Source organism: Roseburia intestinalis L1-82 (genome assembly GCF_900537995.1).
Classification (GTDB): domain Bacteria; phylum Bacillota; class Clostridia; order Lachnospirales; family Lachnospiraceae; genus Roseburia; species Roseburia intestinalis.
In genome coordinates this window covers 378,015-608,700 of record NZ_LR027880.1, presented here as the reverse complement: position 1 = coordinate 608,700, position 230,686 = coordinate 378,015, and the positions used below count along the sequence as shown (strand labels likewise).

Here is a 230,686-nt window from a genome sequence, read left to right as displayed (position 1 = left end):
TCCCACACTGCTTTTAGCTTATTTTGTAAGTCCAAACGAGAGCCTTTTACAATAGCTGCTATATCAATATCCGACTGATTGTCATAATCTCCTCTGGCATAAGAACCATATAGAAATATTCCTACAATATCTGCTCCATAAATATCATGGTAGCACTGCGCCATCTGATTTGTAACTTGATGCAACTGTGTATATGTGCACATGTAGTCATTCTCCTTTCCTTAAACATTTTTCTTATCTTCAATTATAATATTTTTCATAGTATTCCCCAGACAATTTTTTGAAAATAAATCCTATTTGGGCTTACTTGCATCTTTTTCAAGATATTCCTCTACCAAACGTATAATTTCTTCCGCTGCCTCTATTTGTTCTTCTGTATCGCTTTTTACTGCAATATAAAAAACATCATAATCACTGGCATTCCGTTTCCCCCCTTTCCTTCTACATTCCTATTTAAAATTATAATGGAATCTCTGCAACTATTCAATAGACTTGTTATCAGCTTTCTCCGTCTGATAAAGATCTGATATCTTCATGCTCTGCTTCCTAATATAATCCGGCTGCAATTCCAAATAACGCATTGTCGTCTCAATACTCGTATGTCCGACGTTTGCCTGCACTACCTCTAATGGCACACCTCTTGCCACCGCAATAGATACATACCCATGCCTCATAGCATGAAGCCATATATCCGGACAATCATTCCCATCTGCACGAATCTTTGCAACGATCCGATTGATGCTCTGTCTGACCGAACCGACATTTACGGGTTTTCCCTTAGTATTTACAAATAATAAGTTTTCAAACTCGCCCTTTATATCTTCTTGTATCGGTTCGACAATAATTTTTCGTAACTCCAACTGGCTTTTGAACGCTTCCTCTGCTTCTGGCACTAAATAGATGTCCCGGATACTTTCCCGCGTCTTAGGTGTTTCTATATAAAACATCCCCTGCGTTGTTTTCTGCAAATTCTTGGTAACATGCAAAACATGGTTATCCCAATCAACATCACAAATCATTAAAGCTAAAGCCTCTCCAACCCTCATTCCTGTATAGAGCAGCAGTTTATATAAATTTGCATATAAACTTTTTCCCGCATACTGCAAAAACTGGTCTCTCTGCTCTTCCGTAAAACTTCTTTGCTGCTTTACCGGCAAGTTACTTGGTGCCTTTACCTTCGGGTATGGATTGTCATCTGCTGAAAGCATTCCACGCCTTACAGCCTCATTCAGCAAAGTACGGATCATCTTTCTTACATTATTCACTGTACCCTGCTTCATCTTTTTTTCTACCAGATTATTATAAACTTTTTGTATATGATATGGTAAAAGATTTTTTAGCTTTATCTTTCCAATAAATCCTTTCAGGTAATAGTCATATAAAAATCTATACTGCTGCACTGTTGTCGGTTTTAATTCCGGGTGATACTCTCCTATTTAATACAATTTCATCCAATATAGACCACTATTTGAAAAAAGGAGACAACAAAAAATGTTTAAAAATGAACCCGATTTACTAACACGTAAGCAGTGCCAAGATCTGTTACACATCAGCAAATCAAAAATGTTAGATTTGATTCACAAAGATTTAATTCCCGCACATATCATCGCAGGAAGTTTCCGAATTGAAAAAGCAGATTTAATTGATTTTGTTCAAAATTCCCGTTACTGGAAATAAGAATTATAAAAAACTCCCAGAAAATTCCCAGACACTTCATTTTTTTTAGTTTCATACAAGCGAATTTTTCACACGCAAAAAAATCTCTCAGCCATTGATTTTCCTATATAGACAGCAAAAACCCCGAAGTCACCTTCGGGGTTTTTACTGTTGATGTATATACTAACTAAGGGGATTAGATTTCACCAATCTAATCAAATTAGATTAGTGCATATTAATGTAACTCTCTGGATACGAAATCCGGATAACCTGACTCTAATCCATGCTCAGTGGAATCAAGTCCCTCAATTTCTTCCTGTGCAGTTACACGGAGACCGATCGTTTTCTTTAAGACGGTAAATACGATTCCCATTGTAATGATCGTCCAACCCGCGATGCAGAGGATGCCAAGTAACTGGATCAGCAGATGATGAACACCGCCGCCATAGAACAGTCCATCTTTGTAATCGAAAAGTCCTACTGCGATTGTTCCCCAGATACCGTTACAGCCATGTACTGCAACTGCACCAACCGGGTCATCTACTTTTAATTTATCCTCAACAAAATATACTGCTACGCAGACAAGCACACCTGCGATCGCACCGATAATAAAAGAACCGATCACATCTACATTTGCACAGCCAGCAGTAACTGCTACAAGACCTGCAAGAGAACCATTTAACGACATTGAAACATCCGGTTTACCATTTCTGATCCATGTATAGATCATTGCTGTACAGGTTGCTACTGCAGGAGCAACAGTCGTTGTAGCAAAGATCTGTGATAACTGCATCGTATCGGTTGCTGCTGCACCGTTGAATCCATACCAGCCAAACCAGAGAATGAATACGCCAAGTGCACCGATTAAAATGTTGTGTCCAAGAATTGGTCTTGGTTTTCCATTTTTGTCATATTTACCAATACGAGGTCCTAACATTGCTGCACCGATGAAAGCGGTGATACCACCTACCATATGGATACATGCAGAACCTGCAAAATCTGTAAATCCAAGATCTGTCAGCCAAGGTGTTCCGCCCCATACCCAGTGAGCCTCGATCGGATAAACACATAAACTGATAATAAAACTGTAAATACAATAGGTAATAAATTTGGTACGCTCTGCCATTGCTCCGGAAACGATCGTTGCTGCCGTTGCACAGAATACCAGGTTAAATACAAATCCGGACCAGTCTGTCTCTCCAAAATGAGCAAATGGGTTTAAGCCCCAGCCGACGAATCCGCCATCTCCACATAAGAGATTGTATCCTAACAGATAAAATGCGACTGTACCAATACAAAAATCCATCAGGTTCTTCATTGTAATATTACCTACATTCTTTGATCTGGTAAAACCAGCCTCAACCATAGCAAATCCACATTGCATAAAAAATACTAACGCTGCACCCATAAGGTACCATACACTCATATCCATAATCAAATCCTCCTTGTTTTCCTCGTTGTTTTGCGAAGAAATAAAAAAAGATAATCACAACCCCAGGTTCTCCCTGTGTCACAATTATCTCCTTTGATAATGATTTCTTCCTGATTCAATTTTTCTCATAATGTTATATTCATGATCCTTTTCTTATTTTTCAGATGACTCCTCATTTCATCCAAAAAACTTACAGTGCATCTACACCATGCTCGCCTGTTCGGATACGGATCGCGTCTTCCACCTCATACATGAAAATTTTACCATCACCGATGTGACCGGTATTAATCTGCTCTACGATCTTGTCGATCAGCTTTGGAGCAACTTCATCTGTCACAACTGTTTCTACTTTAATTTTCGGCAATAGATTGACTGCATACTCTGCACCACGGTAATTTTTGATAATACCCTTCTGATTACCATAACCCATACTGTTTACAATGTTAAGACCATTTACTTCTTCACTGTCAAGCAACGCCTTAAGATCTTCTAATTTTTCAGGTTTAATAATAATCTCTAATTTCTTCATACTAATCCTCCTTGTTTTTCGGAGAAAAATGCGAGCCCATTGGCGAGCAGAGGATTTTCCTCCTTGTTTTCCATCCTGTCTGCGGTCATGACAGCAGATTTTCATCTGCTGCCAAACCCGCTGTTAAATCCAGGATTCACACATCTATTATTGTTTTGAGATATGTTTATACCTCAAATAACAGATCGCCATAAGATGGCATTGGCCACATAGATTTGTCAACTAACATTTCAAGTTTATCAATCGGTGCTCTTAACTCATCCATTGCCGTCTTAACTTCATCTCTGTAGTATACAGCCTGATCTCTTCCTTCTTCCATCTCTGCAGCTTTTTCCGTTACTTCCTGTAATTTTGCCAGTGCCTTCTTGGAATCAGCCAGTAAAGAGGAAACCTGTGTCAGGATCTCTGTCTGAGCGCTGACATCCGCACCACATGCTGCTTTTACAGAAGTAATAGACTCAGCAAGTACGGTTGTGTATTTGATAACAGCCGGAATAATCTGTTTAGTTGCGATATCGATTGCAGCTCTTGCCTCGATGTTGATCTCTTTTGAGTATGTCTCATACTCGATCTCAACACGGGAGTCTAACTCTGCCTTTGTAAATACTTTGAATTTTTCAAATAATTTCACAGATTTCTCTGTATTTAATGCAGGGATTGCATCTACCATGGAACGGATATTTGGAAGTCCGCGTCTCTCAGCTTCTGCTACCCACTCATCCGAATAACCGTTTCCGTTGAATACGATTCCCTGATGCTCTGTTGCATATTCTTTGATCAGATCATGTACTGCCATATCAAAGTCATCTGCTTTTTCAAGAACATCACATGCCTCTGCAAATGCCTCTGCAACGATTGTATTTAATACAACGTTCGGCTGAGCGATAGAATCCTGGGAACCTACCATACGGAATTCAAATTTATTACCGGTAAATGCAAACGGTGATGTTCTGTTACGGTCTGTCGCATCTTTCATAAAATCAGGAAGTGTCTTAACACCTGTCTCTAATTTCTGTCCAGCAAGACTGTGTGTAGCTTCGCCTGTGCTGATCAGCTGTGATAATACATCCTGAAGCTGCTCTCCTAAGTATACGGAAACGATTGCTGGCGGTGCCTCGTTTGCTCCTAATCTGTGGTCGTTTCCGACATCTGCTGCGGACTCTCTTAAAAGATCTGCATGTTTGTCAACTGCTTTTAAGATACAGGTAAGTACTAATAAGAACTGTACATTCTCATGAGGTGTCTTGCCTGGCTCTAACAGGTTGATTCCATCATCCGTTGTAATTGACCAGTTGTTATGTTTACCGGAACCATTGACACCTGCAAATGGTTTTTCATGAAGCAGGCACTGTAAGCCATGACGTCCGGCTACTTTCTTTAATGTCTCCATTACCAACTGGTTGTGGTCTACTGCGATGTTAGCCTGTGCGTAGATCGGAGCTAACTCATGCTGTGCAGGTGCAACTTCGTTGTGCTGTGTCTTTGCGCTGACACCTAATTTCCAGAGTTCTTCGTTTACATCCTTCATGAATGCTGCGATTCTCTCACGAATCGCACCGAAGTAATGATCGTCCATCTCCTGACCTTTTGGAGGCATTGCACCGAATAAAGTACGACCGGTAAAGATAAGGTCTTTTCTCTGTAAATATTTCTGTCTGTCTACGATGAAGTACTCCTGCTCCGGTCCAACAGAAGGAGTCACTCTCTTTGATGTCGTATTACCGAATAATCTTACAAGACGTAATGCCTGTTCATTGATAGCTTCCATGGAACGAAGAAGCGGTGTTTTCTGATCGAGTGCTTCTCCTGTGTAAGAACAGAAAGCTGTTGGGATACAAAGTGTTGCGCCTGCTGCATCCTGTCTTACAAATGCCGGTGAGGTACAATCCCAGGCTGTATATCCTCTTGCCTCGAATGTAGCTCTTAAACCACCGGATGGGAAAGAAGATGCATCCGGCTCACCTTTGATCAGTTCTTTACCGGAAAAGCTCATTAGTACCTTGCCATTCTCCATCGGTGCTGTAATGAATGAATCATGTTTCTCTGCTGTTACTCCGGTCAGCGGCTGGAACCAGTGAGTATAATGTGTTGCACCTTTTTCGATTGCCCATTCTTTCATCTCATGCGCAACAACATCTGCTGTTTCAAGGTCTAACTCGCGACCTTCCTGAATTACTTCCTTTAACTTCTTGTAAACCTTCTTTGGCAGACGCTCCTGCATCACTGCATCATTGAATACGTTCTCGCCAAAAATCTCTGCTACATTTAAGTATCCTGTTTCGCTCATGTTCTACATCCTTTCTTCTTCACCGGTCTAATCCCCTGAGACTATTCCCTGCTTTTTTGAACAAATGTAAGAGATCTTAAATTCTCATTTCTTATTGTACCTTGAAAGTGGATGAATGTCAGTAAGAAATTTCTCCTATATGGCTTTTATGAGAAATTGTGTGACAACTTCTTACAAAAAAAGAGCATTCCAAGCTACTTGGAACGCCCTTGTTCATCTCTCACATTTGTTTTGTTGAACTTAAGATAATACTTTTCTCTCCAAAATGCAAGAGAAAAATTTTACTTTTTTATCATTTTGCTATATTGAACAATAAATTCATGTAAAGTCTGAAATCTTTGTTAAATATAACATTATGGAAAGTGGACTTCCGTCTGTGCGACAATATTATTCAGCTTTGCCAACAGAACCGAACAGTTCCATTTTCTCTTTTACAGTAGCTTTGATAGCTTCTGCACCCGGAGCTAATAATTTACGCGGATCAAATCCTTTACCCTCTAAATCTTTACCAGCTTCGATATATTTACGTGTAGCATCTGCGAAAGATAACTGGCACTCTGTGTTAACGTTGATCTTAGCTACTCCAAGGGAGATTGCTTTCTTGATCATGTCTTCCGGAATACCTGTACCTCCGTGAAGTACTAACGGCATCTGGCCTGTTAATTTCTGGATAGAATCAAGAGTCTCGAAGCTTAATCCTTTCCAGTTTGCCGGATATTTACCATGGATGTTACCGATGCCTGCTGCAAGCATGTCCACGCCAAGATCTGCAACTCTCTTGCACTCTTCCGGATCAGCGCACTCGCCCATACCTACAACTCCGTCTTCCTCACCACCGATAGAACCAACTTCTGCCTCGATGGACATTCCCATTGCATGGGCAACGGATACGAGCTCTTTGGTTTTCTCAACGTTCTCATCGATTGGGTAATGAGATCCGTCGAACATGATGGATGTGAATCCTGCTTTGATACATTTATAGCATCCTTCGTAGGTACCATGATCTAAGTGTAATGCAACCGGAACTGTGATGCCTAACTCATCATGCATAGCTTTTACCATAGCTGCTACAGTACCGAAACCTGTCATATATTTTCCAGCGCCTTCAGAAACACCTAAGATAACCGGGGATCTTAACTCCTCTGCTGTAAGCAGAACAGATTTTGTCCACTCCAGGTTGTTAATGTTGAACTGACCAACTGCATAGTGACCAGCTTTTGCTTTGTCTAACATTTCTTTTGCAGATACTAACATATGCTATTCCTCCATAAAATTAATATTTTTACCCTATGGGTATTATATATTACTTCTTTCAAAAAATAAAGTTAAATTTATAACAATCTTTCTCATTTGTTTGCCGGAACCATAATATCGACAGCACGGCAGATATTTTTTACGATAACTTCCTCATGCGCTCCGCCAAATTCCCCGTCCAATGTCCAAGGAACTTCCTCTCTTGCCATGAACTCTACTTCATCTGACTTAAACGAATAGATCATATCCGTATCATCCACCAGATTGATGAGTGATGCAATAATCTCGTTGAGTTCAATCGGATTGCGTGGTTTTTTGATCAGGGTAACCTCAAACACGCCATCGTCTAAAAGCACATCTTTTCCGGTCATTCCCTTAAATCCACCCACCGATGTGGAATTGCTGATCATTCCATAGATAAATTCATCCTGGATCCGCACATTATTGTACTCTACCTGCATAGTGAAAGACGGGATATCATGCAGACTGCGCATTCCCTCAAGGATATATGCCGCATGTCCAAGTACATTTTTCCACTCCTGGCTTGTCTTATAAGACACTTCCGTAAAAAGACCAAACGCTGCCACATAGACAAAATAATCATTGTTAAATGCACCAATATCACAAGGAAATGTTCTTCCATTCACCGCTGCATCGGCTGCTTTGACCATATCTTTCGGGATTCCCAGTGATGTTGCAAAGTCATTCGTGCTGCCCGCCGGAATATATCCCAAAGGCACGGTAAGCCCTTTGTGCATAATACCGCTTACCACTTCATCAAGTGTACCGTCCCCTCCGCTGCATACAACAAGATCATATTTCTCTGCGTCCACTTCCACCTTATGTATCGCATCTTCCGGTGCCTGTGTCGGGTAAATCGTTACCTCATATCCAGCTTTTACCATGGTATCCACAATATCCATCAGCTGATTTTTGATCTGTGCTTTTCCGGAAAACGGATTGAAAATAAATAGTAATGTTTTCTTTTCTTCCATACGCTCCCTACACCTGTTCTGTTATTTTGTCAGGAATTCCTCGATTGCCGCAGCTGCAGCCTCTTCGTCCTCACCCTCAGCATCGATCACAACCTCTTCTCCATTTAAAAGAGCCATACTCATCATGCCCATAATGCTTTTGACATTGACTCTCTTATTATCCCCGGATTCCATATAGATCTGACTGGAAAACTGATTTGCCTTCTGCACTAAAAGCGCAATTGGTCTTGCCTCTAAGTCGTTTTGCATGTTTACCACTACACCCTTTTTCATGATAATCTCCATTCTTGCGCTGTTTTTTGCGCATCTCAAGTTTGTGCGTTAGCACAAATCTTACGTGTGAAAAATCTTATTTTTCACACTACCCTCCATTCCTGTGCTGCTTTTTACACACTTTATGTTTATGCTCCAATACAGCAGCTACGTATCAATAATATATTTCCACATTATTCTTTTTCACGCAGCTCATCTGCAATCTCACTGATCCTGCGCAGCCTGTGGTTCACTCCCGATTTTCCGACCGGAGGATCGAGATATGTTCCCAGTTCCTTAAGCGGTGTATCCGGATACTCTAACCGCAGCAACGCCATTTCTTTTAGGTTTTCAGGCAGACTGTCTAAGCCTGCATTCTGTTTAATATATTCAATATCGCCAAGCTGTTTTACGGCTGCCGCCACAGTCTTGCTGATATTTGCCGTCTCACAATTTACCTTTCGGTTGACAGAATTTCTCATTTCTTTTAAGATACGCACATTTTCAAGATTCATCAGTGCCACATGTGCTTCCATGATATTTAACATATCCACGATCTGGGCACCTTCCTTTAAATATACGACCTGGTGTTTCTTTCGTTCTACGATCTTTGCTTCCATCTCAAAACTGTTGATTGCATCCTGAAGCTGTTTCGCCTGCGCAATTTCCCGGCAGACAATCTCAAAATGATAAGACTTATTCGGATCACTGATCGATCCACCTGCTAAAAATGCTCCCCGGATATATGCCCGCCTGCAACATGTCTGCTGCAGTAAAATACCATTTACCGTCTCTGTGATATCTGCACACCTTAAAGACTGATTCCACATCTTGATTGTCTCAAGAATGCGTTCCGGTGGCAATGTATCTATCTCTTCTATATTAACATGGAACAGCTGTGCCAGTAACAGTCCATATTTTTCCTGCAGAAGCGGATTTTCCGAATCCAGCACATCTCCCGCATCCCCGATCAGCTGCTGACGCTTTCCGTCAAAAGCAACTAACGCCGCAAGTTCAGCGATCTGACAATGTCTGCTCTTTCCACTCTGCTTTGCTAACTCCTGTTTCACTTCACTTGAAAAAGACATCTTTTATTTTCCCCTTAAAGCATCTTTGCCAATATCACGATGCTCGATTTTCAGTCCATAACCCTTTTTCCCTGACAGACGTTTGTATAATTCATTTGCCAGTGTTACAGACCTGTGTTTTCCTCCCGTACATCCTATGGAGATCACAAGCTGATTCTTGCCCTCCGTGATATAATTCGGGATCAGAAACTCTAACATATCTTCAAGTTTGTCCAAAAAAACATTTGCTTCCTGAAACTGCATGACATAATCCTGAATTTCTTTATCATTTCCGGTCTTTGCCCGTAAACCCTCCACATAATACGGGTTTGGTAAAAAACGGACATCAAATACCAGATCAGAATCGACCGGTATTCCATATTTAAATCCAAATGACAAAATCGTAATAAACAGATTCTTGTAGTCCTGATTCTGTATAAATATTTTGTCCAACTCCGCTTTTAACTCTCTCGTCAAAAGCTGGCTTGTATCTATAATATAGTCTGCGCGCTCCTTTAAAAACGCCAGACGCTTTCTTTCCTCTTCAATTCCCTTGTCCACGCGCTCGCCGCCCGCTAAAGGATGATTTCTTCTCGTTTCCTTATATCGTTTTACCAGAACAGAATCTTCGGCATCCAAAAACAGGATCTCGTATTCAACCCCATTATCCTTCATGTGGTCTAATACACCATGCAGCTCATCAAATGACTGTCCGCTTCTGATATCGATGCCGACTGCAACTTTCTGCAGTTCTGCGCTCTGTAATGTTGTAAGTTCCACAAACTTTTCCAGCAATGGGATCGGTAGATTATCCACGCAATAAAACCCAATATCTTCCATCATTTTTATCGCTGTACTTTTTCCTGCTCCCGACATTCCTGTTAAAATTACGAACTTCATCTTTTTTCTCCATTTCAAAACGCTTTGCGCGCATCCAAATCCTGTTTAAAATTCACCGATCATCTTAACTTCCGGCTCTAATCTGACACCAAACTTTTCTTCTACAATATCCGCTACATTCTGCATCAGGGTTCTTACATCTGCCGCTGTTGCATTTCCGCGGTTGATGACAAATCCACAGTGTTTTTCCGACACCTGCGCTTCTCCCACCAGATAACCTCTTAATCCCGCATCCATGATCAGTTTTCCTGCAAAATATCCTTCCGGTCTTTTAAATGTACTTCCCGCACTCGGATATTCAAGCGGCTGTTTTTCCACTCTCTGCTTCTTTAACTCCTCCATGCGGGCACGGATTGCTGTCTCTTCCCCGTGTTTCAGTTTGATCTTAGCTCCCGTTACAATGTAGCCTTTTTTTAAAATACAGCTTGTCCGGTAACCCAGTTCAAGCTCTTCTGCAGAAAGAATCTTCTCATTTCCTTCCTGATCTAAGACGGTCACGGCGGTTAAAATATCTTTCATCTCACCACCGTAAGCGCCCGCATTCATGACAACTGCACCACCGATTCTGCCCGGGATACCGGCAGCGAATTCCATACCGGTCAGTCCGTGCTCCGCAGCACGGTTTGCTGTCTTTGACAGCAGCATTCCCGCACCCACGGTGATACAGTCGTCCTCCACACAAATCTCATCTTCTTTTGACAGCATCTCGATCACAAGTCCCCGGATCCCGCGGTCGCCCACTAAAAGATTGCTCCCGTTTCCGATGACCTGATACGGGACATCATACTTCCTGCACAGACGGATGACCGCCGCAAGCTCTGTTCCCTTTGGCTGCACTAAAATATCTGCCGGGCCGCCCACACGGAATGTCGTATGTTTTTTCATCGGTTCGTCCGTAAAAATTCTGTTTTCTGCTGTGACTGCTTTAAGTTCTGTCAAAAACTGCTGATTCATGCTTTCCTCAATTCTGTGGTCTTACGCTTCTTTTAAGAATGCGACATAACCGTTATATGCTTCATATAAGTCTACTTTGCTGATGAGTTCCCACGGAGCATGCATGTTTAACACTGCAACACCGCTGTCGATAACACTCATTCCATAGTTTGCCAGAATGTATGCGATAGTTCCACCGCCACCCTGATCTACTTTTCCGAGCTCTGCCGTCTGGAATGACACATTGTTGTTATCCATGATATTTCTTAAATATCCGACATACTCTGCATTGGCATCGTTAGAGCCGGATTTCCCTCTCGCTCCGGTGTATTTGTTAAATACAAGTCCTCTTCCAAAATATGCTGCATTGCGTTTTGTCATAACAGACGGATAATTCGGATCAAATGCAGCGGATACATCCGATGAAAGTACTTTGGAGTTTTTCAGGGCACGTCTTAATTTTAATTCCGAATAATCTTCTGCTGCATTCATGACCTCTGCAACGGTATTTTCGAAGAAACGTGACTGCATGCCGCTTGCCCCGACACTGCCGATTTCCTCTTTGTCTACAAGCAGGCAGACACTCGTGATCTCCGGTTTTTCCATTGCAAGCATTGCCATAAAGGAAGGGTATGCACATACTCTGTCATCATGTCCATATCCCATGATGATGCTGCGGTCAAAACCGTAATCTCTTGCCTCTCCTGCCGGAACGACTTCGATCTCTGCAGATAAGAAATCTTCTTCCTCTATATCATATTCTTTTGCAAGGATCTTCATGATATTTGCTTTTACTTTTTCTTTTGCATCCTCTTTGTCATCGCCCGCTTCCTCTGCCGGAATACTTCCGATGATCAGATCAAGGTTCTCTCCCTCGATCACCTTCGCTGCCTTTTTCTCAAGCTGCTCTCCGGATAAATGGATCAAAAGATCGCTGACGCCAAATACCGGATCGCCCGGTTTGTCTCCGACATTGACTTTTACAACGGTACCGTCTTTTTTGGCGATCACACCGTGCAGTGCAAGTGGAAGTGTCACCCACTGGTATTTCTTGATTCCACCATAATAATGGGTGTCTAACATTGCGAAATCGGTATCCTCATATAACGGATCCTGTTTTAAATCCATACGCGGGGAATCGATATGTGCGCCAAGGATGTTCATTCCAGCCTCTAAGTCTTTCTTTCCGATCACGAACATGGCAATTCCTTTTCCCATGTTATTCGCATACACACGGTCGCCTGCTTTTAATTTTGTTCCTTTTTCTAATACTTCATCCAGATTTACAAAACCTGCTTTCTCGGCTCTTTTTGCAAATTCTGTGGTACATTCACGCTCTGTTTTGCACTCAGAAATAAATTTTCTGTAATCCTCTGCAAACTGAAATACCTCTTCTCTTTTTTTGCCTTCCGGGTATTTCTCCCATGCGTTTTTTCTTTCCATGACTGATATTGCCTCCATTTATGCTATTCTTTTGACTCCGGGCTTTTACTCATCATCGTCCGAAGATTTTTTTGTGAGATTTTCCTGCACACGGCGGTAAAGCTCCTGTGCTGCATTGTATCCCATCTTTTTCTGTCTGTGGTTGACAGCCGCCGCCTCACAGATGACGGCAAGGTTACGTCCCGGACGGATCGGGAGTGAGTGACATACTACCTTGTTGCCAAGAAACTCTGTATATTCTTCCTCTAATCCAAGACGGTCGTACTCATTTTCTTTCTTCCAGTCCTCTAACTTGATCACAAGGTCGATCTGCTGTTTTTCCTTGACACATTCTACACCAAACAGTGTTTTCACATCGATGATTCCGATACCGCGAAGTTCGATAAAGTAACGTGTGATATCCGGTGACGTTCCGATGAGTGTATGCTCATTGATCTTGCGGATTTCCACCACATCATCCGTTACAAGACGATGTCCTCGTTTGATCAGTTCGAGTGCAGCCTCACTTTTTCCGATACCACTCTCACCCATGATCAGAAGTCCTTCGCCGTAGACATCTACTAAAACGCCATGGATTGTAATACACGGTGCAAGCTGTTCATTCAGACAATAAATAAGCTCTGCCATGAATTCGGAAGTACTGCGTTTTGTGCCAAGCACCGGAATATTTTTCTCCTCTGCAATTTTCAGGAAAGAATCATCCGGCCGCAGATCCCTGCAGAAAATAACACACGGAATATCATATCCCATAAATTCACTGTAAATCTTTTCACGTTTTTCCTCGTCTAACTGCTGCAGATATGTGTACTCTACCGTACCGATGATCTGAACCCTCGACTGTTCAAAGTGTTTAAAATAACCACTGAGCTGTAACGCCGGTCTGTTTACATCACTGATCATAATGCGATGTCCCTTTAATTCCATATCCGGCAGAAAATTACATAAATCCATGATCTGCGCGATCTTTGCTACTCCAACACCTTCCATATCCTTTGTCCTCTCCTAAACATATTTTTCGTAACGATTCTGACGACATTTTACCATAGATACCGGAATTCTTCAACTTGAATACCCGTGTTTATCTTCCCGGAAAAAAGAATAAACTGCCCGTGCCGCCTGCTCATTCATCGACTCTGTCTTTGCGAGTTCTTCCTCCGAAGCCTCACGGATCGCCTCAAGTGACTGGAACCGGCGCATTAAGGCTTTTCTTCGTGCCGAACCGATGCCCGGAATATCGTCAAGTACGGAATGTACCTGTTCTTTGCTTCTTAAAGATCTGTGATACTCGATGGCAAAACGGTGCGCTTCATCCTGGATCCTCGTGATCAGTTTAAAGCCCTCGCTTGTCCGGTCGATCGGTATCTCTTTATTCTGATAGTATAACCCTCTGGTGCGGTGATTATCATCCTTTACCATACCGCAGACCGGAATATTTATTTTCAGTTCATCAAGCACTTTTAATGCAATGTTTACCTGTCCGCGGCCGCCATCCATCATGATCAGATCCGGAAATCTTGTGAAACTTCCATATTCCTCTGACATTTCCCGTTCTGCAAGTTCTTTTTTTTCGTGCATACCGTGCGTAAAACGTCTGGTCAAAACCTCATGCATGGATGCGTAATCGTCCGGCCCTGTGATGGTTTTTAATTTGAATTTACGATAATCACTGCGTTTTGGTTTTCCCTTTTCGTAGACGATCATGGATCCTACCGTCTCAAAACCGTTGATGTTGGAAATATCAAATGCCTCCACGCGGGAAAGTCCCTCCATCCCCAGAAGATGCTCGATCTCTTTCATCGCGCCGATGGTTCTTCCCTCCTCGCGTTTGATCTTCTCGCGATCCTGGGAAAGTACAAGCTCTGCATTTTTCTGCGCCAGCTCTACCAATTTTTCCTTCATACCTTTTTGCGGAACACGGATATAAACCCTGGCTCCTCTTTTTTCGGTTAACCACTCGGCTAAGACCTCGTGATCCTCGATCTCCTCCGGCAGCATGATCTCCCTTGGAATAAACGGCGTTCCCGAATAAAACTGTTTTAAAAAAGTTGTTAAAATCTGGCTTTTGGTATCCTCTGTCCCGACCCTGACATAAAAATGATCCCTGCCGATCAGCTTTCCGTCACGGATGAAAAATACCTGCACCACGGCATCCCTGTCATCCGATGCAAGCGCGATGATGTCTTTATCCTCACCGTCGGTATGCGTGATCTTCTGTTTCTGCGCGATCTGGCGCACACTGCCTAAAAGCTCCCGGTATTCGATTGCCTTTTCAAATTCCAGATTTTCGGATGCCTCGTTCATTTTTTCTTCTAAGGATTTTAAGATCGGTGCATAGTTTCCATTTAAAAATTCGACGGCAGCATCGATCCTTTCCCGGTATTCTTCCCTGCTGATATAACCCTGACAGGGTGCCTGGCACTGATGGATATGGTAATTTAAACACGGGCGCTCTTTGCCGGTATCTCTCGGCAGTACACGGTTACAGGTACGAAGCTGGTAAAGCTTATTGATCAGCTCGATCGTATCTTTTACTGCCCCCGCACTGGTGTATGGCCCAAAATATCTCGATTTGTCTTTTTTCTGCTGACGTGAAAAGAGTACCCGTGGGAAATCCTCACCGACCGTCACACGGATATAGGGATAAGTCTTGTCATCGCGCAGCATGGTATTGTATTTTGGACAATGTTCCTTGATCAGGTTGCACTCCAACACAAGCGCCTCTAATTCCGAGTCCGTAATAATATACTCGAAACGTGCGATCTGTTTTACCATCTGTGCCTTTTTGATGCCCTCATCATGACTCGGCTGGAAATACTGGTGTACTCTCTTTCGTAAACTGACAGCCTTACCGATATAGATGATCGCATCGTGGCTGTCATGCATAATATAAACTCCCGGCTGATCCGGGAGTTTTTTTAATTCTTCTGCGATGTTAAACATGAAACCTCATTCCTGCTCTGATCGTTCTGTTTATACTTATCCTGCTGATATTTATCTTATTTTTCAGCTTTTATTTCTGATACTTCTGCAGCGAAGCCTCTGCTGCGTTATTTCTGGTGTTCCTCATGTGCTGCTGTCTGATCGTCTACGACCTGATCAATAAAACTGCCCTTTTCCAAAGATACAGTATTCTGATCTTCCGCTGCACGTGAAGTTTCTGCTTCTGCCTGATTTTTTATTTCTGTCTGTCCTTCCGTTTTTGCATGTTCTTCTGTTTTCGCCTGCTCTAACGCATTTTTAGCATCCTCTGCCTGCTCGAAGAATGTTTTTTTCTCCTCTTCTTCCGGCTCCGGGATTCCTTTTAATTCACGGAAAATCTTCATAAATTCTTTTCCGGTGATCGTCTCATGCTCGTAGAGATATCCTGAAATCTTGTCGAGAACCTCCCTGTTTTCTTCAAGCATGCGGTATGCTTCATCGTAGCTGTTGTTGATGATGGAAAGTACTTCCTGATCGATCTGTGCTGCAGTCTCCTCACCACAGATCAGTCCTGCACGGTTGTCTAAGTACTGGTTCTCAACCGTTGCCAGACACATCATACCAAATTTATCGGACATACCGTACTGTGTGACCATCGCTCTCGCGATCGAAGTCGCACTCTCGATATCGTTGGCTGCACCGCTCGTCGCAGAACCAAATACCAGCATCTCTGCCGCACGGCCTGCCATGTAGGTTGTGATCTTTGCAAGCAGTTCATCTTTGGTCTGTAAATATTTTTCTTCTTCCGGTGTCTGTAATGTATATCCAAGTGCGCCCATGGTACGCGGTACGATTGTGATCTTCTGTACCGGCTCGGTATTTTTCTGCAGTGCAGTTACCATTGCATGACCGACTTCGTGATAAGATACGATCTTGCGCTCCTTATCGCTCATGATGCGGTCTTTCTTCTCTTTTCCACCGACCGCAACAAGCTCAAATGCATCAAACAGATCGGACTGGTTTACAAACTTTCTGCCATTTTTTACTGCGTTGATGGCAGCCTCATTGATCATATTGGCAAGATCGGAACCTACAAGTCCTGCCGTTGCAAGCGCAAGTGCATCAAGGTCTACGGTCTCATCCATCATGACATCTTTGGAATGAACCTTTAATGTCTCTAAACGTCCCTTTAAGTCCGGTTTATCGACAATGATACGACGGTCAAAACGTCCCGGACGGAGTAACGCTTTATCAAGTACCTCCGGACGGTTGGTCGCTGCTAAGATCAGAAGTCCCTTGGATGTATCAAATCCATCCATCTCTGCCAGTAACTGGTTTAACGTCTGCTCACGCTCGTCATTACCGCCGTAACGTGTATCACGGCTCTTACCGATCGCATCGATCTCATCGATAAAGATGATACATGGTGCCTGTTTCTGTGCTTCTTTAAACAGGTCACGCACACGGGATGCTCCGACACCGACAAACATCTCCACAAAATCAGAACCTGCCAGTGAGAAGAACGGAACCTTCGCCTCACCTGCAACTGCTTTTGCAAGCAGTGTCTTACCGGTACCAGGAGGTCCGACTAAAAGTGCACCCTTCGGCAGTTTTGCACCGATCTCGGAATATTTCTTCGGGTTATGCAGGAAATCAACAACCTCCTGTAAGGATTCTTTTGCCTCGTCCTGTCCGGCTACATCCTTAAATGTAACACCCGTCTGTTTTTCCACGTAAACTTTCGCATTGCTCTTGCCAACACCCATGGCACCGCCGCCCATACGCTTCATCAAAAATCCGAGCAGTACCCAGATCAGTACTAACGGGATCAGATAACTTAAAATACTGTAAATCCAGGTGGAAGTGTTGTCCGGGATTACTCCGTAAATTTCTACGCCTTTTTCTTTTAAAAGCGGAATCAGATCCTCATCCGCCACGCGTCCGCAGTAATAGGTCGGCTGGTACGGACTCTTGTCCTTTGTCACCGGTGTGATGTCGATCTCATACGATCCGATCTCTACGGATTTGACTTCACCTGCTTCCACTTTTTCCAGAAATTGCGAATAGGAAATCTCCTGGGTGCTCATCTGTGAAAAGCGGTTCGACACCATGCTCATGATAAATAACACGATGAGAGAAACCAGAACAAATGCCATGATAAGCTGTCCGTTATGGTTGTCCTTTCCACCATTGCCGCCGTTATTTCCATTGCCACCGCCGCCATTACCGCCGTTATTATTATAATTATTATTTCCATTATTGTAATTATTTGGTCCCTGGTTATCCATAATCTATCCTTTCCAAACATCTGCAGTATCTGCTGCATCTGGATTTTATCTGATATTCGTCAATATCTTCTTTATTATATTGAAAACAACACGCAAAAGCAATACACAGTTCATGAACTTTTGATGTGTTTTCTAAATTATTTCTAAATTCACTTTTATCTTTTTTAAGTTATGCTGGATTTTGCGTAAACTTAGTTGTATACTATATGGGTTATAAAATACGTGAAATATTTTTTAAATTTACTATAATTATGAGGAGGAAAACCCTATGCCTGTAAAATATGTCTTTGTCACCGGCGGTGTCGTTTCCGGTCTTGGTAAAGGTATCACGGCTGCTTCTCTTGGAAGATTATTAAAAGCCCGTGGATACAAAGTGACCATGCAGAAATTCGATCCGTATATCAATATCGATCCCGGAACCATGAACCCGATCCAGCATGGTGAAGTATTCGTTACCGATGACGGTGCAGAAACAGACCTGGACTTAGGACATTATGAACGTTTTATCGATGAAAGCCTAACAAAAAATTCCAATGTGACCACCGGTAAGGTTTACTGGTCTGTGCTCCAGAAAGAGCGCCGCGGCGATTTCGGCGGAGGTACTGTTCAGGTGATCCCGCATATCACCAATGAGATCAAGAGCCGTTTTTACCGCAATTTCACTTCCGATGAGACACATATCGCGATCATTGAGGTCGGCGGTACTGTCGGAGATATCGAGAGCCAGCCGTTCTTAGAGGCGATCCGCCAGTTCCAGCATGAGGTCGGACACGAAAACGCGATTCTGATCCATGTCACACTGATCCCTTATATCAAGGCTTCCGGTGAGCTTAAGACAAAACCGACACAGGCAAGCGTCAAAGAACTTCAGGGAATGGGTATCCAGCCGGATATCATCGTCTGCCGCTCCGAGCACGAACTTGATCAGAGCTTAAAAGACAAAATTGCCCTGTTCTGTAACGTACCAAACGGCAACGTACTCCAGAACCTTGACGTTGAGTATCTTTACGAGGCACCTCTTGCCATGGAAAAGGAAAATCTTGCCAAGGTTGCATGTAAGGCCCTGCATTTAGATTGCCCGGAACCGAATTTAAAAGACTGGGAAGCCATGGTAGATTCTCTCCGCCACCCGAACAAAGAAGTAAAAATTGCTTTGGTCGGAAAATATATTGCACTGCATGATGCATACATCTCTGTTGTGGAGGCATTAAAACACGGCGGAATTGCTGAGCGCGCTACCGTCGATCTCCACTGGATCGATTCTGAGACATTAAATGATGACAATGCAAAAGAACTGCTCGGCGATATGGCAGGTATCATTGTTCCGGGAGGATTTGGTTCCCGCGGTGTCGAGGGTATGATCTCCGCAGCAAAATACGCAAGAGAAAACAACGTTCCATACCTTGGTCTCTGCCTTGGTATGCAGGTAGCCATCATTGAATTTGCAAGACATGTCTGCGGATTCCATGATGCACACAGTGTGGAGCTTGACCCGAACACCACACATCCTGTCATCGCACTGATGCCGGATCAGAATGGTGTGGAGGATATCGGCGGTACCTTAAGACTTGGCTCTTACCCATGTGTGTTAGATCCAACCTCTAAAGCCCGCGAGCTTTACGGTTCTGAAGAGATCCATGAGAGACACCGTCACCGTTACGAAGTCAACAATGATTTCCGTGCAGCACTTACCGAGGGCGGCATGAAACTCTGCGGTACCTCCCCGGATGGAAGAATCGTTGAGATGATTGAAATTCCGGATCACCCGTGGTTCCTTGCAACACAGGCTCATCCGGAATTCAAATCCAGACCGAACCGTCCACATCCGTTATTCAAAGGTTTTGTGGAAGCTGCTGTAAAGAACAGCATGAAATAAATTTTAAACGATCGAGTAGGAGGGAAATCTGAGTGATTTCCCGACCTCTCACACCACCGTGCGTACCGTTCGGTACACGGCGGTTCAATCAACTTAACAAGTAACACACCTTTCGGTGTAGTAATCTAACATTGAGACTAATCCAAATGAAGTTAGTCTCTTTGTGCTTATAGCCTTTTGTATCCATCCATTGTGACACATGTGTGCATACCGATTGCCAGTATTTGCCACTTTATGTGCCGCCCATCTTGGAACGCCGAGTTTAACCAAATTCTTCTCTTTGTTTTGTGGTGTTTTCCAATGTTTCCAAATACACATGCGTATTCTATATCTAATGTTTCCATCAAGTTCTCTACAGAGAGTTTTCATACTACCTATCTTAAAGTAGTTAATCCATCCTCTGATAAGCTGATTAAGTCTCTCTACTTTATAGCTGTTGCTAACGCCCCAGCTACGACAAGTGAGTTCCCTCATCCTCTTCTTATACTTCATTACTGATTTTGCATGTGGTTTCGCCTTGAATTGCTGTGCACTTGTATCGTAGTAGAATCCAAACCCAAGGTATTTAATTCCTCTTGGTCTATCTACTTTGCTCTTCGTCATATTGACTTTAAGTCCTAGTTTTTCCTCAATGAATCGTGAGATATTTCTCATAACTCTATTCGCAGACATTTCACTTCCGACCATAATGATACAGTCATCCGCATACCGTACAAAGTTAAGTCCTCTCTTTTCCATTTCCTTGTCTAGTTCGTTCAGCATAATATTTGCCAATAATGGCGAGAGATTTCCACCTTGAGGTGTTCCCACGATAGAATCCTCATACTCATCGTCAATCATGATTCCACTGACTAGGTATTTTCTGACAATAGAGATAACATCTCCATCTTTAATAGTTCTACCTATGATAGTCATAAGTTTGTCATGATTTACTGTGTCAAAGAACTTTTCCAAGTCAATGTCTACAATCCAATCATTTCCGTCATTCATCATATCGAGTGCTGTAAGGATTGCTTGCTGTGCACATCTGTTCGGTCTGAATCCATAGCTATGGTCATGGAATTGTTCCTCATAGATTGGTGTTAAAACCTGTGCAATAGCTTGTTGTATGAATCTGTCTGTTACTGTCGGTACTCCCAGGTTTCTGACACCACCATCAGGCTTTGGTATCTCCACTCTTCGTACTGGTTGAGGTTTATATTTTCTTATCCTCAACTGTTCCTTGATAATTTCGCCGTTCTTTGCAAGATATTCCTTGAGTTCTGTGTACTTCATTCCGTCTACTCCCTCGGCACCTTTGTTTCGTACGACTTGCAGATATGCTCTGTTGAGATTATCGTTAGATAGTATCTGCTCCATTAGACTACTTGTGTCCATGCGTTCTTTCCTTTCCGTCCCGCTTGATTTGACCATCTTTTACCCGATTGGTTACGGCAGATGTTATCTCTTCTGCAATACGAGACATACTCAAACTTATTGATTGTTCGCCCCTTTGCTCTATCTCCATTACAGAGACTTCTTCACTACTATGGGCTCGGCTGACTTCTCACAGTTCGTTGTTACTAGGCTAATGAAACCCCTGTGAGACCTCCACGCTTAAGGTGCACGCTCTTTCCTCTCATCTATCCGCCACATCTACTCGTACTTCCAGCAACTTTAGGACTTCATCTCTTTTGGCAGACTTATCCGTATTTCCGAGCCTTATATGTGATTTCTGTCCGTCGGACCAAGAGTTTGCTTACAGCTTCCTTCAGATTCCACCTCACGATGGACACCCTTGCTGTTCTGCTATACACTTCCTCGTTGCCTAGGCGTGTTCGGGACTTTCACCCATTAGAGCGCGCCCATGGCGCGCAAACCAAAAAGCTGACTTGCCGGTTTGCCCGGCAGTCAGCTTTTTTAATAATAATAAAATGTTCGTAGAACGTGCATTCTGTTATTTATTTTCCAAAGTAAGCATCCACTCCATCGGCGATTCCCGATGCGATCTTCTGCTGATAATCGTCAGTCGCCATTTTAAGATCCTCATCCGCATTGGTCATGTACCCCATCTCAACGATCGTGACCGGAATCTGACACCAGTTGATACCGCTCATCGTATCTGTCTCCCAGACACCCTCACTTTTTGCACCGGTTGCCGCACACAGGGAACCTATGATGCAGTCGGAAAGTTTTCTTGAGTTCTGATAAATATTGGAGCAGTACGGGTTTGCTGCGGTCGGACAGATCGTCATCGCTCCGTTTGCCGCAGAGTTGGTACTTCCATTTGCATGAATGCGGATAAATGCTGCCGCATGATTATTATTGGCAACTGCCGCACGCTCGGAATTGCTGATATTGACATCATTGGTCGTCCGGATCATCAACACCTGATAGCCGCGCGCCGTAAGTTCCTGCTGCAGCTTTAAAGATACCTGAAGTGTCAGTTCGTATTCCGCAAGCCCGCTCGCCACACCTGTTGTACCGGAAGCAACTTTCGCTTTTGTCTCAGATGCGCCTGGCCCGATCGGCTCTTTTTCGTTATTTCCTTTTGCCTGATGTCCGGCGTCGATCACAACCAGATTACCGGAAATGTTTGTCTGGGCTGTATCTGTCTGCGTGTTTTCCATCTCAGCAGACTGTTCTGTGCCAGTCTGGGGATTTCCAGCCTCAGCAGACTGCTCTGTGTCCGCAGTCTGTGATGATGCACTCTCCTGCTCCGAATCTGCTTCTCCCTTAATCACCTCTGTTGTAATGATTTCTTCTGTTTCCCGGGTCTCCGTTGGTGCCAGTTCTGCCGGCTCTGTTTCTTCCGTCTGCTCTGTTTCCTGTGTTTTTGTCTGTGCAGTTTCTGTCGCTTCTGTCATGATCTGCTCCGACTCTGCCTCTGTCTGTTCTTGTGTTTCTGTGACATTTTTCTCTTCAGCAGACACCTGGGCAGATCCGTTTTCATCCGCTTTGCTGCCACATCCCGTCATAAAAGACGCCCCCGCCAGTATCGTACATAACAATAACGCCAGTAATCTTTTCTTCTTTTTTATATTGCCCAAACTCATATATTTCTCCATTCTTTTTGCTTATTATCTGTCTTCAATATTACATCTGATGCCTTACCACCGCATACTCATCATCCAGCTGGTAGTACGGACACTCTTTATAATGTCCCTGCATCAGGCGCGCAGCATCATCCTCGTCCATATCCACTTCGCAGTAATATTCCTCATCATCTTCATCGTATACATTGTATACACAACTGTCACAGCTCGTCATAACATCCTCCAATTCTTATTGCCGTATTTTCCATATCCTGTCTGCTGCTTATCTTTCACTTCCGACTCTTCCGCAGAACATTATCTCCATGTTGAGATCACTTCGTCATAAAGCTGTTCTAAAAATTCTTTCAAAAGTGTGCGCTGGGTATCCCAGTATTTCTCAGTGATCTCGTCTCCGTCCGGTGTGTTTTCCGTCACATCCATAACTGCATCTAAGATCTCCGGGTTCAGATCATCCATCGCCTCCTGCACGGCAGCCTCAAAATCACAATACGCCTCACTGGTCAGGTATAGGATGAAATTCTCGCGGTTTAAATTTCTTGCCTCATAACTTCCGGTAAAAATATCATTTCCCACCGATGCGATCTGTTCGAACTCTTCCTTTACCGTTGTATAGTCAACCGGGCAGTAACTCTCCGTAAAAAATTTATCAAACACTTCTTTGTCAATCTTTTGTTCCATGCTGTTATCGTCTCCTTGCATTTTTTGCGTTCCCATGTTATTTTAGCATAGAAACCTTTCACAGAAAAGACCGCATATCTGCGGTAATCATGGGCAACCCACTACACGGGCAAACCGTTTACCATAATATAGAAGAAACGAGGTTTATTATGACTGAATATCAAAATCTTCCAAACGATCCTGCTATGCTTTTAAGTTTCGTCAATACACAGCTCCGCGACAATTATCCGTCTTTTTCTGAGTTTGTTGCCGCATTTCATGTAGATGCCGATGCGATCACTGAAAAATTAAAAATGATCGATTACGAATATGACGAAACCCAAAATCAGTTTGTATAACATTTATTCCGGTACTTCATCATTCAGATATTTTCTGACACGCTTCCAATTCGGATAAAACTGTGTCATATAGCCCCAGAACACGGCATTATGACTCGGTTCTAAAATATGTGTCAGTTCATGCACAACCACATACTCCAGACACTCCGGCGGCTTTTTCGCCAGTGCGAGATTGATATTGATGTGGTGTGTCCTCACATTGCAGGAACCCCAGCGTGTTTTCATCTGGCGTATCGTAACACCGGATGCCTTTACGCCCATGACGGGTTCCCATTTTGCAATCAATTTTTCCACGTCTTTTTTCAAAAGCAGTTTCTGCTGTTTTAATTCCGCTTCGCTTAATTGTCTTACTTCCCTGCGTCCCTCTTTCGCACGCAGATATTTTTCCCTGTAAACCCGGATCCAGTCGATCCGCTCCTTTGCAAAACGGTAAATCCGCTCGTCGCTCATCTGATGCGGCGCCGAAATGCGCACACTGCCATCCTCTTTACTGATACGCAGATACATATTTTTCATGCGTTTTTTCGTCACAATGATCGGGATCTCTTCTATCGTGAAACTGTATGTTTTTTCTCTCATATCCGGCCTTTCTGATAATTTTCTGAATTTTAATATGATGATGTTGGGGGCAAATAGTGCATTCACAACATAACGACTGGCAAATTGCACAAAGCCGAGACTGCTTTTGTGACTTTGGGAGAAAATTAGTAAATCTTAGACTGCCTGGTAATACACAGTGATGTTCTGCCACGGATGGCAGAACAAGGCAGCATCGAGTTATGGAGGACTCGTTGTTGCCGTTCACGTCACTCTGAGAAAACCTGACTCAGGCAGGCTTAGATTTTCTTATTTTCGTACAACGGAACAAAACAGACACGGCTTTGTGCAATTTGTCAATCAAGATGTTTAAATGCACTATCTGACCCCAACATCATATGATTCGATTATCCAAAAATGAAATCCACCTTTTGATAATCTAATCCCATAAATGAAGAAACCCCGGTAACATCACTGTTCCGGGGTTCCTCCGAGGAGTTTAGTTATGAAAATGTTAATCTATATAAAGGAAATTGCGTCGAAAGAATTGTCGGGATGTACAGCCTTTATTCTATACAACCTTGTTTAACAACCCGCCTGGGTAAGCGTTGTTAACTTCTTTCGATGGTTACAGTATACGGAAAAAATATGTCTTAAGTGTGACGATTTTCGAAAAGATTTATAAAAATCCTTATTTTTGTTTTTATATTTTATTTATAAATACAATTCTTTCCACATGATAATTTATGTTATAATAAAATCCTAATGTAACAGACAGGAGGACTTTATATGACCGAAACACCTTTATTTGAAAACCGGAGATACTGCGAAGAATGTCACTGTCTTCTTCCCACATCCTACGAGGGAACATTGTGTCCCCGCTGTTTAGAACAGGAACTTTTTCATCAGGTAAAAGAATATATTCAGACAAACAACGCCACCGCTTATGATGTTGCAACACATTTTCATCTGCCGCTCAGCCGCATTAAAGAATGGATTGATGACGGGATGATCGAATACAAAGACATTCCCGGCCACAAACTTTAAATGACTATTTCAAAAATCCATTGATAATCTGTTCTTCCGCTTCTTTTTCTGTAAGTCCAAGTGTCATCAGCTTGATCAGCTGCTCTCCGGCTATTTTTCCGATAGCAGCTTCATGGATCAGATTTGCGTCAATATTGTTGGCAGTCAGCTGCGGACTTGCAGTCACACAGGCGTTATCCATAATGATGGCATCACATTCACTGTGTCCTGCACAGGCTGCATTACCATTCATAACGGAGAAAAATTCCTGTTTTGATTCCCCTTTTGCAACAGAACGTGACACCAGATTCACACTGGAATTATCCCCGTTAATATCCACATGAAAATCTGTCTTTGCGTACTGTTTTCCGTGTGTCATGATCTTCTCATGGATCTCTAAGGATGCGTTTTCTGCCAGATCTCCTCTCGTCACACGAACCGTGGAATCGATTCCTTTGATCTGTGTCGTCTCCATCTCCATATGTGCGCCCTCTTTTAAGTGGACGATGGTCTGCGGATTCATGATATTCTCTCCGTTGCCGTCTCCCTCGCCGTAATGGCGCTCAATGTAGCGGACTTTTGCATTTTTCTCCAGATAAAACGTATGCACACCGTCATGTTTGGAAGTATCTACACCACAGTTATGGATCCCACATCCTGCCACGATCGTGACATCTGCACCCTCACCGATATAAAAATCATTGTAAACACATTCCTGCATTCCACTTTCACTCAAAAGAACCGGAATGTGTACACTCTCATTGACCGTTCCCGGTTTGATGATAATATCGATTCCGTCCTTATCAGTCTTTGTTACAATATCAATATTTGCAGTTGTATTTCTTCCGAGTTTGGTTCCGTTGGCACGAATGTTATAGGCACCCTCCGGGATCTCGTGCAGTCCTGCCACCTGCTCTAATAAATTTTTCTGTATTAAATCCATTTTTATCCTCACTTCCTCATACTCGTACATTACAGCTTGCTGGTCAGTGTCTCACAGGCCCCTGCTGTATGAAGCAGTTCCGGAAGTACTTCTTCCTTGGTTCCGATTGTCTTAACCTGTCCGTTTGCGATCACCACGATCTTATCTGCAATGTCTAAAATACGCTCCTGATGTGAAATGATAAGAATCGTTCCCTGAATCTCATCACGCATTTTTTCAAATACCCTGATCAGACTGTTAAAACTCCAGAGATCGATTCCCGCTTCAGGCTCATCAAAAATGGAAAGCTTTGTTCCGCGTGCCGTGATCATCGCGATCTCAATACGCTTTAACTCACCGCCGGAAAGACTGCCATTGATCTCACGGTCAATATACTCTCTCGCACACAGACCAACCTCCGATAAGATCTCACAGATCTCATTCACCGTCATCGTTCTTCCTGCTGCGATTGTGATCAGATCTTTGACTGTCAGTCCTTTAAAATGTACCGGCTGCTGAAATGCATAGCTGATGCCATGTTTTGCACGCTCGGTAATATCAAGTTCTGTAATATCCTCTCCATCTAAAATGATCTGACCGGATGTCGGCTTGATGATTCCGGCAATGATCTTTGCAAGTGTGGACTTTCCTCCACCGTTCGGTCCGGTGATCGCCACAAAATGCTCATCGATCGTAAGGCTGACATCTTTTAAGATCTCTTTGTTGTCCTGATTGTCCTCTACCTCATAAGTGATATTTCTTAACTCTAACATTTCTTCCTCCGTCTGCGTTTCGCCGCTTATCTTACCACGGAACGCGGATATTTTACCATAACTTCATTGAGCATCTCATCATCCGGCTCAAACTCATAACGCACAAGTCCTTTTTCGCCCTTTGCGATCAGCTCATACACCTTTGCTTCCGGGTCACCGGAAGTCAGATTTTTATATGCCAGATTCTTGTCATTTTCGTATTTGTATACGCTTCTGTCACCTCTTGGAGCAAATCCAAGTACATCATCCATCTGCACGCTGCCGATGGCTTTACGTCTGCTTTTTGCCTTGATCTGTGCAAAGCGGAACTCTCCATCATAATAGGTATATTCGTACTCTATATCCGAACGAAATGCCTGAAAATACCATACCAGTGCAAATGCAATTCCCGGGATCAGAAAAATAACCGGATTCACAAATGTAGCCAGTAAAAACATCAGGCAGGCAAGGATAAACCATGCTGTAGTTAACATTTTTTTGGAACCTGTTTTCTTTTTCGGAACGATCACTAATTTCTCATGCATATAATCTTCTCCTGTTTTCTTATATTTACCTGTTTTTCGACATACTCTTTTGGGCAGGCTGCCTTTTCCACCATCGTGGAACTGGTTCTATTTCACATACATCAGCATCTCTTTTGCAAGTCTGCCACAGGTCATACTTCTTATATTATCATGTAACAACTTGTCAGGCAAGGGCTGTCCCTCCATTCTCTGCATAAATACAGGAAATTTTATACATTTTTTATTTTTCTGTACATCGCACCTGTTATCGTGTAAAATAAAAGCAAATGATTTTTTCGTAATTTTTCGCAGTTTTGCAACACATTTTTTACAAACAATAACTTTTTATCATGGAGAACAAAAAAATGATCAATTATCAATATGAAAAAGAAGCATTTTCCACATTTAAAAATGGAATCCGCCGTGAATGGGCGCTGACCAACGGCATCGGCGGTTATGCCGGAAGTTCCCTCATCGGTGCTCACAACCGGACGCATCAGGGTTATCTGATCGCGAGTCTCCACCCGCCGATCGAGCGCTATCTTGTTTTTTCCAAGATCAATGAATCTCTGTCCGTATTTGCACCAGAAAGCACTGGCAGTTCTGACGAAAAATTTCATCCCATTACGGACACATTAAAAAAAGGATCTGTTCCAGCTGTATCTGCAGTGTATAACCTTGAGACTTCACAGCATAAGAAAAATGGCGAAACCTGTTACACACAGGGGCAGGAATATCTCGTCTCTTTTTCTTATGACGGAAGTGTTCACTACACATACCAGGCGGGCGATATCACGCTGAAAAAACATATCTGCTTAAAACATGGTGCCAATGTGTGTGCCATTGCCTATGAAATCGAAAATAATGGTCCGGATGCTTCTCTCACGCTGGTTCCGCTTTTTAATTTCCGTGAACACAGCGCATCAAGCCGCCCGGAAGATTTTCATTTTCGTACTTCCCTGATCGACAATTCACTCTGCCTGATCCCGGAAAGCCATCCTGATACTGCCATTTTGTTCCAGACCAGTGAAGGTATTTTCTCCGACCATACGCCTATGTTCGATATTGACATGCAGCTTCAGACCGAGGTCGATCTTGAGACGGACGGACTCGACTGTCATTATTGTCCACATGAAGTCACTGTTTTTCTTCCGGCGAAAAGCCACAAACAGATTTCCGTGCTCTGTTCCATGATCGCTGCCGATGAAACATTTACAGATATCACGGCAGATACCGCTTTTGACATTTTAAAAGAACGGGAAAAGTATACAAAATCACTCTACGAAACGGCAGGTATCCACGATGATTTTGCAGATCGCCTGGTTCTCGCCGCGGATCAGTTTCTCTGTGACCGTGCTTCCACCGGCTATAAAACCGTGCTTGCCGGGCTTCCATGGTTTACGGATTGGGGCCGTGACACGATGATCGCATTTACCGGACTGACGCTCTGCACCGGGCGCAGAAAAGATGCAGAGGAAATCCTTTTAACTTTTTCCAAATACATCCGTCACGGGATCGTGCCAAACATGTTCCCGGATGACAATGCCGCTCCGCTTTATAATACAGCGGACGCTTCCCTGTGGTATTTTTATGCAGTATGGCAGTATCTGCAGTATTATCCGGATACCGCTGCCAATGCGTTTGTACAGGAAAATATTTATCCTCATTTGAAGGAAATCATTTCCGCTTACAAAAACGGCACAGATTTCAGTATTTATATGGAGGAGGACGGTCTCATCCATGCCGGAAGCGGTCTTGACCAGATCACCTGGATGGACGTGCGTGTCGGTGACTGGGTTGCCACCCCGCGCCACGGAAAACCGGTGGAGATCAATGCGCTCTGGTATAATGCGCTGAAGGTCATGGAGGAACTTGCCCGGCGGTATGAGGGAGACGATGTTTTGGTTACTGGCGGTTATGCCACAAGTTCCGGCAGTGAGGTTTCGGGTTCTGGCGGTTCTGCCCAGGGTTTAGGCAGTCATGTTTCGGTTACTGGCGTTTCTGCCACGGGTCTGGGCAGTCATGTTATGACCTCCCACAATTATGCTGCGCTTGCGGAACTTGTGAAAGCATCTTTCTGCCAGAAGTTCTGGTGGGAGGAAAAAGGCTGTCTTTACGATGTCGTAGACGGAGATGAGCCGGATGACCACCTTCGCTCAAATCAGATCTATGCGGTGTCACTGCCTTTTACCATGTTATCGAAGGAGCAGGAAGCAAAAATCGTCGCATTTGTCAAAAAAAATCTTTATATAGGCTGCGGACTTCGCTCTCTCACCAGTGACCATGCGGACTATCACGGCATTTACTGTGGTTCCCTGCCAAAACGTGATGCAGCTTACCACCAGGGTACGGCATGGGGATTTCTGCTCGGCGGTTTTCTGTCCGCTTACGCAAAAGTCCACGACCATTCGCTGGAATGTACCAAAGAGCTGCTTTCCCTGCTCGGACCGGTGCGTCATCATCTGACCGACAATGGCTGTATCGGCTCGATCTCCGAAATTTTCGACGGGGATGCACCTCACAATCCAAGAGGCTGCTATGCGCAGGCATGGAGCGTCGGCGAGACACTGCGTGCTTATATGCAGGATGTGCTGCCGTATATGTAACTTCCGTCCTGCTATCCTGCTATACGCATGATATACAAATGTATTGACATGCGTTACCGTATAATATAATCTCTCGACAGCAAGGTCAAAAAACATATTACTTTACAATTTAACTGATGCACACAATGGGTGAAACCTCGGTGTTTAAATCTGGTTTCACCCATTTTTTCTAACTATTTAATGACTTTCTATTGATTTTTGGCGAAATCTTCCTTTTTCTACTCATTTCGCCCTGGTTTTTCCGATTCTGTGGGTTATTCTGATTGATTTCACCTCTATTTCACCCATTCTACCCCATATTGAAGTATATTCCCGTAAAAACCGGACGAAATCCCTTTGTAATGTGCAGTTTTCGCCCATTCTGTTTCAAACTAAACGAATTGGGTTTACGTTACTTTTATTTTTGTGCGCTGCGCTGGCAATGTGGCATATGCTTGCTCTAAAATGACCCGTCTATGTTTTCCTAATTATTGCGAAAATTCATATTATTAAAAAAATTTGCATTTTCTGCTTGACAGCAAAGCCATTTTCCTTTAAAATAAGTTTTGTTGTGAGACGCCCAGTTAGCTCAGTTGGTAGAGCAGAGGACTGAAAATCCTCGTGTCTCTGGTTCGATTCCGGAACTGGGCATTAGAGCAGAAACAACAGTTTCTGCTCGGCAGTATTCAATTTCATACATCTTATGCGGGTGTAGTTCAATGGTAGAACACCAGCCTTCCAAGCTGGATACGTGGGTTCGATTCCCATCACCCGCTCTCTGTTACAGGTATTAAAACTGAGTTCCTAATGGAGCTCGTTTTTTTTAATATTTGCACCTGCTTTTCCGTTTTTACTTGAACAGCCCAACCAGTTTCTCCCAAAACGTTTCTTTTTTCTCTTCCGTGACAGTCTCTTCCTTTACTTCCTCTTTCTGGATTGCCGGTGTCTTAATGACAAACAGCACTGATTCAATGTTTGTATTTTTTCTGATACGAAGGATACTGTCTCCACATCTTTTCCTGTCATATCATCAATCGTATCCGAAATCTTATCTGAGATCTTTGTATCAAGATCCGCTGTCTCCGACTGGAATTCATCGGTGCCGTCACTCAGCTCTTTTGTGCCATCCTTCATTTCTTTTGTTCCGTCCTTTAATGCTGCCGCTCCCTCTGCTAATGATTTGCTGCCGTTTTGCAATGTAAGCGTGTTGTCTGCAAGCTGTCCGGCTCCGCTCTGCAATGAAAGTGCTCCGTTTAAAAGACTCTCTGTTCCCGCAGAAAGTGTTCCTGCGCCATCTTTTAAACTCTGTGTTCCTTTTACCAGTTCCTGTGTTCCCTGATACAATGTGGCTGTTCCGTCTGCAAGATCTTTTGCGCCGCCTGTGATGCTTGCATAACCGGTTGTGATTTTATTTACAGCACTTGTGTAATCATTGATTCCGGTATTTTCGGTCGCTGCACACTGATACAGTGCGGTGGCTTCCTGATCGCCGTTTGCCGCAAGTTCACCAATCTTTGCCGTTACCGCATCATCTAACCAGGTCACATCTGTCACACCGTCGATTTCTCCTAACTTTTCCTTATAGGAAAGCGCCTCCGGCAGATAAGAGTTCATATCATAGTTGACTGATACGAACTTCTGCGCCATCGCACAAATGACTGCTATTCCAATGAATACTGCAAAAATGATTTTACGATGACGGATCACCAATTCATAAAACTTTTCCACATGCTTTCTCCTTTTTCAAAAAACCTTTCAAACGTTTTCTACTGCTCTCCCTGTATCCTTTTTTCTGATCCCTGCTTTTTCAGTAGATTTTCATTTGTTTTATTTCTGACGGTTGTTTTATAATTGACAACTATTCGTTTTCTGTATCATAATAACAAATCGTTTTTTTCAACGTACAATTGCAATGTATATGATAGTTATTTGACAAAAACAGAATAATTGTCTTTTATTTTTCGAAAGGACGGAATAATTATGGAAGAAAAAACAGATTTAAGAATCCGAAAAACTTACAAGGCACTGTGTGATGCCTTTGTAACTATTTTGGAGAAAAAAAGATTTGACGATCTGACTGTGAATGAGCTTTGTGATGAGGCAACGATCCGGTGCGCCACGTTCTATAAACATTTTGCAGACAAGTATGATTTCTTTTCTTTTTTTATCCGCCAAAAGCAGGATCAGTTCATCTCACAGGCAAAAGAGGAAACTCCCCCCAACGGAATTTATGCTTACACGCTCTACCTTACCCAAAGGTCCATACTCTATTTTAAGGAGCACGAATCACTGATCCAGAATATTTTAAAAAGCGACATGTCCGCCTCACCGCTTGATATTTTTAATGAAGAAATACACTCTAACATCTTAAGTAATCTGAAAGAACACCAACAACGCGGCTGCACCTTTTCCGTATCCCCGGAACTTCTCGCCTCATTTCTTTCCGGCGGCATTTTTTCCACGATCCGTAACTCCGTCTTGCAACCGCAATTATTTAATACCGATACGATCATGGAAAATATGTCAAAAGTGCTGACCTGTTTAGAAACACTGACGGACCAGAGTACAGAAAATTTTTAGTTACTGCTCCCGCATATAGTGTAAACAGTAACATTTTTTAGAAAAACTTCACAAATTGGCACTTTTTTCATTTTTTTATATATGTTATGCTAGTGGAAATATGACAAATATTTAGAATTGGAGAAATACCATGGAAAAAAAGACAGATTTTAAAGCACTTTCGAACAAGGCAAAAGTTCAGTATATCTGGGACTATTACAAACTGCATATTTTATTTGGAGGTGTCATTGCTGCGATCGTGATTGGTCTGGGATATCATTTTATCACTTACCGCAAGCCGGTACTCAGCGTCATCATGATCAATGTCCAGACAACCAGTGAAAATGCCGAGGCTGCGTTTGACGAATTTTCTGATGCTGCCGGTTATGATAAAAAACAGCAGCCAATCGACGTTTCTGCAAATCTGCAGTTTTCCGATGATCCAAATGCAACAACGGACTACAACGACTACATGGTACTTTCCACGATGATCGGTGCCGGCGGCGAGGATCTGTTTTTCGGTACAGGAAGTGTTTACACCGATTATGCCGAAGAAGGTGCGCTGATGGATCTGCGCACCTATGTTTCGGATGATGTGTTAGAAAAATATAAAGATCATCTGATCTACTCCACCGATGATGGCGAGTCAGAGTCCTATCCATGTGCGATCGAACTGACCGATAATCAGTGGATCCAGAAATATGGCATTTATGACAGCTGCTACTTTGGTGTTTTCAGCCGCTCCGAGCAGAAAGATTACTATACGAAATTTGCGGATTTCCTGCTGAACTACTAATTGGATTGGCAGGCACATTACTGCCTGCTCTGTCCATAATCTCTTAAATCTGCCCGGCACAGCCTGACATATTATTTCACTATCACCACCGAATATCCCGGCATTGTCAGTGTTCCATCCTGGAGCACTGCCTCTTCTGTGCCCGTCAGCAGTACACCGCCAACTGCAAGATCACCTCCGCTCTTTTCTCCAACTGTAACTCCGGATAAATCTACATCCGCACTCTCCGGAGCAAAATTGTAAACCAGAAGTATTTCTGAATCACCATATGTTTTCTTTATGACACATACCTTGTCATCTGAAATATTCTCCTCAAACTTTACTGTTCCACGGGCTATTTCCGGGTACTCATTGCGGAGTTTTATCGTCTGTTTTACAAACTGGTAAATAGAGTTTCCATCTTTCTCCTGTGTTTCGAGCGCACCGTATTTCATTTTTATGGCATCCATATCAGCAGGTCCCTTGCACATTCCATCGACTGCGCTATCTTCGCTCCAATACATCGGTGCACGCTTATTTTCATCCTTACCGGAACCCTTCATGCCCAGTTCCTCTCCATAATACAGAAAAGCACTTCCAGACATCAACAGATTCATTGCCTGCGCGATCTTTGTCTGTTTTTCACTGTCATCCCCAGAATAATAACCTGCGCCTCGTGCCATATCATGATTTGTGTAAAATGGTGCATCGATATAGCTGTCACTGTACTGGGAAAGATTATCCTGTAGATTTACCAACGCCTTTCCATAGGAAGATGCCGAACCATTTTTAAGCACGGAAGTGATCGTTCCGGTGCTGTCCGCAAAAGAAAAATCAAAACAGCTGTCAATACCACTCTCATAGTATTTTGCGTAGGTATTCTGATCCGTCCAGACCTCCGCCACGATATAGGCATCCTCTTTTTTCTCTTTTACCATGGAATGAAACCATGACAACACTTCCACATTTTTATCCACACTTCCGCTGTAATACTCTTTTGCCGCATCCAGGCGGAATCCGTCCACCCCCAGATCAAGCCAGAAGTCTACGATCTTGTCAAATTCATCACGGACTGCCTGACTGCCAAGGTTTAAATCCGGCATCTCGCTCCAGAACTGCGCCTCATAATACCAGTCTGTACCATCGAGCTTACTGTAACCGCCCTGCATTTCCTTAGAAAAATTATAGTAATCCACATAAGGACACTCCGACGCATCCGGCTCTGCTCCCTCCGGCAGGTTTTTCAGGTAATCTGCTGCCGTTTTAAACCATTCATGCTGGGAGGAAGTATGGTTCATGACAAGATCGATAATGACATTGATTCCCCTCTCATGGCATGCCGCGATCAGATTTTTAAAATCGTCCATCGTACCGTATTCCGGGTCAATATCACAGTAATCCGTCACATCATATTTATGGTAGGTTGTCGATGGCATGACCGGCATCAGCCAGATTCCGTTACATCCAAGATCCGTATCTGTCGCCGGATCACCGTCATTGATATAATCTAACTTTTCTGTCAGACCATTCAGATCCCCGATGCCGTCCCCGTCGCTGTCAAAAAAGCTGTACACAAACACCTCATACCATGTACGGTAATTATCATCAATGATCTGTTCATCCCCGGTATTGACTTCCTGCATCAGAGAAAGGGCGGTCACTCCCCCCTCCTTCGTGTCAGCATCTGCATTTTCATCCTGCCCGGCAGAAGCTATGGCTTGATCCGCAGAACTTTCCGTCGCCATTCCATTCGAATTATCCACAGCATTCCCTGATGAAGCTGTCCCATTTCCACATCCCCCTGCGGAAACTATCAACATACCGGCTAAAACAGCCGCAATGATTCTCTTTTTCATCTCAGTCCTCATTTCTGCGCATATATGCCTGCGCTTTTTCAATTATGTTAAAGTCACAATAGTGCACCCAAGCTTCCTGATTGCACTATTTGACCTCAGCATCCTTCAACTACTCTATTAGAATAAAGAGTCGCTTGCGACTCTTTCGCGCTCGAGCGGTGCTGTTTACAGCTAACTTCTGCTCCGCAAGATGCGCATCCTGCCCGGAGGGCTTTTAAATTCATAGGACGCAATTTCCTATGAATTTAAAAAGAGAGCAGAAACAAACCGTCCCTGCTCTCCCGGCAGACTTCCCATCTGCCCAATGACACACCAGAATGTGCCTTCATATTCCATTTGTATCCTGTGGATCAGCCCTTGACAGCTCCGGTCATACCTTCCACATAGAACTTCTGTGTCATTAAGAACAGAATTGCAATCGGAATTGATACCACAACTGCACCTGCAGCGAAACAGGTATACCAGCTGTCGATATACTCTTTCTCAAGCATCTTCCAAAGACCAATAGACACCGTATAATACTGTGCATCTGCACGGCAGATAACTTTACCAAAAATAAAGTCAACCCATGGTCCCATAAAGGATGTTAAAATCGTATATACGATGATCGGCTTACTGAGCGGTACAGTAATCTTTGTAAATACATTCCATCTTGTCGCTCCATCGATAATCGCTGCCTCATCCAGCGATTTTGAGATTGTATCAAAAAATCCCTTCGCAACATAAAATCCTGCACCGGAACCGGCGGAGAACACGATGATAAGTGCTACACGGATCATTGCACCATCTGCTAAATTAAGTGCTCTTAAAATATAGTACACAGCGATCATGGACATGAAAGATGGAAACAGACCAATGATCATCGCAATATTCATAAACGGTTTTCTCATCTTAAATCGCATTCTTGACATACTGTATGCCACTGAAAGTACAAAGATGGTAGAAATGATGCAGGTAAAAATTGCGATCACAAAGGTATTCATAAACATCTTCGGAAAGTTTAAAATACTGGTGTCTGTAAATAATTTGATGTAATTATTAAATGTATAGGTTTTCGGGAAAAATGTACTTACATAAGAACCTTTCTCTCCACGGAAACTTGTAAGGATTACCCAGAAAATCGGGAGAACCCAGATAAATGCCAGTATTGCCAGGAAAATGTGAACAATCACATTTATCACTGTTTTACGGATTTTTGCCGTATTGGGTGCACCACTTTTTTTCGCAGCCACTGCTGCTGTACTCGTATGTGTCCAGTTCATTACATGAATCCCTCCTCATCTTTATAGGATGCGGTATTGCGATATGTTACCAATGCTACGATCGCAAGTACAATAAATGTCATAATACCAATAACAGCACCTAAGTTATAATAGTTCTTATCAACCGTCAGCTTATACAGCCAGGTAACAAGAAGGTCTGTCTTTCCTGCCGTGGCATCCACCGGAGTAGGATTTCCACCTGACAGAAGGAAGATGACATTGAAGTTATTGATATTTCCCGTAAACTGTGTGATCAGGTACGGCGTCATAACGAATAACATGTAAGGCAATGTGATCTTAAAGAAAGTCTGTACAGCATTCGCTCCGTCGATCTTTGCTGCCTCATAAAGTTCACCCGGAATATTCTGTAAAATACCAGTTACCTGAAGTAACGTATACGGAATACCTACCCAGAGGTTAATAACAATAACCGTTACTCTTGCCCATGTTGCATTTGAAAAGAACGGTAATGCGGTATCGATCAGACCATATTTTAATAACAGCGTATTGACGATACCGGTCGGTTGTAACATGGTACGCATGATCAGCAGTGATACGAACTGCGGTACTGCGATGGAAAGTACAAAACAGAATCTCCAAAATGCCTTTCCTTTTGTCTCCTTACGGTTGATGATAATTGCTAAGATCATACCGAGGATATAGTTTAATGCGGTTGCTACAATGGCCCAGATCAGTGTCCATCCTAATACGGAATAGAACTGCTTGCCGATGCTGTCACCGAAGTTTAAAATCTTCTTGAAATTTGCCAGTCCCACCCAGTCAAATAATACCAGATGATCGTTGACCTTACTGTAGTTCGTGAACGCCATGGTAATGTTATAGATCAGTGGTAAGATCGTAAAAATTAAAATTCCCATAACCGGCGCTGCCAACAGTAATTTATATAAATTTTGATCTAACAAACTCTTGCAGTCTTCTTTAAAGTTGTTTAAGTGCTTTCCTGATTTTGCCAGCACTTCCGATTTATAAGAGCTCTTTACGGACTCTCTCCAGACAATGATAAACATTGCTGTAATATAAACTGTTGCCACTCCATACAACAGAATCAGTGCTGACTGGTCACCTGCTGTATATTCATAAATACTCTTTTTTTCGTTCCATACTTTTTCCTGCTCTCTCCATCCAAGAGATGGCAGCATAGATAAATTATAAATTCCTGACTGAATCATGTACCAGATATATGCAGCTTCTACTGCAAGAAACATGATTCCCTTTCCAATTTGTTTATGTGCAATATTTCCTAAGCCCATAATTAACAGGGAAAGTTTTGTGATTATATTTCCTTTTGCCACCGCATTTGTAACCGTGTACGGTGTTGAAAATTCTTTATTTTTTCCTTTTTTCATTCCAGCCTTTTTCACGTTATGGGCCTCCTTTAAATCTCAATGTAGAAACATCCAGGATGCCCGTCCGGGCACCCTGGGATTTCTATCAGAAGAAATCTTTTTACTGTGCAATGTCTGTGTTCATTGTTGTATTCATATCTTCTGTTTTCTCTGCTGCGTTATCAGCTGTGATCTCACCAGCGACCAGTGCTTTACCCATGTTCTCAGCCGGTGACCAGTAGTTGCTCATTTCGCTTACTAATGGCTGCATGATAGATGTATCTGTCATAACTTTTGTAACTGCCGTAGCAATTTCATCATCTGAGATTGCAATGTTTGTATTTGTAGGAAGGATATTTCTCATATCATAATGATCTTTCTGGGCATCTTCACCTGCAAGGTAAGCCGCTAAAGCCATGGAAACCTGCATATTCTCTGTATTTGGATTAACGCCGATTGCTTTAGATCCTATGAAAGATTTCATCTGACCCTCTGTTCCTCCGATATTTACAGTAGGAAGAGCTGCAACACCCATGTTATCGCCAAGAGCTTCTTTTACAGATTCTGCATCCCATGTACCTGAGAAAATGGCATTAACGCTGCCATCACGTAAACCGGCAATACCTGCTCCGTCTGCATCATTAATGAAGTTTGGATTCTTGCAAAGGTCTACAAGATACTCAGTAACTGCTGCTGCCTTGTCACCACTAAAATCGACACCTGCTGCTGCATCAGTACCATCACCAAATAATGTACATCCGTTTGCTACATAGAAAGCCTGAATATACCAGGAGTTAGATAATGGGAAAGAAACTTTTCCTTTTTCTAACATGGTATCAAAGCTCTTAATATCATCATCTGAAAATACACTCTTATCATAGTACATGAACCATGTATTTGATGTAAACGGGAATGCCACTACTGCATCATTGTAAGTAACAGATGCTGTAATAGAATCAGAGTTTGTTGTAGTTACATAGTCAAGATAGCTTCCTCCAAGCTCTGCTAATGCATTTGCAGATACCAGATCCGGGATGTTATCGTTTGCTAACATATATACATCTGCGGAGTTTTCAACATCCTGTGTAACCGTTGCTTTTGCATCACCCTCTGCACATACACCATAATTGAAAGTGATATCCCAGTTTGGATGAGCTGCATTAAATGCATCACACTCTTTTGCAAGCCAGCCTGTGTCCTGATCTTCCTGTGGACTCCATACTGTAATTGTACCGGACCATGGCTCATCTTCAGAATCTGCGGCTGCTGCCTCAGTACCTGCTGTCTCCTCTGCTGCTGCATCACTTGTTGTGCTGTTGTCTGCTGCTGCATCACTTGTTGTGCTGTTGTCTGCTGCTGCATCGCTTCCAGCATTGTTTGCGGCTTTGTTTCCGCATCCTGCTGCCATGGTTGTCATCATAGCTGCTACCATTAATAATGACACTGCTTTCTTTTTCATTTTTTTCCTCTCCTTTTCTTTTTCCCAAAAAGTTTTCATGAACTTTGTTTTTATATAAAATGCAATCTGCACTTTATAACATAATTATCTGTGATAAACCGACGCAAGCGTCCGGATCCATGCCCTCCGCTCCTCACTCAGTTCATCGGTTCCAATCCTCCATCTCCAGTTTCTCCCGACGGTGGATGGTGCATTCATCCGCGCTTCATTTCCAAGCTTCATCAGATCCTGCATCTGTATGATCACCACATCTGCAATGCTTGCATAGGCAGCCCGGATCAGCGCATCCGGTATTTCTTCTTTATATTTGATATTCAGATACTCGTACAGATACGCAAGTTCATAATCTGTTTTATCCCTGAAGTAACCAACAATTGTTTCATTGTCATGCGTTCCCGCATAAACGACAAGATTGCAGTCGGTGTAATTATGTGGAAGATGTTCGTTTGCCGTATCATCCCCAAATGCGAACATCAAAATCTTGATGCCCGGCCATCCGGTTCTTGCCATCAGCTTCTTCACACCCGGTATCGGACTCTTTCCTGCGATATCCTCAACGATGATGTGTGTATCTCCGATCACTTTTTCGATTGCATCCGTAAGTTTCTTTCCAGGTCCCCTACTCCACTTTCCACTTCTTCCATCTTCTGCCTTGTTCGGTACGACATAATACTTTACGATCGCTGCAAAATGATCAAGCCGTATTACATCAAACAGCTTTGCATGTTCTAACATACGCGCCTGCCACCAGGCAAATCCATCTTCTTCCATCCGGCTCCAGTTGTATACTGGACTTCCCCACTTTTGTCCATTCTCTGAAAATGCATCCGGCGGAGAACCTGCAACTCCTTTTGGCGTCCCATCCTCTTCCAATAAGAAAAGTTCCCGGTTTGCCCATACATCCACACTGTCTAATGCCACATAAAACGGAAGATCACCAATCAGCTGGATACCTCTGTTATTTGCATATTCTTTTAATTTTTTCCATTGTTTAAAAAATTCAAACTGGCAGAATTCATAGAACAATATGTCTGCATGTAACGTTGTTTCATACTCTTTTAATGCCTCAGGATCCCGGCTTCGAAGCGGTTCGTCCCACTTCTGCCATTCCTCATCACCAAAATGTTTCTTTAATGCAGTATAAAGTGCATAATCAGAAAGCCATCCGGCATTTTCTTCACAGAACCTTACAAAAGCTTCATTTTCGATATCGAATCGTGCGAACGCCATTTTCAAAACTTTAAAGCGGTTCTCATAAATCATCGCATAATCAATATCCGCTTCATCATTTCCCCAATGGAAACTTCGGATCTCTTCCACACTAAGCAGCTTCTCCTGCACAAGATCATCCAGATCGATCAGATATGGATTCCCGGCAAATGCGGAATATGACTGATATGGACTGTCTCCAAAACTGGTTGGACCGATCGGCAGCACCTGCCAGTAACGCTGTTTTAAATCCACCAGCAGATCTATAAACTGGAATGCCGCATCTCCTAATGTACCAATTCCGTATGAAGATGGTAAACTTGTGATCGCTAAGAGGATTCCTGCTCCCCTTGCCATTCTTTTTGCATCCAATGATCTTCCCCGGTCCTTCCTCTCATTTTTTCGCTTTTTTTCGTATCTGTGATAATTTTATTACTGGAAACGTTTTTTGTCAACGAATTTGCAACTTTTAACAGCGTTTTTGCCATATTTGCCGTTTTTGCTATATCGTTTTTGTTTATTTTTACAACGAAAGCGCTCAAAAGTTTCGAAAATTTTAGTATGTCTGCTTGTCAACTTTTTGTTTTCTTTATATAATATAAAAAAATCAACTGTTTTTACTAAGGAGAGGATCTTACCCATGGCAACAATCAAAGATATTGCAACAAGACTCGGTGTTTCCGTCAGTACCGTATCAAAAGGTTTAAATGGCGCGAGTGACATCAGCGAAGAATTACGTCAGATGGTGCTTGACACTGCAGTTGAAATGGGATACGCAACAAAAAAATCAAAGAAAAAAGAAAACCGCAAACTGGCGGTTTTTATCGAAAATATGGAATATGAAACGGAAGATCAGTTTGGCTACGATATCGTACTCGGTTTCAAACAGAATGCTTTCCGCCATAATTGGGATGTCACCGTTATTCCGGTCACACCTGCTTTTCAGCTTACAGAAAAATATGATACATACATGTTAAAGAACGGTTTCTGCGGTGCCTTTTTAGTCGGATTCGCCCTGCATGACGAATGGATGCAACAGCTTTCCCACACCACAATGCCGACTGTTCTCTTTGATAACTATATCGAAAAAAATCCGAACGTCTGCTACGTCGGCACCGATAACTATGAGGGCATCGACGCAGCCGTAGATCATCTTTATACGCTCGGTCACAAAAAAATTGCTTTCTTAAACGGTTCCCTGCACTCCATGGTATCCGAGCAGCGCCAGGAAGCATTTTATAACAGCATGAAAGCTCACGGACTGACTGTTGATGAGAAGCTGACCGCCTACGGCTATTATGTGGCAGACAGCGCAAAGTATCACGTCCCGACGTTTCTCGGCGCAGGTGCGACTGCGATCATCTGCGGCAACGATCTGATTGCTTCCGGTGTGATCGCTGAGTGTAAGCTGCGCGGTTTCCGTGTTCCGGAGGATATCAGCGTTGTCGGTTTTGATGACCTGCCGCTCTCTGCCTCCTTAGAGCCGCCGCTTACCACGGTTCGTCAGGAGCGCAATGAGCTTGGAAAATGCGCTTACGTCGTTTTAAATTCTCTGGTGCACCACATCCCGTTCTGCCGGACGCAGATCCGCGCCAGACTCATCGAGAGAGAGTCGACGGCACGCTGTCCGGCGGTGCCGGAGATTAAACCGCTGGCTTAAAACTGCCAACAGATTTATCAACACTACTCTGCGTTTCGGACCGCCTCGTATACGGGGCGGTTTTCTTTTGCCGGAAGGCAGATCAGCAGAAACATGGCGGTAAGTTCTATCGTCGCGAGCAGCAGAATTGCAAACCGGTAAGACATGATCTGTCCCAGTGCTCCCGCTGCCATCTGGAATGCCACACTTCCGATCGCAAATACCATATTAAAAAATGCGTTGATACGCGCCCGCATATTTTCGGGCAGATAGCTCTGCACTGCTGTCTCACGGATAGTCGCACTTGAGATGCCAAGTGCCCCACAAAGGAAACGGTTACACAGCATCAGCGGATATGGCAGATATAAAAGTAAAATATCCATCAGTCCATAGACCGTATAGACAAATTTGGTAAACGCATAACGTTTTTTTACCGGTATTTCTTTTTTATACTGAAAAATGCCGCCAAGTCCCCGCCCGATCATTTCCGCACTTTTTAAAAATCCAAGCATCGTAACCGTAAGCCACGGCACTGTCTGGTAAAACGCCTGTATCAGTACGGTATTTCCATCTGACACACCGCTTGTGATACTCATATAAGTATAGATGTTACGAATGCCCTTTTCTTTTTTCAGATAATGAAATCCTTCCCTGATATCCTGACAATACTGCTTCCAGGTATAATCGTCCTGTGCTTCTTCCTTTTCCTCATGAATCCGGCTCTCCACGATGACAGATACCATCGTGATACCGGCAACCAGATAAAAAATGTGTGCCATGGATATTTTTTCATACAAAAAGGTTGCCGCCGGGGACATTGCAATAATGACAAGCGGATAGATCGTATTGCTGACCGCATAACCCTTCTGCTCCATCCCATTCGGTATCAGATTTGGATACCATGCATCATATGCAAGACGGTAAAACACTGAGATTGTTCCCACTGCAAGGACAAATATCAGATACAACAGGTAATTGAATGCATGACCACTGATATAGAGTCCCATTACCGCATACAATACCGCCGTTACAATATCCAGTCCGACGATCCATTTTTTCTTTCCGCCTTTATCAATTAATGGAGCAACTAAAACAGAAAGGACAATGTCCGGCAAAACGCCACAGATCAGTACCAATGCTGATAAAAATGTAGATCCGGTCTCATCAAATACCAAAAGGCTGATCGGCAGGTTCATGGCTTCGCCACCTACGGCTGTTAAAATGGTTGCTATGGCGATACTGGTGAAATCTTTTGTCCAGAGTGTTTTTTGCTGGTGTGACATGTTTTTCCCTCATTTCATGTTTTGTAGTATAACGTAATGTTTATGATGTCCGGAGCAAATAGTGGATTCCAGACATCATATATCGATTGCTACAGTTATTATATATTCCACTTTAAACTAGATAAAGCGAATTGATTTGGGAAAATCGGCAATCGAGTAGGAGGGAAATCTGAGTGATTTCCCGACCTCTCACACCACCGTGCGTACCGTTCGGTACACGGCGGTTCAATCAACTTAACAAGTAACACACCTTTCGGTGTAGTAATCTAACATTGAGACTAATCCAAATGAAGTTAGTCTCTTTGTGCTTATAGCCTTTTGTATCCATCCATTGTGACACATGTGTGCATACCGATTGCCAGTATTTGCCACTTTATGTGCCGCCCATCTTGGAACGCCGAGTTTAACCAAATTCTTCTCTTTGTTTTGTGGTGTTTTCCAATGTTTCCAAATACACATGCGTATTCTATATCTAATGTTTCCATCAAGTTCTCTACAGAGAGTTTTCATACTACCTATCTTAAAGTAGTTAATCCATCCTCTGATAAGCTGATTAAGTCTCTCTACTTTATAGCTGTTGCTAACGCCCCAGCTACGACAAGTGAGTTCCCTCATCCTCTTCTTATACTTCATTACTGATTTTGCATGTGGTTTCGCCTTGAATTGCTGTGCACTTGTATCGTAGTAGAATCCAAACCCAAGGTATTTAATTCCTCTTGGTCTATCTACTTTGCTCTTCGTCATATTGACTTTAAGTCCTAGTTTTTCCTCAATGAATCGTGAGATATTTCTCATAACTCTATTCGCAGACATTTCACTTCCGACCATAATGATACAGTCATCCGCATACCGTACAAAGTTAAGTCCTCTCTTTTCCATTTCCTTGTCTAGTTCGTTCAGCATAATATTTGCCAATAATGGCGAGAGATTTCCACCTTGAGGTGTTCCCACGATAGAATCCTCATACTCATCGTCAATCATGATTCCACTGACTAGGTATTTTCTGACAATAGAGATAACATCTCCATCTTTAATAGTTCTACCTATGATAGTCATAAGTTTGTCATGATTTACTGTGTCAAAGAACTTTTCCAAGTCAATGTCTACAATCCAATCATTTCCGTCATTCATCATATCGAGTGCTGTAAGGATTGCTTGCTGTGCACATCTGTTCGGTCTGAATCCATAGCTATGGTCATGGAATTGTTCCTCATAGATTGGTGTTAAAACCTGTGCAATAGCTTGTTGTATGAATCTGTCTGTTACTGTCGGTACTCCCAGGTTTCTGACACCACCATCAGGCTTTGGTATCTCCACTCTTCGTACTGGTTGAGGTTTATATTTTCTTATCCTCAACTGTTCCTTGATAATTTCGCCGTTCTTTGCAAGATATTCCTTGAGTTCTGTGTACTTCATTCCGTCTACTCCCTCGGCACCTTTGTTTCGTACGACTTGCAGATATGCTCTGTTGAGATTATCGTTAGATAGTATCTGCTCCATTAGACTACTTGTGTCCATGCGTTCTTTCCTTTCCGTCCCGCTTGATTTGACCATCTTTTACCCGATTGGTTACGGCAGATGTTATCTCTTCTGCAATACGAGACATACTCAAACTTATTGATTGTTCGCCCCTTTGCTCTATCTCCATTACAGAGACTTCTTCACTACTATGGGCTCGGCTGACTTCTCACAGTTCGTTGTTACTAGGCTAATGAAACCCCTGTGAGACCTCCACGCTTAAGGTGCACGCTCTTTCCTCTCATCTATCCGCCACATCTACTCGTACTTCCAGCAACTTTAGGACTTCATCTCTTTTGGCAGACTTATCCGTATTTCCGAGCCTTATATGTGATTTCTGTCCGTCGGACCAAGAGTTTGCTTACAGCTTCCTTCAGATTCCACCTCACGATGGACACCCTTGCTGTTCTGCTATACACTTCCTCGTTGCCTAGGCGTGTTCGGGACTTTCACCCATTAGAGCGCGCCCATGGCGCGCAAACCAAAAAAGCACGCTAAAACGTACTTTTTCTGGTCTTTGCGGAAATTTGTTCACTAAACTCCAGTGCCTTTTTATATTTTCGCTGCCTCGTATAGGCTTCTAAAATCACATTTTTATACTGATAGAGGAAACCAAACGACTTTTCTTTTATGAGTGCCCTGATCAGTCGTTCGATCAGATCTAAATATGCCGGATCCGCCGTAAAGTCTTGCTTTTGTTCCATGCAAAGTTCCTCATACATCAGACGCTCTGCCATCTTACCCTTCATATCTTTCCGGGAAAGTAACTGTTTCATTATTGCAAGATAATGATCCGCCTCCCTGGTATTTCCAAGGAGAAGATGTAACCATGCCTTTTTATGACAGAGCAGGAAATCTTCTGACCGGACACGGTTTAAACAGTCGAGTGCTTCCTCATATCTTCCAACTGCAAGATAGGTCGCCCCCATATTATAATATAATCCCTGCTCGTATTCTTTCCACCATCCGGTATTCTGTAATAGTCTTCTGGTGCGCTCATAATAGACGGTCATCATCTCATCCATATCGACACATGCATATGCGCTTCCATTCATAAAATAATAATCCGCCAGTGCATATACATTTCCCTCTTCTAATGCCGCCGTCACAAAACGGTTCTCCATCCGGTGAATCGCGTCGTATTCTGCCTGTTCATAATAACCGGAAATCAGACAGCTCATGCCAAGCGTGTTCTGCAGTCCGTGTTGTACTTTCTGATACCATTCCATTTTCTCTGCCGGATCTTTTGTGAGTCTTGAACAGACCAGACTGTAATAGGCATACTGTTTTTCATCCATGCAGTCTTCTAACTGCGCTAAAGTGCTGACATTCTCATTCAAAAAATTTTGTATGTCATTTCCATCCGCTTCTTTTTTCATCAAACTTTCGATAAAGCTCTCATCTACTTCTTTCCATGTGCTCTCACTGTAATAAATTGCGGACACCAGTCTGATATCGATTGTAAGCGGTGACATCAAAAGCCTGTCCCATTTTCCGGCAAGTTTTTTCCATACCGTTTCATTTTCCAGCCCATATTGCAGATTGTAAAAAAATTCATCTATCTGTTTCCTGCTCTCAGTAAGAAACGCAGAATCTGTCTCATAATTGATTCCAAGTCTTGCAAAAAGCTGCTTTAAAATTGCCATATCCGGCTCCGCCGATCCACGCTCGATTTTACTTAAATACGAAACCACACAGATGCCATAGCAGACTTCTTTCTGCCCCTTTCCCTGTCTGATCCGCTCCGCGCGCAAAATCATCCCTGCCGGATTTTTTTCTTTTCTATTCATGCTTATTTTCCAAATTTTTGTCTCTGTGAACTATCTATCGTCTTTATAAAGCCCATTGGATTTTTCTGTTATAAAATTGCCTCTTAAATCGGCGCAAGCAGGTACTCACACAAAATCTGATATAATTTTTGCGGTTCAACCGGTTTTGCAATATGTGCATTCATGCCCGCTTCCTTGCATTTTCTCACATCTTCCAGCGTATCGTCTGCACTCAATGCTATGATCGGAATGATCTGCGCATCCGGCTTTGCAACCTTCCTTATCGCTCTCGCCGCAACAAAACCGTTCATGTTTGGCATCTGGATATCCATCAGTATCGCATCAAAATGATAGGGTTCTTCCGCTTTAAACTGCTCTAATGCCGCTTTTCCATCCTGCGCACTGATCACATTTACCGCCACATGCTCTAAGATACGCCTGCTGATCTCAACATCAAGTGGATGATCCTCCACAAGCAGAACCCTCTTTCCCCGCAGGATGTTCTGTATCTCCTCCGCGGAACGGTGTGCCACTTCGATCTCCGGCTGTATCTCCGCAATCTCAATCTCAAGATGGACTTTTATCTCCGTACCTTTCTGCGGCTCGCTTTTTACCGTGATCGTTCCGCCCATCAGATCAACGATGCTTCTCACGATCGCAAGTCCGAGTCCCGCTCCGTTTCCCGGTTCACCCTGATTCACGCTCTCCTGCGTAAATGGCTGGAAGAGAATCTGCTGAAACTCTTCGCTCATTCCCATTCCGTTGTCGGACACCACATAGTCGGCACAAAATTGATTGTTGTGCGTGGCATAATTACAGATGCGGAATGTGACCTCCCCGCCCTCCGGTGTAAACTTCACCGCGTTGGAGAGCAGATTAAAAAATATCTGGAAAAACCGCACCGGATCAACCATCATATTAATGTTGATCTCCTCATGCGGCATATGAAATCGGATCCATTTGCGCTCACACATCGGCTCCATCATATTTTCCACTTCATTTAAAAATTCCGTAAACGAATACGGCTTGGGATGAAGATGGAACTTTCCGTTTTCGATCTTAGACATATCCACCAGATCATTCAAAAGTCCCATCAGAAATTCACTCGCGCCGCGTATCCGGTTTAAACACTCTTCCATCCGCTCCGGATGTTCCGTCTCTTCAAGTCCTAACGCCGTTGCCCCCACGATCACGTTCATCGGTGTCTTGATCTCGTGACTGATGCGCGACAAAAACTCTGTTTTTACTTCTGCAACTTCCTCTTTCGCTGCATCCCTCTGCACCTGCATGCGCCGCAGACGCACCGTGTCAAACAAAAACAATCCCACAAGTGCCGCGATCAGTACTGCGATCAACATTGTCTGTTCCATAACAAAAACCCCCAGTGGTTTCTACTCTTCATAAATGACTGCCTGTTTTCCGGCAATCTTATAAGGATAATTTTACCATAGGGGTTTGGTGGGGTGCAACTGGATTAGGGGGAGAAATCACTTTAACTTTCTGTTGCAGATACACTTGTCAAATGTTTGAAATATGATTTATTTTCATTCTTTTCCAAGCACTCCCAGCACTTTGTGCAGCAGCCGGTACAACTCATCAGCATCTTCTTTCTCCAGACACACGCAGCAGCCCATTTTTTTTGGCACCAGAACGGCATCCTCTTTCAGCTTTTCGCCGAGTTCTGTGATCGTCACATTTAACACACGCTCATCCTCACTGTCCCTTGCGCGTACAAGATAGCCTTTCTGCTCAAGCTTTTTCAGGACAGGCGTGAGTGTGCCAGAATCCAGATATAAAAGTGCTCCCATATCTTTCACGCTGATCTGTCTGTGTTCCCAGAGCACCATCATCGCGATATACTGCGTGTATGTCAGGTCAAGCTCATCTAAAAAAGGCTTGTACTTGCGCACGATCTCTTTGGAACAGGCGTAAAGTGGAAAACACAACTGGTTTTCCAGTTTTAATGCATCATATTTATCTGGCATGATAATCCTCATTTCTACCGGCACACCATTCTGCAATCCAGGTTGTTCCCAGACGATGTGCCAGTTCACAGTCAGCTCTTTCTAATTCAGATGTTCCTCGATAAAGCTGCGCATTGCGTCTTTCGGCTGGAATCCAACCGTTCTTGCCACTTCCACGCCATCTTTTAACACGATGACTGCCGGAATGCTGACAATGCGGTACTCCTGTGCAAGTCCCATGTTTTCATCGGAATCTGCGTTGTAAAACTCTGCCTTGCCGGAGAGTTCCTCGGATAATTCTTCCATCACCGGTGCTAACATCTGGCACGGTCCGCACCATACTGCGGAAAAATCAACAACTGCTGCACCTTTTTTTGCTTCATTTAAATCGTTATTTGTAATTTTCTTTACCATAATATTTTCCTTTCCTGCGCAGTTCTTTGCGCATGACACACTGTTTTTTGTGATATATTTGTTGTAAAATACGTTCCGGTTTTAGTCCCACACATTTCTGTTCATGCGGGCTGCCTCTTTACTGCTTCCCGGCTTCGCGTTTTTTCGCATCCAGATAAGCCACTGCGGATAATGCCGCAACATTGCCCTGTCCGGCTGCTTTGATATACTGATACGGTGTTCCCGTAATATCTCCACAGGCGAAAAGTCCCGGAATATTTGTCTCCATCGACAGATTGACCTTTACATGATTTCCGTCTAATTCCAGACCCGGCACAAGCTGTTTCGGGGATACGGCATCCCGCAGTACAAAAATGCCATCCACAAGGTACTCCCCCTGCTCTGTGCGAAGTCCCCCGGCTTTCTTTTCACCAAAGATCTCCTTCGGACGTTCTTTGATCACCGTTACCTGCTCTGATACGCCAGGTACATCCTGATACATTGGAAAATAAAGTATCTCTGCTGCCACTTCCGCAAGAAAATCGGCTTCGTGTTCCGCATCTTTTCCGTAACCGATGACGGCAACTTTCTTTCCTTTATAAAAGCATGCATCACAGGTCGCACAGTAGCTGACACCCCGTCCTAACATCTCTTCCTCGCCCGGAAGTGTCTTGCCGGAGACAACGCCGCACGCTAAGATCACACTCTTTGCCTCAAGCACTTCCCCGCCTGCCTGGATTGCAAAATAGTCGCCCATCGCATAGACTGTGCCGATCCGGCTGTCCGTAATATTGATCTCCATCATGGCAAGCTGCTTTTCAAACGCCTTCGCCATATCCGCTCCGGTCACCGCCGGGAGTCCCGGATAGTTCATGATCTGATGCGCCTTGCTGACCTTGTCGCTCATCTGCTTTTTCCCGATCAGCAAAATATTTTTATTTCTTACCTTTGCCGTCAATGCAGCAGAAACGCCGCCAGGTCCGGTTCCGATAATCGCTATGTCTGCTCTCTCCATTTTTCTCTCCATCTCAAAATCATTGTTTTAAATTTAATTGTGTGCAATCTTTACGCTTTTTATCATACAGGAAGATACCATCACTTGTCAAGTAAAAAAGAACCGTGAGATTATTTTCTCACAGTTCTCTTTTCCTATACGTTATTTTATTTTGCTGTAAACTTGTATACTTTCGACCTTGTTACCCATGTATCACGCTCCGTCGGATAATATTTCGAATCCATCAGACAGTATTTGGAGCCTTTTTTCAGTTTCAGATTTTTTTATACGCTCACACTTCTCCCTCTTTCAATATCTTTTTAATGTTGAGGAAAAATAATGTCGCTGCAACTGTCACCGAAATAAAATCCGAAACCGGCTCTGCTAAAAAAACGGCAAATACTTTATCTACAAAGAAATGCGGCAGGATATAAATCAGCGGGATCAGCAGGATAATCTTTCGCAGACACGCAATAAACAATGAGATTTTTGCCTGTCCGAGTGCCATGAATACCTGCTGCACCGCAAGCTGGATCCCGAATACTCCGGTCGCTGCCATATAGATGCGCAGTGCCCATTTTGTCATTTCAAATAATTCCTGTGAACTGCTGTTGAACAGATGCACAAAAAATCCAGGTGCGATTTCCACCGCCAGACAGAAGATCATCGTGTATGTAAAACTGCAGATCATAAGCAGACGATATGCCTTTTTCACACGATCCATCTTTTTTGCTCCATAATTAAAACTCATGATCGGCTGCGCTCCCTGTGCAATTCCCTGCACCGGCATAAACTGAAGCTGCATAATACTGCTTAAGATCGTCATGGCTCCGACCGCCACATCACCGCCGTAGCGTGATAAAGATGCGTTAAATGCAATATTGATTGCGCTCTCCGTCGCATTCATGATAAAAGGCGATACACCAAGTGCACATACCGGCAAAAGTACGGAGGCTTTCGGCTTAAAATACTTTGTCTTTATTTTCAGCTTTGTCTGTTTTCCCGTCAGAAAAAGGATGACCCATACCGCTGAAATTGCCTGTGAGATCACCGTTGCAAGCGCGGCTCCCTGCACACCCATGCCAAATACGAAAATAAAGACCGGATCTAAAATGATATTGCAGACTGCCCCGATCAGAACCGTTTTCATACCGACTTTGGAAAATCCCTGTGTATTGATAAAGGAATTTAATCCCATCGTAAGCATGACAAACAAAGTCCCTTTTCCGTAAATGTTCAGATAAGAAAGTGCATACGGCAGCGTATTGTCACTTGCACCAAACAGCATCAGAAGCGGCTCCGCTGCAAACTGCAGTACCACAACTAAAATCAATGCGATCACGATCAATGCCATGGTACAGTTGCCGAGTATCTCCTCCGCCTCATCATTTTTGCCTTTTCCCATGAAAATAGCAACACGCGGCGCCCCGCCATACCCGATCAGACCGGAAAATGCCGTGACAATCATCAGAATCGGGAAGCAGAGTCCAAGACCGGTCAGTGCCACGCCCCCGTTTTCCGGGATATGACCGATATAAATACGATCCACCAGATTGTAAAGAAGATTGACGAGCTGTGCGATCACAGATGGTACCGCCAAGGTCAGCAAAAGTCTGCCGACGCTTCCCTCGCCGAGATTAATTTCATTTTTTGACTGTTTCATTTATATCCTCTTTTCCTGAACTTATTTTTAACCATGTAGCTATAAAAAACTGCTTCCAGTTTCTCTGTTTATAAATCATGTGTTGCAGCAAATTTTTCCAGAATCTTTTTCTGCTTATAATGATAATAAATGATCATCCCCACCGCGCTGACCAGCCATGTAATTGGGTAACATGCCACGATCTGTGAGAGTGTGCCATCCGGTACGATCCAGGTGACCCATACGACACGCAGCACACAGATACCGATCATCGTCATTGCCGTCGTCACGATCACATGCCCCTGCGCGCGCAGTGCGCCGGAATATACTTCGATAAACACAAACAGAAAATAGGTCGGCGATATGATCTGCATCATGCTAAGACCAATTTCCACTACATTCGCATCTGTGGTAAATATGCCAAATAAAAATCTTCCCGCCGACATTAAGATCACACTCAGAAGAATCGCAGTTACAAGTGCCATGCCAAGACATTCCCTTGTTCCTTTGCGGACGCGGTCCATTTTTCCGGCACCAAAATTCTGACCAACGAACGTGGTCGCAGCGATTCCAAACGCACTGTTGATCATCCAGAAAAGGCTGTCTATTTTGCCAAATGCAGCCCATGCCGCCATTGTGTCAACGCCAAATCCGTTTAACGCAGCCTGCACGATCACGTTTGAAATACTGTACATGCTCGACTCGATACCGGTCGGCAGTCCGATGGCGAGCATATTTTTCAGCACACTTTTATGGATCCTGATTTCGCGTGGAATTAACTTTAAGCCGGCAGTATGATACATTAATGCCACACTGACGAGCACAGCGCTGATCCCCTGCGCGATCAGTGTTGCCACTGCCACGCCAAGGACTCCCATTTTAAATCCAAGCACCAGCACCAGATCCAGAATAATATTGACGATGCAGCAGACGATCAGAAAATAAAGCGGACGTTTCGAATCGCCGATTGCCCGTAAGATTGCCGCTCCCATATTGTAAACAAAAATAAATAAGAGTCCCGCAAAATAAATCCGCACATAAAGTGTCGAGTCAGGCAGCAGATTTTCCGGCGTATTCATCCATTTTAAAACCATACGTGTCATAACAACACCGATCACTCCGGCAATGATACCGCCTGTGATTGCAAATGCATATGCCGTGTGCAGTGCCTTATGCAGCTGTTCCTCATTTTTTGCCCCAAAATGCTGGGAGATCATAACTGTTGCGCCGGCAGATAATCCGGTAAAAAATCCGACCACCAGATTGATGATCTGACCGGACGAACCGCTGACGCAGGATAGTGCCTCTTTTCCGACAAACCGCCCGACGATCACCGCGTCCACCGTATTGTAAAGCTGCTGGAAAAATGTTCCCACCAGTATCGGGAAAAAGAATAATAAAAGCTGTTTCCAGATGACTCCCTCTGTGATTTTATTTTCCATTGTATCTTTTGCTGACATAAAAATCTCCATTCTTGCGCAGCTTTCTGCGCATCTCAAGTTTGTGCGCAAGCACAAATCTTGCGTGTGAAAAATCTTATTTTTCACACTATTGCCTCACTTCTTGATTGTTCTTTACAAATGAATTTATTTTTTTCCGCAGATCAGATCATAACTCTCTGCGATCATCCGTCTGATTTCCTCATCCGGTATGCTTCCATCCAGAATAACAGTATTCCAGTGTTCCTTGTTCTGATGATATCCCGGAATCACCGCTGCATATGCCTCCCGCCAGAAATCGCGCCACTGCGGATCAACTTTTATATTTATGCGCATCTGTCCTTCGTACTCATAAGTCCAGAGAAATGCCTTTTTGTTCTTTTTATACCGCACCAGAATCCAGTTTGGATCATGGAACGGTGTGTCCTGATAGACATCTTTAAATGTCATGCCAAAAGATAATGCTTCCTGTCTGGTTGTCATGGACTTTCTTCCTTTCTTTTATCTTCGGATTTTACGGATAATTGTACTCAAAATACGTTCTAAAAAATGTCCTGCCATAGGTAGTCCAATAAATCCGCTTTTTAATAATAGTAATCCGGCTCCCATAGAAAACAGAAAGGATGCCGCTATCTCTATTGCTATTTTCCGGTCAAATTTTAATTTGCAGATCAGACATTGTATACAGATGCTGATACACCAGGCAAACGCTGTAACCGGTATGGACAAATACAAATCTAATCCCCAGTGCATGAAAAGAACACCGCTAAATGTCTGCATCATCATACGCTGCGGGATTTCCATACAGACACCATCTAACGCATAAAGCAATAATTCTTTTCCGCGTGGGATTTCCGCAACCTGATTTATGGAAATGACAATGGCTGACAATAATACTGTAACAGCCAGAATCATCCAGTTTTTCCAATCAGCAATACTATGATAATTCCAGTCTGTTGTATTCTAAGATGAAAACTAATGGTATCACAGATGCAGCTATTACACTATAGCGTTCCAAAAATTTTACTTTTGACTTTTCCACACATATCTGTATCAGAAAATTAAGCCCAAACCATACTCCTGACAGCAAAATTCCTGAAACTAAAGTTAAAATTATATAAATCATCTTTATTACTGCAGCTCCCTCACTTCTCTCATAACCATCAGCTCCCGCTCCACCCACGGAATATGTTCCACATCAGCTACCCTGTTTTCCTCTCCTGTGCTATATACAATGACGAAACCTTAAGTCCTGTCTGTTGCAGTACATATGCCTTTATCTGCTCATAAGCTGCTTGTCTCCGCTTCGATCCGTGCCAGACAAAGGTCCCCCGGACCTTTAGCGCCCCTTAAATTCAGATAAATCCATATCCTCCAGGGAGAAGTCCACCTTCACTTTTCTTGTATCGACCATTCACTTGGAAAGCAAGACAACTGTCTCAACATGTGTCGATAGGGTAATTGAGATGCACTTTCCAGAGTTTTCACTGTACTCTGGGAGTGAAAAGTGTTGCACTCCTCTCTGATGAGGCTGCAAAAAATTGACATGATGCACTCTCTCCTGCCCCCACATAGAAAAAGATTGCATTGTATTTTAGATGTAAGCCAGATTAGCTTACGATTGACTCTGCTCTTTCTCTATGATCCAATACTTCCAAAATTTCTTTCATATATTGTATCACAGATCATTTTGTTTTGGAAATCACTTTCCTCTCAAATGGGCAGAAGAAAACCTCCAAATCTTCTAGGGACTTGGAGACTTGATTCCAACCATTTTACATTTTTCTAAAACTTAATTTCTCGCTTTTTACATTTCACTTTCCAAACAAGGCATTTCTTTCCAATAATCTTCTAACTCTGGTATTTGCTTTTTTGCTGCATATATCATCTGAATGCCCATGTAATAAATAAGTGTCATTTTATCATTATCTGCATAATTCACAAGTTCAACCACAAGAGAATGCCCTACATCAATATGCGCTCCTCTTTTATCTGATATATGTTTTAAATAATCATATATTGAAAGCTTATTGTAACCAATTTGTTCAAGTATATCATATATCCGTTGATTTTTAATTTCATCCTCTGGATACCTCTTACAATAAACATCCATTACTTCTCCTTTATATTCTACTTGTTCACAGGCATATAAACTTATAAATTCTGATTTTAACTCTTTAAGTTTACCTGTTAACTTATTCAATATATACTCATATGAATATTTTGGAAGCATTTGTGCAATTGATTTAACATCTCTGTCAAACCAAGATACATTCTGTTTAAGCCATTCTTCTACAGGAATCCATGTCTGTATACTCCCTATCCGCAATGGCGTATGCACTATATGTTGTCCATCATCATATCTAACTTCAATTCCATCTAATAGTGGCATTTTGAATGTAGGGCATACATTCAGAAGTACAGATGCTTTCTCACATAATAACTTTCTTAACGGCATTACAATTATTCTATCCAGCACAGACTGATATTGCTCATCCAACTCCTGCGACTCAAATAAACATAACCTTATAATATTAAATTCTTGCTCAATTTCTTTTATCATTCCATTACGAGAAAGATTAAATTCATCAACAAAATTCAATTCTGTTTTATATGTTTCATCAATATTTCTCACTTTACAATTCCTCCATGTATCCATTTATAGGAACCAATCATATCTTCTTTTGGAAATGCATGTGGCACACACCATCAAAAAGATTTTTCTCTCGATCTACATTTCCTTATACCCATTTTATCATCAGATAATTCAACAATATCCATTATTTCCCAAATCTTCATATAATAGGAGCCTCCAAGTTATTTAAACTCAAAGGCTCTCTTTTTCTTACATAACTTTATGCAAGTGCAGGTTCTTTCCCTGCAATAATCGCTTTCACTTCTTCTACGTTTTTATCTGTAGCCATAGCAATCTGCTCTACAGTAAAACCATTGTTATGCATATTAAGAATAATTTTTTCTTCTTTTCTTGCTTCTCCAATCGCAATACCCTTTTCTTCAATTCCCTGACTCAAGTTACACATAACGCTCACATCCTTCCTGAAGTTCTCCTCAATAGGAATATCGTATTCATTTCCAATTATGTTTAGTTTTTCATCTATTGTAAGTTCCTGTGACAGCAGCGCACATAACAGACGGTGCAGTTCATATGTCTCATCATGTTCCGGCAGATTCTTTGCCAGTCCAAGCATGATGATATTCAACAGGTCAAGATTTCCCTTCCATTCATAGGAACCGATCAAATCTTCTTTTGTGAGATGCACATGGCTCATGCTGCTCTCTTCCATGTTCATACATACCCAGATTGAATATACACGCTTAATGTCATCGTAGCTAGAATTCTCAAAATCACGTTCTTTTTGTGATGAGATCAGTCTGCTCACATAAAAGATTGCCCGGTTTAAGATTTCATATCCCGTCGGCTCGTCTTTCTGTGCTTCTACATTGATGATAATCTGTGACAATCCATCTTTCATGCGCACATAAAAAACGATATCAAATCTTACCAGACCTTCATTGATTTCTTCATTTTCTGTGTTGAAACCGACCAGTCTTTCACCATTTTTTTTGCTGGCTGCATTTGTAAGTCCAGGCTCTACCGGTACCGTACTGATATGTGGTGTTCCCTCGATGCAGTCGACCACATCCTTGGGATTCATGCCCTTAAACTCATCAACTGTTTTTACCAGTATATGTGCCAGTATGCTCTTCTGTCCTAACAGACGCTTTGCACTCGTATCATACTGTGCTTTTGAGTCTGTTGCTTTCACTGCATTTTTCAATTCTGTATTCACTGGCCTTCCTCCTTTTTGTAACAGATATAGTCATCCCCAAAAAGGCATCTGACCACACCTATATTATAACTTACCCATTTCTTTTATACAATCAATTTTTACATTTGGAAAAGGAACATAAGAAAAACTCCAAACCTGTCATAGACTTGGAGTCTTGATTCCGTCCATTTTTTACATTGTCTGCACCGGTGCATGCTGTTCCTGCCCCTCCTGCTCGGGAGTTTGACACATTGAAATCCAAAAAAGTACCACAAAGCCTTGAAATAGGCTTATTTTTTTGTCAAATTTTTATTTTTATTATATAGTAATATTTGGTGATATGTGGTATAATAGTGACAGAGGTGATTATTGTGCGTATAACAACATCAAAATCAAAAAATTCTGAGTCCTTTTACATCACTCAGTCCTATACAAATGCCAATGGGAAAAGTACTTCCAAAACCATCCGAAAATTAGGTACGTTAGCTGAATTATCGGCGCAGCTCCACACGGATCGTGACGGAGTTGTTGAATGGGCAAATGAACAGGCTCGTCTTGAAACACTGAAATATAAAAGTGAAAAAGAGGATGCTACTGTCATGATTCCATTTCATTCCAACAGACTCATGGACTATAATAAGCAGAAACTTTTTTCTGGCGGATATCTTTTTCTTCAGTCTATTTACTATGGACTTAAGCTCGATTCTGTCTGCCGAAAAATCAAAAGCCGACATAAATTCGAGTATGATCTTAATGCTATTTTATCTGATTTAATTTATACAAGGGTTCTGGAACCTTCCAGCAAAAGTTCTTCCTTTCGAGCAGCAAAACAGTTCCTTGAGCCTCCAACTTATGAACTTCATGATGTTTACCGAGCTCTTTCTGTTCTTGCTTCTGAAATGGATTTTATTCAATCAGAAGTTTATAAAAACAGCTTTTTTCTTGGTGACAGAATGGATCGGATCCTTTATTATGATTGCACAAACTACTACTTTGAAATCGAACAGGAAGATGGAGATAAAAAATACGGAAAAAGCAAAGAGCACCGTCCGAATCCCATTATTCAAATGGGACTCTTTACAGATGGTGACGGAATACCTTTGGCTTTCTCACTCTTTCCTGGAAACCAAAATGAGCAGAAATCCTTAAAACCTTTAGAAACAAAGATTCTCCAACAATTCGGCTGTGATAAGTTTATCTATTGTAGTGACGCCGGACTTGCTTCTGAGGATAACCGTGTTCTTAATCACATGGGACAGAGGGCATTTATTGTCACTCAGTCCATCAAAAAGCTGCCTGCTGAAGATCGGGCATGGGCTTTAAAGAAAACTGGCTTCAAACGTCTCTCAGATGATAAACCTGTTGATCTCACAAAACTGACAGATGATGACAAGAACCAGCTTTATTATAAAGACGAACCATTGACAACAAAAAAACTGGATCAAAAATTAATCATAACCTACTTGTATGATAATTAGGAAGTTAATTATCACATATTTCCTTTCTTTTAATATCGTGGTTCAATACAATTCAGATACTATGGACTTTTGATTTGTTTTCTGTAGCTTGACTACTCAACTGGAGTGTATTGCCACTACATTTATCTGAATTGTTTATTAGCTGGATGTTGCCGGAGTGTTTTTCACTCAGAGTACTTATTTCTATCAAGTCTACGATGATAATCGTTGGTGGACATCATGGTATCAGACTTTAGGAAAGGGAGGTACAACCTCATGAAAATTTACGTAGGCATTGATATTGCCAAACTTAATCATTTCGCCGCTGCGATTTCTTCCGACGGTGAAATAATCATTGAGCCGTTCAAATTCACAAATGACGCTGATGGCTTCCAACTGCTGGTCTCTAAACTCGAATCATTCGATAAGAACAGCCTCATCATCGGTCTTGAGTCAACGGCACACTACGGTGACAACCTTGTTCGATACCTTGTTACTGAGCTTTACCAAGTGTGTGTGTTGAACCCCATCAAAACCTGTCAAATGCGAAAAAATAACGTTCGCAAAACTAAGACAGATAAGGTCGACACTTACGTGATTGCTAAAACTCTTATGATGCAGGACAACCTCAGATTCGTCAGCTTCTTCGATCTCGATATGATGGATCTTAAGGCATTGGGACGTTTCCGTCAGAAAACCATAAAGCAACGTACCCGATTGAAAATTCAACTGACAACCTATGTTGATCAGGTCTTTCCGGAGATTCAATACTTTTTCAAATCCGGTCTGCATCAACACGCTGTCTATGCTTTATTAAAAGAAACACCTTCTCCAAAAGAGATTGCTTCCATGCATATGACTCATCTGGCAAATCTGCTCAAAGTGAACTCACACGGACACTTTACCAAAGAACAGGCCAAAGAATTAAGAGTTCTCGCACAGAAGTCTGTCGGTGCTAACGACAGCGCTATATCTATTCAGATAACTCAAACCATTCAACAAATCGAGTTACTGGATAGCCAATTAGAAAAGATTGAAGCTGAGATGACGGATATCATGAAATTCAACGATTCTGTCATCATGACCATTCCTGGTATCGGTTATATCAATGGTGGAATGATTCTTGGTGAAATAGGTGATATTCACCGTTTCTCCAATCCTAACAAGCTGCTTGCTTTTGCCGGTTTGGATCCTTCTGTTTATCAGTCTGGTAACTTTCAGGCTAAGACAACAAGGATGTCCAAACGTGGCTCTCGTGTTTTACGATATGCCCTTGTAAATGCAGCTTGGAACGTTGTCAGAAACAACGCAACCTTCAAGGCTTATTATGATGCCAAGAGGGCTGAAGGCCGGTCTCACTACAATGCACTTGGGCACTGTGCCGGCAAGCTTGTCAGAGTCATCTGGAAGATGCTCACTGGCGAAGTAGAATTCAACCTCGAATAAGAGGTCTGTATACCAATATCGATAGATTTTGAAAAAGCACCCTAAGGGAGCTCTATTAAAGTTACCCTTTTTTACCACCGATATGAAAAAGAAATTTTTTGCTAATTTATGGTTGACTTTTCATAGCTGGTCTCCCCTAAATATGCCGCTTATCAGAAAGCCATCCGTGCGGAGCAGATCTGTCGGGCAGAAAAAATGGTTGCAAATGGCTCTCTAAAAAAACAGCGTAAAAATCCAAATGATCCTGCAAGATTTGTAAATAAGGTAGCTGTAACCAACGAAGGAGAAAAAGCTAAGATCCACTATTATCTCGATACGGATAAGATTGCTGAAGAAGAAATGTATGACGGACTTTATGCGGTATGTACAGACCTGCTTGATGATGACGTTGCAGATATCTTAAAAGTCAGTGAAGGAAGATGGCAGATTGAAGACTGTTTCAGAACTATGAAAACAGACTTTGAAGCCAGACCCGTTTACTTAAACCGTGAAGATCGGATTAAAGCTCATTTCCTCACCTGCTTTCTTGCTCTGTTACATTTCCGGTTATTAAACCGCTCCTTGAAAGGGACTTATACCACAGAACAATTACTTCACACTTTAAAAGACATAAAATTTACGGATATAGAAGAACAGGGCTTCATGCCGGTATATGAACGTCAGGAAATCACTGATGATCTCCATGAAACCTGCGGATTCAGAACGGACTATCAATTCATAACAAAACGGAAAATGAAAGGAATTCAGAAAAAAAGTAAGCGGAGATAAAACATTACTATATTTCGTGTATGCAGATAAAAGTGCCACGCCCCTTGTATTTACAGGGATTGTGGCACTTTTTTAACTAATCAACTGTCAAAGATGAGATTATAACTTACCCATTTCTTTTATACAATCAATTTTTACATTTGGAAAAGGAACATAAGAAAAACTCCAAACCTGTCATAGACTTGGAGTCTTGATTCCGTCCATTTTTTACATTGTCTGCACCGGTGCATGCTGTTCCTGCCCCTCCTGCTCCAAAACATCCTGCTCTAAACTTTTTGCTACTTCCTGCCCTTTTCCCATATACCGGATTTTAATGCTGCTGTAATCAACTCCTGCCGGTTCCAGCACTTTTTTCTCTAACATGTTTAACATCGCTTCGGTGTCAAATTTTCCCTCAAAATAAAGTTCCTCATCCACCTTTAGCGGTACATCCATTTCTTCCGGTGAACTGCCAAGGATCGTCCTCCAGCGTCCGGCTACTTTTCCACACATTTCCATAAAACGCTCATGGATATCCGGCTGTTCATTATAGGTCTGCAAAATTCTTTGTGCCACCTTTCTCCATGTAGGTGTCTCTATCCATTCTCCCGGCGCGAACTGGACTGCCAGCGGTCTTTTCCCTTTCAGTTCTGCCGGGGACACTGTAATAAGACTGCTTTCCCGGATTGTATCTTTCATGTCTGTCCTCATTTCTCCACTTCGGTACATCTGGAGCAGTGCATCACATTTCGTGTTTACAAGCTGTAACATTTCCTCCCTCAGTTCTTCTATCAGTTGCTCATAATTCATACGCTTTTCTCCTCCTGTCGCACACTTACTTCATGTGCTTTTTTTATATCCACTTTCTTTTACTCATTTTCCGTTATATGCTTTCTGCTGTCCTTTCCTATTTTATGCCAACAATAAAACGCCCGGATCATCGGGCATTTTATTCTTACCATAAACTGGCAGGAACAACGTTTCCTATTTACTTGCTGCCATTCCTGCCGCAGCCTTACTCATATCGAATCTCCTGTTCCATGACAATGCCTGACTGGAACTGTATCAGCAGCTTCTCGCTGGATTCCACTTTGATGGTGGAGATCAGCCGTCTGACAAGGTCATTGTCGAACTCCGGTATCTGGCAGGTGCTTGTGCTTAAGTAATGGTCGATATCTTGGATTCTCTGTTCATAGCTGTCAGCCATCCATTTCTCGTTTCTGGCTGTTTTCTGTGCCTCTTTTAAGGCATTGATTTCCTCTGCTATGGTGCGATAGCGTTCATCAAACTCCGGTGTGTAGGAGCCGGTCTTTGCATTCTCCGCGATCAGTGCCACCATCTCTTCCTGCTTTTCTTTTATCTTTTCTTCGTATTCCTCAGACTCTTTTGCGGTGCTGTAGTTCCCGATGACATGGATGATGTTCTGCCGGAAGTTTTCCATAAATTCCATATCATCACTTGTGATCCTGTGGATGGCTTCCATCACCGCCCTGTTTAATGCGTTCTCTTCGAGTGTCTCGGATTCCCCGCATTTCTTCACTCCGTTGGTCAGCCGATTGCTGCATCTCCAGACCACTTTCTTTTTCCCGTTTCTCGCCCAGGTGACTCTCCTGTACTCCTGTCCGCATTTTCCGCAGATCAGCATGCCGGTCAGTGCATAGGTGGAGGAATACCTGCTTTTCTGGTTCTTCTTCCGGGTGACAGCCGCCTTGCATAAGGATGCCCTCCGCATCATCTCTTCCTGTACCCTGTAGAACAGCTCTTTCGGAATGATTGCCTCATGGTCATCTTCCACATAATACTGCGGTACGATTCCAGTGTTCTTGACTTTCTTTTTTGTCATGAAATCCACCGTATAGGTTTTCTGCAGTAATGCATCTCCCATGTATTTTTCATTGCGGAGCATTTTGTCTATTACCGTGGAATGCCATTTGTCCTGCCCTGTGGCGGTCTTGATTCCCTGCTCTTCCAGATGCTTTGCGATCTTCCCGGTACTGTAGCCTTCCAGATAAAGGCGGAAGATCAGCTTTACGATCTCTGCCTCTTCGGGTACGATGACCAGGTCACCATCCTCGTTTTTGGTGTATCCCATGAACTTTGTGCAGTTTACGATGACCTTGCCTTTTTCAAATTTCCTCACGACTCCCCAGCGGATGTTCTCACTGATGTTGCGGCTCTCCTCCTGTGCCAGGCTGCTTAAGATGGTGATAAGGATTTCGCCGGTTCCCTCCAGTGTATTGATCCCCTCTTTCTCGAACACCACCGCCACATTCTTTTCCTTCAGTTTTCGGATGGTCACCAGCGAGTCTACCGTGTTCCTCGCAAACCTGCTGACCGACTTTGTAAGGATCATGTCGATTTTTCCGGCAAGGGCATCCTGTATCATGGCATTAAAGTCTGCCCTCTTTTTGGTGTTTGTTCCACTCTTTCCGTCATCTGCATAGATGCCGGCATTTTTCCAGTTTTCGTTTTCAGATATCTTGCTGGTATAATACTCCACCTGTGCCTCATAGCTGCTGTCCTGCTCTTCCAGTTCCGTACTGACACGGCAGTAGGCAGCGACCTTCATTTTCTTCTCTGACAGTTTCACATTCCGGTCATACTGCACCTTGGCAGGTATCATGCTGATCTTTTTTGCTGTTTCTGCCATCTGCTCTCCCTCCTAATCCTTGTACCCGGCTGTGACACGGCTCCCATTGATAAGCTCCACTTCTGCCATGTTTCCGCCATGCACCCAGATGCGTGCGATTATTTTTCTATATAAATTTTCATCAAATGTTTCCAGTTCCTTTTTCCCTGCAAGGATGTTTTTGACCTCCTCTGTCCGGAACTCCCCATCCCTGACCTCCAGTGTCCGGTAGCGTTCCTCTGCCCTTTCATAGAGCAATTTCATCAGGTCTGTTTCTGTGCGTTCCTGTTCTTCTTTCATCCGCTGCAGGTTCCGCTCCAGAACCCGGTACTGAGGGCTGACCTTTTCCTCCTGCCTTTGTACCCGGAGCAGGCCTTTGTTTCGTATCACTGCATTGATGGCTTCCACACACACCTGCTTTGCCTGCCCGTCTGTAATAAAACTGTTCCTGCAGTTTTTTGCTCTGCCAATCACATAACTCTTGCACTTCCACTTGGCAGTGCCGCCACGCTCTTTTTTGTGGCTCGGCTGGATATGGCTGCATACTGCCCCGCATTCTGCACACCAGATGACACCTCCGAAGAGGATTCTCTCATCCCTGCCGGACCGGTGGTCTGCCCTTCCAAGCTCTGCCCTCACCTTTTCCCGTCTGCGCTGGACTCTCTCAAACAGTTCCTCTCCTATGAGCTGCGGATAGTATTCTGTGCCAAGGTAGCTTGGGTTTTCCAGTATCCTGCCAATGAATGCATGGGTCCAGGACACTTTCCCTTTTGCATTGCATATTTTTCTCCCTTTCAGGTTCTGGGCGATCCTGCCTGCCGCCACTCCGCTGTCATAGTCTGTAAATATCTGTTCCACAATCTTTCTCTGCTCTTCGCAGATGGTGATTTTTCCATCCACAACTTTATAGCCGATTGGCATGTGCCACTGCATCCTGTCCACCTCCCCTCTCCGTCAGTTTCAGTCCGTTGTACAGGCAGAAGGTGATGTCGTGTTCTTTGGAGACCACGATCTTCTCCGCTGTCATTTTAAACAGTTGCTCGTCAAACTCCTCCATTAATCCGTCCTGTTCTGCGATCAGTTGGATAAGCTGTTCGGTCCGCACGATTTCTTTTGTCCTTCTCAGCTTTCTGGTCAAAAGTGTCTTTTTTCTCCTGCATTCCGTCAGTTGCCAGCCAAGCTTGCTACTGCTCTCCATAAAAAGAGCAGAGTCCATATATCCTTTCCTCATGACTTGGTTTAGGATTTGGCTCTGCCCGCTTATATCTTTGATTTCCTTATCCAGTTGTCTGATTTCCTCACTGTCCTGCCTTGCTGCCACAAGTTCTGTCAGCTCTTTTAACAGCGGCTCTAATATCGTTCCCTGATTGGTGTACAGCTTGTTCCACATGTCTGTAAAAGCCCGGTGCAGCACATCCTCCCGGATGGCTTTCAGGCAGCAGCGCTCTTTATCCTCCACATGTCCGCTGCACGTCCAGATGATTTTTTCATATGGTTTCCCGATGTAGATTTTCTGCCGCCGGAAGGTTCTTCCGCACTCTCCGCAGATGATTCTGCCGGAAAACAGGTATCTTTTGGTGTAGTCACTCTTGTTCATGTGCAGTACATCCACCCGGTATGCCATCAGGTTGCGTACCGCTTCTGCCTCCTCATGTGTGACGATTGGCGGATGGCTGTCTTTGATGAGATACTGGTTTCTCTGTCCGTTGTTTACCCTGCGGACAAATGGGAACCTTGTTTCTGTATATGTCCTCTGCTGAAGCATATCTCCCTCATAAATGGGATTTTTCAGAATGTCCTGTATCACCCCGTCCTGCCACTTTTCTGCACCCCGGATTGTTGGAATGCCTTTCTGGTTCAGTGCCTTTGCTATCACATACACTCCCATGCCGTTTAAGTAAGACTCATAAATCCACCTTACGGTTTCTGCCTCGGATTCTATGATGACTAAATTTCCATCCTCGTCTTTTCCATAGCCATACGCTGGCGTGGATATGATATAGGTTCCATCCTGAAAGCGTTTCTGTATCGCCCAGCGGTTGTTGCTTGAGATGTTTTCTGATTCCCCCTGCGCCACCGATGCCAGGATGGTAATGAACAGCTCGCTTTTTTCTGACAGCGTGTTGATATTCTCTTTTTCAAAGTAGATTCCAACGCCGATCTCCTTCAGCTTTCGGATGGTCTGGATGCATTCCACCGTATTTCTTGCAAATCTTGTGATGGATTTCGTAAGGATCAGGTCGATGTTCCCATCCTCACAGTCTGAAATCATCATCTGGAACTCATCCCTGTGCTTTACGTTTGTTCCGCTGATTCCTTCATCCGCATACACCCCTGCAAACTCCCACAGGGGGTTGCTCTCGATTTTTTCCGTATAGTACTCGACCTGTGCAGTATAGGAAGTTGCCTGTGCCTGACTGCCGGTACTGACTCTGGCATATCCGCACACTTTCAGCCTGCGTTCTTCCTGTGTATGTTTCTGCGCTTTTGCTGCCTTTATGACAGTCACTTTTTTTGCCATGCTTTTTTCTCCTTTCCCAGTATTTTCAAGGGTTTGCACTCCCTGTCAGCAACATACACTACCACATAGTCCTTTATATATCCAGTGTTATTACAGATATACTTTTGCTAATTCCGGGGAGAAAGTCTTGACATTCAAAACCCGGATTTTTTCCCATTCTTCCTCGGTTAACAGCTTATCTTCATGCATCCTTTTTAAGAGAAATTCGGCAATCTTATACCGCACCTCATTCGCTCCGCCTTCCATCATCTTTTCCCTTTTTCCTCCCGCAATTTAAGAACGTTAAATTCATTCTCCCAAGCCAAACACTTTTGCCCAGAAGAAACACCTTTACATCATCCCGATTTCAGCCATGGTTGCAGCCTCATCTTCTTCCCGGAAATACTGTTCCGATACATCCCTGCTGACTGAAAGCACCTCTCCTGCGTCCTTTTCTCCCATCTGGATTGGGATTAAGAACGGATTGATTTCCTTGCAGAATTCCTGATTCGGACAGCTATTGATAAAATAGCCGCAGGTATCTAATATCAGCCTGTCACACATATCTGTGATGACGATCTTTTCAGCCTCAAACATGTGGCTGCCGATATAATTTGCGATATTTTCTGCCGTAGTCGAGATATAGTCCTCTTTCCGCTCCCCTCCATCACTCGGATAAAGATAGGCATATCCTGCCCTCTCCGTTTCAAAAATCCTTAACATCATTTCGGTATCTTCTTTCTTCATCTCCTGTTTTCCTCCATTCCCCATTTTTCAGCTTTTCTTAACTCCACAAGAATACGGCGGAAGTTCCCCTCCGCCGCATGGTTTCTGTAATTAAGTCTTACTGCCATAATCCTTCACTTCATAAATAAAAAGTGTCTGTCCCTATTCGTCACTACTCCCCGGAACCAAAACGCCGCCAAAACAGAGAAGAAAAAATCCCAAAGCCGGCATTTCATGGGCAGTCAGTCCAGACTGTCTTTGGTCCCTGCCACTCGGACAGGCAGACATCACAGGTAGCTCACCTCCACCACTGCGTGCTGGCTAATCTCAAGGTGTATCATTATAGGCCATTCCCCTCTTCGCGCCTGTCCACCACAGACAGGCTGTACCCCGGCTTTCCCGCTCGGCTCCTTAGATGCGATCTTTTTCACAGCATGGCTGGCAGAAAGAACATCTGCCCGATTGCTGCAGGAGTGTCACTGCGCCCCGGTTACGGCTCATGAAACGGCTAACGTATCTGAACTGCTGGATATGGCTGGCAGGATATGGCGTGATTCCATCCTGCGCTCGGAGCCCTGCATTCCTCTCCGGCATTTTTCAATGTGCGTTTTGTCTGCCTGTGTCGTATCCACACACGAGACATGAGAGGATTCCCGGAAGAGACCATCTGTCCAGAAAAAGTTCCTCTCATAAGGTACTCACAGAAAAACACGTTTTGAGGGGGTATTAATCAAAATATTTTTTTATTTTCTTTACCGCACCGTTTATGCTCTCCCGGATGTTCTTCTCTCCGACCCCTTCTTTCGCTGCAATCTGCCGGTATGTCATGCCCTCAAAAAAATAAAAATGCAGCCGCTCTCTCTGCACTGGGGTGAGTGACTGCATTGCTTTCTGCAGGGTTTCTATTTCCATCTGCCGGATGACCGTATCCTCTACCGATTCCCCGGTCAGCTCCACCAGATCTTCCGTTTCTCCCTCTGTATATCCGTCCTTGGTCGTATGTCTGATATCCCGCATTTCCTGTGCGTGGGCTTCTTTGCGGAACGTATCGACAAGTGCCTCGTAGACTTCTCTGGTCACATAGGTGTATTCCAGCTCACCAACTGCATCTTTATAAAAATCCTTTACTCTGATCCTGATCCATTCTGACATTCAAATGTCCTCCATTTCGTAATTTTTTTGAAATGAAGGACATCTGGAGGGCCTCTGGGTTTTACTTCACTGGAAAAAGACAATAAAAAAAGGTGCTGTTCCCATGCAAAATAAAGCATGCAAAACTGCACCCGGATGTTATCCTTATGAACTTTTCCCTTTCTGCCGCCCCCTGCAATCCGGTGCGGCATGAATTCCCCAAAACATGCCACGCCTTTCTTCTCCTAAGCCTTTTTGCGGTACTATACTTGGAAAGAAAGTGCGTTTCAATATAAGTGTAATAAGTCTTACGGTACCTGTAATAAGTTACCGTCTTGGATTGTCATCCTTCCTGTTTTCCAGAAAAAAAGTCCCTTCCGTTTGTTCGGAAAGGACTATCTATTTTCGGTATGTGACTGTATCCATAGCTGTGCTTTTCCTATAAGCATAAACAGTGCCGTGATGCAGATTCCTGTATAAACAGCGTAAGCATACAGTACCTGGCCTGCATGCCACAAAATGCCAAGCACAGCCAGTTCCAACGCTGCAATCAGCCTTGCTTTTCTGCCAAAATGCTTTTGTTCCTCTTTATCCAGTTTTCGGTTCTTGCTGTGCATGGGACTGAGTAAAAAAATAATCCCTGCGGACACCAGCAATACTGCCAGCAGCCATGCCAACGATGTCTTGTAAAACACAGCCTGTGTATAAACCGGAACCAGCAGCACCAGATTGGAACCAAGATAGCAGAAAATCCTGCTGTCTGAGTGATATCCACCAGTATAGCTGCGAAGAACCATAAAAGACAGGGTAAACACTGCCACAACCGCCAGTTGCTCTGTGAGCAGCCCGATGACCAGTGCCGTCACAACGTTTAGAAGCAGGATCATACCATTGCGTATTCCAAACTGGTATAATTCCTGCTCCTCCTCTTTTATGATTCCCCGCTCAACCATACGATGGCTGAGCCATCTCGTCATAGCTTAAAACCTTCTGAGTTTTTTGGAATCTTCTGGCATCTTGTCCTGTCCCAGATACCACATGCAGGAACGGTTCGTTGCCATGGTTGTCACCATAAGTGCCAGTGCTGCCATCACGCTCATGGATTTGCTGCTCAGTCGGTACATCCAGTTTCTTTTCTTCATTTTTAGTAAAACCCTCCTTTTTTTGATATTTTCACTCTAACAGTTTCCATATAAAAATCAATCTATCTGTAACAAGTTGCAGGTTTGCTGTAATAAGTTGCAAGTTCACTCCAGTTTTGTGATTCCATTGAGCAGAAGGGCTGCCTCAAAATGTTCCCCCTGATCCTTTAACAGAAGCTCCCCGCCATATTTTTCTGCCACTTTCCGCACTGAACGGATTCCCCTGCCGTGTTTTATTTTATCTTTTTTGCTTGTCTGTCGATAGGAACTTGTCCCGGATGGCTTGCTGTTCTTAATGGATAAAAGCAGTCTGCCCTCTTGAAACTTTGATTCTACATGAACATACCGTTTTTCCTGTTCCACTGCCATTGCTGCCTCTATCGCATTATCCAGAAGATTCCCATACAGAACACCCATGTCCCCGATATCCACGGATACTCTCTGGGGGAGCAGCGTTGTAACCTGCATCGGTATCTCTTTCTCTTTTGCCTTTACGCTTTTTACTTTTAATATGGCATTCACCACAGGATTTGCGGAATAAATGATCTCTTCTGCCAGCCGGATGTCCTGTATCTGTTCCTGATACCGTTCCATGTCCTGATAGTATTCGTTCCGGTATAAGATTTCCCTCTGGATCATTTCCTCTTCGTGCTGTTTTTCTTCCACTGTCGTATACTTTTCAATCATCAGAAAAATTACATAATTAGTGATGATAATGACAAAGATGATGCACATGCACAGCACGACCATCTGTGCCGAGATTAATTCTTTTGCAACCTCTATCAGTAAAAAGCAACTGATCAGGCTGCATAAAGGTATCATTGTCAACATATATTGCGTTTCTTTTGGCATTGCTGATAGTCGAATGCTTTTTCCAGATTTCAGTCTGCAAAACACCTCCACAATTGTTGCTTTCAAAAGTGCCATAAAAAACACGATAAAATAATATGAAACCGTGGTATCGTCCAACACCTTTTCCATGAATGCCTTATTAAACAAATATCCTAACGGTTCTGCAACTCCCATAATCCCCATATACAGCAAAACCGCAATCAGCCTGCTTACAATCCCTGCCTCATACTGGCAGACATATACACAGAGAATCGCAACCATCGTCACAAAATTCAGCCAGCTTATCCCCATCTGGTTCACCGCACTTCCAATCAGCTCGCACACTATCAGCAGAAGAACAGAAAACTCCATGGAAGTTTTTCTGTTTCCAATGAACTCCTCTAAATACCTGCGGTAAATGCAGAGGTCAAAAAGATTTATGACAAGCCTCACCCCATATAATGCCATGTCACATTCCTCCCTGCACAAACGCTATGTGCTTTTTCGTCAGCTCCTTCCGGTACCCTCTTGTCACTCCCAGCTCTGTGCCGTCTGTAAGCATGACCATGCCGCTGGATACGGAATGAACATGTTTCAAATTAACGATAAAAGAGCCATGAACGGCGGCAAACATGCGCTCATCCAGTTTCCCCCATATTTCATTCAAATTCATGTTGGACTGATATTTCATTTTCTTTGTGTGGATAATCGCCTGACGCCCCCGCTTTTCCAGATACAGGATTTCGTCAAACTTCAGACTGTACCGCACCCTGCGGTAACTAAATGAAAAACTCTGATTGGTCAGATTCAGATAGGTTCCTGCCTTCTCAAACAGCACACGGAGCCTTTCTTCTGAGATTGGTTTTGGAATAAAATCAAATGTGACAACTTCAAATACACTTGGCATGTATTTGGTATAGCTGGTAAGAAACACCAGCAATGCTTTGGAATCTGTCTCACGGATCTGTTTTGCCACCGCAAGTCCGTCCATTCCAGGCATCTCAATATCAAGAATGTACATATCCGGCTTTTGCTCCGCATCTGCACATTCCCTCAATAATTCTTCCGGTCTGGTATAAAACACATACTCCACCGCATAATCGATCATACGCAATGTATAGCGTCTAATCCTTTCAATGTCCTGCTGATTATCATCGCAGATTGCTACCCTCATACATCGTCTCCTTCTCAAAATATATTGATCAAATATACATCCCGGAGACTGTGCTGCTTTAACGGCCTGTCATCAGCTTTCTCATATACGCAAGCATGCGGTCTATAAATGCATCCCGTTCCTCCCTGCTGCAGTTTGCAAGGAACAGTTCAATATCAACCTTATGATTTGTATCCCCCGTAACCAGATAAGTCGGCTCGATCCTGTACTTCTCATACAAGATCAGCATTTTCTCCGGCTGTAAGCCATAGACACCGCTTTCGATTTTTCGATAATGCTCTACCCCTACATCCAGCGTCTCTGCAAAAACTTCCTGCGTATATCCACTGTTTTCTCTGGCGGTTTGCAACCTTTTTCCGATCTGTATATTGATTTCCTTCTTCTCTGCTTTCATGGAATTCACCTCGCTTTTATGGTAATGATACCAACGAGAAATACCCGAAAACAGATTGCAATACAACACTTCAAAAGTCGTATTGCGACATATCCCCATAAACGAAAAGTGAGCAGCAGACACCAATCCGCTACTCGCCTTCTATCTTTCTTTATTCTAATTACATTTCCTGTTATTCCACCAGTTTCCCAAGCACCACATGATTATATTGGTAACTCACAATCCTTTAGCCAAAATCGCAGTTCCATAACAGTCACAGCAATTTTATATTTTACTTCGATTTCAACTTTTTCTGGCGGATTGGCTAAAAGCCTGTCAATATCCTGTTCCTCAACATCAGCCATTTTTGCTATCGTTAGCTTGGATATGCCATGATAGGAAACAAGCACTTCCAAAAAACCGCTTAATTGCTTATCCTTATCTTCAATCGCTCCAAAATACAGAAATCCTACTTCTATTTAAAATTCTGAATTATGAACTCAATTCCGTTACCAGTGAAGAATATCTTTTTGTCCGGTTCTTTATATCCTCCTCACTGACACCATAATAACAATATAAATCTCTGGCTATTTTCTTAAACCTTTTTATGACCGACTTATTTCCAGAGTAAGATATTCCAAATATATTCCAGGTATAATCTACCTCTATTTCCATTAAATCCTCACCAATTTTTATTTCATATAAATGAAAATCCATGGGAATTACATTATCAGGCATTTGGTCAATCAATTTATTTCTAATTTCCATTTCATTCAAAAAATTTTTAACAGATTCTTCATTATGAAAATCTGGTTTTGGAATATCCTTCCTTTGGCCCAAAAGTTCTGGTTTATGCTGCATAATCAAACTAGCTTTTAGATTTTTCTGTCGTTCTATCCAATTTGTTGCGGCAGGATTGATTTCCACTAAATCATAATGATCCTTTGCGTATTGCACCACTTCCGCAAGGGTATGCGGGTTGACCGCTATTCTCTTTTCTATCCTTTTTCGTCTGGATTGATAGATAGCATTTCGGATTCTAATCTTTAGAGATTGCTTTTGAGCTTCTCCAAATATAAAAACACTTGTGGGACCATCTTCACCATTTATTATGGAAACTTGATTGATACTTTTATTTTTCATAAGTGCCCTCTACTCACAAATCCCGATTATATCGGTGATTCACAATCTTTTAGCCAAAATCGCAATTCCATAACAGTCACAGCAATTTTATATTTTACTTCGATTTCATCTTTTTCTGGTGGATTGGCTAAAAGCCTGTCAATATCATTTTCCTCAACACCAGCCATTTTTGCTATCGTTAGCTTGGATATGCCATGATAGGAAACAAGCACTTCCAAAAAACCGCTTAATTGCCTATCCTTATCTTCAATCGCTCCAAAATACAGAAATCCTACTTTACTAAGTATTTTAAGACGCAATGCAGGATCATCTGGCAAACATTCCACATTGCCCATTACTACTCAATCTACTGTTTCTTCAGTTATTTCTAAATATTTTGAAAGAGTATTTTTATTAAAACGATACTCCTCAATTAAAGAAGTCAACATTTCTGAAATATTTTTTGTTTTTATCATATTTGTGCCTTAATCTCCACTTGTATCATTTACAATATTGCTTGTAACAAGTGTCCCTATGTGAAAGGCACACTCTACACTTTATTGTTGTTATCTTCCATTTTCCGAGCAATTATAACTTTTCCAATCTACGTTTATCAAATGCTCCAAAATTTAGATGCCAGCTCCCGATTTATGATAGATGAGAGAAAATTAGGATTATTATTCTGGAACACTTTCAGACTTTCAAAAAAAGCCGCTTTATTCTCTGTCTTTATATCTGAAAAAGTTGCATCCAGCTTCTGATCTTTTACATTTTTCTCCACATATTCCTCCGACTGCTTTTCGTAATTATCAACCATCGAAGGATTCTTTTTCACTGCCCCTTCATACCAATTTGTAAGGTATTTTAATGCATTAAGCTGTCTGTCCTCATTGCTGCTTTCTTTACTAATCTTCTGATATTCCGTGTATGCACTGCCGTCCATCGTCCTCATCATATCAAGCGCATTTGTAGTCTTTACAAGATTGCTACCATGTCCAAGATATGTACCTTTCCCTACTCCATAGTCCATATTTCCGTTATTGTCAGCTTTTCCTGCGCTCGCAAGCTTTGCGATAGACTCCATTGCTTCCAAAAATGGTTTTCTGCTATCTTCCGGGATAAAATTCTCTGCCGCATATTCCGCTTTTTTCATACCAAGTGAAATATTTGCCTGCCGTTCTTCCTCTGTCATAGAGCCAGTATTTCCAACAAGGAAATTCTGACGGATGATATCATACACAAATCCCTGTTCCTCTTTGCTGCAGTTCTCCACCGCAGATGCAACCGCCTTGTCTGCACCATACATTCCGGAATATGCCGGAAGTTCTAGTGAGTTATCAACCTGCGTAATTTCTTTTTGGAACGCTGCATTTCTCGCCTCCATTGATTCCCGCTGCTCCTGTGTTACATTGGCATCCACTATACCTTTCTTGTTTTCCACAAGTGCAGCCATTCCATCTCCCGAAAATTCAACAATAACCGCATCTCCATACTGCGAACCGATGTCCTTCATCGCCTGCAGGGTTTCTTCCCTTGACATCTTGTCCATAATCTTATTGCCATGTTCATCTGTAGTGTTAAATTCATACTTTACAAGGGTGTCTTTCTTATATATACCATTCCCATATGAGGGAATATTCGTTGTTCCTCTGTAAAACTGACTGTAATCAATATTCATAATATACACTCTCCTCTACTTTATTTTTTCTTAGGTATTTGTGAAATACCAAAAGTCTCATAAATACAATATTTTTACCACATAAAACATACTATATTTTTATAGTTTCATACTTGTATATATATCTTATGCAAACATATAATATCTGCCTAAATCATCAACTTTATATACATTATTTGTCTGAGTGGTGCCATAATTATCACCATAATATATCTTTATTCCTTTCAAATTTTTTGTCCATGCACTTATGTCTGCACAATCATTTTCTGCCGCCAAACATTTTCTGGCAGTAGCATAACAGGAACCCGGCATATCAATTTCCCATGCTTTGCTGGAATCACCATCATACGGAATATATGTAACTCCATTAGGAGTCAAAAATGTAAAACCATCTTTTTCGCGTTTCAGATTTCCTGATATCTCAAGTAAAGCATATAATCCTGCCGTAGACCGCTGTGAACTTACCGGATATTTTTGAAATTCATCAGCTAATTTATTCAGCGTCTCTATATCTTTATCGGATGTTATGATTACCGAAACTCCTTGTGCCTCATTTCCCTTTATCGACAAATAATTTAACCCTGTCTTTGGATCACGTTTTACTACCAATCCCCCCTGTAGCGGTATCTCCTTTATATCAATATTTCTTTTGTCAGACAAATCATTCAAAAGATTTTTCAGTTCACTTGTCATGGTTACATTATACGAAAATGGCTGATCCATATTAATCAGGAACTCCATTCCTGTTTTCTCATCTCTTTGAATTGCTAATTGATCTTCTCTTATATAAAAATCTTTTCCTGTCTGCTTATCTACAATCTCATATGCTGCTACTCCATTCACATATGTAGCATCTTCAATTTTATATCTTTCTGTCTCTATTGGTAATTCAATATCTTGAGAGATACTATTTTGTGTATAAATTCCAAAGTTACTATAATCTGTACTGTTTACATAGGAATCCCTTGTGCTAATCTTATTACTTATACACTCTTGGGCTTTATTCATTGTATCAGAAAAATTTCCTACTGCATTTCTATTATTTTTACTGCATAACATACTTTGTTGTAAGTAACCATTCTCTATTCTCATGATTCTCCCTCCCAATCACTTGGGTTTTATTGAATACTCCATTATAAACTTTAATCTTTTATCTGAAATGTACCGTCTGCTATAACAAACTGTACATTTAACTCAGACATAATATCTTTGTGCTGTGTCCGGTTATATGCTAAAATTTCCCGGATATCGCTTGCATAATCCTGATAGGTCAGGTTATCGCCCGGATTATTTAACAGGTCATCCAGTGTTTTCGGCAGACCATGTATCGCTGTATTTTCCACGGAAAGGTCTCCAAGCGATACACTGCCGCCAGTTGCCTTATATAAAAATTTTTCCACATCCACCGCAGCTTGTAACAGATACTTTTCTTTATCGGACAATGCCTGTATTTCCGAATCCATAGAAAAATAAATATCCATCAGATCATCCGAATACTTTGACAAAACATCCTCTATCTTCTGTTTCATTGCATTATCATTAATGCCATCGACACTTACCTGACCATCCGCCCCAATTTTTATGGAAAACGTGGAATCTGAAATATCCATTCCCGCTTCTTGCAAATCAACAGATATCCTGTCTTTTACTGTGGTATTCATTTTTGCACTTGCATTCGCACTATCCAGCTCTGTTGCGGTACAAAAGATATTTAAAAGGGCATTTTCCTGCTCCGTCAGTTCTTTGCCTGCCGCCTTCTTTTCCAGTAAATTGTGAATCTGCTCATCATCCGGCACTGCCCCACCCTGCATGACAGCTTCTGCCTGTTCCTGATGCAGTTTCTCCATCTGCTCTGTATAATAAGTTTTGTACTTCTGCCGGATTTCCTTAATTGCACGCATCTCCTCCGTATCGATTAAGCCTTCCTGCATCTGCTTCCGGACTGTCCCTGCATATTTCTGAACCTCTGCCATTTCCTGATAAGCTCCATGGCTTTTATCCGCCTGCGTTGTCTGGAAAGAAAGATGATATTCGGCATCCGGGTTTACCGTCGAACCATTCTTTGCCTGTACCTTTACGGTATAACCCGTGTTGTCCGAATTCCAGTTCGGTATGGTAATACTAAGACCGCCATTTCCATTCTCTTTCCCAATGCCGACCTGATTGCCTTCCTCATCATACAAAACCATCTCATAATCATAGCCTTCCGGTATATGATCTAAAGTGATAGTAATATCCCTATTATAGGTATCCTTCACAAAACTTAATGCCCGGTACTCTGTAATATTGAATTCGTAATAGTCCACATCCTCCGTATCCGATAAACTTCCCTTTAAATATCCGTCCGGCTTATTGATAAGTGCCGTCAGATCCAGTGTTCTTCCAAACACATCCTGATCCGTATATTTATTTGTTTTCCAGAAATAATCATTGGAAACTTTACTATTTTCTACTGCAATATTTTTATCAGTGGGTAAACCTTTTTTCTTAAAATCATATCCCACAAGCTGCGCATGCATCTCTACTGTGCGGGTTATTACCATCTGTTCATTCTCCTTGTGTATAATTACTTTTCATAATCATAATACTTTTCTGAAACTGTACTCATACATATCCGAATACATGTTATCATGCGGTTGGGGCGTCAGCCTTCTATCCAATGCCGCCATATCCACCGTAAAACCACTGTCTGCCACAGAGAACGCTCCATTGCTGAATTGAAACTCCGAAGTAAAATCAGGAATCCCCAGATCACCACTTATCCGGTTATGTCCTATGATATTTATCAATGCATCCTTTATCCGCTCTATCTTGGCGTTGTCCTTTGTTTTGTTGATCAGATCAGCAGCTTTTCCCGGCAGCCCGCCAATCTTTCCGTCTGGTGTCAGGTAAAGGTTCTCCAGAGAAATATCTTCTCCCGTAACCCCTTTTAAGTAACGCCTGACTTCCTGCACATCCGTGGCATACTGGTAGGTATTGGACGACAGATTTCCCACACTGTCAGCAATTCCTGTGTAATACTGATACATCCGGTCACTGTACTTTTCCTCTACCAGTTTCTGAACCTGTTCCCGGACTTCCTTATCTTCGATACCGCTCACTGTTACATTCCCATTGCTTTCAATCTTTATCTGCATTCCCTCCAGCTCATCACGGGAGATACCTTTGCTTTCCAGATCCTTTACAAAATCCTCGGAAAAATCATTTTTCAGTTCCGCCTTCTGCTGTGCTTTCTCAAAATCTTTCAGGTTTGCAAAAATCTTCACATACTCCGTTTCCGCATCATCCAGTGTCTTTCCTTCTGCCATGTCCTGCAACAATTCATCCACTGTGCGCCCGCCTTTGTATTGTTTTTCTTCCGGCAGACTTTCAAACTGCTTCTGGTGGAGTTTCTCCATTTCTTTTGTATAATTTTTCTCTGTATCCATCAGGACTTCATTATATTTGTCGAGGTATTCCCTCCAATTTTCATCTTTCCGGCTGTATGCACCGTGAAGGTTCCCGAATGCCTCCCTTATGGCATCGGTCTTTTCCTGTTCTTTATTTTCCGTAACCTTGAAACTGATTTTATAATAATCATGCGGAGAAACTTCTTCCCCATTTTTGTTTTCTATTTTGATACAATATTTATTGGTATTTGTATCCCAGTTCGGGATGGTCAGTGTTTTACGTCCTTCTCCGTCCCATTCTGCCTTTCCGACCTGATTGCCATATTCATCATATAAGGTGAGGTCATAATCACAGCCTTCCGGCATGTCCATGTATATTTGAACCCCAAAATAATTCTGTATGGTTCGATTAAATGGAATGGAAAAGTTGTAGAAATCCACATCCTTTTTATCACTGAGATTTCCTTTCAGACTGCTGGTTTCGTCCTTAATCAGAAAATCCAGATCCAGAAACGTACTTCCCTTCTTCTTGTCCGAAACCTCATAAGTGGTATGCTGTCTGCGATAAGTGTCATTGCTGCCAAGTGTACAGGAATCTTCCTGAAGTGTCATATTTTTCTTCAGTTTTCCTTCAAAAAATGCCACTGTTTCCTTTCCAGACATGAAAAAAATCGGTTTTTGACGAAATGCTGCCCCATATGTAGAACCAGTATTGTTTATTTCCATTTCTATTTTCTTCTCCCCAATGATCTATTACAGTTCTGGCACTTACATACGCAGAAGCAAGTACATGAACAAGAAGCATATGCCATAAATGTTCCTTTTTCAGTCTTTGTTTTCTTCCCTAATTTCATATGGAACTCCTCCTATCTCAATATCATTTTTGCATCATGCATAAAATTATTCTCCTATTTTGGATGCCAACACTGTATAAAATTCTTTTTCCTGTTGCAGATATGCTGTCCTTTCCTCTGTCATTCGGAATCTATTCACTCTCCATAACGGTCCAAGTGATCTATTACTTTTATGACCATCTATACCAAGTTCCGCTATTCAAAAGCTGTGACATACTTTCTTCATATCTTTTCACTGCTTTCTGCTGAATGGAACTAGGCACCACATAATCGTTACCAACTTCACGTATTTTCCCATTTACCAGTTCGCAATGTGTCCCGTTTATCACAAATTCTCTGCTTGTATCCACTCCCTGTGACGCAAGAAAATCTAAAATATAATCGGTGTATGTATCTGTCATACTTGAAAAATACTGCTGATCCGCAAAATGTATCAGGGAGCTCAGACCACCTATCATCATATTGCATCTTTCATCATCTGCCTTGCTTCCGTTTCCATAGCCCTCGCCCCAGACAAAATCTTCCTGTACCGTCATGCTGTATCCATTTCCAAGATTAAATCTGCTTCCAACCCCAATCGTGATACTGTTTGTACTGGGATCATATGGTTTGTACCCTCTGGTTTTAAATGGCTGCTGTACGGTTCCAAAGGTTTGAATCTCGGATGGGAGATATGACATACCCGTAATTGCCGTAAACGCTTTCTGCCCATTCACATAAAAGGAAGTATGGGTTGCACTGTCTATATCCGCTGTAATCTCGACTTTCTCATCATTGGCAAAAGGATTCTGTCCGGTCATTCCGGTTCCATATGCAAACAGCATTCTTGTAAACTGATATCTTGTATGCTCATCAAAATGATTCAGTGTCTCTGTATCTTCTCCCTTTACATCTCCATTGCAAAAATCAACAAATTCATTTTTGCTGCCATCTTTTGTAGATAATTTACCTGTCTTTGTGTTATAAATGAAATTATAGGAACTTCCAACTTTCGTTATACTCATAAAATTGTTCTCCTTTCTGCATAGGAGTCAGTAATATGCTCTGACTCCTACATGAAATACTTTTTAAAAATCTAATTCATTACCCGGATATGGCTCCATAATACACTTAAACTTTCCATTTTTTGAAATGCTTTCAACTTTCACCGAATCCTCAAATGTGACTGTCATCTGTGTATCGTAAGTTTTCCATTCAAACTGCGACCAGCTTACACCGTTACCGGTATGATCATAAGCCTTGATTGCATCGTTATATTGCTTTTTTTGTTTTTCTGAATATTCCGGCACATTTTCAGTATTATTTATTTCCAACAACATTCTTAAACTATCCGGCACTCCATCTAACGCTTTTCTCCACGCTTCACTCTGTTGCTTTGCAACCGCCATCTCATGCTTTTTCCTTATTATTTCAATATTTCTCAAACATTTTAATGCCCGCATTAAACAATAAAACCAATTTTTTCAAACAGAAATTCACAATATTTATGCATATCCTGATTTCCGCTTCTTAAAACATAAGAAAACAAAGACTTTATATCTATATTTCCTCCCGTTCTTTCATATTGCTCCAGATAAAGTGAACGGAACTCTAAATAAGAATCTTGAATATAGTCACATGCCTGATTTATATCAAAGGCATCAAACGATTCATCCAATTTTGTATTCTGAAATTTCTGCTTATTTTCTGCATTTTGCTTTTGACTTTTGGCAACCATTTTGTCCCATTTTATCAGTTCCTCAAAACCTTTATTTAGCTTTTCCAATTCTTCATCCATTGACAACAGACGTCTTTTTCCACTCTCTGGATTATCGCATACATACACTTCTCTTGTTCCATTCCTATATCCTTCTACAATTTTTTGATACATAGTAGAATAGGCATATGCAGCTCCCATTCCAATATCATCGAAACCATATCCATTTTTACTTTCACGGATACTCTTTAAATATTTAGTCTCTTCATCCCATAATTCTTGAAGATAATCCTTTGACCAAGTAGTTTTAGGCACTGTTTCTCTAATATAATTTACGTAACCAGCGTCTAAGGCAAACCTATCATGTATATATGCGTTTTCCTGATTTTCCCCATCGGCTTCATCTGAATGCCCTATCCTCCGGCATACGTCCTTGCTGGATGTTACGGTCATTTTTTCTTGCGATTCATTTGCCTTATGCTTTTTATGAGAAAGCTCTATAGTTTTCATATGATCGCCTTTTTGATGACCGTACAATGAAGATACGGTATTCTGACCAAAACCAATGTGCATACTTCTATTCCTCCAATCAGTTTATCTGAATTGTACCGTCTGCTATAACAAACTGTACATTCAACTCAGACATAATATCTTTGTGCTGTGTCCGGTTATATGCTAAAATTTTCCGGATATCACTTGCGTAATCCTGATAGGTCAGATTCCCGCCCGGATTTAACTGAATTTTCAACGCCTAATCCCATATTAACTCCTTTTGTTTTGCCATTACGATAATCACAACCACAACACTCCACAAAATATTTCATTATTCTGACCTAGTTTTCCCTTTTCTTCGGTCCTTTCGGCTGGTGATAAATTGCTGAATACTCTGCCGTCCTGCCAAGAACTGTTTTTCCACTTCATTCTGGGCAATTCTCTCCACTACCTTCAATACCTTGTTTGTAATCTTTTCTTTCTTCAAAATTATAGAAATTGATACTATGCATATGTATCAAAACCTACCTTATTTTTAGTTGTCGCTTCTATAGCAATCATATTTTCTGTTTTTTTATCTTCTTTTTCTTTATCCTCTTTCATTCTCTCCAGCCATTTGTCAATTTCTGAATCCGTACCAGTCTCTCCAAAAATGCCACAGGTTGTCATTTCGGTTCCATTATTCGTAAACTTAAACTCCACTGATATCAGTTTACTACCATGACTTATTGCCGCCTTCTGTGCATTTCGTATAACATCTGGCATAATTGCTAAATTTTCCTCAAGCCATTTCGCAGTTTTTTCATCTCCACATGCCTTTTGCATTACACTTCTGTCAATCAATACAGAAGCATTTTTGCATGGAGTCAAACATTTATACTTGTTAGTCAAATACTTTGAATAGTCTGATACATTTTTAAACTTATTGGCTGAATTCATAGTGTATCCTGCATAATAATTCTTTTCACTATTCTTTGATGGCTTTACATTTTCATTTTTTACATTTCCGTATGTGTATGTATTGGCATACGATGATACTCCATTAATTCCCATACTGCATCTCTCCTTTCTATTTAGCCTTGATTTTTTATTTGCAGGCTATTGGGTTTTGTTCGATACGCTTACTGCCATTGTAAAATTTGTCTCATAAGAAGCTACTGCCTGACTTATTGTGACAGTCTTGGCAGACGAACTACTCTCAGCCACCAATCGAGTTCTGGCATCCTGAGCGGATAACCTTTTATTTTGCGCATATTCTTCATAAGCTGTTCTTTCCGCTTGTTTTTTCTGAATCCGCTTTTTTTCCTGTTGTTTCTTTACCTGATTTTCTATTCTCTTTTTATTTTCTATTCTGCGCTCCCAAAAACTATTTTTTGACTTATCATTAAAAATCTTCCCACCATTCCCATTGTTATAACCAGCACTCCACATCTCAGCATGACATTCTTCTTTTGATGCTCCATAATATATTGTAGAAAACGCTCCTCCGCATATACCGGACCATTTATCTGGTTGTGACCAACCCACTTGCAAATCATTTAATACCCATGCTTCATACTCTGGATCATTCTTCATTGCTTCAAAACCCGCCTCTGAAATTGTAACAGATATTGACTCGCCTGCTCTTGTGGGGTGCATTGGAATTTGAGATATTTTATTGTAAATGTACTGCTTGTATTCCACCATCGTCATATCTTTAGCAGACACAGAACCTATTTTTGAATTGCCCACTATACTTCCACTAGCTTCGCTCTTTTCTCTTACACTATCCGCAAACCTTGTATCTTCCTTCTCCTGATCTTTAGCCGCATTTTTCTGTTGGTACTGATTGTAAGCCCGTGTCATATAGTTCACATTAATTGTATTACTCATAGTAACCTCCTTTGCTTTCTTTATCGGATAAAATAACCTGTTCTCCTAGTCCCATATCATCAAACGACCATATTACGCATACAAAGACCATCTCTTTACAAGATGACCACTGCCTTAAATTCATTTTCATCGCAGGAAAGCACCATATCACCGCCATATTTATCCACAACTGCTTTTACATTTAACAGCCCAATGCCGTGATGTTCCCCTCTTTTGCTTTTTATCGCGTCGTTTTGAATTTCTACTTTTTCTGTTACCGGATTTCTTACCGCAAATATCAGTTTATGATCTTCGCACTCTAATTTCAGATGAATGACCGCTTTTCCAGTATTTTTCAGTACCTTTTCACTCTCCCGGATTGCATTATCCAGTAAATTTGAGAGCAGTATCACGATTTCTTCCTCTTCCAGACATATTTCCTGCAAGTCCCCTACTTTTAGGATAACCGCTATGTGTTTCTCCTGCATGCTGCGGTACTTCTGATTTAAAACAGCATTGACCACCGGATGATTTGTGTTGATTGCCGACATCTCGACAGCTATGCTCTCTGTCAGTTTCTGAGTAAAGGAAAGTGCCTCATCTGTGTGTCCATTCTTTATCAATGTCTGGATCGTGGAAAGCTGATTTTTATAATCGTGCATTTTTCTTCGCTGACGCTCATAGATTTCTTCCCGGTCCTGATAATCTGCAATACGATTTTTCTGATTTTGTTCCGTAAGTACCGCAATTTTTATTCTCTCTTCTTTTTCAATGGTATTCTGCATGAACTCCATAAGGATAAGGTTAATCGCAACCAGTCCCACCGAAAGAAATAAAAATACATTCTGCATATCATCGTTTTCTGAATAAAACATAAGAATGAAACCGACCACCGTAAATACAGGAACACAGAAAAACTGAAACCACTCTTTTCCTGTAATCAGACCGTAGCTTTTTCTTGTCTTGCTAAATCTTCTGATAAACAACATCAGAATGATAAAAGCAGTCTTTGATATCAGTGCCTGTAAAAACCATTTTTCTTGGATTGAACCTCCTCCTCCCAGCAAAACAGTCACATAATCAATCAATACAAGCATTGTATAGTTGATGATTGAAAATAAAAAACTCTGCCGGAAGGAGACCTCATAATAAGCCAGATTTAGGAAAGACATAACCAGTATAATCAGGATACATTTTAACATTCCGATCCATACCCCTGTGACTGCTGCCAGATAAAGCACTCCGCAATAAACAAAAAATCTGTATCTGTTCCTATATCCGCCATCTCTTTTTTCCATAAAAGTATCAAAAAAGTATAGCGTTCCTTTTACTTCCAGCATTTCCGCAATAAATACCAATACCCAGAATGTCATGTTATTCTTCTCCCTTATACAGCATATATTCCCTCTTTACCTGTGCATATCGTGCCTTGGGAACCGGAATCTTTTTTCCTGTCGTAAGTGTCATCACATAACTGCTGATTTTGGTAATGTATTTCATATTTACAAGAAAACTTAAATGCGCCCGCACAAATCCCATATTCTTTAATTCGTTTTCCAGTTCATCCAGTTTTTTATAAATCTGAAATGTCCCTTTTTCTGTATAAAATACATTTTTGTGAAGCTCTGTTTCTATATAAATGATGTCATCTGCATAAAGTTTTATCGTTCCTTCCACAAAACGAAATTCGAGAATCCTACGGTTTTTATTAATTTCTGCTATCAAATCATCCATACATTCTTCTATAGTATCTGCAAGGTTATCTTTCAGCAGAAAACGGCTTGCTTTCACCTTATATCCATCCAGTGCGTAATTCATGTATGCCGTCACCAGCACAACTGGAAGTTTTGGATATTTTTCTTTAATCCTCATAGCTGTTTTCAGCCCATCCATCCCCTGCATATTGATGTCCAGAAATAATAGCTGACACGCTTCCAAAGCCGATTGTTCTTCGCATAACTGTTCTCCGGATTCATATTCTGTAATAGTAAACTCATAATTCTTTTTTTCACCATAGTCTGACAGCAAATCTGATAGATTTTTTCTGTCATCTATCCTGTCATCACAAATAATAATGTTCATATTTTTCATTCCTGTCTTTGATTTCTCTCATGCCTGTAAACCATACAAGTCTCACCTAGCACTCTTTATTATATCAAACAAATCTTCCGCTCGATCATTCTCCGCATCAAATGACTATTTTTCGCATAGAACGACTATCTCCTATAGAAACGCAGAAGCACTGTATCTCAAACTCTTTGAAATACAATGCTTCCCTGCATTTTCTATATCGTCATGTTGATACCACTACTTTATGAATCCCCCACATAATCCATCTGATCCATCTGATAATACTTCAATTCTTAGTTTTTTTCCGAAAAAATATATTGATGTTTCATATCGCCAACTGTATTTTCTTTTCTCTGTTCTTCCCCTTAAAGTGAAAAGTTCCCTGCACAGGCCACGGTGAACCATACCATAGTCCACCTGACCGGCGCAGTAATCCCTTTGTGCCTATTTTATGATTTCATAGAGCAGGCTGCTCTTTCCTCCGTTCTCACGCCATCTCTGCTTTTTTTGTATAAATCCTGCACACTCCAAATCATGGATTGCACGCTTGACCGTACTTACAGACAGGTGCAGCTCTCTGGCAATGGTACCGATTGCCGGATAGCATGTCCTCTCCCTGTCCGCACGAGTCTCCAGATACAGATAGACCGCCACAGCCCTGTGTGGCAGCTCTGTTTCATAGATTTCTTTCCTAGTCACCCTGCCTCCTAATCTTCCGTCCGTAAGGTCTGCCGCATCTTTTTCATGGTGTCCGTCAGCGGTGTCTGCTGCATGCCTCCTGTCCTTGCCATTTCCACAGGTGTATCCTCCGGTTCTTCCATACAGCACATATATCTCCGTATGATCTCCTCTTCAATTTCCTGCTTGTCTGCGTATGCTACCTTTCTTGCAGATTTTTCTTCAATCTCATAGGGTTCTTCAAATGTGATGCCCCATTTTAAGAACAGTTTCAGTTTTGTCCGCATAGGGTGAGTCCCGGTCTTTGATACGATAAAGTTTCCTTTTGGCAGTGACTTTAATTCATCCGCTGTCATGAGCGGTCTTTGGATCATCTGGAGGGACTGGCTCGGATCATTCTTTCCCCGGCTGATGGAACCGGACATGACGGTTTTGTTGCCCAGGCTCTTTGACAGCACTTCCGCTGACTCCGAGTTCGGAGCGAACCCTCCGAAGATGGTATCCTGACAGTTATCGATAATGATTTCTGCACCCTCTTTCCCATAATTCTTATTAAGCTGGGCAAAGGACTGGATCATGGGTACGATACTCACCCTTCTGGATCGGGACGCTGAGAACATCATCTCTGCACTTTCAATCTTCGGAATCGTTCCGACCTCATCCCAGAAGAAAACCACACGATTGTCCAGTTTCCCTCCGTTCTCGTCTGCCACCACAAGGATTTCCCGGTAGAGCTGCTGTAAGATCAGAGAAATAATAAAATACTTGGTATTGTCCTCCTCCGGCATGACCAGAAACACCGCCGTCTTTTTTTTGCAGAAAAGCTCTGCATCGATGGCGGTATCAAAACAGAGTATCTGCTCCAGCTCGGAATCCAGAAAAGCATTCAGTCTGGACAACGCTGTGGAGAGAACCGACTGCATGGACTGCTCTGCCGTATTTAAGGCTGCCCCTGCAAACCATTTCGCCTTGTGGGTATCCGGGAGTTTTGCCAGAAGTAGCTGGAACTGGTTTTTCCCTTTCACTTTGGATGGTGCAAGTAAATCCTGTATCAGTTTGAACACGCTGATGATATGCCTCTTTCCATCCGGGCAGAATTCCGCAATGAGCAGGATGGCAGCCGTCAGCACGCCTTCTGCCGCATCATAGAAAAATGCATTCTGTCCATAGCTGGAACTGTCCGTACCACCGGAGGAGATAATGGTCTTTGCCGTGATCTTTGCATACTTTTCTGCTTTTGCCTTAGCACTCAGGTCCGTATGGTCTGCAAGATACTCATCCATGTATTTGTTGACCAGATGGAGCATATTGTCACCATCGCTTCTGGTCGGATTACGGAGATCGATGACTGCCGTATGGTAGCCATAGTATTTTTTTGCAATGCCTGCATAGTTGCGGTATAAGTCTCCCTTTGTATCCGTGGTCAGGAAACTCATTCCACAGGCACAGGCATATTCAATGTTGGGATACAGAAAATGTGCGGTCTTTCCGACTCCTGCCGCGCCAATCATCAGGCAATGCACATCCCCGGTATCCACCAGTGCGTATAGTTTTCCTGCCCGCTCCATGCTGCCGAGTACCAGTCCCTGTGCAGCCGGCAGGTTCTCACCCCTGCGCCACAGCTCCGGTTCATAGGGCACCTGCACATAGGTTTCTGCGATTTCCTTTTTCGTGGCAAATCTCGCCGTTCCATGCTGACCGTCCCCGACAGTCCTGCTCTTGATTCCGTTTAATGTATAATAGTGTGACAGAAGTGACACGCCTCCAATCACGGAAAACATTGCCACCCCTGCGATCACCAGCATCACGACTGGCTGCATAGCATCATTCCTCCCTCCTGATGTTCCATTTTCTGTTCCTTCACAGTCTGTTTTGCCGGCTTCATCTGCTCTTCCCCGCAGTCGATGGCAACAAAAATATGAGCCCGGATGCATTCCATCGCAAGGCTCATACATTTTCTGGCAAGCAGTTCCTGATCTTCTTTTTGTTCTAAGTCTTTTGTATCGAACACCTCCAGTGTTTCTTCAAAGGCTGCCTGCATCTGCCGGATGCGGGTGTTGAAGTTTCCCTTGTCTTTATGCGGCTGATAACGCTTTGACAGATTTTCCAGTATCTGGTCTGCACTAGTTTCCCTGCCAAGTGCGATTCCCTCTTTTTCCATGCACCGCACAAGCACTCCGGTCAAAAGCATCCCCGGTCCGTCAAAGGCATCCATAAGCTGTTCCCTGCTCCTGCCCTTTTTCAGTTCATTATAAATATCCTGATAATAACGGCAGATATAACTTCTGTTGGCATACTTGATGTTGATGGATTCCGTCACTTCTTTCAGCACCTCTGTCCATGCCCTGCATTCCATGACTCTCGGATGCTCCTGTGCCGGAATTGTTTCCTCACCATATCTGCCTTTTAAATCCTCATTCCAGTCTTTGCAGGCTGACTGTAACCTCTTTACCGCACCATATCCATTGCGTACCAGAATCTCTGCCAGTCTGCCGCACGCCTCTATGCCTGCCGGATCATGGTCAAGGCACAGCACAACCGTATCCAGTCTGGGATTGTCTTTCAATGCCTGCAGCATGGCATGCTCTGCCACACCGTTTAAGGTGATATAACTGTTCCCCTGCCAGTTCTCTGGATACAAGGACAGAAATGATAACAGGTCAATGGGTGCCTCAAACACATACAGTCTGTTCCCGGTTCCCCTGTATCCAAATCCGTAGGCAACTTCCGAGCCTTCCTGATTCAGCCGGAAGCTCCTGCCGTCAGAACAGCTCCCCTTCACATGGATATGCCGGATTTTCCCCTCGCTGTCCAGTCCGGCAAACACAATGTTGTGATGCTCCGCAGATTCATATATGGTTCCTGCCTTTGCAAAGTACGAGAGGATTTCCCTGTCAATATGACGTTTGTGCAGAAGATATGCATAGACTCTCTTCATGGTCGGATTTTTCTCCGGCAGTTTCAGTTCCTTTGGCTCTTTCTGTTCTTTTCTTTCCTCTGTCTGTTCTTTTTCTACAGCCTGCCGTCCCTTCCCGGCTTTTATCGGTTTTCTTTTTGTCTCCTGCCTTTTTCCCCGTTCAATAAGCTGTCCCTGTTCTCCGTCCAGCAGATAGCTCACCGCCTCCGGGTAGGACATCCCGAAGAACTCCTGCATGAAATCAATGGCATGACTTCCGACCTGTCTGCTGTGGCGGTACCAACTGCTCCCCCGAAAAGTCACACTCCTGTGCCGTTTCCAACGCCATTCATTCCCGGAACGCTCCACTTCCTCATGCTCCCGGCGAAGGATGTCCGCAATATGTACCGCATTGGCTCGCTCCTTCTGTTCCTCTGTAAAGTAAATAAAATCTCCCAATCGTACCTCCTCTCATCATTTCTACTTCTCCTCCTGTGATCACTGTGTCTGTACCATGTCCTCATGGTCATCCACGGCATGTCCCTGTGCAATCTTCTTCTGCCGGATTTTTCGTGCCAGTTTTCTGTCAATCCCCTGCCTGTGGCCTCCGCTCTTCCTTCCAGCCACATTCTCTTCGATGATATGTTCCAGATGCCGCATGAGCCTTGTTGCCATTAAGAGCAGATCGGGGTGTGGCATGTCATTCCAGTGTTCTAAAAAATACGCTGCATAAATGTTTCCCTGCTCTGCGGATTTTAAAAAATAGTCGTATGCCAGTTCCTTGTCCTGCTGGACATCCTTTCCGATCAGATACACTTTACCAAGGGTATATTGTGCATACTGGTTTCCGGTGTCTGCCGCCATCTTCAGATAATGCAGTGCCAGCTCTGTGTTCTTTGGCAGTTCTTCTCCGGCAAGATAAAGTTTCCCTAACCTGTATGCTGCAAATTCATTTTTCTGTTTCGCAGCCAGTGTCAGATACTGTATGGCTGCTGGAATGTTTTTGTTGTCCTCTTCCAGATATATTTTTCCAAGCTGATACTGTGCATAGCTGTTTCCGGCATCTGCGGCACGTTTCAGGTGGAACACTGCTTTTTCCATGTCTGCCGCCACCAGTGTGCCTTCCCTGTACAAGCGTCCCAGTGCATAATCCGCAAACGGATTTTCCTGTGCGGCTGATTCTTCCAGCCACTTTACCGCTTTTGCAATCTTTGCGTAATCCGGTGCTGTCCCAGACTCCCCGCTTAACTTTTGGCTCTCCTGTCTGATATAGAGTCTGGCAAGCTGATAGGAGGCATGGGTGTTGCCATAATCAGATGCTTTTGTCAGATAATGTTCGGCTTTCGTTTCGTCTGCCTCTGTCCCTATCCCATGCAGATACATGCAGCCAATACGATACCAGAGCGTATCATCCTTTGATTTTTTCTCCAGATTCAGAAAACCTAGAAAAGCAGCACGATAACAATTTTCCGACTTTTCCTGATTTTTCTCTGTTCCGCATCCTGTCTCATAAAGTTTTCCAAGTTCATACGCCGCATAGGGATTTCCCTTGCTGTAAGACCGGAACAGCAGACTATATGCGGTTTCCTCATTCTGCTCTACTCCTTTCCCCTGCAGATAAAGCATGCCAAGGGAATAGAGCGCATACTTATGTTCCTTTACTGCCGCCTTGAAAAACCACTCCCCTGCCTGTTCCAGATTCTCTTCTGTGCCAAGTCCGTACTGATACATTTTTCCGATGCGGTATTCCAGATAGGTATTCTTTTTCTTCTGCTCTACATACTGCATTGCCGCTAATGCTTTTTTGTACCACACATCTGCCATTTCTTTATCTGCTTCACATCCAATGCCCTGTGCATAAATCTTTCCCATGTCGTGCATGGCATACGCATTTCCCTGCTCTGCCTCTTCCAGCATGATCTCATGGGCTGCCTCCTCATCTGGTTCTGCCTCCATCGTGCCATAGAGATATTCCCTCGCTTCTTTATACCGGTCCGTCCATCTGGCAAAATAAGAAACGGATTCCCCATGCTCTTCTTCCTGCCTGTCTGGTTCCTGCTCCTCCATCTCCGTTTGTCCAGGCATGATATCCGGCATGTCCTCCCCCTGCAATGCGGCAAGGCTTTCTGTCTGCTGTTCGGATATCTCTTCCAGCCGTTCCATTCCCGTTTCCGCTTCTTCCAGATACAGATACCCTTCTCCAAAACGGACTGCCTCACGGATGACCATGTTTTTAATGCTCTTTAGCTCCTTCTGCTGTGACAGCGGTATCCTCTCTATTTCCGAATCTTTATAGTAATGCTGTATCTCCTCCCTGCTTTTTAGCCATGCCTGATAGCATTCTGCCACACGCTCTTCCTTTGCCAGTTCATCTACAATGTCATTTACGATGGCTTTCACATCTGCTTTCAAGTATCCATATACCTTTTTCCCTCCGGTATTTTTTAACCGTCTGGATAAAAGCTGCATCTGCTCTGCAATCTTGAGATTATGACAGACTCCCTCCTGCATTTGCTGCAACAAAAAAAGCAGACTTTTTTCTGCCTGCTCTTTTAACTGGTTTCTCTGTTCGGTTGCCTTCTCATAGATGCTTAGAAACTCCTGCCGGAAAATATCATGTGCGTATGCAGAACGCATGGCATCAATTCCCTTTGCCGTCAAGTATCCCTCGGACGGATCAGAAGAATAGACCACCAGATGCACATGGGGATGATGGGATTCATTGTGGAATGCCGCATACCATTTCAGGTTCCGGCTGTCTATCTTACAATTCTCACACAGCAACTGCACCCTGCTCCTCAACAGTGCCTGCCACTGGGCGGCACTGTCATAGCCTAACCGCTCGGCATCCTCCCTCCGCAGGCTGATGACATTCGTCCAGATCACACCGGGATGATTTGCCACCTCTTCTGCCACACGGGACAGCACCACTGGTTCTCCCTCATTTGAAAACAGACCGTGAGTACCTATGATTTCTACTCCCGGTCTGTTTGCCAGATAATCCATATAATTTTTCTTTTTCGCTATGATGTCAAGGTTATTTTCCAACGCCTGCGTAATAAACTCCGATGCATTTTCTCTGGTTGGTCTTTGGATATAATCGTGATACTCATGCATCCGGTTCGCATCGGGAATCTTTGCCAGAATATCTTCAATCAGACTTTTCTGCCGGTCGGTGGCTGGCAGTGAAGATGTCGTGCTGCCTACCTTCTCCACGCCCTCACGGGTGCCGATGTAATTGATGTAATTAGCAAGGTGTGCGGGCGGGGAGTTCTTGAGGTAGTTGCAGCGTAGGATAAGTTTGGGCATGGTGTCCTCCTTATTGGTCTGTCCCTAATTCCTTTTTCAGCTTTTCTGCTATTTTATTGAAATAATCTCTTTCTCCAATAAAGTGCATATCGCCAACTGCCTGATATATATTCAATATTTCCAGAACACTCTTATAGTCGTTGCCTCCTCTTTTGTTTTCAACAAGTGCTTTCACAACATCATCAAATCTGCTTTTATCCTTTTTATAGGTTGCCAGAAGCATCTCCAGATCATCTATTGTCATAATATAACATCTTGGATCTTGCTCAAATATTTCCGGCAATGAGCCGACTATCATCTGTGTATTGGTCATACTCTCATAATCGAGTAGGAGGGAAATCTGAGTGATTTCCCGACCTCTCACACCACCGTGCGTACCGTTCGGTACACGGCGGTTCAATCAACTTAACAAGTAACACACCTTTCGGTGTAGTAATCTAACATTGAGACTAATCCAAATGAAGTTAGTCTCTTTGTGCTTATAGCCTTTTGTATCCATCCATTGTGACACATGTGTGCATACCGATTGCCAGTATTTGCCACTTTATGTGCCGCCCATCTTGGAACGCCGAGTTTAACCAAATTCTTCTCTTTGTTTTGTGGTGTTTTCCAATGTTTCCAAATACACATGCGTATTCTATATCTAATGTTTCCATCAAGTTCTCTACAGAGAGTTTTCATACTACCTATCTTAAAGTAGTTAATCCATCCTCTGATAAGCTGATTAAGTCTCTCTACTTTATAGCTGTTGCTAACGCCCCAGCTACGACAAGTGAGTTCCCTCATCCTCTTCTTATACTTCATTACTGATTTTGCATGTGGTTTCGCCTTGAATTGCTGTGCACTTGTATCGTAGTAGAATCCAAACCCAAGGTATTTAATTCCTCTTGGTCTATCTACTTTGCTCTTCGTCATATTGACTTTAAGTCCTAGTTTTTCCTCAATGAATCGTGAGATATTTCTCATAACTCTATTCGCAGACATTTCACTTCCGACCATAATGATACAGTCATCCGCATACCGTACAAAGTTAAGTCCTCTCTTTTCCATTTCCTTGTCTAGTTCGTTCAGCATAATATTTGCCAATAATGGCGAGAGATTTCCACCTTGAGGTGTTCCCACGATAGAATCCTCATACTCATCGTCAATCATGATTCCACTGACTAGGTATTTTCTGACAATAGAGATAACATCTCCATCTTTAATAGTTCTACCTATGATAGTCATAAGTTTGTCATGATTTACTGTGTCAAAGAACTTTTCCAAGTCAATGTCTACAATCCAATCATTTCCGTCATTCATCATATCGAGTGCTGTAAGGATTGCTTGCTGTGCACATCTGTTCGGTCTGAATCCATAGCTATGGTCATGGAATTGTTCCTCATAGATTGGTGTTAAAACCTGTGCAATAGCTTGTTGTATGAATCTGTCTGTTACTGTCGGTACTCCCAGGTTTCTGACACCACCATCAGGCTTTGGTATCTCCACTCTTCGTACTGGTTGAGGTTTATATTTTCTTATCCTCAACTGTTCCTTGATAATTTCGCCGTTCTTTGCAAGATATTCCTTGAGTTCTGTGTACTTCATTCCGTCTACTCCCTCGGCACCTTTGTTTCGTACGACTTGCAGATATGCTCTGTTGAGATTATCGTTAGATAGTATCTGCTCCATTAGACTACTTGTGTCCATGCGTTCTTTCCTTTCCGTCCCGCTTGATTTGACCATCTTTTACCCGATTGGTTACGGCAGATGTTATCTCTTCTGCAATACGAGACATACTCAAACTTATTGATTGTTCGCCCCTTTGCTCTATCTCCATTACAGAGACTTCTTCACTACTATGGGCTCGGCTGACTTCTCACAGTTCGTTGTTACTAGGCTAATGAAACCCCTGTGAGACCTCCACGCTTAAGGTGCACGCTCTTTCCTCTCATCTATCCGCCACATCTACTCGTACTTCCAGCAACTTTAGGACTTCATCTCTTTTGGCAGACTTATCCGTATTTCCGAGCCTTATATGTGATTTCTGTCCGTCGGACCAAGAGTTTGCTTACAGCTTCCTTCAGATTCCACCTCACGATGGACACCCTTGCTGTTCTGCTATACACTTCCTCGTTGCCTAGGCGTGTTCGGGACTTTCACCCATTAGAGCGCGCCCATGGCGCGCAAACCAAAAGAAAAACCTTTATTACAGGTTTCTCTCCTTTATATTCCTGCTCTGATGCCTTCAACTGCTCATATGCCTCTTTTATGTTCCTGTTATAAAATATATCAATCTGCCCAACATCCGGCACCTGCTGTTTTGCTCCCAGTCCAAGTAATCCTGATTTTAATTCAAACAAAAATACCGCTTCATCCACTTCAACATAATAATCAGCACTCTTTTTTCTTTCCTCTGGAATCTTATGCCATGAATTCTTGGGCAGATATAAACCTGCCAGTTCTTCAAAGTAATCCTCAAACATCTCTCCAAAAGCAATTATAAATTTGGTTCCCCAATGATTGTTGTGATAGTAATCCCGAATCAGCCAGTACAATCCATCTGCTATCATCATCTGTACCAAATAGAAACTGACTGCAATCGTTTCTTTCGTCTTTTGCGTAATCACAAATGGTTTGTTGTAGAAAATCTGTTTTCGCAATGATGAGTTTCTCACCTGTTCATAGGTCACAGAATAATAACTTATAACCCGCTCCAGATTTTTCTTTGTCAGGATGCTATTTTCTTTTTTTCTATATAACTCTTCCGGTGCGCTTAATGGATCTGGATGAATAGAACACAGCCACCAGATAATCCATTCTACTGCTAACAATTCCTCTGCTGTAAGTCCAAATAATTCGTTTGTAATCACATTGATATCAACTATTTTTTCCCTGTTAATATTAGGCGAACCGATCAGCATATGGTAATTGCGGTTATAGTTCTGATATATCCATGCCGGATTTGCGTATTTAAATTGTTCATATGACATTCCCATCAAATATTTGAATATACTAGGCAGTCCATTATTTCCAATATATTCACTTCCTGAATGCTTATTTTCATACCCACGATACAGGTTGACCACTCTTCCTGCTAATTGTTCTGTCATAATATCATTTCTGTAATCATTGGAATTCGTGATAGAAAGATATGCCATGTTTGGAATATCCCATGCCGATAACATGACTTTTGCCTGCTTATGTATAAAACCATGCTGAATAATGTTTAAAGGAAATGTAATATTACATACCAAATGTTCATCTAATTTTTCTACTTGATTTTTATATATTTCAATAGATTTTTCTGCAAAAAAATAGAAAAAATCTCTGGTAGCATAGTTCTTAATGAACCCTTCAAAATCTTTCAACTATGTTTCCTCCTCATAAATTCACAGCTTTTAAGAGTACAGAAAAGACCACTACCGAAGTAATGGTCCTGTATTCCCTTCTGATAATTAATTTTTTTCTAACTCTCTCAACAACTCATCTGGGAGAATTACTTTTACTCTTGAATGCTTAAAATCAGCCGGATTTCGTGTAACAATATAATCTGCCATAGACTCAACTGCACATTCTTCCTGCAGACCATCTTCAAAATCTGAAAATGCATTGTTTTCCAATGCAGCTACTATCTTCTTTTCATTCAAGTCAGAAATCTGAAATATCTCACATAAATTTTTCAGAAGAAATCTTCTTTCTTCCTGACTGAAATTTTTTCTAAGAATATAAAACAAGTTTGGTATGCTATGTGCCGCAAGTATTCCTGTTATTTCCCTTGCCGCACATTTTTCCATAATTCTTTTTGCATCATCAGCATATGGTTCCCGATTGGCAAGTGCATCTATAATAATATTTGTGTCAACCAATATTACCATACTTTTCCTCCCTTGCCTCCTGTAATTCCTTGTCTGCGTCAAAATCTTCTGGTAATCTTCCGCTGAACTTCAGCACATTCTGGAGTGCTTCCATTGCCTGTTTCTTATCTGCAGGTCTGTTGGATGACATTTCCTCAAGATTCTGAAGAATATTAATCACATAAAACATTTTTTCATCTGGAATACGTTCTATCAATTCAACTGCCCGTTCCTTCATCTGTGTCATCATGTACCACTCCTTCCTTTTCTTTTATCATACTGTAAGTCTTACCGCATTTCAATAAATTATTTCTTAAAAACGATCCCCCTGCTGATATTGATATGCCTCCTCAAACCTCACTGCTCCATTGATCCGTTTCACCTCTTCTGCACACTTCGCCTGCAGCTTTCCGAGTGCCTGCTCATCCACACCATGGCTGTATGCGATCACATGGGACAGCTTGGAAGTTTCCACTGCAAGTTTATACATTGCACGAGCCATGCGGTTCTCGCTGTCCTTTACCGTTGCATGCATGACAGAGGAGATGGTTGTCAGCATATAATTTTCTATTTTCTCCGAAGTGAGATATCCGATATAAAACCGCAGTGCCCGATTGACGAATTCGTTTCGTGAACGCACATCTGCCTGTGGTAACAGGGCATCTACCTGCCCCAGCAGTTCTTCTTCAATATAAAATGCTTTTCTGACTTTTTCCATTCTCCTCCATCTCCTTACATCTGCTGGCTCATTCCTGTACTCTGCTCCTCAGTTTGTTTCTGCACAGCCTTTAATATCATGCTCCTGTATGCTTCTTCGTTTTCCGCACTGATCGACATTTCAATTCCGTCCATCATATTTTTGACTCTCAGATTATCCGCAGCATAATAAAAGGTTTCACCACTATACTCTCCCCTTTCTCCATGCCTTGGAAATCCTATGTCACAAAATTCCTGCAGTTCTTCCTCTCCCTCCCGGAAATGGAATGATACCGTATCCTGTTCCATATCGATTTCAATTCCAAATGATGCCTGTTCTTTCACTGCAAGTTGAAACATCTGCTCTTTTTTAACCGCAGTAAACAATTCTTTTCCCTCTATTTCTTCCGGGAACAAATAATTGCCTTTCATCTGTTCCAGCATTGGTGCTGCACATAATCCTTTTTGTGGAGACATCGGGTCATTCAGCACACCTTTTAGACTATGCAGAAAATCAGCTACTGCAAAAGGGTAACTGAAACCTCCCGCATGTTCCGAAAAGAAATAGTGTTCCTTTCCGTTTTCGTGAACGGTATAAATTGCTTTTGTATTCATTTCATCCCTCCTCACAAATATCTACGATATGCTCACACAGTTTCTGCGGTATCACACTGCGCTCCCTCGAACCTTTCAGTCCCTGCGTTCCTGTCTTGCTTCCCCTCGGTGCCGGTACATGGCATGAATCACCGTTATGACACATCGGCAGAAATTCAGGGTTCGGATGATTCGTCCAGATATCAGTCGGTTTCATTCTGTTATCTCCATACTGGCAATAGGTCACTGTATATCTTGGCAGGTTCTTCATCCATTCCATCTTGCGCATGCCGCCTCTCGGATTCTCTATAAAATAATACTTTGGCTGTAGCTGCTCAATGAGTTCCAGCACATGTTTGTCTACCCTGTCACAGAATTTTGCATATGCACTGACCGGTTCAAGACTTCCTGTCTCTGGATTCTTTTTTCTGTGATGGCTGATCGCTGCAATACTAAAAGTAGCGCAGTCAGGACTCGCCCAGATGACATCCGGTTTTCCAAAAAGTTTTAAGATATCCTCCGCCGTCACCTTGCTGATGTCCTCATACAGATCAATGTTTTCAAAATCTTTTGACCATTCCACACTGAATACTTCATGTCCCCGTTGTTCAAAGGCTTTCCCGATGCTCCTTGTTCCTGCAAATAATTCCAATACTTTCATCGTCCCATTCTGGTAGTGGTGCGCACCTCACCCCATGGGACTACTCATTTCCTCCTTCTTTTTCCTCTGTCTATAGACTTTTTTCCTGTTTCTGCAAAAGGCATAACTTCTGCCGGCCTCTACTGCCTGATTGCACTGTAACAAAAATAAAAATGGCATAACCTTTCCGAATCTTCCAAAAAAGTTATGCCATGCTTAGAACTGCCCAACGGCTCTGCCGGTGGGTGTCTGACGGGTTAAGCCGCTCTTTTGCGGCATAACCCCTTTAACCTGCACTATTTTCGACCCTGTTTTACAGCCCCGTTTCATCCCCATTTTCGGAGTCTTGGATGCCTCCGCACTCCGGGTTTTCTGTTATTTTCTCCAAATCGGCTCATACAGGGCAGAATATAGCTTAATCGGTCACTTTATCCAGTTTTGCAGAATAACGGCACACGTTGCCACACGCAGGCTCACACGGCGGTGTCTGTGCCGTTTCCTTTCCATTGTCCTGTCACTTTCTTAAAAAGCGAGGATGGTCATATGTGGCTCCAGTTCCGGTTCCTGCCCTGTAAACTGCTCAATCTCTCCAAATCGTCTGGTATATTCCTCGATCTGCTGCTCCGTCAGGGAAATGAAATCACCGTCCGGGCTATCCCCACAGATAAAAAATGGACCGCAGATGATGTCATCACCATTCCTGCGGTTCGGCTGCATTCCATTTAGTTTTCCTTCAGCGTTGATTACTGCCACACATCCATCTCCAAAACCAACGCACTCAATGTCTCCCTCCACCTCTGCCTGACTTGCCTTAAAGTCATTCGCAATCTCCTTCACACAGGGAGGTTTCCCCGACTCTACTTTCAGAATCTTTATCTTGTCCATGCTTCCTCCGTTCCCTACTCATTCTCCGCAGCACTGCCGGATGCCACACTGTTTTTGCCCTGCTGGCGGTTTGCCTTTTTGATTGCAGGCGGCACATCCCCTCTGCTTTCAATGTACTCACGGACTGCCTGCGGTACATATTTTTCGTACATTTTTCCAAGGACTTCCTTCAGTTCCGCATCAAAATCCGCGTCCTTTTTTCCCATGTACTGTTTCACAGCATTTAACTTTTCCTCATCATATTTGATCGTAACGACTGCCTGTTTCATCTCTTTACCTCCAAATTTAAACTCTCAGTTGAAATCATTTTCAGAAAAACACACCCTTAAGAAAGCACCATTCCTGCCTGCTCTTCCTGTCCGCTTTCCTTTATCATGGACAGCGTCTGTGTTTCCTTCACTGCCTGCTCCTGTTCCAAAATGCCGCTTACCGATGGCACAAAGGCAAAGTATCTGGCGTAAGATGACCCTTCGCTCTCCACCAGAACACCTTCCTCCATGCCCTCTCCGGTTACTAAAAGACAGTGCCGCACCCCATCTTTTTCATACATGAAATCCAAATTTTCCCTGATAAAATCATGCCTGTGCATCAGATGATTGGTAAAAGATTCATACTCCCCAGCCGGAAGCATGATGACCTTTTCCACACAGAATTCTTTCGCCTCTATCTTCGGCTCTTTTCTGGAAAATACTGCTCTCATAGTTCCTCCTTCCCATAAACTCCCAGTTGAAATGTTTTCAGAAAAACACACCTTTAAGAAAGCACCATTCCTGCCTGCTCTTCCTGCACGCTCGCCGGTATGACAGACAGCCTGTGCGTATCCCTGTCATATCGATAAATCTCATCGGACAGATAGTCTGCCTCCGGGAACGCCCTGTTTGCTCCATATACCCCATTCCTCAGCCGTTCCATGTCCAGACCTTCCCTCTCCACCATAAGATACACATCGTGGATGGATGCCGGAAGGACGATCAGATTTCCATCCAGCTTTTCTGCTGATTTTTGCAGCGTTGCCTCGTCCATCATGTACACCGCCCCATGATCCATGTTGTTGGTAAGGACATAAAAGTCGGCATCCGTCCTCCAGATTCTCTCCGGTTTTTTCTCCATCGAAAGGATATTCTGGTCATAGTGATGCCCGTAGGCATCCTCAAAATCCATAAGGAGCGGCGGACGTTTTGCAAACATATTTGCCCATGCATCCTGAAAAAGCACCTCTTCTTCTATCCCCCAATGCTCCATCTGCTCTCTGGTGACAAGTCCGCAGTCCCTCTGAAACTTTTCGTCATACCCGCTGAGACGGCATACCAGCATGAGGTTTTCCTTCTGCTGATGCGCCAGTCCGTCCCATTCCTCTCTGCCTGCCGCATTGCACACTTCCAGAAACAGACGGTCTTTTATTTTCTCTTCATATCCGTTCACTTATCCGCCTCACATTCCCATGCTCATCGTATTTTCTGCTGTCTCTTCCACAGTTTCCAGCACCGGCTCTCTCGGCTGCTCTTCCTGATTCTGTGTCTCCCTGCTCCGCCTGCCGGATGCTCTCTGCTGTCTTGTGCCTCCCGTTCTCTGGGATTCCTGCTCCTGATTTGCTGTCTCCTGTAGAGTTTCCATCCTGCTCTCCACAAATTTTCTGACCTGTGCAGGAACATTTTTCTCATAAGATTTATCGAGATGGCTCTTCAACAGCTCCTCCACGGTTTTTCCTCCCTGCTCTGCCAGAAAGAAACTTAATGCCTCCAGTTTCTCCCCGGCAAATGTGATTTTTATTTCTTTTTCTGCCATATCGCTCCTCCTTCATTTCTATTTTCTGGCGGAAAACAGATGCCTGCGGCATCAAAAAATTTACTGCGGTCTGCCATACAGTACCTGCTTATCGTTGTCAAACAGGGGACGGTACACCACCTTCCCTTTGGAATAGGACGCATCCACGACCATGCCATCCCCGGCATAGATTCCCACATGCGTGATGTTCATGTATCTTCCGTTTGGTTTGTGGCTCCAGAACACAAGGTCCCCCGGCTGCAGTGATTCCTTTGCAACCGTCAGGTTATGCTCCACCATATATCTTCCCTGCTCTGCCGCCGTTCCCGGCAGGGAGATTCCTATCTGTCTGTAGCACCACAGTGTCAGGTAACTGCAGTCGACATAATTCCCGGTTCCGCGGAGTGCCTGCGAGTACGGATGCCCCAGTCTCGATAATGCAAGCTGTACGATATCACTTCCATTCCCATTGGCCGGCAGATCATACACAGGGATATCCCCTGCCCCGTTCCAGCCGCTCCAGTCGGAAAATTCATCCCCCTCTGTAGGGGCCGCTGTGTCATACTTTGCCACATACCACACATTGACTGCATTGGACTGTTGTTCATAAGTTGCGGTAACTCCATAGTCGGATGCAAGTTTTTGGAAGATTTTTGTCTTATCCCCAATGGCAACTGCCACGGTATATTTTTCCAGCGTGACTGTCCCGTCCTCCTGCTCTGCGTTTTGTGTCCGTTCCTCATAATCCACAAAACAGTCTGCAAATTTTTTATAATCATCCGTCTCAAGCCGTACCCGGTCTGCGCCGAAATACAGAGAATAAAAAACGGATTTGACCAGATACCTGTCGCACAGTTCCCCTTCTGTCATGCCATCAATGTCATCTAATATGGCATCCAGCTCCGCAAAACTTTCCTGCATCTGGCGGACATAAGCCTGATAATCCGCAGGCATTCCATCCGGTGCTTCCCCTCCATCGAATGCCAGATGCACTGCCGCCCGGTTATGTTCTGTTCCACCGGAAGCAATGCTGATGTAGCACATGACGGCAAGGATGACCGGAAGGCACAGGGCTGCCAGTACAGAGGCAATCCCTGTCCACACTTTTTTATTGGTTCCGGCTGCTATGGCTGCCCTTGCGATCAGAGCGGCAGTTGCTGGCTCCATGATGCTTCCTCCATTCTCTCTGCTTCCATCTCCTGTTTCATGCGCTCCCTGCTCTTTTCAACACCTGCCATCAGAACATCCTCATCAAATCCTGCCTCCTGATATCCGGTGCGGATAGTAGCAAGGTAGTGTTCCGAAGGGACTCCCATGGCATACCCATCCGTCATGGTATATGCCATCATTTTCTCCCGTTTTCCATCCATCTCCACTTCCAGCATTTCTTTTCCATACAGTCTCGGATATCCCTCATAACGGTCCAGGTTAAACTCATCTCTCGGACTGATCTCCCAGATTAACACCGGCACACTCTCCCCTTTTTTCGGCTCCACCGTGGCTACCGCCCCGTTCCTGTTTCCACGGAACAACAGCTCATAGTCCTTGATTTCCCCGGTTCCTACCACCTTTGCATCGGGGCAGCGCAGTGCCATCTGCCCCCGGTTTAAGTTCGAGCCATATGCAATATATCTTCTTCCTGTCATGTTCATATTCTTGTTTCCTTTCTCTGCGTTTTGTTTTTACATGGTCATGTTCATTCCCTGTGCATCCTCCGGCACCTCTTCTTCCATGCTGTCTGCCTGCTGTGCATGTCCGATTTCCAGTTCTTTCTTTTCTTTCATCGCACGCAGTCTTTCCTTCTGTCTCACAGCCTGTTCCGGGTCCTTCCATGCAATGCCGCCCTCCAGATTTTCCAGAAGAAACTTCCGCGCCGTCTTAAATTCATCCCCGATCATTCCCAGCCTTAACAGCCAGGTACGGAATGTATATTTTTCGTTGGTGCTGGCAGTCTTGATCCGGCTGGCACATTTCTGGTTCAATGCCTGCGCAGAAATGGCAAGGCAGAGCTGGATATATGCCTTTATTTTTCCTGCATGGGTAGTGGAGTTAAACAGACGAAACTCAATCGTTCCCTTCTGGAACACGCTGTGCAGATTCAGACAGTGGTAACGGCTTTCATGGTAATGCCTGTGCCTTCCATCAACCCCCTTGTACCAGATCCTGCTCACTTCCTCCAGACTCTTTGGTTTCTTCCGGTTCAGTTCCTGCAAAAAGTCCTCTTCCACCTTCTGGCAGTAACGATGCTCCCTCTCTACATCTACCTGAAGTGCCTTATAGATCAAATCTTCCTTGCTGTACATGATGTTGGTGATGTTCCGCAGTGTCCTTGCATCATGGGGTGCCGCGTTGATATGCACATGGATGCCTGTATTCTTTCCTGCCACTGCACCTGCATGCCGGAGCTGCCGGATGAGTTCCTGTATGACAGGGATATCCGCGTATTCACAGATAGGGGAAACAAATTCTACCTTGTACTCACTCCCCGCATAACCGCCGCCTTTTTTCTGCGCCTCAATGCTGGAGTCATACATGACTTTCCATCTGCGGCCTGCCGCATCCCTGACACTGTACTCTTCATAGCTTCCGCCGTCATAGCTGAACGTAGAGGAAAAATAGGCTGCCATGACCTCCGCAGCACGCTGTCTGGTAATGCCTGTCATCTCGATCTCAATGCCGAATTTCTGCTCCCTCATGTCCATAGTTTGGCATCCCTCCTTCCTTTTTCCCTGCTTTATCGTCCTCCGGCACTTCCGAACAGTTTCTCCTTGTACTCCGGTGCATGTACCATAAGGTTGTAACGTTCATTGCCGCATTTATAGAGGCACACGCCCCTCTGCGGATAGCGGATCAGGTTGTATTCGCTCTGCTCAAGCTGCAGGGTGTCGATATAAAATCTGGAATCGATGTTTCCCGCATTGAACAGAAATACATGGGTTGGGATGGAAAACAGCGGTTTCGTATACTCCCGGATTCCATCGATATTGAAGTCCTCCAGATTCTGGCTGGCAAGGATGACGGCACTGTCCTTTTTTCGCACACGTTTCATAAAGTTTCGGATATATTCCACGGCGGTCAGGTTGGTAAGGAACAGATAAAACTCATCGATGCAGGCTGCCGTATGCCCGTTGGTCAGAAGTTCATTGGACATGTAGGAAAGCACATTAAACAGCATGGCATCCTTCACATTTTTGCTCGCCTGAAGCAGTCCCTTGACACCGAAAGTCAGAAAACTGCTGTCTGTGATATTCGTATGTCCGTTAAAAAATTTGGACTCCGCTCCCTTACACATGGAGTGAAGTCCAAGACAGATTTCCTGCAGAAGCTCTGCGGTATACAGTTGTTTCTTCTTCGCATCGTAATGCTTATATTCCTCTTCCATCAGATCGTAAAGGTCAGACAGGATCGGGTAATCCTTTGGCGTAAGCCTGCCAAAGTCCGTATCATCCCCTATGTTCCACTTCTCATAAAGTTTCGCCAACATGATTTCTATCGTGTCAAGCTGGCTGTCCGTAAAATTCTTATAGCTTCGGAAAAAGTCTTTTAAGAAGGAGATATGCTGGCTTAATTTTGAGGAACAGCGGAACGCATAGGGTGCCTCCGTATCCTCCGGGCTGCCGTTTTCATCCCATGTTTTGGGTTCTAACACATTGATGATATACTCCCCGCTCATCAGATCCACAAAACAGCCTCCCAGATTTCCGGTCAGGTCAACATATTCATGCTCCGGGTCCAGGCAGATGACTTTCATCCCGGACTCACGCAGGATGGTCTGTATCAGTTTTAACAGGTAGGATTTTCCCTGCCCGGAGTTTCCAAGGATGAGGATATTGGCATTCGTCTTGTCATCCGCCCTTTGGTTGAAATCTACAATGACATTGCTTCCAAACTTATCCCTCCCGATATAAAATCCGTTCTTATCGGTCTTGCCGGAGTAGTTAAAAGGAAACAGGTTCGCCACACTCGAAGCCGGAAGCGCACGTTCAAACTGCTCCAGAAAGACATTCCTGCCAGCCGGATGCACACATAAGAACCCCTGCTTCTGGCGCAACAGCAGCTTATCCACGTTCAGTTTGGAACGGATGAGTTCTGTCAACACTTCGGTCTGCAGCAGCTTTAACTTATCCATGTCCGCTGCGGATAACTCCAGATACACAGCCGTATGCAGTAACGGCTCCCTGTTGCGGTGCATGGTCGCAATGATGTTGGTCACATCCTGCAGGTTGCTCGCTGCCGTGACTGTCTCCTGTAAATTTTCTGTATTCCCCTGTTTCATGCGGTTCTTGTTTGCCGCATTGCTGATAATTTTTTTCTCCTCTGCCGGTGTGACCTGTCTGGTATAGATACGCAGTGTCACACCGTCCTTTTCCCCAAGGTGGCGCAGGATTGCCTGCTCATCCGTTGCAGTCGGATATTCCCTGAGTGCCCAGACACTGCGGAACGTATTCCCGCAGATATAATGATCCGTGTAAAACTGGATGACGGACGGCGCGATCATGTCAAGGAAACTCTTAAGCCTCTCTTCCCCCGGTGTCTGTGTCTGTGTTTTTTTCTTTCTGTTGTTATTCATTTAAAATGATCCACCTCTCCCCATCAAATTCTTCAAATTTTTCCGTTGTGACATTCTGTTCAAAGTAAACAGCCAGTATCCTCTTCATGTCCTCCTCATCCGCTCTTTTGGATGTAAATCCCTGTTCCACCAGCATTTTTTCGATACGATTTAAGTAAGAGAACACCTCATTCTCCTTCTGGTTTCTCAGCCGGATAATCAGTAAAAACTCCCTTGCCGTTGCCATCTGCACCTGCATCCGGTCAAGGTGTCCTGCATCCAGTTCCAGCAGTTTCCGCACAGTCGGGTTGGTTTCTTCCTCCGCGCGGTTCTTTAAATATCTTTTATTGTCCTCAAAGTTTTCACGGGAATTTAAGCACATCATCTCGATTTCCGTGATGCCTTTTAAGACCGTCATGAGTCCGTAGATTCTTGCAGAAAGGCTCTCCTCCGACAACACGGACAGGTTGCTCGGCTGGATCAGAAAATAGACCAGCTCATCCTTCCGGTAAGTGCGGATGCTGTAATCCGACAGTTCCTTTGTCCCCATCAGCTCCCTTGTGGACTGTTCATTCTTCCGTTTCATTTGCGGTATACCTCCATTCATAATGCTGCTGTTCCATCAAAAAATACGCACATGCATAGTGGATAAATTTTAAGATGGTGGTATCCTCCACCTGTATCGTTAAAAATGCGTATACGCCTGCTATCACCATCGGGAACCACAGTTTTGCATAGGCAAATGCAAACACAGATACCAGTACGATGATTCCTGTCACTGCAAGGTCTTTTAACTCCCACAGCCACATGCTCGCTTTCGATTTCAGATTATCCGGGTATATGTACATCCCGTTCTCCCTCCTGTCTTTCTAAAAAATAAGCAATGCCGCAGAGAATATATTCCACACACGGCACTGCCACGCTGTTTCCCAATGCCCGGTACCGGACACTGTCACTTGCTCCCGGAATGTCCGTCCAGTGGTCCGGGAACCCCATGAGTCTTTCACACTCAAGCGGTATGAGTTTCCTCACACGCTTCTTTCTGCTTACAATGCATTTGCTCTGGCTGACATACTGACTGTTCAGCCCTTTTGCATCCTTGGCACACAATGTTCCAACCACGTCCTGATAAAGCTCCGGCAGGTCATCCGTGTATGCCACACAATGCCTGTCCTCTGTTGTCAGCGTATAACTGACTCCCTGCTGATAGCCGCAGCCGTTTCCCCCGTTTTTATCCTGACGGTTGATGACATTTCCGGCGATGCAGTAGGGTTCTCCATGAACAGCAAGCGGCGTATTGTTGCCTCCCGTCCCCAGTGCAGAAGTAACGGTCTGCGCCACCTTCACCGGTCCGCTGTAGCGGGTGTCCGGTCCGTGATTGTCAAACAGGATCGGCTGGTTATTGCCTGCCATCCCTGCCGCGGCTGTAATGGTCGGACAATATCCGATCCCGATTTCTGCATTTGCCTGACTGCTCGCCATGATAATGGGCGGTGTGCTTGAACTGTGTGCCAGAAGTGTACCGATAAGGTTCCGGTACACATCCATCCGCTGTCCTCCCTGATCCATCAGACACACTATGTCGGCTCCTGTGCCTGCATCAAAAGTGCCGCCTCCAAGATCGGCGGCAGCTTTTTTCCTCTGTTCCCTGCTCTCCTGATAATGCCTCCACACGCTTTCGGACTCAAATAATATCTCTCCGGCACTGTGGCCTCCAAAATCTGCGATAAGGAAGATTCTTCGGCGTCTCTGGGGGACTCCCCAAAATTGAGCGTCCAGTACCCTCCAAGCAACAGAGAATTCCTGTCCCAGAATAATCCCGGCAGGAGTCCATGCCCCATCCGGCGGTCCAGGTAAAGATACGGACTCCTCCGATATACCACAGACTTCTTCGAGGACTCTCTTAAAATCTGCTCCTTTTGGTTCTCCGCTTGAGAAGGCTCCCGGCACATTTTCCCAGACCATATACCGAGGTCGAACAGGGACATCTGCTCTCCTTCCACTGCTGTTTTTCCTCCTTTCCTCCTGCCTGCGCATTTCTTTTATGATGCGTACCTGCTCTAAAAAGAGACCGGAACGCATCCCCGCAAGTCCTGCGCGTCTCCCGGCAATGGATAAGTCCTGACATGGCGAACCCCCGGCTATCACATCCACAACCGGGAGGTTTTCCCCATGCAGTTTTGTAATGTCTCCCATGTGTTTCATCTCCGGGAACCGGTGCATGGTAACTGCCATGGGAAACTTTTCTATCTCACTCGCCCACACAGGCCGTATGCCATTTCTTTTTGCTGCCAATGGAAATCCCCCGATCCCATCGAACAGACTCCCCAGCTTTTTCTCCATCCTTTCACCGCCTTATGCTGCCACTGCTTTGACAACCGTTTTTGAAATGTTGATGGCTGTCTGCGCTGCATAAACTCCGCTCATCAGGTTTGCCTTTGTGCTGGTGTCCAGTCCGAACTGTCCGGCAATCCTCGGCACCTCCGTGGAGGAAAGCATGACACCCAGACCAAGCAGAGGATGGTCCTTGAAGATCATGAGTCCTGCCGTGAGCATGGTGGACTGCAGGAAAGCGGTGAGACAGATTCCAATGACCTGCTTGCACCACTGGGTAAAACCGTCAATATATCCTCTTGGAACAGAAAACATATAAAGGCTTCCAACTGCGATCTGTATGAGCAGGATGCCTCCTCTTTTCAGGTTTCCGAAAAACACTTTTATCACGGCATACCCCATCATCACGGCACAGAATATCTGCAGGATCGGATTCCCCACTCCCGGCATGGCGGCTGACATAAGCACCTGCTGTGCAGTCATCCCGATGCTTTCCGCATCTGTAATGCCGGATAATGCCGATCCGAAGGAACTCTGCAGCGACACACTTAGGGAGTATAAGTTGACCGGAAGAATGGAAAACAGGCTGACCGCCATAAATCCCTTGACATAGTTTAAGGCAGTATCCTTGATACTGCCCCTTCCTCCCTGATACTCTATGGCACATTCAAAAGCTCCGACCACCAGCCCTACCACAAACAATGCCCAGCCAAGCCAGCTAAAAAAAGTGGTAATTGCATTCACCCACGGCAGGTCAAACAATTCCACCCCCATATTGTTCATCATTGCAAAAAAATCATTGAGAAATCCAACGATCTTCCCATACAGCCAGTCGATGATCTGGTCTAGTACGGTTTCCGCAACAAAATCAAATATAAACATCTGACACCTTCTTTCTCACCATCCCCTATATGCCAAGGATTTTCCAGATATAGGTCGGTGCCGTCAGCGTGAATACCAGACACGCAAACAGGATTGCGGGTGCCGCCCATTCAAACTGTCCGTGTTTTCGGTAATCGAAGTATGCCGTACCCAGCTTTGCAAAGAAGAATACGGCAAGTATCAGGTCGATTGCCGGAAACACCACCTTATTGACTACTGTCTTGATCTGTGCGGAGGCATCCTGCCATGTACCCTCGATTGCGCCTGCCACATCCCCTTTCCCTGACGCATATACTGTAGTTCCAAACATCATCGTAAGTGCAAGCACCATCACTGCCATCATCATCCATTTCTTTTTCTTCATCTGATCTTCCTTTCCTTTTTTCTGTTTTTTTACTGCATTTTCATTTCACTGGTCTGGTCCGGTTCTTCCAAAAGGTCTGTCATCTCATAAATGACAGGATTCTCCCAGAACTTTAAATCTCCACGGTATCCGAGTTTTAAGTGGCTGAACTCTTCCGCAAGCTCCCTTACGGACTCCGGGGCATTGGGTGGAAGTTCCTGATTCCAGATCACCCATTCCCCGCTCTGGTAGCGCGGGGTAAGTTCTAAAACTACATAATCCTCCGGTACAAATGCCGGGTAACGCTGCAGCCTGCCGCTCGCATCATAATAAGCTGCTCCCTCCTGCATCACCGTGAGTGACATAAGCCGCAGCGTATCTGCAAGGGATTTCGTGAACCATGTTTCCCGGTCACAAAATTTCCGTATCCTCCCATCCCTTAAGATGGATTCCAGATTTTCTTTTCTGGTGTAATGGTACAGCAGTCCTTCCGGCTTTTGGATTCTCTCATATCCCATCGGTTTCCTACCTCACATTCTGCGGTGCGATATGCCAGTCATCCCACAGGCTTCCAGATATCTGCACAGCGTTTGACAGGTTCACGGAAAGCATTCCATCCGGTGTCCAGCAGTCGAGCAGGTACGTGTATACCCGGTACTCCCCGTCCGGCATCCAGACCGGTGTGAAATGTGTCCTCCGGTAATAAGTGGAATACTCATTATTCTTAAATTCAAAGACCGCACTGTATCCATTTCTGGTTCTCTCTAAAAGCCGCCAGTAGGTTTCGTAATAAAATTCCGGGAAGTAACTGACTGCTGTCTGCGGTGCTGTTGTTGCGGATGTCTGGCTGCTCAATGCCCTTGCACTCAGGGAAACATTCACACCATACCCGCTTTTGGTAACCATGCCGTCCGCGGTCGGTGCCTTCTCATCCGTGACCAGATGCATATCTGCGGTCAGGGATGCCGAATAATGTTTCTCTTCAAATTCCCACCAGCCTTCATCCACATACTCGCCATCATCCTGCCAGTATCCATGGCTCTGTGTGCATCCTGCCTCACAGCTTGCCGAATGATCCTCTGACTCCCAGTTCCAGTCACTGTGCCATACCCATTTTTCCTTCCACTTGGCTTTCCAGACACTCCATGCCGCCTGTGTCTTTTCTGGATTTACAGGCATCACTGCATTTTCTTTCCGGTAGCTGTCATTTCTGTCATCTGCAACAGGATTTGGCGGTGGATTGTCATCCAGATCCACAATGTTCGCCGTGATGGTTCCCCGGCTCACGGATGCACTGCCTCCGCTGGCGGTCACGATAATCGTGATGTGCTGTTCCGTGGACGGGGTATGCCATTTTACCCACACGAGCTGCTGTCCGTCCTCCGGGTAATACACGTTTTCAACCTTGTAGCTTCTTCCCAGAATAGAAAATGTCACGGTGACGGAGTTGTCCGGATCACTCTGTCCTCCACTGACCGTGACCGCCGTTATCACATCCGTATCCACACGGTATTCATAGTCCGCTTCGATGACTTCCGGTGTGACCACCTCATTAAACCGCACGATGCCAAGTCCTAATGCGCGGATGATATCCTCATCATTCGCTTTCTCTGTCTTAGAGCCGCTCCACGCCGGATATCCTAAATCCGATGTTTCCAAAAACATGGCAAGCGGCAGGTTTTTATGGGACAGGGACGGCATTTTCTTTCGCAACAGGCCGCCCCTTAACTGGTTGTATTTTGCCGCTTCCGTGGCGGTAAACGCAGTCCTGACTCCCTCAAACGTCACATATGCAATCGGCTCTAATAACAGCTTGTACTCTCCGTTTGTCAGCGTCTGGAAATCCATGCCGACATATCCTGCAATGGCTCTGATCACCTGCTCGTCCGTAAAGTACTGTTTGATGGCTGCAAGGTTTGCCCCTCCTCTTGAAGTACTGATAATCTGTGGCAGGGACTGTGCTGGATTATAAAATGTATAGCCTCCCATCCTTGCAGAAAGTCCTGCGCCATTCCTGTAGGAAGTCTTGCTTACTTTTCCAAAATGCACCCGGATATCAGTCGGATGCTTGTTGGTAAGGTCAATGGATGCTGATGCAACTGAACCGTCGCTGGCTCTGATTACCGTTACACGCACACCCTCATCGTGGCTGCTCCAAAAATTAGTTCCCGTTCCTGCTCCCATACCTCCACCGCCATTGTCGATGTTCCCTTCCCCGGCTGCATAAACCGATACCGGCATTGCCATGGCAAGCAAAAGCACAAACAGCAGGATTTTCTGTTTGATATATTTCATGCATTTCTCCTTTAAACACAGCGGGCAGATATGGCACACTGCCCGTATCTGCCCACAAAAAAAGCACAACATTTTCTGCTGTGCCTTTCCTTTACGTTCTGTTTATTTAATCCATGATTCCGATCTTATTGCCATTTTCATACATGTCATCTGCGTAGGTGCCTGAGCCTTCCCCTTCATCGGTAATCCATCCGAAGCCTTCCACATATACCATGCCGTCTTTGGTATCACCTGTCTTTGGCGTCTGGTTCTCTGCCGGAGCCGGTTCCTCCTGTTTTTCCTCCTCATAGGACGGTGGTGTATCCGGCTGGTCCGTGGCGGTTCCCTCAGACAGTGCAGGCGGCTCACTCGGTTTTTCCTCTTCTGTTTTCTCCGGGGTTTCCTGAATTTCCTGCTCCCTGTCATTTACGGAAGTTCCTGTCTCCGTCTCGATCACAAGCGGCTCTTCCATCTCTGCTTCTGTGCTTTCTGCCGGAGCCGGTTCCGGTGTTTCTGTCTCCACAAAAAGTTCTGTCTCCTCCGATTCTCTCTCCACGACCTGTGCCTCCCTGTCCGGCTCATGGTAGAGCACCCTGCTGATTCCAAACACAAGCACCGCACATACTGCTAGAAGTCCTGCGACTGCCAGCCACTTTTTTGTCTTATCTTTCATGGCATTCCCTCCTTATGCTTTTTTGATTGATTTTCGTAGTTCACACGCTACCATAGAACGTCTGGAAAGTCTATGGAAATGTAATAAGTCTTACGATATCTGTAACATGTTACTAAAATTTCTCCCGGTAGGCCGCCCTCACCTTCAACCTGACCGACATATTCGACAAGATTTTTCCTGCGAAACGCACAGGCACTTCCATCGTGACCTCTGCATCCGCATAATAAGTTCCTCCCGGCGATGCCAGTGCCGTGTTGTGGATGTCCACAGAAAGATTTTTGAGCCTGTACTCCAGTTCACCACTGTTGTTATAGCGGACATAACTGTTCCCATCCTCTTCCAGACCAAGCAGAAAACACATCCTGCCATAGATATCCCCATGGTCCACGGATGCCGCAAATCCCGTATCGTCCGGCTCATATCCTGCAGCATATCCTTCCCTGACACCATGATAAACTTCATTGTAATTGTCGTTTACCACGGAAACTACGGCAGATTCCATGGCATCTTTGATTCCGGCTGCCGTGATGACAAGGCGCATGTATTCTGAAACACCAAGGATGATAAAAAGCATGGCTATTGTTGCAGCTACAGCAACCGGGGCCATGCTTCCCTCCTGCCCTGTCAGAAGTCTTTTGAAGCTCTGATAGCATTTTCTCATTTCCAATACACCTCACTCTTTCCCGATGCCCTCGCCCTTATGGTTACCGGGAACGACCTTAATTTCCCAAAAAGTCCGAGGTCTTTCTGCAACGTCAGTGTTACCGTCACCTCTTCATTCAACTGGATTTTTCCGGTTCTTGACCAGCTTACGGCTGGATGTATCCCTGTTTTTTCCTCCAAGGTTCTCTGCCTTGCGGTTGTCTCACTTCCAACCCTGCCGCTGATCTCTGCCTCCCTCACCAGCTCGTCTGCAAAATTGTCAAGCTGTATCTTCGTGATAAAAACCGGGAATATCCTGACGCCAAGGGCAATGACAAACATCACGCAGAATACAACGACTGCCGCATCGATATATCCCTCCCCCTTTTTGTCCCTCATGATTTTATAGATCCGTTTCATTTTTTGCCTCATTTCTGCGCACGCTTTTTGCGCATAACGAGTTTGTGTCAAGTGCGCGCAGACACAAATCTCGCGATTGAAAAATTTTATTTTTCAATCTTTCTCCTTCCTGCGCTTTTATCAGAACAGTGTTCCCATGGACTTTATGATCTCATAGCCGATGATGGCAAAATAGGTTGCAAGGAAACATAAGAGCATGGCAAAAGAAAAGACACGGATTTTCGGCGGGATTTTTGCTGCCTTTGCCTTTAACCTCTGCAGTTCTGCCTGCTTGAAGTCGTGTGTGAGCATCTGGAAATACACTGCACCGTCATCGCCTCTTAACACACCAATCAGTCCACGGACCACATCGGAGAGCTGCGGGGAATTGAGCCTTGCCTCGAAACGGGTGAGTGCTGCCTCATAGCTGCTGGAACGCATGTCGGCACACACAATGTCCAGTTCCTTCTGGAACATCTCCCCGGCATTTTCCTTATAATGCTCCAGCATGGAAAGTACATCCCTGCTGTTTTTCAGCTCCTGTGTGATGGTGGAAACAAAACGGTACAGCTCTCCCTCGATCTGCTCTCTTTTTTCCCTTACCAGCTCTTCTGCTTTTCTTGTCTCCTTATAGTAGACCATGACTCCTAAAAGCACGAGCAGGATGGCAAGCAGCGGAAATACATGCAGTGCCGGAAGGATCAGGAGAAAAATGCTCCCTGCCTTCAGATAGGCATACGCCATATAGGTTTCCGGTGTCATCTTAAGTCCTGCCGCATTTAGGACATTCTGCATCCTGCTTTTTTTGTAGGCATTCATCCCGATGTATTTTCCTAAGTATGCCGCTCCGTCCATGTAGAACGCATCCAGTGTTTTCTGCAGTTTCTTTTCTTTCTTCCCTGACTGCATCATCGCCCTGCCGGTCCGCAGTGTCGGCAGCTTTAAGATGCCCGACAGCAGAAGGAACAGTCCGCATGCCGTAAGGATGAATACAACTATCAGTACGATTTTCAATTTATCCCTCCCCCTTATGTCCGGTATTCAATCGGCTTTGTCAGTTTTATGACGCATGCCGTGGAAACAAAAATAATTGCGCCGGTAACTGCCAGCATAATCTGTCCGGGGATGGTATGCATGAGCGTATCGTACCAGGACTGGTTCAGGAAATATAACAGCGGGATATTCCCCACTGCCAACACCACCATTGTGATAAATTCCTTTCTGGGTTCAAATACCAGATATTCCAGCTCTGCATTCACGATGCGCATGTCCGACAGTTTCGCCACGATCGGTGTCAGCGTTGTCTTTAGTGACCTGTCATACAGGCAGGACTTTAAGGCATCCACCCACTCCATGAACACATCATTTTCAATCTTTCCCTTAAGCTCCTCCAAGGCTGCTTCAAGGTCTGGATCTATGAGGCGGATTCTTGACACAAAATCTGCAAACACGGTCTTGACCGGCGGATTTAAATATTCGAGGTTTTCCTCCACCGAAGTAAGGATGTCCTCACTTCGCAGGTATGCCGTTGTAATAATGGACAGTGCGGTTTCCAGTTCCGATGACACATCCTTTTTGAAATGGGATGCGGTCAGCCTGATGTACCAGAACGGCAGAAATAAAAATCCGCACGCCAGCACCGGAATTAAAAAAACATTTCCGATCATGACGGCAATGGCTGCTCCTGCGGCAAACAGCAGGAGGGATGCCGTGCATAAAAGCGGGAACAGCTCCTCCCTGTCCGTTGTTTTCAAAATTGCCTGTACTTCCTCGATTTCCCTTCGGAAATAGGATTTTTTCCTGCGCTTGGTTTCCTCCAGTATCTCCTCACGGATTCCTTTCGGTGCGTCCAAAAGCCTGTGGAAAATGTTCCCCGTAAAGTCATTTAGCCGGATGTGGAACAGCAGGAATGCCCCTGTAATGATCCCGATGCAGGCAATGACCTGTAATGTCAGCATGCTTTCTCCCCTCCTTTTTCAATTCTTTCCAGCACATCTTTTGGCATGCCGTTTTCCAAAAATCTCTTTTTGAGGCTCTCGGAAATTCCGCACACCTTCTTATGCGTGCCGTTAATGATAAAGCGGTCCCCTTCCATCCGGTTTTCGGTGATCTCATAGCGGTACAGCGGGTTAAACTTCCGCTTTCCGTCTGCCGTGATCTCACACTCCATGATTTCCATGAGTTTTCTCTTGCGGTTCTCAAGCTGCTTGGTGAACACCACGATAGGGAATGCCTCCGTTACAAGGTCCATCAACACCTCATCATCCATGTCATATTTTCTCTTGCACAGTGTCCTCATTCGGCTGTAAGTGGATTCACAACTGTTGCTGTGGATCGTGGTAAGCACTGTATGACCGGTTCTTGCCGATTCCTGTGCCGTGTACGCCTCCGAACTACGCATCTCCCCGACACAGATGATCTCCGGGTTGAAACGCAGTGCCATATCGAGGAGCATGTCCTGATCAATATTCTGCTTTTCATTTTCGCTGTATCTGGTCAGCGTATGGATGACACTGTTGGTCACTTTTCCATCCTTTTCCCTTACAAGTGCCAGCTCACGGCTGCCGTTTTCGATGGTAAAGATGCGCTTTCCATCCGGTATGGTGGTAAGCAGCCAGCCTGCAAGCGTGGTCTTTCCCGAACTGGTTGCTCCTGCAACACAGATGCTGATTCCATAACGCAGGCACTCTGCCAGAAAATCCAGCATTTCCCCTGTTGCGGTGCCGCCATCCACAAAGTTTTCCTTTTTCAGGCTCTGCGGATTGACAATACGGATGGACGCTGCAATCCCCACATCTTCATCCACAAGCGGCGTCTTTAACACGGCGATTCGGATATTTTTGCTCAGATGCCCTAACACCGCAGGGGAGGCATTGTCCAACACCATGCCCGACACATGGAGCATGCGCCTTATGACATTGACCGCATGCTCCGGGGACTCGAAGTGTTCCTCCAGCTTTTCACACCTGCCGTCATTGTACTGTATCTCGATATCCCGCCAGGAATTGATATCGATTTCCTCTATCCCGGTTCCAAAAATGTACTTGGTGAGGAAGGAAAACTCTGCCATTTCCGTGTAAAGGTCATCGATCAACTGTTCCTGTGTTTTTCCCTTTACCGTGATGCGGTAGTCGCAGATATACTTTGTGATGTACCGCTTGACCTGCTGTTTTACTTCCTCGCTCCCGCCTTCTACCATGAGCGTGGAATATTTGCTGGAGATATACTCCTGCACCTCTTTTAAGACATCCGAAAACGCCCTTCCCTTTTCCTCCGGGGAAAAGAACAGATTCTGGTTGTTTTTCATACCCCGAATACCTCCCTGCTGATTTTCTCTATCTCCCTGCGGAATGTCCGGCTCTCTTTCAAGCCGAGTTCCCCAAGCAGTTCCCCTTCTAAAAACTGTGCTTCCACCTCACTGCTGTGCGGAATCTGGAACGACACACTGCCAAGGATCTGTTCCATGTGGCTGCTCGCCTCCTGCTGTCTGATATTGGACACGGCCTTTAGCTGCTTGTCGGCATCCCATTTGTGGTCTGAGAGCAGTGGAAGCTGGGAGGATAAGTAACTGATGGATTTTAAGTCACACCCTGCCAGCCTTAATACCGTATCTGCCTCCATCAATGCGACTGCCGACAGGATATCCGATGCGATATTGCTGGTGCAGTCCACGATGACATACGGTGCGATCTGTGCTGCAAGCTGGAGCAGTTCTGCCGCCTGCTCTTTTTCATAGGGCGGATAGGTGAACACATTCTCCCCCTTTAACATCCCGACCATGGAAAGATAATCATTCTTCCGGTAGAACATGCAGTTCTTCTTGATGAGGTTTTCCGTCACATGGGATGCGGCAAGAATGCTCCCCAACGACCTTTCCTGTTCAATGTCTGACGGTGCGCATAAGTAGGGCAGCGGCGGCGTGACCATATCCGCAAGGATTAAGATGACATTTCTTTTTTTCTTTGCCAGATGCTCTGCCAGTTTCACAGACACCACCGTCTTGCCAGAGGAAGGGCTGCCCCACACGGCAAGCACGCCTCCCTCTTCCGGCATCTCTTCTTCCCTTTCCTGCTCCAGATTTCTCTGGAACAAAGAATTTTTCATGAAATTCAAACACTATTCCTCCATATCCGTATCATTTTTCTCGTCTGCCGAGGTTTCTTCTGCCGTCACTGCATCCGCTTCCCCTCCTGTCCTCGGCACCTCATTTTTTACAACAGATACCTCTTCTTCCTCTGTGGTTTCTTCCAGAAGCTCCTCCAGCACCAGATCCTGTGCTTCAATGAACTGTGCGGCTTTCTGGCTGTCTCCCCTGTATACCAGTGACAGGTGGATTTCTCCCTCTGCTTCCAGCCTTGCCAGCAGTCTGCTCTGCTCCGGTCTGACTAACACCGTGACGGTGGACGGAAGCTCCTTCTCCTCTTCCTGCTCCTGTGTATTGGCATCATAGCCGGACTTTGCCGTCACTGCGATGACCTCCACATATTTTAATTCTGCCGGGATGACTGTCTCGCCGCTGCCCAGGTAATCCGGTGCGATGACCGACACGATATCCCCGCTCTTTAATTTGCCGGAGAGTCCTTCCGCAAAAGAACTGATAGTGATGGAGATTGCCTGTTTTTCCCCGTTTAAGTTGTACAGGTATTTATTTTCTGCAGCCGGCTCGTCCGCTACTTTTTCTGCTACGATATAATCCCCTGCATAAACATCTGCGGTCAGATATTTTCCTTCCGCCTCCGTGATGCTCCTTAACACATTTTCGGGCAGGTTGTAACCTCCCACCTCGACTTCCTGCAGCATTCCTTTTTTGATCTCTTCGCCTGCCTTAACGTCCTTTACAAAACGCACGATTGTGGTCTTTTGGGACAGTCCGGCATTGACAAGCGGTGTTACTGCAAAACAGATGAGCAGGGACACTGCAATGCAGAGTACCCCAAGAACAGTACGGTTTTTTAACAGTTTCATGATTCTCTTCTCCTCCTATCTCGATGTCTCCGTATATTTTTTCTTTCTTGCTGCCATGACAGTTCCTGCAAGCAGTGCCACAATCCCTGCCAGTAATAATTTCTTTTTCAATTCTTTAACCTCCTATCCAGATACCAATCAGCATTCCTGCAAAAAGAAACGGAACAAGCGGGTATGCCTGTTCCTTCTCCTCTTTTTGTTTCTTTCTGTTCTTTTTTCTGCCCATGTTCCCTGCCGCATGCCACAGCACCAGCAGACACAATGCAAGGAACAGTCCCGTAAGCGCTTGGCTCGCTCCAAGTATCAGGCCGCATGCCCCCATGAGTTTCACATCCCCTCCGCCGATTCCTCCTATGGTAATCCCTGCAAGGAGCAGCGGAAGTCCTGCAAGAACACCCAAAAAATTTGGTGTTCCCGGTGGCAGCACGCTGGTAAGTGCCACCAGAACAACCAGCCAGTCCGGGATGGTCCTTGTCCGTATATCCATGACCGCCGCCAAAGACAGGGCAGAAAAAAAGAAAGCCAGCCTTATCATGTTACATTCCCATGTTCATGCCGCCTTCTTCCTGTTCCAGCTCCTCTGCCTCCTCCGGTTCCTCGTCCAGATCCGTCTGCTGGTGCATAAAAGTTTCATACGCTTTCTGTACCGTCTGGTCAAATTTTTCCTTGGTTCCCCTGTCGGCAAAGAACACCGCATCCCTGTACTGTTCATTTGCTCCTGCCTTTGTTTTCGGCATGGCAACGGTCAGCCCGTAGTCATCTTCCTTGATTCTGACATTTCGGATCGTCATGAAATCCCCGATTTTTACATCGGCAAGGGCAAGGACGCCCTTTTCCGGCTGTGTTTTTGTAATGGCAGCCTCCATCTGCATGTCTGCCCCTGCGTCTGCCTGCACTGCGGCATTTTCCTGTACTGCTTCCTGCTGTGTCTGTGTATTTGCTCTTCTAGGCATCTGTTTTCCTCCATATCCTTCTGTTATTTTTCCTGTTTCACTGTTCTGGACCGGTGTCCCTTATCCTGCGTAGTTAAACATGTCCTGAATTCTCTGGGTAAGGGTAGGCATCACCACATCCCCGAAGAGTGCATAAAGACCTGCCAGGAGCAGTGCGCCGAGAACGACTGCGATCAGGATTTTGACCGCCGTATCCACATAGTTCTCACCCTTGGTATCCTTCATTAACATCCCTGCTCTTACGGCAACTGCCTTTACATTCTGTGCTGCTTTTTTCATCATATTTCTCATATCTTTTTCCTCCAATTTTTTCTCATGGTCTGCCGGACCGTTCCTGTGCGGTCCGCTCTATGTTCTCTGGTTTTATCCTGTTACATTCCTGCCATCTCCATCGGCTGTCCTTCCGGTGCCTGCATCCCATGATGCTTTGCCACCGTGTCCTGCCCCTGCGAGATTGCCTGCTCATAAGCTCCGATGACTGCTTCATGGAGCTGTTTTCTGCATTCCTGCGTGATAGGGAAACAGATGTCCTTGTACTCATTCCCAACCTTATAGCTTGGCATGGAAACAAACAGTCCATTGCTTCCCTCAATGATCTTGACACCCCGGATTGCAAATGCCCCGTTGATGTTTACGGATGCCGTTCCCTTGATGCTTTCCCTCGGCCGGATGGACTGGATGCGCACATCAAACTGGAGCAGGGAGTTTTCTTTGTTCCCTGCTCCGGATGGTGCCAGCTGTTCTGTGGTTTCTGCCCGGCTCTGGGCAGTTTTTGCCTTTGGCATAATGCTCCTCCTTGTTAAAATCTGATTTCCTCATACCCGGATGGCTCGACATAGAAAAAGCGGCTGACTTCCCCATCCGCAAACTCGACCACATCCGAAATGGACAATGCATGTCCCTGAAACCCTTCCGGTACTCTCCGTCCGTATTTCTCCCAGACTTCCTCCAGACTATAGTTTTCTATCTCCCCCTCATAGACTCTGACATATTCCTCCCTGCGCGGTCTGTCATACCCTCTCTTTTTTCTCTCTGCCAGACTGATAAACCGCATCATGATTGGACTGTCCTGTCCCAGTTGATAGATTCTAAGCCTCCTCCCTTCCCCGATACTGACCTCCGCTGTCTCTTTGACACCACCTCCCTCCGACAGCCGGTCATACACACCCTCCCGGAATACGGGTTCCACCAAAAACTGTTCCTTCACAAACGAAACCAGCTCCTCTTTCTGGAACATGCAGTCGATGACTGCTGTCCCATCTCCCAGATAGCCAGCCGGATTCCCATAATAAAATACAATCCCGTTCTGAACATAAATCCTTTTCATACGCATTACCCACCCATGCTGCGCAGGTAAGGGATTAACTGCCTGTCTAAGAATGCCTTGTCCCCGCAGAATACAAACATCTTGGAGAGTCCGATCAAAAACGGTTCGCCCTCCATGGTGTGCAGGGTGATGATGCTTCCCTCACTGCAGTGCCGGATAAATTCTGCAATGGAGCAGAGATTCCCGTCCACCAGCGTCTGGCTGACCTGATCGTCTTTGATTTCAAATGCCCTGTACTTATTCCTTAACAATCCGTACCTCCCTCCTGCTGTGCGAATTTCAGAATCCTTGCCGCAAGCGCCACCTGTTTTGCAGGACTCATATGTTTTACCGCTGCATTTACATAGGCTTCCACTGCCTGCGGGTCCTGACTCCCCATCTCAACGATATCTACTTTGGATACCACAATCTTTCCACTGCTCATGGACAGCTTTACGATATCCCCGCTCTCAAGCTCTGCCATCTGGCGGAATTCTTTCGGAATCAGGATACGTCCTTTTTCGTCTAACAGCTTATACACCGGTTTTTTCATCCGTCCCCTCCTCTGTGGTCCGCAAGATGATGTTTACCTTATCCTCCGTGATGCCAAGCTCCCTGCAGATGGCAAGCAGTTCCTCCGGCACTTCCGTCCCCTGCACAAGTTCTGACGGCAGGATGATAATGCGTCCTTCCTGACACACAATGTCAAGGTCTGCGTCCATCGGGATTCCGGCATCCCTTAATAATTCTTCCGGTATCTGGAACGCAATGTTTTCCTCCTTTGCCAGTTCCTCTGCCACATCCTGTCCTGCCCTTGCAAGCAGGAACTCCTTTGCCGTGTTCTTAAGTTCCCCGTCCTCTGCCATATACACAAGTTTCACGGTGTCACCGGTACAGATACCAGCCTGCTCTAACACCACTGCGGGAATCTCAATACACCCGTTTTCCGTCATCTTTCCTTCCATTTCTACTAACTGAAGCATGTTTTCCTCCTTTTTTCCTTTTTTATGTGTCCTGTGGCTCTTCCTCTGTCTCCTTTCCCCTCCACCGGACCGTTTTCTGTTCCCCATACAGTTCAAACAGATTCATCTGCATCGGCATGCTTTTTTTTCTTTCCTCCATGTCATAGTTTGCGATCAGCACTTCCGGGAACTCACTTCCGTTGTCATACCTCTGTGCAAGGTTATTGATCCTTGTCACCGCTTCAATCTGAAAGTCCTGATACAGCTCACGGATATAGGCACAGTCGTTATAGGAAACCATGAACTTTCCCTGTATGCCTTTTAAGGTATCCCTGAGCCTCACATGATCTTCCTTACGGAACACCACCTCATAGTGTCCCTCGGTTTCAAAATACGGCGGATCGCAATAAAAAAAGGCATTCGGTCTGTCATATTGACGGATGAGTGCCTCAAAATCCTTATTCTCGATTACGGTATCCTTCAGCCTGCGGTTTGCCTCCCAGATGATGGTAAAGGTTTTGCGTATGTCAAAAGGCTGGCATCCATAAGAGGTGCATCCGCTCCCATAGCTGTAGCGGATAATCTTATAGAATGCCGCCGCCCTTTTCACATCACCTACTGCGGCACGCTCCATGAGGATGTCACGGATTTCTGCCGCCTCCGGTTCTTTTAAGAAGTGCGTTGCAATCTCCAATTCTTCCGCAAGATGTTCACTCTTAAATTCTTCCATGGCCAGAAATTTCCGCAGCGTTGTAAATTCATCTCTGGAGTTGAGCGGCAGGAAGGACAGTTCCCGAAGCAGTGCCATTGGCCTTTCCTTGACACAATAAAAGAGGTTTGCAAGATTTGAATTGAAATCATTGTAAACCTCCATGCATTTATCCGGCGGTTTTCCGAATAAAACCCAGCCGCCACCGCCAAATACTTCTATGTAGCGGTCATAGTTTTTCGGCATGCGCAGATAGATCAGATCGCGCAGTGCTTTCTTGCCGCCAACCCAGCTTATGATGCTGTTCAAAATTTTTTCCTCCTATTTTGGTTCATTCATATGGAAAGCCTCCCCCTGCACCGGCAGTTCGTCCACCATCCTGCGGATGTCAGCCACCTCCTCCGGCATCTGTGTAAAATCCACATGGTGGTCCCTTTCCACAAGCGGTGTGTACCAGTAGTCATATGGGATATAATACTCTGCCAGTGCCTGTTTCTGTTTTTCACTCAGGGAGCTGGTCCCCTGCTCCATCATGCCGCCCGGCGTCATGAAAATCGTTCCGAAGTGTTCCCCGGAAGACTCCAGATCAAGCGTGACAAGTGCCAGCGTGCGTATGCCGGAATCCCTTCCGCAGACCACCGCCGGCATCATCACCATCCCATACTCCTCATCCACATATCCTTCCCCGTACACGGTTTCAAATGCCTGATGCATGGCAAGCAGCTTTTGGGCAGCATAGGCGGTATCCCCTCCATTGCATGACACATTCAGCAGATAGAAATCTGTTTCCTTTAATATCTCATTTATTTTCCCTAAAAATTCCCTGCATTTCTTTTCGGACAGGGTTTCCTTCTGCGGTACAACAGTAAAGTCATCCTCCTCCACATTCAGAGCCAGCGTGCTTCCATTTTCCCATTCCACATGTATCTGTCCGATATCATCCACACCAATTACTTTTCCCTCCATGCCGGACGGCATCTGGTGTTCCCCTTCCATCTGCCCCAGCCTGACCACGGTACCCGCAGGATATCTCTCCTTCAGCCGTTCTATCTGTTCCCTTCTTAACATTCCTCACCTTCCTCGATTTCTTTTACCAGTTTTCGGATTCGTATTCCATCCTTTATTCCCTGTATATAAAGCTGTTCCTGTTTAATCTGGCTGATGTCTAACATGCATCCAAAAAGTTCTGTCACCATCCTGTACGCTTGCGGGTTTGGCAGCTCCAGTTCTTTTCTTAAGTCTGCCAGGAACTTTTTTTTCTTCTTTGAAAGTTCCCTTGCCTCTTCCTGATCCATGATCTGCTGGCGGTATGATTCGATAAGCTCCCCAAAAAACTGCACCATGACTGTATCATCCAATTTCATCTGTTTGCCTCCTTGTTTTCTTTGGTAGTGTCAAATTTACTATCTATTTTTTCTTTAAAAACCTTTATTTTCGGGAGTTTCAAATAAAAAGAGCATTGACCTCCCTTTTTTGGTATAATGTCCTCGACCAAAATTCCACTAACCAAAGGAGACAATGCTCATGAACATTATACTTTATTTACTTAACTACATTCAATACCAACATAAACAAATCTGCTGGCTTTTAAATTTTATTTGCAGATATATTCCTCTCAAACAGTGGACTTTTGATGATTCCCATTCTCCAAAATATCAAAAATTTAAAATTGATAAGCTTCCTGTCATCAAAACCTTTATCAAACAGGACTGGCAGTTCCTTCTTGAGTACTACCAGTGGAAATACGGTAAGCCTGTCAAACCAGTTCAGCGCCGTAATGGTAAATCCATTTCTGAAGATACCGTCTGCCCTTTATGTGAGGCTCCACATCACTACATTTACGACAATAATGGCGGTAACGGTCAATACCAGTGTAAAGTCTGTGGACAGACCTTCTGCTCCGGCGAAGTCGTTACAACACCTTTTCGCCTTACCTGCCCTCACTGCAGAAATACCCTCGTTCCAAAAAAAGACCGCAAGTTCTTCCGCATACATAAATGCGTCAATCCAAAATGTCCTTACTATCTCCACAATCTTAAAAAAGTGGATCAGAAAGACCTTGCTGAGGATTATGGCAAAAACAAATATAAACTCCATTACATCTACCGTGAATTCACTGTGGATTTCTTCGCCATGGACCTAACCTCTCTTCCAAAGAATGCTTCTTCACTGAAGTTTTCAAAGCATAATGCCCATGTGATGTCTCTGTGTCTTACCCTGCACATCAACCTTGGTTTATCCTTAAGAAAAACCTCGCAGGCACTGAAAGATCTTTATAACATCAACATCTCACACCAACAGATAGCCAACTACTGCAAAACAGCCTCCATCTGTATCAAACCATTCGTTGATCACTATGATTACAAACCAGGCAAAGTATTGACTGCCGATGAAACCTACATCAAAGTTCGTGGTATCAAAGCATACATCTGGTTTATTATGGATGCTGTAAGCCGCTCTATCATTGGTTATCAGGTATCCGACAACCGCAGTGTCGGTCCCTGCATCCTCGCAATGAGAATGGCTTTCAGACATTTCGATAAACTTCCTAAAAACTTTAAGTTTATTGCAGATGGATACAGTGCTTATCCATTAGCAGCGATGGAGTTTGCCCAAAGATTTAAAGATACCTTTACATTCAACATCACACAGGTAATCGGTCTCACCAATGATGACGAAGTTTCCAAAGAATTCCGCCCTTTCAAGCAGATAATCGAACGCCTTAACCGCACCTACAAAGCCTCTTATCGCCCAACCAATGGATTTGACAACTATGATGGTGCCAACTACGATTTAGCTTTATGGGTTGCTTATTATAACTTCCTGCGGCCACATAAGCACAACAAGTATCAGGTTTTAAATAAGGTTGATATGCTCACCAACGCAGACAACATGCCCGGCAAATGGCAGTTACTCATCTTTCTCGGTCAGCAGACAATTTTAAATCTGCCAGCCGAAGGCTCTAACTGTTCTTAGATTCCAAGCCAGAGGTAATAAACCAGCCACCGCACCAGCGGCTGTGCCCTTGATGGCACGCAAAAAAACTGCTACACTGCTGTAAACGACGGAAAAATCTCTAACTGTTCTTGAGTTCTTCGCCGTCGGTGAATCACCTACAGCAGTTCTTTTGTGTGCTGTCAAGGGTGGCGGAAACCTATCTCTGACTGAAATATCTGCAATTTTCAAGGTTCAATCGAGCCTTTTTGTTTTGGCTCATTTTTTCATAGATCACTTGACACTACCTTTTCTTTGGGACACACAATACTACATACACCAGCACATATCCAGCAGAATATTATTTTTTTACAGAGTCTGCGTCATGCCATGATTCCAGATTCTGTCCAGTTCTTCCTCCGTCATGACGCCCCAGTGTCTTTCCTGTGTCCAGAAACTGACATACAGTTCTCCCTCCTGCGTATAGATTGGTCTTTGTTCAAAGCCTTCTCCCCAGCCGTCACTCATCTGTCCGTCCCAGAAATTTTTCAGTTCATAGATTTCATTTTGTGTCAGAGGCTGGCAGATACTGCATTCCAGAACTCCGAACAGTTCTCCCCGGATGTTCTGCACTTTGGGGAATGCACTGATCACTTTTGCAGCCACCTGTCTGTTCCCGTCAAAATAATGCATGAGTCCCCTCGGCTCTTCTTCCACATGCCTTTCTTTGAGGATGGCTTTCTGGATTTGTTCCTCATAATCTGCCAGTTCACTCCGGTACAGCGTTTCCTGCTCCTCTCCATCCTGATACATCATCCCTGCCAGCGAACTGTAAAGGCAGAACGTTTCACAGGGTATCCCGTTTTTTTCAAGCAGATCGGCAAATTCCCCCTGATATTCCTGATACTCATGGATCGCCCTCTGCGTGCCAACAAAGCCCTCTGGAATAAATCCGCTGTCTGCCATCGTTGCCTGTCTTTTATCACGGGCAACCCCGGCATAATCAATATGCGGCAGGAGAAGTTCATCAACTTCAAACATCCCCGCTTCTTTAACCAGAAATTCCCCATACTCTTTATCCGTATGTATCTGCGGATGTATTTCAAATTCATCCAGATGCTTTGCGATGTAAGTGATATCAGTAAATTCACTTGTCCCCACGAATCCTGCCGCCATTGCAAGCCGGTCCATTTTTGCTTCATCAAAACAGCTGACGGTCTGGCACATCTCATTAAAAAGAGTCAGTTTCTGGACATCACCCTGCAGAGACATACACATATCTTCCGGGGAAGGAAGGATGCTTTCCGGCAGCCGGATATTTTCTATCCCGTTCACAATGCCTTCAGCAAATGCTGCGATGTTGAGTCTTTTCTTTACCTTATCCATGGCACTGATGTCCGTTGGAAGATAAAGGTATTCCTTATCCCCTGCCTCATTTTCAAGAGATAAAACCGCCACGGTTTCATCCGGTCTGTCGATGTATTCTGGAAAGGTTTTTCCGTTATAGACCTCCTCCATCTGGAATCCCTGATCTACCAGTATCCCATGTGGCAGGAACTTACATTTTCCTTCTGAAAAAATCCTCTGTGCATATGCATTAAAATCTATTCTGCTCTTTTCTTCTTCTGAGATTGCAATGTGCCGGTCCAGATAAAGTCTCAGCCCGACACGGTTTCCGTCCGTCAAGTCTGTGAGCAGTGACAGTCCCTGCAGGCTGTAAGTCAGGTTGATCAGTTGTTTCATCTCCCGGATGCCTGTCTCACTGCTGTAGACACCCACCACTCTTTTTTCATATTCCGTCATTCCATCCAGCCTTCTGGCAAAGAAATTAAGTTCGTCCATGTTGACGGTCTGCCCTTTCAAAAATCCAAAATAGGGCGGTTCATCCCGTACCTCACTGATACAACATACCGGCATAACATCTTCTATCCCGATACGTTTCATGTAATACTGCATGTCCATGTCCGTTACCGGCAGAGTCATATCTACCGTCTGTTCCCTATTTTTTGCTCTAATCTTCATTCCACACCTCCTGTTCTACGATGTCCACCCCATACCTTTCCATCACAAATGCATTCACGATAAGCCTTAAGATTTCATCCGGTATCAGTTCCCTGTCGGTCAGCTCCGACAGCCGGATATGCTTTGTCCCCAGATACACATCCCTAGCTGCATGGAACAGGATATATTGTTCCAGCGTAACGCTGCCAAGCCGGATGCGGTCAAAATAAATCCCCGTATCCAGCACCTGCTTAGAAACTTTCTCCCACAGGTTTTCATCTGCAGACAGAAGAAATACTGCGGCGGCATAATTCGGAAGTCCGCACAGGTTCTTTTTCCGTCTGCCAAGCAGCAGGGAAGAAAAATCCGTTCTGTGCCTGCTGTCATAAAAAATCAGTTCCTTGTCTGCATTTCCAAATACCTCCTGTATTCTTTTCTTTAAGTGTTCCATCTGCATCCGGCTGATGACACAGTCCACAATCTCTGAATAATTTCCTCTGCTTTTCCACTCTTCCATGTCAAACATCCACCCATGCCCTCTGGGACGGTATCCCGGCGGCTGGCGCATCTGCCGTTCTAATAACTGCAGTCTTGGGCTGTTGCAAAAAAATCCCGACATCCACTCTGTCTCCTTCCTTTTTCCATAAAAAAAAGACAGCACCCATTCCATTTCTAAAATAAGTACTGCCTTACATGTTCATCTGCATCCCTTTTTCCTGTTCCAGCCTTTCTGACTTGACCTCCTCATAAATTTTTGCGACAGGTTATTTCATACTGCGGCTTGTTCATCTGCCTGATCGGTAGAAACAGTGCTTCTTCCATTCTCATGCCATATTTGAGCCGCTCCCAGACCAGCGAATAATCTTTTCCATAATAGTTCGCTATCTGTGCCAGTCCATGAAATTCCTTTCCGCAGAAAGAAAGTGTTTCCTTCTGTATGATTTCTGCGATAGCTTCCTCGGCTGTCTTTCCGTCCTGCAGTCTTTTTGAAATGACGGCGGCACTGGTCCCGTACTCCTTTGCAATATCCGTCAGGCTTTTATATTCCCTGCCCCAGACGGTGTAGGTCTGTGCATCTTTTACCTTTTTTGCCCTCTCTACCGACTGTTCAATATCTTTTGTCCTGTAATATTTATGTGCCAGCGGAGAGTAAGGCAGGTCCAGGTCATCGCACAGTTCATGCAGTGAAACATATTTTTTCCCTGCATAGTCTATCTCATGTCCTTTTCTGCGCTTCACTTCATCCCCTTCCTTTCGGATAAAAAAATAGCGATACCCATTTCATTTCTAAAATAAGTACCGCCTTACATGTCCATGTGCATTCCCGCTTCCATCTCCCCTGCCTCTTCCCCGCCCTCCTGTACTTCCAGTTCCGGTATCATGTTTCTGTTTAAACTGATTTCCTCCTGCTTCATCTGTTCTGAAATTGCTGCAAGTGCAATGCTGTTCATCTTGTTCTGCAGGTAAGTTTCAAACTCCCCTTTCGCCTCTGTCACGGTTTTATCCATCTGTTCAGCAAACAGTTTCTGCAGATAGGGGATATTACTTTTTAACTCCTGCCGTACATTTTTCAATGTCGAGACGATATTTCTCCGGTCCTCCCTGCTCAGGACACGTTTCTCATCCAGAAGTTTTTCAATCTCCTCTGACCTCTTTTCCAGTTGCCGCACCAAGTCACGGGTTGCTTCATCCACTTCCCGGCGCATTACTTTCTGCCTGTCACTGTATGGGCATGGTTCAACGAATGTCCCATTCACTTTTGTAATGGTAACCGGTATCCCCTCTCCAATGTTAAGTGATGTGATTGCTTCGGCAAACTGTGTATAGGACATCTCCACCTCAACGATCATGTCATTGATGTCTGTCCCTGCCAAAAACCAGTCCTCGTTGCCCTCCCTTTCCATCATGCCTTTTGAAATGGACAGGCGTATGACATTATTATGCATGATGGAACTTCCAAACAATGCCGTTCCTGAACCACCGATTGAGGACCTTGCAAACCGAATCATTCCGTAACTTGGGTGCTGCTTTTTCTCCATCCCTGTTTCTTTTCCTTTCTCTGAATTTTGTCCCAAAATACTTAAAAATCTCTTTTTTGCCTCTATGCATCTATAAAAACGTGGAAAAAAATAGGGCAAAAACTGGTCATTTTTTGCTCCAATTTTTGCCCTCAAACCACAACATCTTGTGGTCTAACATGCCTATTTTTCTTATTTTCCACAATACTGCATCAGAACTACCGACTCAACGGTATTACCTTTTTCCCACAAGAGCCGCCTTACCTCTTGTCCATCACGATATATCGGAAAATTAAACTCTATCGACTTCAAAGGCATCTCTGACTCTCCATTAGGATATATCTGAATTTCCTTTATTAGATAAGTTATAAGACTTTTCTTTTCCTCGTCACTTATTATATCATAGAGCTTTCCGAAATTCAGCATAAGCTTGTAAATATTGTCCAGAGTGATTGCTTCCATTTCAATAGAACTTTTTCTCAGCTTTGCATCTTCAATCCGTTCTTCCAACTCGACAATCGTATCATACAATCCATCAAGCCTTAATGTCATGTCGTGGATTTTTCTTTCTCTGAAACGAGCATCAATAGGCAGATTATCAATCTCTCGTTCCAGACGGGCTTTATTCAAATCTACTTCTTTCAGCTTGCTCTCATAATTGGCAAGTTCCTTATCAATTGCAGTGGTATCAGTCTGCACACCAACACGCTTTTCTATCTCTTTTGCAAAATATTTATCACTTACCAATTCCTTGACGGCTTCAATTACAAGTGGTTCAATGTCTGTTTTTCTAAGAGATGCCTTGTAATCACAATGATGCCCTCGTTCCTGCTTATTCCTACCGCAGATATAATAGTAAACTTCTTTGTATGTGCCATCTTTATTTGTCCAAGCATGTTTATTCGTATACATTGAGCTTCCACAAAGAGGACACTTTAATATTCCCGTTAAAAGATGCGCCCTGTCCTTACCAATTTTGGACGGCTGCTTAATTCCTGTTGCCATACGTTTTGCGTGAACTTTTTGCCATAATTCTTCGCTGACTATTCCTTCGTGCTGTCCATCTTCCAGAATATAATCATCTGTATGAATCTGCTTATATTCATTTTTTGTGCCTTTTACCTTTTCTCGTGTTCTCCTGCCATAAGCAATCTTGCCACAATAGACAGGATTATCTAATATCAACCGTATGAAATGGCTGCTCCAAGTTTCTAATGTTCCATTCTGACGGGGTATCTTTTTTATTCCTTGCAAATTAAGATATTTTGCAACTCCGCCAAGCCCTATGTCTGAATTGGCAAACTTATCAAATATAATTCGGATTGCTTCAGCTTCGGTTTCATCTATTAAGAGCTGATTGTCTTTCAGATAATATCCATACGGAGCAAAACCGCCATTCCAACCTCCCTGTCTTGCTTTTTCTCTGCGTCCGTTCATTGTCTGTTCAATGATATTTTCTCTTTCAATTTCTGCAACCGCAGATAATACAGAAATTAAAAGTTTTCCACTTGTCTGTGATGAGTCAATACCTTCCTCAATACAAATGAGATTTATTCCATACGACTGCACAAACTCCAATGAATTTAGAATATCTGCCGCATTTCTTCCAAATCGTGAAAGTTTATAAACCAGAATATAATCTATCTCCAATCCGTTCTTTATATCAGAAAGCATCTTCTTAAAAGCAGGTCTCCCCTCAATAGATTTTCCCGATTTACCTGCATCTTCATATATACCAACAATCTCCATTTCTTCTCTGTCAGCAAATCGTTTCAGGCTATTCTTCTGCCCTTCAAGGCTATATCCGTCCACCTGCATTTCAGTACTTACTCTCGGATATAGGACACATTTCTTTCCTTCTCTGTTCATCGTACCACCTCCATAAATTTATAGGGAAATGTGATATGTAAGGCTGCGTAACCTACGCAGCAAAATCCAATTCCTGCAAAACAGTCTTTCCGTATTTTTCAACTATCTGTACCATAACATTGATAAAAGAATTGAATGTTTCGGTTTCATCTTTCAACTGTTCGTTTGGCAGTTCTGTATTTTGAATTAAATTTTCATTTCCCATAAACGAATACCTCCGCTAAAGCTAAAACGGCTGTACCTCTAAATTATAGAAATACAGCCGCCATTTTACCAATGTGCAAATCTATCCCGCATACCTGCTTTACACATTTTTTCATATTTTTTTAAGTGCAACACTAATGGCAAGAGCCTTGTTAACTCTTGCCATTATGCTATTGGGCATCATTCCCATATACTGTTTTAACCTCTGCTTATCAATTGTCCGTATCTGCTCAAGCAGGATAACAGAGTCCTTGTCAAGCCCTTCATAATTACTTACTGCGGTATGTGTGGGCAACTTTGCTTTTGTGTGTACTCGGCTCGTAATTGCTGCAATGATTACCGTCGGGCTGTGCTTGTTTCCTATATCATTGGAAATGATAAGTACAGGTCTTGTGCCGCCTTGTTCTGAGCCGATAACGGGGTTAAGCTCTGCGTAGTAAATATCGCCACGCTTAATAATTCTTTCCATTGTGTTTGACCTCCCATCTGGATTTAGGCAGATGAGTTCTGCCTATGTAGGCAGCCAAACAAAAGGAAGTTTTTAAGGTCGGAAGAATATTATCAATATCTCTGTTCTTATGACCGCCTTTCGTTTGGCTGATATGATAGAAGCATTTCAATTTGTCCTCGACACCCCGAAATGCTATGGGAAGTCGCCAAACGGTCAGCAGCGAACTGACGCCACGGGAGTTCCACCCCAACTGTCGTTCTGACAGAGCCGCCCTCATTGCCTGCGACGGTTTTTTCACGCTCGGACTGTGACTGGACGGGAGTATCATTATCCTCTTTGTGGGTTATGGCGAAATCGGGAGCTGCCCGATATTTTGAGTCGGTAAAGATAGTCTCACCACCTTTCAATCGCTCGCTGCCTTTTGACAGGTCGTGGCGTACCGCTGCACACGCTTATGCTCATCACAATCACAAAGAGAAAGTATTTGGCGAATGGGTATTCATTTATCAAGGAGCAATCCCGTTTTCGCCACACAAAGGAAAACAGGGCAAGAGTTTTTTGTCCTCTCACCCTGTAGCCCGTGGGAATATTCAATTTTCCCCTCTACTCAAATAACTTTTTTAATTTTTCTTTGAGCCTATCCATTCTTCTGTAAACAGCTTTTTCAGTAATATCCAGATACACCGCAATTTCACGGGTTGAATATCCTTCTATCTTCATCAAAGCAATCTGCAATGTAAGCCTGTCCACCTTAATCAAAACTTGATAGAGGTGCTGATTTTCGATACTGTCCAGAAAATCCTCAACCGTTTTGACTTCGGGCTGTGTAGTATCTTCAACAAGCTCGTCAAGATATGTACCTGTTTCCTGCACTCGCTGATAATACCGTCTGTCTGAATTAAAAATCGCCCAATCGTGAACACGGAGCTTTTCTATATCGTCCTCATTAACCCCCAAGCTCCGTAACTGTTTTTCCTCGGCTTCTTTCCAGAGCCGCCATTTCTTTTCTTCTCTGGCTTTGTTGTAAGCCATAATGTGTACCTCCAATCTGAATTTTTTTGAGAAATTCAGATTGAGGTGGGCTACGGCACCCAATGCCAGAAGCAGGTTTATCCTGTGTTGCGACAAAAAACAACAAACAAAAAGCCGCAAAGGTACTAAGACCTCTACGGCAACACGCATAATTATCTCTATGATATAGATATGTGACTTCTACTCGAAAAGTAGAAAAGTGCCACGAGCAAGCAAGGCTTTTTTTAATAAGTTATCCTCACTTCTACGTGACACTATGTAAATAACTGCTGCTTCTGATAAGCAGCGTGATGGTCGTGCTTGACCAACACATAAAAATCCCTCCAAACTCGAAAACGGGTTTAGAGGGCAGTAAAATTTAGTCTGGGCGTGACAAAGCCGCCCACCAAAGCACCGTTTTTTTTATTCGGCGGGCTTGTCCTACCTATGGTTATATAAAAACAGAGCCGACAAACTGCGATTACTCACTTGTTCATCGGCTCTGCATCTTATGCGTCTGGCTCTTTGATGACGGTTATTTGTAAATCCTTTACATCAATCAATGTTTCCTGTTTACATTTTGGGCAGTAAAGAGGATAGTTTTTCAAAACTGTGTCCTCTCTGATTTTGTTTCGGGTTTTGTTTCCGCAAAGAGGACATAATAGCCATTCTGTCTGCTTCAAGTTACAACCTACCTTTCAAAATTAAATACATTTACTTACTATCATTCTGCGATAAGCTCCAATAACACGATTTCTGGACGGTTATTAAATCGAATAGGAATAATACTATTGCCAAGTCCTCTGCAAACAATCATATTTGTGTCACCTTTCGTATATAAGCCTGCATCATATTTTGGAAACAAGCCTTGATTTGGAGCAACCAAACCGCCAATAAACGGTAAACGAAACTGACCACCATGTGCGTGACCACTGAAAACTAAATCGACACCACAATTTACATAGGCTTCAAACAATTCTGGGCGATGTGAAAGCAAAATAGTGTAATTGTCTTTATCTCCGATTAGTCCCCGTAATTTCGTATCAACCATAGCAGGAACTTCTCCAAACATATCCCCTTTAAGCGTAAAGCTTGGGTCGGAAAGTCCGATAAGCGTAATGTCATCTCCATTATATTCTAACTGCATTGCTTTATCTTCAAGGACAACTACACCAGTATTTTCAAGTTCTGCTTTAAGCTCATCATACTGTGACAAACTGGCTTCGTGATTGCCTGTTACATAATATGTATCTGCAATTTGAACAGCTTCTTTTGCAAAATCAAGGGCAACATCAATGTCCGTATGTTCAGCATCAACTAAATCACCCGTTATTACTATTATGTTTGGCTCACATTCTGACAGTATTTGTAACAGTTCTGCATTGTCTTCTCCGAACACTGCATTGTGCAGGTCGGATATTTGAGCTATCCGAAAACCATTAAATGCAGCAGGGATACGATTGCTTGAAACAGTCACCGTACTCAACGTCAAAGCTGTATTGCTCCAGATAGTCCAAATAATCAAAGCAGCAATCAACGTGCATACAGAAATCAAAGTTTTTTTAGATAATCGTTTTTTCATGGTGTTCTCCATCTTTCCTATATTATGATATAGAGCCAACCTTACAATTAGATGAATTTTGACTTACAAAATAGTAAGCTAAAAGAGGCAGACAATTCCGTTCAAGAATTACCTGCCTGCCCCTCTATGAATGCAATAATATTGAGAACTATTGCACACTAATTATATCTACGATAGATGTTTTCTCCAATTTTTTAATGGGGTTTCTTACTGCCAAAATTACTGCAATGGCAACAACAACAATAATGATACCAAGCTGAACCAGAGGAACACTCCATGCATCGCCCCATTTATAGGTTATAAGTTTGCTAAATAAAATCTTGTTACAGACTATTCCTAAAACGCTACCGCAAATAGTACCTGTGATTGCATAGGTAGATGCTTCGGCAATAATCATTTTAGCCAGTTGCCTGTTACTTAATCCAATCGCTCGAAAAACTCCGTATTGTTTCATTTTTGCCACCACACTCATAGCTATGCTATTTATGATATTGAATAATGTAATCAATGCAATCAATACCAAAAAGCCATAAATGAAAAGCCCAAAACAATAGTAAGCCCCACGGGTGTTACTATTACCCATTCGCTCATCAGAAAATGTATATTGTGAGCCTACCAAGCGGTGTATTTCATTTACATCATTCTCTGTGGCATTTTGAGATAACTGTATATCAATAATACTATAATCCGTTTCGCCCGTCAGTTTTCTAAAGGTATCCTCAGAACAAATGAGCTTGCCAACATCTTGACGATTATTAAATGGGCAGTCAGATAACATACCGACAATCTCCATATCAGCTTGGCTGCCATTCAAATTTAAGGTAATGACATTGCCTACCTCAATGTCGTTTTGTGGCTCAAAAACGATAAGTCCTGTATTACTTTCACTTTGTGCTTTTTCCAAGCTGCCGGACAAAACATAGTCCTTTGCCCAGTCAAACTGCATGTCTTCATATGAAATAAGGTCAACAACTTTTTCCTCGCCATTTACGATTACGGGAACATTGTAAGCAAACATTCGCCCATAAACATTTTTTACGGCGAGATTTTGCTGTAATTCCTCAATAAATTCAGCCTTTACCGAGCAGGTATCTTCTGGACTGATAACAGATATATCGGCAGTCCACGGCTGTAAAGGCGTCAATGTGTGATTCATAAAATCAATAGTTACTGAAAATGCAAGAAAAAGAATAATACTGATTGAAAATGAGCTAATCATTAAAATAAAATTCTTTTTGCTTGCTTTAGCATGATGAATACCAAGAGAAGTGTCTATCTTGAAAAACTTGGTATTCGCCGCTTTTTTTACAGGTTGTAAATCATTTGCATTTCCAGATACCGCTGCCAAAGGAGAAACTTTGGATGCTTTCTTAGCAGGAGAACGGGCAGCAAGGAGAACTGTCAACAAACCAACAACAATACCCGCTATAATACTTGGATAGCTTATACTAAAAGCAGGCATTCCACCAAAATATTGTGGACTAAGCTGCCGCAAAATAAAACACAATACCCAAACCAATACCATACCGCCGATAACACCAAGTGGAATTGCAAAGCGACACCAATTCATAACCTCTTTACGTACTAACTGCATAACCTGTTTAGGTGTTGCCCCTATGCAACGAACCATTCCAAAAAACTCTGTTCGCTGTGCCACATTAGTGTTCATACTACTTGCAATCATTAAAACGCCAGCCATCAAAACGAGGAAAAATAGAATTATTGCAACAGTATACACCTGTGCCATGAATGAATCATCACTCTGCCCCATCAAACCAAGCAATGTTATATTTTCGGTTACTTGTTTATCGGACAATCCGTACTGTTCTTTAATCTCAGCTATCTCTTTTGGAATGTTTCCTTTATTATCAAATAGCACGAAAAACATTGTATACTCAGATGGGTTAACATCTGTTTCATTGGAGTAAATTGTTCGAAAGCCATCTGTTGTCAAAAACACACCATAAACATCTTCACGCATAAGGTTTGCGGAATTTTTCATAAAGCCAGAAATAATATATGAGAATTCCGTTCCATTTGGCGTTGTAATTACAATTTGCTCACCAATTTTTAACTTTAGCGTATCCTTCGCATTGATTGATATCATTGCTTCATTCTCAGTTTTAGGAAACGTCCCTTCATCCAACACATTAAAAATTTCTGTAACTATGCTTTCATTTCCACCGCATATACTCACATTTTTTCCATGCAAAGTATATTCTTGTTCTCCTCGAAAATTCAGCGTACCATAATCGGCAACAGTAGCTACCTCTGGTCTGGAAGATATAAGCATTGCATCTTCATCACTAATGTTTTGTATGCCAATATGCCAATTTCCGTTTTCCTGCTGTGCCTGCAAAATCTGCCCTCTGATAAACATATCAGCCATACCGAAAATAGCTGTTACCAGAAAGACAGCCAATACAATACAAATAATAGACATACGATTTTGCTTTCGATGTACTTTTGCAGAAATAGGAACAAGGTCAAGATAACTTTTCATTCTCATTACCTCCCAAGTCTGTCAGCACACCGTCTGTGACACGCAAGACACGGTCAACCATAGAAGTAAGACCGTTGTTGTGCGTAATCATAAGTATTGTTTGTTGGTAATGTCTGGATGCTTTTGTCAGCAAATCAATAACATCTTGGCTATTCTTGCTATCCAGATTGCCTGTCGGCTCGTCCGCAAGAATCAACTTCGGTTTTGTAATCAATGCCCTGCCAATAGCGACACGCTGCTGCTGACCGCCAGAAAGCTGGCTTGGCAAATGGTTTCTTCGTTCTGTTAAGCCGAGCAATTCTAATATTTCTTCTACATCAGAAGCTTTCGGTTTGCGATAATCCAAAAGAAGCGGAAATGCTATATTCTGTTCCACCGTCAATTCAGATACAAGCTGAAAAGACTGAAAAATAAAGCCGATATTCCTCCTTCTGAAAATCGTGCGTTCTTCTTCTTTCATAGAAAATAAGTTATTCCCATCCATCGTGACTGTGCCAGAAGTAGGAACATCCAATGCACCGATACAATTTAGCAGGGTACTCTTCCCAGAGCCAGACTCTCCAACGACAGCAACGAACTCACCTTTTTCCAGAGAGAACGATACATTTTTCAAAGCATCGACTTTTGCCTCACCAGTTCCGTATGTTTTACACAGATTTTGTACTTTTAAGATTTCCATTTATAAGTACCTCCTTTCTCACAAGGATAGAAGTAACAGCTTACAATCAGATGAATTTAACCTTACGATTCCGTAAGGAAAGACAATGTAAAGGTTGTTCCCTGTAATAGCTCGCTCTGAACAGAAAGAATACCGCCTTGTCCCTCAACAATCGCCTTTGCTAATGGCAATCCAAGTCCAATCCCTTGACTTTCTGAAGTATTTTTGCTTCGATAAAATCTCTTAAATATGTGGTGTATATCCTCTTGGGAAATGCCGTGTCCGTTATCCGTAATAAATATTCTAATCATAGCGGGCGTTTGTTCCCACGATATAGAGATTTTTCCCCCTGTATCTGTATGGTCAAGTGCGTTTTTGATAATGTTGCCAATGGCTTCGCCCGTCCACTCTATATCACAGTAAAGCATCTGTTCCAAATCACCATCTATCACAATTTCCTTTTTTTCATTGTCCGCCCGTGTTGTCAATTCACTAATTGCGTGATTAATAATATTCGGGATACTGTAATTGGATTTTTCAAAAGAGATGCTCCCTGCATCTATTCTTGTGATTTTCAACATAGATTGAATAAGCTGTTCCATTCTCTTTAATGCAGTTCCAATCTTTAAGGAAAATTCTTTGACCGTTTCGAAGTTTTCTGGCTCATTCTCAATAATTTCCTGATACATCATAAGTGCCGACAGAGGCGTTTTTAATTGATGTGATATATCAGAAATTGTATTTTTAAGAAACTCTTTTGTCTTTTGTTCTGTATCATTTTTTGCTTGAAGCATAGTAGCCAATTGGTCAACAGAAGATAAGAGCTGGTAAATAGTTCCCTCGTTAGATTGCGGAAGGTGAACAGTATAGTTCCCATCTATGTAGTCCTTAATGATGTTTTCTGATTCCCTATATAGTCTTTCCCTACGATACAAAAACAGCATTGTACCTAAAAACAGAAGCAGCGTCCATAGAAATAACATCACAAACAGAGATGTCAGTATTGTATTTTTAACAGCAGATACATAAGGTAAATTTTCTATATCCGTGCTGTTTGAAAGACCAATTTCGGCTAAAAACTTATTTCCTGTAGTGCCTGCTTCCGTATTCATTAAGGCTGTTGCAATTACTTCCTTTGAAATTCCTTCTTCCAGTAAAGAAGTAGCAATCGCATTATTGTGTGTTAAAAACATTTCTTTGGTAGCCGCCGTTTGCGTGTCAATGACAGCTATTCCCATCAAAAAAAGCAGCAAAACAAGAGTAACAATGAAAATGCAATAATAACGGCTATGTTTATCATGTAAGAAGTTCATTCGTCCACCTCTTTCCACTGATAACCAAATCCTCGGACTGTTAGTAAATGTTCTGGATGTGATGGGTCTGTTTCTATTTTTTCTCGCAGTCGTCGCACATAGACGGAAAGGGTATTATTGTCTACATAATCTCCTGTGCTGTCCCATAACTCGTCTAAAATAATATCTCTTGTAATAATACGGTTTGCATTCTTTACCAACAGGCATATTAAACGGTATTCTGCGGCGGTAAGTTCTAATATTTTTCCCTTTAATAAGACACGGCTTCCTAAAAGGTCTATCTTAATATCGCCACATTCCATAACTGCCCCTGTTCCTTGAGTGGACAACCCTGCCCGCCGCAGCAACGCTCGTATGCGTGAACATAACTCGCCTAACTTAAACGGTTTTGTTATGTAGTCATCACCGCCGCAGTCCAGACCACGAATAATGCTAACTTCTTCATCAGAAGCTGTCAGAAAAATAATCGGTATCTGACTTCCGTTTTTTCGTACTTTTTCACATATCTCAAAACCTGTTCCGTCTGGCAATGTGACATCAAGGATGAGCATATCGTATTTTTCTATCTCAGATAAATAAGTTAGAGTTTCCTGCACAGAACGGACAAAATCGACATCGAAGCCATTTTTCTTTAGCGAATATTGCAGTCCGTCTATTAAACTTACATCATCTTCTAGTAATAAAATTCTATTCTCCATAATCTGTAACCTTTCTCCGCTTATCAACGGGCTTTTTTGAACTTTTAGGAATAAGCCACACCCGATTTATATTTAGGACACCCTCAATACGGTTTTCTTTGCATAACCGTTGCACACGCCGCACCGATATCCCCCAAAGTTCTGCGGCTTCCTGTGCCGTCATATATTCAAACATTTCTGACCTCCTAAAATCGTACTGTATCTATTATATCCGTTTGAACGAACAATATCAACTATGCAAATGTGAATTTTTATATCTTACAAGTAGAGATTTTATATCCTAATACAAGGGATTTCAGACCGTTCTATAAGAACTATCATTTCTGTAAAATATAATAGAAGCATTATATTGATACAAGGTGGTGAGTTTATGGACGCAAGAAACAATGATTTTGACTTCGATTTTACACCGATAGGGCAGGCAATCAAAAAAGCAAGGACAGCAAAAGGTATGACCAGAGATGAGCTTTCTCGTATTGTGGATTATGACCCAAGACATCTTCAAGCGATTGAAAATGAGGGGCAAAAGCCAAGTCTGGAGTTGTTCATTCAGCTTGTGACGATGTTCGGTGTATCAGTTGATGAATACATATTCCCAGATAATGAGGTCAAGAAAAGTTCCGTCCGCAGACGCTTAGACGCAGAACTCGACAAACTAAATGATAAAGAGTTGCTCGTAATAGAAGCAACTGTCAGCGGTCTATGTAAGGCAAAAGAGCCAGAGGAATAAACCTCTGGTTTTTCTTTTGCCCATTCTTAATAGGCAGGAACACCGTAACCATAGATGGAGCTACTTCCAACCGTATATTGATTTTGCCTGCAAGTGTCGCCAGAGTTACCCTCCACGGTGTAAACGACACCGTTTTCGCATTTCTCCACAATGCCTACATGGTCGGTTTCTCCGTCGCCTTCCCAATCAAAAAAGATAATATCGCCTGCCGACGGCTCATAGCTTCGGTCTTTCCATTGTCCGTTACCCTTAAACCAATTTGCACCGTCCACGCAGCCTGCGAATTTTGGGATAATCCCGCTTTCGATATAGCCACATTGGTCGGCACACCAAGACACAAAGCAGGCACACCATTCCACACGCCCCTCAAAGCCGTACCAACTCCAATAAGGCTGACCGCCCTCATTGCCGAGCTGTGTCAAAGCGACCTCCACAATCGCCTGGTTACCGCCGCTTGTGAACGCTCTCCCGTATGGATAATACCGCAGCACATGGGCGGGATATTGCGTGTCGCCATAGCTGTCCCAACCTAACCGTGCCGCCTGCATGGTGGAGAACTCTACCGCATTGGCATAGGAATAGCCGCCATAGTTAGTCTTAGCCCACGAGATATAGCCGTTGCCGAAATTGTAACCCTGCAAGGCAAGTTTGATATGCTCCATATCAATCGGGTTTTCTACCTCGGCAGAGATAAGGGCAGCCTTTAATTCCTGTACACCGCACTCAATCGAATATTCTGGGTCTTGTATCCCGTTCGGCTCGTGGGGATACCTTGTGTTAAAGCTGCCCTCCGCCGCCTGCATCGGGTCAAGTCCACGCCCGCCACTTTCCTGCATCATTACCGCCTTGATAAGCTCCACATATTCGGGAATACCGTACTGTTTGGCATATTTCTGTATCAAAGGCTCATAGGCTTCCACCTCTGCACTGACAGGGGTATAGGCGTTGCTCCCGCTTCCGCCACCAAACAGGGAAACAGCACAGCCGAGCAGGACAACAATGAGAATAATCACAACTGCAATCCAACCACCTGCAATTAAAGCGGAAATCAGAGCTTTTGTTCCTGCAATAATCGCCTTGACCGCAGCTATGGTGGCTCTGACCGTAGCTTTTGTTGCTTCAGCGGTTGCCTTTGCGGTGGCTTTTGCCGCCTGTGCTGCCTTTTGGGCAGTTTTCGCAGAAGCCTTTGCCGCTGCCTGTGCCGTTTTTACCGAGGTTTCCGTCGTTTTAATCGCCGCCTTAGAAGTTGCCTGTGCGGTTTTAATTCCCTTTTCGGTAGTCTTGACTGTTCCCTTAGCAGTTGTTTTCACCGCTTTTTCTGCATTTCGGGCTGTGGTCTTAATCATTTTTTGCCCCTGCTGTCGGGTCTTTATCAACTGCGATTTTGCTGTCTGGGAAACATCGGGGGCAGAGGAACGGCTTGCAGCCCCGTGACGGATCTGCAAACCGTGTTGTTCTGACATATTCTGTGCTGCTTTCTGCTCTGCGGCTTTGACAGCCCGACTTTGCTTGAAATCGGTTATTTTATCTTTTGCCTTACCGATATTCTCCTGCGTTGTCTTGACTGCCTTTTGCCCCTGCTTATTGAACTGGTGGATACCTTCGTCCTTTACACGGTCTGCCGCATAAGAAATCCTGTCCGCAGCATATTCTGTGGCAGAGTTTTCATCAGCGTAATATCCCTGTTCCGCTTTTTCCTTTATCCCCACATAGGCAGACTTCATACGCTCACTGGCTATGGCGGCTTTATCTATGGTCTTTATCGTACCTTTGACCGCATCTCTGGTTTTTATATCAGCCATAGAAAACCTCCTTTCCCAGAGGATTTGCGTTCAAATCAGCCGACCTTTTTTGCCACTACAACGAGTCTGCCGTTCTGTGCGGAGTATTCGCAGGTGGAAAGGGTAATGAGCCTGTCGCCGTATTCAGCGGTCACACCTGTATCATACAAAGCAAGCTCCTTGCACTTCCCGACATAGGAATTAAAATCTTCCTCATTCTCCGCATCAACAAAGTCGTAGTATCGGAAGCCCTCAGAGCTGTACGCCACAGTCTTAAATACGGCGACGATTTCATACTCTTCCTGCTCTGTGAGGGTATCAAACTGAATATTCTTGTGTTCCTCATAAAAGCTCTTGGACTTGTAATCCTCCAACGCTCCAAACATCTTGCCGCCCTTGATGTGATGACCGTAGATAACCAGATTGTCACTTTCGGCAATATCACAATTCTCCTGCACATAAGGCGTACCTAAGTCACTGTACTCTTTTTCAAAATTGTGCTTCAGATAGAAATTCGGATTGTTCCTACTCTGCATCACAGGATAATTGATTATCGTGCCGGCAATGGAAAGCCAACCGACCATATCCTCATTCTGTAAATACAATTCCTGATACTTGGCAAGCACATCTTCTCCCTCGCTGACAGGGGCATCGTCTGGCATGGTTTCCTCCGTGGGAGCCTGCTCTACCATTTCGGCAATCTCCTCAAAGGCTTCCGTCTGTTCGTCCACCTGTGCATAGTGATGGTAAATACGGAAGCCGCAAAAAGCCGCCGTACCTAACAGACACACGGCGGCGGCAACACAGATAATAGATTTATAATTCTTCATAGGCTTTTCCTTTCTTATCTTGAAATTTCCGTCTGTTTTCTGGGAGCAGGAAGCTCCCAGCAATATTCGGGGTATCTGACCTTGATGCCCTCCATAAAGTAGGGAGCAAACTCACAGCAGAACAACTCCTCTGGCGTGAAATACCGTTCCCGCCCTTCCTCTGCATACCCGTTCCAAAGGTTAAAAGCAAGATGGCAGACCTTGACTGTTCCGCTTGTCTGCCAGCCGCCGTGCATACCCTCTGGCTCGATGCAGTCCTCCTTGAAATTGAACATCTGGTTGATGTTCGCCCTCGTTTCTGAAGCGATACCCATTACATAGAAAAATGCCCTATGATAACAGTCGTTCACTCTGCATTTCATCATATTTTCCAGAAAGAAATCACGGTGAGCCGTATCACGGAATTTAATATCAGCCATAAAAGACCTCCTTTCTTAGACCTCACCGAACTTTGTTGTCATCAACTTGTAAAGCTCGGTATTGCGTGGGAACTTGTTTACAAATGGTACAAGGGAGCTGCCAACTTTGAGTAATCCCTGTCCTGCACCGACATTCGTGATATAGCTCATCTGAAGGTCGGAGATATTAAGGAGCTTGGCAAGCTCAAGTCTGTCCGTGGACGCTTGGTTAAGCATAATGATAAATTCACTGTTAGCAAGCATCGTCCTTGCGGTATGGCTCTGCAAAAGGTCGTCTACATTCTGTGTAATACCCGTACAGTATGCACCGTATTTACGCACACGCTTCCAGAGGGTAAAGAGGAAGTTTGCAGAGTATTCGTGCTGAAAGAGGAGATAGATTTCATCAATGAAAATAAAGGTATTTCTGCCTTTGGCTCTGTTCTGCGTTATACGGTTTAAGATGCTGTCAAGCACGACGAGCATACCGATAGGCTGTAACTGTTTACCCAAATCCAGAATGTCATAGCAGATAAGACGGCTGTGAGTATCAACATTCGTGTGCTTTGCAAAGGTATTAAGCGACCCGTCCGTAAACAACTCAATCGCAAGGGCGATTTCCTGTGCTTCTGGCTCATTCTGTTTTAACAGTTCCTCACGGAAGTCCTGCAAGGTGGGCGGCGTTCCCATATAGTTGCCCTGCTGATAGTAGCGGTAGACGCTTGCCGTACAGCGGTCAATGATAGATTTCTGCTTTGCTCCCAAGTTCGTGCCGCCGATGAGCTGTTCGCAAAGGGATAAAATAAACTCCGATTTCAGAATGACGGGGTTTGCACCATCACCGTAATCGGAGTTCATATCCATAGCATTGATGTGATTTTCACTTGTCGCAGAGATATGAATGACCTCTCCCTGCATTGCTTTCACAAGCGGGGAATATTCACGCTCTGGGTCAATGATGATTATATCGGCATTAGGGTCGGTCAGAATGATATTCGTCATTTCTTCCTTTGCGGTAAAGGATTTTCCTGCACCCGACACACCAAGAATAAAGGAATTGCCGTTAAGGAGCTGCCTGCGGTTGGCGATAATCATATTTTTGCTGATGACATTCTGACCGTAATACACACCGTTTTCGTGGTAGATTTCCTGCACACGGAACGGGATAAACACTGCAAGGCTCTCCGTTGTGAGGGTACGCAGGGCATCTATCTTCCGTACACCAAATGGCAGGGCTGTATTCAATCCGTCCATCTGCTGATATTTCAGCACCGCAAACTGGCACAAATGCTTTCTTGCGGTAGTCAAGAGAGCTTCTGTATCATTGTCGAGCTGCTCTTTGGTATCTGCCGTATGCACCATCGTCAGCACGGCAAACATCATTCTCTGGTCACGGGTCGTCAAATCGTCCAGAAATTCCTTGCTTTCCTTCCGCTGCTGTTCCAAGTCATAGGGGATAACGGCAGAAAAATTATTGTTCTGGTTCTGCTTCCTCTGCCAATTCGTGATATTGGTTTCCACACCAAGCAGACGGTTTTCCACCTCCCGCACGGCTTCATCTGTGGGAACGGGGATAATATCAACGGACAGCATCATATTCCTGTTCAGCTCACAAAGCTCCGCAACCATACTGTCCTTGATATATGCCGCATACTCTCTGAGAAAAATCACACGCCCATATCTGTCACCCATTCTGAAGCAGTCGCTCTCAAATTCAAAGGCATCAGGGCAGATAAAATCCTTGAAATCGTGACCTTTCCGCATCGTCTGGGTAATATCGAAGTGGAACGCTGTTTCTTCTCCTGTACGGTAGAAGTCGTGGAAGATACGCAGCTTGTCGCCTGCGTCCAGTTCCACACACTTCGACCCCAGACGGTTAAAGTGGGCGATAAGGTCAGCACCCACACGGGCGAAGTAGTTTCGGGCTTCCTCGATATTCTTCTTGCAGACAGATACGGTTACATACTTATCCTGTACGATGGAATTAGCCCCTGTCGCCTTATCCAGAAGCATTTTGTTGTATTCCTTGCGGTACTTATCCAGACCGTCATCAGCCATTGGGATTAAAATAGTCTGTTCAAAATCAGCTTTGTTCAAGCGACGGTTGTTGATAGTGATTTTCGTGGTCGCACCGCTGTCAAGGGAATTAAGAAGCTCCGAGTATTCAAGGAACATTGCTTCCTTATCCTCACGGCTTGCCACGGCATAGTTTATATCCTCAAATTTAAAGGTCTTTGCGTACTTGTTCCTGCCGACAAGGAATATGCCGTCATCCCAGATTGTCTTAATCGGGATAACATTCTGTACCGACTTCGGCACAACAAACTTTTCCCTGTCCTGCTTGAACAGATTTTTAAGAGTTCTCAGCATTGTTTACCTCCTTGCTGCGTTTCGCTTTTTTCTTTTTCGTTTTCTTTGGTTTCGGTGTCCTGCCTTTCTGCTTTTTCCGTACTGTCGGCAACCCTTTTTCATGGGCTTCAATGGTCGGCTTCATCGTTTCGTAATAGAGATTATCTGGCAGGAACATCAGCTTTTTCGGCATCAGAAATTCCGATTTAATCCACGCCCAGACAAACTGCTCTGCGGTCATACCGTTGTATTTGATAAATCCCATTGCCGCAAAGGGGAACGCACCTAAGATACAAACCCAACTGAGGGTTTCCGTACCAAACCGTGGACGGAGAAGAAAATACAAACCCACCGCCACGCCGCAGGCAAGGACAGAAAAAATGAACTGTCTGAGGGACAGTCCAAAAAACATACTCTCCGTATAATTACGGATTTCCTTATTTATCTTGACTTCCAATCATAGCACCTCCCTTACAAGCCCATCATTTCTCTTACAACACGGTCTGCCATTTTGACCGCACCGACAAGGACGAGCATATTGAACACAAGCTCCCCGATATAGCTCCATACCATTGTAACCGCCGCCGCATCGGGATTGACCACAGGCGGAGAAGAAGCAAATAGGGAAAAGATAATGCAGGCAAGCACGATAACCGCACCTTCAAGGCATACAGCGGCATAGCTCTTAATGAAGCTCTTGCCGACGCTTTGGCTCGGCTCTCCAGCAAAAGCGGAAAGGGGTACGGGTGCTATGGCAGTATAGATATACAGCTTGAAAAACCTGCCATATACCGACATAATCATTATGAATGACAGCACCGTAATAAACAGTCCGCCTATCAGCGTGACCGCCCATAGCGGGATACTCTCAAAAAATCCGCAGTCTTCAACGGCTGTCACGATTTCCTGCGGCAACACCGTCTGCTGTGCCGAGCCAAATCCTACGGCATTCATAATCGTGGAAATCATACCCTGCACAATCTTAAACAGTGCCATCATCAGTTCTAATCCGTAGGTCACTGCACCTTTGGCAATGGCAAAGCGGATAAACAGCTTCAAAGCCTGCTCTGGTCGCTTGACTTCTGCAAAATTTCCGCAGGTACGCATCACACCCACAACAAAGAACAGCACGAGCAGGGCAAGTCCGATAGCCTGCACCGCACCGTGAATATCCACGATGACATTCCATATCGTGCCGCCCTTAAAGTTCTCTGGGGATTGGGTAATGAGCTGCCATATCTCGGCTAATTTCTCATTCCAAGTGTTTAGGGCGTTCTCTAAATTCTGTACCACCCAGTTATCAGACATTTGACCACCTCCTTGATGATATTAGATAACGGGAGCGAGTTCCGCACTCGGCGGATCTGCTCCCGTTATCTTTTTGTGTCAGTCTGTTATCTTAGCCTGTGATAAGAGTCAAGATTTCTTTTGCGAAGGTAATGACAACGCCGCCTGCAAGGGTCAAAAATCCGTTAGCTCTCTGGGACGGGTCATGGGATTTGAGGGAAAGACCAATCTGCACGATACCAAAGCCGAGCATAATCATACCAACAGCCCTCACCAGACCGAAAATGAAATCGGACAGATTGTTGACTACCTGAATGGGGTCATTGGCAGCAAAGGCGGTTACGGAAGTACCAAGCACAAAGGTCATTGCCATAACAGCCATACAGTAATAGCGGAAGCCTTTCTTAACCTTTTTAGTCATCGGCAGCTTCGTGGTTTTCCTGTTCTCGTTCTTCTTAAAAAGTTTCATAGGGTAAATCCTCCTTATAAATTGAATATTTCTTCCAAGTCCTCATCGGACAGAAGCTCATAGGAAGTGCTGACAGCTTTCACGCTCACGGCATTATCTGGAATATCACTGTCAAACACAAGGGTTGCGACAGCCTGCGTAGGCTCTCCGTGGATATACGGTGGTTGCCCTCCGTCAGCCGTCAGCTTCACATTCGGGTGCTTCAAGATGTCATACTTGAAGTCCATAACGGGGCGTTCTCCACGCACAAAAAGAAGTGCGTAACGGTTATCAAGCATACGCACTTCGTCTGGGGTCATCAGCTCACGCCCCGAAATCTGATAATTTGTTGAATAGTTACCACTCCGCCCAGAGCTTTTCCCGTAGGTGTTGGTATCAATGGTTTCCTTGCCCAAAAGCTCTGACACATATTTGTGGGTGCTTTGCTCGTTGCCACCCAGATACAAAAACTCATCGCAGTTGCCAACAATGCTTTCCCATTGCTTTTCAAAAAGGGCTTTGAGCTGTGCCAGATTTTGCAGGATAATGGATACCGATACCCCTCTGGAACGCATAACGGACAGGATTTTATCAAAGTCATCAGGCAATGAAACATTCGCAAATTCGTCCATTATGAAATGGCAATGCACAGGCAGGCTTCCGCCGTACTTGTGGTCTGCCAGATAAAAAAGCTGTTGAAAGAGCTGGGTATAAAGGATACTGACAAGGAAGTTAAAGCTCGTGTCGTTGTCTGGTATCAGAGCGAACAGAGCGACCTTCTTTTCTCCCAGACTTGGCAGGTCAAGCTCATCGGTGGCGGTAAGCCCTGCAAGGCTCTCCAGATTGAATTTTTCAAGCCTTGCGGCAAGGGTTATCTGGATACTCTTTAAGGTCTTTGCACTACCACTGTGGTAATCCCTGTAATACTTTAGGGCGATATGCTCTGGGTTTACCATTTCCAGACGGTCAAACAGCTCGTCCAGAGGGCTTACATAGCTGTCATCGTCCTCTCGGACTTCGCCTGCACGGAGCAGCTCCATAACCATCGGGAAATTCTGCTCGTCTGGCGGTGCTTCATATTTCAGATAGAACACCAGAGCCAGAAGCAGCATACTCGCCGCCGTATCCCAGAACGGGTCTTGCGACTGTGAGCCTTTCGGCGTGGTCGCCTTAAACAAGTTTGTTACCAACCTCTGAACATCGTTATCGTTCCGCAGATAGACAAAGGGATTGTAACAATGGCTCCGGTGCATATTGATAAGGTCAAGCACACGCACCTCATAGCCTTTATTTTCCAACAGACCGCCAATGTCACGGACGATTTCGCCCTTTGGGTCGAGTATTACAAAAGATGTGTTGCACTGCATAGCATTTGGCTTGCAGAAAAACCTCGTTTTTCCCGCACCAGAGCCGCCGCAGACTAAAATATTCAGATTCCTGCGGTGCTTTTTCCCGTCCAACCCGATACGGACATTCTGGGTCAAGAGCTTATTGGCTGACGGGTCTTTATCTCGGTACTTCTTATTCAAAGCACCTGCGTTGCCCCATTTCGCAGAGCCGTGTTCCTCACGCCTGCGGTAATTCCTGCGTGTAGAGAAATAAACGCCGATGCCCATAGCGTAGGCAAGTAAAAAAATGAGGACAGTCTTTACGCTGTCCTCACATACCATTATTTCAAACGGATTGCCCATCGCCACAGGCAGACCTCGGATAATCTCTACAAGACCGCCGCTGACATAGGGTGCTGTCAGCAGGGCAAGCCATACGACAGGAAGTATGCCGCAGACAGAAAGGATTAAGCTCGTTTTCTGGTCATCGTTCCTCATTGCACCTGCAATGCACGACCTTAACCTTTTTTGTTGGAGCGTGTGCCACCTTGCTTATCAGCTCGTCAACAGGCTCGGTGGGGCGTTCCTCCTGTAACTGCCGTGTACGCAGGGTGTTTAAGGCGTTGATGACGATATTCTTATCGTACTTGTCAAGTGCGATATGGTATCGTTCCTCTCTCATAGTCTGCACCTCCGATTAGCGTTCCTGCTCTTTGTTCTTTGCAGGCTTGTTCTTTTCCATACTCTTATACATATCGCTCTGGATTTCGCCCAGAACATCACGCATCGTGCCAAGCTCTCCCTTGAATGCCTGCGTATCCATTTCCGCATACTCTCTGGGAAGTCTGGAAAAGTCAAACCCTCTGGTATCCACGCCGTAACGGGAGCTTACCATATAGGCAACGCAGAAGGATTTGAAATCGGAAGCATCACGGCTCTCGTTGTGCTTAAAGTTATAGACTGCTGCCGATACCTCTTTTGCCATACTCACGAACAGCACTTCCTCGGAAAGCCCCTTCTTAACAAAAATGGTCTGCTGAGAGCTGTCATAATAGGCAGGCAGTTCAAGCTCCCCGACGGGTACACAGGGTACAGGGCTTGCATCAATCAGAGCAGACACAAGCTCACGCATGGATTTCGGCTCCTGTTCCTGCTGCCTGTCCTTTGCCGAGGTTTCGGAAATATCATAAACCACTTTGGCATTGTAGGAGATGCCCTTTGTCCCGTCCTCACGGGTGTATTCCTTGCTCGGCTCAAGAATAATGATTTTCTGTGCGTCCTTATTCACATAGACACGGCTCGCTTTCCATTTGCTGTACTCTTTAAGCTGCGTTGCTTCGGGCATCTGTGCTGACACCAGAATAGCGTTAGCCACGGAGTAACGGTCAAAGCGACCCTGCACATCAAGATACTGACGGAAGCTGTCGCCGCTTGCCATCATTTCAGAGCAGGTATTGTCAATCAGCTCATAGGCTTCTTTCCGCTGTGCCTGCTTTGCGGCAGCCCATTCCTCTTTATCAAAAGGTCTGTTGCCGCCGCTGAATACATCGTAAATACTCATAGCTGTTTACCTCGTTTCTTTGGATTTTGGTTTCTTTTTCTTTCTCTGGGGCTGTTTATGCTCCGTTTTCCTGTTAGCACTTTTCGCCCTGTCGGAAGCTCCGCTTTTGTCCAGGGCGGAAGTGCCAATCTCTGCTTCCTGCTCCTTGCGGCTCTCCTTGATTTTCCGCAGTTCCTCTCTGACAGAAGGTTTCTCCTTAGTCATAGTAGCCCCCTCTGCGGACTTCTTTGGCTGCTCTGAGGTAGGCTCGGACTGAGGGGATTTTTCTGTCTTTGCCACCGAGGGGTTTGGGGAGTTTTCCTCCTTCTGGACAGGCTTGCCCATAAGCTCGTCAAGTAGCTTATCTTTCTCCGCCTTTTCCTGCACACCAATATCTGGCTCTGGCTGACCGTCCTTTGCATCTTTGGATTTCTCGGCTTCCGTCACAATAGAAGCGGTATCCACCGAAGCAAGATTAAAGCGTTCCACGATACGGCTGATTTTCGATGCGTCCTCGGCACGGGCGATGACATCGACCTCTGCATTTGGGTCTTTGTTTTTCCTGTCCGTGAGGACGCAGTAAAGCACACCGTATTTTTTCGCTTCCTGCGTAAACTTCTTTAAGTCGCCGCTTTTGACAGTAAAGACTTTCAGCTCCTTACCAGAACGTAGCATACTTGTCAGCCTTGCTTTGCCTTTGGTTTTCTTTTCTTCTTTGAGAATGGAATACAACAGGATAGCGATGTTCTTCGCACCTGCACCTGTGATTTTGGCAGCGACCTCAAAGCCCTCCAAGCTCATTCGGACGATTTGTTCTGCCGCTTCGCCGCCTGTGTTCATTCTTCATCAACTCCTTTCTTTGCTGTTCGTTTTCGTCTGCCCGTATCGTCTGCAATTTTTCCTTGAGGGTATCACTACGGGCGGAAATGCCCTCGCACAGTCTGACCTCCTTTCGGATAACTTTCAGCCGCCCCGAAATGACGGAAAGCTCTGCCTTAACCGCTTCCTTTTCTTCGCCGCTTATCCTGCGGGATTTGGAGTAAAGCTCCTTTCGCTTCTGAAGCAGGGCAGACATCTCCGTTTCCAGAGAGCCTTTATATGAACAAAGCTGCTCCGCCGTATCAATGTGATTGCGGCAAAGCAGCCTTGTTTCCTGCGTGATGGCTTCCATCTTCATAAGGTCATCCTTTAAGAGATAATGAAGCCGTGCATAATTTTGTTTTCTGCCTTTGGGCAGGATACCGAGCTTGTAGCAGTAATGGAGATACAGCCCACGCAAGCCGCCGATTTTCTTGGCATTCTTCAATGAGCCTTTGACCCGATAGACCTTGACCTGTGGCTGTGACTCTGAGAAGCTCTGGAATTTGACCGCATAGGAATTTTCGCTGATACGCTCCATAATCCTGTCATTGGTGTATTCCTCTCCGAGCTTATAAAGCCGCTTGGGTCTTTGCCAGCCCTTGCCTATAATCGTCCAATACTTGCGGTTGGGGTCAAAGTTTATGCGGTAACCCATTTCTGTCAACTGACGGTCAAAGTCTTTCAGCGTGAATGATTTGCTGATAGCTTCATCCACCGCTTGTCTGGCAACATTATCCCTCGTGGGTCGCCCCTGCTTTTCGGCTTGGTAAAGGGCGTAGGGCTTTTTCTTGCCGCTTGGGTGTTCGATGACAGACAGGGCATACTCACGGCAAAGCTCATCGGAACGCTGACGGAGCAGCCGCAGATTTGCTTTGTTGTCGTGGTAGTGCATACCGTCCGCAAAAGAAACAGAGTTCACGACAAAGTGATTATGCAAGCAGTCGGTATTCAGGTGGGTGGCAACGATGACTTGAAATCTGTCGCCCCACATTCGCTCGGCAAGTTTAACGCCGACCTCGTGAGCCTGCTCTGGCGTAACCTCACCGTGCTTGAAGCTCTGAAAGCCGTGGTAACAGACAATCTCACTCGTATCGTTCCATTGGACTTTGGCAATCATCATTTCATCTCTGGCGGTGGTCGGGTCACAGTTTACGCCTGTGACAAAAAAACGCTGCTCGGTCTTATCCTTATTAGTAGCGTACTCCATTACATCGACCATCGCCTGCAGGTCGGCTTCGGTGTATTTGGGGTTGGCGGTCTTTTCGGGATTTTCGGCATAGTCGATTGGGTGGTCGAGCCTGCCACGCACATCCCATATCTCGCAGACCGCCATTACGATGACCTGCGTGGAAGCAGATACCTTTTGCGAATGTCAATCTGAAACTCGTGCCATTTCCTTGCTTCCTCACGGAGCATCGGGGTATCCACAAAACCGAGGGCGTTTGCCTTAACCGCAAGCTGATTGATACGGTTGCCAATGGCGGACAGCTCACGCATCATTTTATAGAACTCTGGGTCGGGCTTCTCGCAGAGCTGATAGCCCCTTACCATTTCTCTTAAAAAGGCTTCTTTTGAGCGACCCGATTTCCGCACAATCTCATTAAGGTGTTCGGCTTCCTCCTCAGTCAGACGGAAAAGTATCTGCACATTTCTTTTTCGCATTGTCCACTTCCTTTCTCTCGGAAAGTCTGTTTATCTGCAAGCAACACATACACGCAACGCCGAACAGACCGCCGAGCATTGTGCCGATAATGAAAAATAAGAACTCACTCATTCTTGAACTCCTTTCTGTTCTCACGGGGTATTAGGGGCTGACCCCTAACAAGCGAATTTGGCTAACCAAATTCAGTGCTTGGTAAGACGTCTCATTCTTCGCAATCGTCCTCATACATACACTCACCGCACACAGGGCAGAAGTACGGGCAGTCCGAACAATCTTCATTTTCCTGTGGTGTATTCTCGCCCGCACCGTCAAGCCCGTCCTCTCTCTGCTCGGTAATATCGGCTTCGCCGCAGACAAAATCATCATCGGTAAAGTTGATAAGGTCGGTATCGAACAGGATAATTTTTGTTTTTTCCTTTGCCTGTTCGGGGCTTTCTGCATAGACGGAAACGGTCTTTTGATAATGGGCGGTAAGGGTTACATCATACTTTTTCAATGGTTCATTCCTCGCTTTCAGCACTAAATTTTGATTTGGTTTCGGTGTCTTTCTGGTGAGAATCTACTACACAATCAACGGGAATCACTCCTTTCACACTTGGGCATAGGTCTTGCAATTTCCAGATAGGACAACAAAAAATCGTTGAAGTCCTTGCCGACAGGCGGTGGATCATCAACGATTTTGTAGTCTTTCTGCAACAGTTCTTTCAAAGTAGCGGTACAAAGCCTGCCTACCTTATCATTATCCAGATGCAGAACTATGGTCTTAATTTGTGGATTGGCACTCAAAAAAGTTGTGAGAGCTATGGGGATTTTGCTGTCCTTCATCTCTTTCTTTGGCTGATACACGCCCGATAAAGAGAGCAAACTTTCCGATTTGTAGTCCTTGCCCTCGCATTTCAGATAAGTGGCATAGGACAGTAAATCAATAGCAGCTTCAAATAAATGCACGGTATCCGCAGGCTTCTTTGCCAGAAGTCGGAACGAATACCGCTTGTCGCTGCCCGATGCGTCCTGCTTGAAAGTGCTGCCGAGAGTGCCTCGCAGGGCGGCATATTTCGGTGTTCCGCTTTCGTCTTTGCCGATAAAAACAGCATTGTGATAATCGGCACTTTCATAAAGCGTGCCATCTGAGATACACTCCTGTATGAGCTGATAGTCAATACCACGCCCGAAAAGATACTGTATCACTCTGTTACAATCCTTATTTTTTGGCGGCAGGAGCAGAACTTTCGGCTCATCTTTCTTGGGAGTAGGGGGTGGCTTCCAGTCCGCCATAGTCTGTCCCGTGAGAATTTCCACGGCTTCCACAAAGTCATATTCCTTGACTTTGATAAGATAATCGAGGGCAGAATAGCCGCCGAAACCTCTCGACCACCAATACCATTTGCCGTTGGAAATCTTCAAGCTGTCGTGTTCTGCGGTACAGTACACATTGCTTGTGCCTTTGACCTTAACGAGATTGCTCGGCTCAAACTCACGCAGATAGGATAACAGGTCAATCTGGCGTACCCGTTCAAGCACATCTGGGTCAATCTGCACATAGGGTCGGTTAGTTCTCAATGGATAAAATCACCTCCAGAAATAGAAAAAGCCGAGGGGCTTTCGTTAAATGAAAACCTCTCGGCTATGTAAAAGTTTTATTCAAATAAATCTAATTTTCCCCTATTGCCTGTCCCAAACCCACTTTCTTTTTTCCTTAAATTATACATTCCAAACTTTAGTATTTGCTTATAAAGCAAAAACTGCTTTCCTTTTCTATTTGCAAAAAAAGTATATCCTATCTGTTGTTCTTCGCCCCACTTTTCCCATAAACGAGGACTTAAAACATTATTTTCAGTATATAATGGAAGTATCAAATCAAAATAGTACTTTACCTTGTCTAAATTAGTTGTCTGGAGTTGCTGAAAAAATTTTTTATAAATCTTAATATCTTCACTCAAACAACTCAAAATAATATAAGATTTTGTTTCCTCTGGAAAAATAGTAATGAAAAGCCTACTAATAAAACCTCTTTTCGTATGTCGTATTTTCTTGCCTTTCAAGTCAAAGTCAACAGCAATACAAGCATAGGTCGCAAATTTTATGCTTTCTGGAATCTCAATTACACAAGTTTCTAAACCAGTATAATCCTTACTCACAATACCTTTATCGAAAAAACTCTTAACCTCATTCATTTCTTCCAGAGTCATTGATATAGCTCTATAGTACTGTATATACTGTGGTGTTTTTAGCAAAGACGGCGTATTTGTAATGTTTTCTCTTAAGACTTTCTGTTCCACAAGTTTCTTATAATACTCAAATATAAAAGCTTTATATGCGTATATATACTTATGTTCATCACTATCTTTATCGAAAGCAGGTGCTCCTTTTTCTATAGGAGCAAATACTTCATCATCGTGAATATCGCAAAAGCAGGTCGCAGTTGTCGCATGATTGACCCCAACTCGGTCAATCATTGTTAATACTTCTGGTTCTTCATTTTCAATGGGAATAACTTGTGGTGGCTTGTTAGGGTTCAAAATATACACATGCCCATCTTCCGATAATTGAGATATTATTTTATTGTTCTGTAATGCGTGAGCCTCTTTGATATGCTTAACACATCTGGTACTATCAGGATATAAGCAGCACTTTATCTGATTTTTTCTGAACTGTTCCATGATTTGTATATTAAGAGGCTTCTTACTTTTCTTTACAGGTCTATCTTTACGATTTTTACAACACTCAAGATAAGTTTTTCCACTACCGCATGGGCATAATTCATCATCATATATCTTAAAATATTTCATCAACATCATATCAATTACCTCATTTAGATAAGCTATTGTTTTTATTATAATACTTTATTGTGAATTTTTCCACCTCTGCGGCTATGTAAAAGCGGCATCAGCTCCACGCCAATGCCGCCGTTCTTGGTTACAAAATTCCTGCCTTTTTGAGATACCCAACGCTGTCATAGCACCCTCTGAAATAGATTGCTTCCTGCTGCATATCGCTGAGCCTGTTCCGAAGCTCCAAAACTTCTATCAAAGCCTTACACTCCTGCTCGGATAAATCACTCGGCTTTTCCGTATCCAAAACTGCCATCACTTTGGGATACTCCTTGTAGAGTTCCTCTATCCTTTCCTCTATGAAATGGTATTCTGGATTTTCTTTGGGCAGCTTTGCGATAACGGAGCTTAGATATTCAGCAAAGATGTTGCTATGCACATCAACAAAGGTTTCAAATCTGAAATTATCAAGCACACCTTTCACCTCCGACATTTACTAATCTACACCTATTATACTTCCCAGAAATCAGCAATACAAATATGCAAACCGCATTATCTCTCCCGACTTGCACATTTTCTTTCGGGCTGTTCTTCTGTCTGCTCTGGCTCGGTATCCATAACAGAAGTATCTTTTTCATTCAGATTCAGCTCAATGTTAAGAGCGTTCAGCCGTTCTGTTTTTTCTTTCAGCTCATCTTCAAAGGCAAAAGGCTTCTTGATTTCCTCCTTTGCGGTTTCAAGCTGTGCGATAGTTTCCGCCTTTTTGGTCTTGGCAGCTTCCAGTCTGGCAGGGAGCTTTGACAGCTCGTTTTCAATTCGGGTCAGATTTCCGAGGGCATCAGCACCTAAATCAACCTTATGCTTTGCTTTTCCGCAAAGTTTCATACAGTAATGGGTGTTGACCGTATCATAATAAATCTCCATTCGGAAACCTCGGTAGCTGCCAATTTCGGTAGGTGCGGACATCGGATACTCTTTACAGATTGCAAGGAGCATCTCGCCTGCGTCTGCCTTTTCGGTGTAGGTCACGCCTTTTAGGGTCATCGGGCAGAACTTATCCTCGCCCTGCGGCTTGTGCTGCTCGGCAAGAGCTGCATCATTTTCATAGCCTGCAATGCGTTCCTCATACTCCTTAATGGTCTGGGGATAGTATTTCAGCACCCTGTCCTCAAGGTCGTAATGTTCGGAAAGATAACTCTGCTTTAACACTCGGAGCTTGGAAACCTGTATATCCAAATCCATCTTTTCCTTAAAACGGGCATCACCTGTGGCAAGCATTTTAACCTCCGCAAAGGACAGGGCAACCTCGTCCACATCTTCGGCAGAGCGTACAGGGCTTTTGCTCGTCATTATCTGGCTGATAAATTTCTGCTTGCTCTCCACTAACTGATAGAGATAAGCATCAAAAGTCTGCTCGGTCACATATCGGTAAACCTCCACCTCTGGAAACATATTGCCTTGCCGTTCAATACGCCCCTGCCTTTGTTCAAGGTCGGAAGGACGCCACGGACAATCGAGGTTATGGATTGCTATGAGTCTGTCCTGCACATTCGTACCTGCTCCCATCTTCGGAGTAGAGCCGAACAGCACACGGACTTCGCCGCTTCTTACCTTGCCGAACAACTCTTTTTTCTGTGCATCGGTGGTCGCTTCGTGGATAAAGCGTATCTGCTCCGCAGGGATACCACGGGCTATCAGCTTCTCCCTCATATCGTCATAGACATTGAAAGTACCGTCATTTTTCGGGGTGGACAGGTCGCAGAACACAAGCTGTGTCGCTTTGGTAGCGGCGTGTTCCTCCCAGATACGGTACACATTATCCACGCAGACATTGACTTTACTGTCTGGTTCGTCTGGCAGCATCGGGTCAATCATTCTCTGGTCAAGAGCCAGTTTCCGTCCGTCATTGGTTATCTTGAGCATATTGTCAATGTTCGGCTCGACAAGCCTTGCCCTGACTTTCTCAGCCCGCTTCGCAAGGGAAGCTACCATTTCGGTCTGTATCTCACTCGGCTTAGTCTTAATATTGTGGTAATTGACCTTTGGCACAGGGAGCTTTAGCATATCGGCGGTCTGTATATCTGCCACCTCACGGAACATCTGCATCAGCTCTGGCAGGTTATAGAACTTGGCAAACCTCGTCTTGGCTCGGTAATTCGTGCCTTCGGGTGCTAATTCCAGAGCTGTAACCGTTTCTCCAAAGGTAGAAGCCCAACTGTCAAAATGCTGCAAACCGTTCTGTGCAAGGGTGTCATACTGCAAGTACCTCTGAACGGAGTACAGCTCAACCATTGAATTGCTGACAGGCGTACCCGTTGCGAAAACCGTGCCACGGTTGCCCGTGATTTCGTCCAAATAGCGGCATTTCATAAAGAGGTCGCTTGATTTCTGGGCTTCGGTCTGGGCGATACCGCCTACATTCCGCATCTTGGTGTAGAGGTACAAATTCTTATAAAAATGGCTCTCATCAATGAAAAGCCTGTCAACGCCGAGCTGTTCAAAATCGATAACCGTATCCTTACGCTTGGTGTCGTTGAGTTTTTCGAGCTTCGTCTTGATTGCCTTTCGGGTTTTCATTAGCTGTTTGACCGTGAACTGCTCTCCTTTGGAAGCCTGCACATCGTCAATGCCACGCTCAATATCATCAAGCTGCTTTTCCAACTGCTCCCTCTGGCGTTCTATGCTCATCGGGATTTTTTCAAACTGCGAATGCCCGATAATGACTGCATCATAGTCGCCCGTGGCAATCCTGCCGCAGAACTTTTTGCGGTTTCCTGTTTCAAAATCCTGCTTTGTTGTAACAAGGATATTTGCACTCGGATAGAGCCGCAGATACTCAGAAGCCCACTGACCGACAAGATGATTCGGCACAACAAACATGGATTTCTGGCATAAGCCGAGCCGTTTGCTTTCCTGTGCGGCGGCTACCATTTCAAAGGTTTTGCCTGCTCCCACCTTATGGGCAAGGAGCGTATTGCCGCCATAAAGGATATGGGCGATGGCGTTGACTTGATGGGGTCTTAGTGTGATTTCTGGGCTGATACCTCCAAAAGTGATATGGCTTCCGTCATACTCACGGGGTCGCACAGAGTTAAAAGTGTCGTTGTAATAACGGACAAGGCGGTTTCGCCGTTCTGGGTCTTTCCATATCCAATCCTGAAACGCCTGCTTGATGACTTCCTGCTTCGCCTGTGCCGCCGTGGTTTCCTTTGCATTGAACACCGCTTTTTTATTGCCGTGTTCGTCATACACATAATCAAAGATACGGGTGTCACGCAGGTTTAAGGTGTCCTCAATAATACGATAGGCGGAAGCCCTTTTCGTACCATAGGTGCTGTCCGCCTTTACATTCCCCATATCGGAGCTTTTATTCTCTATGAACCAGTCTCCGTTTATCGGGGTGTATCGTACCTTTAATCTGCCTGCGGCATAGCTTGACGGAGTTAAAAGCTCCATCACAAACCGCTGTATATCTTCCTGCGGTATCCAAGTCGCACCCAGACGGACAGAGATTTCCGCCGCCGAGAGGTCTTTGGGAATGACCTTTTTCAAGGCATCCACATTGACCGCAAGCTCTGGGTCATTCTTCGCAGCAAGCTCCGCAACCGTCAGCTTGTTTCGGACATTTCCCGACAGATACTCGTCTGCGGCTACATAGGAAACAGGCTCACAGTTCGGTACTTTGAAGATAACACCTTGTAAATCCTGCACAAGCTCAACCTGCGTTTTGCCTGCGAGCTGCTCCATATAAGGCAAATCAACACGGGCTTTCTCTCCGATAGAAAGGGCAAGGGCTTCGCTTGCAGTTTCAACCGAAGTTACTTCTCGGTGGGGTTTGATAGTCCGCTTTGTGAACATATCTGCCTTCCGTTTGAAGTTGCCCTCATCATCAAGCACCTCCAGAGAACATAAAAGGAAGTAGCTCTCATCTGAAGCAAAAGCAAGATAGTTTCCTCGGCTGTTGATTAGACCGTATTTTGCGGTATAAACATCATACAGACGGTTGAGGTTTTCCTGCTCGGTGCGTATCATTTCCTCTGGGTAATCTTCGGTCTGATACTCTATGAGCTTACGCACACAGTCACGGATTTGGATAAGTCCCTTAATACGGTTTTCTGCGGTCATCGACACAGAAGCAGGTTGCATACGGTCATTCTCTCGGAAGTAAACCCTGCCGTCCACCAGAGTAAAAGAGAAGTTACGCACATTCGGGTCAGCAGGAACAGAAAGCTCCTGCTCATCGGAGATTTCATCAACCCTATTATCAAGCTCTGGGATTTCGCCGTTTATCCTCTGAACTGCATTGGACAGAAGCTCGGAAAGTGGTATATCCTTACGGGCTTTACAGACAGGCTCGAAAGTACCAAAGCGTGTGTTTTCCATCTTTATCTCGCCCAACACCATTTCGGGGTGTTCGACAAAATATCTGTTCATCGTAACACCGTTTTCGTCCGTATCAAGGTGTACCCAGTCTGGCTCTATATCCATCACTCGGTCACGCTTTTGCAGGATAAGAATATCGCTCGTGACCTCCGTGCCTGCGTTTGCCTTAAAAGTGTTGTCAGGCAGACGGATAGCTCCGAGCAGCTCGGCTCTCTGGGCAATATACTTGCGTACCTCTGGACTTGCTTTATCCATCGTACCCTTTGAGGTAATGAACATCACAACGCCGCCGGCACGGACTTTATCCAGTGCCTTTGCGAAAAAGTAGTCGTGTATGAGAAATTTCTGGGCGTTGTATCGGCTGTCATTGACCCTTATCTCCCCAAAAGGCACATTACCGAGGACTACATCAAAATGGTCGTCTGGGAGATTTGTTTTCTCAAAGCCCTCAATGGCAATGTTCGCTTTTTGGTAGAGCTGCTTTGCAATCCTGCCTGTGAGAGAGTCGATTTCCACGCCGTGGAGCTTGCTGTTTTGCATACTTTCGGGAAGCAGACCAAAGAAATTACCTGTACCGCAGGACGGCTCCAAGATATTGCCCTGTGAAAAGCCCAGGCGGTCAAGTGCGTCATACATCGCCTTGATAACAACAGGCGGCGTATAAAAAGCGGTCAGCGTTGACTCCATAGCGGCACGGTATTCCTCTGGGGATAGGCTGGCATATAGCTCCTTAAATTCCTCCGCCCACGCCGCATTGTGTTCATCAAATGCCATAGAAAGACCGCCCCAACCGACATACCGAGATAGGACTTCCTGTTCTTCGGGTGTGGCAAGGCGGTTTTCGATTTCAAGCTCGTGCAGCAGGTTGATTGCCGCCATATTGTTTCGGAACTTTTCTTTTGCTCCGCCGACACCGATGGCGTCATCGTTAATACGGAAATTATGACGGTCTGCGGCAGGAGCTTCCGTTTTTTCTTCGGGTGGTAATTCGGTTTTTTCCTGTTCCAATAGCTTTTGGATATAGCCGATTTTCTCCACTCGGTTTATCGGAAAACCCACATTGTTCTGGAATGTGATGTCACGCAGGGACACATCGCCGCTGATTTTGCCAATATTCTCAATGAGATATTTACGGTTATCTATGATGATTTCCCTGCCTATGAGGTCGTCTGTGGATTGCTCTGTTTCAATGGCAGGAGCTTCTGCGCCATTCACTTTATCGGCATTCGCCTGTGGTTTTTCTTCGGCTTCCTTGGCTGTCCTGTACCAATCACTTTCGGTAGCCATAATCTCATCAAGGAGCTTTTCGTCCTCTTGGGTCAGCTCGGTGTGCTGTTCCAAGAATGGGATAAACTCATCTCTGCCACGGAGCAGGCTTTCTCGGTCATCTCCATATAGCTGTTCGCCCTTTGGCGATAAGGCATAATCGTAAAAATTCTTAATGTGGGCAATTAAATCGCCCTCACCATCGCCAATATCAAACCGCCCTTCATAGTTAAATTCCTCGCCGCCGATAACAGCCTTGATAACAAAATCTGTCTTGTGATACCACCCGATATTTTTATCGCCCTCACGCTCACGGTGCTGTTTCTCGTCCAAAATACCAAGCAGCTTATTACCCAGCGCAAAGCTCAAATCCGTATAGCAGTCATTAAGCTGTCTGTCATAAAAGGCAGGGTGTTCGGAAAAACCGATAGAAAACTGTATTCCGTCCTGCTTTTTCTCGGACGGTGTTTCTGTCCTCTGTTTCTCGGTTACGACCACTTTCAGGTGGTCATTTGCAGGATTTTCCGTTAGCTTTTCTTCAAAGTCGGCTCGGCTGTATTCCTGCCCCAAGATAGGGAACTCGGCATTTTGCAGATAGACCTTTTCCTCGGTAAGTGTTGCAATCTCATATTTATCCGTACCGATATACACCACATCGCCCTCATTGTAGAGGTAGCGGAGTGGGTGCAGCTCCCTTAATTCCTCGGTAAACTTCCACCCATTACTACGGCTGAAAACTGAGGTCGTTTTCCATTGTACCTGTGCAAGAAAGTCTATGAGCTGTTGAACAGTTGAGGGGTCGGACAGATGCTGTTCCATTTGCTCGGCGGTCACATCTGCAAGGTCGCTTCGTTCCACAACAGATAACAGGTCTTTTTCGTACCTGTCCAAGTCACGGATAAAGTCAGATAGCCGCAAAGCAAGGGTATCCCGTTTGTCGGCAGGCGGCAGGTCACGGTGGGCGTCAATAAAACGCTGCCTTGCTATTTTCCTCTGGGTGTCAATCTCATATTGGGGAGCTGACATGCTCTCCAGATAATCGGCATAATGGTCTTTTTCTTTCGGATTGAGATAGCGGTTATCCTTAATCATCTCACGCAGACGCTTTTCAACCTGTGACCATTTCAACACAAGGTCGTGATTGGTATAAGTGCCGTTTCGGTCAATGGCAAGACCTTTGCTGTCATGCCAAGAATGACCGCTGAAACCATCGGGGAAGATGTGCGTACCGCCGCCCGTTCCATACTCATTTTTAAGGAACTCAATATTTTTCTGTCTGTCCTCGCCCTTTTGGAATTGGCGGTAGATACGGTATTTTCCGTCCGCAACGCCACTGCCTTTCTGAAGCACGGAGTCAATATCTTCTTTGGAAATAGTAAAAGCAGAGGCATTTTCGTCCTCTGCTTCGGCTATCATTTCGATTTGTTCATCTACGGTTGGAAGATTGACCCTAACCTCATCCTCTTTGGCAACGCTTACTTGTAAATCAGTTCGGTCAGTATCACTTCCTCCGCTTGACTGCGGATGTTGTTCATCAGTCCGACCCACTGCATCGGTGCTTTCTCTTTCAGTTCCTCTGTCACGCCCTGCTCGGCTGAGAGCTGCTTCGTCAGAAGCTCCAACCTCTGGAGTGCTGTCTGCTCTACCTCGTGCAGATGCCCGTTCAGCCTGCCCGATGTCAGCAGATTGAGATAGGTCACTCGCTTGTGCTTCTCCAGATAATCCCTGTGCATCAAAGCGTACCTGCCAAGCGGAAGCTCTGGCTCTGTCGGTAATGTTAGGTCGGGAATAAGATAATCCCCCTGTCTGCTGTAAGTGATTTCGCTCATTGTATTCGCTCCTTTCGGGTTGTTGTCTGTCTTTATCATACTGAGCCTGCGTTCTTTGTGCAAAGGTGCGATTCTGGTCTTTTTCCGCCATTTGCACATTTCGGATAGACTGTGAGATTTCCCGTAACGCCATTTCCGCAATATCGCTCGTGGCAATGCCGATGGCGTTTATCGTTGCAGGGGTATTGAAATTTACAATATCCGCAAAATCATCACGGTCAAAAAACTCATTCATATCCAGACCGCAGCGGCTGATCAGCATAAAAGCAACGCTGTTTGCTGCCAGCCGCCTGTAAATGACTTCTATATTAAAGTCATCCAGTTCTTCCAAAAAGCTGTCTTTCGTGCAGTCCTTTAACTGAGAAAAATAGTCTTGCAGATTGTCCTCCACGGCGTTCTTTGCCGTTTCCATTAAGGCTGAAGCAAGGTCAGTGCTTTCCACATCTCCAAACCTGTCCGAGAGCCTTTCCATAACAGCCTGCTCGTATCGCTCATCCATCTGCCATATCGGAACAGGGCGGCTGCCATAATAGCCCTCGTGGGTGTCGGACACATCAAAATAGTATTTCAGCGTATTCCTGCGACCTTTCGGGTCAAATACGGCAATACCCTTGCTGTCCTTATTGACCCAACGCCTAAACTGTCTGTTCCAAGTTTCGAGCTTCGCAACGGCGACAGCATCGGGGCGTTGGGCGTATATTAAAAGCTGTTCGTCAAAACGGCATTTATAGTTGCGGCAGGCAGAGGACAGAAAGCCCTGCCACGCCTGCGGATTTTTTGCAACCGCAACGCCTGTACGCCGATACAGCTCTGTGATTAGCTGATACTTCGCAGCCATTCAACCTACACCTCCTTATCGTTTTTGTTTCAAATATTCCTGTTTGCTCACTCCGCACCACCGCCAAGAAAAGAAATGACCTTGTTCGATTTAATGCTCTTTTGCAGGTCATTGATGAGAGTAATATCCGCAACCGTGATGCCCTGCATAGAAAGAATATCGTCCATAGTCATAGCGGCAATCGCTTTTTCATCGGTAAAGCCTGCTTCCAAGACCTTATTCAAGACCTTGACGGCTTTCTGATTAACAGCCATATTCTAAATCCTCCTTATCGTTCTAAATCCTTGTGCTTCGGTGTTTTCTGCGGCGTTTGTTCCGCAGGTTTCGGCTCATAGGTCGCCCCGTTTTTCTGCATACGCTCGGCAAACTCGCAGATGTGGTACAGATTGCTGCCGACTTCGGTATGGTATTCATCAATAAAGCGGCAGGGATACTCCCGTTTCTCCCCCCAAGAGGTCGTGACAATGACCTTTCCGCCGTCTGGGATACGAAACAGTTCTTTATATTGAGGGTCAATAAAGCGGATACCTTGTTCCGCTTTCTGGATATGCTTATCAAGCCATTCCTTCACATAACAATAGCAGTAAAAATTATAGTCGCCTTTGGTGGGATTGCACCGAAGCAGAAAAGCGTGTTTCTCCGTATCTACACGGAAACCGTACTCAGTGCAATAGTTGCCCTTTATCGCACTTTCTGGAAAATGCCTTGCAAACGCACTCATATCATAGCGGTTATGCAAAAGCCCTTTATCCTCCCGTAAAGCATTGATGACCGTATCAAGGTCTGCCTTAAATTCGTCAGATTTCCATTGGGGTCTGGTATCAAACCAAGTGGTGTAAAAGCCATAGCCCGTTGTGGCAAAGTCACCACGCAGATGCCCGATAGTGCCTGTCTGCCCCTCAAGCTGCATACTTTGGGCATAGGTGTATTGCTGTTCTGTCGGGGTTAAAGGTCTTGTCTTTATTTCATTACTCATTCGGCTGCTCCTTTCTTTCCTTTTTCTCTTTCTGCTCGTCCAAAATCTTGCGGATACAGACATCGCAGAAAATAACTGACCCGTCCTTATATCGGGGATAAGGACAGGTCGTGCAGTCATATTTTATTTTATCGCTCACGGTCATCACCGTTTTTCTGCTTCTGGGCAGGCTGATTATAGGGCATACGGCACTCTGACTGGTATCGTTCATTCAGCTTTTGCCGTGCAGCATCAAGCTCATTCGTGTAATAACCCCAGAAATAATTTGAGCCGCCCTTGCAGTACCAACACACATAAGGATTGGGTGCGTTGGGATTGTGACCGATGACAAGCTCTGTACTCCCGATAGTACAGCTCTCGATGATTTCATAGTTCTGATTAGAGCGTTTTTCTTCGTCCATAAGCACCTCTCTATTCTTTGGCATAACGCCGATAAGCTTTCTCGCCCGTGGCTCTCATTTTCTGAACAGGGCGGCTCCCTGCAAGCTCTGGATACCGTGCCTGCAGCTTGCGGCGTGTCCTGCTGACGCTCTCAAAGCTCGGCAGACCGAGATATTTGTGCTGCGTCATTATCTCCGCAAGCGGCATTGCCCCTGCATCCTTCAGACAGGCATTACAAAGTGCAAGATACAGCACCATATCGTCATTTCTGGCATCTTCATTCTTTTCCAGAACAGCCCTGACTTTCTTTTCAATAGTTTTAAGGTTTCTCATTGTTACCTCCATAAAGGAAAGGGCGGCATCTTTCAGCCGCCCAAACCACTTACTTATTCTTTCTGTTACGGATATTCAGCCATACCGCCGCACCCACAATGAACACGACAAGCACGATTGCGATAATGGTTTTAGCGTCCATCAATTAGTCCTCCTTTTTCTTCTTTCTGTTCTTATAGCCGACAAATCCGAGAACGCCCGCACCAACAACAGACAACGCTGCAAGGCTTACCCATAAGCCCAGATTGAAGTCATCGCCTGTTTTCGGGGTATCCCTGAACTCATTGTGCATCTGCACGATAGCCGTAGCGTCCACCTTGACCGTTGCCTGTTTATCGGCAGGCAGGATATATCCTGCGGAAGCCTTGTCGCTTACTTCGGATACGGTATAGTCGCCAATCCGCAAGCCCTCAATCACGATTTCTCCGTTCTTATCTGTCTTAAAGGTCTGGTCATAGTCCACGCCTGTCACACGGAAAGAGAAGCCCTCCACCTTACCGTCAGAGGAAGTCTTTACGATTTTAAGAGAGCCTTTCTGTGCTGCATTGATAAATCCTACACCCGCCTTATTTTCCACGGTGTAGGTCTTGCCGTTCTCCTCAACGGATACGGAATACACATTTTCATCAAGCACAAAGCCTGTCGGAGCTTTGGTTTCCTTTACCAGATATTTGCCGTAGCGGAGTTCACTCATCTGGTAAACGCCGCCGTCAAGTTCTTTCATTTCGCCAAGCAGCGTATCGTCTTTATCCAGTTTCCCATCGCCATTAGTATCGGAGTAAACCTCAAATACCGCACCAGACAGCTTGTTGTCGGGATAATCCTCATCAACCTTTGTCAAAGCGATATTGCCCTTAATGAAGTAGTTGACAAGTTCGATTTCCACAACTTCGTCCACCTTGCCGATTGGCACGGCGATTTCTTCCTCGGAGAGTACATATCCCTTCGGGCTTTCGATTTCACGGATTATCCAAGTTCCATACGGCACTTTGGCAAAAGAAAAACTACCATCATCTTTTGATGTGGTAGCTGCAATCGCATTTTCCTTTGTAAACTCGGTAGTTCCTGTCGTAAAGATACCGATAACTGCACCTCCCAGAGCCTTTCCGTCCTCATCAGATTTCTTACCGCTTACAGAGCCGTAAATAATGTCATTTGTGATAGCTTCGCCCTCATTGGCTGTGATGCGGACAGTTTCGGTATCCTGTCCTGCGTATTCAAAAGTAACAGGGTATTTTGCATCGCTGACAATATATGCGGAGTTGGTCGAGATTTCCTGCACATAATAGCTGCCCATCGGCAGGTCGCTGATAGCTTTCCCGTGACCGCTTTCATCAAGGGAAATGACCTCAATCAGACCGTCCGCAGGAATGGTCTTTCCATCTGCGGCTGTGAGTTCCTCCGCCGCATACAAGCCAAAGGTCACATCAAAGATTTCTCCATTCTTGCCAATGCCGTAGGCTTCATCAATGGCAAGGCTCTTGATGAGGTCGATTTCAACACGCTGTCTTTCATTATAGAAAGAAGTAGCCGTTTCCGTTACATCAACATTCTGTCCTGCATACACAAGCTCAACAGAACGGACTTCCTCATTCAGCACCATTCCATACGGAGCTGTGATTTCCTTAACCTCATATTTTCCGAGATACAGTTCTTTGGATTTTACTGTACCGTCTTTTCCTGTCGTAACGGTATCTACAACCTCGCCCTTGTTTGCTCTGACCGTCCCGTCCAGAGTGACAATATCCTCGGCTGCGGTAATTTCATAGACTGCACCCTCAAGACCGCTGACAGAGAAAATCGGCTGATACAATCCCTTATCGCCTGCAACGGAGCTGAATACCTCGCCAGACTTTTCTACGGTAATTGTGCCTTTCTGTGCCATATTGGAACGTACTACCTCAATAACGGTAATGCCGCTTTCTTCCTCGGAATTTTCCTGCACCACATCAAAATAAACAGGCTCGGAATTTAAGACATACCCATACGGGGCTTGTACTTCCACAAGGGAATAGCCTTTGCCGTATTCCAATGTCTGCGGTGTGATAAGGTCGCCGTCTGCCGTAGTATAGAAGGTGTCAATGGTCGTCACTTCGGGATAAGTGAAAGTCATAGTCACAAGATTTCCATTCGGGTCGTAAATCTGGAAGCCTGCACCTGCATACGGGATTGTATTGCCTGTTTCTGCATCTTTCTTTACGATTTTGATATAGCTCTCAAAGTTAGCGTTGTTGATAAGGTAGCGGTAGGTCTGACCGTCCTTGCTGATAAACACATCAAAGTCTTTCATCAGTTCACGCCCCTCCCAACCAGAGGTCTGGCGGACGGTATAAATGCCATACGGCATATCCTTTGTCTGGGCAAAACCGTTCTCGTCACATGTCAGCACATCACGCTCGGTTTCCTTTGCATTTTCATAGCTGCCTGCGGATTTGAGGAACACTTCAAATACCGCACCTTCTTCGGGTGTTTCAATCTGGGTTTCCCCGTTATCCGTATGCTTGATGAGTGCGATATTGCCTTTGATGACCTGTTCATTCACATCGTTTGCGGTACTGTTCAGCTCTACCGTGTATAGCTCTGGTTCTGCACCTACCTTGTGGATTGCGGTATCCAGAAGATACCCCTCGGACGGGCTGATTTCACGGACAGTCCAATCATTATCACAGATATAATACTTGGTCGTAAACTGACCGTTTTCATCAGTCGTGTAGGTGTCAATCAGTTCCTCACCTTTATAGATGCCGTAAACCGCACCTGCAAGGGAAGCATTGCCCTGCGGAGAACCTGTTTCTGCATCGGTCTTTGTCACAGTCACTTGGAATTTTTTCAACACATTGTCGAAGCTGCGTTTTGTGACCTTGTTCCATTCAATCGGAGCTGTCTGGGAAGCAGGAACGACATAGCGGACTGCGGTATCCACTTCCTCAACCACATACGGGGTATCGCCACTGATAAGGACATTTTCAAACTTAGCCAGTCCATTTTTATCAGTCACGGCATACTCGTCAACAGGCAAGCCGCTTAAAGATGTGCCATAAAGGTGGAATTTCATTCCCTCCACCAGATTGTCCTCGGAAGTCTTGACGATTTCCAGACTGCCACGCTTCAAAATATTGCTGAAGGTCACAGTAGAGGTTTTTCCTCCGATAAGTGTGACGGTCTGGGTTTTCTGCGGCTCATAACGGTCAATAGACTGTTCTGTGACCGTATAAGTGCCAGGGAATAATCCCTCCACGGAGACAGAGCCGTCCTTTCCTGTCTTAACTGTTTTATTGAAGTTATCACCTTTGATTGTAAAAGAGATGCCCTCCACAACTCCGTCCTCAGAAGTCTTTTTGAGGGCAATCGTGCCTGTCGGCGTTTCGATATTGATATATGCAGACACGGTATCAGCATTCTCCACACCTGTTACCAAATCCTGCAAGTTCGGGTCGCCATAGGCAATGAGCTTTGCACTGCTGCTGACAGTCGGCACATTGTTCCTCTTTGCCGTAATGCGGACAGAACCGCTGATAGCTACAGTGGAGCTGATTGTCAGCTTATTTCCAGACTTCGATACACTCACATTACTGTCAGAGCTTAAAAAGCTGTAATCAGAAAGCACGCCGTTGCTGTCATTCAATGTGATGCTGTACTTTCCGTCCTTGTAGGCAAGCTCCTTTGTGATGTCATTCTTACCACCCGACATAAAGCTCGGAATGGTGTTATGCTCACGCAGCATCGCAACAATCTGGTCATACACTGCCCTTGCTCCGCTGTTGGCATAATTTGAACCGAAGTGCAGGCTGTAAACGGTAGTGCTTGTCTGGTTATATGAGCCTGTGGCTTCACGGCAGCCTGTGACAAACTCCCAAACGAGTGTCTGCGTGGCAAGCCATTTTTCATCATCACTTCCTGACAGATTATTTCGGTTGCCCTGATACCCATAGAGCAGGGCAAGCCCAACCGCCTTTTTCTGGTTGGCTGAAAGGGCGTTCCAAGTATCAGAGGAAGCCTTTTTTAAGGTGTTTCCTGTTTTCAGCGGTACTCCCGGCTGAATACAAAACGCATTCTCGCCATCCACAAACATACGGTACTTGTAATTTCCTGTTCCGCCTGCGGTATAGCCGCCGATATTCGCACTGGAATTGTACCTCATCGTATTACCGTTGCTGTCATAGGTGTGGGAAAAGGAAATCGTCCCGATGTCACCCGCAGCAAACGCCGTCGCAGGCATTATGGATAATGCCGTGACCGCAGCCATTACAAAAGCCGCAGCCTTTTTGAACAATTTAGGGATTTTCATAGTTACCTCCTGTAATTTGGATTGAATATTTTGCCTTACTGACCGAAAAAAGCTGCCCGTTATGGACAGCCTAAAGTATTTCTTTTCTCGGATAGTTACTGGCAGTAGTTAGGGGGTGAGGTGTGGAGAGGGGGAAGCCAAAATAATGGCTATCCACTCAAATGGGCAGACCTCGCCCTCGATGTGTGGCTATCTCTCGTGAGCCTTGTTCCGCTGCAAGTGTCGGTTATAAAACTCTAACGCCTTGACAACAAAATCCGTTTCCTGCCCTCTGGGAACAGTCTTGGGAATGAGCTTGGTTATCCTCTCGTCACGGAAAGCGGGTTTTTCCTTCTGATTGGGCTTTTCTTCCTCCATAATGGACTGGATAACCTCGGAAGTGAGCTTGCCGTCTTGGTTATACTTCTTCATTTTGATAGCCTGTGCCAATGACGGGGTAGCATCGTTGTACTCCATTGCTTCAAGCAGGGTGTATTGCTGTTCCTCGGTCAGATAGGAAATTTCAACCGCAGGACGGAATGCAATCTGCCTTTCATCTACCATTTGCAGGATTTCGGGTACAAGCTCCGTTAGACGGATATAGCGGCGTATCTGGTCTTTGCTTTCTCCAACAAGTTCTCCTAATTCCTCATCAGAACGCCCTTTTGATAAATTAGTCGCCAATGGCGACGCATTTTCTTTTGGGGGTCTGCCTGCCTGTCGTTTCATAGCTTCCAACCGCATTTTATACGCAAACGCTTTCTCACTCGGCAAAATAACAGAGCGTTGGAGATTACTTTCCACCATGACAATAATGGCTTCATCACGGGTAAGCTCTTTGACCTCGCATTTCAGCGTTTCAAGTCCTGCAAGTTCACAAGCCTTTTTTCGCCTGTGACCACTGATAAGCTCATACCGTCCGTCCTCTTTTAAGCGAACTGTCGCAGGGGTCATTACACCGTTTCGCTTGATACTCTCAACAAGTTGTTCCATATCTTCGTCCATTAAAACCTTGAACGGGTGGTCTGGAAACTCGTCAATCTCCGATATGGGAATATCCCGTATCTTGCTTAGCTTTGCTTCCTCACGGCTTTCGTCCGTCTGAAAAAGGTCATCGTATGCGGTCAGCTCGATTTTGGTTTCTCTGCTTCTCGCCAATCTCTGCCACCTCCTTTCCTAACTGCTCATAGGCTGCGGCAACCTTGCCGCTTTTGTCGTAAGCAAAAATACTTTTGCCTTCTGCGGTAGCTTCCACCGCACGGATAGAATGAGGTATCTCGGTATCAAATACCTTGATTTTCTTACCGTATGCACTTTTGACCGTTGCCGTAATTTCCTTAGAAATGTTGGTACGGGGCATTACCATAGTCATTAAGATACCGTCTATTCGCAGCTTTGGGTTGATTTGCCGCTTGACCATTGATACGGAGCGAAGCAAAAGCTCCAGACCTTTAGCCGAGAGATAGTGGGGCTGTGTCGGGATAATTACGCTGTCAGCCGCCGCCAGAGCATTGATGGTTATCATGCCTAAGCTCGGCATACAATCAATAAGCACATAATCGTAATTCTTTTTAACCTCATTGACATAGGTTTTCAGCACACGCTCACGGCTCATTGCATTGATTAGCCTTACCTCAAAGCCCGACAGCTCAATGTTTGACGGAAGCAGGTCAACGCCCTCTCTGTGATGGATAATACCCTGTGAAGCATCAAGCGTTTTATCGTCTATGATGTTTTGCATCACAGTAGAGAGCGTTATGGGAATATCGTCTGGTCTGTTATACCCCAGAGCCATCGTGAGATTTGCCTGTGCATCGGCATCAATCAGCAGGACTTTTTTACCCTGCTGCACCAGACTTACACCCAAATTGACCGCTGTGGTTGTTTTTCCGACACCACCCTTCTGGTTAGTCAGAGCAATTACTTTGCAATTTGACATAGATGCGTCCTCCTTTCACATAGATTTAGCCACTTTGTCAAGGTAGCTATGTAAACAGTACCAGAGAACGCAAAAAAGCCGCCTACTCTTAAAATCAATAAGAATAAGCGGCTTCGTAATTTGCCTTAGACATATTCAATTTTCATTCTCTTGGTCGGTGCATTTATGACCTTAAAAATAAGCTCGTCAATACAATCCGTATATCTGCCTTGCTGTATGAGCTGATTTTTTAACTCTACAAGGCTATGTATCAAAAGTTTTCTTTCGTGGCTATCCAAATACAGATGATTAAATTTCTCTCTCATAAGCACACCTCCACTTCTTTAGCTTCATTATATTGGAAAGCAGGGGAAAGGACAAATCTGCAAAAAGGGACAAAAATAAGCGTACCACTATTTCTAATGATACGCCTATCCTCATTAAATCACTTCAAAATGCTTCAACGCATCCTTTATGGCTTCCACTTTCTCTGCTGTCGGATGCTTCCTCGGCTGTTTCAATTCCTCTACCGCATTAGGAGCATCGTACATTGGCAAGCCTAAATCTCTTTTTACCTCTGCGATATATGCGGTATGTACCTTGAAGCCGTATTTAGCTTCTATGTACTCCTTTATCATTTTGTAGGTCACTCGTTCTTTGGGCTTATATTCTTCGGCTCTTTTAGCGATATTATCAAGCGGAACTTTTCCCTCACCCTCGCCAAACTCAACTTTTACGTTGATATGTCCGTCTGGCTTTTTGTGGGAAAGCAGTACTACCGTCTCAACATGTTTCGTCCACGGAAAAAGATCCACCGGCTGACACTCCTTTGCCTGATACCCATGTTTCGTCAGATACTTTAAATCCCTTGCAAGTGTCTCCAGGTTACATGAAATATACACTACGCGCTTCGGAGCAAGCCGGATGACCGAAGATAAAAACGCCTCGTCACTTCCTGCTCTTGGCGGGTCCATGAATACGACATCCACATTGCCATCCGGTGTTGCCTTTTTTCCCGATTTTGTGGCATCCGGCACCTGATTTTTTTTCTGATCGGCACGGTATTCCGCCATCTCCACCATAAACTGTCCTGCATCGGCATTGTAAAACTGGACATTTTTGATGTCATTGCGTTTTGCGTTGGTTACGGCATCCCTGACTGCATCACGGTTTAACTCCACACTGATGACCTCTTTTGCTTTCGACGCTGCAATAAGACCGATCGTTCCAATGCCACAGTAAGCATCCACAATCCTCTCTTTTCCCGTCAGTCCGGCATACTCGATCGCCTTCGTATAAAGGATTTCAGTCTGTACCGGATTCACCTGATAAAATGATTTGGGGGAAATGCGGAAAGTACAGCCACAGAGTGTGTCCTCAATATAGCCTTTTCCGTAAATAACTGTCTCTTTTTCTCCTAAAACCATACTGGTCTTTTTGTCATTGACATTAAGAACGACCGTTGTGATCTCCGGGTGAAGTTTACGCAGTGCCTTGACAAAATTATTCTTGGACGGAAGGATCGGGGAGCCAAGCACTAATACTACCATCACTTCTCCGCTGTGAAAACCGCGACGCACCAGTACATGACGCAGCAGACCATATCCGGTATCCTCATCATAAGTCTTGATTTTAAAGGAACGTAAAAGTCCCCGGATATCGCGGATGATCGCATCTGCCGTCTCATCTTCGATCCGGCAGGAATCTATGTTTACAACATCGTGTGTCCCTGCTTTGTATACGCCGGAAATGACAGATCCGCCTTTTGCAATGTCAAATACTGCATGCACTTTGTTGCGGTAATGATAGGGATGTTCCATCCCGATGATCGGCAGTACTCTGCAAAATTCTCCGACATTTTTTCTAACATATTCCTGCTTTTCTTTGAGCTGTTTTTCATAGGAAAGTCCCTGATAATCGCAGCCACCGCATTTTTTTGCATACTGGCACATGTCTGCGTTCTGCTTCTTCGTGATCATTTTTTCCGACGTGTTTTTTCCTGATACTTTTTTCTCTTTTACCGATTTTCCATGATCCGTTTTTTCTGTAAATGCTTTAGTCACTGCATACTTCTTTTCCATTTTTCCGATGGTTCGCTTTTCTGCTTCCTGCTTCACTGTTTTATCAACCGCATATTTTTTCTTTCCCATTTTTCCGGCGGTTCGTTTTTCTGCCTCCTGCTTCATTGTTTTATCAACTGCATACTTTTTCTTGCCTGCAGCTTTATTTTTCGCTATGTCTTTATTTTTAACTTTACTTTTGTTCCTCATTGCACTTTTATTTTTCATTGCATTTTTATCTGCCATTTCAATCCTCCATTCTTTTCAATAAAAACAACACTTTCATTGACACCTCATGTTTACGCACAAGCACAAATCCTGCGCACAATCCTCAATCTCTCATCGTGCTCTGTTCCCCGCTCTGCACCAAGACACAGTATTCCTGCTTTTCACTTGTCCCTCAAACCTTTCCGCCTCACGACTCTTCCACACACTGACTCGGAATGTTCAGATAGGACTCTCCCCAGTTACACATGGCATTTAGGATCGGTGACAGGCTCTCTCCAAACTCCGTCAGGTTGTACTCTGTTTTGGGCGGGACAACCGGATAGACGGTTCTTTTGATAAGTCCGTCTTTTTCCAGTTCCCGAAGTTGCTGTGCGAGCATTTTATCGGTGGCTTTCGGTATCTTTTTATGAAGTTCACTGTAGCGGAGCGTTTTTCCCATCAGATGAAACAAAATGACCGACTTGTATTTGCCGCCGATCAGGGAGATCGTCGCCTCCACCGGACAGTTAAATTCCTTATTCATAGATCTATTTCTCCTTACTTACTTTTTCGGAAGTATATATCAAAAAAGTGCATACTTGCTTATATTCTGCATTTCCATATAATTATAGACATGAACGTTCAGAAACACAAGATAGAATCCGAAATAAACAGGATTATCCCAGCGAAACCGCATGAAATTCAATTATGTGCAAAAATCAGCTCAAGCATGGAGGATTAGCGTGAAAAATAAGATTTTTCACACGCAAGATCCGTGCTTACACACAAACTCAAGATGCGCAAAAAACAGCTCAAGAATGGAGATTATCATGGAATTATTAGAGATTGCAAAAAAGAGACATTCTGTACGAAAGTACACAGGAAAAGAAATTGAACAGGAAAAACTGGATAAAATCTTAGAGGCTGCCCACGTAGCACCGACCGCCGCGAACATGCAGCCGGTACGCCTTATAGTCGTAAAAAGCAAAGAAGGACTGGAAAAAGTCGGAAAAGCAGCAAATATTTATCAGGCACCGGCTGCCATTGTCGTCTGTGCCAATAAGACAAAAGCCTGGAAGCGTCCGTTTGACGGCAAGATCACAACCGACATCGATGCCTCGATCCTGACCGACCATATGATGCTTGAGGCAACCGAGCTTGGTCTTGGCAGTGTCTGGATTTGCTACTTTAACCCGGACATATTAAAAGAAGAACTGAACCTTCCGGAAAACTTAGAACCGGTCAATATCTTAGCACTCGGATACAGTGATGAACCGGATGCATCCGCAGAGCGTCATAAAGATATGCGCATTGGCATGGATGAGCTGGTTTCCTACCTTTAAAACAAATAGCATGCACCACAAACAAACCTGTGATTTTAAGTAATCACAAAATTGCCAGGATCATGCATCAGCATCCGAATGTCAGATTTTAATCTGACTTCCGGGGTTGTACATTGCCCTGGCAATTTCTTTATCACTTTTCTATTCAGGTGCTTACCACTCAGACTTACCACTTTTCTTACCACTTTGAATCACGGTTTTGTGATATTTTGCGATACTTTACGAGGTTTTCTCTGTCAACGTCAAATGCCTTCCATCACTTATCAATCAAGCATTTCCACCACTTCCCAGTCCTTACTTCTCATGACGAACGCCTAGCGTTCTTCTACAACCTGAAAGATGTAGAACTTCAAATAATAACTCTCCGGCACATTCGCAGAATTTGCCCAGAGAATCGGATGATCCGGCGCCTGTGTTCTGAATTCCACCTGGCGGAGTCTCTTGTGTGCTGCCTTTGCCGCCTCTTTGACTGTCTTTGCCAAAAGTTCCTGTGTCATGAAATGGGAGCAGGAACAGGTTGCAAGATAGCCGCCGTCTTTTACCAGTTTTAAGCCTTTCATGTTGATCTCACGGTAACCTTTGATCGCGTTTTTCGTTGCCTGGCGCGACTTGGTAAATGCCGGCGGATCTAAGATAACAACATCATACTGTTCGCCGCTCTGCGCCAGTTTCGGCAGTTCATCGAGCACGTTTGCACAGCGGAAATGAACGGTATCCTCCAGTCCGTTTCTGCGCGCATTTTCGTTTGCCTGCTGCACGGCATACTCGGAAATGTCAAGACCTGTGACATCCGCTGCCCCTGCAATTCCGGCGTTTAAGGCGAATGTTCCCATATGGGTAAAGCAGTCTAACACCTTTTTCCCTTTACAGATCCGCTGCATCGCAAGACGATTATACTTCTGGTCTAAGAAAAATCCGGTTTTCTGTCCGTTTACGACATCGACAAGATAACGGACTCCGTTTTCCTTGATCTCAACATTGGTGTCAAATTCTTCCCCGATAAATCCTTTTACCTTTGGAAGTCCTTCTTTGGTGCGCTCATTAGCGTCGCTTCTCTCGTAGACGCCGCGCACTTTGATGCCGTCTTTTGCAAGTTCTTCCTTTAATAAAGAAACGATCGTCTCCTTAAACTGCTCCATGCCAAGTGCTAAACATTCCACCACGAGCACATCCTCATATTTGTCAACGACAAGTCCCGGCAAAAAGTCTGCTTCCCCGAAGATCACACGGCAGGATGATGTATCGACCGTCGTTTTGCGGTATTCCCAGGCATTTTTCACGCGCATCTGTAAAAATGTGCGGTCGATCTCCTGGTCCACATGTCTTGTCAGCATACGGATGCGGATTTTTGAATTGGTATTGATAAATCCTTTGCCCATCGGATAGCCGTCAAAATCATGCACGACCACGATCTCTCCGTTTTCAAAACTTCCCATGACCGTATCGATCTCATTATCAAAAATCCAGGCACCGCCTGCTTTGATCGTTCTTCCCTCGCCCTTTTTTAATGTCACAACTGCACTCATTTTTCATCCACCTTTCTCACGCTTTTTCTTTTCCGTAATTTACAATATAAATTCCCACGCAGACCAGCACCAATGCCACAACGCACAGCAAAGCAGCGCACCGATCCACACCACAATGGTTTTCTGCATCCATTGTTCATTTAATTTCATTTGTTTTCCTCATTTCCTGATTTTTGCATTTACCCATTGTAGCACATTCCGTGCTGCCTATAAAATATTTTTTACACAAAAACTGTTTCTTGTAACTGCCTGTCATGTCCGATATAATAAATACAAAAATATTGACAGATCCAGTCTTAAAAATATACACAACAGGGGGATTTTCCATGGCTACGATAAGTTTATGCATGATCGTTAAAAATGAGGAGGCGGTTCTCGCGCGATGTCTCGACTCGATTGCAGATCTGATGGATGAGATCATCATCGTGGATACCGGTTCCACGGACCACACAAAGGAGATCGCTGCAAAATATACCAGTCAGGTCTATGATTTTAAATGGACGAGCGATTTTTCCGCGGCGAGAAATTTTTCTTTTTCAAAAGCGAATATGGATTACATATATGCCGCCGATGCGGACGAAGTTTTAGATGATTTTAACCATGAGCGTTTTCTCCGGCTCAAAAATGCACTGCTGCCGGAAATTGAGATCGTTCAGATGAAATATGTGACGGATGCCGATTTCGACACCGTTTTAAATGCAAAAAAAGAATACCGTCCGAAACTGTTCAAGCGTCTGCGCACCTTTACCTGGGTCGATCCGGTGCACGAGACAGTCCGCCTGACTCCTGTGATCTTCGACAGCGACGTTGAGATTTTACATAAACCGCAGAATTTTCACAGCAAACGTGATTTTTCCATATTTATCAAAAACTTCCAGAGCGGCCACGAACTCTCTCCGAAGATCCGCACGATGTATGCCAAAGAGCTGTTAAAGACCGGTGACACAAAAGACTTTCAGGATGCGAAACCAATTTTCCAGTATATCTTAGAACATGACCTCACCGATGATGCCATGAAAGAAGCCTCCTGCGTACTCGCACATGTGTACCGCTTAGAGGACAACAAAAATGAATTTTTCAAGCTGACGATGAAGGATATGCTGACCACTCCATGTTCCGAGATCTGCTATGAGCTTGGTACCTATTTTCTCGCGCAGAAAGATTTAAATGAAGCAGTCATCTGGTTCTACAATGCTGCCTATGAAACGGAGAGCATCTTAGATGTCCACACCAGCGGCGATCTCCCTCTGTACGGGTTAGTTGAATGTTATGAACTGCTCCTCGCCGAAGCCAAATCGAATATTCCTTCCGATACCATGCTGGTCTCAAGCTATGAGGAAGCGCTGGAAAAATACCGCCGTGAGTCGCAGAGCTGGACGATGCCGGTAGAGAATTAATTGAGTTACTGTTCACTCGCAAGCTTGACACTTGCTGTCAAGCTGTGCGCCAAAGACTATATCATGCCAGATTACAGCCCCATGCATCGAAGATGCATTTAAAATAGGCTGTAATTGTTACTGCTCACACAGTATGTGTGAACAGTAACTTAATTGACTTGTCAAACTCTCCATAAAGTGTTAGGATAAGACTATGGTAAATTTTTAACAATCTTTTTATATCATGATTTTTTACAATTATGAGGAGGTATTTGTGATGGATTATTCACAGGAATACAAACAGAAACTTGTATCTGCCGACGAGGCGGTAAAATTGATCAAATCCGGTGACTGGGTTGATTTCGGCTGGTGTACAAACACCGTAGATGCCCTTGATCAGGCGCTGGCAAAACGTACCGATGAGCTGACAAACGTGAACCTGCGCGGTGGTATCCTTTTAAAACCGTTAGCTACTTTCGCACGCGAAGATGCCGGTGAGCACTTTACATGGAACTCATGGCATATGTCCGGTATCGAACGTAAAATGATCAGCCGCGGATGCGCTTTCTATTCACCGATCCGTTACTCCGAACTGCCACGTTACTACCGCGAGCTTGACTGCCCGGATGATGTAGCAATGTTTCAGGTAGCTCCGATGGATTCCCATGGATATTTCAATTTCGGACCAAGTGCCTCCCATCTCGGTGCAATGTGTGAGAGAGCAAAACACATCATCGTAGAGGTCAATGAAAACATGCCGCGCTGCCTTGGCGGAACAGAATGCGGAATTCACATTTCCGATGTTACCTATATCGTAGAGGGTTCGAATCCTCCGATCGGCGAGCTTGGTGCCGGCGGTCCTGCAACAGATATCGACAAAACGGTTGCAAAACTGATCGTAGACGAGATCCCGAACGGTGCATGCTTACAACTTGGTATCGGCGGTATGCCAAACGCTGTCGGTTCCCTGATTGCAGAGTCTGACTTAAAAGACCTCGGTGTCCACACAGAGATGTATGTAGATGCATTTGTTGACATCGCAAAAGCAGGAAAGATCACCGGTGCGAAGAAAAATATCGACCGTTACCGTCAGACCTACGCTTTCGGTGCAGGTACCAAAAAAATGTACGATTACTTAGACGACAACCCAGAGTTGATGAGTGCTCCGGTTGATTACACCAACGATATCCGTTCGATCTCTGCACTCGATAACTTTATTTCCATCAACAACGCCGTTGATATCGACCTCTATGGTCAGGTCAATGCAGAGTCAGCAGGTATCAAGCAGATCAGTGGTGCCGGTGGACAGTTAGACTTCGTTTTAGGTGCTTACCTGTCAAAAGGCGGCAAGAGCTTTATCTGTCTGTCCTCTACCTTTAAGACCAAAGACGGACAGGTGCAGTCAAGAATCCGCCCGACACTTGCCAACGGTTCCATCGTAACCGATACCCGTGCCAACACACACTATGTTGTAACTGAGTACGGTAAAGTCAATGTCAAAGGACTTTCCGCATGGCAGAAAGCAGAGGCATTAATCTCCATCGCTCACCCGGATTTCCGTGACGAGCTGATCAAAGAGGCTGAAAAGATGCACATCTGGAGACGCAGCAACAAATACTAATTGCACATAATCTATGCATGCATAAATTATGCATAAAGAAAAGGCAGAACCGCTTCATCCCCGGCTCTGCCTTTTCTTATATTTTATACTCATTTTTTCACACAGTCCAGCTTTTTGCTATCTTTCCATCTCTGGCATTCCCTATACTGTTGCTTTCTATTTTTCACACCGGCATTTCACCCATTCTGTTATCTTTCCAGTTCTGACATTCTCACACCGTTACACTCTGTTTTTTCAGAAAATTCCACCCCAGCACTGCCATAATGACTGCGGCTATGACTCCAACGACAACCAGATACTGCACGATATTTCCGAATCCGATCTGCATGCCAAACTGATGCATCTTTGCTGCCAGTGCTTCATTTTCAATTAATTTCGCCGGCACAAGTGTGACAAACATCCAGATCGCCCAGATTGCCCAGAATGCTTTCATTCCAAACCGCAGGGTTACAGCCCCTAAAAACAGTTCAACGATCGTCATTCCCACAATCACTGCCAGAAGATATTTCCACTGAAAATACTGTGTGAGGTCAAGTATCACTTCGCACTGCGGATAAATCACGCGCATCAGGGCGGATTCTATCTTCCCAAGCACGAACAGTAACAGTTCTAATCCTGCCAGTTCTGCCATATTAAACAATGCATAACTTCCCACATATGCTCTTCTTGTCGCTCCCATGGAAATTGCCATATTAAATTCCCCGACAAAAGAAAATATGATACCAAAGAAATGCATAAATACCAGTGCTGCCATCGCGATCAACATTCCAAGAGTGACACACTCATTTTCTTCCATGGTATTTGCCCGGATGATCATCATAACAATGATTCCAAATACATAGCTGCCAAATGCAACTGCAAGGAACTGCAGCACTTCCATTTTTCTTGTCTTACACTGTATCAAAAAATTACCTGTCATTCCCACGCTACCCCTTTCATACGGTTTTCATTTTGTGTATAAAATACTCCCGTTGCTCTGTCGTCCCAGTCTTCTACACAAAATACTCTGTTTTATACCCGGACTTCATACTTCGATACAACGCGAAGCATCATGACCAGACTGACCGCATACAGCGCAGCTGCTACTACTGCACCGATCAAAAGTCCCATCGAAATAACACTGCCGGACTGTCCCTGAAACCATGCAGTCAGCGTATCCGCCAGATCGCTGCCCATAATAAAACCTGCACCAATACCCATCACAACTGCAACTGTCACAATGATGCCGACTGCTATTCCCTTTTTTCCATAACGCATCTGCAGAACAGCGCAGATCTGACCGAATGCAATACACAAAACAAATGCTTCCGCGATCAGTATATTCTTAAATCCATCCATTCTGCCTGCGGACATATATCCCGTAAAAAGGATAAACAGATATGCAGTCACCGCATAGCCCGCATATAACAGCTGCGCACCCCATGCAGCTTCCTTTCTGCCTGATCCAAATGAAAGCACCATCGGAATATAGGCTCCTCCATAACTGATCGGTCCAATATAGTTAAACATGATGCCGATCAGGACCGCAAAGAAATTAGCGCTCTGCCAGAATCCACTGTCAGCACTCTCACCCATACTGAAAAACAAACCGTACAGCAAAACAAATCCAATCAGGATGGCTGTCATCTGTATTCCATATTTTCCCCAGAAAAGCAGGTTCCTTTTTATTATCATTTTAGACTGTTCCATTTTCCATTCCTCCCGCTATTTCCTAGTCATCTAATCCGCACAGTGAAACAAATAATTTTTCCAGGCTGATCGGCTGGATCGTCACATCATAGCCCTTTGGCAGCTCCTGGCCTTCTTTTAAAAGGATCGTCACGCTCTTGCTGCGTCCCATTTTTTCCTCGTGGTGTTTCTCATAACCTTCCGCTGCCTGATCTACCACTTCCGCAAGTCCGCTGACATGATAACTTCTCTCTAGCAGATCCTGTGTATTTTCTTTCAGTAAAAGGCTGCCATCCTTGATCATGATGACCTCCTCCATCAGATCCGCTGCCTCCTCGATAATGTGTGTGGAGATCACAAAGGTACGGCCTGTTTCGGTGTATTCTTCCATCAGTTTATGGTAAAAGTACTCGCGCATCACGACATCTAACCCCGCTACCGGCTCATCTAAAAAAGTAAAATCCGCTTTGCTGGCAAGCGCCACAATGATCGTTACCATGGAAAGCATACCCTTCGACATTTTGTTGATACGCTGTTTCGTATTCAGCTCAAATTTTTCAATCAGCTCATCTGCCATTTTCTGATCCCAGTTCGGATAATAGTAAGATGCATTTTTTAAATACTCTTTTACTTTTAATGAACTGACACCACTTCCATACAGGTTGGTTGAAAGTTCTCTGGAAAAACAGATATGATCTAATGCTTTTCTGTTTTCCCATATCTTTTCGCCGTTCCAGGTCACATTTCCCTCCGTCGCCGGATTCTGTGCGGATAAAATCGATAATAATGTTGTTTTTCCAGCACCGTTTCTTCCGATCAGACCATAGATCTTTCCTTTTTCCAGTGTAAAATCTATATTTTTTAAAACTTCTTTTTTCCCATAACTCTTATTGACATTACTGCAGATGATTGCTTCCATCTTATTTTCCATTTTATCTTCCCCCTTATTGATCTGCTGACTGGATCAGTTTAATGACCTCATTTTTATCAAGTCCAATGCTTGCCGCTTCCTCTAACAATTTTTTGACATAGTGATCAAAAAATTCATTCCGCCTGCGGTTTAAAATGTTTTCTTTTGCCCCTTCTGCTACAAACATGCCGATTCCCCTTTTCTTATATAAGATTCCTTCATCTACCAATATATTCACGCCTTTCGCCGCAGTCGCCGGGTTGATCGCATATAACTTTGCCAGCTCATTGGTACTCGGCACACGCTCTTCCTCCAGAAGAATATCCCTCAAAATATCTGTTTCGATCATTTCTGCGATCTGCAGATAAATGGATTTCTCCTGCGTTAAGATTTCATTCATGCATGGTGGCTCCTTTCTTTCAATTTCATTCCTGATAAGATTCCGTTGGCATTATGTGGTTGGTTTGTTATGTGGTTCATTACTTGTGTAACTAACCATAGCACTATGTTACGATATTGTCAACAAATTTATTCATAAAATTTAGAAAATTTCTATAACGCAAAAAAAGCAACACCATCACAACCCACCTGTCAAACAGGTCAGTCATGTGTGTTGCCTTGTCAAATAACCAAAACCGATTTATCTCATTTTTTCCATCTACGGCATCATGCTTCCTGCGTTCTGCCCCCGGCCATCCGCTCACGGATCTCCACTCCGGTCGGTGTTCCCGCAAGTCCGCCTTTTCCTGTTTCACGGATATCCTCGGACATGCTTCTTCCGATACTCCGCATCGCATCGATCACCTCATCCGGCGGAATCTTGCTGAAGATTCCCGCACTCGTCAGATCCGCCGATGTCAGTGCATTGACTGCGCCCATCACATTTCGTTTCACGCACGGCACCTCCACCAGACCGGCAACCGGATCACAGGCAAGTCCCAACAGATTTTTTAAAGCCAGTGCCGCTGCATTTGCGATCTCTTTTGCACTGCCGCCTGATAAATGCACAACTCCGCCCGCTGCCATCGCAGACGCAGAACCGATCTCTGCCTGACAGCCTCCCGCTGCACCTGCCAGAAAAGCACGCTCTGCGATCACTCCGCCGATCCCGGCTGCTACAAACAGTGCTTCCACCATTTTTTCCTCAGAATAGCCTTTTTCTTCCTGCAGACTCAAAAATACCGCCGGTACAACTCCGCACGAACCGGCAGTCGGTGCCGCGACAATACGCTTCATGCATGCATTTGACTCACTGGTCTTTAATGCCTTCTCCATGACTTTCCCGATAAAATCTCCACAGAGCAAAGTTCCCTCTGCCCTCGCCTCCATCATCTTTTTGCCTTCCGTACCGACAAGTCCGCTCTCGGATTTTAATTTTTCATCATAACGCGCATCCGCATCTTTCATCGCCTGATACATCGCGCGCATCTGCTCAAATGATACTTCCTCCGTGATCCCCTGCTCCCTGCGGTCGTCCTCCTGCACGATCTTCCAGAACGGTTTCCCGGATTTTTCTTCTAATTCGCATAATTCCTGTAATGATCCATACATGAAATGTTCCTACTTTCTTATGATAAATTCTACTCTTCCACAAGACTGCAATATGTCACTTTTAATATGCCCTCTAACCGCTCCAGCCATGCAAGTGATTCTTTTGGCACTTCCTGATCGCACTCTATGACCATGACGGCGCTGCCACCCCTGCTTTTCCGGTAAAGCTGCATTGTTGCAATGTTGACACCCTTGTGTGCGAGCATGGAAGTCACTTCGGTGACATGTCCCGGCTGGTCGATATTGTGCACGATCAGTGTCGGATAATCGCCGCTGAAATTGGCAGTGATCCCGTCAAGCTCACAGATCTGTATCCGCCCGCCTCCAATCGAAGCCGCAACCACTTCGAGTGTACGCCCGGAAACACCTGTCAGATTCATTTTCACTGAATTGGGATGCACATCACCAAGATCAATCCCCTCTAAGGAAAAATCCATTCCTCTTTCGCCTGCAATCCGAAAACTGTCCGGGATTGCCGGATCATCCACCTGCATGCCCAAAAGTCCAGCGATCAGCGCCTTATCCGTGCCATGTCCCTTTCCCGTTGCAAGGAAGGAACCGTGAAAATATATTTTTGCCTCTTTTACTTCTTCCGCAAGCAGCTTACGGCTGACTCTCCCGATCTTGACGGCTCCTGCCGTATGGGAGCTGGATGGACCGACCATCACAGGTCCGATGATGTCTAACAGGTTCATATCATATCTCCGTTTCTCTCATAAGTATTTACTTATGTTTTCTATAATTTTATCCTATTTGAAGTTATATCAAATCCATGATACATTTTAATTGCTATATACACACACACATTTATAGCATAGAAAAGGACAGCGTTTCCACCTCAGGAAACCTGTTCTTTTTATTTTACAGCAACAGCGTGTTCGTATCAGTCTGCCCGTGAAACATACCATCGGTTGTTTTCATCGCTCTAATCTCATCATGCCCATACCAGCGCACAATATCCATAAAATCACGGAGTGGATCATTCCATACCTTATGTGGATGATATACCAGATTTAAATTTCTTTCAAGACAAAGATCTTCCACTTTTATTTCCGCCAGACGGCCTTCTTTTAAATATTCCTCAATCAGACAATATGGCAGCACAGAAATACCAAAGCCATCTTCCACCGCCTGCACAAGTACTTTCGTGCTCCGGCTCTCCCAGAGCGGATCGATCACACAGTCTTTTGTCCTTAAAATGGCTTCAAAACGGTCACGTACCCCGGCTCCCTTTTCCCGCAGAAGAAAATTTTCTTTTTTCAGGTCCTCAAATCTGACATGCTCCTTCCCCGCCAGTGGATGATCCGGTGCCGCAACGATCAGTGTCCGGTCCTTTGCAAACGGCTCCTGGATATAGTCGGTCTCGCCAGGCAGATCTTCCATCAATCCCAGATCGATCTGATGCGTTTTTAAAAGTTCCATCAGCCGCACTGACCCGCTAACCGTTACTTTCACTTGGATATCTGGATACTTTTTTTCAAATGCACGGATAAATCCACGCAGCATTTTCACGCCGACAGAAAGGTTTGCACCGATACGGATTGTCCGCACCCCTTCCGTTTCTTTTAAATGCTGTTCCAAATCCTGATACAATCCAAGGATATGGCATGCATACTGATATAGAAGCCTGCCGCTCTCCGTCGGCACCACTTTACGGTTATAGCGCTCTAAAAAACAGACACCGCTCTCCTGCTCTAATTCCTTGATGGTCTGACTCACCGCAGGCTGTGTCATATATAGTTTTTCGGCCGTCTTTGTCATGCTTCCCTCTTCACACACTGTACGGAAAATAGTCAGTTGTCTGTTATTCATAGGCATTGTCCTTTAACAATAAAATGTCCTTTGCATGCACTGCCAGAGCCGGCGGGATCGGTCCTGGCGAATCTTCCTGTTCTGTTTTTGCTATTTTCCACTGAAGCCACCCGCTCTCTTTCGATGGACGAAATGAAATATTCCACTCAAACGGATCCTCAATGATACGGGATTCCTCAATTTTAAAAATATTTTCCTCCTGTACAGGGTTCCTATACTTTTTAAAGCCCGTTCCCTCCTGTATCACACTCACACGAGATTCATTTGCTGCACTCTCTTTGCCAGATATCTGCTCTGCATTCACCGGATAAAACGAATGTGCCCGGATACCAACCGCCTTTGTTTCCTCCGGAATCTCCGAAACGCAAAGGGTTATCCCCCAGCCAAGCGCTTTTATATGGTTGTTATCCACAATTTCTGCTGCAGAAATGTTCTTACATCCGGATAACACTGCCGCCGTCTTTGTTTTCGGGTTATGGAAAAATTCTTTTGTTTTCTCTATGACCTCCATTTTTCCATGGTCGATGCAGCTTACCACGCTGCACAGACGATAAACCTCATCCCGGTTGTGTGAAACAAAAAGTACCGGTTTTTGCACCTCCGCTAACATATCTCGCATTTCCTGCTCCAGCTCCCATTTCAGGTAACTGTCAAGCGCAGAAAATGGTTCATCCAAAAGCAGGATATCTGGCTCAGAAGCAATCATCCGCGCCATTGCCACACGCTGTTTCTGCCCGCCGGAAAGTTGTGCGGGGTAATGTTTTTCCAGCCCCTCTAAACGGAAACGGTTGATATAAGATCTTACTTTTTCTTCCTCCGGATGTTTTCCCATGCCGGCTTTGATATTCTGTTCGACCGTCATATTCGGAAACAGGGCATAGTCCTGAAACATATAACCGACACGCCGTTTCTGCAGGGTGAGATTGATCTTTTTTGCAGAGTCGTATAAAACTCTGCCATTTAATTCGATCCGTCCTTCGTCCGGCGTCTCAATTCCGGCTATACATTTTAGTGTCATGCTCTTTCCACATCCGGATGCCCCAAGAATCGCAAATACGCCACGCTCGGTCTCGAACGCGACGTCTAAATTAAAGTTCCCCAGCCTCTTTTTTATATTTACTTTCAGACTCATCACAGTCCTCCTGCCTCACCATCTGTCGCATATTTTATATGCTGCTTTCCTTTTTCCTCCTGACTGCCCTACCATCTGCTCACATGTTTCATATTTTTTGCCGTAATGATATTTAATAAAAATATGACCACAAATGCAATCACTAATATCACAATCACCCAGAATCCCGCTGTCGCATAGTCGCCGTCCTGGATGACCATTGCAATTTTCTGTGAGATCGTACTCGTTTTTTTCGGAATATTTCCCGCAAGCATTGAGGTTGCGCCATACTCACCGAGAGCCCTTGCAAACGTTAAAACGGTTCCGGATGCAATACCCGGTCCCGCTGCCGGAACGACCACTTTCCAGAAAATTTTAATTTCAGGCATCCCAAGTGTCCGTGCCGCATAGATCAGATTTACATCGATCTGCTCAAACGCTGCCCTGGCATTCCGGTACATGAGTGGAAATGCGATTACCGTCGCCGCGAGGATACAGCCAAGCCATGTCTGTACCACCTTAAAATCAAATCTATCGTAAAGATATGCTCCAAACGGTCTCCTGAGGCTGAACAGCAACAGCAGGAAAAACCCGGCTACCGTCGGTGGCAGCACCATCGGCAGTGTCAGAATTCCATCTGCAACCGCCTTAACACGCGGTCCTGCTTTCACAACTTTTCGCGCTGCATAGATTCCTAAAAAAAACGAAATAATGGTTGCTACAATTCCGGTCTTTAACGAGATTAAAAGCGGACTCCAGTCAAGTCCGCTTAAATATGCTGCCAACTGACTCATAACTGCCTCCTGTTTTCATTTTAAATTTTCAGACAGCCATTTATCATCCATCTTTTATCCTGATCATTTTTGCAGCATAAAATCTACTGTCTCAATCACTGTCTTTATTGGTTTGAAAATAAACGGCTGTTTAAAAAATTTAATCTTTATTCAACATCTGTATCAAAATAGTATTTCTGGAAGATCGTTTTTGCGTCGTCTGAAGTCAGGAAATTGATAAAATCCTCCGCAGCACTCTGCTCTAACTCATCTGCTTCTTTATTGATGATCTGTGCTACCGGATAAATAACATTTCCTGTCAGCTCATAAGGAACCACCTCTAAAATTTGAAGACGATCCTCAAAACCGTAAGTATCTGAATAATATACGGTTCCGACTTCATTCGATCCCTCTGCAACCGCAGCCGTTACCGCACCTACATTGGCACACTCGTTAATTTCCACACCGCCAAGTGCTTCCTGGATTTCCGATGTCGTGATCTGTGAAACATCGTCCACTTTGTCCAGCATTCCTGCATTTACCATTGCCTGTCTGGTATATTTTCCAACCGGAACAGAACCGTCTGCAAACGCAATGCTCTTTGCTTTTCCAATATCAGAAAGTCCGGTTACCTCCGTTCCACTTCCTTTCCATGTGACCACGCAGACCTGATTGTTTACAACGTTGTGTCTGGTTCCGTCAACAGCCAGTCCGTCCTCATCCTGAAGCTGATCCATCTGTTTCTGTGCTGCGGAAAAGAATACATCACAGGCTGCTCCCTCCTCGATCTGTGTCATCAGGGTACCTGAACTGTCATAACTTCCCACGATAGATACATTCGGCTGCGTTTTGTTATACTCTGCGATCAGCTCTTCCATAACCGTGTTTAAACTTTTCGCTGCAAATACCGTTACCGTGGTCGCCTCAAAAGGCTCTGCTGCAGTTGTTTCTGCTGCTTCTGAAGTTTCCTCTGCCGCCTCCGTTGCTGACATATCTGCGCCTGATGATTCGTCAGCATTTACTTCTGCGCCCTCTGTCTCAGAAGATTTTTCTGCATCTGCGGAAGCCACCGTATTAGTCTCACCTGCTGACGCCTGATCCTTGTTTCCGCATCCGGCAAACATGGTCATTGCCATCGCTGCAGAAAGTAATACACACACACATTTCTTCCTCATTTGTTTTTCCTCTTTTCTTTTCATTTATATTTTAAGTGCTATTAATATCATGTCTTTTTATAGATTTTAAATTTATTTTTAATTTTTTCATTTCTTTTTAGACCGCACCTCAATAAGCTGTGCTGCAATACTGATCGCGATCTCCGCCGGAGTTTCACTTCCGATTTCAATTCCAATCGGTGCTGTCACACGCTCAAGCTGTTCCTCGGTAAATCCTTCTGCCAGTAATTTATCGGTGACAAATTTTGTCTTTTTCCTGCTTCCTACAACACCAATGTACCCGGCAGGAGTTTTCAGTCCAAAGCGTTCTGCATCTGTATCACAGAGATGTCCTCTTGTAACGACCACAATGTAGTCCTCCGGGTGAATCGTAAATGTTTCTTCCAGTTTTCCAAAATCAATCAACCGTATCTCTTCCGCTCCCGGAAACAGTTCCGGCTTCGTAAATTCTTCCCTGTCATCTGAAACAATGCATCTGAAACCAAGATGTGACAACACCGGAACAAGTTCCTGCGCTAAATGCCCGCCCCCAAAAATGTATACTTTTCCATCATAAGAAAACTGTTCTGCATAGAAACGTGCTCCATCTATTTCTGTCACAGACTGATGCGCAAAAGTCTGAAACTCTGGCAGTATTTTTATTTTCCCTTCCTCTAACGGCATCAGGATCCAGAATGCTTCTCTTTTTTCTTCTGCCTCTTCCATCTGTCTGATCCATGCGGCATCTTCCCGGGCATCCACAAAATAAAACAGCACTGTCGCATTTCCGCCGCATGCCATTCCAAGTTCTGCAGATTTTTCCTGACCAAGATTATACTCATGCAGATAATTTTTCTTTTCCGCGAGAAGTTTTTGTCCCATCAGCGTTGCCTGGTATTCCAGATTACCACCGCCGATCGTTCCGGTCACTCTGCCATCCTCTCCGACTACCATATAGGCACCTGCTTTTCGCGGGATTGAACCGCGTCCCGCTACCACAGTGACAAGCATACTGTTTTTATTTTCGCTGATCCTTTTCTTAAGAGCTTCCACAATTTCTTTCATAGGGCATTCTCCTTATATTGTATTTCTATCACATCATGATTCCTGCAACAGCAGTTCATCCCCAACATGAATCGTGCCGCCTTCTAACACAACTGCAAAAACACCTTCATGTGGCATGATACATTCTCCCATTCTCTGATAAATCTGGCAATGGGAGTGACATTCTTTTCCGATCTGTGTCATCTCAAGCAGCACCTTTCCGCAGCGAAATCTCGTACCGACCGGAAGATTCTTAAAATCATATCCCTCCACGATCAGATTTTCTCCAAATGCTCCGAACGCAACGTCTGCACCTTTTGTACGAAATTCTTCTATTTTTTCAAAGGAAAGCAGACTGACCTGTCTGTGCCATTTTCCTGCATGTGCATCGCCCTGGATGCCCCAGTCTTTGACAAACCCGGCTTCTGCCACCTCATGCTTTTCTGTTCCTCTTTCTTTGCTGATACAAATTCCTTTTATGATTCCCATGTATGATTGCTCCATTTTCTGATGTTTTTCATCCGTTTCATTGCAGGTATTTTCAATCCTTTATAAATACTTTGGAATTTTTGTTTCTCATATCAGTGATTGGGCGATTTCTCTATATTACTACATATTCCTACCCATTTTTGCTTACATATTCTGCTCATTTACGGTCGATTGGGCGAATGCAGTTCGTTCATGTATTTTTCGCCCATTTCTGCCATTTTCCACTCATTTCATTGCGTATTTTGGGTGTTTTTCATTTAATTATAATTAATTTCACCCATTCTCGTCAGAATTACATTTCTACCTGCATTTTCATTGTAAATCAATTCACTCCGTTGCATTATCCACCAATACGCACCATTGCATTGTGCTCTGTCATTTCAGAGACCTGTTCAAAACAATGCTCCGCTGGTTTTTCAAAAATTGCCTTTTTCATCACTTCCTGCAATGTCTGTTTTTTCCCCGGATCCCGGAGAACGGCTCTTAAATCAACGCCTTTTTCATAACAGAGGCATAGTTTTAAATATCCTTCCGAAGTGAGCCGGATGCGGTTGCAGGATCTGCAGAATTTATGATGCATGGCACTGATAAAACCGACATCCATATTTAATCCCGGAAAACGGTAGTAAGCTGCAGGACCTGCGCCATGTTTTCCGGATTGCTGCTTCTCTTCCGTGTACGACAAATCCCGGATATCTGCACTATATTTTTCGCCTTCCCTGCTTCTCACAGTTCCGGCTTCTGATACATTCCCATAGCACTCCTCGATCTGCCGAAACAATTCTTCATTGGAGCCTCCAGTATACGCTGCCCCATACCCGATCGGCATCATCTCGATAAAACGCACCGGAATCTGCACTCTATTTGTATAATCAAGAATAGATTTCCAGTCAAGATGCTGATAATGCACGGTATTAATCTTTACCGGAATTTGTGCTTCTTTTGCAGCATTGATTCCTGCCAACACTGCATTTAATTCATCCCGTCCCGTCAGTCTTTGAAATTCTGTTTCATCCAAAGTATCAAGACTGACATTCACACTGTCCAGTCCAGCCTCTTTCAAAGCCTTTGCATACTCTGCAAGCAGAACCCCATTTGTGGTCATTCCAACCGTTTCAATACCGGAAACATTTTTTATTTTTTCTACCAGATCCACACAGCCGCGGCGCACTAACGGTTCCCCGCCAGTCAGGCGGATATGCCGGATTCCAAGTGCTGCCGCCGTCTCTGTCACCTGAACGATCTCCTCGTAGGTCAGCAGATTTTCCATATCTGTCGTCTCTATATCACCCGGCATACAATACTTACAACGCAGATTACAGCGGTCGGTAATGGAGATTCTCAAGTAGTCGATCTCCCTGCCTGCCTTATCTTTCATAGACTCGTTTACCAGCCCTTTCCAAATCCACAATTCGGGTAAATACAGTGGTCACAGTTTAGGCAGAGTCCCCCTTCTCCAAGCGCCGCAAGCTCTTCTGCTGTCACTTTATCATCAGCCATAATGCGTGGCAGTACCAGATCAAAGATTGTGCGCTTTGCATACATCACGCAGCCCGGCAGACCAAGGATCGGAACATTTCCGTTGTAATAGGAAATCAGAAACATCGCTCCAGGCAGTACCGGTGCACCGTAAGAAATGATCTCTGCCCCCGTGTTTTTGATGGCAAGCGGGGTTTTATCATCCGGATCAACACTCATGCCTCCGGTACAGATCACAAGATCTGCCCCTGCCTCGATCGCCGCAAGACATCCATCCGTAATCTTTTGATTATCATCATCAAAAGTTTCATGAAAAATGACTTCTGTATCATATTCTGCCAGCTTTTCCCGGATGACCGGTGTAAAAGTATCTTCGATCCTTCCATGATAAACCTCATTTCCGGTCGTGATGATCGCAGCTTTTTTCTTATGGAATGGCTTTAATGTAAAAATCGGGGCATCCGCACAAATTGCTTTTACACGTTCCATTTTATCTTTTTTGATGACAAGTGGAATAATTCTGGTTCCTGCAAGCTTGTCCCCCGCCTTCACCGGTGTATTTCCGTGGCGGCTGGCGATCATCATTTCACCGAAGCTGTTCACCTTTTTCAATTTTTCTTTGTCAACTTTTAACAGTCCGTTGCAGTCTGCAATCAGCTCAATTTTTCCCTCCTTAACATCTGACGGATGCATATGGTCGTTTTTACACATCTCATAAAGGATCTGCGCTGCTTCATTTTCATGAAGAATCGTGTCATCTTTTTCCCAGATGTAAATATGATCTTTTCCGACACTCAGAAGTACCGGGATATCTTCCTCCGTGATAATGTGCCCCTTGCGGAAAACCGCATCTTTTGTGACACCTTTAATGATCTGGGTAATGTCGTGGCAGAGAACCTGACCGACCGCATCTTCTGTTTTTATCAGTTTCATGAAGCGTATGCCCCTTTCTGTTTTTATGATAAAATATTACTGCCAAATGCGCAGACAACCTCAAGCACACTGCCCGCAATGCAGCGTGCTTTATCCGAAATGGTGAAACAATTTGACAGCTCACTTTTACGTGGATCAATGTCCGCGATCTTAAAGCCTTTTGTAACCGGGTATCCATCACGGATCAGTCCACGGATAATGCCAGGTATCGTGGCGGTCACGGAATATCTGCGGTTTTCTTTTTCATCCGCGATATAGGCGATTTCTTCGCCCTGCTCCACGATATCACCGATCTTGTGCACATTATAAAGGATTCCTTCCGCTCCCGCATGAATCACACGCTCTGCCGTATAACCGCCAATATTGCCTGGGATTCCGGTATTTGGAATGGCTGATCCCTCACGGATAATTCGACCAAGGTTATGCCCACGCATGGTCTCGATGACGATATCGACATCTACCCCCGCCGTAAATCCAGGACCTAATCCCACCGTGAGCGGTGCCATAGAACGGTTCGTTCCAAGATTTTTCTTGGCTAAGATCGCATCTACGACCACATCCGGTTTTAATGCCGTAATACTTGCTCCATCCGGATCTACAATCAATGGGACTTTCCCGGTATCGATCACTTTTTTTGCCTCTGCAGTATCTTTGATCAGCACTGCTTCCATGCCCTCTACCATGGCGCTGCCCTCATAAACTGCCTCACAGACGGCTACCTGACGGCGGATCGCCGCCGGGTGGTCTGTCTCTAACACCAGTACCGGAAATCCTGCCGCCCAGAGTCTGTGAATGGTTCCGGTGGCAAGATCACCGCCGCCTCTTACTATGATGAATGGTTTCTGTCTCATGTATTTTCCCTCTTTTAAACACTCCTGTTTTCTCAGGCAATCCCTCAAATCACCAGTTCAACACTCTGATCTGTTTCGATTCCAAATGTATGGATCTGCTCTTTTTTCTGTTCATATTCTGCCGGTTCCATCCGCCACGCAAGACCGCAGTCTGCAGAAAGCTGCCTTGGCACAGGAATCAGACGTCCGTTGATATGATTTTCCCCGCAGTATTTTTCCATTGCCATCGCCGCTGAAGTTGTATGAAACGTAATAATCCTGTAATTTTTCTTTTCTCTCATATATTTATACCGGAATTTTTTCTCGATTTTTCTTGTAATAAAGAGTCGCTTGCGACTCTTTCGCGCTCGAGCGGTGCTGTTTACAGCTAACTTCTGCTCCGCGAAATGCGCATCCCGCCCGGAGGGCTTTTTACATAGGACGTAATTTCCTATGAATTAAAAATATTTTTTACAGCACACCAACATAAATTTCTTTTTCTGCTTTTGGAATGATCTCTCCAACAATGGCTACCGGATGTCCCGCCTGTTTTAATTCCTCGAAAAGCGCTTCCGCCTGCTGGCTTTCCACCGCGATCAGAAGTCCTCCGGAAGTCTGCGGGTCAAACAGCACTTCCTCCATGGCAAACGATACATTTTCAAATGATACAAATTCGCCTACATGATTGCGGTTTTTCTGTCCTGCTGCCGTCAGTAAAAACTCATCCGCGTAATCGAGCGCTTCCTTTATGACCGGGATCTGATCTGCAAAAATACGGCAGGACAATTTTCCATCCATCATTTCATGCAGATGTCCTAAAAATCCAAATCCTGTCACATCCGTGCATGCGTGGATCTCATACGAATGGCAGATATGGGAAGCTGATTTATTTAACATAGTCATGGATGCAACCGCCTGTTCCATCGCCGCGTCCGATGCCTCTTTCACGCGGTTTGCAGTACAGACGATCCCGACGCCAAGTTTTTTGGTCAGGATCAATTTATCCCCCGGTCTTCCCTGATTATTGGGATAAATCTTATCCGGATGCACGGTTCCCATAACAGAAAGTCCATATTTCACATCCGCATCAGCGATCGAATGACCACCCGCAAGCGTTCCACCAGCTTCAATGACTTTCTCTGATCCCCCGCGCATGATCTCCCCCAAAACATTCAGATCCATGCTCTCAGGAAAACATACGATATTTAACGCCGTTTTTACCTCGCCGCCCATCGCATAGATATCACTGAGCGCATTTGCCGCAGCAATTTTACCAAAAGTGTATGGATCATCCACCATCGGCGGAAAAAAATCGAGCGTCTGTACGATCGCCGTATCATCAGAGATACGGTAAACTGCCGCATCATCCTTGCTATCGTAGCCGATCAACAGATTCTCATCCGCCGGTCCTTTAGGCAGACGCTCTAACACCCTGCTCAAAATCCCTGCTCCAAGCTTTGCGGTGCAGCCGCCACCCTTGCAAAATATGATTTTTTCGTCTTTCTGCTGTTCCATCTGCACGCCTCCAAAAAATTATTGCACTCAAAAATAAGTTCATCTTCACAGATACGCAATCCTGCCTGTCCATGCAGCTTTTTTCTTCAAATCTTATCCCGCCGCGATCTCCCTCACAGCTTTCACTGCAGTATCCACTTCCTCTTCCGTATTTAAATGGGAAAAGCTGAACCTTACCGCCCCCTGCGCTTTTGTTCCAAGTGCTTCATGCATCAGTGGGGCACAGTGCGCACCGGCGCGGACGGCGATCTCATAGTCCTCCCAGAGCCAGTCGCTCACACTGCCGGAATCTATATCTCCGATATTTAATGTGACAACTGCCACTCTGTTTTTTGTTGTAAAATCTCCATAAATCTTTACCCCGGAAATGTCTTTGACGCCGTTATAAAAACGCTCTGCCAGCGCCATTTCACGCCCGTAGATCTTATCAATACCGGTCTTTTGCAGATATCCCAAAGCCGCATACAATCCGGCGATTCCATGTCCGTTTAAAGTTCCCGCTTCAAGCAGAGTCGGCATTTCTTTTGGCTGTGTTCTGCTGTAACTTTGGACTCCGGTTCCTCCTGCGAAAAGCGGCCGGATTTCCACACCTTTTCGCACATAAATGCCTCCGGTTCCCTGTGGACCAAATAATCCTTTATGACCGGTAAAACAGAGTACATCGATATTTTGTTTCTGCACATCGATTGGAAGGACTCCCGCCGTCTGGGCGGCATCAACGACAAACAGCAAATGATGCTTTTGTGTAAATGCTGCAATCTGCTCTAAATCTGTCACATTTCCAGTCAGATTTGACGCATGCATGATTACAACCGCTTTCGTTTCCGGCTCATATGCATTTTCCAGTTCATCGTATGCGATCCGCCCCTTAGAATCTGCCGGAAGATAGGTTACTTTCACACCGCGCTGCTCCATCAGATACAATGGACGCAATACCGAATTATGTTCACAGACTGACGTGATCACATGATCTCCCGGTTCAAACAATCCCTGGATTGCAATGTTTAACGACTCTGTCACATTGGCGGTAAACGCAATACGAGATGCATCCTCCGCATGAAATAACTCTGCAAGCCGCTCTCTGGTTCCATAAATGATCCTCGACGCATCCAGTGTTGCCGCATGCGCTCCTCTTCCTGCATTTCCAATTGTATGAAATGCCGCCATGACGGCATGTTCCACTTCCGGTGGTTTTGGAAATGTAGTTGCCGCATTATCCAGATAAATCATGGTTTTACAATGTTTCCTGCCTGTGTCATTTTTTCAGCGATGACATACATATTCGTTACACTTCCCACCTGAAGTTTGTCCGTAAGACCATAGTGATTCAGACATGTTCCACAGGTTAAAATCTCTACTCCCTGTGCCTCTAATGATTTTAAATCCTCTAACGTCGGCGACTCCTCACAGGTCAGCTTTGCACCTCCGTTATAAAAAAGTATTGTCTGTGGCAGCACATCCTGCTCTGTGAGTGCATAAATAAATCCTTTGATAAGTACTTTTCCAAGTTCTTCATCGCCCTCACCCATATGATCTGCGGAGATCACAACAACCGTGTTTCCATGGATCGCATTTGGAGCACAGTTTTCTTCTTTTTCTGTCTCTGCCGCATCGTTTGCCGACAGTGCTGTGTTCCCTGCTGCCGCCTCTTCCCCGATCTCCATCGTCACTTTATACTGTCCGTCTGAAATCTTTTCTGACTTTACGCCATAACCTTTCTGGTTTGCCATCTTTGTCAGGTTCTGAACTGCGATCTCATTGTCCACCAGTGTCTCCACAACACCTGCACCATTAAGCTCTTTAATTGCATTTTTTGTTTTTACTACCGGAATCGGGCAGGTATCTCCCATTGCATTTACTGTAATCATAGTTATTTCCAGCCTTTCTGTTCTGATATTCCGTTCCACAAAAAAGGACATTACGGATCACTCCTGTAACGCCCTCGTTATTTTTTCTTAAGTATAACATTATTCCCAGAGAATGAAAAGATATTATTCAGCGAAGAACTCTATGCATTTCAGGTGCTTTCCAGCCTAAAGAGCGTTATCATCTCCGTGCACACTCCCCATCTCTCCCTAACAGGATATCCATCCCATGTTCCAACGAATCTAAGATATAAGTCAGGCTCTCCTCCACCGCCTTCGGACTGCCCGGCAGATTTACGATCAGTGACTGTCCACGGATCACACTCGCACCACGGCTTAACATGGCGCGTTTTGTGATCGTCATGCTGTAGGCGCGGATTGCCTCAGCAATTCCGGGTGCATTCCGGTCACAAACCGCAAGCGTTGCCTCCGGTGTCACATCCCGCATGGAAAATCCCGTCCCGCCTGTCGTTAAGATCAGATTGCATTTACATTCATCCGCAAGATGGATCATTTCCTGTTCCAATTCTTCCTGCTCATCCGGCAGCACTTTACAGGATACGACCTCGTAGTTTTCTGCCGGGAGAATCTCTCTGATCCTTCTTCCGCTGATATCCTCACGCTCTCCTTTGGAACCCTTATCGCTTGCTGTTATAATTCCTACTGTATATTTATTGTCCATATCATGTTTTCCTTTCGTCCTGTTCTAACACAACATTGTATATTTTGTCTTTCAGAAATCTTTGACACAGCTTTCAATCGCTGCATGATTCTTCACACACATAATGCCCGCTCTTGCCGCCATCCTTCTCCATCAGATGAATATCAGTAATCCGCATTCCACGGTCCATCGCCTTGCACATATCGTAAATGGTCAATAGCGTCACACTCACGCCTGTCATTGCCTCCATCTCCACACCGGTCTTCCCGATACAGGACGTTTTACAAAATGCTTCGATCGAATGCTCCTCATCATGCATCTCATAGCGGATCTCACAGTCCGTCAATGCGATGATATGACACAAAGGGATCAGTTCCGAATTTTTCTTCGCCGCCATGATCCCGGCAATACGCGCCACTCCAAGGACGTCTCCTTTTTTTGCGGTGTGTCCCTTGATTGCCGCATATACCTCCTCATTGACATATATTTTCCCGGCTGCCACCGCCACACGGTAGGTGTCATCCTTCGCATGAACATCTACCATGACAGCATTTCCTTCCTTATTGAAATGTGTAAACTCACCCATACGCAGCGCTCCTTTCCCAATTCAACATTTTCCTACACTGCTGTCTCCACATGCCTGTACAGACAGCGTCTTCCTATATCTGTGACTGCTCTATTTATTTTCTTTCCTTATTATAAATAGAACTTCTGCACACATGCAATCCCTATTTTCTTCCTGTTTTTGCCTGTTTTGGACATATTTTGTTCATTTTTTATTCATATTCCATAGAAAAACACAGATTGTTCATTCTTTTTTATTCATCTTTCCGATTGATTTTTTACCTGAGAAGCGATATATTCTCTTAGTGTCAAAAATAAGATTTTTACACACCTTTTACAAAATACTGGAAATGACAGCATTTCCGTTTACAGATAGACAGTTTGATATTACATGAAACTTTGGGAGGTCACTATGAAAGAAAAATTACAGTTTTGTCTTGATAAGATTTCTCTTATCCGCTCAAAATTACCAAAGAAAAAACCGCACAGCGAAAAATATTATAAAATGATTGCATTTTTAAACAAATATTCCTTAGTATTTCATTTTATTTTAGCATGCGTGCTGACGTTCGCAATTGAAGTGATTTCAAGAAGAGATTTCCTTTCTACCATCTCTTTCTTACATAATCACACACTAGCTTACCTTTACAACGCATTTATCGTATTTGCTTCGCTCTCGATCGTATATCTGTTCCGGTGCAGGGCACAGCTGCGTGTACTGATCAGCGGTTTGTGGCTGTTCCTTGGTACGATCAACGGTCTGATTCTTTCAAACCGTGTTACACCTTTCAGCTATACCGATTTAAAATGTATCTCTGATCTGTTCGCAATGCAGAACACAAACTACTTTACCGCAGAAGAGGCAACTCTTGTCGTTGGCGTTGTCGTTGCATTTTTCGTATTTCTAGGTTTCTTTTTTGCAAAAGGGCCAAAATATCAGGGAAAACGTCATTTTGTATTAGGTCCGGTTGCGATCGCTTCTTTACTTTTAGTCGGACTTCCGATCACAACACAGGCTGCACAGGGTTCTAACATCCTTGCTTCCTATTTTTCCAATATCGCTCAGGGTTATGCCGATTATGGTTTTGTATACGGTTTTTCCACCAGTGTGGTTGGCCGTGGTATGAGCAAACCGGATGATTATTCTGAGGAAACGGTCGATGCGATCGAAACTCTGGTTAATTCTTCCAAAGAACAGACCACTGTTTCTAAAGGCAGCGAACCGAATATCATCTGTGTACTGTTAGAGTCATTCACAGATCCTTACGAAGTAAACTTTTTAAATATGTCCGAAGATCCGATCCCGAATTTTCACAATTTAGAGAGCAATTACTCCACCGGATATCTCACTGTTCCGGTTGTCGGCGCAGGTACGGCAAACACAGAATTTGAAGTTTTAACCGGTATGAGCATGCAGTATTTCGGAACCGGTGAGTACCCTTACAAAACCATCTTAAAACAGACGGACTGTGAGAGTATCGCATCTGACCTGTCAAAGATCGGTTACGGCACACATGTAGTACACAACAATACCGCTACTTTCTACAGCAGAAACAATGCTTTTTCCATGATGGGATTTGATACTTTCACCAGTAAGGAGTTAATGAACATCACACAGTACACTCCAAATGGCAACTGGCCAACTGACGATATCTTAGTTCAGGAAACGGTAAAGGCTTTAGACTCCACAAAAGACCAGTCCGATTTTGTATACACGATCACTGTAGAAGGTCACGGTGATTACCCGACCGAAAAGATCTTAACAGATCCGGCAATCAAAGTTTCCGGCGCAGCCACAGAGGAATCAAACAATCAGTGGGAATATTATGTAAATATGATCCATGAAGTAGATGATTTCATCGGTGACCTGATCACTGCTGTTGACCGCCGCGGTGAAGATACCATCGTTGTTATGTTCGGTGATCATCTTCCTACCATGGGACTTTCTGATTCTGATATGAAATCCGGTGATATTTTCAAGACAAAATACATCACCTGGAATAACATGGGACTTCCAAAAGAGGATGCTGATCTTACAGCATACCAGCTTCTCTCCCAGATCACAGATCAGGCAGGTATCCACGAAGGAACCATGTTTAGTTATCATCAGACACAGCGCAATTCCGAGACATACTTAAATGGTCTTGAGAATCTGCAGTATGATTTACTTTACGGCAAAAGATATACTTACAGCGGCGAAGATCTCTATCCTGCTACCGACCTTCAAATGGATGTGGAAGATGTCACAATCTCCAATATCCGCAAAAATTCTGACCGCAATATCCTGGCTGTTTACGGTTCAAGATTTACCAAGAATGCAAAGATATTTGTAAATGGTGAGAAAGTTCCTACTAACTATATTTCTTCTGCACTGGTAACAACAAGTCTGGATAACGTAAAAGATGGCGATACGATCAGTGTCAATGTCCTCGGTTCAAAAGGAATCCTGCTTCGTGCCGGAGCAGACGAGGTTGTCTATGAGGATCCGGATGTGATCCATGAGACAGAGACAGAAGATCCGACCGAAACAACCGAAGTACCAGTCCCTGCATCCACATGGAATCTGAACATGCCTTCTTCGGAAAAGACAGATATGAAATCTTCTGAAAGCACGGAAGTGAAATCGTCCGAAAATACGGAGGTAAAATCGTCCGAAAATACGGAGGTAAAATCGTCCGAAAATACGGAGGTAAAATCGTCTGAGAGTACTGAAGTGAAATCGTCTGAGAACACTGAGGTAAAATCCTCTGAAAGTACAGAAATGAAATCCTCTGAAAGTACTGAAGTGAAATCTTCCGAAAATATCTCTGACACACTTGGCAGATAGCTTTATTAAAAAATCAAAATAACAGACAAGTCCGATATGTGGCAAGATGCTGCTATTGGGCTTGTTTTTTTGTAAAATAATTTTGATTACATTATATCCTGTGTTAAAATGGAATCAATAAATCGGAGTTTCAGGAGGAAAATCATGAGCAGTAGGGGAATTTTTATTTTAGCGATTACATGGATTGTTATGTCACCGTTTTGGTTCTGGGCAGAAAATATTGCGTTAGGTATCATATGGCTATGTGGCGGAGTCATTGAACTATTTATCGCATTAGTGAGACGCAGCAAAGAGAAGAAAAGCAAGTAAATTCAAGTTTGTTTGTGCATTGATGGTTATCTTGAGCTTAGGAGGCGTTTAATGAAAACTGTTTTTTTACATGGGTTGGGACAAACTGCACAGGACTGGAAAAAAGTAGTCCAACAACTATCAATTTCTGATGTCGATTGCCCAGAACTTTTTTCTTCAACAGAAGATGAAATATCCTATTCGCAGATTTTGGGTGATTTAGAACAGCGGTATTCAGAAGTAAAAGAGCCGCTTCGTATCTGCGGTCTTTCGTTAGGTGCGCTTCTTGCGATTGATTTTGCTATTCGACATGAGGAAAAAGTGGATTCGCTGGTTTTGATTGGCGCACAATATAAAGTTCCAAGTTTACTGATAGATTTTCAAAATCTTATCTTCCGTTGTATGCCAAACAAGGTTTTTGAAAGTATGGGACTATCAAAAAGCAGCACCATAAAATTGGCTCACTCTATGCGGTCATTGGATTTTACTTTGCAATTAAATAATATTCGTTGTCCAGTAACAATTTTGTGTGGCAAAAAGGATACTACCAATCTAAAGGCTTCTAAAAGGCTAAAAGAATTGCTACCCCAAGCTACTTTGCACATCGTTCCAAATGCAGGACATGAACTCAATAAATATGCACCAAACACGATTGCAGAGATATTAAATCAGTAAATTTATCGTGCAAAAAATATAGTAAGATGAATTGTCTGACAGGTAAGCGATCTCTTTCACTTTCATCACAACATCCCACTGTCCTTAGAGAGATGGACGAAGTATAATGTAAGCAACAATCGGAGTTTGTTACTCTTTTTGGAGGTGAATTGGTAATGATAAAATTAAAAATGTCTATTGAAGATATAAGTGAGTATCAGACAGGTATTTTACCAAAGAATGCTGTTAAAATAGAAACACCTCAGAGCATTGAAGAGATGATGAAAAAAGCGGCACCTATTGCAGCGGTATTATGTATTTTAATGTTTGTAACGATGCTGTGTAAAACAGTTATGAACAAGACAGTTGTTATTTCGCATGTATTTATTTTGATTGGTTTTTGCCTGGGGTATATTTGTTTGGTGATACACGAGTGGTTACATGGGATTGTCTATCCGAGAAACGCACTGGTTACGATAGGTAAAATAACGGGTAAGATATCATTTGTTGCATTAGCATCATATCCTCTGAAGCGAAGAAGGTTTATTGTAATGTGCCTATTACCATTTGTGCTTGGAATAATACCATTATTGATTTTTATTGTTAGTCCGGCAGAATATAGAGAACTAAATGGACTAATGTTTGGCATGTCATGTATGGGTATGGTTTCGCCATTTCCCGATGTATATAATGTTTTTATTGTCTTAAAAAATGCAAATAAAAAAGATGCAATAATGTTTTATAAAAACGATATGTATAAGGTATCGTAAATTCCAGTTTATTAGGATGATAAATTTTATTTTGAATAGGACAGGTGTTTATGAAAAAAAGCGCGAGCGCAGTTTCTGTTATTGGAGGAGCCGATGGACCGACCTCCATTTTTTTTAAGAAAAATGCAAAACTTACTCTAAAACAGAAAATTCAAAGAGCAAAAAATAAAATTAAGCGGTTCTATGTGGATAAAACCCTTTCATGTGAAAGTCATAGTTTGGATGAAGTAATAGAGTATATCGTAAATAGATATAGGTTTGCTGAAGTCGATAAGGATGCTGAAGAATTTCCAGAAGAATATCAGCAGATGAGAGCCTCTTTTATCATTCAATATGCTCCAGAATTATTAGGAGAATCTACTGCATGTCCTAAATTAAAGAGCGAATCGCCAAAAGATGTGGAGGCTTATATCAGGCAAAGCGAGGAGCGAATGCAGAGGGCAATGGAAATCCCTTCGACAGAATTTGATATTGACTTTCATAAATTCAAAAAAGCATTTGATGATATCAATGATACCATGTATATTGTTATCGAAAAAAAATATGCATATATTGGCGGTGGGGCTGGTGGAAATAAAAAGGTGGTTAAAAACTTTCAGAGTATCTATAAAGATATATACAGATATTACGGTGTCACAAAAGAGGATAAAGTAAGCAAATCGGAACGATATAAGGATGTGGTTCGAACCTTGAGTCAGTAATACAGTTTTGCAATCATTCAAGATATAGAAAAATCTATAAAAAAGGAGCTGAGACACTGCTGATTTTAATCAGATAGTTTGACAGCCCCGAGACCGTTTCAAGTTTTGTGTAAACGCTAAAAACTGATATAAGATTTGTGAATAGTTACAAATGGGCAGAGTCGATTTTCCGGATTCTGCCCATATCTGCATTATACAGGAGTTTTTGGGCATGTCAATAAGACCTGCCCAAAACAAGCTGGTTTTACAGGTTGCGTCCGTTCAGACGCTCTTCAAATTTCTCTCATTGCTGCTTTTTGTGGGCTGTCTTTTCTTCTTGCCATAAAAATAACCTCCAAGCTGAGTAATTTTATCTTACATCAGTTTGGAGGTTTACACAAACTTTGGGATGCTCCCTTTTAATTAGAATCCTGGAACGAACCATTTTTAAGGCAGCTTAGAATCCAGAAACATCTGGCCCCGCCTGGTCTCTTCTTTACTTTTCCATTACACGCATCAGATTCACCATCTCGATCGCACCCACAGCGCATTCATATCCCTTATTTCCCGCCTTGCTTCCGGCACGCTCGATTGCCTGTTCAATATTGTCTGTCGTAAGGATGCCAAACATAACCGGAATTTTGCTCTGTAAGGAAACACTTGCAATCCCTTTGGAAACTTCACTGCACACATAATCATAATGGCTCGTTGCCCCGCGTATCACTGCCCCAAGGCAGATCACCGCATCATACTTTCCGCTTGCCGCCATCTTCTCTGCGATCACCGGTATTTCAAATGCCCCCGGCACCCATGCCAGATCAATCTGCTCCTCCGGTACATCATGGCGCTTCAACCCGTCAAGTGCACCCCCGATCAGTCTTGACACGATAAATTCATTAAACCTCGCTGCCACGATCCCAATCTTAATGTCCTCTGCCCCTGTTAATTTTCCTTCTAAAACGTTCATTTTTTTATCTCCTTTTTTATAATGTTGATGTCAGGTTGATACCATAGATACTTAATATTATATTTATCCTCTTATTCAAAACGAAGCATATGCCCCATCTTTTCCTGTTTTGTCCGCAGATAAAACAGATCATACGGTGTCGCCTTCATCTGGATCGGCACGCGCTCTTTGATTTCCATGCCATAATCTTTCAACTGGTAAACTTTATCCGGGTTATTGGTCAGAAGCCGCAGTGTTTTTACTCCGAGATCTTTTAAGATCTGTGCTCCAATGTAATACTCCCGCTCATCCCCTGCAAAACCGAGCGCAAGGTTCGCCTCTAACGTATCCATTCCTTCCTCCTGCAATGTATAGGCGCGCAGCTTGTTCAGTAACCCGATGCCTCTTCCCTCCTGCCGCATATAAAGCAGGATTCCGCGGCCTTCTTTTTCGATCTGTTCCATTGCCGCAGCAAGCTGTTCCCCGCAGTCACACCGAAGGGATCCGAATACATCTCCCGTCAGGCACTCGGAGTGTACACGGCACAGCACATCCTCTCCGTCTCCGATCTCACCTTTTACCAGCGCAACATGATGTTCCCCGTTTAAAATATTCTGATAACCATACGCTTTAAATTCTCCATATTTTGTCGGGAGTTTTGCGACTGCTGCGCACTCTACCAGTTTCTCATGTTTTTTGCGGTACTCCTGAATTGCCGCGATCGTGATAAAACAGATATTCCATTTTTCTGCAAGTTCCATGAGTTCTGTTGTACGCATCATTGTTCCGTCCTCACGCATGATTTCACAGCACAGTCCACATTCTTTTAAGCCCGCAAGACGCATCAGGTCAACGACCGCTTCTGTATGACCGTTACGTTCTAACACACCATTCTTTTTTGCAAGCAGAGGAAACATGTGTCCCGGTCTGCGAAAGTCTTCCGGTTTTGCATCCTCACTGATGCAGTGCCTTGCTGTCATGCCGCGTTCCTCCGCCGAAATTCCGGTCGTTGTACCGGCATAATCGATCGATACGGTAAATGCGGTCTCATGGTTGTCTGTATTGTCTGCCACCATCTGCGGGAGTTTTAATCTTTCACAAATCTCCTTTGACATCGGCATACAGATCAACCCTTTTCCATATGTCGCCATAAAATTCAGATTTTCTGTCGTTGCAAACTCTGCCGCGCAGATAAAGTCCCCTTCATTCTCACGGTCTTCATCATCTGTCACAAGAATAATTTTTCCTTTTTTCAATTCTTCCAATGCCTGTTCCACTGTATCAAATTTCCTCATTATACTTCTTCCTTTCAAAATCCGTTGGAAAGTAAAAATTCCTTCGTGATCTTACTCTCCGTTGTTTTTTCTTTCTTCCGGTTCAAAAAATGCTCAATGTACTTCCCGATACAGTCATTTTCCAGATTTACCGTATCCCCCGCCTTTTTGTGTGCAAGAACCGTACACTGCGCCGTATGCGGGATGACAGACACCATAAAACTCGTCTGTGTCGTTTTTGCAACCGTAAGGCTGATCCCATCCACCGCGACAGAACCCTTTTCAACAATGTAGTGCATGATCTTCTCCGGTGCTTTCATGGAATAACAAATCGCGATTTCGTCTGATTTGACCTCACAGATCGTTCCGGTTCCGTCAATATGTCCTGTCACGATATGACCGCCAAATCTGCCGTTTGCCGCCATCGCACGTTCCAGGTTCACCGGACTTCCCGCCGCTGCTTCTCCAATCGATGACCTCCGCAGCGTTTCGTGCATTACATCGGCGGTAAAATAGTTTTTTCCAAAAGATGTCACTGTAAGACAGATTCCATTTACGGCAATGCTGTCACCAATTTTGATATCCTCTAATACTTTTTCTGCCTCTATTTTCAGTCTGGCAGAATTGCCTTTCCGGTCTGCTGTTATGATCCTTCCGACCTCTTCCACAATTCCTGTAAACAAGTTTTCTCCCCTCCCTGCTTTTTACGGTATGTTCAAAACCTTATGTATCTGTTTCCCTCTCATTTATTTTTCAGTTCCCCGGCGATCAGAATGTCCTCCCCCACCTGCTGTACCCTCTGACTGACCAGGCAATACGCGTCATCGGGATAATCCACGCCTATTCCTGCAACCGGACTTTTGGCATCTGCTCCGCCAAACAGTTTCGGTGCCACATACGCATACACCTCATTGACGATCCCGGCTTCTAACGCCGACCAGTTCAGCATGGCACCGCCCTCAAGCAATACGCTCTCGATCCCGTCTGCTCCGAGCTGCCGCATCAGTTCTTTTAAATCCACTTTTCCATCCGCATGTTCTGTCACTATGATCCGGCATCCATATTTCTGATATTCCCTGATCTTCGCCTCATCCTGACAGCAGGTTGCAATGATGGTATTCTGCTCCTCTGCAGTCTGCACGATCCGGCTCTTAAGCGGTATCCGCAATGTCGTATCACAGACGATCCTGACCGGGTCTTTTGTCTGCGGCAGACGGCAGTTTAACATTGGATCATCCGCGATTACCGTGCCTGCCCCAACCATGATTCCGGTCATTTCATGCCGCATGCGGTGTACCTGTTCTCTTGCCGCCTCTCCGGTGATCCATTGCGATTTTCCGGATGCCGACGCTATTTTTCCATCCAGTGTCATCGCATATTTCATCCGCACATAGGGCAGTTTTGTCTGGATATAATGAAAAAATACCCGATTTTGGTACTCACATTCCTCCTGTAAAACTCCTTCCGTCACCAGGATGCCCTGCTCCCTTAACTGCCGGATCCCGGCTCCCGCCACAAGCGGATTGATGTCTTCCGCCCCAACAAACACATGGCTGATCCCGGCTTCTATGACCGCCTGTGTACACGGAGGCGTTTTCCCGTAATGGCAGCACGGTTCTAATGTCACATAAAGATCTGCTCCTGCCGGATCCTCTCCCCTGCTCCTGCAATCCGCCAGCGCTTCCCGCTCTGCGTGAAGTCCGCCAAATTTTTTATGATAGCCTTCCCCGATGATTCTGTCCTCTTTTACAAGAACCGCACCGACCACCGGATTTGTCTTTGTCCATCCTCTGCCAAGCTCTGCAAGTTCCATTGCCCGGCGCATATATCTTTCCTGCTGCATGAATACCTTCCCTTTCCTGCAAGATAAAATCTGCAATCTCTGTTGCTTCATGACGATAGAATACACGCTCCGGGAATATTCTATTGCCATAAAAAGAAGCTCTGAACACGATCGTTCAGAGCTTCTTAAAACCGGATTTTAGGGATTTCTAAAATGACATATTTTAAAAACCGGGATACCATGCGAAACTTTTTTCCGTTTCTGATATCCGGCAGGATATCTAATTTTTGCAGCAATAAAATACGCGCTCCGCGAACATTCTATTGTCACAAATAAAAAGACTCTGAAATAAAACTATTTCAGAGCCATGTATGCATTATCTTACCAACCGTTTAAAACGATCCTTTAAATCCTGCTTATCCATATCTTCTTTCATCCAGACTATACTGTCGGCTTCGGAATTACACCGAATCATGCCTTACGGCTCGTGGGCTATACCACCGGTAGGGAATCACACCCTGCCCTGAAGATCATATTCTATTTTTATGTGTCTGAGTATAACACGCTTTCTTAAAATGTCAATACTGTTTTTCAGACCAAATTTTACTGCAGCATATAAATAAGTCCAAAACAGCCGGCTCCACAGTTACTTGTAATCGCTGCTGATGCCTCCTGCATGTAGATCTGATCAAATTTTTTATACTTTTGCACTTCCTCTAAAATCATATCTTTCGTCTCTTTCGAACAACCCGCAGATGTTATAAATAAGACTTTCTGATCAATCGGCGACCATCGCGCCATCTGCGCGTGTATATATTTTTTATAAACATCCTGTGTATTTCCAAAAAAGATCGCTGCCGGTACAATTTTCTTTTTGTGCAATGCCAGAACCGGATGACACTGCAGCATCTCTGTCATTTTCCATACCTGCTTATTTAAAAGTCCACTGCGGTAAAGCTGTTTCGAACTGTCTAAAATAAAGCTTGTCTGTATTTTAGGCTGTATTGCTTCCAGACTCTGTAATACTTCATCCAGATCCTTATTTTTCAGCACCATATTCGCCGCATGCATAACCATCAGGCCTGTACCACTCGACAAATGACCGGAATCAAACACCTGCACATGGGAAAATCCGGCTGCCGCCTGGCTTGCATTCTCAAATCCCTTTCCGGATCCTGAAGCAATACTGATATGCAGTACCTGTTCCGCCTCCTCAAGCAGATTTCCAAAAAATGTCTCATATTCCCCGACTGTCGGTGCTTCCGACTTAGCATACTGATCTTTTTCAATATAAGACAGCAGACTGTCTGAATGGATTTCCACCATATCCTCGTAATGCCCATATTCCGTATTTACAAAATAATGCATGACCGGTATTCCAAGCTGCCGGATCACATCATTCGGCAGATCCACAACGTTGTCCGTGCTGACGATCAGCCTTTGCTTTTTCTTCTGGCCCAGAATACGGAATCCGTCCATCTCACTGACTTCATCCGGATCGATCATATATTCAATGCGCTCTTTTGGCAGATAACGGAGAAGCATTGCCTCAAAAAGGATTCCATTGATCGGTTTCGCAAGATAATCAGAAAATCCCATTTTACGATACTTTTCTTCTGCACCAGACATTGCATTGGCAGTCAGCGCAATAATCGGCGTTTTGCGGCAGAATCCACCCTGCTGGTTGCGCACCAGATCCATGGTTTTTTCACCATCCATCTCTGGCATCATGTGATCCATAAAAATCACATCGTAATTATTTTTTGCCGTCAGCTTCAGACATTCCATTCCACTATGCGCCAATGCAAGCTGGACTTTGGTTTCCCGAAGCAGTTTTTTAGCGACAAGCAGATTCATATCATTGTCATCCACAACAAGAACTTTTGCTTCCGGTGCTTCGAAACTCTTTTTATAGGAGGATCTCTGATGTCTTGATGAACTATTATAATTGAGATTTCCAAGCGGCGTGGCATTTACAATTTTCTGTGGAATCGTAATCGTAAATGTAGAACCTTTCTGATAAATACTGTCAACCGTGATCTGACCACCCATCAGATTTACAAGCTGGCTGCAGATAGAAAGTCCAAGGCCTGTTCCCTCGATTCCTTTTGTGCTGCCTTCATTGACCCGTTTAAAACTGTCAAACAGGTATTTCATATCATCCTGACGGATTCCCATACCGGTATCGATCACAGCCATTTTTAAAAGGATTTCGTCCGCTCCCGTCTGCTCACTCTCCACAAACAGCGTGACGGATCCCTTTTGCGTATACTTGATCGCATTACTTAAAATATTGGTTAAAACCTGTTTGATCCTCATCTCGTCGCCATAAAGCATGGATGGCAGTTTTTCAGATACATTGACACAAAATTCCAGATTTTTCTCATGTGCACGGATCCAGGTCGTGTTTACAATTTCACTGAATAATTCTCCTGTCTCATAACGCGCCGGAACAACTTCCATTTTCCCCGCCTCAATTTTGGACAGGTCTAAAATATCATTGATCAGGGACAAAAGCATCTTACTTGCACTCTGGATATTATTGGCATTCTCAATAATATCGTCTGACAGATTCTCCTCCCGAAGTGTCATTTCATTTAATCCTATGATCGTATTGATCGGCGTACGGATTTCATGGCTCATATTTGCAAGGAAACGGCTCTGTGTATTCATTGCGGCAACTAACTCCGCCTGCTGCTTTTCATTTTCTTTTCTCTGATATTCAGAGAGTGTGATCTGGATAAACATAAACGCACAGGTCAGAAAGATGGTTATGACCGCACTCACGATAATATCCCCATAAACTACAGATTCCGATTCCATATAAGTGATCCGTTCCGGATGAACATATGCAGTGTAAAAACAATACGCATCCGCAATGATCGTTATAACAGTTCCCGCGGCAAGACTTTTCCCCCGCAGCAGGAAAAAAAGCGAGATGAAACCAAGAACAAACCAAAGCGGCATACCGCTTTTTAAGCCTCCGGAGCGCAGAAACGTAACTGGAAGAAAAATTCCATTCAGCCCTGACATCAGAATGAAAGAACAGAGATCATATTGCTGGAATTTATTTCCTGCCCAGAAAAGCATGCCCATAAAAAGCGCCCCGGCAAATAATGCTGCGACATTTTTTATCTCCATTCCCTCGGCAAGCGTATAAACTCCCCCCACTGCCATCGCGATCGTTCCAAGCAGCGACATAAAGCGGAATAACTGTGCATGAATTGAAACATCTTTCCGGATCAGTACCTGGATAATTCTGTCACTCAGCTTACTCATTGTCCGCACCTCCCCATTTTTTTAATGTTTCCGCAGCACTGATAAAATCAAACAGTTCAATCTGGGCTTCCATATCAGCGATCAACTGTGCATCCGAATCCGCCATCGAACTGCCCGTCTCATTTTTTATCATCTCTAACAGCTTCATTGCCTCTGCCTGGTCAAAATTGTCGATTGCTGCCGATAGTTTCTGCACTGGATTTTTTTCTTCCCCCACCGTCACATACTTAGACAGCCCATCAAGGATCGAACAGTAGTCTGCGATCAGCTCCGTATGGTTTTGTATGATATAATTTTCATCCCCATGCTCACATGCCTCCTGCATCCTCTTTGCCCTTTTTGAAAGCTCTTTTGCACCGATCGTAAGACTTTGTCCTTTCAGGGAATGTACATTGATCTTATAATTTTCCCAGTCTTTTTTATCATACAGCTCCTGTAATGTCTGGATCTGACTTCTTCCCTGTTCATAAAAACACTGCACGATCTCCATATAATCCGCTTCATTATTGTCAAAGTAGGAAAGCCCAAGCCGGCGGTCAATTCCTGCAGCCTCAAATTCTTTCCCTCCTTCTTTGAATTGTCCGGATAATCCACTGTTTTCTTCTGTCTTGCAGGTAACCTGTTCCTCTCCCGTATCTTTTTCAATAAACATGCTTAAATATTTGCGAAGGACACGTTCCATCGCAGATTTTTCAATCGGTTTCGCAACAAAATCATCGAATCCTTCCCTGATCAGCATCTCTCTGGCTCCGCCTATGGCGTTGGCTGTCAGTGCAATGATCGGTATTTTCCGTTCACGGAACCGCGGTAATTCATGAATCCTGTGCATACATTCCACGCCATCCATTTCCGGCATCATATGATCCATAAACACGAGATCATAGCTTCTGTCACTGATTTTATCAATTGCCTCACTACCGCTCAATGCCGTATCGATCGTGATGCCATAATGGCTTAACAGACTTGAAACAACTTTTAAATTCATGGCACTGTCATCCACTGCAAGAATTTTGGCTCCTTTTACACGGAATCTGTCATGATGCCACCGTTCGTCGTATGCGTCCTGCTGAAGTTTTTCTCCATTCAAAATGGTTGCAACCGAGAATACATGCATCGGGCGATAGATAAGCAGAACTTCCGGTCCGATTTTTTGCAGATCACAATCCCTGTTTGCCATGACAACAACTTTCATTTTTGCAGTCAGGCTGTCAAAATAACTTTGATCTATAAAATATTCGACATCCGCAACAAACAAAAACTGATAATTTTCATGATCGATGCGGTTTTTTAGTTCATGCATGGTCGAACAGCGCACGGCATCTACATGAAGCTGATCGACCATCCTCTGTATACATTCAAGATATCCGTCACGAAGCTGTCCGAAACGGTATCTTTCGAGATCCATATAAAAAATGATCTTTTTATCTCCGGCATCACGCACGGATACAAGCGGCATATCCGTCAGTACTCTCTGTGGAATGATAATAGAAACCGTCGTCCCTGCATCAGGAACACTCTCAATATGCATATGTCCATTCATTTTTGCAATCATTTTACGTGAGATTGCAAGACCTAAGCCAATGCCCCCCGCACGCCGGTCACGGGTCGTATCTACCTGATTGTATGTGTTTTCCAGTGCATCTATATTTTTTTCGCTCATCCCGATTCCGGTATCTTTCACCTTTACCATAAGATTGATGCCGTATGATTCCTTGCGGGCGCCGACAAACAAAATGACACCACCGGCATCTGTAAATTTGATCGCATTGTTGATGAGATTTAAGATAATGCGATATATTTTCTGACTGTCTCCAAGCAGGTTATTCGGAATATCCGCCTCACAATCCACAATGATCTCAAGATTCTTTTCTTTATTCCACACATGTGCCATGTTAACCACATCATTGATCACAGACGTAATGTTATATGGTTCTTCCACCAGCTCCATCGTGTCATTTTCAAGTTCTGAAAAATCCAGGATATCTGATACCAAAGACATCAGATTCCTGCCCGCAACTGTAATATCATACAGCTGTTCCTTTGTCGTATCATCCACTTTCGCATCCAGTAATTCTGATCCGATTCCGATGATAGAATTTAACGGTGTACGGATCTCATGCGAAATATTTGCCATAAAATCATCTTTTGCCTGTTTGGCATCCTCGAGTTCACGCATTGTCTCATTGAATTCCATATCATGCTGTATACGGTTTTTTAACTGTTTATTTTCCATGATCTCGAGAATAATGATCGCAAAAAACTGCATAAAAAATTCCATTTCCCGTATCGGATTATCATAACTTACTTTATCTAACAGGAATGTATCAAGACAAAACAAAAAGATCGTTGCTACCAACGAAATATAATTGATCTCGATCAGATCAAAAAGAGACAACATCACAACACTTGCTGCTACTGTTGCCATGGTAAGAGACGAACCGTCCGTGAATACCGTATATAAAATAATATTCATCCATATCATAACAGAACAAAATAACTTCGCCAGTCTGCTGTACCGTCCTGTCAGCATCCGAAGTCCGATACTCGCCAAAAGCCCACAAATTATCACCGCAGCTACCCAGCTTGGCCATTTTAAATAAACTGCTGCCACTACCATATAAACAGTATATATGAAATAAAGTACATACGGGATCACTCCCGCCCTGTCCTTTTTGATTTCTCTTATCATAACGTCCCCTCTCATTCACTTATGTCTGTAATTTCCCTCTGCAATTCCAGAAATATCTCTGTAAGGTTCGGATCAAACTGAGAGCCGCTATTTTCCTTTATAATTTCAAACACCTTAGATGCGGGACGGATTGCTTTCTTATAACACCGGTCCTGATATAATGCATCAAAAACATCAGCAAGTGCCATGATCCTTGCACATAACGGAATCTCCTCCCCGGATAATCCATCCGGATAGCCCGTACCGTCCCATCTTTCATGATGATATCGTGCTATTTTTCTGGCAATATCCACATATTCCTCATGTTCCACATTTCCGATGATCCGGTCAATGATCTCACACCCGGCTACCGTATGCTGTTTCATGACTTCAAACTCTTCGTCCGTCAGCCGTCCCGGTTTTAAAAGAATCGCATCTGGTGTTTTTATTTTTCCAATATCGTGAAGTACCGATGCCTTTACTGTATTGAGCTCATAATTATGATCAAGGATATCCGGATACATCCCCTTTTCCCTCAACGCTTTTGTCAGTATCTGTACATAATTCTGGGTATTTTTTACATGAAGTCCCGTACTGCCATCACGGCTCTCGATCAGGTTGGCGATACCGGTAATCACTTCATCCTGCATACGCGTCATTTCCGCAACCTGCGAGGCGACCATCTCTTCTAAATGATTCTGGTACTGTCTGTTCTCTAAAATTCGTTTCACACGGCTGACTAATACCTGGGAAACAAACGGCTTCCCGACAAAATCCATAGCCCCTGCCTCAAAACATTTTGTTTCTGTTTCAGCATCATTATCACCGGTCAGAAACACAACCGGTATCATAGATCCATTTTCAAGTTCCCGAATCTTTTTCAGTGTTTCAAATCCGTTCATTTCCGGCATATTTACATCCAAAAGGATCAGATCCGGTGTCACTTTTGAAAGAAGTGACAATGCCATTTTCCCAGATGTAGTCGCAGAAATACGAAATTCTTCCCCCAGAATCGTCTGTGCTCTTTTGAGATTGCCCGGATCATCATCTACCAGCAGGATCAGTTCTTTGTTACTTGTCTGCATACGTTTCTCCTTTGTAAAAATCTGAATTGCCCGACTCCTTTACACGTAGGAATGATCTACTTTGATAACCACGTAATAATTATTTCCAAGACGTTCCCTTACCTGTGATGTAATACGTGCTGCCAGCTCATCATCCTGTATCTGAAACTTATACGGTATCAGGACATCAAATATAATATTCGTATGTGTCGGTCCCGTTACAACGCGGAAATCATGCATATTGATCCGCTCATCAATTCCCTTGATAATAGATATTACCGCCGCTTTCATCTCGCTGACATGTTCATCCGATGTCACGATCGGATCCATATGTATCGTCGCATCACAGCCTAACTTTTCTTTTAATTCATTTTCAACATTATCAATAATATCATGGATCTCTAAGATATTGCCCTCCGCAGGTACTTCCGCATGCAGTGATACCATCTGTCTTCCCGGGCCATAATCGTGTACGATCAGGTCATGGATTCCACAGATCTCCTCATGTGCCATTACGATCTGATCGATCTTCTGCACAAATTCCTCCTCCGGCGGCTGCCCTAAAAGCGGATTTAAGGTATCTTTCGCAGCTCCGATGCCCGCAAACATGATAAATACACCAACTAATGCACCACAATAGCCATCCACATAGATTCCGGTAAAATGTCCGATCAAAGCTGCCACAAGTACCACTGCTGTTGCGCAGGTATCGCTCAGACTGTCGGTTGCCGTTGCCTTCATGGCAGCAGAGTCAATTTTTTTTGCAACCCCACTGTTATAAAGATACATATACAGTTTTACAAGAATCGAAATAATGAGGATCACAACCACCATTACGGAAAACTCTGTTTCTTCCGGATGAATGATCTTTATAATAGAATCCCTGATCAGTTCATACGCCATCAAAAGGATTGCTGCCGCAACGATCAGTCCCGATACATATTCGATCCGTCCGTGGCCAAACGGATGCTCCGAGTCCGGTTTTGCTCCTGCCAGCTTAAATCCGATCAGCGTAACAGCGGAAGATCCTGCATCTGACAGGTTGTTGAATGCATCCGCAGTCACAGCGATCGAATGGCTGATCGTTCCTGCAAAAAATTTGCCACAAAAAAGCAGAATATTTAAAAAGATTCCGACCATACCGCAGAGAATACCATACTCCTGTCTGATCTTTCCTTTATCCTCTTTTTCTTTAATAAAAAACTTTGAAAGAAATGTTATCATGTCTGATCCCCCTGTGTCCGATCTCATACAATGCCTGTTTCCAAACACTTCCATTTAAAATCTATGCATTTTTGATTGCTATCTGATTTTTCCGATGTCCTGCAGCGGCCAGTAAATGACCTCTCCTTTACCGAGGATTTTATCGATACTTACATATTTGTTATCCCAGTAACGCGCGTCCCAGGAGTCATTCCGGTTATCCCCTAATACCAGATAACAGTCATCCGGTACTTCAAATAAATATGGTCCTGTTGCCACCGTCCATTCTTCCTTCAAATAATCTTCCTCCAGCGGCGTTTCACTTCCATCAATATAAATCTTTCCATCGTCAATGCGGACTTCCTCCCCCGGCAGTCCGATCACTCTTTTTACATAAAGTTCTTCCTCATCATCCGGATAATGGAAAATCACAACATCCCCGCGCTCCGGTGTATCCTTTAAAAATGCGAGACGATTTCCGATCAGGCGGTCCCCCGGCATGATCGTATTTTCCATGGAGCCTGTCGGCACATCTGCGTTGATGATCAGATAATTCTTGATCAGAAATGCTGCCCCGATCGCCAGGGCAAATGTAAGTACCCAGCTTAAAATCTCGCGCGATGCCGACGTACTTTTCTGTGCTTCCTCTTTTTCTGATCCATCCGGCTTATCCTCTTTATTTGATGTATCGGCCTTATCCTGTGTATTGGTTTTATTTTGTGTATCTTTTTTATTTTCATCTATATCCATCCCGATATCCTGTCTTTTCGCTTCCATCTGTGTCCTCACTTTATGCCATAATGATTTCTTTTATGTTAAAAGATTATAATGTATTAAATGTAATTTTAGCACACTTGCCACAAAATAAAAAGTGCCACACCATACGATGTGACACTTTTTTGCCTGTTTTTGTCTATGATTTATTTTTAAGGCTATTACCTGTTTTTCAGGCGATACGCTTTCTTTAGTCTGCGAATAATGCTGTGGAGTAATAACGGTCACCACTGTCCGGAAGAAGGGCAACGATTGTTTTTCCTTTGTTTTCCGGGCGTTTTGCAAGCTCGATTGCAGCATATAAAGCTGCACCGGAGGAAATTCCGACTAATACACCCTCTGCTTTTGCAAGCTCTTTTCCGGTTGTAAATGCATCCTCGTTTGCTACCGGAAATACCTCATCATAAATCCTGGTATCTAATACCTCCGGAACAAATCCTGCACCGATTCCCTGGATCTTGTGAGGACCTGCTGTTCCTTTGGAAAGAACAGGAGAAGTCTCCGGCTCAACTGCAACAACTTTTACATCTTTGTTCTGTGATTTTAAGTACTGTCCGACACCGGTAACTGTTCCGCCGGTACCAACACCTGCAACAAAGATATCTACCTTACCGTCTGTATCTGCCCAGATCTCCGGTCCTGTTGTCTCGAAATGGGCCTGTACGTTTGCCGGGTTGGTAAACTGGGATGGGATAAAGCTTCCCGGGATTTCTTTTGCAAGCTCTTCTGCTTTTGCAATCGCACCTTTCATTCCCTTTGCACCCTCTGTTAAAACGATCTCTGCACCGTATGCTTTTAAGATGTTACGACGCTCAACACTCATGGTCTCCGGCATTGTTAAGATGATACGGTATCCTTTTGCTGCTGCGATAGAAGCAAGACCGATACCTGTGTTTCCGGAAGTCGGCTCAATGATCACGGAACCTTCCTTTAAAAGACCTTTCTCCTCTGCATCTTTTACCATGTAATATGCAGCACGGTCTTTTACACTTCCTGATGTGTTAAAATACTCAAGTTTTATAAGAACTTTTGCCTCAAGTCCTTTGCTTTTCTCTAATTTTGTTACCTCTAATAAAGGTGTGTTTCCAATCAAATCTGTTGCACTCTGATAAACTTTTGCCATGATATTCCTCTCCTATTCTGAAATTTTTCATTTCTGAAGTCTGCAATGCTTTTTGCAGACTTCAAAGTAAAAATAAGGAACTTATTTCTACTTTACTGCCTTAAATGCTTCATCAAGATCCTCAATGATGTCCCTGATATTCTCTGTTCCGATGGAAAGACGGATCGTGTTCGGGTAGATTCCCTGCTCTGCCAGCTCTGCCTCATTTAACTGTGCATGTGTGGTAGAAGCCGGATGAATGACAAGTGATTTCACATCTGCCACGTTTGCAAGTAAGGAAAAGATCTCAAGATTATCAATAAAATCTTTTGCCTTCTGCTCATCCCCTTTGATCTCAAAGGTAAAGATTGAACCGCCGCCGTTCGGGAAGTATTTTTTGTATAATTCCTGCTGTTCTTTATCCTCTGTAACGGATGGGTGATGTACTTTTTCCACCTGTGGATGATTGTTTAAATACTCTACAACCTTTAATGCATTTTCCACATGACGTTCTACACGCAGGGACAATGTTTCAAGTCCCTGTAAAAACATAAATGCGTGGAACGGTGAAATCGTTGCTCCGGTGTCACGGAGTAAGATTGCACGGATTCTTGTGACAAATGCTGCAGGGCCTGCTGCCTGTGAAAAACTGATTCCGTGATAGCTCGGGTTCGGTTCCGTGATGGCAGGGAACTTACCGGATGCCTCCCAGTCAAATTTTCCACTGTCGACGATGACACCGCCGATTGCGGTTCCATGTCCGCCAATGAATTTTGTTGCAGAATGAACAACAATGTCTGCGCCGTATTCGATCGGCCTGAGCAGATACGGGGTTGCAAATGTATTGTCCACAACAAGTGGAATTTTATGCGCATGGGCGATCTTTGCGATTGCCTCAATGTCGCTGACATCTGAGTTTGGATTTCCAAATGTCTCTATGTAAAGAGCCTTGGTGTTGTCCTGGATCGCTTTTTCAAAGTTTGAAACATCGAGTGGATCAACAAAAGTAGTTGTGATTCCATAGTCCGGAAGTGTATGCTCTAACAGGTTATAGGAACCACCGTAAATATTATTTGCTGCAACGATATGATCGCCTGCATGTGCAAGGTTTTCGATCGTGTATGTGATCGCTGCTGCACCGGATGCAACTGCGAGTGCGGCAACACCGCCCTCTAATGCTGCAATTCTTTTTTCAAATACATCCTCGGTCGGATTGGTAAGTCTTCCGTAGATGTTGCCCGCATCTTTCAGGCCAAAACGGTCTGCTGCGTGCTGGCTGTTATGGAATACATAGGAAGAGGTTGCGTAGATCGGCACTGCTCTCGCATCTGTAACCGGATCTGCCTCCTCCTGTCCTACATGTAACTGCAATGTTTCAAAACCCAGATTTCTTTCGCTCAAATGTTTCTTTCCCATAGATCACTTCTCCTTCATTTGATATTTTTCTAGTATTCTTCTTCCTCTTCTTTTTCGCTGATATCATTTACCGGACGCTCTAGTCCTTCGATTTTGATACCGTTTTTCTCTGCATAATCCCAGAGTGCTGCATGGATTGCTTCCTCTGCTAACAGGGAACAGTGTACTTTTACCGGTGGAAGTCCGTCTAATGCTTCCATAACGGCTTTATTGGTAACTTCAAGTGCTTCCTGGATCGTTTTTCCTTTTACAAGTTCGGTTGCCATACTGCTGGTTGCAACGGCTGCACCGCATCCAAATGTCTTGAATTTTGCTTCCTGAATGATGCCGTTATCATCAATATCAAGATACATTCGCATGATATCGCCGCATTTTGCATTACCAACGGTACCTACACCGCTTGGATTTTCCATCTCTCCAACGTTCCTCGGGTGATTAAAATGATCCATTACTTTCTCACTGTACATATCTGATTTCTCCTTTTTATCTCTTTACGCTCAATTTTCAATCCTGATTACTGGTTCTGTTTTTTTACAAAATCCTCATATAATGGGGACATACCACGCAGACGCTCGATAATCTTCTTTAACTCGTCTACGGTATAGTCGATCTCTTCCATCGTGTTCTTCTCGGATAAGGTCAGACGCAGGGAACCGTGTGCGATCTCATGCGGCAGACCGATTGCAAGAAGTACATGGGACGGGTCTAAGGAACCTGAAGTACATGCAGATCCACTGGAACCGCAGATACCTGCCTGATCTAAGAGGATCAGCATGGACTCTCCCTCGATAAAACGGAAGCAGAAGTTTGCATTGTTCGGCAGACGGTCTGTGCGGTGTCCGTTTAATCTGGTATAAGGGATCTCTTTTAATACACGCTCGATCAGATGATCTCTGAGTGCGATCTCTTTTGCACTGCGCTCTTCCATATTCTCTTTTGCAAGTTTTGCCGCTGTACCGATTCCGACGATACCCGGAACATTGTGTGTACCTGCACGGCGTTTTCTCTCCTGTGCACCGCCGTGGATGAAGGAACGGATTTTAACGCCTTTGCGGATATACATCACACCGCTACCCTTTGGTCCGTTGATCTTGTGGCCGCTTGCGCTTAACATATCGATGTTCATCTCTTCCACGTCGATCGGGATATGTCCAAATGCCTGTACCGCATCCGTGTGGAATAATACGCCGTGGTCATGTGCGATCTTACCGATCTCTTTGATTGGCTCGATTGTTCCAATCTCATTGTTTGCTGACATAATGGAAATTAAGATCGTATCCGGGCGGATCGCTTTTTCTAATTCCTCAAGGCTGATCTTTCCATCCTCATCAACATCCAGATAAGTTACCTCATAACCTTTCTGCTCTAAATATGCACAGGTGTGAAGAATCGCATGATGTTCGATCCTGCTTGTGATGATATGTTTTCCTTTGGACTCATATGCCTCTGCAGTTGCCTTTAATGCCCAGTTGTCTGACTCGCTGCCGCCGCCGGTAAAATAGATATCCTCGGTTCTTGCATTGATGAGCGCTGCGACATTTGCCCTTGCCTCATCGACAGCCTTTTTGCTCTCCCCTGCGAAAGAATAGATTGCAGAAGGGTTGCCGTAGTATTCTGTAAAATATGGAAGCATTGCATCTAATACTTCCGGATATACCTGTGTGGTTGCTGCATTATCTAAATAAATTAATTTTGCCATGATATCGTTCCTTTCTTTATCCTTATCTTATCCATTTTATATGCTGCTCATACTAGCGGAAAGTCCGTATATTCTGTGTGTATCCATCACCATTCTGTTTCATTTCCTAGTTTGTTGATATGATATAAGTATTATACATCATCAATTCCTATTGTCAAGATAGGAATTGCATTTTTTTGTGCAAAAACAAGAACAATCCGTTTCCCTTTAAATCAAGTGACAACCCTCCTATATAATGCTATAATAAATCGTCAAACGCAACAAATATCTTAATATTCTGACAGATGATATTTTGCAGTAAATGTTTTACAAATAGAATTTAATGATGCCTCAAAATCGGGGGCAGGAATGGAGACTATTATGAACCAGTTATTTTCACCGGAACTGATTCCGGATTATATGCACGCACACCCGGAGTACGGGGTAAAACGTATTTTGACCTACACGGTCTATCGCTTTTTATCCTTTGCAGGAAAAGAGGATGATACACTTGCCGCTTATATAAAAGAAACGTTATTTCCAATGGAAGATGCACTCGACTTTTCCCTGATCAGCGATTATCTGGCTCTGGATCCTTATTTTTGTCCGATACCGGAGGAGGACAGTTTTGACGCCTTTTTCTTATATACCGCAATCAGCATCTTAGAGAATGCATTTGACGAATTTGCATTAGGTGATGAGCTTGCCATCATTGATGATCTGATTCTGACAAAATATCCGGTACTTGGCTCTGTTGCTTTAGACGATTCTGATATCCGTCTGGATGCACTCATCGGCAGCGGTGCGGAGTTTTATGCCGTTTTATATCTGGCTCTGACGAGATATCCGTCAGCACTTGGTTCACTGCTTCCGCAGTTTGGCGCTGCCTACCATGACAGTTACCAGTTCACCGGCGACGACACAGCGCTTTACGATTTCATGGATGAATATTTTGAGACGAAAAACTGTATGCTGCAGCCATTTTTCGTGGAACTTTCCAACACGCTTGTTGACGCAACACTCGGCTATTACAAGACTGACCTTGAGACACTGCTTGCGACGGAAGTTACGGGGCTTTTAAACGGAACGGTTTCCCGCTTTGCCGTGCAGAAACGTTTCGGTGCGCTTGGGCTTACCAGACTGCCGGACCACGATACCTGTCTGGCACTGTTATCCGAATCCTTCCGCTATGCAGCACTTTATGAGCTGCGCAGCAACCTCTTTGATTACCACCTTGAAGAAGACCGTCTGGTGACTGCGGACAACTGGAAAGATACCATCCGTTTTCACTTCGTGCAGTATCAGCATATTTATGAGCAGGCACTCGACGGATTTTATGCGGCTGTGCTTTCCAGAAAGCTGCTGCGCGCAGAGTTTTCGGAGGAATTAAAAAAACTGGGGTTCTAGTCCCCCAGTTTTTTATACCAGAATACATATTCTGATTTATTCTTTTTCTTCCTCTTCCGGTTCCCGCAGGTCGCGTATCCTCACCTGCTCGATCCGTTTGCCGGACATCTCTGTCACTTCTATCTCAAGTTTAAATTCCTCATCCGTATGAAAATCTCCGGCTTTCGGTATACATTCAAACAATTCCATCACCCAGCCGCTGACGGTCTGCACATCAAATTCTGCCTCGCGGTCTAAACATTCAAACAGTTTTTCCACTTTTGTTTTTCCGGCAACCAGATATTCATTGTCGCTGATGCGCTCAATTTCTGTCTCGACCTTATCGTGCTCATCCCAGATCTCACCGACAAGTTCCTCTAAAATATCCTCAAGCGTAATGATTCCAGCCGTTCCGCCGTATTCATCCATCGCAACCGCAATGTGCAGTTTCTTCTGCTGAAGTTCCCGCAAAAGATCATCGATCTTTTTATTTTTCGGTGTAAAAATAACCGGTCGCACTGAGTCACGGATCGTCACATCCGAACGGTAAATAAAGTTGTAAAAATCTTTCTGATATAAAATACCAATGATCTGGTCAATATTTTCCTCATAGACCGGAAGTCTCGAATATCCGGTGTCCGCAAATATTTTGGCGATCTCATCTTTTGGCATATCCACCGGGATACCGACAATATCAATTCGCGGTGTGTAAATGTCCACTGCCTCCAGCTCATCAAACTCGATCGCGCTGCGGATCAATACACGCTCATCTTCTCCGATACCGCCGCCTGCCTGTGCCTCATCCACAATGGTGAGCAGTTCTTCTTCTGTGATTCCCGGCTCCTCTTCTGACTTAAAGATGTGTGACAGCAGTTTTTTCCACTGTGCAAACACAAAATTAACCGGTGTCAGGATTTTTACCAGAACAGCAATGATCGGTGCGGAAAACAGTGCAAATTTATCCGGTGATTCTTTTGCAATGCTTTTTGGTGAAATCTCACCAAAGATCAAAACCAGAACTGTCGTAACGATCGTTGAAACACTGGCCCCCTTCGCATCCCCAAGCATTTTTACAAACAGGATCGTTGCTAAGGAGGAAGATAAAATATTTACAATATTGTTTCCGATCAGGATCGTTGACAACAGGTTGTCGTACTTTTCTTCCAGTTCAAGCACCAGCGCCGCCCGTTTATTTCCCTTGTCTGCCATATTTTTCATGCGGATCCGGTTCAGCGACAAAAATGCGGTCTCCGTCGCCGAAAAATATGCTGACATGATCAGGCATATCGCAATAATGATAAAAAACAATGAGTCACTTCCCATAAAAAAATAATTCCTCTCTTTCCACGCAAAAAAGCATAGCTGCACCTGTTTGTCTCTCCAAACGGCAGTTATGCTTTCTCATATTTCAATATTGATCTTTTCATTTTGTTATTCTGATTCGGGTAAGGATCCGCGTCCCCGTCCGCACTGTCTAACATAGTACTCTCCATTTCTGCATGTGAACAATATTACCTTTCACATGATTTTCATATAAATTGTGCTATGGATGTATTATATCAAAACGCATTCTGCATAGCAAGGAATTTTTATCCATTTTCCGGTTCTGTACCCGCTAAAATACAAATAAAATTTGCTGTTGTCTTTGAATTATGATATACTGTTATCAATATATTTTAGGCGGGGCACATTTTCCCTGATGGGATTTCGTTTCCTGTCAGGTGATCACCATATAGACAGAAAAGAGGTATTTTTATGCAGGTAAACGAATCATCTGAGAACTATTTAGAGACCATCTTGGTACTGAGCAAACGTAACCCGGTCGTACGCTCCGTTGATATCGCCGAAGAGCTTGGTTTCAAAAAATCAAGTGTCAGCGTTGCAATGAAAAATTTACGCGAAAAAAATAATATTACCGTTACGAAAGAGGGATATATTTATCTGACCGATTCCGGCCGTGAAATTGCAGAAATGATCTATGAGCGTCACGAACTTTTAACAGACTGGCTGACACGCCTCGGTGTCGACCCGAAAATTGCAGCAGAAGATGCATGCCGTATGGAGCATGTCATCAGCAAAGAAAGTTTTGATGCGATCAAAAAACATATTAAATAACCTGATATATATACATCTATATATTAGTACATCATTTTCACAAACAACAATCTGTGCATATTTTAAACAGATCTGTTATCACAAAAACAAGAGGTGCTCACCGGAACAGATTTCCGGAAGCACCTCTTGTTTTTTTATTTATACTGTCTGCGGAACTGTACCGGTGTCATCTCATACGCCTTTTTGAACAGGCGGTTAAAATGCTCCACGTTCTCATATCCCACACTCGCTGCAATCGACTCCACCGTCTGATTTGACTCTTTTAACAGTCTTCTCGCTTTTTTCATCCGCGCAGCCTTCACTGCATCCTGGAATGTCATACCGGATTTTTCCTTGATATATTTGGAAAGATACGGTTTGGAAAGTCCAAATTTTTCTGCCAGGACATCCATCGTCACATCCGCATAGTTATTCTGGATGTAATTCATGATCTCCATGATGCGTTCATCTCTGCCCTCAATGATGTTTTCGCTTTTTGCCATCTTATTTGCAGCAGAAACCAGTGCTGCGATGGAACTCTTGATGATATCCTCATCCACGCCGACGCCCCAGAAATGTCTGCCCTGACAGATGATCTCCACATAAGCCGCTGCTTTTGAGGAAGATCCCTCTGAGATTGCATGCTCCTGGTAGGTTGCCAGCTCATAGCTGATGCCAAAATACATCTTGATTGCGTTGCTGACCGCATCGAGGCGTCCGTTTCCGCTTGTCTCGATCACTCTGCGCTCACCGTTCTGCTCGATCGTCACACTTGCGGCAATGCCGTCTTTCTGCTCGAAATGGCACTCCGCCACATCAAATACATCTTTGATATTGACGTAATTCCCGGTAAATACCTGATAGATCATATCCGGTGTCAGCTCTTCGTGTCTGTGATCGGATACACCTTTGATCAGATAACCGACTTCCTCTTTCATCTTATCCGGCAGGGACATGCCAAAGTTCTGTTTTAATACGAAGGCAACTCCTCCCTTACCGGACTGGCTGTTGATTCGGATCACATCGGATTCGTACTCTCTTCCGACATCCTTCGGATCGATCGGCAGATACGGAACATCCCAGCGCCCGCCGCTCTTTCCTGCCTCTCTCCATGCCATGCCTTTTGAGATCGCATCCTGATGGGAACCGGAAAATGCAGTAAACACAAGATCTCCGGCATACGGAGTACGCTCATAAACTCTCATTCTGGTAAAACGCTCATATTTCTCACGGATTGCTGCAATGTTGGAGAAATCAAGTTTCGGATCTACGCCGTGGCATACCATATTCATTGCAAGTGTCACGATATCCACGTTTCCGGTACGCTCTCCATTTCCAAACAGAGTACCTTCCACACGGTCAGCTCCCGCTAATACACCAAACTCAGCATCACTGATACCGCAGCCTCTGTCGTTGTGCGGATGTACGCTTAAGATCACGTTATCTCTGTATTTTAAATGTTTGTGAATATACTCGATCTGGCATGCAAATACATGCGGCATTGCAATCTGAACCGTAGTCGGAATGTTGATAATCGCTTTGTGTTCCTTATCCGGTTTCCACACATCCAGTACGGCGTTGCAGACTTCCACGGCATAGTCGACCTCTGTTCCAGGGAAGCTCTCCGGGCTGTACTCAAATGTAAAGTTTCCATCTGTCTGTGCTGCAAGATCTCTTAACAGAATCGCTCCATCCACTGCAAGTTTCTTTACTTCTTCCCTGCTCTTTTTAAAGACCTGCTCTCTCTGTGCAACAGAGGTGGAGTTGTAAAGATGGATCACTGCGTGCGGTGCGCCTTTGACTGCCTCAAATGTTTTTTTGATGATGTGCTCACGCGCCTGTGTTAAAACCTGAACGGTAACATCTTCCGGGATCATATTGCGCTCGATTAAGGCACGCATGAAATTGTACTCTGTCTCTGAAGCTGCCGGGAAACCAACCTCGATCTCCTTGAATCCAATGTCTACAAGCATCTGGAAAAATTCAATTTTTTCCTCTAAGTTCATCGGCTCGATCAGTGCCTGGTTGCCATCACGCAGATCCACGCTGCACCAGATCGGCGGTTTTTCGATCGCATCCTTCTTTACCCAGTCATATGTAACTTCCGGCGGCATAAAATATGCTTTTCCGTATTTTTCTGCAACATCAAAATTCATATTCATTCTCCTTATCCTGTTTTAACAATGATTCTATTTTCTGTGTGTCACTTTCTGTTTTCTGTCCGGAGAGCTTTTTGTGTAAGAAAAAATGTCATAATAATTTCTCATGATACAAAAAATCTCTGTATGCAAAACCTGTGTGGTTTTGTCATACAGAGACGCAAAATTTTCTTCACGCGGTACCACTCTGTTTCATGAATGACCTGTATCGTCATGCATGCACTCATCCGGCACTATCATGCCTTTTCCCTCTTACGGCGGGCGATCCGTCCAAGCCTACCCAGTATCATCTGCTCATTCATAATGCATCCGATTCCTTCAGCCGGCAGCTCCAAGGCGAGTTCACAACTTCACTCTGACTGCCTCGCACCTTCCGGCAGTTCTCTGATTTCCATTCCGCTGTTACTATTCCTTTTCATTGCATTTCATTTTCTGTTCTACATAATAACATACCTTTTTCGAGTTCCGCAAGGTGTGATTTTATCAATTTTATTGATTTATTTTAATCTTCTATATTTTAAAACTGAAAATCTTCATAATCTTCCGGTGTAAAACGATGATAGATCAGATGGCAGCCCTCATCCGTGATGCAGTAACGGTAATCATCCGGCACCCCATCCTCAAAGTAAACCAGATAATCAAATTCCCCGTGTGTCGTCCGTTCTACATGTACATGATCCGAATATCTGTGAAACTGCTGTAAAAGCTCGTCTATCGTGCAGCCATGTTTTCCGATTGTTTCTATAAAACTGGAAATGAACTCACTTCCGTTCGTGTGTTCATGCACATAATCAACACCGCTCGGCGGAATTGCAATGCAGAAACGCTCACCTTTATTGGAGATTTCCACCCCGCCAAGTGTCTGCACCGTCTTTTTTGAAAATTCTGCAAGCAGTTCTAACATCTCTTTTTCTGCTGCATCGGTATGGAAGAAACGGTTCAGCGAGGTAATCGGATAATATAACCGGATCAGTTCACTCCGGTAACCAAGTTTTATCTGTTCTTCCTGTATGACCTCGATGATATTTTTTTCAAGTCTCGTAAAATCCACTGCCTTTTCCATTTCTTTCTTCCTTATTATTTTACTCCCACTGTGTCAGACCGATAAATTCCGGCTTATTATTTTACTTCCACTGTGTCGGATCAATCCATTCCCACGCTTCTTATTTTCTCATAAAATTCAGATTACATACTCGCCGGCACGCTGTCTCTCGTAGTCCACTAAATCTGCGAGTGTGATACTGTCAACAACCTGGTTGATCGCCTCGTTCATTTTTTTCCACACCAGAACTGTTGCACAGTCATTCATCTTATCACAGGTGTCTTCATCCTCGACGCATGCCACCGGTGCAAGGCTTCCCTCTGTCAGGCGTAATATCATTCCGACGGTATATTCTTCCGGTCTTTTTGTCAGAATGTATCCTCCCTGTGCACCACGAATGCTCTTTACATATTTTGCCTTATTTAAAACGGAAATAATCTGCTCTAAATATTTATCTGAAATTTCCTGGCGTCTCGCAATATCCTTTAAACTGATCGGCTCTCCGGTATTATTCAGTGCAAGATCCAGCATCAGGCGTAACGCATATCTTCCTTTTGTTGATATTCTCATATTTTCCTCATTTCTGCGCTGTTTTTCATATTTTAGGCTTGCGGATGCAGCGCAGCCGCAAACTTATGAATAAACGATTCTTTTATCATCGTATTAGAAGTATATCCGACTATTCATACCATGTCAATAGGAATTAAAGTATTCGTTAAAATATCTCTTTGCGCCACTGATATTTTGAGAGATCAACACATCCGTCTTTTACCTCTATGCCATCCGCTTCCAAAAGTCCGATCTGCCTGTTTTCGCCACCAAATGCAAAGGCCTCCGAAACTCTCCCCTCACGGTTTACTACCCGGTAACACGGGATTCCCTCCGGATCCGGATTTACATGCAGCGCATAGCCGACCACCCTGGCCCACCTTTTGTTGCCCGCAAGCGCTGCCACCTGTCCATAAGTGGCAACCGTACCGCGTGGAATCTGTTTTACAATGTCATATATTTTTTCGTAGGAATTTTTCTGTTCCATGCTGCTCCTTAAGTATAGACTATGATTCGCTCAGCAGTCTTATTATATCATGAAGCCCGGCTTCATGATCGTGATCTACACTCGCTCTGCTCGGCAGTCTTATTATACCATGAATTACTTTTTTGCGCCATTCACCTTGCAATCATGTTAAGAACATGTTAAAATTTTAATTTGTGTTTTTATAAATTTTTAATACTTTTTATACTTAGGAAAGGATTGGAGTACAAAAGACCTATGAACGAACTAAGACCAAAACTATTTGACGTAATGAAGGGATACACAAAAGAGCAGCTCATCAAAGATATCCTTTCCGGTATCATTGTGGCGATCATTGCTCTTCCACTTTCTATCGCACTTGCGATCGCTTCCGGTGTCGGTCCGGTACAGGGACTCTACACTGCGATCGTTGCCGGATTTTTTATTTCCTTTTTCGGAGGAAGCCGTGTACAGATTGGCGGACCAACTGCCGCATTTGTTGTTATCATCTATGGCATCGTGACCACTTACGGTACAGACGGACTGATTGTCGCAACAATCATGGCAGGTATCATTTTATGTATTATGGGCCTCTGCCATTTTGGTTCCCTGATTAAATATATTCCTTATACGATCACGACAGGTTTTACCTGTGGTATCGCAGTCACCCTGTTTGTCGGACAGATCAAAGATTTTCTTGGACTTGATATGGGTGCTGTTCCTTCTGAATTTATTGAAAAACTTGGCGCCTATGCTGCAAATATCACAACCACCAATCCGGTTACCGTCGCAATCGGTGCCGTTGCACTTGTGATTTTAATTCTGTGGCCGAAAGTAACTGACAAACTGCCTGGATCCCTGATCGCAATTATCGTGACAACTGCCATCGTTTATTTTGCTAAACTGCCGGTCAACACGATCGGAAGTGTTTACGGAGAACTTTCCTCCGAATTTCCGTCTTTCCACATGCCGGCATTCAGCTATAAATTGGTACAGGAACTGATCTCCCCGGCATTTACGATCGCGATTTTAGCCGGTATTGAATCCCTGCTTTCCGCAGTCGTATCTGATGGTATGATCGGTGACACCCACAAGTCAAATGCTGAACTGATCGGTCAGGGACTTGGAAATATTTTTTCCGGCCTGTTTGGCGGAATCCCTGCTACCGGAGCGATTGCCCGTACTGCTGCAAACGTAAGAAACGGCGGACGTACCCCGATCGCAGGTATCACACACTGTATCACTTTAAGCATTATTTTAGTTGTTTTAATGCCGCTTGCTTCCCTAATTCCTATGACAACATTAGCCGCAGTGCTTTTAGTCGTTGCATGGAACATGGCAGACTGGACTTCCTTTTTCCATCTGTGCAAAACTGCTCCAAAGAGTGATATGATCGTACTTGTTGCAACATTTTTCCTGACTGTATTTTTTGACCTTGTCGTTGCCATCGAAGTCGGTGTCGTACTTGCCGCACTTTTATTTATGAAACGTATGGCAGAAACTGCCGATGTCACTGCCTGGAAATATGCAGATGAGCCGGATGTGACCCCTGGCGAAGCCGAGAAAATGCGCGACATTCCACACTCAATCCGTGTATTTGAGATCAGTGGACCGCTGTTTTTCGCCGCAGCCGATGAAATTCTTACAATTACCAGTGACAAGTCAACCAAAGTCATCGTTATCCGTATGCGAAGTGTTCCGGCAATCGATGCGAGTGCAATGCGTTCCTTGCGTGACCTTGCTGCCCGTGCGAAGAAAAAACATATCACTTTGATCTTCTCACATGTCAACGAACAGCCGATGTCCGTTATGAAAAAAGATCACTTTATCGAGCTGATCGGGGAAGAACATTTCCTTCCGAATATTGTGGAAGCTCTCGGTTATGCGGAAAATATGGTCGCAGATTCCGGTCATAAGGCTGCGAAATAACAGAATTTATTTATTCTTATGATGAAATATCGGATTAGGATGGCTGCACACTTCCTTTTACTGTGTCAGCCATTCTATCTCCGCGTCCTCTGTCGATGTTTCCATCTCTGCCTGACCTTCCCCTTCTTTTAAAACGATGCAGTTGTGATTGTCATCCACCTGAACCTGATAAAAATATTTCAAATCGTCGCTGACACCATTACTGTACTGATATTCCACAAAATACTGCGCTTGTGCCGGTGTTTCGGCAGGTTCGAAACCAAACGACGTCTCTTTGATCTCACAATCCGAATCATATTGATCTAAATACTCCTGAAAAATTGGATCTGTGTATCCTCTTGCAATCTCACTTCGATCATACAGCTCCTGCATCACGGCATCTTCCTCTATACCGGCGGATCCGCTATTTGCTCCACATCCTGCCAAAAACATTCCCATGATAAGCAGCAAACCTGTTATTTTACTCCTGCGCATCGTATGTATACCTCCCCTGCAGAGTCTCATACTCTGCATGCCCGGTGCTCCAGGTTCCTCCCTCCACCAGAAGAGACACTGCCTTGGCATCATAGGCGTCCAGATAAGTATTGACTACGCTTCCAACTGTCGCGTACTCTCCTGCCGTTCCCATCTGATTTACATATTCCTCAAATGTTTTCGACAGATCAAGCGTTATGGTATCCTCTTCCTGTTTAAAATCAAGCACTTTCACATCCGACGGAACCACACCGGCATCGATCAGCGCAGCCATGATATTTTCAGGCGTAAGCGCATCGAGCGATACCGTTTCTGTGTCAAAACCATCTGCATTTTCATTGCTTTTATATATGGTAATATTATTGTCTTCTTTATCAGCATTTTCCCGCCTGCCACAGCCTGATGCTGTCATAAGAACTATCGCTGCTAAAATCAATGCCATTTCCCGTGTTACACTTGTTCGTTTCATATTTTGCCTCCTCTTTTCCATCATTTTTCCTTTCAATCACGATTCATTTTTACCTTTTGGGTATATATGAAAATTTTGCTCGGAAAATACCCATAATTTTCCCTTAAATCCGCGTTTTTTGAGGATTTTTTTGTGATAATGGACATACACAGATAGTTTTTCATGCTATATGCCTTATACTCGCTTCGCTCGGCAGTCTTATTATATCTTATCTCATTTTGTTTTTGTTAAACCTTCGTCTAAATTAAGAAAATCTTCCATATTTCCAACCATAAAATACACGTTCTGCGAACACTCTATGATTAAGTGAAACAGCAGTCTTCACAGTTCATCCATATCTCCCCCGCAGATGCGCACCGATATCTCCGTCACATACTCCTCCACCGTCTCCGCCATCAGCTGATCCACCGTGTAAACTTCCAGGAACTCTTCCGCCAGTGTAATCTGATGTTCATCTGCATAAGCAAGAAGTTTCCGGTAAGCCTCCCCGATGTTTCTCCAGTGCCCTTTAAAATAAGTTGTCAGATATTTCCCCGCAGGCATAAAATGGCAGGACATGCCGCCCGGCTTATGTTTCATCAGCAATATTACGTTGCTGTAATTTGCATAGATCTGCCGTCTGACATCTTTTGCATACTGGATGTAACCAATCTCATAACAGATGCTTTTGCTGTTGTTCTCATAAAAATTGATCAGTTCCGCTGTGCGCTCCGCAAATTCTGATTCCGAAACGTCTAAAAATGCATCCATCAGATAATATCTGCCCGGTTTTTCACAGACAAATATTTCATCTTTTTCTTTCTCTAAATATGCCCTGATTTTTTTACTTTTTTCTTCCATCCACTGCCTGCGATCCTTTAACAGCCGGATTTTTTCTGCCAGAATCTGTTCCTCTTTTTCAAACAGCTCCAATAATTTTTCCGGAGTCCGGTCACTTAAAAAGGCCTGGATCTCTTTTAAAGACATACCAAGTTCCTTTAGCATAATGATCGCTTCGAGCACTTCGATCTGATGGATCGAATAATAACGGTACTCGTTATCAAGCACGATCTCCGGCGAAAACAAGCCGATCTTATCATAA

General features: G+C 44.1%; 228 protein-coding genes, 2 tRNA genes, 5 pseudogenes, 1 riboswitch and 1 other annotated feature (2 of these 237 only partly in view). Of the genes and pseudogenes, 26 read left to right on the top strand and 209 right to left on the bottom strand.

What is annotated here, in order from left to right:
- A protein-coding gene (locus RIL182_RS03040) for a nucleotidyltransferase domain-containing protein (protein WP_015560945.1) crosses the window boundary here: on the bottom strand, window positions 1-203 show its 5' portion. Its footprint begins 136 nt before the window's first position; only the first 203 of its 339 coding nucleotides appear in the window; its start codon is at window positions 201-203; its stop codon lies off the left edge, out of view.
- Between the two features lie 276 nt (window positions 204-479).
- Window positions 480-1,436: a tyrosine-type recombinase/integrase gene (locus RIL182_RS03035; protein WP_082241322.1), complete on the bottom strand. Its 957-nt coding sequence runs from the start codon at window positions 1,434-1,436 to the stop codon at window positions 480-482.
- A 55-nt stretch (window positions 1,437-1,491) separates the two neighbouring features.
- On the opposite strand from RIL182_RS03035, the gene RIL182_RS03025 reads away from it, so the two are divergent.
- A complete protein-coding gene (locus RIL182_RS03025; protein ID WP_006855222.1) occupies window positions 1,492-1,677 on the top strand; it encodes a helix-turn-helix domain-containing protein in 186 nt (61 codons plus the stop codon).
- A 214-nt stretch (window positions 1,678-1,891) separates the two neighbouring features.
- Here RIL182_RS03025 and RIL182_RS03020 read toward each other — a convergent pair whose 3' ends face one another.
- The 13 genes from RIL182_RS03020 to ftsH all read right to left on the bottom strand — a co-directional run bounded on the left by RIL182_RS03020 (window position 1,892) and on the right by ftsH (window position 17,955).
- The gene (locus tag RIL182_RS03020; protein ID WP_006855223.1) at window positions 1,892-3,088 is read right to left on the bottom strand and encodes an ammonium transporter; all 1,197 of its coding nucleotides are present in this window, start codon (window positions 3,086-3,088) and stop codon (window positions 1,892-1,894) included.
- Between the two features lie 190 nt (window positions 3,089-3,278).
- Window positions 3,279-3,617, bottom strand: coding sequence for a P-II family nitrogen regulator (locus RIL182_RS03015; protein ID WP_006855224.1), 339 nt, complete (start codon window positions 3,615-3,617; stop codon window positions 3,279-3,281).
- A gap of 166 nt (window positions 3,618-3,783) precedes the next feature.
- Window positions 3,784-5,904, bottom strand: coding sequence for a glutamine synthetase III family protein (locus tag RIL182_RS03010; RefSeq protein ID WP_006855226.1), 2,121 nt, complete (start codon window positions 5,902-5,904; stop codon window positions 3,784-3,786).
- A gap of 387 nt (window positions 5,905-6,291) precedes the next feature.
- Entirely contained in the window at window positions 6,292-7,158 is an 867-nt protein-coding gene (gene fba / locus RIL182_RS03005; RefSeq protein WP_006855227.1) for a class II fructose-1,6-bisphosphate aldolase, read from the bottom strand.
- 92 nt (window positions 7,159-7,250) lie between these two features.
- A complete protein-coding gene (locus RIL182_RS03000) occupies window positions 7,251-8,153 on the bottom strand; it encodes a diacylglycerol/lipid kinase family protein (protein ID WP_006855228.1) in 903 nt (300 codons plus the stop codon).
- Between the two features lie 21 nt (window positions 8,154-8,174).
- Window positions 8,175-8,438 carry an HPr family phosphocarrier protein gene (locus tag RIL182_RS02995; protein WP_006855229.1) on the bottom strand — a complete coding sequence of 88 codons (264 nt, stop codon included), beginning with the start codon at window positions 8,436-8,438 and terminating at the stop codon, window positions 8,175-8,177.
- A 161-nt stretch (window positions 8,439-8,599) separates the two neighbouring features.
- Window positions 8,600-9,493 (bottom strand): DNA-binding protein WhiA, encoded by an 894-nt coding sequence (gene whiA, locus RIL182_RS02990; RefSeq protein WP_006855230.1) that lies wholly within the window; start codon window positions 9,491-9,493, stop codon window positions 8,600-8,602.
- A 3-nt stretch (window positions 9,494-9,496) separates the two neighbouring features.
- Window positions 9,497-10,372 (bottom strand): RNase adapter RapZ, encoded by an 876-nt coding sequence (rapZ, locus tag RIL182_RS02985; protein WP_006855231.1) that lies wholly within the window; start codon window positions 10,370-10,372, stop codon window positions 9,497-9,499.
- Window positions 10,373-10,417: 45 nt separating this feature from the next.
- On the bottom strand, window positions 10,418-11,326 hold the full coding sequence (gene murB / locus RIL182_RS02980; protein WP_006855232.1) for a UDP-N-acetylmuramate dehydrogenase: 909 nt from the start codon (window positions 11,324-11,326) through the stop codon (window positions 10,418-10,420).
- Window positions 11,327-11,347: 21 nt separating this feature from the next.
- Window positions 11,348-12,748, bottom strand: a complete 1,401-nt coding sequence (locus tag RIL182_RS02975; protein ID WP_172606694.1) for an aminopeptidase — start codon at window positions 12,746-12,748, stop codon at window positions 11,348-11,350.
- Window positions 12,749-12,793: 45 nt separating this feature from the next.
- The gene (hprK, locus tag RIL182_RS02970; RefSeq protein ID WP_006855234.1) at window positions 12,794-13,735 is read right to left on the bottom strand and encodes an HPr(Ser) kinase/phosphatase; all 942 of its coding nucleotides are present in this window, start codon (window positions 13,733-13,735) and stop codon (window positions 12,794-12,796) included.
- 72 nt (window positions 13,736-13,807) lie between these two features.
- Complete coding sequence (uvrC, locus tag RIL182_RS02965) at window positions 13,808-15,688, bottom strand: excinuclease ABC subunit UvrC (RefSeq protein WP_006855235.1); 1,881 nt, start codon at window positions 15,686-15,688, stop codon at window positions 13,808-13,810.
- A gap of 107 nt (window positions 15,689-15,795) precedes the next feature.
- A complete protein-coding gene (gene ftsH / locus RIL182_RS02960) occupies window positions 15,796-17,955 on the bottom strand; it encodes an ATP-dependent zinc metalloprotease FtsH (RefSeq protein WP_055193790.1) in 2,160 nt (719 codons plus the stop codon).
- A gap of 268 nt (window positions 17,956-18,223) precedes the next feature.
- Here ftsH and RIL182_RS02955 point away from each other — a divergent pair, with 268 nt between their 5' ends.
- Window positions 18,224-19,831 (top strand): CTP synthase, encoded by a 1,608-nt coding sequence (locus RIL182_RS02955; protein ID WP_118412991.1) that lies wholly within the window; start codon window positions 18,224-18,226, stop codon window positions 19,829-19,831.
- A 93-nt stretch (window positions 19,832-19,924) separates the two neighbouring features.
- Here the strand turns inward: RIL182_RS02955 and ltrA (RIL182_RS02950) are convergent, their stop codons facing one another.
- The 4 genes from ltrA (RIL182_RS02950) to RIL182_RS02940 form a co-directional block, all read right to left on the bottom strand.
- Window positions 19,925-21,208 carry a group II intron reverse transcriptase/maturase gene (ltrA, locus tag RIL182_RS02950; protein ID WP_157351184.1) on the bottom strand — a complete coding sequence of 428 codons (1,284 nt, stop codon included), beginning with the start codon at window positions 21,206-21,208 and terminating at the stop codon, window positions 19,925-19,927.
- 563 nt (window positions 21,209-21,771) lie between these two features.
- Window positions 21,772-22,866 (bottom strand): N-acetylmuramoyl-L-alanine amidase, encoded by a 1,095-nt coding sequence (locus RIL182_RS02945; protein WP_243128725.1) that lies wholly within the window; start codon window positions 22,864-22,866, stop codon window positions 21,772-21,774.
- Between the two features lie 40 nt (window positions 22,867-22,906).
- A complete protein-coding gene (locus tag RIL182_RS21105) occupies window positions 22,907-23,080 on the bottom strand; it encodes a DUF6472 family protein (RefSeq protein WP_006858978.1) in 174 nt (57 codons plus the stop codon).
- Window positions 23,081-23,160: 80 nt separating this feature from the next.
- Complete coding sequence (locus tag RIL182_RS02940) at window positions 23,161-23,544, bottom strand: hypothetical protein (RefSeq protein WP_015560933.1); 384 nt, start codon at window positions 23,542-23,544, stop codon at window positions 23,161-23,163.
- A 149-nt stretch (window positions 23,545-23,693) separates the two neighbouring features.
- Here RIL182_RS02940 and RIL182_RS02935 point away from each other — a divergent pair, with 149 nt between their 5' ends.
- Window positions 23,694-23,882, top strand: coding sequence for a DUF4250 domain-containing protein (locus RIL182_RS02935; protein WP_044999519.1), 189 nt, complete (start codon window positions 23,694-23,696; stop codon window positions 23,880-23,882).
- 3 nt (window positions 23,883-23,885) lie between these two features.
- Here the strand turns inward: RIL182_RS02935 and RIL182_RS02930 are convergent, their stop codons facing one another.
- Entirely contained in the window at window positions 23,886-24,461 is a 576-nt protein-coding gene (locus RIL182_RS02930; RefSeq protein WP_044999518.1) for a M48 family metallopeptidase, read from the bottom strand.
- A 747-nt stretch (window positions 24,462-25,208) separates the two neighbouring features.
- Here RIL182_RS02930 and RIL182_RS02925 point away from each other — a divergent pair.
- Complete coding sequence (locus tag RIL182_RS02925) at window positions 25,209-25,466, top strand: hypothetical protein (protein ID WP_006858977.1); 258 nt, start codon at window positions 25,209-25,211, stop codon at window positions 25,464-25,466.
- Window positions 25,467-25,470: 4 nt separating this feature from the next.
- Here the strand turns inward: RIL182_RS02925 and RIL182_RS02920 are convergent, their stop codons facing one another.
- Genes RIL182_RS02920 through RIL182_RS02910 form a run of 3 tightly spaced genes read right to left on the bottom strand, consistent with a single transcriptional unit; the run spans window position 25,471 to window position 27,664 of the window.
- Window positions 25,471-26,388 (bottom strand): SufB/SufD family protein, encoded by a 918-nt coding sequence (locus RIL182_RS02920; protein ID WP_172606693.1) that lies wholly within the window; start codon window positions 26,386-26,388, stop codon window positions 25,471-25,473.
- Window positions 26,389-26,417: 29 nt separating this feature from the next.
- Window positions 26,418-27,140 (bottom strand): ABC transporter ATP-binding protein, encoded by a 723-nt coding sequence (locus tag RIL182_RS02915; protein ID WP_006858976.1) that lies wholly within the window; start codon window positions 27,138-27,140, stop codon window positions 26,418-26,420.
- Window positions 27,141-27,166: 26 nt separating this feature from the next.
- Window positions 27,167-27,664: a hypothetical protein gene (locus RIL182_RS02910; protein WP_006858975.1), complete on the bottom strand. Its 498-nt coding sequence runs from the start codon at window positions 27,662-27,664 to the stop codon at window positions 27,167-27,169.
- A 344-nt stretch (window positions 27,665-28,008) separates the two neighbouring features.
- On the opposite strand from RIL182_RS02910, the gene RIL182_RS02905 reads away from it, so the two are divergent.
- The 3 genes from RIL182_RS02905 (at window position 28,009) to RIL182_RS02895 (ending at window position 31,004) form a co-directional block, all read left to right on the top strand.
- Window positions 28,009-30,249, top strand: a complete 2,241-nt coding sequence (locus tag RIL182_RS02905) for an amylo-alpha-1,6-glucosidase (protein WP_044999517.1) — start codon at window positions 28,009-28,011, stop codon at window positions 30,247-30,249.
- Between the two features lie 557 nt (window positions 30,250-30,806).
- Window positions 30,807-30,879: transfer RNA gene (locus RIL182_RS02900), tRNA-Phe, on the top strand.
- Window positions 30,880-30,933: 54 nt separating this feature from the next.
- Window positions 30,934-31,004, top strand: a tRNA-Gly gene (locus RIL182_RS02895).
- Between the two features lie 142 nt (window positions 31,005-31,146).
- Here the strand turns inward: RIL182_RS02895 and RIL182_RS02890 are convergent.
- Window positions 31,147-31,956, bottom strand: a complete 810-nt coding sequence (locus RIL182_RS02890) for a phage infection protein (protein ID WP_006858974.1) — start codon at window positions 31,954-31,956, stop codon at window positions 31,147-31,149.
- A 252-nt stretch (window positions 31,957-32,208) separates the two neighbouring features.
- On the opposite strand from RIL182_RS02890, the gene RIL182_RS02885 reads away from it, so the two are divergent.
- Window positions 32,209-32,808: a TetR/AcrR family transcriptional regulator gene (locus tag RIL182_RS02885; protein WP_006858973.1), complete on the top strand. Its 600-nt coding sequence runs from the start codon at window positions 32,209-32,211 to the stop codon at window positions 32,806-32,808.
- A 130-nt stretch (window positions 32,809-32,938) separates the two neighbouring features.
- Window positions 32,939-33,583, top strand: coding sequence for a type 2 periplasmic-binding domain-containing protein (locus RIL182_RS02880; RefSeq protein ID WP_006858972.1), 645 nt, complete (start codon window positions 32,939-32,941; stop codon window positions 33,581-33,583).
- Between the two features lie 71 nt (window positions 33,584-33,654).
- Here the strand turns inward: RIL182_RS02880 and RIL182_RS02875 are convergent, their stop codons facing one another.
- The 5 genes from RIL182_RS02875 to malQ form a co-directional block, all read right to left on the bottom strand.
- Entirely contained in the window at window positions 33,655-35,430 is a 1,776-nt protein-coding gene (locus RIL182_RS02875; RefSeq protein WP_006858986.1) for an alpha-amylase family glycosyl hydrolase, read from the bottom strand.
- Window positions 35,431-35,768: 338 nt separating this feature from the next.
- Window positions 35,769-36,680 (bottom strand): sugar ABC transporter permease, encoded by a 912-nt coding sequence (locus tag RIL182_RS02865; RefSeq protein ID WP_006858971.1) that lies wholly within the window; start codon window positions 36,678-36,680, stop codon window positions 35,769-35,771.
- On the bottom strand, window positions 36,680-38,047 hold the full coding sequence (locus RIL182_RS02860; RefSeq protein ID WP_044999520.1) for a carbohydrate ABC transporter permease: 1,368 nt from the start codon (window positions 38,045-38,047) through the stop codon (window positions 36,680-36,682). The genes RIL182_RS02865 and RIL182_RS02860 overlap by 1 nt, the downstream gene beginning before the upstream one ends.
- Window positions 38,048-38,147: 100 nt before the next feature.
- Window positions 38,148-39,485, bottom strand: a complete 1,338-nt coding sequence (locus RIL182_RS02855) for an extracellular solute-binding protein (RefSeq protein ID WP_055195091.1) — start codon at window positions 39,483-39,485, stop codon at window positions 38,148-38,150.
- An 84-nt stretch (window positions 39,486-39,569) separates the two neighbouring features.
- Window positions 39,570-41,051, bottom strand: a complete 1,482-nt coding sequence (gene malQ, locus RIL182_RS02850; RefSeq protein WP_006858969.1) for a 4-alpha-glucanotransferase — start codon at window positions 41,049-41,051, stop codon at window positions 39,570-39,572.
- Window positions 41,052-41,334: 283 nt separating this feature from the next.
- On the opposite strand from malQ, the gene RIL182_RS02845 reads away from it, so the two are divergent.
- Window positions 41,335-42,354 (top strand): LacI family DNA-binding transcriptional regulator, encoded by a 1,020-nt coding sequence (locus RIL182_RS02845; RefSeq protein ID WP_006858968.1) that lies wholly within the window; start codon window positions 41,335-41,337, stop codon window positions 42,352-42,354.
- 23 nt (window positions 42,355-42,377) lie between these two features.
- On the opposite strand, the gene RIL182_RS02840 is transcribed toward RIL182_RS02845, so the two are convergent.
- The 14 genes from RIL182_RS02840 to RIL182_RS02770 form a co-directional block, all read right to left on the bottom strand.
- Complete coding sequence (locus tag RIL182_RS02840) at window positions 42,378-43,616, bottom strand: MFS transporter (RefSeq protein ID WP_006858967.1); 1,239 nt, start codon at window positions 43,614-43,616, stop codon at window positions 42,378-42,380.
- Window positions 43,617-43,850: 234 nt separating this feature from the next.
- Window positions 43,851-45,134, bottom strand: coding sequence for a group II intron reverse transcriptase/maturase (gene ltrA / locus RIL182_RS02835; protein WP_157351184.1), 1,284 nt, complete (start codon window positions 45,132-45,134; stop codon window positions 43,851-43,853).
- Between the two features lie 494 nt (window positions 45,135-45,628).
- Window positions 45,629-46,924: a helix-turn-helix domain-containing protein gene (locus RIL182_RS02830; protein WP_006858963.1), complete on the bottom strand. Its 1,296-nt coding sequence runs from the start codon at window positions 46,922-46,924 to the stop codon at window positions 45,629-45,631.
- 83 nt (window positions 46,925-47,007) lie between these two features.
- Complete coding sequence (locus RIL182_RS02825; RefSeq protein ID WP_006858962.1) at window positions 47,008-48,273, bottom strand: ATP-binding protein; 1,266 nt, start codon at window positions 48,271-48,273, stop codon at window positions 47,008-47,010.
- A 174-nt stretch (window positions 48,274-48,447) separates the two neighbouring features.
- The gene (locus RIL182_RS02820; protein ID WP_022113081.1) at window positions 48,448-48,888 is read right to left on the bottom strand and encodes a MarR family winged helix-turn-helix transcriptional regulator; all 441 of its coding nucleotides are present in this window, start codon (window positions 48,886-48,888) and stop codon (window positions 48,448-48,450) included.
- An 81-nt stretch (window positions 48,889-48,969) separates the two neighbouring features.
- Window positions 48,970-49,284, bottom strand: coding sequence for a thioredoxin (gene trxA / locus RIL182_RS02815; protein WP_370819180.1), 315 nt, complete (start codon window positions 49,282-49,284; stop codon window positions 48,970-48,972).
- A gap of 115 nt (window positions 49,285-49,399) precedes the next feature.
- Window positions 49,400-50,275 carry an NAD(P)/FAD-dependent oxidoreductase gene (locus RIL182_RS02810; protein WP_330369128.1) on the bottom strand — a complete coding sequence of 292 codons (876 nt, stop codon included), beginning with the start codon at window positions 50,273-50,275 and terminating at the stop codon, window positions 49,400-49,402.
- A gap of 271 nt (window positions 50,276-50,546) precedes the next feature.
- Window positions 50,547-51,917, bottom strand: a complete 1,371-nt coding sequence (locus RIL182_RS02805; RefSeq protein ID WP_006858959.1) for an MATE family efflux transporter — start codon at window positions 51,915-51,917, stop codon at window positions 50,547-50,549.
- Between the two features lie 68 nt (window positions 51,918-51,985).
- Window positions 51,986-53,368, bottom strand: a complete 1,383-nt coding sequence (locus tag RIL182_RS02800) for an MATE family efflux transporter (protein ID WP_006858958.1) — start codon at window positions 53,366-53,368, stop codon at window positions 51,986-51,988.
- Window positions 53,369-53,482: 114 nt separating this feature from the next.
- On the bottom strand, window positions 53,483-53,818 hold the full coding sequence (locus RIL182_RS02795) for an MmcQ/YjbR family DNA-binding protein (protein ID WP_006858957.1): 336 nt from the start codon (window positions 53,816-53,818) through the stop codon (window positions 53,483-53,485).
- 18 nt (window positions 53,819-53,836) lie between these two features.
- Window positions 53,837-54,250: a hypothetical protein gene (locus RIL182_RS02790; protein WP_006858956.1), complete on the bottom strand. Its 414-nt coding sequence runs from the start codon at window positions 54,248-54,250 to the stop codon at window positions 53,837-53,839.
- 22 nt (window positions 54,251-54,272) lie between these two features.
- Entirely contained in the window at window positions 54,273-54,518 is a 246-nt protein-coding gene (locus RIL182_RS02785; RefSeq protein ID WP_006858955.1) for a hypothetical protein, read from the bottom strand.
- Between the two features lie 624 nt (window positions 54,519-55,142).
- On the bottom strand, window positions 55,143-55,970 hold the full coding sequence (locus RIL182_RS02775; protein ID WP_044999515.1) for a hypothetical protein: 828 nt from the start codon (window positions 55,968-55,970) through the stop codon (window positions 55,143-55,145).
- A gap of 220 nt (window positions 55,971-56,190) precedes the next feature.
- Window positions 56,191-57,147, bottom strand: a complete 957-nt coding sequence (locus RIL182_RS02770) for a PD-(D/E)XK nuclease family transposase (protein ID WP_006858954.1) — start codon at window positions 57,145-57,147, stop codon at window positions 56,191-56,193.
- 350 nt (window positions 57,148-57,497) lie between these two features.
- On the opposite strand from RIL182_RS02770, the pseudogene RIL182_RS02765 reads away from it, so the two are divergent.
- From RIL182_RS02765 to RIL182_RS02755, 3 genes and pseudogenes are all read left to right on the top strand, one after another.
- Window positions 57,498-58,589, top strand: a pseudogene (locus RIL182_RS02765) (IS1634 family transposase); the annotation flags it as partial.
- 270 nt (window positions 58,590-58,859) lie between these two features.
- Window positions 58,860-60,029: an IS110 family RNA-guided transposase gene (locus RIL182_RS02760; protein ID WP_134522982.1), complete on the top strand. Its 1,170-nt coding sequence runs from the start codon at window positions 58,860-58,862 to the stop codon at window positions 60,027-60,029.
- A gap of 132 nt (window positions 60,030-60,161) precedes the next feature.
- Window positions 60,162-60,797, top strand: a pseudogene (locus RIL182_RS02755) (IS1634 family transposase); the annotation flags it as partial.
- Window positions 60,798-61,004: 207 nt separating this feature from the next.
- Here the strand turns inward: RIL182_RS02755 and RIL182_RS02750 are convergent.
- The 76 genes and pseudogenes from RIL182_RS02750 to RIL182_RS02390 all read right to left on the bottom strand — a co-directional run bounded on the left by RIL182_RS02750 (window position 61,005) and on the right by RIL182_RS02390 (window position 122,087).
- Complete coding sequence (locus RIL182_RS02750) at window positions 61,005-61,586, bottom strand: hypothetical protein (RefSeq protein WP_006859209.1); 582 nt, start codon at window positions 61,584-61,586, stop codon at window positions 61,005-61,007.
- A 205-nt stretch (window positions 61,587-61,791) separates the two neighbouring features.
- Window positions 61,792-63,426, bottom strand: coding sequence for a recombinase family protein (locus tag RIL182_RS02745; protein WP_006859208.1), 1,635 nt, complete (start codon window positions 63,424-63,426; stop codon window positions 61,792-61,794).
- 12 nt (window positions 63,427-63,438) lie between these two features.
- A complete protein-coding gene (locus tag RIL182_RS02740; protein WP_242655648.1) occupies window positions 63,439-64,338 on the bottom strand; it encodes a recombinase family protein in 900 nt (299 codons plus the stop codon).
- Window positions 64,310-65,926: a recombinase family protein gene (locus RIL182_RS02735; RefSeq protein WP_044999555.1), complete on the bottom strand. Its 1,617-nt coding sequence runs from the start codon at window positions 65,924-65,926 to the stop codon at window positions 64,310-64,312. Before RIL182_RS02735 ends, RIL182_RS02740 begins: the two co-directional genes overlap by 29 nt.
- A 90-nt stretch (window positions 65,927-66,016) precedes the next feature.
- A complete protein-coding gene (locus RIL182_RS21100; protein WP_006859206.1) occupies window positions 66,017-66,175 on the bottom strand; it encodes an SHOCT domain-containing protein in 159 nt (52 codons plus the stop codon).
- An 81-nt stretch (window positions 66,176-66,256) separates the two neighbouring features.
- Window positions 66,257-66,652 carry a hypothetical protein gene (locus RIL182_RS02730; RefSeq protein ID WP_015516261.1) on the bottom strand — a complete coding sequence of 132 codons (396 nt, stop codon included), beginning with the start codon at window positions 66,650-66,652 and terminating at the stop codon, window positions 66,257-66,259.
- 705 nt (window positions 66,653-67,357) lie between these two features.
- On the bottom strand, window positions 67,358-67,783 hold the full coding sequence (locus RIL182_RS02725; protein ID WP_006859205.1) for an RNA polymerase sigma factor: 426 nt from the start codon (window positions 67,781-67,783) through the stop codon (window positions 67,358-67,360).
- Between the two features lie 374 nt (window positions 67,784-68,157).
- A complete protein-coding gene (locus RIL182_RS02720; protein ID WP_044999554.1) occupies window positions 68,158-68,739 on the bottom strand; it encodes an accessory gene regulator B family protein in 582 nt (193 codons plus the stop codon).
- Window positions 68,740-68,742: 3 nt separating this feature from the next.
- Window positions 68,743-68,904: a cyclic lactone autoinducer peptide gene (locus RIL182_RS02715; RefSeq protein WP_006859203.1), complete on the bottom strand. Its 162-nt coding sequence runs from the start codon at window positions 68,902-68,904 to the stop codon at window positions 68,743-68,745.
- Between the two features lie 105 nt (window positions 68,905-69,009).
- Window positions 69,010-70,203 carry an ATP-binding protein gene (locus RIL182_RS02710; protein ID WP_006859202.1) on the bottom strand — a complete coding sequence of 398 codons (1,194 nt, stop codon included), beginning with the start codon at window positions 70,201-70,203 and terminating at the stop codon, window positions 69,010-69,012.
- A 1-nt stretch (window position 70,204) separates the two neighbouring features.
- A complete protein-coding gene (locus RIL182_RS02705; protein ID WP_006859201.1) occupies window positions 70,205-70,909 on the bottom strand; it encodes a LytR/AlgR family response regulator transcription factor in 705 nt (234 codons plus the stop codon).
- A gap of 58 nt (window positions 70,910-70,967) precedes the next feature.
- The gene (locus RIL182_RS02700) at window positions 70,968-71,303 is read right to left on the bottom strand and encodes a helix-turn-helix domain-containing protein (RefSeq protein ID WP_006859200.1); all 336 of its coding nucleotides are present in this window, start codon (window positions 71,301-71,303) and stop codon (window positions 70,968-70,970) included.
- 203 nt (window positions 71,304-71,506) lie between these two features.
- Complete coding sequence (locus RIL182_RS22025; protein ID WP_319017280.1) at window positions 71,507-71,746, bottom strand: HTH domain-containing protein; 240 nt, start codon at window positions 71,744-71,746, stop codon at window positions 71,507-71,509.
- Window positions 71,747-71,774: 28 nt separating this feature from the next.
- A complete protein-coding gene (locus RIL182_RS02695) occupies window positions 71,775-72,425 on the bottom strand; it encodes a hypothetical protein (protein WP_006859199.1) in 651 nt (216 codons plus the stop codon).
- A 26-nt stretch (window positions 72,426-72,451) separates the two neighbouring features.
- Window positions 72,452-72,880 (bottom strand): annotated as a pseudogene (locus tag RIL182_RS02690) (HTH domain-containing protein).
- 137 nt (window positions 72,881-73,017) lie between these two features.
- Window positions 73,018-74,082, bottom strand: a complete 1,065-nt coding sequence (locus RIL182_RS02685) for a hypothetical protein (RefSeq protein ID WP_006859197.1) — start codon at window positions 74,080-74,082, stop codon at window positions 73,018-73,020.
- A 126-nt stretch (window positions 74,083-74,208) separates the two neighbouring features.
- Window positions 74,209-75,174 (bottom strand): hypothetical protein, encoded by a 966-nt coding sequence (locus tag RIL182_RS02680; protein ID WP_006859196.1) that lies wholly within the window; start codon window positions 75,172-75,174, stop codon window positions 74,209-74,211.
- A gap of 50 nt (window positions 75,175-75,224) precedes the next feature.
- A complete protein-coding gene (locus tag RIL182_RS02675; RefSeq protein WP_006859195.1) occupies window positions 75,225-76,625 on the bottom strand; it encodes a hypothetical protein in 1,401 nt (466 codons plus the stop codon).
- A 36-nt stretch (window positions 76,626-76,661) separates the two neighbouring features.
- Entirely contained in the window at window positions 76,662-78,197 is a 1,536-nt protein-coding gene (locus tag RIL182_RS02670) for a hypothetical protein (RefSeq protein ID WP_006859194.1), read from the bottom strand.
- Window positions 78,198-78,199: 2 nt separating this feature from the next.
- Complete coding sequence (locus RIL182_RS22265) at window positions 78,200-78,325, bottom strand: CLI_3235 family bacteriocin precursor (protein WP_082241399.1); 126 nt, start codon at window positions 78,323-78,325, stop codon at window positions 78,200-78,202.
- 170 nt (window positions 78,326-78,495) lie between these two features.
- Window positions 78,496-79,329 carry a hypothetical protein gene (locus RIL182_RS02660; RefSeq protein WP_006859193.1) on the bottom strand — a complete coding sequence of 278 codons (834 nt, stop codon included), beginning with the start codon at window positions 79,327-79,329 and terminating at the stop codon, window positions 78,496-78,498.
- A 63-nt stretch (window positions 79,330-79,392) separates the two neighbouring features.
- A complete protein-coding gene (locus RIL182_RS02655; protein ID WP_006859214.1) occupies window positions 79,393-79,767 on the bottom strand; it encodes a hypothetical protein in 375 nt (124 codons plus the stop codon).
- Window positions 79,767-80,594 (bottom strand): hypothetical protein, encoded by an 828-nt coding sequence (locus RIL182_RS02650; protein WP_006859192.1) that lies wholly within the window; start codon window positions 80,592-80,594, stop codon window positions 79,767-79,769. Before RIL182_RS02650 ends, RIL182_RS02655 begins: the two co-directional genes overlap by 1 nt.
- A gap of 16 nt (window positions 80,595-80,610) precedes the next feature.
- Window positions 80,611-80,769 carry a hypothetical protein gene (locus tag RIL182_RS21090; RefSeq protein WP_006859191.1) on the bottom strand — a complete coding sequence of 53 codons (159 nt, stop codon included), beginning with the start codon at window positions 80,767-80,769 and terminating at the stop codon, window positions 80,611-80,613.
- A 248-nt stretch (window positions 80,770-81,017) separates the two neighbouring features.
- Window positions 81,018-81,566, bottom strand: coding sequence for a hypothetical protein (locus RIL182_RS02645; RefSeq protein ID WP_006859190.1), 549 nt, complete (start codon window positions 81,564-81,566; stop codon window positions 81,018-81,020).
- Window positions 81,567-81,611: 45 nt separating this feature from the next.
- Window positions 81,612-82,385 carry a hypothetical protein gene (locus tag RIL182_RS02640; protein ID WP_006859189.1) on the bottom strand — a complete coding sequence of 258 codons (774 nt, stop codon included), beginning with the start codon at window positions 82,383-82,385 and terminating at the stop codon, window positions 81,612-81,614.
- A 95-nt stretch (window positions 82,386-82,480) separates the two neighbouring features.
- Window positions 82,481-83,737: a sensor histidine kinase gene (locus tag RIL182_RS02635; RefSeq protein ID WP_006859188.1), complete on the bottom strand. Its 1,257-nt coding sequence runs from the start codon at window positions 83,735-83,737 to the stop codon at window positions 82,481-82,483.
- 1 nt (window position 83,738) lies between these two features.
- The gene (locus RIL182_RS02630) at window positions 83,739-84,446 is read right to left on the bottom strand and encodes a LytR/AlgR family response regulator transcription factor (RefSeq protein ID WP_242655647.1); all 708 of its coding nucleotides are present in this window, start codon (window positions 84,444-84,446) and stop codon (window positions 83,739-83,741) included.
- 432 nt (window positions 84,447-84,878) lie between these two features.
- On the bottom strand, window positions 84,879-85,133 hold the full coding sequence (locus RIL182_RS02625; RefSeq protein WP_006859185.1) for a helix-turn-helix domain-containing protein: 255 nt from the start codon (window positions 85,131-85,133) through the stop codon (window positions 84,879-84,881).
- Between the two features lie 8 nt (window positions 85,134-85,141).
- Window positions 85,142-86,932 carry a VirD4-like conjugal transfer protein, CD1115 family gene (locus RIL182_RS02620; RefSeq protein WP_044999552.1) on the bottom strand — a complete coding sequence of 597 codons (1,791 nt, stop codon included), beginning with the start codon at window positions 86,930-86,932 and terminating at the stop codon, window positions 85,142-85,144.
- A complete protein-coding gene (locus RIL182_RS02615) occupies window positions 86,917-88,467 on the bottom strand; it encodes a DUF3991 and toprim domain-containing protein (protein WP_134523015.1) in 1,551 nt (516 codons plus the stop codon). The genes RIL182_RS02620 and RIL182_RS02615 overlap by 16 nt, the downstream gene beginning before the upstream one ends.
- 39 nt (window positions 88,468-88,506) lie before the next feature.
- The gene (gene mobP3 / locus RIL182_RS02610) at window positions 88,507-91,317 is read right to left on the bottom strand and encodes a MobP3 family relaxase (RefSeq protein ID WP_134523013.1); all 2,811 of its coding nucleotides are present in this window, start codon (window positions 91,315-91,317) and stop codon (window positions 88,507-88,509) included.
- Between the two features lie 10 nt (window positions 91,318-91,327).
- A complete protein-coding gene (locus RIL182_RS02605) occupies window positions 91,328-91,561 on the bottom strand; it encodes a hypothetical protein (RefSeq protein WP_134523011.1) in 234 nt (77 codons plus the stop codon).
- A gap of 161 nt (window positions 91,562-91,722) precedes the next feature.
- On the bottom strand, window positions 91,723-93,006 hold the full coding sequence (ltrA, locus tag RIL182_RS02600) for a group II intron reverse transcriptase/maturase (RefSeq protein ID WP_157351184.1): 1,284 nt from the start codon (window positions 93,004-93,006) through the stop codon (window positions 91,723-91,725).
- Window positions 93,007-93,455: 449 nt separating this feature from the next.
- Entirely contained in the window at window positions 93,456-94,667 is a 1,212-nt protein-coding gene (locus RIL182_RS02595) for a hypothetical protein (RefSeq protein ID WP_006857305.1), read from the bottom strand.
- Between the two features lie 87 nt (window positions 94,668-94,754).
- The gene (locus RIL182_RS02590; protein WP_006857304.1) at window positions 94,755-95,174 is read right to left on the bottom strand and encodes a PIN domain-containing protein; all 420 of its coding nucleotides are present in this window, start codon (window positions 95,172-95,174) and stop codon (window positions 94,755-94,757) included.
- On the bottom strand, window positions 95,158-95,403 hold the full coding sequence (locus tag RIL182_RS02585) for a hypothetical protein (protein WP_006857303.1): 246 nt from the start codon (window positions 95,401-95,403) through the stop codon (window positions 95,158-95,160). Before RIL182_RS02585 ends, RIL182_RS02590 begins: the two co-directional genes overlap by 17 nt.
- A 63-nt stretch (window positions 95,404-95,466) precedes the next feature.
- A complete protein-coding gene (locus RIL182_RS02580) occupies window positions 95,467-95,871 on the bottom strand; it encodes a hypothetical protein (RefSeq protein ID WP_006857302.1) in 405 nt (134 codons plus the stop codon).
- 14 nt (window positions 95,872-95,885) lie between these two features.
- Entirely contained in the window at window positions 95,886-96,464 is a 579-nt protein-coding gene (locus RIL182_RS02575; RefSeq protein WP_006857301.1) for a hypothetical protein, read from the bottom strand.
- A gap of 1 nt (window position 96,465) precedes the next feature.
- On the bottom strand, window positions 96,466-97,104 hold the full coding sequence (locus RIL182_RS02570; RefSeq protein WP_006857340.1) for a DNA cytosine methyltransferase: 639 nt from the start codon (window positions 97,102-97,104) through the stop codon (window positions 96,466-96,468).
- 501 nt (window positions 97,105-97,605) lie between these two features.
- A complete protein-coding gene (locus RIL182_RS02565; protein WP_006857300.1) occupies window positions 97,606-97,968 on the bottom strand; it encodes a DUF3846 domain-containing protein in 363 nt (120 codons plus the stop codon).
- A 14-nt stretch (window positions 97,969-97,982) separates the two neighbouring features.
- Entirely contained in the window at window positions 97,983-98,237 is a 255-nt protein-coding gene (locus tag RIL182_RS02560) for a DUF6103 family protein (protein ID WP_006857299.1), read from the bottom strand.
- 56 nt (window positions 98,238-98,293) lie between these two features.
- On the bottom strand, window positions 98,294-98,668 hold the full coding sequence (locus tag RIL182_RS02555; RefSeq protein ID WP_006857298.1) for a DUF6329 domain-containing protein: 375 nt from the start codon (window positions 98,666-98,668) through the stop codon (window positions 98,294-98,296).
- Window positions 98,669-98,721: 53 nt separating this feature from the next.
- On the bottom strand, window positions 98,722-99,390 hold the full coding sequence (locus tag RIL182_RS02550; protein ID WP_006857297.1) for a DUF5688 family protein: 669 nt from the start codon (window positions 99,388-99,390) through the stop codon (window positions 98,722-98,724).
- A 9-nt stretch (window positions 99,391-99,399) separates the two neighbouring features.
- Entirely contained in the window at window positions 99,400-99,753 is a 354-nt protein-coding gene (locus RIL182_RS02545; RefSeq protein ID WP_007884354.1) for a DUF6103 family protein, read from the bottom strand.
- A gap of 60 nt (window positions 99,754-99,813) precedes the next feature.
- Complete coding sequence (locus tag RIL182_RS02540; protein ID WP_006857295.1) at window positions 99,814-100,899, bottom strand: C40 family peptidase; 1,086 nt, start codon at window positions 100,897-100,899, stop codon at window positions 99,814-99,816.
- Window positions 100,875-101,384: a gamma-glutamylcyclotransferase family protein gene (locus RIL182_RS02535; RefSeq protein ID WP_006857294.1), complete on the bottom strand. Its 510-nt coding sequence runs from the start codon at window positions 101,382-101,384 to the stop codon at window positions 100,875-100,877. The genes RIL182_RS02540 and RIL182_RS02535 overlap by 25 nt, the downstream gene beginning before the upstream one ends.
- A gap of 30 nt (window positions 101,385-101,414) precedes the next feature.
- On the bottom strand, window positions 101,415-102,434 hold the full coding sequence (locus tag RIL182_RS02530) for an amidoligase family protein (protein WP_006857293.1): 1,020 nt from the start codon (window positions 102,432-102,434) through the stop codon (window positions 101,415-101,417).
- Between the two features lie 32 nt (window positions 102,435-102,466).
- Window positions 102,467-104,302 (bottom strand): VirB4 family type IV secretion system protein, encoded by a 1,836-nt coding sequence (locus tag RIL182_RS02525; protein ID WP_006857292.1) that lies wholly within the window; start codon window positions 104,300-104,302, stop codon window positions 102,467-102,469.
- Window positions 104,295-104,867, bottom strand: a complete 573-nt coding sequence (locus tag RIL182_RS02520; RefSeq protein WP_006857291.1) for a hypothetical protein — start codon at window positions 104,865-104,867, stop codon at window positions 104,295-104,297. The genes RIL182_RS02525 and RIL182_RS02520 overlap by 8 nt, the downstream gene beginning before the upstream one ends.
- A complete protein-coding gene (locus tag RIL182_RS02515; protein ID WP_006857290.1) occupies window positions 104,851-105,129 on the bottom strand; it encodes a hypothetical protein in 279 nt (92 codons plus the stop codon). The genes RIL182_RS02520 and RIL182_RS02515 overlap by 17 nt, the downstream gene beginning before the upstream one ends.
- Window positions 105,110-106,624, bottom strand: coding sequence for a DNA cytosine methyltransferase (locus RIL182_RS02510; protein WP_006857289.1), 1,515 nt, complete (start codon window positions 106,622-106,624; stop codon window positions 105,110-105,112). The genes RIL182_RS02515 and RIL182_RS02510 overlap by 20 nt, the downstream gene beginning before the upstream one ends.
- 12 nt (window positions 106,625-106,636) lie before the next feature.
- Window positions 106,637-107,497, bottom strand: coding sequence for a conjugal transfer protein TrbL family protein (locus RIL182_RS02505; RefSeq protein WP_006857288.1), 861 nt, complete (start codon window positions 107,495-107,497; stop codon window positions 106,637-106,639).
- Between the two features lie 25 nt (window positions 107,498-107,522).
- Window positions 107,523-107,861: a DUF3852 domain-containing protein gene (locus RIL182_RS02500; protein ID WP_006857287.1), complete on the bottom strand. Its 339-nt coding sequence runs from the start codon at window positions 107,859-107,861 to the stop codon at window positions 107,523-107,525.
- A gap of 29 nt (window positions 107,862-107,890) precedes the next feature.
- Window positions 107,891-108,358 (bottom strand): hypothetical protein, encoded by a 468-nt coding sequence (locus RIL182_RS02495; protein ID WP_006857286.1) that lies wholly within the window; start codon window positions 108,356-108,358, stop codon window positions 107,891-107,893.
- A gap of 7 nt (window positions 108,359-108,365) precedes the next feature.
- Window positions 108,366-110,135, bottom strand: coding sequence for a hypothetical protein (locus RIL182_RS02490; protein WP_134523009.1), 1,770 nt, complete (start codon window positions 110,133-110,135; stop codon window positions 108,366-108,368).
- A 106-nt stretch (window positions 110,136-110,241) separates the two neighbouring features.
- Window positions 110,242-110,787, bottom strand: a complete 546-nt coding sequence (locus RIL182_RS02485) for a DUF6550 family protein (RefSeq protein WP_006857283.1) — start codon at window positions 110,785-110,787, stop codon at window positions 110,242-110,244.
- Window positions 110,788-110,899: 112 nt separating this feature from the next.
- A complete protein-coding gene (locus RIL182_RS02480) occupies window positions 110,900-111,448 on the bottom strand; it encodes a hypothetical protein (RefSeq protein WP_006857282.1) in 549 nt (182 codons plus the stop codon).
- Window positions 111,445-111,849 carry a DUF4320 family protein gene (locus RIL182_RS02475; RefSeq protein WP_207741227.1) on the bottom strand — a complete coding sequence of 135 codons (405 nt, stop codon included), beginning with the start codon at window positions 111,847-111,849 and terminating at the stop codon, window positions 111,445-111,447. Before RIL182_RS02475 ends, RIL182_RS02480 begins: the two co-directional genes overlap by 4 nt.
- A 120-nt stretch (window positions 111,850-111,969) precedes the next feature.
- The gene (locus tag RIL182_RS02465) at window positions 111,970-112,836 is read right to left on the bottom strand and encodes a hypothetical protein (RefSeq protein WP_055232646.1); all 867 of its coding nucleotides are present in this window, start codon (window positions 112,834-112,836) and stop codon (window positions 111,970-111,972) included.
- Between the two features lie 20 nt (window positions 112,837-112,856).
- A complete protein-coding gene (locus RIL182_RS02460) occupies window positions 112,857-113,786 on the bottom strand; it encodes a type II secretion system F family protein (protein ID WP_006857281.1) in 930 nt (309 codons plus the stop codon).
- Window positions 113,780-115,135 (bottom strand): ATPase, T2SS/T4P/T4SS family, encoded by a 1,356-nt coding sequence (locus RIL182_RS02455; RefSeq protein ID WP_007884393.1) that lies wholly within the window; start codon window positions 115,133-115,135, stop codon window positions 113,780-113,782. Before RIL182_RS02455 ends, RIL182_RS02460 begins: the two co-directional genes overlap by 7 nt.
- The gene (locus RIL182_RS02450) at window positions 115,132-115,932 is read right to left on the bottom strand and encodes a ParA family protein (protein WP_118177376.1); all 801 of its coding nucleotides are present in this window, start codon (window positions 115,930-115,932) and stop codon (window positions 115,132-115,134) included. Before RIL182_RS02450 ends, RIL182_RS02455 begins: the two co-directional genes overlap by 4 nt.
- 12 nt (window positions 115,933-115,944) lie before the next feature.
- Complete coding sequence (gene cpaB, locus RIL182_RS02445; protein WP_118413061.1) at window positions 115,945-116,793, bottom strand: Flp pilus assembly protein CpaB; 849 nt, start codon at window positions 116,791-116,793, stop codon at window positions 115,945-115,947.
- Window positions 116,794-116,908: 115 nt separating this feature from the next.
- Window positions 116,909-117,328, bottom strand: coding sequence for a prepilin peptidase (locus tag RIL182_RS02440; protein WP_006857277.1), 420 nt, complete (start codon window positions 117,326-117,328; stop codon window positions 116,909-116,911).
- 1 nt (window position 117,329) lies between these two features.
- Window positions 117,330-117,746: a septation protein SpoVG family protein gene (locus RIL182_RS02435; RefSeq protein WP_006857276.1), complete on the bottom strand. Its 417-nt coding sequence runs from the start codon at window positions 117,744-117,746 to the stop codon at window positions 117,330-117,332.
- Window positions 117,747-117,806: 60 nt separating this feature from the next.
- The gene (locus RIL182_RS02430; protein ID WP_007886404.1) at window positions 117,807-118,037 is read right to left on the bottom strand and encodes a DUF6133 family protein; all 231 of its coding nucleotides are present in this window, start codon (window positions 118,035-118,037) and stop codon (window positions 117,807-117,809) included.
- Window positions 118,038-118,117: 80 nt separating this feature from the next.
- Window positions 118,118-118,531 (bottom strand): SpoVG family protein, encoded by a 414-nt coding sequence (locus RIL182_RS02425; protein ID WP_006857275.1) that lies wholly within the window; start codon window positions 118,529-118,531, stop codon window positions 118,118-118,120.
- A gap of 14 nt (window positions 118,532-118,545) precedes the next feature.
- On the bottom strand, window positions 118,546-119,073 hold the full coding sequence (locus RIL182_RS02420) for a YodL domain-containing protein (protein WP_044999056.1): 528 nt from the start codon (window positions 119,071-119,073) through the stop codon (window positions 118,546-118,548).
- 5 nt (window positions 119,074-119,078) lie between these two features.
- On the bottom strand, window positions 119,079-119,324 hold the full coding sequence (locus RIL182_RS02415) for a hypothetical protein (protein WP_006857273.1): 246 nt from the start codon (window positions 119,322-119,324) through the stop codon (window positions 119,079-119,081).
- Entirely contained in the window at window positions 119,318-119,605 is a 288-nt protein-coding gene (locus tag RIL182_RS02410; protein ID WP_006857272.1) for an AbrB/MazE/SpoVT family DNA-binding domain-containing protein, read from the bottom strand. The genes RIL182_RS02415 and RIL182_RS02410 overlap by 7 nt, the downstream gene beginning before the upstream one ends.
- Complete coding sequence (locus tag RIL182_RS02405; RefSeq protein WP_006857271.1) at window positions 119,586-120,035, bottom strand: hypothetical protein; 450 nt, start codon at window positions 120,033-120,035, stop codon at window positions 119,586-119,588. The genes RIL182_RS02410 and RIL182_RS02405 overlap by 20 nt, the downstream gene beginning before the upstream one ends.
- A gap of 22 nt (window positions 120,036-120,057) precedes the next feature.
- Complete coding sequence (locus RIL182_RS02400) at window positions 120,058-121,032, bottom strand: DNA adenine methylase (RefSeq protein ID WP_044999046.1); 975 nt, start codon at window positions 121,030-121,032, stop codon at window positions 120,058-120,060.
- Window positions 121,033-121,203: 171 nt separating this feature from the next.
- Window positions 121,204-121,296 (bottom strand): annotated as a pseudogene (locus RIL182_RS22260) (DUF4314 domain-containing protein); the annotation flags it as partial.
- A gap of 297 nt (window positions 121,297-121,593) precedes the next feature.
- Window positions 121,594-121,791 (bottom strand): annotated as a pseudogene (locus tag RIL182_RS22255) (DUF4314 domain-containing protein); the annotation flags it as partial.
- Complete coding sequence (locus RIL182_RS02390) at window positions 121,785-122,087, bottom strand: hypothetical protein (protein WP_006857269.1); 303 nt, start codon at window positions 122,085-122,087, stop codon at window positions 121,785-121,787. The gene RIL182_RS02390 and the pseudogene RIL182_RS22255, both read right to left, overlap by 7 nt.
- Window positions 122,088-122,247: 160 nt before the next feature.
- Between RIL182_RS02390 and RIL182_RS02385 the strand changes: the two genes are divergently transcribed.
- Window positions 122,248-123,699: a DDE-type integrase/transposase/recombinase gene (locus RIL182_RS02385; RefSeq protein WP_044999044.1), complete on the top strand. Its 1,452-nt coding sequence runs from the start codon at window positions 122,248-122,250 to the stop codon at window positions 123,697-123,699.
- On the opposite strand, the gene RIL182_RS21085 is transcribed toward RIL182_RS02385, so the two are convergent.
- From RIL182_RS21085 to RIL182_RS02305, 16 genes are all read right to left on the bottom strand, one after another.
- Entirely contained in the window at window positions 123,664-123,909 is a 246-nt protein-coding gene (locus tag RIL182_RS21085) for a hypothetical protein (protein WP_172606692.1), read from the bottom strand. The two genes, RIL182_RS02385 and RIL182_RS21085, sit on opposite strands and share 36 nt — an antisense overlap.
- A gap of 117 nt (window positions 123,910-124,026) precedes the next feature.
- Complete coding sequence (locus RIL182_RS02380) at window positions 124,027-125,679, bottom strand: hypothetical protein (RefSeq protein WP_006857268.1); 1,653 nt, start codon at window positions 125,677-125,679, stop codon at window positions 124,027-124,029.
- Window positions 125,669-126,277: a hypothetical protein gene (locus RIL182_RS02375; protein WP_044999054.1), complete on the bottom strand. Its 609-nt coding sequence runs from the start codon at window positions 126,275-126,277 to the stop codon at window positions 125,669-125,671. Before RIL182_RS02375 ends, RIL182_RS02380 begins: the two co-directional genes overlap by 11 nt.
- A gap of 125 nt (window positions 126,278-126,402) precedes the next feature.
- Window positions 126,403-126,897 (bottom strand): hypothetical protein, encoded by a 495-nt coding sequence (locus RIL182_RS02370; RefSeq protein ID WP_006857267.1) that lies wholly within the window; start codon window positions 126,895-126,897, stop codon window positions 126,403-126,405.
- Between the two features lie 65 nt (window positions 126,898-126,962).
- On the bottom strand, window positions 126,963-127,697 hold the full coding sequence (locus RIL182_RS02365) for a hypothetical protein (protein WP_227970554.1): 735 nt from the start codon (window positions 127,695-127,697) through the stop codon (window positions 126,963-126,965).
- Between the two features lie 171 nt (window positions 127,698-127,868).
- Window positions 127,869-129,545 carry a recombinase family protein gene (locus tag RIL182_RS02360; RefSeq protein WP_006857265.1) on the bottom strand — a complete coding sequence of 559 codons (1,677 nt, stop codon included), beginning with the start codon at window positions 129,543-129,545 and terminating at the stop codon, window positions 127,869-127,871.
- A 52-nt stretch (window positions 129,546-129,597) separates the two neighbouring features.
- Window positions 129,598-129,750, bottom strand: coding sequence for a hypothetical protein (locus RIL182_RS21080; protein WP_006857264.1), 153 nt, complete (start codon window positions 129,748-129,750; stop codon window positions 129,598-129,600).
- A 111-nt stretch (window positions 129,751-129,861) separates the two neighbouring features.
- On the bottom strand, window positions 129,862-130,218 hold the full coding sequence (locus tag RIL182_RS02355) for a type II toxin-antitoxin system PemK/MazF family toxin (protein WP_006857263.1): 357 nt from the start codon (window positions 130,216-130,218) through the stop codon (window positions 129,862-129,864).
- A gap of 585 nt (window positions 130,219-130,803) precedes the next feature.
- On the bottom strand, window positions 130,804-131,232 hold the full coding sequence (locus RIL182_RS02340) for an RNA polymerase sigma factor (RefSeq protein ID WP_044999042.1): 429 nt from the start codon (window positions 131,230-131,232) through the stop codon (window positions 130,804-130,806).
- A 488-nt stretch (window positions 131,233-131,720) separates the two neighbouring features.
- The gene (locus RIL182_RS02335) at window positions 131,721-131,894 is read right to left on the bottom strand and encodes a cysteine-rich KTR domain-containing protein (protein WP_006857328.1); all 174 of its coding nucleotides are present in this window, start codon (window positions 131,892-131,894) and stop codon (window positions 131,721-131,723) included.
- A 41-nt stretch (window positions 131,895-131,935) separates the two neighbouring features.
- Window positions 131,936-132,793, bottom strand: a complete 858-nt coding sequence (locus tag RIL182_RS02330; RefSeq protein ID WP_044999040.1) for a metallophosphoesterase — start codon at window positions 132,791-132,793, stop codon at window positions 131,936-131,938.
- 148 nt (window positions 132,794-132,941) lie between these two features.
- Window positions 132,942-135,296: an ABC transporter permease gene (locus RIL182_RS02325; RefSeq protein WP_006857260.1), complete on the bottom strand. Its 2,355-nt coding sequence runs from the start codon at window positions 135,294-135,296 to the stop codon at window positions 132,942-132,944.
- Window positions 135,280-135,975 carry an ABC transporter ATP-binding protein gene (locus RIL182_RS02320; protein WP_006857259.1) on the bottom strand — a complete coding sequence of 232 codons (696 nt, stop codon included), beginning with the start codon at window positions 135,973-135,975 and terminating at the stop codon, window positions 135,280-135,282. Before RIL182_RS02320 ends, RIL182_RS02325 begins: the two co-directional genes overlap by 17 nt.
- 62 nt (window positions 135,976-136,037) lie before the next feature.
- Window positions 136,038-137,267, bottom strand: a complete 1,230-nt coding sequence (locus tag RIL182_RS02315) for a sensor histidine kinase (protein WP_006857258.1) — start codon at window positions 137,265-137,267, stop codon at window positions 136,038-136,040.
- Entirely contained in the window at window positions 137,264-137,965 is a 702-nt protein-coding gene (locus RIL182_RS02310) for a response regulator transcription factor (protein WP_006857257.1), read from the bottom strand. The genes RIL182_RS02315 and RIL182_RS02310 overlap by 4 nt, the downstream gene beginning before the upstream one ends.
- Window positions 137,955-138,140, bottom strand: a complete 186-nt coding sequence (locus tag RIL182_RS02305; protein ID WP_006857256.1) for a helix-turn-helix domain-containing protein — start codon at window positions 138,138-138,140, stop codon at window positions 137,955-137,957. The genes RIL182_RS02310 and RIL182_RS02305 overlap by 11 nt, the downstream gene beginning before the upstream one ends.
- 195 nt (window positions 138,141-138,335) lie before the next feature.
- On the opposite strand from RIL182_RS02305, the gene RIL182_RS02300 reads away from it, so the two are divergent.
- Entirely contained in the window at window positions 138,336-138,695 is a 360-nt protein-coding gene (locus RIL182_RS02300) for a helix-turn-helix transcriptional regulator (RefSeq protein ID WP_006857255.1), read from the top strand.
- A 26-nt stretch (window positions 138,696-138,721) separates the two neighbouring features.
- On the opposite strand, the gene RIL182_RS02295 is transcribed toward RIL182_RS02300, so the two are convergent.
- From RIL182_RS02295 to RIL182_RS02150, 31 genes are all read right to left on the bottom strand, one after another.
- On the bottom strand, window positions 138,722-140,497 hold the full coding sequence (locus RIL182_RS02295; RefSeq protein ID WP_006857254.1) for a lysozyme family protein: 1,776 nt from the start codon (window positions 140,495-140,497) through the stop codon (window positions 138,722-138,724).
- A 35-nt stretch (window positions 140,498-140,532) separates the two neighbouring features.
- Window positions 140,533-141,306, bottom strand: a complete 774-nt coding sequence (srtB, locus tag RIL182_RS02290) for a class B sortase (RefSeq protein WP_006857253.1) — start codon at window positions 141,304-141,306, stop codon at window positions 140,533-140,535.
- A 14-nt stretch (window positions 141,307-141,320) separates the two neighbouring features.
- On the bottom strand, window positions 141,321-141,725 hold the full coding sequence (locus RIL182_RS02285) for a DUF6075 family protein (protein ID WP_006857252.1): 405 nt from the start codon (window positions 141,723-141,725) through the stop codon (window positions 141,321-141,323).
- 15 nt (window positions 141,726-141,740) lie between these two features.
- Window positions 141,741-144,074, bottom strand: coding sequence for a VirB4-like conjugal transfer ATPase, CD1110 family (locus tag RIL182_RS02280; RefSeq protein ID WP_006857251.1), 2,334 nt, complete (start codon window positions 144,072-144,074; stop codon window positions 141,741-141,743).
- Window positions 144,058-144,510, bottom strand: a complete 453-nt coding sequence (locus RIL182_RS02275) for a PrgI family protein (protein ID WP_006857250.1) — start codon at window positions 144,508-144,510, stop codon at window positions 144,058-144,060. The genes RIL182_RS02280 and RIL182_RS02275 overlap by 17 nt, the downstream gene beginning before the upstream one ends.
- Before the next feature lie 14 nt (window positions 144,511-144,524).
- Window positions 144,525-145,361, bottom strand: a complete 837-nt coding sequence (locus RIL182_RS02270; protein WP_006857249.1) for a hypothetical protein — start codon at window positions 145,359-145,361, stop codon at window positions 144,525-144,527.
- A gap of 91 nt (window positions 145,362-145,452) precedes the next feature.
- Complete coding sequence (locus RIL182_RS02265) at window positions 145,453-145,809, bottom strand: glutamyl-tRNA amidotransferase subunit A (protein ID WP_006857248.1); 357 nt, start codon at window positions 145,807-145,809, stop codon at window positions 145,453-145,455.
- A gap of 14 nt (window positions 145,810-145,823) precedes the next feature.
- A complete protein-coding gene (locus RIL182_RS02260; RefSeq protein WP_006857247.1) occupies window positions 145,824-147,614 on the bottom strand; it encodes a VirD4-like conjugal transfer protein, CD1115 family in 1,791 nt (596 codons plus the stop codon).
- Window positions 147,601-147,798, bottom strand: coding sequence for a hypothetical protein (locus RIL182_RS02255; RefSeq protein WP_006857246.1), 198 nt, complete (start codon window positions 147,796-147,798; stop codon window positions 147,601-147,603). Before RIL182_RS02255 ends, RIL182_RS02260 begins: the two co-directional genes overlap by 14 nt.
- A gap of 15 nt (window positions 147,799-147,813) precedes the next feature.
- A complete protein-coding gene (locus tag RIL182_RS02250) occupies window positions 147,814-148,677 on the bottom strand; it encodes a hypothetical protein (RefSeq protein WP_006857245.1) in 864 nt (287 codons plus the stop codon).
- Window positions 148,678-148,683: 6 nt separating this feature from the next.
- The gene (locus RIL182_RS02245) at window positions 148,684-149,496 is read right to left on the bottom strand and encodes a PcfB family protein (protein ID WP_044999037.1); all 813 of its coding nucleotides are present in this window, start codon (window positions 149,494-149,496) and stop codon (window positions 148,684-148,686) included.
- Window positions 149,438-150,850, bottom strand: a complete 1,413-nt coding sequence (locus RIL182_RS02240; RefSeq protein WP_006857243.1) for a relaxase/mobilization nuclease domain-containing protein — start codon at window positions 150,848-150,850, stop codon at window positions 149,438-149,440. The genes RIL182_RS02245 and RIL182_RS02240 overlap by 59 nt, the downstream gene beginning before the upstream one ends.
- Complete coding sequence (locus RIL182_RS02235) at window positions 150,850-151,179, bottom strand: plasmid mobilization protein (RefSeq protein WP_006857242.1); 330 nt, start codon at window positions 151,177-151,179, stop codon at window positions 150,850-150,852. Before RIL182_RS02235 ends, RIL182_RS02240 begins: the two co-directional genes overlap by 1 nt.
- The gene (locus tag RIL182_RS02230) at window positions 151,139-151,258 is read right to left on the bottom strand and encodes a DUF3789 domain-containing protein (RefSeq protein WP_235388288.1); all 120 of its coding nucleotides are present in this window, start codon (window positions 151,256-151,258) and stop codon (window positions 151,139-151,141) included. The genes RIL182_RS02235 and RIL182_RS02230 overlap by 41 nt, the downstream gene beginning before the upstream one ends.
- Window positions 151,259-151,382: 124 nt before the next feature.
- Window positions 151,383-151,676: a hypothetical protein gene (locus RIL182_RS02225; protein WP_044999036.1), complete on the bottom strand. Its 294-nt coding sequence runs from the start codon at window positions 151,674-151,676 to the stop codon at window positions 151,383-151,385.
- Between the two features lie 74 nt (window positions 151,677-151,750).
- On the bottom strand, window positions 151,751-152,740 hold the full coding sequence (locus RIL182_RS02220) for a DUF3991 and TOPRIM domain-containing protein (protein ID WP_044999034.1): 990 nt from the start codon (window positions 152,738-152,740) through the stop codon (window positions 151,751-151,753).
- A gap of 77 nt (window positions 152,741-152,817) precedes the next feature.
- Complete coding sequence (locus tag RIL182_RS02215) at window positions 152,818-153,978, bottom strand: SEC-C metal-binding domain-containing protein (protein WP_006857241.1); 1,161 nt, start codon at window positions 153,976-153,978, stop codon at window positions 152,818-152,820.
- A gap of 118 nt (window positions 153,979-154,096) precedes the next feature.
- Window positions 154,097-154,444 (bottom strand): DUF6664 family protein, encoded by a 348-nt coding sequence (locus tag RIL182_RS02210; protein WP_006857240.1) that lies wholly within the window; start codon window positions 154,442-154,444, stop codon window positions 154,097-154,099.
- A 59-nt stretch (window positions 154,445-154,503) separates the two neighbouring features.
- On the bottom strand, window positions 154,504-160,419 hold the full coding sequence (locus RIL182_RS02205; protein WP_243128756.1) for an LPD25 domain-containing protein: 5,916 nt from the start codon (window positions 160,417-160,419) through the stop codon (window positions 154,504-154,506).
- A gap of 656 nt (window positions 160,420-161,075) precedes the next feature.
- On the bottom strand, window positions 161,076-161,429 hold the full coding sequence (locus tag RIL182_RS21555) for a TnpV protein (protein ID WP_081646569.1): 354 nt from the start codon (window positions 161,427-161,429) through the stop codon (window positions 161,076-161,078).
- An 885-nt stretch (window positions 161,430-162,314) separates the two neighbouring features.
- The gene (locus RIL182_RS02200; RefSeq protein ID WP_006857236.1) at window positions 162,315-162,521 is read right to left on the bottom strand and encodes a hypothetical protein; all 207 of its coding nucleotides are present in this window, start codon (window positions 162,519-162,521) and stop codon (window positions 162,315-162,317) included.
- 14 nt (window positions 162,522-162,535) lie between these two features.
- Complete coding sequence (locus tag RIL182_RS02195) at window positions 162,536-163,243, bottom strand: hypothetical protein (protein WP_044999031.1); 708 nt, start codon at window positions 163,241-163,243, stop codon at window positions 162,536-162,538.
- Window positions 163,236-163,382, bottom strand: coding sequence for a hypothetical protein (locus RIL182_RS02190; RefSeq protein ID WP_226840188.1), 147 nt, complete (start codon window positions 163,380-163,382; stop codon window positions 163,236-163,238). Before RIL182_RS02190 ends, RIL182_RS02195 begins: the two co-directional genes overlap by 8 nt.
- The gene (locus RIL182_RS02185) at window positions 163,372-163,668 is read right to left on the bottom strand and encodes a hypothetical protein (RefSeq protein WP_006857235.1); all 297 of its coding nucleotides are present in this window, start codon (window positions 163,666-163,668) and stop codon (window positions 163,372-163,374) included. The genes RIL182_RS02190 and RIL182_RS02185 overlap by 11 nt, the downstream gene beginning before the upstream one ends.
- Window positions 163,655-163,957 (bottom strand): hypothetical protein, encoded by a 303-nt coding sequence (locus tag RIL182_RS02180; protein ID WP_015522621.1) that lies wholly within the window; start codon window positions 163,955-163,957, stop codon window positions 163,655-163,657. Before RIL182_RS02180 ends, RIL182_RS02185 begins: the two co-directional genes overlap by 14 nt.
- 145 nt (window positions 163,958-164,102) lie before the next feature.
- Window positions 164,103-168,245, bottom strand: coding sequence for a SpaA isopeptide-forming pilin-related protein (locus RIL182_RS02175; RefSeq protein ID WP_119223947.1), 4,143 nt, complete (start codon window positions 168,243-168,245; stop codon window positions 164,103-164,105).
- 189 nt (window positions 168,246-168,434) lie between these two features.
- Window positions 168,435-169,382, bottom strand: coding sequence for a ParB/RepB/Spo0J family partition protein (locus RIL182_RS02170; RefSeq protein WP_025577642.1), 948 nt, complete (start codon window positions 169,380-169,382; stop codon window positions 168,435-168,437).
- A complete protein-coding gene (locus RIL182_RS02165) occupies window positions 169,336-170,163 on the bottom strand; it encodes a ParA family protein (protein ID WP_006857232.1) in 828 nt (275 codons plus the stop codon). Before RIL182_RS02165 ends, RIL182_RS02170 begins: the two co-directional genes overlap by 47 nt.
- A gap of 125 nt (window positions 170,164-170,288) precedes the next feature.
- Window positions 170,289-170,468 carry a hypothetical protein gene (locus tag RIL182_RS02160; RefSeq protein ID WP_006857231.1) on the bottom strand — a complete coding sequence of 60 codons (180 nt, stop codon included), beginning with the start codon at window positions 170,466-170,468 and terminating at the stop codon, window positions 170,289-170,291.
- 114 nt (window positions 170,469-170,582) lie between these two features.
- A complete protein-coding gene (gene rlmD, locus RIL182_RS02155; RefSeq protein ID WP_006857230.1) occupies window positions 170,583-172,448 on the bottom strand; it encodes a 23S rRNA (uracil(1939)-C(5))-methyltransferase RlmD in 1,866 nt (621 codons plus the stop codon).
- 169 nt (window positions 172,449-172,617) lie between these two features.
- Window positions 172,618-172,953, bottom strand: coding sequence for a winged helix-turn-helix transcriptional regulator (locus tag RIL182_RS02150; protein WP_006857229.1), 336 nt, complete (start codon window positions 172,951-172,953; stop codon window positions 172,618-172,620).
- A 274-nt stretch (window positions 172,954-173,227) separates the two neighbouring features.
- On the opposite strand from RIL182_RS02150, the gene RIL182_RS02145 reads away from it, so the two are divergent.
- Window positions 173,228-173,752, top strand: coding sequence for a nitroreductase family protein (locus RIL182_RS02145; protein WP_082241359.1), 525 nt, complete (start codon window positions 173,228-173,230; stop codon window positions 173,750-173,752).
- A gap of 314 nt (window positions 173,753-174,066) precedes the next feature.
- On the opposite strand, the gene RIL182_RS02140 is transcribed toward RIL182_RS02145, so the two are convergent.
- On the bottom strand, window positions 174,067-175,278 hold the full coding sequence (locus tag RIL182_RS02140) for a class I SAM-dependent rRNA methyltransferase (RefSeq protein ID WP_006857228.1): 1,212 nt from the start codon (window positions 175,276-175,278) through the stop codon (window positions 174,067-174,069).
- Between the two features lie 326 nt (window positions 175,279-175,604).
- Between RIL182_RS02140 and RIL182_RS02135 the strand changes: the two genes are divergently transcribed.
- Window positions 175,605-176,675, top strand: coding sequence for a glycosyltransferase family 2 protein (locus RIL182_RS02135; protein ID WP_044999027.1), 1,071 nt, complete (start codon window positions 175,605-175,607; stop codon window positions 176,673-176,675).
- Between the two features lie 256 nt (window positions 176,676-176,931).
- The gene (locus RIL182_RS02130; protein WP_044999017.1) at window positions 176,932-178,275 is read left to right on the top strand and encodes a butyryl-CoA:acetate CoA-transferase; all 1,344 of its coding nucleotides are present in this window, start codon (window positions 176,932-176,934) and stop codon (window positions 178,273-178,275) included.
- A gap of 211 nt (window positions 178,276-178,486) precedes the next feature.
- Here the strand turns inward: RIL182_RS02130 and RIL182_RS02125 are convergent, their stop codons facing one another.
- From RIL182_RS02125 to moaC, 21 genes are all read right to left on the bottom strand, one after another.
- Window positions 178,487-179,194, bottom strand: coding sequence for a hypothetical protein (locus RIL182_RS02125; protein ID WP_006857227.1), 708 nt, complete (start codon window positions 179,192-179,194; stop codon window positions 178,487-178,489).
- Between the two features lie 92 nt (window positions 179,195-179,286).
- Window positions 179,287-179,964, bottom strand: coding sequence for a hypothetical protein (locus RIL182_RS02120; protein WP_006857226.1), 678 nt, complete (start codon window positions 179,962-179,964; stop codon window positions 179,287-179,289).
- A 22-nt stretch (window positions 179,965-179,986) separates the two neighbouring features.
- Window positions 179,987-180,874 (bottom strand): ABC transporter ATP-binding protein, encoded by an 888-nt coding sequence (locus RIL182_RS02115; RefSeq protein WP_006857225.1) that lies wholly within the window; start codon window positions 180,872-180,874, stop codon window positions 179,987-179,989.
- 13 nt (window positions 180,875-180,887) lie between these two features.
- A complete protein-coding gene (locus RIL182_RS02110; protein WP_006857224.1) occupies window positions 180,888-181,253 on the bottom strand; it encodes a GntR family transcriptional regulator in 366 nt (121 codons plus the stop codon).
- Between the two features lie 266 nt (window positions 181,254-181,519).
- Entirely contained in the window at window positions 181,520-182,404 is an 885-nt protein-coding gene (gene sdaAA, locus RIL182_RS02105) for an L-serine ammonia-lyase, iron-sulfur-dependent, subunit alpha (RefSeq protein ID WP_006857223.1), read from the bottom strand.
- Between the two features lie 29 nt (window positions 182,405-182,433).
- Window positions 182,434-183,099 carry an L-serine ammonia-lyase, iron-sulfur-dependent subunit beta gene (sdaAB, locus tag RIL182_RS02100; protein ID WP_015522507.1) on the bottom strand — a complete coding sequence of 222 codons (666 nt, stop codon included), beginning with the start codon at window positions 183,097-183,099 and terminating at the stop codon, window positions 182,434-182,436.
- A 166-nt stretch (window positions 183,100-183,265) separates the two neighbouring features.
- Window positions 183,266-184,216 (bottom strand): LysR family transcriptional regulator, encoded by a 951-nt coding sequence (locus RIL182_RS02095; RefSeq protein ID WP_006857221.1) that lies wholly within the window; start codon window positions 184,214-184,216, stop codon window positions 183,266-183,268.
- Window positions 184,209-185,348, bottom strand: coding sequence for a sulfate/molybdate ABC transporter ATP-binding protein (locus tag RIL182_RS02090; RefSeq protein WP_006857220.1), 1,140 nt, complete (start codon window positions 185,346-185,348; stop codon window positions 184,209-184,211). Before RIL182_RS02090 ends, RIL182_RS02095 begins: the two co-directional genes overlap by 8 nt.
- Before the next feature lie 68 nt (window positions 185,349-185,416).
- Window positions 185,417-186,121: a molybdate ABC transporter permease subunit gene (modB, locus tag RIL182_RS02085; RefSeq protein WP_006857219.1), complete on the bottom strand. Its 705-nt coding sequence runs from the start codon at window positions 186,119-186,121 to the stop codon at window positions 185,417-185,419.
- A 146-nt stretch (window positions 186,122-186,267) separates the two neighbouring features.
- Window positions 186,268-187,275: a molybdate ABC transporter substrate-binding protein gene (gene modA, locus RIL182_RS02080; protein ID WP_330368969.1), complete on the bottom strand. Its 1,008-nt coding sequence runs from the start codon at window positions 187,273-187,275 to the stop codon at window positions 186,268-186,270.
- An 87-nt stretch (window positions 187,276-187,362) separates the two neighbouring features.
- Window positions 187,363-188,319, bottom strand: coding sequence for an XdhC family protein (locus RIL182_RS02075; protein WP_006857218.1), 957 nt, complete (start codon window positions 188,317-188,319; stop codon window positions 187,363-187,365).
- A 33-nt stretch (window positions 188,320-188,352) separates the two neighbouring features.
- Window positions 188,353-188,787: an MOSC domain-containing protein gene (locus RIL182_RS02070; protein ID WP_015522501.1), complete on the bottom strand. Its 435-nt coding sequence runs from the start codon at window positions 188,785-188,787 to the stop codon at window positions 188,353-188,355.
- A 340-nt stretch (window positions 188,788-189,127) separates the two neighbouring features.
- Window positions 189,128-190,165, bottom strand: coding sequence for a GTP 3',8-cyclase MoaA (locus RIL182_RS02065; protein ID WP_006857217.1), 1,038 nt, complete (start codon window positions 190,163-190,165; stop codon window positions 189,128-189,130).
- An 8-nt stretch (window positions 190,166-190,173) separates the two neighbouring features.
- Window positions 190,174-191,199 (bottom strand): molybdopterin-binding protein, encoded by a 1,026-nt coding sequence (locus RIL182_RS02060; protein WP_006857216.1) that lies wholly within the window; start codon window positions 191,197-191,199, stop codon window positions 190,174-190,176.
- A gap of 23 nt (window positions 191,200-191,222) precedes the next feature.
- Window positions 191,223-192,050 (bottom strand): selenium-dependent molybdenum cofactor biosynthesis protein YqeB, encoded by an 828-nt coding sequence (gene yqeB / locus RIL182_RS02055; RefSeq protein ID WP_044999015.1) that lies wholly within the window; start codon window positions 192,048-192,050, stop codon window positions 191,223-191,225.
- Between the two features lie 44 nt (window positions 192,051-192,094).
- The gene (locus RIL182_RS02050) at window positions 192,095-192,331 is read right to left on the bottom strand and encodes a DUF3343 domain-containing protein (RefSeq protein WP_006857215.1); all 237 of its coding nucleotides are present in this window, start codon (window positions 192,329-192,331) and stop codon (window positions 192,095-192,097) included.
- Between the two features lie 169 nt (window positions 192,332-192,500).
- Window positions 192,501-193,544, bottom strand: a complete 1,044-nt coding sequence (selD, locus tag RIL182_RS02045; protein ID WP_006857214.1) for a selenide, water dikinase SelD — start codon at window positions 193,542-193,544, stop codon at window positions 192,501-192,503.
- Between the two features lie 93 nt (window positions 193,545-193,637).
- On the bottom strand, window positions 193,638-194,774 hold the full coding sequence (locus RIL182_RS02040) for an aminotransferase class V-fold PLP-dependent enzyme (protein ID WP_006857213.1): 1,137 nt from the start codon (window positions 194,772-194,774) through the stop codon (window positions 193,638-193,640).
- Window positions 194,771-195,463 carry a sulfurtransferase-like selenium metabolism protein YedF gene (gene yedF / locus RIL182_RS02035; protein WP_006857212.1) on the bottom strand — a complete coding sequence of 231 codons (693 nt, stop codon included), beginning with the start codon at window positions 195,461-195,463 and terminating at the stop codon, window positions 194,771-194,773. The genes RIL182_RS02040 and yedF overlap by 4 nt, the downstream gene beginning before the upstream one ends.
- Window positions 195,464-195,590: 127 nt before the next feature.
- Window positions 195,591-196,091 (bottom strand): MogA/MoaB family molybdenum cofactor biosynthesis protein, encoded by a 501-nt coding sequence (locus RIL182_RS02030; protein ID WP_006857211.1) that lies wholly within the window; start codon window positions 196,089-196,091, stop codon window positions 195,591-195,593.
- A 73-nt stretch (window positions 196,092-196,164) separates the two neighbouring features.
- The gene (gene moaC / locus RIL182_RS02025) at window positions 196,165-196,656 is read right to left on the bottom strand and encodes a cyclic pyranopterin monophosphate synthase MoaC (RefSeq protein WP_006857210.1); all 492 of its coding nucleotides are present in this window, start codon (window positions 196,654-196,656) and stop codon (window positions 196,165-196,167) included.
- Between the two features lie 390 nt (window positions 196,657-197,046).
- Between moaC and RIL182_RS02020 the strand changes: the two genes are divergently transcribed.
- The 5 genes from RIL182_RS02020 (at window position 197,047) to RIL182_RS02005 (ending at window position 201,874) form a co-directional block, all read left to right on the top strand.
- Entirely contained in the window at window positions 197,047-199,461 is a 2,415-nt protein-coding gene (locus tag RIL182_RS02020; protein ID WP_044999013.1) for a sulfatase-like hydrolase/transferase, read from the top strand.
- Between the two features lie 144 nt (window positions 199,462-199,605).
- Complete coding sequence (locus RIL182_RS21075; protein ID WP_006857209.1) at window positions 199,606-199,770, top strand: hypothetical protein; 165 nt, start codon at window positions 199,606-199,608, stop codon at window positions 199,768-199,770.
- Window positions 199,771-199,821: 51 nt separating this feature from the next.
- Window positions 199,822-200,424: an alpha/beta fold hydrolase gene (locus RIL182_RS02015; protein WP_006857208.1), complete on the top strand. Its 603-nt coding sequence runs from the start codon at window positions 199,822-199,824 to the stop codon at window positions 200,422-200,424.
- Window positions 200,425-200,579: 155 nt separating this feature from the next.
- Window positions 200,580-201,173: a DUF3267 domain-containing protein gene (locus RIL182_RS02010; protein WP_006857207.1), complete on the top strand. Its 594-nt coding sequence runs from the start codon at window positions 200,580-200,582 to the stop codon at window positions 201,171-201,173.
- A gap of 50 nt (window positions 201,174-201,223) precedes the next feature.
- Entirely contained in the window at window positions 201,224-201,874 is a 651-nt protein-coding gene (locus tag RIL182_RS02005; RefSeq protein ID WP_006857206.1) for a hypothetical protein, read from the top strand.
- A gap of 475 nt (window positions 201,875-202,349) precedes the next feature.
- Here the strand turns inward: RIL182_RS02005 and ribH are convergent, their stop codons facing one another.
- From ribH to nifS, 13 genes are all read right to left on the bottom strand, one after another.
- Window positions 202,350-202,820, bottom strand: a complete 471-nt coding sequence (ribH, locus tag RIL182_RS02000) for a 6,7-dimethyl-8-ribityllumazine synthase (RefSeq protein WP_006857205.1) — start codon at window positions 202,818-202,820, stop codon at window positions 202,350-202,352.
- Window positions 202,821-202,891: 71 nt separating this feature from the next.
- Entirely contained in the window at window positions 202,892-204,094 is a 1,203-nt protein-coding gene (locus tag RIL182_RS01995; protein ID WP_006857204.1) for a bifunctional 3,4-dihydroxy-2-butanone-4-phosphate synthase/GTP cyclohydrolase II, read from the bottom strand.
- A gap of 14 nt (window positions 204,095-204,108) precedes the next feature.
- Window positions 204,109-204,756: a riboflavin synthase gene (locus tag RIL182_RS01990; RefSeq protein ID WP_044999012.1), complete on the bottom strand. Its 648-nt coding sequence runs from the start codon at window positions 204,754-204,756 to the stop codon at window positions 204,109-204,111.
- A gap of 59 nt (window positions 204,757-204,815) precedes the next feature.
- Window positions 204,816-205,916, bottom strand: a complete 1,101-nt coding sequence (gene ribD, locus RIL182_RS01985; RefSeq protein WP_015559430.1) for a bifunctional diaminohydroxyphosphoribosylaminopyrimidine deaminase/5-amino-6-(5-phosphoribosylamino)uracil reductase RibD — start codon at window positions 205,914-205,916, stop codon at window positions 204,816-204,818.
- 360 nt (window positions 205,917-206,276) lie between these two features.
- Window positions 206,277-206,391, bottom strand: a riboswitch (FMN riboswitch).
- 68 nt (window positions 206,392-206,459) lie between these two features.
- On the bottom strand, window positions 206,460-209,135 hold the full coding sequence (locus tag RIL182_RS01980) for a DegV family protein (protein ID WP_006857202.1): 2,676 nt from the start codon (window positions 209,133-209,135) through the stop codon (window positions 206,460-206,462).
- The gene (locus RIL182_RS01975) at window positions 209,128-211,824 is read right to left on the bottom strand and encodes a hybrid sensor histidine kinase/response regulator (RefSeq protein ID WP_242655565.1); all 2,697 of its coding nucleotides are present in this window, start codon (window positions 211,822-211,824) and stop codon (window positions 209,128-209,130) included. Before RIL182_RS01975 ends, RIL182_RS01980 begins: the two co-directional genes overlap by 8 nt.
- A gap of 11 nt (window positions 211,825-211,835) precedes the next feature.
- The gene (locus RIL182_RS01970) at window positions 211,836-212,888 is read right to left on the bottom strand and encodes a response regulator (RefSeq protein WP_006857201.1); all 1,053 of its coding nucleotides are present in this window, start codon (window positions 212,886-212,888) and stop codon (window positions 211,836-211,838) included.
- A 39-nt stretch (window positions 212,889-212,927) separates the two neighbouring features.
- Window positions 212,928-214,091 carry a cation diffusion facilitator family transporter gene (locus tag RIL182_RS01965; protein ID WP_022112601.1) on the bottom strand — a complete coding sequence of 388 codons (1,164 nt, stop codon included), beginning with the start codon at window positions 214,089-214,091 and terminating at the stop codon, window positions 212,928-212,930.
- Window positions 214,092-214,169: 78 nt separating this feature from the next.
- Window positions 214,170-214,847, bottom strand: a complete 678-nt coding sequence (lepB, locus tag RIL182_RS01960; protein WP_006857200.1) for a signal peptidase I — start codon at window positions 214,845-214,847, stop codon at window positions 214,170-214,172.
- Between the two features lie 187 nt (window positions 214,848-215,034).
- Window positions 215,035-215,967, bottom strand: coding sequence for a cysteine synthase A (gene cysK, locus RIL182_RS01955; RefSeq protein WP_006857199.1), 933 nt, complete (start codon window positions 215,965-215,967; stop codon window positions 215,035-215,037).
- 87 nt (window positions 215,968-216,054) lie between these two features.
- Window positions 216,055-217,362 carry an O-acetylhomoserine aminocarboxypropyltransferase/cysteine synthase family protein gene (locus RIL182_RS01950; RefSeq protein WP_006857198.1) on the bottom strand — a complete coding sequence of 436 codons (1,308 nt, stop codon included), beginning with the start codon at window positions 217,360-217,362 and terminating at the stop codon, window positions 216,055-216,057.
- A gap of 29 nt (window positions 217,363-217,391) precedes the next feature.
- Complete coding sequence (nifU, locus tag RIL182_RS01945) at window positions 217,392-217,829, bottom strand: Fe-S cluster assembly scaffold protein NifU (protein ID WP_006857197.1); 438 nt, start codon at window positions 217,827-217,829, stop codon at window positions 217,392-217,394.
- Window positions 217,830-217,876: 47 nt separating this feature from the next.
- Entirely contained in the window at window positions 217,877-219,061 is a 1,185-nt protein-coding gene (gene nifS, locus RIL182_RS01940) for a cysteine desulfurase NifS (RefSeq protein WP_134523005.1), read from the bottom strand.
- Window positions 219,062-219,421: 360 nt separating this feature from the next.
- Here nifS and RIL182_RS01935 point away from each other — a divergent pair, with 360 nt between their 5' ends.
- Window positions 219,422-220,447, top strand: coding sequence for a hypothetical protein (locus RIL182_RS01935; protein ID WP_242655635.1), 1,026 nt, complete (start codon window positions 219,422-219,424; stop codon window positions 220,445-220,447).
- 36 nt (window positions 220,448-220,483) lie between these two features.
- Here RIL182_RS01935 and RIL182_RS01930 read toward each other — a convergent pair whose 3' ends face one another.
- Window positions 220,484-221,749 (bottom strand): HlyC/CorC family transporter, encoded by a 1,266-nt coding sequence (locus tag RIL182_RS01930; protein ID WP_015522478.1) that lies wholly within the window; start codon window positions 221,747-221,749, stop codon window positions 220,484-220,486.
- Between the two features lie 432 nt (window positions 221,750-222,181).
- Here RIL182_RS01930 and RIL182_RS01925 point away from each other — a divergent pair, with 432 nt between their 5' ends.
- On the top strand, window positions 222,182-222,541 hold the full coding sequence (locus tag RIL182_RS01925) for a metal-dependent transcriptional regulator (protein WP_006858876.1): 360 nt from the start codon (window positions 222,182-222,184) through the stop codon (window positions 222,539-222,541).
- A 134-nt stretch (window positions 222,542-222,675) separates the two neighbouring features.
- On the opposite strand, the gene RIL182_RS01920 is transcribed toward RIL182_RS01925, so the two are convergent.
- The 4 genes from RIL182_RS01920 to RIL182_RS01905 all read right to left on the bottom strand — a co-directional run bounded on the left by RIL182_RS01920 (window position 222,676) and on the right by RIL182_RS01905 (window position 226,757).
- Window positions 222,676-224,676 (bottom strand): 2-isopropylmalate synthase, encoded by a 2,001-nt coding sequence (locus RIL182_RS01920; protein WP_330369122.1) that lies wholly within the window; start codon window positions 224,674-224,676, stop codon window positions 222,676-222,678.
- A 154-nt stretch (window positions 224,677-224,830) separates the two neighbouring features.
- Window positions 224,831-225,107, bottom strand: a binding site (T-box leader).
- 89 nt (window positions 225,108-225,196) lie between these two features.
- The gene (locus RIL182_RS01915) at window positions 225,197-225,742 is read right to left on the bottom strand and encodes a DUF3877 family protein (RefSeq protein ID WP_006858878.1); all 546 of its coding nucleotides are present in this window, start codon (window positions 225,740-225,742) and stop codon (window positions 225,197-225,199) included.
- Window positions 225,743-225,859: 117 nt separating this feature from the next.
- Window positions 225,860-226,291, bottom strand: coding sequence for an RrF2 family transcriptional regulator (locus tag RIL182_RS01910; protein WP_015522474.1), 432 nt, complete (start codon window positions 226,289-226,291; stop codon window positions 225,860-225,862).
- Window positions 226,292-226,436: 145 nt separating this feature from the next.
- Window positions 226,437-226,757 carry an MGMT family protein gene (locus tag RIL182_RS01905; protein WP_006858879.1) on the bottom strand — a complete coding sequence of 107 codons (321 nt, stop codon included), beginning with the start codon at window positions 226,755-226,757 and terminating at the stop codon, window positions 226,437-226,439.
- 234 nt (window positions 226,758-226,991) lie between these two features.
- Between RIL182_RS01905 and RIL182_RS01900 the strand changes: the two genes are divergently transcribed.
- Entirely contained in the window at window positions 226,992-228,662 is a 1,671-nt protein-coding gene (locus tag RIL182_RS01900; protein ID WP_006858880.1) for a SulP family inorganic anion transporter, read from the top strand.
- 57 nt (window positions 228,663-228,719) lie between these two features.
- On the opposite strand, the gene RIL182_RS01895 is transcribed toward RIL182_RS01900, so the two are convergent.
- From RIL182_RS01895 to RIL182_RS01885, 3 genes are all read right to left on the bottom strand, one after another.
- Entirely contained in the window at window positions 228,720-229,136 is a 417-nt protein-coding gene (locus RIL182_RS01895) for a hypothetical protein (protein WP_006858881.1), read from the bottom strand.
- Complete coding sequence (locus RIL182_RS01890) at window positions 229,123-229,605, bottom strand: GerMN domain-containing protein (protein WP_134523003.1); 483 nt, start codon at window positions 229,603-229,605, stop codon at window positions 229,123-229,125. The genes RIL182_RS01895 and RIL182_RS01890 overlap by 14 nt, the downstream gene beginning before the upstream one ends.
- A 321-nt stretch (window positions 229,606-229,926) precedes the next feature.
- Window positions 229,927-230,686, bottom strand: partial view of a MerR family transcriptional regulator gene (locus tag RIL182_RS01885; protein ID WP_044999509.1) — the 3' portion only. Its footprint extends 74 nt past the window's final position; the window shows 760 of its 834 coding nt (coding positions 75-834); its start codon lies beyond the right edge, outside the window; its stop codon occupies window positions 229,927-229,929.

Coding starts and splice junctions, on each gene's coding strand:
- RIL182_RS03025 (WP_006855222.1), top strand. CDS start 1,492: ATGTTTAAAAATGAACCCGATTTACTAACACGTAAGCAGTGCCAAGAT.
- RIL182_RS03020 (WP_006855223.1), bottom strand. CDS start 3,088: ATGGATATGAGTGTATGGTACCTTATGGGTGCAGCGTTAGTATTTTTT.
- RIL182_RS03015 (WP_006855224.1), bottom strand. CDS start 3,617: ATGAAGAAATTAGAGATTATTATTAAACCTGAAAAATTAGAAGATCTT.
- RIL182_RS03010 (WP_006855226.1), bottom strand. CDS start 5,904: ATGAGCGAAACAGGATACTTAAATGTAGCAGAGATTTTTGGCGAGAAC.
- fba (WP_006855227.1), bottom strand. CDS start 7,158: ATGTTAGTATCTGCAAAAGAAATGTTAGACAAAGCAAAAGCTGGTCAC.
- RIL182_RS03000 (WP_006855228.1), bottom strand. CDS start 8,153: ATGGAAGAAAAGAAAACATTACTATTTATTTTCAATCCGTTTTCCGGA.
- RIL182_RS02995 (WP_006855229.1), bottom strand. CDS start 8,438: ATGGAGATTATCATGAAAAAGGGTGTAGTGGTAAACATGCAAAACGAC.
- whiA (WP_006855230.1), bottom strand. CDS start 9,493: ATGTCTTTTTCAAGTGAAGTGAAACAGGAGTTAGCAAAGCAGAGTGGA.
- rapZ (WP_006855231.1), bottom strand. CDS start 10,372: ATGAAGTTCGTAATTTTAACAGGAATGTCGGGAGCAGGAAAAAGTACA.
- murB (WP_006855232.1), bottom strand. CDS start 11,326: ATGAATCAGCAGTTTTTGACAGAACTTAAAGCAGTCACAGCAGAAAAC.
- RIL182_RS02975 (WP_172606694.1), bottom strand. CDS start 12,748: ATGGAAAGAAAAAACGCATGGGAGAAATACCCGGAAGGCAAAAAAAGA.
- hprK (WP_006855234.1), bottom strand. CDS start 13,735: ATGGAAGGTGTTGGAGTAGCAAAGATCGCGCAGATCATGGATTTATGT.
- uvrC (WP_006855235.1), bottom strand. CDS start 15,688: ATGTTTAACATCGCAGAAGAATTAAAAAAACTCCCGGATCAGCCGGGA.
- ftsH (WP_055193790.1), bottom strand. CDS start 17,955: ATGGATAACCAGGGACCAAATAATTACAATAATGGAAATAATAATTAT.
- RIL182_RS02955 (WP_118412991.1), top strand. CDS start 18,224: ATGCCTGTAAAATATGTCTTTGTCACCGGCGGTGTCGTTTCCGGTCTT.
- ltrA (WP_157351184.1), bottom strand. CDS start 21,208: ATGGACACAAGTAGTCTAATGGAGCAGATACTATCTAACGATAATCTC.
- RIL182_RS02945 (WP_243128725.1), bottom strand. CDS start 22,866: ATGAGTTTGGGCAATATAAAAAAGAAGAAAAGATTACTGGCGTTATTG.
- RIL182_RS21105 (WP_006858978.1), bottom strand. CDS start 23,080: ATGACGAGCTGTGACAGTTGTGTATACAATGTATACGATGAAGATGAT.
- RIL182_RS02940 (WP_015560933.1), bottom strand. CDS start 23,544: ATGGAACAAAAGATTGACAAAGAAGTGTTTGATAAATTTTTTACGGAG.
- RIL182_RS02935 (WP_044999519.1), top strand. CDS start 23,694: ATGACTGAATATCAAAATCTTCCAAACGATCCTGCTATGCTTTTAAGT.
- RIL182_RS02930 (WP_044999518.1), bottom strand. CDS start 24,461: ATGAGAGAAAAAACATACAGTTTCACGATAGAAGAGATCCCGATCATT.
- RIL182_RS02925 (WP_006858977.1), top strand. CDS start 25,209: ATGACCGAAACACCTTTATTTGAAAACCGGAGATACTGCGAAGAATGT.
- RIL182_RS02920 (WP_172606693.1), bottom strand. CDS start 26,388: ATGGATTTAATACAGAAAAATTTATTAGAGCAGGTGGCAGGACTGCAC.
- RIL182_RS02915 (WP_006858976.1), bottom strand. CDS start 27,140: ATGTTAGAGTTAAGAAATATCACTTATGAGGTAGAGGACAATCAGGAC.
- RIL182_RS02910 (WP_006858975.1), bottom strand. CDS start 27,664: ATGCATGAGAAATTAGTGATCGTTCCGAAAAAGAAAACAGGTTCCAAA.
- RIL182_RS02905 (WP_044999517.1), top strand. CDS start 28,009: ATGATCAATTATCAATATGAAAAAGAAGCATTTTCCACATTTAAAAAT.
- RIL182_RS02885 (WP_006858973.1), top strand. CDS start 32,209: ATGGAAGAAAAAACAGATTTAAGAATCCGAAAAACTTACAAGGCACTG.
- RIL182_RS02880 (WP_006858972.1), top strand. CDS start 32,939: ATGGAAAAAAAGACAGATTTTAAAGCACTTTCGAACAAGGCAAAAGTT.
- RIL182_RS02875 (WP_006858986.1), bottom strand. CDS start 35,430: ATGAGGACTGAGATGAAAAAGAGAATCATTGCGGCTGTTTTAGCCGGT.
- RIL182_RS02865 (WP_006858971.1), bottom strand. CDS start 36,680: ATGAACTGGACACATACGAGTACAGCAGCAGTGGCTGCGAAAAAAAGT.
- RIL182_RS02860 (WP_044999520.1), bottom strand. CDS start 38,047: ATGAAAAAAGGAAAAAATAAAGAATTTTCAACACCGTACACGGTTACA.
- RIL182_RS02855 (WP_055195091.1), bottom strand. CDS start 39,485: ATGAAAAAGAAAGCAGTGTCATTATTAATGGTAGCAGCTATGATGACA.
- malQ (WP_006858969.1), bottom strand. CDS start 41,051: ATGGCAAGGGGAGCAGGAATCCTCTTAGCGATCACAAGTTTACCATCT.
- RIL182_RS02845 (WP_006858968.1), top strand. CDS start 41,335: ATGGCAACAATCAAAGATATTGCAACAAGACTCGGTGTTTCCGTCAGT.
- RIL182_RS02840 (WP_006858967.1), bottom strand. CDS start 43,616: ATGTCACACCAGCAAAAAACACTCTGGACAAAAGATTTCACCAGTATC.
- ltrA (WP_157351184.1), bottom strand. CDS start 45,134: ATGGACACAAGTAGTCTAATGGAGCAGATACTATCTAACGATAATCTC.
- RIL182_RS02830 (WP_006858963.1), bottom strand. CDS start 46,924: ATGAATAGAAAAGAAAAAAATCCGGCAGGGATGATTTTGCGCGCGGAG.
- RIL182_RS02825 (WP_006858962.1), bottom strand. CDS start 48,273: ATGGAACAGACAATGTTGATCGCAGTACTGATCGCGGCACTTGTGGGA.
- RIL182_RS02820 (WP_022113081.1), bottom strand. CDS start 48,888: ATGCCAGATAAATATGATGCATTAAAACTGGAAAACCAGTTGTGTTTT.
- RIL182_RS02810 (WP_330369128.1), bottom strand. CDS start 50,275: ATGGAGAGAGCAGACATAGCGATTATCGGAACCGGACCTGGCGGCGTT.
- RIL182_RS02805 (WP_006858959.1), bottom strand. CDS start 51,917: ATGAAACAGTCAAAAAATGAAATTAATCTCGGCGAGGGAAGCGTCGGC.
- RIL182_RS02800 (WP_006858958.1), bottom strand. CDS start 53,368: ATGGAGATTTTTATGTCAGCAAAAGATACAATGGAAAATAAAATCACA.
- RIL182_RS02795 (WP_006858957.1), bottom strand. CDS start 53,818: ATGACAACCAGACAGGAAGCATTATCTTTTGGCATGACATTTAAAGAT.
- RIL182_RS02790 (WP_006858956.1), bottom strand. CDS start 54,250: ATGATTCTGGCTGTTACAGTATTATTGTCAGCCATTGTCATTTCCATA.
- RIL182_RS02760 (WP_134522982.1), top strand. CDS start 58,860: ATGAAAATTTACGTAGGCATTGATATTGCCAAACTTAATCATTTCGCC.
- RIL182_RS02750 (WP_006859209.1), bottom strand. CDS start 61,586: ATGAATTATGAGCAACTGATAGAAGAACTGAGGGAGGAAATGTTACAG.
- RIL182_RS02745 (WP_006859208.1), bottom strand. CDS start 63,426: ATGGCAGAAACAGCAAAAAAGATCAGCATGATACCTGCCAAGGTGCAG.
- RIL182_RS02740 (WP_242655648.1), bottom strand. CDS start 64,338: ATGCAGTGGCACATGCCAATCGGCTATAAAGTTGTGGATGGAAAAATC.
- RIL182_RS02735 (WP_044999555.1), bottom strand. CDS start 65,926: ATGGCAAAAAAAGTGACTGTCATAAAGGCAGCAAAAGCGCAGAAACAT.
- RIL182_RS21100 (WP_006859206.1), bottom strand. CDS start 66,175: ATGATGGAAGGCGGAGCGAATGAGGTGCGGTATAAGATTGCCGAATTT.
- RIL182_RS02730 (WP_015516261.1), bottom strand. CDS start 66,652: ATGAAGAAAGAAGATACCGAAATGATGTTAAGGATTTTTGAAACGGAG.
- RIL182_RS02725 (WP_006859205.1), bottom strand. CDS start 67,783: ATGTCAGAATGGATCAGGATCAGAGTAAAGGATTTTTATAAAGATGCA.
- RIL182_RS02720 (WP_044999554.1), bottom strand. CDS start 68,739: ATGACGAGATGGCTCAGCCATCGTATGGTTGAGCGGGGAATCATAAAA.
- RIL182_RS02715 (WP_006859203.1), bottom strand. CDS start 68,904: ATGAAGAAAAGAAACTGGATGTACCGACTGAGCAGCAAATCCATGAGC.
- RIL182_RS02710 (WP_006859202.1), bottom strand. CDS start 70,203: ATGGCATTATATGGGGTGAGGCTTGTCATAAATCTTTTTGACCTCTGC.
- RIL182_RS02705 (WP_006859201.1), bottom strand. CDS start 70,909: ATGAGGGTAGCAATCTGCGATGATAATCAGCAGGACATTGAAAGGATT.
- RIL182_RS02700 (WP_006859200.1), bottom strand. CDS start 71,303: ATGAAAGCAGAGAAGAAGGAAATCAATATACAGATCGGAAAAAGGTTG.
- RIL182_RS02695 (WP_006859199.1), bottom strand. CDS start 72,425: ATGAAAAATAAAAGTATCAATCAAGTTTCCATAATAAATGGTGAAGAT.
- RIL182_RS02685 (WP_006859197.1), bottom strand. CDS start 74,082: ATGAATATTGATTACAGTCAGTTTTACAGAGGAACAACGAATATTCCC.
- RIL182_RS02680 (WP_006859196.1), bottom strand. CDS start 75,174: ATGAGAATAGAGAATGGTTACTTACAACAAAGTATGTTATGCAGTAAA.
- RIL182_RS02675 (WP_006859195.1), bottom strand. CDS start 76,625: ATGGTAATAACCCGCACAGTAGAGATGCATGCGCAGCTTGTGGGATAT.
- RIL182_RS02670 (WP_006859194.1), bottom strand. CDS start 78,197: ATGGAAATAAACAATACTGGTTCTACATATGGGGCAGCATTTCGTCAA.
- RIL182_RS22265 (WP_082241399.1), bottom strand. CDS start 78,325: ATGAAATTAGGGAAGAAAACAAAGACTGAAAAAGGAACATTTATGGCA.
- RIL182_RS02660 (WP_006859193.1), bottom strand. CDS start 79,329: ATGAGTATAACGAAAGTTGGAAGTTCCTATAATTTCATTTATAACACA.
- RIL182_RS02655 (WP_006859214.1), bottom strand. CDS start 79,767: ATGCGGGCATTAAAATGTTTGAGAAATATTGAAATAATAAGGAAAAAG.
- RIL182_RS02650 (WP_006859192.1), bottom strand. CDS start 80,594: ATGCACATTGGTTTTGGTCAGAATACCGTATCTTCATTGTACGGTCAT.
- RIL182_RS02645 (WP_006859190.1), bottom strand. CDS start 81,566: ATGGGAATTAATGGAGTATCATCGTATGCCAATACATACACATACGGA.
- RIL182_RS02640 (WP_006859189.1), bottom strand. CDS start 82,385: ATGAGTAATACAATTAATGTGAACTATATGACACGGGCTTACAATCAG.
- RIL182_RS02635 (WP_006859188.1), bottom strand. CDS start 83,737: ATGACATTCTGGGTATTGGTATTTATTGCGGAAATGCTGGAAGTAAAA.
- RIL182_RS02630 (WP_242655647.1), bottom strand. CDS start 84,446: ATGAACATTATTATTTGTGATGACAGGATAGATGACAGAAAAAATCTA.
- RIL182_RS02620 (WP_044999552.1), bottom strand. CDS start 86,932: ATGCAGCCAGTCGTGATGCTGGTGATCGCAGGGGTGGCAATGTTTTCC.
- mobP3 (WP_134523013.1), bottom strand. CDS start 91,317: ATGCCCAAACTTATCCTACGCTGCAACTACCTCAAGAACTCCCCGCCC.
- RIL182_RS02605 (WP_134523011.1), bottom strand. CDS start 91,561: ATGACAATAGATGATCTGGAGATGCTTCTGGCAACCTATAAAAAGGAT.
- ltrA (WP_157351184.1), bottom strand. CDS start 93,006: ATGGACACAAGTAGTCTAATGGAGCAGATACTATCTAACGATAATCTC.
- RIL182_RS02590 (WP_006857304.1), bottom strand. CDS start 95,174: ATGGTAATATTGGTTGACACAAATATTATTATAGATGCACTTGCCAAT.
- RIL182_RS02585 (WP_006857303.1), bottom strand. CDS start 95,403: ATGATGACACAGATGAAGGAACGGGCAGTTGAATTGATAGAACGTATT.
- RIL182_RS02580 (WP_006857302.1), bottom strand. CDS start 95,871: ATGGAAAAAGTCAGAAAAGCATTTTATATTGAAGAAGAACTGCTGGGG.
- RIL182_RS02575 (WP_006857301.1), bottom strand. CDS start 96,464: ATGAATACAAAAGCAATTTATACCGTTCACGAAAACGGAAAGGAACAC.
- RIL182_RS02570 (WP_006857340.1), bottom strand. CDS start 97,104: ATGAAAGTATTGGAATTATTTGCAGGAACAAGGAGCATCGGGAAAGCC.
- RIL182_RS02565 (WP_006857300.1), bottom strand. CDS start 97,968: ATGGACAAGATAAAGATTCTGAAAGTAGAGTCGGGGAAACCTCCCTGT.
- RIL182_RS02560 (WP_006857299.1), bottom strand. CDS start 98,237: ATGAAACAGGCAGTCGTTACGATCAAATATGATGAGGAAAAGTTAAAT.
- RIL182_RS02555 (WP_006857298.1), bottom strand. CDS start 98,668: ATGAGAGCAGTATTTTCCAGAAAAGAGCCGAAGATAGAGGCGAAAGAA.
- RIL182_RS02545 (WP_007884354.1), bottom strand. CDS start 99,753: ATGGCAGAAAAAGAAATAAAAATCACATTTGCCGGGGAGAAACTGGAG.
- RIL182_RS02540 (WP_006857295.1), bottom strand. CDS start 100,899: ATGGAGCCAGCAACTGCCGCTCTGATCGCAAGGGCAGCCATAGCAGCC.
- RIL182_RS02535 (WP_006857294.1), bottom strand. CDS start 101,384: ATGAACATGACAGGAAGAAGATATATTGCATATGGCTCGAACTTAAAC.
- RIL182_RS02530 (WP_006857293.1), bottom strand. CDS start 102,434: ATGGACATGAGGGAGCAGAAATTCGGCATTGAGATCGAGATGACAGGC.
- RIL182_RS02525 (WP_006857292.1), bottom strand. CDS start 104,302: ATGAATAACAACAGAAAGAAAAAAACACAGACACAGACACCGGGGGAA.
- RIL182_RS02520 (WP_006857291.1), bottom strand. CDS start 104,867: ATGAAACGGAAGAATGAACAGTCCACAAGGGAGCTGATGGGGACAAAG.
- RIL182_RS02515 (WP_006857290.1), bottom strand. CDS start 105,129: ATGTACATATACCCGGATAATCTGAAATCGAAAGCGAGCATGTGGCTG.
- RIL182_RS02510 (WP_006857289.1), bottom strand. CDS start 106,624: ATGGAGAAAAAGCTGGGGAGTCTGTTCGATGGGATCGGGGGATTTCCA.
- RIL182_RS02505 (WP_006857288.1), bottom strand. CDS start 107,497: ATGTTTATATTTGATTTTGTTGCGGAAACCGTACTAGACCAGATCATC.
- RIL182_RS02500 (WP_006857287.1), bottom strand. CDS start 107,861: ATGAAGAAAAAGAAATGGATGATGATGGCAGTGATGGTGCTTGCACTT.
- RIL182_RS02495 (WP_006857286.1), bottom strand. CDS start 108,358: ATGGGATATGAGAGAATCCAAAAGCCGGAAGGACTGCTGTACCATTAC.
- RIL182_RS02490 (WP_134523009.1), bottom strand. CDS start 110,135: ATGAAATATATCAAACAGAAAATCCTGCTGTTTGTGCTTTTGCTTGCC.
- RIL182_RS02485 (WP_006857283.1), bottom strand. CDS start 110,787: ATGAAAGATAAGACAAAAAAGTGGCTGGCAGTCGCAGGACTTCTAGCA.
- RIL182_RS02480 (WP_006857282.1), bottom strand. CDS start 111,448: ATGAGAAAATGCTATCAGAGCTTCAAAAGACTTCTGACAGGGCAGGAG.
- RIL182_RS02475 (WP_207741227.1), bottom strand. CDS start 111,849: ATGAAACGGATCTATAAAATCATGAGGGACAAAAAGGGGGAGGGATAT.
- RIL182_RS02460 (WP_006857281.1), bottom strand. CDS start 113,786: ATGCTGACATTACAGGTCATTGCCTGCATCGGGATCATTACAGGGGCA.
- RIL182_RS02455 (WP_007884393.1), bottom strand. CDS start 115,135: ATGAAAAACAACCAGAATCTGTTCTTTTCCCCGGAGGAAAAGGGAAGG.
- RIL182_RS02450 (WP_118177376.1), bottom strand. CDS start 115,932: ATGAAAAATTCTTTGTTCCAGAGAAATCTGGAGCAGGAAAGGGAAGAA.
- cpaB (WP_118413061.1), bottom strand. CDS start 116,793: ATGAAACTGTTAAAAAACCGTACTGTTCTTGGGGTACTCTGCATTGCA.
- RIL182_RS02440 (WP_006857277.1), bottom strand. CDS start 117,328: ATGATAAGGCTGGCTTTCTTTTTTTCTGCCCTGTCTTTGGCGGCGGTC.
- RIL182_RS02435 (WP_006857276.1), bottom strand. CDS start 117,746: ATGCCTAGAAGAGCAAATACACAGACACAGCAGGAAGCAGTACAGGAA.
- RIL182_RS02430 (WP_007886404.1), bottom strand. CDS start 118,037: ATGAGAAATATGATGAAAAAAGCAGCACAGAATGTAAAGGCAGTTGCC.
- RIL182_RS02425 (WP_006857275.1), bottom strand. CDS start 118,531: ATGCCAAAGGCAAAAACTGCCCAGAGCCGGGCAGAAACCACAGAACAG.
- RIL182_RS02420 (WP_044999056.1), bottom strand. CDS start 119,073: ATGAAAAGGATTTATGTTCAGAACGGGATTGTATTTTATTATGGGAAT.
- RIL182_RS02410 (WP_006857272.1), bottom strand. CDS start 119,605: ATGAAAAAACCGGTGTATAAGCTGTTAGACGAAAAAGGACGTATCCTG.
- RIL182_RS02405 (WP_006857271.1), bottom strand. CDS start 120,035: ATGCTTCAGTTAGTAGAAATGGAAGGAAAGATGACGGAAAACGGGTGT.
- RIL182_RS02390 (WP_006857269.1), bottom strand. CDS start 122,087: ATGAAATTGGATGATACAGTCATGGTGCAGTTTTTTGGGGAGCTTATC.
- RIL182_RS02385 (WP_044999044.1), top strand. CDS start 122,248: ATGAACATTATACTTTATTTACTTAACTACATTCAATACCAACATAAA.
- RIL182_RS02380 (WP_006857268.1), bottom strand. CDS start 125,679: ATGAAGATTAGAGCAAAAAATAGGGAACAGACGGTAGATATGACTCTG.
- RIL182_RS02375 (WP_044999054.1), bottom strand. CDS start 126,277: ATGTCGGGATTTTTTTGCAACAGCCCAAGACTGCAGTTATTAGAACGG.
- RIL182_RS02365 (WP_227970554.1), bottom strand. CDS start 127,697: ATGGAGAAAAAGCAGCACCCAAGTTACGGAATGATTCGGTTTGCAAGG.
- RIL182_RS02360 (WP_006857265.1), bottom strand. CDS start 129,545: ATGAACAGAGAAGGAAAGAAATGTGTCCTATATCCGAGAGTAAGTACT.
- RIL182_RS21080 (WP_006857264.1), bottom strand. CDS start 129,750: ATGGGAAATGAAAATTTAATTCAAAATACAGAACTGCCAAACGAACAG.
- RIL182_RS02355 (WP_006857263.1), bottom strand. CDS start 130,218: ATGGAAAGAATTATTAAGCGTGGCGATATTTACTACGCAGAGCTTAAC.
- RIL182_RS02340 (WP_044999042.1), bottom strand. CDS start 131,232: ATGGCTTACAACAAAGCCAGAGAAGAAAAGAAATGGCGGCTCTGGAAA.
- RIL182_RS02330 (WP_044999040.1), bottom strand. CDS start 132,793: ATGAAAAAACGATTATCTAAAAAAACTTTGATTTCTGTATGCACGTTG.
- RIL182_RS02325 (WP_006857260.1), bottom strand. CDS start 135,296: ATGAAAAGTTATCTTGACCTTGTTCCTATTTCTGCAAAAGTACATCGA.
- RIL182_RS02320 (WP_006857259.1), bottom strand. CDS start 135,975: ATGGAAATCTTAAAAGTACAAAATCTGTGTAAAACATACGGAACTGGT.
- RIL182_RS02315 (WP_006857258.1), bottom strand. CDS start 137,267: ATGAACTTCTTACATGATAAACATAGCCGTTATTATTGCATTTTCATT.
- RIL182_RS02310 (WP_006857257.1), bottom strand. CDS start 137,965: ATGGAGAATAGAATTTTATTACTAGAAGATGATGTAAGTTTAATAGAC.
- RIL182_RS02305 (WP_006857256.1), bottom strand. CDS start 138,140: ATGTTTGAATATATGACGGCACAGGAAGCCGCAGAACTTTGGGGGATA.
- RIL182_RS02300 (WP_006857255.1), top strand. CDS start 138,336: ATGGACGCAAGAAACAATGATTTTGACTTCGATTTTACACCGATAGGG.
- RIL182_RS02295 (WP_006857254.1), bottom strand. CDS start 140,497: ATGGCTGATATAAAAACCAGAGATGCGGTCAAAGGTACGATAAAGACC.
- srtB (WP_006857253.1), bottom strand. CDS start 141,306: ATGAAGAATTATAAATCTATTATCTGTGTTGCCGCCGCCGTGTGTCTG.
- RIL182_RS02285 (WP_006857252.1), bottom strand. CDS start 141,725: ATGGCTGATATTAAATTCCGTGATACGGCTCACCGTGATTTCTTTCTG.
- RIL182_RS02280 (WP_006857251.1), bottom strand. CDS start 144,074: ATGCTGAGAACTCTTAAAAATCTGTTCAAGCAGGACAGGGAAAAGTTT.
- RIL182_RS02270 (WP_006857249.1), bottom strand. CDS start 145,361: ATGTCTGATAACTGGGTGGTACAGAATTTAGAGAACGCCCTAAACACT.
- RIL182_RS02265 (WP_006857248.1), bottom strand. CDS start 145,809: ATGAAACTTTTTAAGAAGAACGAGAACAGGAAAACCACGAAGCTGCCG.
- RIL182_RS02260 (WP_006857247.1), bottom strand. CDS start 147,614: ATGAGGAACGATGACCAGAAAACGAGCTTAATCCTTTCTGTCTGCGGC.
- RIL182_RS02255 (WP_006857246.1), bottom strand. CDS start 147,798: ATGAGAGAGGAACGATACCATATCGCACTTGACAAGTACGATAAGAAT.
- RIL182_RS02250 (WP_006857245.1), bottom strand. CDS start 148,677: ATGAGTATTTACGATGTATTCAGCGGCGGCAACAGACCTTTTGATAAA.
- RIL182_RS02245 (WP_044999037.1), bottom strand. CDS start 149,496: ATGAACACAGGCGGCGAAGCGGCAGAACAAATCGTCCGAATGAGCTTG.
- RIL182_RS02240 (WP_006857243.1), bottom strand. CDS start 150,850: ATGGCGGTCTGCGAGATATGGGATGTGCGTGGCAGGCTCGACCACCCA.
- RIL182_RS02235 (WP_006857242.1), bottom strand. CDS start 151,179: ATGCGAAAAAGAAATGTGCAGATACTTTTCCGTCTGACTGAGGAGGAA.
- RIL182_RS02230 (WP_235388288.1), bottom strand. CDS start 151,258: ATGCTCGGCGGTCTGTTCGGCGTTGCGTGTATGTGTTGCTTGCAGATA.
- RIL182_RS02215 (WP_006857241.1), bottom strand. CDS start 153,978: ATGATGTTGATGAAATATTTTAAGATATATGATGATGAATTATGCCCA.
- RIL182_RS02210 (WP_006857240.1), bottom strand. CDS start 154,444: ATGTCGGAGGTGAAAGGTGTGCTTGATAATTTCAGATTTGAAACCTTT.
- RIL182_RS02205 (WP_243128756.1), bottom strand. CDS start 160,419: ATGGAACAGCATCTGTCCGACCCCTCAACTGTTCAACAGCTCATAGAC.
- RIL182_RS21555 (WP_081646569.1), bottom strand. CDS start 161,429: ATGAGCGAAATCACTTACAGCAGACAGGGGGATTATCTTATTCCCGAC.
- RIL182_RS02200 (WP_006857236.1), bottom strand. CDS start 162,521: ATGGCTGTTAATCAGAAAGCCGTCAAGGTCTTGAATAAGGTCTTGGAA.
- RIL182_RS02195 (WP_044999031.1), bottom strand. CDS start 163,243: ATGAGTAATGAAATAAAGACAAGACCTTTAACCCCGACAGAACAGCAA.
- RIL182_RS02185 (WP_006857235.1), bottom strand. CDS start 163,668: ATGCCAAAGAATAGAGAGGTGCTTATGGACGAAGAAAAACGCTCTAAT.
- RIL182_RS02180 (WP_015522621.1), bottom strand. CDS start 163,957: ATGAGAAACCTTAAAACTATTGAAAAGAAAGTCAGGGCTGTTCTGGAA.
- RIL182_RS02175 (WP_119223947.1), bottom strand. CDS start 168,245: ATGAAAATCCCTAAATTGTTCAAAAAGGCTGCGGCTTTTGTAATGGCT.
- RIL182_RS02165 (WP_006857232.1), bottom strand. CDS start 170,163: ATGTCAAATTGCAAAGTAATTGCTCTGACTAACCAGAAGGGTGGTGTC.
- RIL182_RS02160 (WP_006857231.1), bottom strand. CDS start 170,468: ATGAGAGAGAAATTTAATCATCTGTATTTGGATAGCCACGAAAGAAAA.
- rlmD (WP_006857230.1), bottom strand. CDS start 172,448: ATGGCAGATAAAAATGCAATGAAAAATAAAAGTGCAATGAGGAACAAA.
- RIL182_RS02150 (WP_006857229.1), bottom strand. CDS start 172,953: ATGAATAAGGAATTTAACTGTCCGGTGGAGGCGACGATCTCCCTGATC.
- RIL182_RS02145 (WP_082241359.1), top strand. CDS start 173,228: ATGGAGATTATCATGGAATTATTAGAGATTGCAAAAAAGAGACATTCT.
- RIL182_RS02140 (WP_006857228.1), bottom strand. CDS start 175,278: ATGAGTGCAGTTGTGACATTAAAAAAGGGCGAGGGAAGAACGATCAAA.
- RIL182_RS02135 (WP_044999027.1), top strand. CDS start 175,605: ATGGCTACGATAAGTTTATGCATGATCGTTAAAAATGAGGAGGCGGTT.
- RIL182_RS02130 (WP_044999017.1), top strand. CDS start 176,932: ATGGATTATTCACAGGAATACAAACAGAAACTTGTATCTGCCGACGAG.
- RIL182_RS02125 (WP_006857227.1), bottom strand. CDS start 179,194: ATGACAGGTAATTTTTTGATACAGTGTAAGACAAGAAAAATGGAAGTG.
- RIL182_RS02120 (WP_006857226.1), bottom strand. CDS start 179,964: ATGGAACAGTCTAAAATGATAATAAAAAGGAACCTGCTTTTCTGGGGA.
- RIL182_RS02115 (WP_006857225.1), bottom strand. CDS start 180,874: ATGGAAAATAAGATGGAAGCAATCATCTGCAGTAATGTCAATAAGAGT.
- RIL182_RS02110 (WP_006857224.1), bottom strand. CDS start 181,253: ATGAATGAAATCTTAACGCAGGAGAAATCCATTTATCTGCAGATCGCA.
- sdaAA (WP_006857223.1), bottom strand. CDS start 182,404: ATGTATGGATCATTACAGGAATTATGCGAATTAGAAGAAAAATCCGGG.
- sdaAB (WP_015522507.1), bottom strand. CDS start 183,099: ATGAACCTGTTAGACATCATCGGACCTGTGATGGTCGGTCCATCCAGC.
- RIL182_RS02095 (WP_006857221.1), bottom strand. CDS start 184,216: ATGAATAACAGACAACTGACTATTTTCCGTACAGTGTGTGAAGAGGGA.
- RIL182_RS02090 (WP_006857220.1), bottom strand. CDS start 185,348: ATGAGTCTGAAAGTAAATATAAAAAAGAGGCTGGGGAACTTTAATTTA.
- modB (WP_006857219.1), bottom strand. CDS start 186,121: ATGAGTCAGTTGGCAGCATATTTAAGCGGACTTGACTGGAGTCCGCTT.
- modA (WP_330368969.1), bottom strand. CDS start 187,275: ATGAGGAAGAAATGTGTGTGTGTATTACTTTCTGCAGCGATGGCAATG.
- RIL182_RS02075 (WP_006857218.1), bottom strand. CDS start 188,319: ATGAAAGAAATTGTGGAAGCTCTTAAGAAAAGGATCAGCGAAAATAAA.
- RIL182_RS02070 (WP_015522501.1), bottom strand. CDS start 188,787: ATGGGAATCATAAAAGGAATTTGTATCAGCAAAGAAAGAGGAACAGAA.
- RIL182_RS02065 (WP_006857217.1), bottom strand. CDS start 190,165: ATGAAAGATAAGGCAGGCAGGGAGATCGACTACTTGAGAATCTCCATT.
- RIL182_RS02060 (WP_006857216.1), bottom strand. CDS start 191,199: ATGAAACTGATAAAAACAGAAGATGCGGTCGGTCAGGTTCTCTGCCAC.
- yqeB (WP_044999015.1), bottom strand. CDS start 192,050: ATGAGACAGAAACCATTCATCATAGTAAGAGGCGGCGGTGATCTTGCC.
- RIL182_RS02050 (WP_006857215.1), bottom strand. CDS start 192,331: ATGAGAGAAAAGAAAAATTACAGGATTATTACGTTTCATACAACTTCA.
- selD (WP_006857214.1), bottom strand. CDS start 193,544: ATGGAACAGCAGAAAGACGAAAAAATCATATTTTGCAAGGGTGGCGGC.
- RIL182_RS02040 (WP_006857213.1), bottom strand. CDS start 194,774: ATGATTTATCTGGATAATGCGGCAACTACATTTCCAAAACCACCGGAA.
- yedF (WP_006857212.1), bottom strand. CDS start 195,463: ATGTCCTTTTTTGTGGAACGGAATATCAGAACAGAAAGGCTGGAAATA.
- RIL182_RS02030 (WP_006857211.1), bottom strand. CDS start 196,091: ATGGACAATAAATATACAGTAGGAATTATAACAGCAAGCGATAAGGGT.
- moaC (WP_006857210.1), bottom strand. CDS start 196,656: ATGGGTGAGTTTACACATTTCAATAAGGAAGGAAATGCTGTCATGGTA.
- RIL182_RS02020 (WP_044999013.1), top strand. CDS start 197,047: ATGAAAGAAAAATTACAGTTTTGTCTTGATAAGATTTCTCTTATCCGC.
- RIL182_RS21075 (WP_006857209.1), top strand. CDS start 199,606: ATGAGCAGTAGGGGAATTTTTATTTTAGCGATTACATGGATTGTTATG.
- RIL182_RS02015 (WP_006857208.1), top strand. CDS start 199,822: ATGAAAACTGTTTTTTTACATGGGTTGGGACAAACTGCACAGGACTGG.
- RIL182_RS02010 (WP_006857207.1), top strand. CDS start 200,580: ATGATAAAATTAAAAATGTCTATTGAAGATATAAGTGAGTATCAGACA.
- RIL182_RS02005 (WP_006857206.1), top strand. CDS start 201,224: ATGAAAAAAAGCGCGAGCGCAGTTTCTGTTATTGGAGGAGCCGATGGA.
- ribH (WP_006857205.1), bottom strand. CDS start 202,820: ATGAACGTTTTAGAAGGAAAATTAACAGGGGCAGAGGACATTAAGATT.
- RIL182_RS01995 (WP_006857204.1), bottom strand. CDS start 204,094: ATGAGGAAATTTGATACAGTGGAACAGGCATTGGAAGAATTGAAAAAA.
- ribD (WP_015559430.1), bottom strand. CDS start 205,916: ATGCAGCAGGAAAGATATATGCGCCGGGCAATGGAACTTGCAGAGCTT.
- RIL182_RS01980 (WP_006857202.1), bottom strand. CDS start 209,135: ATGAGTAAGCTGAGTGACAGAATTATCCAGGTACTGATCCGGAAAGAT.
- RIL182_RS01975 (WP_242655565.1), bottom strand. CDS start 211,824: ATGATAAGAGAAATCAAAAAGGACAGGGCGGGAGTGATCCCGTATGTA.
- RIL182_RS01970 (WP_006857201.1), bottom strand. CDS start 212,888: ATGCAGACAAGTAACAAAGAACTGATCCTGCTGGTAGATGATGATCCG.
- RIL182_RS01965 (WP_022112601.1), bottom strand. CDS start 214,091: ATGATAACATTTCTTTCAAAGTTTTTTATTAAAGAAAAAGAGGATAAA.
- lepB (WP_006857200.1), bottom strand. CDS start 214,847: ATGGAAGCGAAAAGACAGGATATCGGGATGGATATAGATGAAAATAAA.
- cysK (WP_006857199.1), bottom strand. CDS start 215,967: ATGGCAAAAGTTTATCAGAGTGCAACAGATTTGATTGGAAACACACCT.
- RIL182_RS01950 (WP_006857198.1), bottom strand. CDS start 217,362: ATGGGAAAGAAACATTTGAGCGAAAGAAATCTGGGTTTTGAAACATTG.
- nifU (WP_006857197.1), bottom strand. CDS start 217,829: ATGTACAGTGAGAAAGTAATGGATCATTTTAATCACCCGAGGAACGTT.
- nifS (WP_134523005.1), bottom strand. CDS start 219,061: ATGGCAAAATTAATTTATTTAGATAATGCAGCAACCACACAGGTATAT.
- RIL182_RS01935 (WP_242655635.1), top strand. CDS start 219,422: ATGAACCAGTTATTTTCACCGGAACTGATTCCGGATTATATGCACGCA.
- RIL182_RS01930 (WP_015522478.1), bottom strand. CDS start 221,749: ATGGGAAGTGACTCATTGTTTTTTATCATTATTGCGATATGCCTGATC.
- RIL182_RS01925 (WP_006858876.1), top strand. CDS start 222,182: ATGCAGGTAAACGAATCATCTGAGAACTATTTAGAGACCATCTTGGTA.
- RIL182_RS01920 (WP_330369122.1), bottom strand. CDS start 224,676: ATGAATTTTGATGTTGCAGAAAAATACGGAAAAGCATATTTTATGCCG.
- RIL182_RS01915 (WP_006858878.1), bottom strand. CDS start 225,742: ATGGAAAAGGCAGTGGATTTTACGAGACTTGAAAAAAATATCATCGAG.
- RIL182_RS01910 (WP_015522474.1), bottom strand. CDS start 226,291: ATGAGAATATCAACAAAAGGAAGATATGCGTTACGCCTGATGCTGGAT.
- RIL182_RS01905 (WP_006858879.1), bottom strand. CDS start 226,757: ATGGAACAGAAAAATTCCTACGAAAAAATATATGACATTGTAAAACAG.
- RIL182_RS01900 (WP_006858880.1), top strand. CDS start 226,992: ATGAACGAACTAAGACCAAAACTATTTGACGTAATGAAGGGATACACA.
- RIL182_RS01895 (WP_006858881.1), bottom strand. CDS start 229,136: ATGCGCAGGAGTAAAATAACAGGTTTGCTGCTTATCATGGGAATGTTT.
- RIL182_RS01890 (WP_134523003.1), bottom strand. CDS start 229,605: ATGAAACGAACAAGTGTAACACGGGAAATGGCATTGATTTTAGCAGCG.